Origin of the sequence: Staphylococcus sp. 8AQ, from assembly GCF_902506595.1 — a bacterium.
In the GTDB taxonomy this organism is placed as follows: domain Bacteria; phylum Bacillota; class Bacilli; order Staphylococcales; family Staphylococcaceae; genus Staphylococcus; species Staphylococcus pasteuri.
Map to the genome: position 1 here is coordinate 2,249,188 of NZ_LR733871.1, position 230,686 is coordinate 2,479,873.

Consider the following 230,686-nt stretch of genomic DNA (forward strand, 5'->3'; position numbering starts at 1 on the left):
TAGGTTCATTAGGATGAATTGCTACTAATGCGTGACGTTCATCTAGTTTAGCAAGTATTTTATCTAAACGATCATCACCTAAATAAATACCTCGTGCATTGGTTGGTAATGTAAACCCTAATGCATGTTGGTCATCTAAGGCACGGTCGATCATTTGAATACTCTCTTCTACTAAAGGTAGAGGTAATGATGCGAAGTAGTCTAATTTATCTTGATGCGCTGTTACCATCTCAGCAGCATAGGTATTCGCTTCTTCAGTTAACTCAAGCATTTCTTTATCTGGTGCAGCACTTAAATGTGGGCTTGAAATTGATAATACACTATAATCTATCTCTTCATCTTCCATTAACTTTAAATAACTATCTATTGAAAATGAAGGCGTTGGTACACCGTCACCTTTACCATCAAAATAATCATCTAAAAATTTCACAAATCCTGGTGAAAGATAATGTGAATGTAAGTCTATTTTTTTCATCTTTAATACTCCTTTATTTATATCGTGTCGTTTTGATAAGTTAACCATTGATCTAAACGTTGATAATAATCGTTCAATTGCTCTGGTCAATCTATACCTTGTAATTCATGATTTACACTATAACCAATGTAATTTAGGCAATAACTTAAGCATGCATAACTTGAACGATATGCTTGTAACTGTTCGTCTGGAATAGTAATCGTTGAAGGTACGACAGGTGTAAGACTATCTTTTTCATAGACACATTCCATATTTTGGATATACCAAGTGTCTCCTTCTTTAACTAATCCATACACAATTTTCGCATCTGAATTGAGTTGCATTTGAACATCCTCAATAGGTAATCGTGCTTGGATTGTTGCCTGCATAATTGCAACTGCTCTATGTTGATTAATCCAAATCTGTGAATTATAAATTTGATGCGGTGCATAACGATTCATTTCTTTTGATGATTCTACAAATTCAGCGCCTGACCCTTTAAACCACGAAATATTTACCGTTGAATCTTCTGAAAAACATTGATACATACTGTCCCAAAGACTGTTATCACGACAAAATCTTTCAAATTGAATCAGTTCTAATATATTTTCTTTATCAAGTAATGTTTCGTTCGTAAATGGTTTATTTCTTTCGAATAACATAATCTATCTCCTTTAATTTATAACTAAAGTCTAGTTTTGCTCATTCCAATTAATATGTGGACATCTATCCGTTTATTATGAAAAAGATAAACCTAAATTACAACCAATTTGTAATCGATGCTAAATAATAAAAATAGAGAAACATTGTCCAGGGGTAAACAATGTTTCTCTATTATAGATTTATATTTTTTTAAGGGAGATGGGAAAAGGTAATATCCATGGCTATGGTGTTGTGTGAATTATTTTGCGTTATAGCTTGCGCTTGTGATTTGACCTCCGTCAACTATCACATCTTTGTCTTGGAATGGTTCATTGTTAAAGAAACGATTTAAAATATCTTTTGTACCTTCTTCTATACGTTGTTGTGCTTCTAATGTCATACCTGAATAGTGTACAGTCATTGCATTTCTAGGCATATTTCTCCAAGGGTGATCTGCAGGAGCAGGTTGTGGATACCATACGTCGCCAGCATAACCTTGAATGTGTTTAGATTCTAATTGTTTTACTAATGCTTCTGTATCTACAATTTTACCTCTAGCTGTGTTAACTAAATAACTACCTTCTTTCATTTTACTTAACACATCGTTATTAAATAGTGTATCTGTATCTGGTGTAAGTGGTGCATGAATAGTAATTGCATCACTTGTTGATACTAATGTTTCAAAGTCTACAAATTTTGAATGTTCATTATCTTTTTGGTTGATTGGGTCATAATGTTGAATTGTTACGTTAAATGGTGCTAAACGTTCAGCTACTAATTGACCAATTCTACCGAAACCAAAGATACCGATTGTTTTATTTTGTAATTCATGTGCGTCATTACCAACTCTAGAAAGGTTCCATTCACCTTCAACTGATTGTCTATGACCTTCTTCATAATTACGTAGTAAGATTAATAAGTCCATAACAGCATGTTCGGCAACACTTACTGTATTACTACCTGTTACTTCTACAACACCCACATTGTTTTCACTAGCTGCTTTTAAGTCAACATGGTCAGAACCGACACCTGCTGTAATTGCTAATTTTAAGTTTGGTGCTTTTTCAAGACGTTCTTTAGTCATATATGCTGGATAGAATGGTGCACTAATAACAATATCCATATCTGCTAAGTGTTTATCTAAGTCAGCTTCACCATCTGTTAAGATAACTAATTCATGTCCTTTTTCTTCTAAAAATGGTTTTAAGCCAATTGCTTTTTTAGTATTTAAAATTTGATTTTCTTCGCCTTCTACATATTCTGGAAATAATGCTACTATTTTCATAAAATAATACACTCCTATAAAATTTTTTATTTAAAATTTAAATTACTTCTTAATACACAAAAATACCTGCTACTATTTGCACATATCACCCCCTTGAATAATTAATTTTATTCAAGCGTAGTTAGCAAACAGCACCAGGTACCTTACACCAGCACGCTTATTCTATTGATTTATCGAAAACAAATATTGATACTACTTCATCAGCAGCTAAATCAACATCTGTAAATAGTTTTACAAATTTAGCACCGACAAGTTCTTCCATCTCATCAGGATTGACCTCATCATATAGACGCTTTACTTCTTGTGTTCGTGCATGACGTAACATTTCTTCATTACGTTCATCACGCAAGTAAAAGTTTTCAACTTTACTTAATGCGCCTTGCATAAAAGCTATTGCCCAATTGTCTTTAAAATCAACATTGATTTTTTCAGGGCCTTTACCCACATGTTCTTTGCGATAGGCGCGTACAAGATTAGCAAAGGCTTGCTCTTTTTTTCTTTTATCTATTTGACTCACCTTCTTCTAATTAAGAAGCGTTTTCAATTACGTTACAGATACCATTGTAATACTTTTGACAAAATTTTCAAGAGGTTTGCTCACAATTTAGACACAATTGCTTTTATTTATTATTTAAAGTTAAATACGTTAGAATTAACAAAACGTTGAGGAGAGATAAAATGGCGAAAAAACAAGCACTCATTATTATAGATATACAAAATGATTACTTTGAAGGTGGTAAAAATCCACTTATTAATCCTGAAGCTGCTACTGACAAAGCGGTTCAATTGAAAGATGCATTTAAAGAACAACAATTACCTGTTATTTATATTCAACATATTGATCATACTGAAGGTGCACCTTTATTTGAAGCAGGTACTAATGGTATTGAAATTCATGAAAAATTCAACGTACAATCTGATGATATTATCATTGAAAAGCAATATCCTAATAGCTTTTTAGGTACAACTTTACAAGACACTTTAAAAGAACAAGGTGTTGAACAACTTGTGATTACAGGTATGATGACACATATGTGCATTGATTCTACAACAAGAGCTGCGGCTGAACTTGGCTATCAACCTATTCTAGTTGAAGATACAACTGCTACTTGTGATTTAGAGTATAATGGCGAAACAGTCGATGCTAAAAATGTTCAAACTGCATATATTTCAGCATTATCAAACTTCGCTTCAGTAACAACAACTTCAGAATTTTTAACTAAATAATAAAGATTTTGCTCTCATATTTGAAATGAGCGATATATAATCTAATATCTGAATTATAACTAAAGACCTTCTTATTGCATTTTATGTGCAATGAGAAGGTCTTCTTTATTATTAATGATCTGCCATATCAATCTAGATAGGGGAGGGGAATAGCACACTGAAGAAAAGTAGATTTTTAGACTTCCGGCACACTAACTTCAGACAAACCGAACACTTACCCCCAGTCGATTAATCCCTTTCTGACAGTTATATACAAGCATCTCCCCCAATTAGCCCCTTTGTCTGCATTAATTAGACAGTTCATTCTCAACATTCTTTCCGACTGGCTCCCATTTCAGTACGAACGTAATTGTTAAACCTATTAAAGGTACAAGACCAATAATTAACATGGTTTGATTTAAACCTACAGTTGCTAAAATAATTGGGAATATGAACGTACCAATAATACTACCTGTTCTACTTACTGATTCTACAATTCCTGTCGCTTGTGAACGTAATTGCGTTGGAAATGACATTGCTCCTATCGTTTTACCTTGTGTGCCTGGTCCCCCTGCATGTCCAAATAAGAATAGTGCGATTAAACATGAATTAATTATCATAGGCATAACACTATATAATAATCCCGTCATAATCATGACAAAGAGTACAATAGCAAAGCCTATCATTGTGAGTTTACGTGTACCTATCCGATAGGTATATTGTGCTCCTAAATAAGCACCAATAATACCAGCAATATTAACAATTCCAGTCCCAAGTAGCACACCTAGCTTATCTTCACTTATCATATATTTTGCAATTATAGGGATATATAAACCAACCGCATAATACTGCATTCCTTGTAAGGTAGAAATTGCTGTTGCTAGTGTAATTCTTTTTAAGTATGGCGGCTTTAAAAGTCTTTTATAGTCAGCCTTAGCTGTGTCTACTTCTTTAACATCTGTTTCGTTATCTACTAATTGAATTTGAACATCATAATGCTTTTGAATATATAGTGATGCTTTTTTAAGAGATAAATGATTAACAATCCATGTCGGACTTTCTTTCAAGTATTTCAATCTCATAATGTATAATATGAGGGCAATACCCCCTACAAATGCAACTGCCATTCTCCATAAGAGTTCTCCAACACCTAATAAGAAAACATAATGACCACTAATGAAGATATTACAATAGCGATGTACCATACAACTTGCCAGTAATTAACATTACGACCTCTTTGTACTTTATTACTAATTTCTGCAATAAATGTGAAGGCAACTGGACTATCCATACCAATAGCGATTCCCATTAAAAATCGGCTAATTAACAACATAAATAAATTAGGTGATATGGCTGCACATAATGATGTAACGATAAGAATTAAAAGAGAAATAGAAAGGACTCTTTTTCTCCCAAAACGGTGTGCTAAACTCCCTCCAAAAATCGCACCTATCAATGCACCTACAGGTAAAGATGTCATCACAATGGATAACATTGTGGGAGATAAATGAAACTCTTTTGTAATTTGATCAGTCATTGTTCCTAAAATGGTAATATCATATGCATCTAAAAATATCGTTCCCAATACCATTAAAAGTAACATTTTAGAAGTCTGTTGCTTATCAGAATCATCAATAATTCTGTATAAATCTTGCTTAGACTTTACCATTTCCATATTAACCATCCTTTAGATTTTCGTTAGATTAAGCTTAATTAATGATTATTAATTCATTATTAAGTAAAAATAAATATTTATTTAAGCCTTCTTTATTTCGCATATAATATTAATGAATATTTGTTTAATTGATATAAAAAATCGCGCCTATCTTATTAAGGATAGACGCGATACACTCTTAGAATTCTATTCATTTGTTGAAGATTTATTTGAACGAACTTTGTAAACAATGAAGCCAATAATAAAGCCAACCAATGCTGGTAAAATCCATCCCATTCCAATATCGAAGAATGGTAGGTATTTTTCACCTAATGAAATAACGAATTTAGCAAATGATGTTTTTAAAAATGGTTCTGGACTTGCTTTAACTCCGTCAATGAATGAAGCAATCATAGTGAAGAAAATCGTGAATCTATAAACAATAGTTGAGTGGTTAAATAATGGACTAATTAATGTTAATAAAATAATTGTGATCGCTAATGGATAAATGAACATCAATACAGGTGTTGAATACATAATGATTTTCGTTAAACCAACGTTAGCGAATACACATGCTAAAATACTGACTACTGTCGCAAACATTAAGTAGCTACGTTTCGGGAACAACTCAGTAAACGTTTCAGAAAAGGCTGTGATTAATCCAATAGCTGTTTTTAAACATGCCACAATAACAATCAATGATAGGATAATGATGCCGTAATCTCCAAGATAATGTCTCGCGATTTGTGCTAATGCGATACCCCCATTTTCACTCACTTTGAATTTACCGATACTCATTGTACCCATAAACGCAAGTAAGCTATATATGATACCCATTAATACAATACTGATTGTTCCTGACTTAATTGTTTCTTTAGCAATACTATTAGGATTTGTAATACCTAACTTTTTAATCGTTGTTACGATGATAATACCAAATGCTAGTGACGCTAATGCATCTAAAGTATTATAACCATCAATAAATCCTTTGAGCAGTGGGCTCTTACTATAATTCGCACTTACTGGCGCATTAGTTAATCCACCTAATGGATGGATAAAGGCTAAGACAACAACGATACCTAATAAGATTAAAAATACAGGATTTAAAAATTTCCCTATGTAATCTAAAATTTTAGATGGTTTTCTCGCAAAGAACCATGCTAATAAGAAGAAAATAATACTAAAAACTGGTAAATAAATCTTCGCAGCACCTGGTGAGATAAATGGTGAAAATGCAATTTCAAATGATGTCGTTGCTAACCTAGGTAAAGCAAAGAATGGTCCGATTACTAAATATAGACCTATTGTAAATATGTATGCGTACGTTTTACTTACCCTTGAAGTAATTTCAAAAATGCCATTTGTTTTAGACATACCGATTGCTATGATACCTAAAAATGGTAACCCAATGGCTGTAATTAAAAAGCCTAAATTGGCTATAAATACGTTTGATCCTGCTGTTTGTCCTAGATGAATTGGAAATATGATATTCCCTGCACCAAAGAATAAACCAAATAGCATTGATCCGATAAAAATATTCTCTTTTAATGTCAATTTGTTTTTCATCATGTCTGTTTATTCTCCTAGTTATTTTTTGTTCATTATACATTATATTTTGTAAAGGAAAAATGTAAATAACAAGAAAATTTTTAAAAATTAGACAATAATGGTTCATCATTACACATAAATGTATAAAATTACATTTTAATGCACTTAATAATTGATTTTACATATTTAAACAGACCTTTTTCGTATAGCTTTTCAAAACTTTATTATTAGCCGATTTATTCTTCACTGCAGAAATTAGCGATTCATTAAAACTGTTTATGCCTCTATTCTTCTAATTGTTTAATGACTTTAGCCGGTACACCTGCTGCAAGTGAGTTATCAGGTATATCTTTTGTTACTACTGCACCTGACGCAATAACTACATTATCACCTATCGTAACACCTGGTGTAATAGTTACCTTGCCTCCTATCCAAACATCATTTCCTATATTAACTGGGCTTGCTTGTGCTAAATATTCTCGTCTGCCTTTTGCACTCAAAGGATGATTAACAGTATAAATATCGACGTTTGGACCTATCATGACATGATTACCTATTGTTACTGGTGCAATATCCAAAATAGTAAGATTATAATTAGTTAATACATCATGCCCTACATGTATATTTCTTCCATTATCGCAATTGAATGTAGCTTGAAAAGAAATGTTATCTCCAGCTGAACCTAATATTTCACGAATTTTCTTTTCCTGTTGTTCTGGATCTGTAGCTGGAATGGTATTAAATTCTTGGCATAATTGCGCAGCTCTTGCTTTACGCTCTGCTACTTCTTTATCATCAAAATGATACGGCATACCTTTATCAAGTTTTTCAATTTCTCTCATAGTAATTCACCTTTCGTTTTTATATTATTCAATGTGAATTTAACTTGATATATCAATCAATAACTCTATAATTATAAGTTTTTTAGTGATATATAAAAAGCTGTAGTCTGCCAATATTTAGCAATCTACAGCTTACCCCTTTTATTACTTTACTTGTTGCACTTAAACGTTATAAATATTGATCTGCATGTTCCAATCTATAATGTTCAGTGACTTCTTTTTCGTGGTCAAATTCTTTTTGACTTAATTTTTTAATGTTTTCCACTGCGTAGCCTAATTTTTTAGCAAATTCTTCTACTTCATCTTTATTTTTAGCAATAACAAACATAGTTAGAACATTATCGTCGACAATATCTTTATTGTGTTGATAATCTAATTTGAAAAATTTCATAAGAATCTCCCCCTCTGTTGTGTATATTATATACCCCAAAACATAAATTTATACATGTAAATTGTTATATTTTATGTCTATATTGTTAAAACATTTATTTTGTAAAAATAAACAAATGATTTCCAAACGAATTGTATACTTTTTTAACTTCTATATAGATTTACAACTCGAATTCTGAATTTGAATTTTCAAAAAGATTAAATATTTAATAATAATTATTTGTGGGCGATTTAATTTTTTGAACATTATGTTACAATTGTGAAATGATTTTTTATAGAGATGGTATTTAAATTGTACTAAAGGGGTTAATATACATGAATATTATTTTAGGCGTTGGAACACTTGTCGCCGTGTTAATTATAATGACTTTATTTTTAAAATTTGCACCATACGGTAAGGAAGGCTTACAAGCATTATCAGGTGCAGCTTGTGCGACATTCCTTCCCCAAGCATTCTTAAGCTATGCCATAGGTGGTATCTTACATATTAAATTCTTACAAGACATCGGGGATCTTGCAGGTAGTCTAGGTGGTATCGCAGTGGGTATACTCACATGTATCAATTTAGGCGTATCACCAGTATTCGCTATTATTGTAGGTCTAGTATTAAAAGATTTCAGTTTATTACCAGCGTTTATCGCTGCATATATTGTTGCATTCATCATTAAATTTATTCAAAAGAAAGTACCAGAAGGTTTAGATTTAATCGTAGTTATACTCATTGCACCAGCATTAGTTTATGGACTCGCTTCTCTAATCAATCCAGGAGTCACAGCCGTATTAAACCAAATTGCCGGCGCTGTTAACTCAGTTGGCGATAGTAGTCCTTATGCATTAGCAATTATATTAGGTCTTATTATTCCAGTAACAAGTATGACACCATTAAGCTCAATGGTACTTGCAAGTATTTTAGGTCTAACTGGTCTACCAATGGCTATCGGTGCGATTACTTGTACCGGCGCATCATTTGTAAACTTTACGCTATTCAATATTTTAAAAATTGGCGAAAAACCAAATCGTTTCGCCGTCTTTATAGAACCATTGACACAAATTGATTTAATTGTAAAATATGCGTCCGTATTATACGGAACCAACGCTATTATAGGTATGGTCAATGCTTGCATTATCACATTTAGCGGTCTAAAAATAGGCGTAACTGGTATGGCAACGCCTATTGCAGGTGCCATTGTACTATTTGGCTTTAATAATCCAGTATCATCCGCTATAACAATTATTGCCGTAGCAATTACTAGCTTAATACTCGCTTACATTATTGGCACATTAATTAAAAAATTTGATTTAATGCACTTACACATCCCAATGCCTGGTAACAAAAAAGCGTAACATTCATAGAATAAAACCATCTCCCAAAAATGCGGCTAAACTCGCAATTGGGAGATGGTTTTTTATTATTCTTCACTAATTAATTCTTTTGTATATTTTTTTGTTACTGATTTAATAATAATCAATACCATGGCTGTTACTGCTACTATAACCAACGAAGCGCCACCGACATACTTAAAGACTTCCTCACCGTTAGTATAAGCGACTACATCAGATTCAGTAGTTCTCATTTTTGAAGTTATTAATAGATTTATACCATAAGTTAAAGGTAATGCGCTGACCATACTCCACAATATAATGGGAAATATTCCCCAAGTACTTGTATATTTAAATAATGGTAAAAATAAAAGTAAGTATGGTGTAAATATGACAATGATTGTAACTGGAAATACAATTGCCCAAAGTGTTGCTGCTTCTAACATAAAATAAAACGTGAATTCGTAGATACCTATTGAAATAAGGACAACATAAGCCAAACTCAAACAATATTTTACCCAACTGTCTAACTCTATTGCTATGTCCATTATTCTTTTCTTATTTTTACTTATAGAATTGATTAATTCTACAGCTAATAAAATAATTACAAATACAATGAGGGATGTTATAAACCATTCCATAACAGGCGCTTCAAACATATTTCATTTAATCCTTTCTTATAGAAGTCGTTGATTATAAGGTACATACTTCTTATACATTATTATGAGTTGCATTAAAACTTAATAACCTGATCCTATTTTGTCACCATTTTCATCATATTTCGTCACATAGCCATCATCAACATCTACAGTATATGATCCTGCTAAATTACCGTCTTTATCGTCATATGAGAATCCCCATTTACCATCGCTTGTTTTTTCAGGTTCTTTAAATGTATATTCATCTGTATCTAAATTTTCTCCTTCGTAGGATTCTACTTTATCAATGACGTTATCACGTGTAACTTCTTCAGAATCAGAACTACTATCTGATGAACTATCATCATCTGAACTTGAATCGTCATCACTTTCTTCATCGTCATCATCTGAGTATGTTGGCATTTTATCATAAATATTAATCTTGTTAGCTACTGATTCAAATTCACTAGAATCTTTATATTTTTCGTAGACTTCTTTAGTGTCGTGTTCTTCTCCAACTTTCAAAGCATCTTTATAAGTAGGTATTTGGCTTTGCGTTGCACCGATGAAAATTTTATCGTTACTAACACCAATGATTGATGCGAAATTTCCTACAGAAGGTGATACAACATAAAACTCCATACCTTCTGGTGCATTAGAAATATTTTCCATCTCCCTACTAACCGCGAAGTGCTCTAATTTTTCAGTTTTATCTCCTTCTGTAGATAGGTTTTTATATCTACCAGTCAAAATATCATTCTTAGTTAACGCATATTTACCTGATTCATTCGCTAAAAATACTAAAGCTACTTTCTCTTTCTCAGATAAGTTAGCTATGTCATTACTAGATGAACTTTTCGAACTATCTGAATTACTTTCTTTATTTGAGCTGTCTTTACTAGAAGATGATTTAGAATTATCCCCTTTGCTACTATTTTCACTCTTTTGACTATCTTCTACATTTGATGCACCTTTGTTTTCACTTGATGAGTCATCATTATTACACGCTGCCAATAATAAAAGTGCTGTCCCACTTAAAAATAACAATTTCTTCACTAATAAGTCCCCTTTGTTTAGTTAATGATTTAATTTAAATATACATAAATTTACATTTATTGCAAAAATACTTTATACATACAGACTATACTATATTTTTATATAAATATAGACGCGAAACAAAATATTTCACAATATAGATATAAATGATTGATGTACTATATATCATTAAATAAAATAAACGAAAATAAATTTATACTTTAAGTTTGAATATCTTATAATAATATTGTAAATTAAAAGAGGTAGCGTTTTCACTACCAAAATCATATAGGAGTGATGCTTTATGAAGAAATTAACAAAAACTTTTGTTGCTAGTAGTATTATTCTCGGCACTGCATTAGGAGTAAGTGTTTCTGCAGACAATGTATCATCTCACGAAGCTCATGCTGCTTCATCTCAATATTGGTATAAATATAATGGTTATACCGCTTCTGGTGGCAATTTTGTATTAAGTTCATCTTTTTACAATGGACTAAAAGCAGGTAACGTAGAATTCAATGGTGTGAAAGTAAATAGTAAGTATCAGGCACCTAATAATTCTAAAGATATTTATGATCAAAATTTCCAACAATATAAAAACCACAAAGCAAATAATGTAGAATTTAAAATCAAACCAAATACAATTACTTTAAAACAAGTGAAACAAAAATATGGTAATCACTACGATTTCCAAAATCCATTAAATGGTCCTACTAAGAAGAAAGGCGACGGCTTATATAGCTATCAAGTAGGTAAAGGGCATATTGTTTTTGTTGTACAAAATGGATATGTCACATACGCGAATGTATCTTAAACATAACTTTTAATATATAAACGAGGCTAGAACCCATTTTGCGGGTTCTAGCCTCTATCTTGTTTATTAACCTTTGATTTTTCCTGTTATGGCAAAGGCCATATCTCGTATAAAAGCAGCTGGATTTTGATTCGCTTCTTGATTTAATTTGTCTTTAAATGTATCGATTGAAAAATCCTCTTCCACTACTTGGTGTGCTTTCATTCTAGGTAACATCATTCCCACTAGCCATTCTAAAACATTATTTTCAGAAGTATGAATCACCGCTTCAGCGAAGTAATCTATATCACGCATACCTATTTCGTTAAATAATTGATATAGTTTTTGTCCAATATGAATATCTCCACCTTCTTTTTCAACAGTGTCCCAAATACACTGTATTGCTGTTTGATGGTTTGGTAATTGATCTGCACCCGTTCCTCCATTAATCGCATCACTCTCTTGAAAACAAAATTGCCCGCCAGGTTTTAAAAATCCTTTTAATACAGATAAAGCTTGTTTCACATCAGGCAAGTACATTAATACGCGTCGACCAACAATTGCATCAAATTGACCTAACGTCTCGGGTAATTGATAAATATCATGTAACTGATAACTGACATTTTGATATGCATTTCCTTCAATTGCTTTAGCCAATAAGTCTTCATTCATATCGATACCAATAACTTCTCCTTGTGCACCTACGCGTTCGGCGATTAATTGTGTTACTTCACCAGTAGCACATCCAATATCTAGTACACGCATACCTTCATGAATATCTGCACGCTCTAGTAACTTGTTAATAACTTCATTTCTCTCATTCATCTATTTTTCTCCTTCATCAAACATTTTTGTTTATATATCTTACTGAAGCTCACTTTACATAAAAATATAAATGACGCATTAAATCTATTTACAAACTGAACAACAAAATTATATAATATTATCTTAATATAAATACATGATTAGAAAGGACAGACATCATGAAATCAACTCGCATCTTATATTTATTATCAATCATTTTAAGTATAGTTAATTTATGCGTTGTTTATACAACATTTTTTACTAACTTATTTAATGGTACCACGTTCTCACTATGGTATTGGCCAGGTGCCACTCTTATTATCATAACTTTAATCATCAATTTAATTTCTCTTTTTAAATATGGGCATCGCTTTGCTCTTATCATATTAATAATACTGAACGCAGTCTTACTTCTTATATATTCTGCGCCATTACTATTAGTTTAAATTAAAATGGAGTTAGCCTACGAAGACATATATTATGTTTCCATAGGCTAACTCCAAATACTAAGAAACTAATCCTCATTTAAATAAGTCGTTAATAATTCAGTATAGTACTCAATAAATTGATGATAAGTCTCTTTATTAACATGTTCATTGATTTGATGTGGTACAGTTCCAGGTCCAAACATTAAGAATGGAAAGTGTTCATCTTTATCTCGAAGTAAATTAGAGGCATCAGTCACACCTACAGTTGGAGTCGCAACGACCTCACGATTAAAGATAGTCTTTGCAACTTGTTGACCTAATGCTATTAAGCGATTCTCTCCTGTTGTAAGCACTGGATCTAAATCTAAATATATATCCTCTTCAAGTTGTCCACCTTCACCATTAATTTGATTGATATGTTTGTCGAATAGTGCTTTCACTTTATCATTATCAAATTCTGGAACAGTTCGGATATTAAAATCCGTTGTGGCCTTATCTGGTATTGAATTCACTTGATTACCACCATGAATCATTGTGTGATTAATAACTAAACCTTTGACTACTTGTGCTAATTGTTGTACATCTATAGGGCCGTTTATTCTTTCCTTAACGCCTTCTATAAAATGTGAAAAGTCTAACTGTTGATAATTTAATTCTTGTTGAAGTTGTTCATATTCATCATCTATATTACGCACAAAATCTAATAAAGGTTTAATCGCATTTTTACCTACAATTGGCACAGAACTATGTGCTGCTTGTCCTCTAGACACAATTTGATAATCCATTGAACCCTTATGTGCATAGACAATACCTGACTCAGATGGTTCAGCAATGATAAGCGCATCTACGTCGTCCATATAGCCTGCTTTGTATAATTGTTCGGAACCGAGCTGTTGCATTTCTTCTCCAGCTGTCGCCATTAACTTAATTGTACCTTTTTCCAATAAACCACGTTCATGAATGTCTATCATTGCAATGACTAATGCAGCTAGCCCTGCTTTCATATCCGATGTCCCACGACCATATAAGAAGCCGTCTTCTTCAGTTAATTCAAATGGTGGATATGTCCAATCGCCATAATCACCTTCCGATACTACGTCCATGTGACCAGAAATACCTACTACGGGATGACCGTCGCCTATTGAGGCAATTAGATTAGCACGCTGATGACGTCCTTTAATTTCATCAATTTCTGCTTTGATACCGTGCTTTTGTAGTAATGATTGTAAATATTTTGCTACTTCAATTTCATTATCATTTACGGTTTTAATCTCTATCAAATCTCTTAATATTTGTAATTGCTCATCTTTTGAAAATACACTCATGTTAAATACTCCTTTAATACTGTTGTTCAATTAGGATCATTTAATAACATTACCCATATCCTAACTTGCAAAAATTTAATCTTTGGCAACAGATTCATGGTATCTATCAAAGTATAGTCAATCAAACAATTCATATTGAAATATAACTATTGCCCTTTAAAATCTTTCAATTGATAGTTGTTACTATTTTAACAATGCATTACTATTGTCATTAAAAATCTGATGCTGCTCATTTTCATCAAAATAATTAGACGCCCCAATATCTTGTTCCATTTTAGCAATCCAATCGTTAGGTGCATAATGTGCATCTGAGCCAAAAACGATATGAGATGTATCAGTAACTTCTTTCAAACTCGCAAATGTAGAGTCACCTGTTGAAAGTGCTGTATCATAATAAAATCGATGAATATAATCGTCAGCAGAATATTGTAATTGTGACATTCGCTTCAAACTATGTAGATATGTTTTGAACATTTTTCCATAGCGAATAGGATGTTTAGCAACTTCTCCAATCATCTTTGTCTTACTTCCCGTTAAATACGGCTTCAGACGTTCTTTCGGATTCACCATTATATAACTTAATGTTTCAAGTGTTTGGTTAATTCGCCATTCTATATACGGCAACGTACCTCCAGCATGCGCCAAAATAAATGTAATATTTGGATAACGATCTAACGTACCACTCAATATTAAATTAGTCGCTGCTCGCGTAGTATTAAAGGTAAATTCTTCTATAAAATCCGCTACAACATATTGAGGTTTTTTCACTTTATCTGAAGACGAACTAGGGTGCACAAACACCACCCCATGACAATCATTAATAGCTTTCATCACTGGTTCAAATATATCGTCGCCTAAATATTGATCTCCATAATTAGATAACAATCCAATACCGTCTAATTTCAATTCATCTAGAGCATAAGCTATTTCATTGATTGACTGTTTAACATGCGGCATCGGTAGTAAAGCAAAGCTTTTAAAACGTTCTGGGTAGTCTTTCTTTAATTGTGCTTGATACTCATTTACTTCTCTAGCTACTTTAGAAGCTTGCTTCTTATTAAACGGTAATGTTGCCGGCTCTGAAATAGAAGTTACACCTATATTTATGTTTAATTCATTCATCATATTAAGACTGTCCTCAGGCTTCCAATCCTTGATAGGATAGCCACCAGCAGTTGTTACGCCTATTTTACGTAATGCGTCTTTATATACTTTAGGAATAATGTGATGGTGAATATCTATTATTTGTAAATTCTCTTTCATAATCAAACACTCACTTTCTACTATTGAAATCAATTGCAATATCATTTAAGTTACCTTATATTTTAATAGACAATACGTCTATTAAATAACTTAACAAATTTCCATAATGAATACTCGCAGAAACTTCCCGAATTATAGGTTTAATGTACATATCAATGATATATGTTGATTATCATTAACATAATAGAGTATTTATGTAATAAAGGATGAAGCAGAAATGGACAAAAGACAAATTCGTACTAACCAATATTTAAAAAAGGGACTTACTCAATTATTAAATCAAGTAAGTTATTCTAATATCACGATTAAACAATTAGCTGACGCTGCTAACATCAATCGCAGTACTTTTTATTTACATTATAAAAGTAAGGACGATTTCTTAAACTCTGTAATTGAGGAAACGATTGATGAGCTTACCGATTATGTAAAACAATCTTCAGTCAATGATGATGCTATATTTAATACTGAATTTAAAGTGTCTTTCACACGGTTATTAGAATATATTGAACTTAATTTTGAGTTTGTAAAAGTACTCATTACAAATATGAATACAACCTATTTTCGCGCATTACTAGTAGAAAAGGTTCGTGAAAATATTTATTATCCATTATTGGAAAAAAACAACGTTGAAATGAACTTCCAAAAAGATATTATATTGAATCATACAATATATGGTGATTTAGGAGTTATTGAAAGTTGGTTTAACAGCGAAAATTATTATAGCTCTCATTATATTGCGGAGGTACTTTTCGATGTTTCTAGCCATTCTCCCATATCACTATTAGGTATTGAATCTGAATTTGAAAATCAATAACCTAACATCAACCTATATCATATTCAAATTCGCACTCTAAAGATTAGTTACTCGTCTAATTTTTAGAGTGCCTTTTTAGTTAGCTTAGTTTTAAATCAACACATATTTATCTATTATTTTAATATTGATAGACGATAATATACATACTGTCTATTAAGTCGGATTTTTACAAAATGAAACCAAGATTTTCTAATTAAAATATGCTATTTTAACTAATAGACACACTGTCTATTATAAAAGAAATCATTATTATTAATATTCAACTATATGGAAAGAGGGATCATATGGCGTATATAAAATTAGAAAATTATTCAAAAATATTTGGAACTGGAGATCAAAAGGTCTATGCAAATAAAGATATTTCATTTGAAATGGAAAAAGGTCAACTTATGGTCATTGTGGGTTCATCTGGTGCAGGTAAATCAACATTATTAAATACATTAGGTGGTATGGATTCAGCTACAGAAGGAAAAGTCATCATTAATGGTACGGATATTGCTCAATTTTCCGAAAAAGAATTAACTACTTATCGACGGAAATCAGTTGGCTTTGTCTTCCAATTTTATAACCTCATCCCTAACCTAACGACTTTAGAAAATTTAGAACTTGCATCTGAACTATCATCAGAGGCATTAGACCCTAAAGAAACGCTAAAAAAAGTTGGTTTAGAAAAAAGAATGGGTAACTTCCCTTCCCAACTATCTGGTGGTGAGCAACAACGTGCTTCTATTGCCCGTGCCGTTGCAAAAAATCCAGACTTACTATTATGTGACGAACCAACAGGCGCATTAGATTACAAAACTGGTAAAAAGATTTTACAAGTTCTGCAAGATTTAAGCCATGAAAATAATAAAACGGTCATTATCGTGACGCATAACGCAGCATTAAAAGATATGGCAGACCATGTAATTGAAATATTCGACGGAAAAATTAAAGAAGACTACATCAATGATCATCCTAAACCAATATCAGAAATTGAATATTAAGGAGGATATACATGAATAAATTAAATAAAACGATATTACGTGAATTTAAGTCATCATTTCCTCGCTTCATTTCAATTACTATTTTGTTAGCTTTAGGCGCTTTCATATTAATTGGCTTAAAAGTAACGGGCGATGATATGCGACTAACTGGAGATCAATATTTTAAAGATCATCATATGGCTCACGCACAAGTAACAAGTCCTATTGGCTTTTCAAAAGATGATAAACAACATATAAATAATATGGATCATGTGGCTAAGACGGAATATAGTATTTCCAAAGATGCTCGTATTGCAAATTCAAATAAAGCTATTCGATTAAACGAAAACACATCAAAATTGTCTACCTATAAAGTTAAAAAAGGTCGTTTGCCAAAAGCTTCTAATGAAATTGCTTTAAATGCGCAAGATACTTCAAAATATAAAATTGGACAAACAATCGATTTTACAAATAATAAAGGTAAAAAAGATATTTCTGGACTTAAACATCATCAATACAAAGTTGTTGGTTTCGTAACCTCAAGTGATTACATGCAAAAACAAAATTTAGGCGTAACCAATGTCGGTAAGGGACAAATCGATACATTCGGCGTACTAGCAAAATCTGGATTCAACACTTCTAAACCTAATGTAGCCAAATTAACTTATAATAACGCTCACGGTAACAGCTACTCAGACCGATTTGAAAAACAAATTAATAGTAATGCTTCAAATAATGCTGATGATTTAGAAAAATGGTCTGACAAACAACGTTCAGATATGAAAGATGATAAACAAGCAGAACTTAATAAAGCGAAAAAAGAGTTAGATAAACAAAAAGATTCAGTTAATGAAAATAAAACTATGCTACAACAAACTGGCAAACTAAAAGACGCTCAACAAGATATAGCTAAATCTGAAACACAACTCAAAAACAAAGAGAACGACATTAAAAAATTAGATGATATTAACTACGAAATTCAACCACGTAGTGATTACAATCAAGGCTATAGTCAGTTTGGTGAATCAGCTAAACGTATTGATATTTTATCTAACACATTCCCTATCATTTTCTTTGCAGTAGCAATTTTAGTTACATTTATAACAATGTCTAGAATGGCTGAAGAAAAAAGAATGAATATGGGTGTAATGCGTGCTCTTGGCTATACAAAATTTGACGCTATGAAACTGTTCTTAATTTATGGCACAAGTGCTGCAGTTATAGGTACTTCCCTAGGTAGTTTCTTCGGTACATGGTATTTACCTGAAAAAATTTATCAAGCTTATGCTGCTAACTTGATTGTACCTGAAATCCAAACACCTACTCATTGGTTGTGGATTGGTATTAGTCTATTAGTCGCATTACTTTGTACAGTTGTACCTTCAGTATATATTGCTTGGAAAGCATTAAAAGAACAACCTAAATATTTATTATTACCAAAACCACCAAAAGCCGGTTCAAAAATATTATTAGAACGTCTACCATTTATTTGGAATAAATTGTCATTCAATCATAAAGTGACTGCTCGTAACCTTTTCAGATACAAAGGTCGTATGTTTATGACAATACTCGGCGTGTTTGGCTGTACAGCACTGTTAATTACTGGTTTCGGTATGCGAGATTCATTAAATGGTATTATCCATAACCAATATCAAAATATTATTCACTACGATATTATTAGTGTTTATAATACGCATGCGTCACAACAAGACAAAGATAAATATAATGACAAAATTAATGATTTAGACTCAGTTAAACAAAAAGATGATGTCTACTATCAATCGGTTACTACTAAACCTAAAAACGTTATAGATAATCAACAAATTTCTATGATTGTTCCTAAAAACTCTGATAACTTTAAGGATTATATGACCTTACGTGACGCCGATTCAGATAAGAAAATAAAATTAAGCAATAATGGTGTTGTTATTTCTGAAAAATTAGCTAAACTTGGCCACTACAAAAAAGGTGATACTCTAACAATTAAAGATGATACTAATGCTAAACATAAAGTCAAAATTGATGGTATCGCTCAAATGTATGCTGGACATTACATGGTGATGAACAAACAATATTACGAAAAAGCATTTGATAAAGATATCGATTATAATGCTAAAATTTTAAATTTAAAAGATAGATCCGCTTCAAATATTAATAAAGTTTCAAGTGAATTAAATGAACAAGATGCGAGCCAAACAGCCGTGCAATCCAACCAAGCTAAAACAGCCATCAATACAATTTTAGACGGTCTTGATAATATCGTCTTAATCATTGTCGTTGCATCATCTGCGTTGTCATTCGTTGTACTCTTCACATTAACGAATATTAATGTATCTGAACGTACACGAGAACTCGCCACACTTCGAGTATTAGGCTTTTATAAAAAAGAAACAGTGATGTATATTTACCGAGAAACAATACTTCTCACTATCATCGGTATTTTAACTGGATTTATCGGTGGCACTTATTTACATCACTTTATTATGGATACATTGCCACCTAACAATGCTATGGCTGACTTAACGTTATATTGGACAAACTTTACATTCTCTACGCTATTAACGTTAGTATTTGCATTTATTGTAATGTTGATTATGGCTAGAAAAATAAGTAGAATTGATATGCTCAATGCGTTAAACTCAGCAGATTAAAGTAAATATATGAATATATTCCTGTAATTAAAGGGACATGCAACTCATGAGCGAAGCGTTTTAAGAGTTGCGTGTCCCTACTTTAATATTTGTTAATTTAAAACTATATAATAGTATTTTCAAATTTATATGTATATACTATGAATATTACATTTAAAGGAGCAAATAAAATTAATGAAGACATTACTTATTAATGCGCATCCGTATTTTAATAATGATGCGACTTATACTGCTAAATTGAAAAATTTATTTTTAGAAAAGTTTAATACTGCATTTCCAGAAGGTGAAATTGAAGAATTAAATTTATATGATATTGCACTACCTCGTTTAGAGAGTGATCAATTATTACATGTGTGGTCTAAATTAGGTTCAGGAGAAGAATTATCAGCTGAAGAAAGCCAAATCGCTGAGATGTCTTCATTTTTACTAAACCAATTTAAAGAACATCATCGTATTGTTATTTTGACACCTTTACACAACTTCAATATCACGTCTAGATTAAAAGATTATATCGACAATATTATGGTGGCAAGAGAAACATTTAAATATACTGAAGATGGTTCTGTTGGGCTTATGACAGATGACTACAAAGCATTATTACTACAAGCGAGTGGTGGCGTTTATACGAATGATGACCGTTACACACCTCTTGAATTCTCATACCATTATTTAAGAGAAATGTTCAAAGAAATTATGGGCTTTGACGAATTTTACGTAGCTCGTGCGGAAGGTACATCAGTGCTACCAGAAGATGAAATTATGAAAGGCGCTAAAGAAGACTTAGACCAAGTATTCGATGCGTTTTATACAAAAGGATAATATCAAATAAAGAAACCCGTAATAGAACGATTTAATCGCTCTGTTACGGGTATTTATTTTGTCTTTATATTAAATAATGATATTTAGACTACCTCGAGACTGCCCAAACATTAAAATGCCACTGTACCTACCAACATTGCAATTAATAATAATACGATTGCGAAGCCCCATACCCAGAAGAACGCATATTTGATATATGTTCCCATATTAGCTTCAGCTAATCCAAGTGCAAGCCATAATGCTGGTGCAAATGGGCTCACAAATGTACCAATAATATTACCGATGACCATTGAGTATGCAGTAGATACTTGAGATACGCCAAATTCTGCTGCAGTTTGTTTCACAATTGGTAATAACGCAAAGTAATAAGCGTCTGTACTTGTTAATAAATCAAGTGGCACACCTAATAATCCTACAATAATGTGGATATAAGGGCCTACAGGTTGTGGAATGATCTTAATTAAATCTGTTGCGATTGATTTCAACATTCCTGTATGGTCTAACACACCTAAAAACATACCGGCACCGACGATAACTACTGCCATCATTAATGCGTTAGGTGCATGTGCTTTGACGCGGTCCATTTGTTCATCGACACTCTTATAGTTAATAATTAAAGCTAATGCGACACCTATCATAAATGCAAATTCTGGTGGTGCTATATTTGAAAGCATAATGACCATAACTAAAATCGTTAACAGTGTATTAATCCAAATGATAGACCCATGCTCTTTTGCGCGACCTCTAACTGGGAATTTTATCTCTTGATCGTGTTCATAATGTCTCACCAATTTATGTATATCTATGTCTTGTGTTTGTTCAAGCTCTCCATTAGCGATACCTTTTTGAATGCGTCGTTTCTCTCTAAATCCTAAATAAACAGCTAGTATCATGACTAATACAAAGCCAATAATTTGTATAGGTATCAAACCGTACCATAATTCATTAACACTTTTAGCCTTTAACACTGTTGCTACACGAGCCATTGGTCCGCCCCACGGCACCATATTCATAATGGCTGCACTCAGTGCTAATAATAAGATGAGTAAGTAACGACTCATATTCAATGCTTTATAAAGTGGTAATAACGCTGGAATACATAGTAAAAATGTAACCGCTCCTGCGCCATCTAATTGCGCAATCGTACCAAGTAACGCTGTCATAATACATACAATAATCACATTACCTCGTGTCATTAATAACAATCTTTTAACAACTGGCTTAAATAAACCACTATCTGTCATTATGCCAAAGAAAATAATCGCGAAAATAAACATAATGACGACATTCATGACTTGTGCCAAACCTTTGTCAAAGAACGTCACTAAATCATGAACGTTATAGCCTAATATAAGTGCCCCAAGACATGGAATTAGTGTCATCCCCACGAATGGACTAATCTTCTTGGCAATTAACAAACCAACAATCGAAATAATAATGAGTAGACCCATTATCGTTAACCACATATGATCCCCTTGCATGACTAACATCCCCTTTTAAATTATTAAATTTTAAAACCCCTAAATATTTAAGTAGAAAAAATTTTCCGAAAATTTATTTATTACAAATATTTTAACATAAATGATTAATCGAGGAATATATGGGTATTTAAATATATTATTATTTTTAACTTAACTACGCTATTTCATTTTAAATAGTATCTTGTACAATAAAAACTTTCTAATTAAAAGGGATTAATCATGTTAAAGAAATTTATTTTATGTCTCATAATCTTTTTAGCGATATTCACTATATTTTTCCAAAAGAAACTAGATAAATCAGAAATAGAAAAAGGCATTACGTTAGATATTGCACGTAAACACTATACAGAACATAGTATTAAGCAAATTATCAAACATCTAAGTAAACATCATGGCACATATTTACAGTTACATTTTTCTGATAATGAAAACTACAGTATCTATTCAAAAATGTTAAAGCAGACATCCAACAAAACGAATTCATACTTTTTAACTAAAAAAGAACTCAAATCTATTATTAAATATGCGAACAAAAGGAATGTGCAGATTATTCCAGAAATAGATTTACCTTCTCACTCAAAATCCATCCTTACTTTATTAAGAAAACATCATCCTGATACATATCAAAAAGTCGTATCGCAAGATGATTCAAGTACGATTGATTTTATAGATAATAAAGATTCATTGAAATTCTCTAAAGATTTAATTTCAGAAATTAGCGGTTTATTTAAACAGCCGAAGTATAAAGATGAACAGAAAATGGTCATTGGTGGCGATGAAGTTCCCGGTAGTGGTGCGAACCAACAACAATTCGTAAAATACATCAATCAAATTTCCAATTATGCGAATTCCAATAACTATGAAGCAAAAATATGGAACGATTCCATAACTAAAGAAGGTCTGAAACAGTTAGATCAATCCATTATCGTTATGTATTGGCAACAGAAAAATCAAAATAGCTTAACACCAAAAGACTTTTTCGATTACAACCATCAAGTTGAAAACTTTAATAGTCAGTCCTTATATCTATTTCCTAGAGATGAAAAATCAACTTCAACATCTAAAAATATTGATTTAATATCTGACACAAAAATAACGTCATTTAATACGTACCATAATCATCAAAAGAACTATTACGATACAAACCTAAACGGTGTGACGATGAGTTTTTGGGGAGAGTTTGCTTCTTCTCTAAGTCAAAATGATCTCATCAAGTACATCATTAAATACATTAAAATATTTTTCTAATATTAAGCTATTGTTAACACAACATTTTTTGTCCATTGATTTATTGCTAAGTTTTTCCTTTTTGACAGTAAACTAAAACTGTCTAAAGCGTTTTTTCACCCATAAACTCTTTTTACCAACTAAAACTTCTTAAGCATAAAATTTTTAACTCTATTATTAATAATAGAGTTATTTTTGTTTAATAATAATTATACCAATTATAACTTTTTTATATATTAAAAAAGTGTTGCAACTCCTAGAAAACTGCATTATCATCAGTTCATGTTAAAAATTCCTAGGGGGAGAAACATGAACTTATTAAATTTCTTAATACTTTATCCGTTATTTATGTCTGTATTTTGGATAGTAGGAACGATTATTTATATGTTCTTTTCTGAGCTATGGCTTACTCAAAAACCGACTAAAGCCATAGGAGAAGAAGGTATATCATTTTTAGTTCCTTGCTTTAACGAAGAAGAAACAATTAAAGATACAATTGAAAATCTATTGTCATTAGAATTTCCAAACAAACAAATCATTGTCATCAATGATGGAAGTTCAGATAATTCTGCACAGATTATTTATAAGCTTCAAGAAACAATGGATTTCACATTTGTCGATCTTAAGGTCAATCAAGGGAAAGCCAATGCTCTAAACAAAGGTGTTGATTATGCCGAGTATGATTACGTTATGGGCATAGACGCAGACACGCTTATCGATAATTGTGCACCTTACTTTATGATTCAACACTTCCAAGACAATCCTAAATTGGCAGCAGTTACTGGTAATCCAAGAATAAGAAATAAAAAATCTATACTTGGTAAAATCCAAACTATTGAATATGCAAGTATGGTAGGAAGTATCAAACGTGCACAATCTTTAACAGGAAAAATTAATACAATCTCTGGTGTATTTACACTATTTAGAAAATCTGCAGTTATACAGGTTGGAAAATGGGATATCGATATGATTACTGAAGATATTGCCATCTCATGGAAATTCCATCTAGCAGGATTTCAAATTAAATATGAACCTAGAGCACTTTGTAGAATGCTTGTACCCGAAACTGTGGGAGGCCTATGGAAACAACGATTAAGATGGGCACAAGGCGGACAAGAAGTTTTAATTCGTGACTTTAAAGCCGGGTTAAAATCAATGAATCCAGCCATATATTTACTCGTATTCGAACAAATCTTTTCGCTTATTTGGGTTTACTGCGTTGTCTCTATTTTAATCATTCAAATTATAAATGCTAACTTCTTAGACTACTACTTCTTAAATTATAAATTTTCACTCATCATTTTATCGGCCTTATTACTAACATTTATCAATACAGTTCAATTCACAGTTTCACTTATTGCAGATAGTAAATACGAAAAAATTAATATTTTCACTATTTTCTATTTAAGCTGGTATTCAGCTATATATTGGTTGCTTAACGCTTCCGTCGCTATTATTGCCTTTCCAAAAGCACTTACTAGAAAGAAAGGAGAGTTTGCCACATGGACAAGCCCAGACAGAGGAAAAAGCTAAGTACATATTTTTGTTTACATTGTATAAGAGAAGTCATTACTTTTGCATTAAGTATTATATTTTGGGTCTATTTCGCTATAGCCTTTATTTTAATTATTGGCTCACTTTTTAGTTTAAGTGATGACTTAGTCTTAATTATAAGAACGTTATTAAATATTGAACAAGATACTATGTTCGAAACTTTCAATTTATTATTAAAATTTATCATTTTTGATGCTATTGTATTCTCATTATTCTTATTAATTAGAAAAAGAATATATAAAAAAGAAGGTATTAATCATGGGAAAGTGTTCTAAACTTATTGCCACCCTATTATTCACGTCATTATTTTTCTTGATGATTTTTTATGACAATACTTCATTCGCTAAAGAAAAGAAAAACCCGTTAAATAGTAAACATCATGAAAACAGCGCTTTAGCATTAAATTACCATCGTGTCCGTGATGGTAATTGGTTTGAAGATACATTATTCACCATTTCAAGTAGTAAAGAAATTAATGATTATAGTGTGACTAAAAAAGAATTTAATAAACAAATTAAGTGGTTGAAAGATCATGATGCACACTTTTTAACAGAAAAGGAATTTCAACATTATAAGAGTAAAGGTAAGTTCCCTGCGCGTAGTGTATGGATCAACTTCGATGATATCGACATGTCCGTTTATGACAGTGCTTATCCGATATTAAAGAAATATAATGTACCAGCAACAGGATTTGTGATTACCGGCCATGTCGGAGAAGACGATTTCCACAATCTTAACCTCATTAACCTAAGTAAATTAAAAGAAATGCAGAAATCAAAGATTTGGACATTCAGTTCTCATACACATAACCTTCACTCATTAACCAAAGACAACAAGTCAATTATTACAAAAAAAAGTGGAAAACAAATTAAAAATGATATAAGTAAAAGTAACCATTATATTAACAAAAACTTTGATAAGACTAATAATTCTTTAGCCTTTCCATATGGAGAACCAAGTAAGAAAAATATAAAAATATTGAAATCTGAAAATATTAAATATGCTTATACATTAGCAGACCACTCAGTCTATCCAGATGATGATAATTATGCTATTCCACGTGTTTTAGTAAACGAGGATTCCTTTAATAAATTAATTAAAAAATGGGATGGTTTTAAAGATGGCAAGTCAAAATAAAAAGAAAAAAGAACTCATCTACCTTAGAGCATTTCTCTGTGTTATTATTATCGTCACACATATACTAACGCAATATATGCGCGGTATAGATGGTGATGATACAGCGCAACTTAAAGTCATTTATTATGCTCAAAATATATTTATCTTTGGCACACCGTGTTTCATCGTGTTGTCTCAATTACTGACAACGTTAAATTATTCTTCATTAAAATTGAATTATTTAACATCACGTTTTAAATACATCATTATGCCCTATTTATTAGTAGGTTGTTTCTATTGTTATAGTGAATCCAGAAAATTAGGAGATCCTTTCTGGCACCAATTCTACCAAAATGTCGTATTAGGATATTGGTATGGTTATTTTATTATCGTTATAGTTCAGTACTTCATATTAAGCTATATCATCTATAAAATATCACCTAAAATATTCAATAGTAAAATTCTATTAATAGGATCATTCATTGTTCAATTTGTATTTTTGCGTTTACTACATACAAATCATGCATTCGAAAAGCAACTACATCACATATATCCATTAAGCGATAATACATTTATTTTAGGATGGATCTTTTTCTTCTTCCTGGGTGGATATATTGGCTATAACTACGATAGAATTATGACATTTGTTTATGAATTTCCATTTATTATACTGATGTTATCTGTAGTGTCTTATTTAATTTTTGTGTTTGCATTTGGCAAACATGATTATTGGAATGTAACAAGTTATACTGAAACATTAATGCTATATCATACATTTATGTTTTTACTATTACTTAGTCTATTTATTCATTTCAATACGCTTATGTATGGCGTCACGAATTTAGTTAATTCATTTTCATTTTTCATATATCTATTACACCCGATCATTTTAGAATATCTATATGAATATACGTCTATTTTCATCAATACAAGTATTATCTTTATAGTAATATCATTAGTGTGTACTTTAGGTATGTGTGTGGGTGTCGGTATTATTCTCCGAGAGTTTGCTCTATGTCGTTTCGTAATTGGTAAACAACCATATAAACTGAATGTGAATTTAAAAGACTAAAACTTTTTATACGAATTTATTGCCATTTGTGGTCTGTAAACAACTTACAGATTACAAATGGTTTTTTTAGTTAGTTTATAGTTGGCTTGGAATTGATGTGTTCAATGACTTTAAGAAATTGTAAATAGAAATTTATATTAGCTTCATAATTCTTATTTATGATGAAGACATCTCGTGATTGAATTTGATTAACTTTAAATTTGATCACGTTACAGTTTAAAAATTTAGTTAATAGAGGTGCTAAAATCATGACAAATAGAACGCATGCTTATAGTATTCGCAAACTAAGTATTGGTGCATCTTCAATTATGGTCGCAACGATGCTCTTAATAGGTGGCGGTAGTGTTGCACATGCCGATGAATCTAAAGATGAAAATAATAACGCACAAACGACTGCTACAACTCAATCAGATCAGCATTCAGCTCAAACTGAACAAACACAAAATGAGAACTCAAATAATCAAAATAACAAAGCTTCATCTATAGCGAATGAAAATGCGCAAACAACTGAAACTAAAGAAGAACATTTAAATTCACAACAAGAAAATAATAATAGTGATGTTTCACGTGAAAATACAAATACTAAAACACCTAATAATAATGAAGAAAAGACTGCAAAAGAATCAGATGAGCAGCAGCAAAAATCAACAAAACAAAATCAAGAATTGACTACTCAAGAAGACTCCCTTCAACCTAAAGACAACCAACAAACTAATGATTCATATGTAGATAATAAACAATCTGACAAACCAAACTCAGAGAAACAACAACCTCACGAGTTATCTAAAACAGATCAACAATCTAACACTAAAGTGGAGAAAACGAATCGAACACCATCATTAGAAAAAGACCAAACTTCTAACGAGCATCAACTATCAGCAACTCAAGCTAATGACAGCACAAATAAACAAGAGGTCCCTAAGACATCCCTGCAAGAAGATTCTAATAAAGAAGTGTCGTCAGAGACCGAGTCACAACAATCATCATCGAAACAACATATCACAGCTAAAGATTCTTCTGCAGCAGAAGAAAAAACTAATGAAGTGAATAATCAGTCACAAACTAAAAACACTCAATCTCAAAATGATATTAAATTGAATCAGTTAGATAATAGTAATCAAAAACACAGTAGCCCAACAAATGATAAAGATGATGAATCAAAAGACGGTATCAATACACTTACAAAAAACGTCGTAGCAATACATAACAATAAATCTAAGGATAAAGCTGTACAACCAGCTAAAGACCAAACCAATAAAGTTGCACCTCAAATTCAATATAAAAATCATGACCCTATTATTCTTGTACATGGCTTTAATGGTTACACTGCCGATAATGGTCCCGGCCTTGATAATAGCAATTATTGGGGTGGCGATCGTCTTAAAATCACTCAAGAAGCGCGTGCTAAAGGTTATAACGTCAGTGAAGCTAGTGTCAGTGCATTAGGCAGCAATTATGATAGAGCTGTTGAACTATACTATTACATTAAAGGTGGCACTGTAGATTACGGCGCAGCACATGCTGCAAAATACGGTCACGAACGTTATGGTAAAACTTATGCAGGTGCTTATAAAGATTGGAAACCTGGACAGAAAATTCACTTAGTTGGTCATAGTATGGGCGGACAAACCGTTAGATTATTAGAAGATATGCTTCGTAATGGAGATCCTGAGGAGGTTGAATACCAGAAGCAACATGGTGGCGATATTTCACCGTTATATAAAGGTGGACAAGATAATATGGTTTCTTCAATTACAACGCTTGCAACACCCCATAACGGGACACATGCTTCAGATAAATTAGGCAACGAAGCCATCATTAGACAGGTACTATATGACTATGCCAAAACTCAAGGTGGTAAACATTCCCGCTCTGACCTTGGTTTAAGACAATGGGGATTAAAACAACAGCCTAACGAATCTTATACTGAATACGTGAAACGCGTTAAAAACAGCAAACTTTGGACAACACAAGATAATGGCTTATATGACTTAACCACTCAAGGCGCACAAGAACTTAATAATAAGACATCTTTAAACCCTAATATTGTATACAAAACATATTCAGGTGAATCTACCGAACCAGATAAAAATGGTATTTATAAACGCGATCGTCATATGAACATTAAGTATCTAACAACAGCAAATGTTATTGGTAAACTAGACGATAAAGCTTGGCGAGAGAATGATGGACTGGTATCAACCATTTCTGCCAAACATCCATTCAACCAAAAATATGTGGATGCTTCAGATCAACCTCAAAAAGGGGTATGGCAAGTGACTCCTGTTAAACATAATTGGGATCACGGTGACTTTGTCGGTACACAAAAAAATGAAAAAGATATCTCAGTAGAAGAACTTCAAGGATTTTGGGATAACATTTTAGCGGATACCGTCAAAAGCGAGAAAGTTACAGATAAGTAGGATATGTATAAACGCCCTTCCATATCTTATATTATGGACGGGCGTTACGCTTTAAATGGATGCAAGACAAAAAATAGCTCCCGTATTGCAGTACGGGAGCACCTATTACATAGGCTGTAAGTAAATAACATATACCGAGTTATCCAGCTCAACGAATATGTTTACTAAGTTTTACACCTAGTTGTTGATTCGCCATCAGTGACTAGGTGTTTTTTTATACTTTTATAATACTATATTATAGGATTATAGACAATATTTTTAAAATTAATATATCTTAATATAACTAAGATATATAGCTCGTTTCAATTACTTTCTTTGATGTCATTATATAATTCTACAAATTTCTTCCCTTCTGCACGTGGTACATAGTCAAAAATCCAATTTTCGCCATCTTTTTCAGTAATAACAATTCTAAATGGATTCAAAGATAAACCAAATTTCACACTTTTAATCTCATCAAAATGAAAGACATTTTTAATTTCAGAACCTTTTAAAAACCCATCCGCTTCAAAGTAAATGGAATCTTTTAATAGAGAAAGCGTTCCTGGAATACCTTGAGCTTGAACAATTTTCATTAAACCATGAACTGTATAAACTGGATGATCTAAATTAATTTCCATGTTATATCTCCCCTAATGTTAGTCATTAATGTGGTGAGTCTTTACTTTAAACAGATATGAAGATAAACTAATTTACATTTTTATTGTTCTTAATATGAGTATACCCAAAGGATGGGACACGCTCAAATTTTAATATGATATTTTAGGAATTAAAAAAGCTCCCGTATGATTTATACGAGAGCGTCGATTGAATATTAATATCAATTACTATTGTCTTATTATTTTGATTTGAAAACAAACACTTCTGAATCGTATAATTTCAAGACTTTTGTAAATAAATAGTTGAAGAATATGGCTGCTACTAATGGGACGATAATATATGTAATAACAACTATTACCAGTCCACTAGCCATACCTCCGTCTAATAATCCTAATGATTTAATAGGTCCTACTAAACCAATTAAACCAAAACCTGCAGAATCTGGTGCACCTTTAATATTAAATAAACCGCCTATAAGTCCTGATACTGCGGCTGAACATACAATTGGTAAGAATATAATCGGATGTCGTATTGTATTAGGCATCATTAATTTAACCGCACCAAGAAGTACTGTAATAGGAACACCTACTTTGTTTACACGCCATGCTCCAACTGCTAAAACAATCGCACAAGTACCAGCGCCAATTGCAGCCGAGCCAGCAGCTAATCCTGAAATACCAATTGCGACACCTATTCCTATGGACGATATTGGTGATACTATAAGAATTGAAAAGATCATTGCAATCAATATCGTCATAATAATAGGTTGTGTATTCGTTAAACTATTAACAAAATTACCTATGCCAACCGTAATTAGTTTGGTATAAGGTAACAGTAACAAACCAATTAAACCAGCGACACCTGCCCCAACAATAGGTAACACAATCATATTAAAATTTTCCACTCGATCTTTAATCAATAATATAATACCTACTGCAATAGCAGCTGTAATCATTGTGTTGATTAAATCACCTATACCAGTAATAACCCATTTATTATCTGTAATCGTAGTTGCTCCTGAACCCACAAAGGCTGCTGCACCCACTACCGCAGTTTGTAATTGTCCTAATCCAAATTGTATCGCAATAATGACGCCTGTAAGTATTGGAATCGTATATTGAATACCTTGAACCACAATAGCTATCTTAGCGAAAATCTCATTATACTGACTTAAATATTTACATAATTCTCCTAAAATCGCATTGGGAATCATTCCTACTATAATTGCTATCGCTAATCCATTTAATACATTAAATAAAAATGTTTTGGGTGTAATTATCTGTTTCTCGCCCATATTTCAAATACCTCATGTAACTTTCATAATTTTTCTTAAATTTAAAATATTCTAAATAATATTCTTTAAAAAAACACTCTCGAGGAGAGAACCGGACAAAAGCGCTTAGGATATCGTTAATTCGTTTTCCAGAGCATAAATACTTTATGTCTCAGCCTCTTATACGAAAGTGTTTTCAAGTTATGATTATGATACCATTATTTTCCATAATAGCATAGTTATTTTATAAGTTTTTAAACAGTTTTATGATAGCGTTTTCTATTATAGCGAACATAATAGGTACGTTCTATGTCTCTATAGTAATAAAGACAAAAAAATAGCTCTCGTACTGGAATACGAGAGCACCTACTACCATGTTAGTGACTAAAACAACACCAAGAGTAACATTGGAAATATAATCACTATATTAACGAGATTAATAAAAACACTGACTAAAAAAGATTCCAATTTGTATATAAAATAAACCAAGATTGAAATAGTAAGCAATACGCCACTCGCAATTAGGAAATATAAACAAATATCTAACCCAAATTGACTTAATCGATTAAGATTAATAACAATCAATATAACTAGAACTAAATAGTTAATGATATTTAGCAAGTTTAATGTTAGTTTCATATATTTGCTCCTAAATTAATATTCTTAATTAATACAATCTAACTTTAACATAAATAAAATCGCTGACATGTTAAAATGCCAACGATTTGAATAACTCTATTTCAATATATCTAAATCTTTAAGCGTATTGCGCAAATTCATTTCATCCCATGGCATATATTCTGCGACAGTGAGTCCAACTATTTCATTATTTTCTGAAATACCATTCAATATTTCATTCAATCTAGCTAAAGACATTTGTCCTGCAGCAGCTGGGAATTCATCAACATTTGGTTCAGCAAAATAAGTAGCACGAAATTCTTTAGGATTTAGCACATCTATATCAAAGTGCACTGCAATTTTCTTAAAGTTATTATCATCTATCCATTGTTGAATTTCTTCATAATTAAAACTATCACTACCTTGAACTTTATATTCAAAATCCAATTGTTTTAGATTGTCTTTTTCAAAGTCTAACAATTCTTGTAATCCTACATATAAAAATTGAGACGTTTTAAATGGTGCAGTCATTAATTCAGAAATATGTTTGTCCCCTTCACCTAAAAGGTTAGCAACAATCATCGCATGTTCGTTAGTAAAATCTTTAGGATATGAGATATCAGGATGTGTATCAATCCAAACAACACCTAAATCCTGACCATATTTTTGATGTAAATAGTCGAATGGCGCTTGAGAAACAATACAATTTCCACCTAGCGTAATGATTTTATCAGGTTGTTCACGTTTTAATATATCTTGTGCTTGAATGATTTGATTTTTAATTTGAGATTGTCCATAAACACCATTTTCTAATTCCAATTCCGCTTCATTAGGTTCAGCTACATTCACTTTAAACTCGTCTTGTTGATTGTCGTTAGGAAGAAGCCAACTCAATAACTGCGCACCAAAATAATAAGCGTCTCTCCCGCCAGCTTGCCAGTCAGGTGCAATTAATCTAATTGTTTTACTCATTTGAAATCCTCCATTTTTTAGTAATTACTTTCCCTATTTTTAAGCCTTAATTCAGTATCAGTGTATGGCAATGATGTTTCACGATTCAATGTATTCGTTTATAGATCATTTTCAATCCTAAATAAAAATTTAAAAACTCCCGTAAAGAAATACGAGAGTTTTTAGAAAAGTAGTTTGTGAGTAATTAACTTATGTCGAAGCAAAAACTTTTTCAAGATTTTTTCTATATCGTACTAATGTATTCATTTGAATAATTGACAATTATTCGTTATAGTTTAATTGATAATAATTATCAATTAAAAGGAGTGGATATAATGGAAACAGTTTATTTAGCTGGTGGTTGTTTATATGGTGTGGAAGCTTATATTAGAACACTTCCTGGTGTTATAGATACGACAAGTGGTAGAGCAAATGGGATTACCGATACTTTAGATGGCGAGTATGATGGTTATGTGGAAGCTGTTAAGACAGAATTCGATCCTGAACAAGTATCTGTAACTGACTTAATGGGATATCTTTTCGAAATTATTGATCCATATAGTCTTCATCAACAAGGCCAAGACATTGGTTTGAAATATAGAACGGGCTTATATAGTGAAGATCCAAAACACTTAAAAGAGGCACAAGCGTTTATTGATGCCATTGAAGATCATCATCTTATAGCGACCGAAGTCTTACCGCTAACGAATTACGTTAAAAGTGCTGACATGCATCAAAACAGACTAGAACGCTATCCAGATGACTACTGTCACCTACCAAAATCATTGGTATATAAATACAAGAAATAGTGGTTGATTGGATTAGGTGAGTTGCGAAATCGTGGTTGAGGATTTTAGAAAATCTTAATTAGATATTAAAAATAGTTGGCTATGCATAATCGCAAAACCAACCATTTTTGTTTATTTAGTTTTAACACGTTTATCATCATTAGGTATAGCATAAATAATAGCGATAAGAGCAAGTACACCCATAAGTACATTAACCCATAATGCAATCATAGCACCTGTGTGTAAATTAGTAGCTGCAACAACGCCTGCAAAAACTGCACCACTAATAGCAACTCCGAAAGCACCGCCAAGTGATGATGCCATTTTATAGATTCCTGAAGCTACTCCTACTTTATCTAAAGGTGCATTTGAAACAGCGGTGTCAGTAGATGGTGTAGCATATAAACCTAATCCTAGTCCGAAACATAAGTAACCTATGACACAACTAATGATATACAATGTTTCTGGTAGGAATACTAATGAAATTAAGAGAATACCAATGACAACAATCATAGATCCTAATAACATCGGTCTTTTAGAACCCATTTTTTGAAGTAATTTTTCTCCAACACGTATCATTGCTAATACTGCTATTAGATACGTAATTGATAAATAACCTGCTTGTAATGAAGTATAACCTAAACCTTGTTGTACAAATGTATTAGCAACAATTAATGTACCTGCAACACAATTCAATAAGAAGTTAGAGATTGTTGCACCTGTATATGGTTTGTTTTTAAATAATTTGAAATCGATGAGCGGATTGTCCACTTTTTTCTCTACATTTAAGAAAACAAAGAAAGAAACTAATACGATTGCAACTAGTACATAAAACCATAATGATGTATAGCCAATTGCACCACCTTTAGTAATTAATACGTTCAAACTTAATAACATAATTACTAAAACTGTTAATCCTTTAACATCAAATTTCTGTACATTTGTCACTTCTGATTTTGTTTCTGGTGTTCCTTTAATTAAAATCATTGAAAGTATTGCAATAATAATTGAGAAAATAAATATCCAACGCCATCCCATTGTTGTAGCAACAGCGCCACCAAATAGTGAACAAATACCACTGCCGCCCCATGAACCAATAGACCAAAAGCTAAGGGCACGTTGACGTTCAGCACCTTGGTAATATGTTTTCATAATAGCAAGTGTTGATGGCATAATACATGCTGCTGAAAATCCTTGGATCACGCGACCTAAAATTAATAATGAAGGTAAATTGGAAATAATGATTAAAGCAGAACCAATAATGCTTAATATTAATCCAATATTTGTCATTTTGACCCGTCCGATTTTATCAGCTATTCCGCCGGCACCTACTACAAACATACCAGAGAATAAGGCTGTTAAACTTACAGCAATACTAATTGTACCCATATCTGCACCGAAACTTTGTTGCAAATTCGGTACTACATTAACAAGTGATTGAGCAAACAACCAAAATGTAATAACGCCTAATACGATGCCTAAAATTAATTTATTACCGCCATGATATGTTTCATTCATGCTAATTCTCCCCTTTTAGGTAATCTAATACAACTGTCCCAACTGCTTCTGCAGAAATAAGTAATGCTTTTTCTGAAATTTTAAATTTAGGATGGTGATGTGGATAGATTTTGCCATCTTCTGGAGCTGCACCTGTATAAATAAATGCACTTGGTTTTTCTTTAGCATAATAAGCAAAATCTTCTGAAGGTGGTTGAGGTTCACAACTTTCAACACCAAAATCAAGATCTGCATTTTTCAAAGTTTTAGCAACATATTCTGTGAATTCAGGATCGTTATATAATGCTGGATAATCATCGTTATAGTCTAGCTCACAAGTCACACCAAATGTTTCTTCTAATCCTTTTGATAATCTTTTAATTTCACGTTCAATAGTTGCTTTAGTGTCTTCAGTCAAACCGCGAACATCGCCTTCAACTTCAATAGAATCTTTAATGATGTTAAATTGTCCTTTACCATCGAATGAACCAATAGTAACAACCCCTGTTTCAAAAGGACTTAAACGTCTAGATACAACTGTTTGTAATTGTGTTATAAAATAACTTCCTGCCACAATAGCATCATTTGCCATATGTGGAGATGAACCGTGTCCACCTTTACCAATAACTTTTAATTTAAAGAAAGCACGACCTGTTTGAACATATCCTGGATGATAGTAGACACTACCAGTTTCCATTGTGCTCATTACATGTACACCAACTACATTGTCCACACCTTCAAGTATACCTGCTTCAACCATTCCTTTCGCTCCGCCTGGAGGTACTTCTTCTGCTGGTTGATGTATTACAATGACTTTACCTGTAAACGCATCTTTCATTTCGGATAAAGTTTCAGCTAACACGAGCATATATGCAGTATGTGCATCATGACCACACGCATGCATTACACCTTCATTTTGTGAAGCAAATGGTAATCCTGTATCTTCAGTAATTGGCAGTGCATCGAAGTCAGCTCTAATTGCTAATGTTTTACCTGGTTTTCCTGAATCGATTGTGACTTTAATTCCTCTACCACCGAAATTAGTTTCTACTTGAACATCTTTTCCTTTATAAAAATCCGCAATATATTTAGCTGTTTCATCTTCGTGAAAAGATAGTTCTGGATGTTGATGTATATAACGTCTAATTTCAATCATTTTATCTTCTTTAGCTTTTAATGTTTCAATTAATTGTTGTGTCATAATTACTTCATCTCCTTGATTACATATTAATAAATTTTATCTTTTTAATATTGTCATTATTCAAGAAGTGTATAGTTAATTTTTTGTTTTTTAAAAAATTATGATAATAAAGAACAAGAATTGTTATACATTATTTGTGGTTTTAATTAAATATCTGGATAACGTTTAACTTCAATTAAATGTATACCATTAGTAATCATTTTCATATTTAAAATGAGTGTATCTGTCACTTCTACTTCTGCCACTTCTAATTTCGGATAGCTCATACGATTAATATAATCAATAGAATCTTGATCCATACCATGTTTCGAATGATGCATCCTCCATATTTTAAATAATGCACCATTTTCTTTATCTAATGTGAAATGTTTTATTTTATATGTTCCTTGACTCAGGTCTTTTATTTTTAAATGTATCATTTCAGTAATGCGTAGGTTCATCTCATCATCTAATGCTAAATAAGGGTTAAAGTGTTTAGCATCGAATAATAAAACTTGGAAATCGCTATCTGAACCTGTAACAATACATGTTTCATCAATATATAATACATTATTGGATAATTTATTATATAGCAACGCCGTGTAATAAACTGGTCGCTTACCATCATATTGGTGAAATAACTCAATAGAATTCATATAATCTCTTTCAGTTTTACAATGACTGACATGCAAGTCGTAATTTAACCAATATCCAATCATATCTACTTTAGAGCTCAATTTTAGTAATTGCTCAACAATAATGCCTCCTCTAAAATATTCGCCATTAGTAATATAGGTATTTCCAGTTAAAGTATTCCAATTTAATAAAATTAGTGGTCGTTTAATCTTATATTTGGCCATTAAATCTATTAAATAATTCGTTTTATTAATTATAATTTGGCTCGCTGTTTTAAATTCATCATCATTAACTTTATCGAAATTAACCGCATCATTGGAGTTAGCATCAAATACAAAATAATTGATATCTTGTTCAAGTTGTTTGGCAATTGGTAACCATTTTTCAATAAATTGATTAAAATGAACATACAATCCACCGTCTGGAAATAACGATTTGAAATACTTCATCATTTCAATAAGCGAAGAATGAAGTTCAGTTACATAGATATTGATTTTTAAATTGTGTTTACGATTAGTATGTACAGCAATGTGATGCATAAATAATTTAAACGTTTCAAGATATACTTCAGATTGGTAATTATTGAGATGCATTGTTAACGCAAAGTCATGTTCCATCAAGAAATCTAAGCATAAATCGATATCGTAAAATAAATTTGAAACATTGGCATCATACATAAATGGCACATTTAATTTTTTCGTAATATACGGCATAATATCGTACACCAAAACTTCGTTTACAAAGAAATCCTGATGACAAGTAAGTAATTGTGATTGGTATTGTTTACTTAGTAAGTTGCTTAAATATCCTATTTGTATAATATGTTTAAACTTATTCAGTGGCTTTGTCGCCTTTGTAAAATCAATTGCCTTATCATTAATTTTTTCAACATCTTCTATAAAATGATTCATTTCAACAATATAATCATTGAGTAGAAAAATTAATTCTCTATCATTATAGGTCTGTTGATGTGTAATATTTTCTTCAGTTTTATTGTCATGTTTACATCTGAACATTTTTGGTGTTTCATTTGTAAATTGTTTAAAAGTTCTAGAGAATGTTGTCGCACTCGAAAAACCATTTCGTAGCGCAATGTCAGTAATGGAATCGTCTGTGTATTGTAAATCTAACTTTGAATGTTCAACACGAGTCTGATTAAGAAATTGTTGGAATCCCATACCTAATACTTCAGTGAATTTCTTAGATAAATGACTTTCAGACCAATCGACATATTGACTTAGGGTACTCAGACTCAAATCCTCATGAAAATGTAGTTCAATGTAATCACAAACTTGATCAATTTTAGAATTGTTCATCATCGTTTGTTTCGATTGATATGTTCTTGGTACATAGTGAATCATATGCATAAGTAATTGGATAATTAACTGTTGTTCAGTAAGTTTCGATAATTCATTATTGCGAATGTGAGTTGAAACAAGTCTTGCAATAATGTTACGCATTTGATTAATATTCTTCTTCGTCGTAGCATCAGTTAAATTAAAATACAAACGCTGATCATCATCAATTTTATCTGCTAAATATTGCAATTGGAAATGGACAAAACAAATAATAGAATCTTTATGTAATTGAAAGCGATACAAATCACGATGATTCACAAAAAACAAATCCCCTTGATTTAATACTTTCAAATTATTTTCTAAATAAAGATGCACATTCCCTTTTATAACGAATCCAACTATTAAACCATTTAATCGCTTGAAATCATTCATTGATTCTGTCTTTACTTGAATTACATAGCTACGTTGCATACTATCCCTCTATTCACTGGGCTACTCATTTTAGTAGTGGATGATTTTTTATTATTTTACATCAACCTATATTAAAATACGAGCTGAATGTGAGAAGGAACGTGTGGATAGAAAAGTATGCAGTATTGGAGATAACCATAATCAATAAGGAATTAAATTCGAGGCGCTTTTTGGATAATCGGAATGTGTCGGTAGTCTCTTAATTATAAGCATATTAAAAGAGGGAACTGTGCTTTCACACAAACTTCCCTCTAAAATAAATGCTATATTTGTATTTAATTTAATCGATGGTGAATTTTCTTAAACAATACAATGAGTACACAGTACTATTTTATTTTTTTGAATAATCTTTAATTATCTCAACAAGATTATCCAATAACGGTCTGAAATTATCAAAGTTTATTCTTTTATAATTTGATATTATATATTGAGAAAAAATTTCTTTACCATAGTATTGATTGGTATCAAAACCATCACCTCTCTTAAAAGTTTTACCTCCTATTTTCTTTGAGAGTGCTTGTTGATCAAATAAATCTTCCAATTCATTTTCATTACTATTAGGCATAAGTTGATGCGTTAATAAATAAAGATTTTCGATTAAGTTTATATAATAGTCAGTTTTTAACTTATTTTTCTTATCATTAGATAATTTAGCATGTTTGCAAAAATTTGATAGTGGCTTTTTGGTATTTTATAGTTCATTGTCAAACATTAATATGACAGGATTATATGGAACATTTTTCCCTAATAATTTAAACTTTTTTATATAGTTAGGGTAATATGAATCATTTTCATTATAGTAATTATATATATTTTTCATTGCATCTGCCCCATCAGGCAAAATATTCAAAAAATAATGCAATTTATTCATTTTACTAGGTTTACTTTTAAATCTCTTTAAAAAATTAATTTTAAATATAAACGAGTTTCCATCTTTTTCTATTAAATCAGGATAATATTTATATAAATTTTTCAATGCTGCTTTTATATATCTTATATCAGTTTTACCCTCAGTAACAATAATTGGCTTAGAGTTTCCATAAAAATGTCTGTAAAAAAGAAATGTTTGATATTCTCTTTCTCTTTTATTTAAATTTTTAAAATATTGAGTTTTTGAATTTTCTTTTTTTATTAAATACATAGATTCTAAATATTTTTGATGTACTAATGTATTTCTTTCAAATGATTTAATTTTAGAAATTTTATTATTATATTTATCTATTTGATTAATAAAAGCAAATCTACCTTCTAACTGTTCTATAGTTCCTAATTTATTATCAATAAAAAATTCATGATTCTTATATAAATTGTTTGCCATTGCTCTTGTATTTTTAAAATAAGTTTTTTTAGTATTTATTTTTTTATTTACAGTAAGACTTGTCACATCTTGTCTAATTCTATAATTTTGGATTCTAGTTTTCTTATCATTAACTTTGAAACCACTTTTTACTATTTCCATTTTTATTTCCGATAAAATTGTATCTGTGTTTTTTTCAAACGCTTTATCATTTGTAGAAAAAGTTAAATCATCAGCATAACGTGTATAATCTAAATTATATTTTTTACATAGATGAAGTAACCTTAAATCCAGTATCTTACCTATCATATTAGAAATTATAGGTGATGTAGGAGCTCCTTGTGGTAGTGCACCTTTAAAACAAGTCAATTGTGCAATTATTAAAGCAACCTCAGAAGGAACTTTAAAAATTGAATCTTTTTCAAAAAAGCCTTTAACTCTACCAAAGTGAATTGTATGGAAAAAGTCTTCCAAATCTATATTCATAATATTTTTTTTATTTCTATGTATTTTAGCGTTAGTAATTATACTTTTATTTTTGATAAATGCATGAATAAATGTATCACTATATTTCTTATCTTCAATCGACTCATAATAATGATTTTCTAATATTGATGCTAATCTTTTTTGTATAATTCTTAATTCAGCTTTAGGTGCATGAATAGTTCTTTCCCCGCCACTTTTTTTTGGTATAGAAAATGTTTCATACATATTTTCTGTACCCATATGTTCACGATTATAAAGAATATAGTTCATTTTTCTAGTTGAAATACCCAGCATATTAAAAAAATCATATTTATCGGCAATTAAATTATATTCCATAGTAATACTCCTAATTAAAAATACGTATGGCTACTCATTAGTCTAGAAATTAAGTGCAAAAATAGAAAAGAAAATTAAAACAATGAAAATCCATGGACTTTCATATAAATACTTGCGAAACACAAGTAAACATTCTAGCCATACGCATATTTGATTATATCATATATACAAAAAAAATTAATAATTAAAATAGATATTAGAAAATACTATTAAACTCATTTATTTTAAAACTATGATTGATTCTAAAATTTGAACTTCTTAATTTTAGTCTTCAGTAATTAAATTCATGAATATTTATAGTAATATTTATGATATTAATCTCTCCTTACCAACTTCACACTTTACTATACAAAACTAACACTAAAATATGTGAAATTTTTTAAAGTAATTGATGATTACGTATAACCACTCTTGTATTATTAGAGAAGAATTATACTTTTCTTTATTTCGAGAGAATGTGACTAGAGATAAGAAATTAAAAACTTCGTGGATTGGCTTTAACAAGAAAGATTGATGTCGTTTTCACTGTGAAAATAATCAAATAAAATAAGCCTCGTACCACTTCAATTAAGTGAGTACGGGGCTTATTTTAGATATAATCATCCACTTTTAATCTAACTATTTAGAATGGATATGAACGTTTTGTTTGTTGAACAGTGACCCATTTTAATTCTGTGAATTCATCTATAATAAATGGTGTACCGAAGCGACCGATTCCTGAGTTTTTGATACCGCCGAATGGTGCATATTCGTCTGTTGCGACTGTTTGGTCGTTAACGTGTACCATACCAAATTCAAGATTAGATGCGATTTGTTCTCCGCGTTCTAAATCTGAAGTAAAGATAGCTGAGCTTAAACCATATTCAGTATCGTTGGCTTTAGCAATAGCATCTTCATCAGAATCAGCTTTAATGATTGTTGCGACAGGTCCAAAGATTTCTTCTTGTGCTAATTCACTTTGATTATCAACATCTTTAAATACTGTAGGCGTTAATACGTTACCTACTTGTTGTCCGTCTAAAGCAACTGTTGTGCCAGCGTCTTTAGCATCTTGAATAATTGTTTTAATTTTATCTAATTGTTGTTGGTTAATAATGGGTCCAACAACCGTTTCTTTATCTAATGGATCACCATATTTAAGTTCTTGTGCACGTTTAACGAATTTTTCAACAAATTCATCATATAAATCTTGATGCACAATCATTCGGTTAATAATCATACAAATTTGACCTTGGTGAATAAATTTACCAAATATCGCAGCATCAACTGCATCATCTACGTTAGCATCCTCTAAAACGACAAATGGTCCATTGCCTCCAAGTTCTAATGCAGTTTGTTTAAGATGTTGTCCAGCTACGCCACCAATGTGTTGACCTACTTTTGTAGAGCCAGTGAAACTTACAAAGTTAACAGATGGATCTTCAAACATCATGTCACCGATAACGCTTGATTTAGTAAGTAGTACATTAAATACACCTTTAGGAATTCCTGCATTGTCAAAAGCTTTTGCTAATAACGTACCACCAGTAAACGCTGTTTGTACGTCTCCTTTATGAACTACAGCATTTCCTAAAGCTAGTGCCGGAATAATTGTTCTTAAAGATAAGAACATTGGAAAGTTAAAAGGAGAAATTGATGAAATAACACCTTTAGGTTTTCTATAATAACGACTTAGTCTATCATCACCAGGCTCAGATAATGTTTTATAACCTAGCTCATCCACTAGTTTTATTGAAGAATTAAAGCAATTAATCACTGTTGCAAATTCCATTTGCCCTTTAATATAAGTTGAGCCAGAATCTTTAGCTAGTAATTCAATGATGTCATCTTTATTATCTTCAAAATATTGTTTAACATCCTCTAAAACTTGTTTTCTTAATTCTGGTTGTTCAGACCATGATTGAAATGATTGTTTAGCCACTTCAATCGCATTTTTCGTTTGTTCTTTATCAGCTAATTTAATCTCACTTAATACACTATTATCATAAGGGTTTAATACTTGGTAAGACTGCGCGTTGCCTTCAACCCATTCTCCATTTATATAACTTTTATTTAAATTACTAGTATCCATATTCATTCCTCCAATTTCACAGTAATTATTCCTGTTTTGAAAAATATTGAAACAAATCTAATTGAGCTAAATTTATTTATATCATTTAAAAACATGAGCGCTCAGTAAAACAGGTTACGTTTCAATTGGAGAGATTTAGTAATTATCAATAAACAATATATTAAAGTTTAACCATAGTCTTCCTTCCTATATCTGAAACAAATCTAATAGTTTCGTTAAGAATTGATCTTTAGATAGCTGTTGATTATGTTTTACAAAGTAATAGAAGTCTGATGAAAAGGAATTAAGCATTAAATTAAGTCTGAAATCTAAGTCGTCTGTGTACATGTCTTCTTCGAATTGTTCACTTAATAAATTTTTAAGTCGCTCAAAAAATGGAATATTAATAATCGAATTAAAGTGCTCGCTGGATTTTTCTATGAAATTTAATGTTGTGAAGTTAGCTTCTTTTAAATCTAAATACTTTGATAAAATTGTATAGATTTTATCTCGCACAGACCATTGTTCATTTTCCGATAAAAGATTTTCTATTTCTATAAACATTTGATCGACCTTTTTATCCATAATAGCCTGACATAACAATGATTTACTTTCAAAATGACGATATAATGTACCAACGCCAACGCCTGATAGTTTAGCGAGATCCGACATTTTTTTAGTGCTTATATCTTCTCCCTGTTCAAGCAAGTCTTCCATTGTTGTTAGGATCATCTGTTGGTTATATTCGGCATCGCTTCGTTTTTTTCGCTGATTTCTTTCCATAATAACCCTTCTTTTAAAGTTATTTTTAACTTTCTAATCTATCAATTTTAACATCCAAATTAAATTCTTCTTTTAAAAATTGTCTATAATTCTCAGATGTTACGTCATATTTTTCTTTCTTTTGTTGTTTAGTTAAAGTTAAATTATCTTGTGACATTGTAGCACGGCCGTATGACTTAGGCATTGTGACTAATAAACGTTTCACAAAGGTAGAATTAGGATTCGTTTGGTTATATTCAATATTGTAATCAAAGTCATGAATATGACGAGGTGTTAATTCCGCTTCATATTGTGTATCCCAGTCATCTTCTTTCCATTTTTGTATATAAAATAAGTTATCGTTGACGTAAATCGCACGAAAATCTCCATTAATATCATGAATAATTGTACTATTATCTTCTTGAGTAATTGGCATTACACTTAATGGCAAATCACCAAATCCCACATCTGAAACATAATCAACGCCATCAATAGGTACTATTAAGGACATATGAGAACCTTTTAAACTTCTGCCACCACCAGGGGTATGAATTGTTGCAGAAAACATATTTACAGTAAATCCTTTATGTTCTAAATATGCTTTAAAGAAATTATTCATCTCATAACAAAAGCCACCACGTTGATGATTTACTACTTTGTTATAAATATCTTCTACTTCTACAGAAATCTTCACTCCATTTTGAACGTCTATATTTTCAAACGGAACAGTTAACATATATTGTTTTAAATAATAATTGAGTGCATCTAAACTAGGCGTATTATATTTTGTATTATCAATATTTAAATATTGTTCTAAACCTTCAAAATTCATTTAAATTACCTCTTTCATTTCTATATGTTCATTTTGTTAGATACATAATATCATACCCTCGAATCATTAAATTGACAAACGGAACGCATTCCGTATAAAATAAGTGATAGTAGGTTCCACTTAAAAGCGGGGTGTCAAAATTTGGGAAATGAATATGGTTTTAATATAGATTTGAAGCAACGGAACCGTGTGATAGCTGTCGTAATGATAGGTGCTTTTGTTGGTGTGCTGAATCAAACGTTGATGACAACAATACTTCCAGAAATAATGAAAGATTTTGCGATATCAAGTAGTACAGCACAATGGCTCACAACAATTTTTATGCTTGTCAATGGGATTATGATTCCTATCACAGCTTTTTTAATTGAACGTTTTACATTACGTTCTTTATTTTTTAGTGCAACGTGTTTTTTAATTATTGGTTCATTTATATGTATGTTGGGAATTAATTTTCCGATGTTATTAGTAGGACGTAGTATCCAAGCTTTAGGTGCTGGTATGCTCATGCCACTTACACAGACATTACTTTTCATCATGTTTCCACCTGAAAAACGTGGAATGGCCATGGGAATGTTTGGTCTTGTGATAGGTTTTGCACCCGCAATTGGACCTACTGCAGCTGGTTGGTTCGTCAATATATTCGATTGGCGTTACCTGTTCCTAGTTGTATTGTTGATAGGTATTGTTGATTTTATATTCGGATATCTATCATTAGAGAATATAACAGAACTAAGTAAGCCAACCTTAGATAAACTATCAGTTATTATGTCGACAATCGGCTTTGGTGGCTTATTATATGGCTTTAGTACAGCCGGAAACTTAGGATGGTCACATCCTATGGTTTATATCACTATTATTGTAGCGATAATAGTACTAACCACATTTATTTTCCGACAATTAAAACTGGAATCACCATTATTGGAATTTAGAGTGTTTAAATATAACGACTTTTCAATTGCGATGGTCTTAATTGTACTAATGTTCATGTTATTTATAGGGAATCTAACCATTTTACCGATTTATATGCAAACGATGATGAAATGGTCACCGTTAGAATCAGGACTTATTTTATTGCCTGGCGGGTTGATTATGGGATTGTTATCACCTGTCACTGGTAATTTATATGATAAAATTGGCGGCCGTATATTGAGTATCATTGGGATGTTAACCATTATGATTGGTGCATTGTTCATGGCTCAATTTAGTGAAAATACAACACCATTATATGTGATTATTTCATTTTCAATTGTCATGTTAGGTAATGCTATGATTATGACGCCTATGACAACTCAAGCTTTGAATGCTTTACCACGTCAATATATTGCTCATGGTACTGCAATGAATAATACGATTAGACAAGTTTCAGCTGCAATAGGTACTGGCATTTTAGTCACATTGATGACTGGACTCGGTAAAACATCGTCATTGAGTGGTATTCAAGGCCTTATTCATGGTCTAGATATTACATTCTATGTAGTCGCATTGATTGCCTTAATAGGTACTATCATTGCATTTTTTGTAAGAAAACAAGGAAATTAATATTATATTGGGGGATTTTTAAATGTTATTAAGACATGTTATTAACGCATATGTAGGTAGTGAAATTTTTAAAAGTAGTCTACCAAAAGTAAAAAACAGTGATGAAATGGCTCAACAATTCGAACAAGGATTTGGTCTATCACGTAGATCTATGAGATTAGCTGGCGCTTTCGAAATGATTGGATCACTTCTTTTATTTACTTCTATTTTCGGTAAATTAGGTAAGAAATTAGTAGCTGTAGGTACAATCATGATTAATATTATTATGGGTACTGCAATTTATAACCACTACAAAGCTGGTCATGGTCATAAAGGCGCTCAAGCTGCTTCTAAATTTTTCTTCTTAAATGTATTAAGTTTACTAGAAGTGTTAAGCTTAACTCGTAATAAATAAGATGATTGTTAATGATTAGAATATGAACAACAATTTTTAATGGAGGGGAAAGTATGACTGAAACAAAAGCGATTGATACACACGCACATTTATGGAATGAAGATTATTTAGATAAACTTGGTAAATTAGGTAGTCAAGGTACTGAGGTGGCTAAAGGTATTAATCAATCTGCCTCTAAAGAAGATTTAGACAAACGTTTCAAAATGATGGACGATGCAGGCGTAGACTTACAAATTATTTCTGCAACGCCACAATCTCCACAATGGGGTACTAAAGAAGAAGCTCATCAAAGCGCTCAAGAAATCAACGACTTATATGAAGGATTAGTTCAACAATATCCAGATCGTTTCTTAGCGTATGGTGCTGTCTCTCTTCCTTATGTCGATCAAGCTATTGAAGAAGCACAAGCACTTTTGAAGAAGGACGAATTTGTGGGCATTGCTATTCCAACTATCGTGAAAGATAAGGTTTCTGTTGCTGACAAGCAATTCGAACCTTTCTTTGCAGCAATGAATGAACTTAATGCTACAATTTATATTCATCCAACAGGTTGCGGCGCTCAAAGTCCGTTAGTTAATGACTATCAATTAGAATGGGTTATTGGCGCACCATTAGAGTCTACATTCATTACCTTACAATTGATTAAAAATGAAATTCCACAGAAATATCCAAATATTAAATTCCATATTTCACATTTAGGTGGTGCATTACCATTCTTCATGACTCGTATTAAAGATAATTATGAAGACTGGAATGCCTTTAATATTGATCCTTATGAAGTATTAAATCGTCAATTTTGGTACGATACAGCTAACTTCCATGAACCTTCATTGATTAGCTCTATTGAGACATTTGGTAAAGATAAATTTATGATGGGGTCAGACTTCCCTTACTTCCAAGATGAGAAATATACTCGTGGGGCAGATTATATTAAAAATAGTGATATCGACCCTGATACCATTGATGGTATTTTAAGAGGTAATGCCATTGAATTTTATCAATTAGGTAAGCATTCATAAGACATTGTTGAAGATTTAATCGTAACTATAAACTTCGTTTTATAAACTATGAAATGATATAGAAAATCCCTTTTGATTGGTCGTCCATGATTCTATGAGACAACTTTCAAAAGGGATTTTTATTGTACTTTAGTGATTAATTTAGCTTTTTATGAAACAATTTGTTTGATCTAAACATGGCGTTTTGTTACTTACTACTGAAAAAATTTGTTACCTCTTCAATCATTAGCTGATTAATATCTTTGTTCCATGGATATGACTTTGTAAGTATATATGAGCCTAACTTCTCTACAGAAAATGGTGTTTCAATTACTTTAAGTTGTCTAGATTCAATCTCTTTTTTTACAGTACGATAAGGTAAAAATGAAAAACCAATATTATCTAATAACAACGATTTGATAACTCCTATACTCCATAATTCGGTTGTTTTTATAATATCAATTTGATTATTTTGTATGATTTGTTCAAACATATTTCTATATACAGATCCTTTTTCATTAATTACAAAATGATTGTATTGTCGATACTGTAACAATTCATCAAAGTGATTTGGTGCTTCTTGATGTGCCACGACAACAATGTCTTCCTCACAAATCAAAGTAGAATTCAATTTATGATGATTTACACCATCATTCAATACAAAAGCAATATCTACTTCGTCCTCAAGTAACTTCTCTTGATTCATACTGCAACTGTTATTCTGAAGATTAATATCTATATTAGGATAGTTATGAATCATGTTTTTAATGACTTCACTCAATCCCGTAATCATTAATGATTCTGGTGCAGCTATTCTGACTTTACGGACTGTATTATTATGTGATGATATTTGTTTGATTTGTTGTTCCGCATCATAAATTTGATTAATCATCGGTAAGATTTCTTTAAGAAATGGTGTTGGAAGTAGTTGTTTGTGCCGATAATCAAATAGCTTTTGATTTAAGGTTTTCTCTAAAAGTTGTACTTGCTGAGTCACATTTGATTGTGTGTAATTAAGCCTGCGGGCAGTCTTGGTATAGCTACCTGTTTCTATTAATGTTTTAATTATTTTTACTTGTCTCAATTCCATGGTCGATTCACCTTTATATATTAGTAAGATTAATTTCAATATTATTATCATTAATTTCACTTATATTAATATCCTTACTATAATAACATAGAAAGGTAGGCGAACAACGTGTTATCGTTTTTAATATATGTCTTTGTTACTTCTATCACACCAGGCCCAAGTAATTTATTTATGATGAATGCTACGAGAATATATGGTTTACGTGGTGGCAAATCGTTCATTACAGGTATTCTTACAGGATTTGCTTTTTTAGGGTTAGCTTCTTATATAGTCATCCTTTTATTCAGTAAATGGATTGTTTATATTGAGACACCTCTAAAATATTTAGGATTTGCTTACTTGATTTATCTATCCTTTAAAATTTTAACTTCAACTAAAAGTAAAGCCCCTTCTAAAGCCTATCAGAGCTTTAAAAGTGGTTTTGTACTTCAAGTACTTAATATGAAATCTCTATTATTTTTCATCACTTTAATGGGTGCTTTTATTATCCCTTCAGTTACTGGTTCAATATGGATTCTAATTTATTTAATCATTAGCGTCTTGATTGGTTGGGCTTGTCTCTTAGTTTGGGCATTTGCGGGTAGCATGCTTAACGAATGGTTAAATCAACATCAAACTGCTTTTAATATCGTCATGTCTTTATTACTTTTATATTCAGCTATTTCTATATTTATTTAGAGGAAAATTAAAAGGCTTGTTTCCTAAACAATATAGGAAACAAACCTTTGAAATAGTGTATTTAAATAAAGTTGAACTTTGGGGTCCAGTACAAATACTTAGTATCTATTTTTATTTTAAAAATTATGCGTTATATTTACCAATCATGACTTTTTCAATATATTTGCCATTGTAATTAAAGCTAATTTGTTGTCCATTCACATTATAGATAAGACCATTGTGTGTTTTATCTTCTTTTAATTTATATCCAGCATATGCTTTTTTAACATCAGATACTTTCAATGATTTGTTTGTAACTGAGAATGAAGCAGAAACTGGTTTTTTGTTAATGTATTCGAACTGTTGATCATATTTCTTTTTATATGTTAATGAACTACCACTTTTGAAGTTTTGAGCTTTAGCATCCACTTTAATACTATTCATTGTTACATTATTATGTTTCAATGCATTAATAAACGCTTTTTCAGTTACAAATTTTGCGTTGTAACCTGCATTACCATTGTAAGTGTAATGAGGAGTAGTTGCTGCATGTGTTACTGGAGTTGCTACACCCGCGACACTAACCGTTGCAGCTGTTAAAACAATACCTGCTGAAAGAATCACTTTACCCATTTTATTCATAATTTTTCCACATCCCTATTGAAATTGGTTATTGCTCTTTTATATTACGAAATTATTACAAATATTACAATAAGTTTTCACAATATTTTTTATATTTATTTTTTGTTGTTTCATCACTTTACATATTTTTGTTAAGAACAAAAAATTAAGCTTTTTTAGTTAATGGAAATGTGTAAATAATAGGTTCTAAAAAGTGATTAAATATTGAGAGAGCATTTTTGAAGTTTTTCTTTATTGGATAAAAAGCAAGCTAAGATACGTAATGGGCTAATGTACCTTAACTTGATTTGTATAGCAGTTTTTAATTCTCGTAGTTCTCAAGCAATGTATTTAATGTTTCTATGACGCCGTCTCTATCATTATTAATAGAAATTAAATTAGCTTTATCTTTTAGTTCAGTATAGGCGTTATCCATTGCAACTTTGTATCGTGCATTTTCAAATAAAGGAATATCGTTTAGTCCATCTCCAAATACAATTGTTTCTTCACTGCTAATATTTAGTAGATTTTGAAGAAAGCGAATGGTTTTCCCTTTATCAACATCTTTATGCGTGATGTCTATCCATTGCTTTTCTGAAGCAACAATATATAGGTCATCGTTGTATTTTTCTAAACCTTTAACATGTTCAAAACACTGACCTTGTGTATCGAAAATAGTAATTTTTAAAATATCTTTATCAATCTTATTTAAATCATCTAAAAATGTTACTTTCTCATATGACCCTAAAACCTTATCTCGTTCTTTCTGAGAAATAGTATCTTCTACATAAGCCATGCCCTCTGTACAAACAATAATAACTAGTTGGTCATCAGTATGTTTAATGGTCTTAATCAATTCAAGGCCCAGTTGATTACTGAACGTCTTGGCATAAATATTCATATCATTGATTTTAATTCGAGAAGCACTATCTCCGATGATAAATAAATCATTAGTTAAATCTCCAACAATCGCATCCACACGCTCATTTTGCTTACCAGTACAAAAAGCAAAACGAATCTCCTTATCTTTTAATTGGGTTGATAATTGTTGAAACTTTTCACGATTAAAACTACCTTCCGAATTCAAAAACGTCCCATCCATATCTGTAACTACTAGTTTAAACATGGCTATCCCTCTTTTTTTTATTAAAAATAATATACTAGGTTCAGTTTTATAAATGATATAATTTCTAAACTAAAGGCTGAATTGAAAAATCACTATAAGTATAAGTAACTGATTTGTGTTCACTTTGCTAAAAAAGTAACATTAAGAATTGTGGATAAAATAGAGCATCTGTCATTTTGCTGTGATGGAAGCTTTAATTTGTAACCAACAACATGACTACTAACTTGAAACATATGTATTATTTGAAACGAAACTATTACATGCCTAACTATATACCTATAAAGATTATTTTAATGTAAACAGTGTATCTTCAAATATTTTAATTAACGCTTCTTCATTCCAAATTGATTTTTTCATTGCATCTATATAATTTTCTCGATCTAATAAATCAGTAAGCCATTCATATCCTTTTAGCTTAGCTATTTCTCTAACTATTAACCTTATTGTTCTTCCGTTACCTTCACGAAAAGGATGTATCATATTCAACTCTATTTTATAATAAGCAAGTTTCTCTGCTGCAACCTTTATATCGGACCACTCATCTTCTAATTTAAATTCTTCGATGAGTTTATTTAAATTTGTATTAATATACTGTGGTTCACAAAACCGCGTATTTTCTTTCATAAGGCTTACATCTCTAATCTCACCAGCAAAACTGTATATTCTTTCGAATAGTTTTTTATGTAATAACTTGATTGAACTTACAGATAATGGAAACAAAAAGTCGTATCCCTCTTCTTGCATTAAACCTTCAACAATATAAAAAGCAACTTTCTCAAGTTGCTCTAATTCATCTATTGTTTGGGCACCTAGCAAGTTCGAATTTATAAGATATTCGTCCTGAAAAGTTGCTTTATATTTCATTTATTTAAAAGCGATTTTACGAATCACTTCATTCGTAATTTCCTTTTTATTATTAATAACATCAAGAATTTGTTTTTGTTGTTCCTTAGTTACATCCATGCCTTCAAGTGAAAGATTTTTAGCGATTTGTTTGTTAACTTTTGAATCAATTGTAATCATATTATCGCCTCCTGATGGTAATATTATACCATAGTCTCTTTTAACTTATCGATACTCAATATTTGTAATAAGTCTAATGTTTTCTTATAAGATTAGTAACTTTTAGCTTCACTTATGATACGCCTCTGTGTCTCTCTTAGCGATACGGTGGAGGTAATTTTTTATTGAGTTTCTGTTGAACGATATCCAATACTCTTTAGATACACACATGCCTAGTCATAAACAATCAAATGAGCATTGAAGGTACTGATTTCGTTTGGGTATTACCAATTACAAATCGAGAAGTAAGATTCCCAACTGACATTGAAGTCAAAACTAAAAAAGGGATAGTTACAGGTGTCATAGATACTATTCAAATACGCTCACTAAATCTCAATGTTCATTATCATAACTATAGAGATGAATTACAAGACAACTTAAAACATAATGTACTACAAGCGGTACAGACGTATTTAAAACCTACTTTATAAATAAAAGTAATTTAGATTTGGCTAAAATACAATACACCCCAAAGGTTAGATTTTTTGTCCAACTTTGGGGTGCATATCATTATTATAATTTTTTGATTGATTTAATTATTTCATTTAGTTTTATCGTTAACTTTCACTTTTCTAGCAACTACAATTCAGCATTAGATATGTTATTTTTTCTAGCTAGATATTTCTTCAATCCATATAAATTTAAGGCAACAGCACCAACGATAACGACAGGTAAAATAATTTTTTTCATATTTACAGCTCCATTTTTCTTATTTTTCTCAGTTTCTAATTTCAATTTAAAAATGTTCATTACACTTTTATGCACTTTCGCTTGGGTATACTTATAGACCCACCAAGGTAACGTTGGTCTATATTCTTGTAAGGCAATAATACATTCGTCACTGTTAGGCAACCTTCTAAACTCTAATCTCGCATTACCGCCATCTACATCTAAAGCAAAATCCCCACCAACAATTCGATATAAAATTCTTTCATTGTCAGAAGCTTTAAAGTCTTTTCTTAATAATAATAATTTCTTATTTAAGCAAGGCACAGTAATCGTAAAGTTATCTTCGTCAAAATCACTATTAACGACATTTAATGTAATTTTATTTAAGAAATTGGCATATACTTCTGCTAATTGAATCATATTCATATCTTGAGGTAAGACTACCCTCGATATTGCTCTAACGTCTTTAATATCAGTCTTACGTGATGACTTCGATTTCTTTGGTGTATGCGTTTCTTCTTCTAAAGCAATACGCACACTTTCTTTATAATCCGTCTTACCTATAGAAATACCTTCCACTACATGGTTACTTTCTCGAACCATATCATGAATTAAGCTGTCCATTAACGGATAGACCATCTCTTTTGGTACTCCAGAAATAAGTTTCACCCAATATTTACTTAGCCAAATAGGAATAATAGGTAAATCCATAGTAGGTAAACGTTTATCTAGTACCTCTGCGGTTTGGTTGAAAAGGTCTTTATAAGTCATATGACTAGGACCACCAATATCTATTGATTCATTCTCATTTGGCGTACGTTCTACTATTTTATATAAGCCGTCAATAACATCATCTATTGCGACTGGTAATGTTGTATTGTAAGCCCATTTTGGTAATAACAGACCCGGTAATCTTTCTACTAATTTTTTTAAAATAGGATAAGAACTTCCTTTAGAACCTATAATTAATCCAGCTCTTAACGTACTTACTGGTACACCATATGATCCTAAAATTTGTTCACATTCTAAACGACTTCTCAAATGTGGGGATAATTCATTGGTATCTGGTATCAAACCGCTCATAAATACAATATGTTGAACTTTGTTATAACTCGCAGCTTTAGCAAAATTATCAGCTAACAATGCATCCATATCTTCAAAGCTTGCCTGTGTTAACTTGGCTGAAGGCATCATAGAATGGACAAGATAGATTGCGATATCAATATCTTCCATTACCTCAGTTATTTCATTTAAATCAAATAAATCAGCAGCTTTCCAAGTAACATTGTGTTCATCCGATTTATTCTCTATATTTCTAGAAATAGCTATAATTTCATAGTTTTCTTTTAATTTATTCATTAAATGACTACCGATATATCCCGAAGCGCCCGTTAATAGAATTTTTTTCATAAATTTAACCTCCAAATAAAAAAGATGAGCAGGTAAACATTACCTCAACTCATCTTTAGATTAACAAGCTTACTTGCTTGTTATCATAATGGACAAGAACTTCATGTCTCTTATTTAACATTGTACCCTTCTTAAAACTTTTTAAGCTTTTATTAGGAGGAATTATGGTTTGGCGTTAGCTATTTAAGTATTATTTGTGGTATTCTTCAGCGTATCGGTAGTTTTCTAAAAATTTATAAATAGCCTTCATATTTGAAAATAGATTAAAAATTTTATTCTTTATTTAAATTATAGATTTTTATATATTCTAAATTCTCAACATTATTTTTTATATCTTCAGTTATAGATAAATAATTACTTTTATTATAAGTATCACTATAATCTAAATCTAATAGTTTTTTAGTTCGTTTTATTATATCTATACTTATAGTTGTATCAAGTTTTTTCTTAATAATAATATTTAGAGCCGTTATCCAATAAAATTTATAAATACTCCATTTTAAGTAATCAACAGTATCAGTGCTTTGGGTTTTATTATTAGAATTCTTGAAAGTGAACAATTTTTTACACTCATTACTTATATATTCAAAACTTTGAGAAATTAAATCTAAAAGATCTTCTGAAAAATTAATCAATTCTTTGTTATTTTTATTAACTTTTTCAATAATCTTAATCCAATTTTGTTCATACTCTTTTGAGTTTAATAAAATTAGTAAATTATTAATTTTATTCTGTAAATTACTTTCTTTTATCATTTGTACTATTTCATAAGGTTTTTGCTCTAATACTTTTGCTCTAATTTCATATTCTTTAAACTTCAAATTATAATTATCATTATTTAAAAAAACAAAGATATCCTGTTCAATTGTATCTATAAAATCATAAATGTCTTCTTCTGGATTACTTATTAATTTTTCAATAATAATTTTTATTATCTTAAACCTATTACTACCTTCAAATATAGTTGTATTATTATATTCTTCAATAATTTTCTGGAAAATTATTTTTCTTGATCTTGTTGAAAGTTGCTTATAATCTTCCATCAATTTTTCAATATTTCTTTCAACTTCTTCTTCATTAGAAAATGTTGAAATTAAATTCAGCCTATCCAACCAAGTTTGATAAGAGCCATTTATTTCAAAATACTCTATGCTATACTCAAATAAATTCCATAATTCGTTTACAGTACTATCATCTATTTTTCTATTTTTATTATGAGCAGCAACATTTCTTAATATTCTCTTTTCTTCAAAGCTAGCACTTACACTTTGTTTCAAATCAAAGATATTTTTATCAGTTTGTTGTTTAATTAAATTGAATAAAGCTCCCTCCCATTTTTCTTCATCTCTTAAATCTTCTAATTTATTCTCCCATTTCTTTTGACGAGACTCTTCATTTTCAATATTTTTTTCAAAAGAAGAAGGTATATTTGAATAATTTAAAATTCGATTCCTTATTACATTCATAAAAGCTAAATAAGAAAATAAATACGCTGCTTTATATGCTTCAGCATTATATGTCTTTATAGATTCTTTAAATAATTCGTCTTCATCAAAATCTTTTTCAACTAACCATTTTTTAAATTCTTTTACTTCCATATAACATCACCTTTAAAGTAAATATTGAATAACTTTATATTGTCTTACCCTTATTTTTTTATAAAAACAAAAATGTATATTATTTACTATTTCACCCTAATATAAAATTACTTTTTAAGCATACATATTCAAATTGAAAGTTTAAAAATTTAAAGTCATCATATAAAATTCGTAAAAATATATCAGGCTATGTACAATATTTTTTATGAATTAGTAATTTAATTACTTTTTAGTGACTTATCATCAAATATTTTATTTTACAATGCTTACTTCCTAATTTTTTCAGTATTCAAAACTTATTTTTATTTATGATATGTTTCTAGGTATCAATTAATGATGAGATTTATATAAGATTAATGCTTATATATTTTATTATTTACTTCACTTTCAACTTTAGATGGAATAGTCCCAAAAAAATAATCTTCAACAATTGACCAAAACTGTTTGGTGTAATTAATGATTCTTTCACGGGAGGTCTTACCTATACGGGGTAAACTAAATAAATACTTAAACATTTCAATACTTCTAATGAAACTCTTAAATTGATCTTCTAATAAGTGATTTTGATATTTACTAGGATTACTCAATGCTTTTTCCAATTGAGATATTGAATTCATTCTGATGTTTATAGACGGGGTTGCTCCCCCTTTTATTTCAAAGTCAATTAACCCGAACGCTTCAGCAAACCCGAGCAATATATTAATATAATCAATCTTATCATTGTTACTATTTTTAAAAATATAATATCTAACTTTATTAGTTTCAATACATTTCCCAGTGTCGTTGATTAATAAAGAAAGGGTTTCTTTTAATTTAGAAAGTAAATCTTCATAATTATTTGAAATTTTGTAAGTTTCATTTGTAGCTACCTCAATATCTCTTAAACCAAGGATAGAATTAATTTGAATAAGTGTATTTATAATTAATGATGATAATCTATAGCTTTCTCTCTTTCTTGATAATTGTAAATTCACTAATTTTTGAGCTAAATCACCTTCACTAAAATAAATTTGTTTAGATGCAAATTCCCTTAAAGTATCTTCGACTTTTCCAATAATATTATTTAGTTCATTTTGAAGTTTTTCTTCACTAGAAAAACCTGAAAAACTGACATTATAGCTTAAAGAAAAATTGATTTTACTTAATACTGGATCTCTCTTAATTTCATCACTAGATTGTCCAACTTTGTATTTAAATTGTGGGAAAGAAATAGTTTGATAGTGTTCTTTCCAGTATTTTTTAGTATCAAATATATAGATGTATTTATAATGAGCATTTTCAATTTCTTCAAGTAAACGAAAGTAACTCTTATATTTTGAATTCTCAAAGTAATTTTTATTTGCTTCAGTGGCTAAAATAAAATCTTGACTATTCAATGAATCTGGTCTGGTTACAAAAGGAGGATAATTCATTTTTTGTTTAAAATCAGTTTCAATTGTTAATAGAGCCAGCTTTACTTTATTTTCAATATCATCGGTATCTTCAAAGTCATTATTAAAGATATAATTGAAAGATTCTATATTTATTGTTAAATGACGTTTATTTCCAGTTTCTTTATACATACTTTTAATTTTATCCATGACAGATAAAAGTTGACCTTTTTTTATAGATGATAATGCTCTTAATTTTTTAAAGTCATTAAAGTCTTTATTAGGAATATAATCTAAACATGCCATACCACGTTCTTTATTTCTAGCCACTCTCCCAATTTCTTGAACATAATCTAAGACATTACCTGAAATAGCATAATGATATACTTCTTCTATATCTGAAATATCAATGCCCATTCCAAATGCTTTGGTTGCAAGAATAACTGGTTGTTCACCAGATTTAAAATTCCTGAAATTAATAGTTTTATTATCAGTACTTAATTGACCATGATAGATTGCAACTTTTTCGTACATTTTGGGCTTATAGGATTCCAAAGTATTCTTAAATTGGTTTATGCTCACTACAGTAGGGAAGTAAACTAAAGTTTTTTTCTTATTTTCTATATTCTTTTCTATCCGAGAAATAAGCAACTTATCTTTAATTTGTTTAGCATCATTTCCATATTCTTTTTTAATCTGATCATTAATTGGGTTTATATTTAAGAATATATTCTCTTTCTTTATACTCCCTATGTAACGAATAGGAGAAACTAAATTTAAAGTACGTTTTATTTCGGTATACATATCTTCTGGACCACCAATTATAGCTGTTGCAGTAAATGTAACAATTGGGAAATTATATTCTTTTCTTAACTTATTTATATAACTCCCCATAAACCAATAATCCACTCTAAATGTACGCCCCCATGTAGTAACAGTATGAGCTTCATCTACAACGAATAATCCTATTTCTCTTTCCCCAATTAACGTTTGAATATCTCCTCTATTAATAAGCGTTTCTATTGATACATATAGTATGTCTATTTTTCCATCTTTAATATCTTTAGCTATAGTTGCTTTTTCTGTAGGAGAGATACCAGAATTAATAGTTTTAGCACTTTTCACATTTATTTTATTTAGATTTTCTACTTGATCATTCATTAATCCTATTAGAGGAGAAATAACTATAGTCAGTTTTTTATTATTAGGATCATTATGTTTCATATAAAGTGATGGTAATTGGAACATAATCGACTTTCCAGCTCCAGTAGAAGAAGTTATAAAAATATCTTTTGGTGTTTCATTATTATTAGCGATTTTCATCTGTTCAACAATTTCATCTATGATTTGAGCTTGACTAATTCTAGATATTTTTCTAGTATGTATATCTTCATAAATATCTAAATCTCTAAAACTTTCATAACCCCAATATTTTTTTAAAATTTCTAAATATTGATTTTTTCTTGGAATAATTTTTTGCTTAACCTTAGGAATATAGTAAATAAATTTATGATAATTATAAATGTTTGCTAGAATTGAAAAATATTGCTTTATTTCTGAAGGAAGAGTAAGTACTATTGTCTTATAATCATTTTTATTTAAGAAATTTATTAAATTTATAATTGATTCAGGATTATCATTATAATCAAAAGAATAATCATATTTATCATTATCAATTTCATTTAGTGATTCTAATTCTTTTTCATTAGTGTATAAATTAATAATTGAGTAATCTTCAAACAACTGAGTGTTATAAGCAATATAGTATTCGTCATTAATTTTTTTTATATTAGTATAAAGTTCTGTCACTTTTTCTTCAATATCATTAGCTTTAAAGTCACTATTATGAGAAGAATATAGGTTCTCGTAAAAATTTTCAATTCCATCAAAAGAATAATTAAAAGGATACAAACCTAAATATTTATTGTTATAAATAAATATGATATCTTCTTTTTTTATAGCACTTTCTATAAAACCTCTTAGTAGAAAGAATTCTTCATATGTAAGCCAACTTTTTTGATCAATGTTAAAGAATTGAGTAAATAAATCAGAAGTAAATGTTTCGTTTGGGTTATATATATATTTATTCACCCCGTTAGAAATTGGTAAATCTAATAATTTATTGGGTAAATCCAATAATTCACTGTTAGTAAATCCCATTAGAACAAAAAACTTTTCTTCTCTATTATTAATTAACTCTTTTAGTTTCATTATAGTTCCTCCAAATATTTACGAATTCCATCTTTTTCTAATTTTCTTCTCAGTTTATCTATAGCTCCAGCCTCAATTTGTCTTATTCTTTCACGAGTCACTCCATATTCTACCCCTATTTCTTCTAAAGTTTTAGAATTTCCATTCCAACCTATCCGTTTTTTTAATATGTCTTCTTGTTTATCATTTAAGATAAGTCTAAAATAAGTTTCCATTTCAGATCTAAAAATTTTGCGAGTTACTATTTCTTCTGGAGTAATGCTCTCATTTATATATAAATTTTGTTCATTATTTATCATTTCTCCCAAACTAGTATCATTTTCTTTTCCCACAGATGATTGTAAAGAAGCAAGATTTTTATTGAATATCTCATCAATTTCCAATAATTCGTATAATTTTTCTACAGTAATATCCATTTGTGTAGTACAAATATTTTCAATTTCTTCTTTTGAATAATCCCCATATTTTTTTAGTAGAAAATTTAATTTATTTAAACTTTCTACTAAATGAACTGGTAAGCGGATAGTATGTTTTCTATCAGCAATATCTCTAGTTATTTTTTGTTTAATCCACCAAGTTGCATAAGTTGAAAATTGATACCCTAAAGTAGGATCAAATTTGTTCAATGCTTTTAAAAGTCCCAAATTACCACTAGATACTAAATCATCATAATCAAGAATTGAACCTATGACAGTTTTTTGATATCTAGAGGCAATTTTCATAACAAGTTGCTGATTAGCATTAACGATTTGAGTAATTAATTCAAGATTATTTTTATTTTCTTGTAATCTTTCAAAATATAAGTTATTAAATTTATAAGTATCAACTTTAGTGACAAGATCAATATCTTTAATTTTTTTAAATTCATCTGAATCAGTAATATCATCAAAAAAATCATCATCTGATTCAATTAATGTGTTTACATCATCTTTAGAAATAGAATTATTTTCTTCACTTTTATCAGAATTAGGCTGGTGCTTAGTTTGTTCTGGAAAATATAATCCCAGTTTATTTATGAATTTAATGCCTTTTTCTTTGTCGAGAAATATTTTGCTATATAAGTAATTATTAATTGGTGCTTTTTGTTCATTAAATAGATTAAGTAATTCTTCAAAACTTAAAGTTAAATTATTTTTATCAGAATAACCTCTTAAAAATTCAAGTAATTCTATTTCTTTATCCATTTATTGAATCTCTCCTCATCCCCATAATAAAAACATAAATATCTTGTATCCATATTTATTTTACTACATTAAATAAAATTTATTCAATTAAATAATTTAAAAATATGTATTTCAAAATCTATATTAATATATAATCCAAAATGTTTTTATATTTTCTATGATAATTCCACTTAAATTAACAATTCTTTTAATATTTAGCTGTATTTTGATTAGTAGTCTTCAATAAATTCTTAAATTACTGTTTTAATAAATTTATAACCCGTGTCATTTATGATATGCTTCGCCTCGCATAATTTTAAATGCTCTATACACTTGTTCAATCAACACAACGCGCATCATTTGGTGTGGGAAGGTCATTTTGCTGAATGAGAGTGCATAGTTACTGCGTTGTAATACGTCCTGATGTAGTCCGTTTGATCCACCTATCACAAAGACAAAGTCGCTTTGGCCCTGTGTCATGCGTTGATTAAGTTCTTTAGCTAGACCTTCTGATGACAACATCTTACCTTCAATTTCTAATGTAATAACCGTTGCTTGTGGTTTGATCTTAGCTAATAAACGTTGTCCTTCTTTTTCTTTTACTTGTTCAATTTCTTTGTCACTCATATTTTCAGGTGCTTTTTCATCTGGCACTTCTATTATTTCAATTTTAGTGTATGCACCTAATCGTTTTTCATATTCTGCAATTGCTTGTTTCCAGTATTTCTCTTTTAGTTTTCCAACTGAAAGAATTGTGATTTTCATATTATCCTCCACTTATACTTATTAGAGTTATCCACAAGTTATCAACTTGTTCACAGTATTCCCTCTTATTGTACCAGTTTATATCCCCAATTTTTATAAAATATTAGTATTTACTCACAATTTCTGTGGAATAACTTGTTATTTTGTGGATAAGTATGTGTACAATGTGGGTATTTCTGTGTGTATTGTACACAACTCTGGATAACTATGAACAATTCAGTGGATAACTTCACGATAGTCTTAATCTATTTTATCCACTTATCCCTTATAAACATCGCTTTTAAGACCTTCTTCAATGACTTTTCCACAGAAAAAGACATAAAAAAAGAGCAAGGCATTCCCGTCTCGCTCTGTCTAAAATAACTATAATGTATATATTGGTGTCGCTTGTGCTTTATCTGTATCACACAATAAGACTTCTTTTTCAGTATCAATATCATGTTGATTTAACACTTGTCCAACACTCATACGTGCTAAGTCCTTCATATTATTATCTTGAGATAAATGAGATAGGTAAATACGTTTCGTATTACCTGTAATCACATCTGTCATCGCTAAACCAGCATCTTCATTAGATACGTGTCCCATATCTCCTAAAATACGTTGTTTTGTCTTCCATGGATAACGACACATGCGTAACATATCCACATCATGGTTACTTTCAAAGATGAAGGCATCACTACCTTGAATCATGCCTTTCATTCTGTCTGAAACATAACCTGTATCTGTTAAAATCGTAAACTTCTTATGATCATTATGGAAAATGTAAAATTGAGGATCAATCGCATCGTGTGACACGTTAAATGACTCTATATCAAATCCTGCAATTGATTGTGTTTCATAAGGGTTGAATATGAACTTTTGATCCATTGGAATGCGACTATCTTTCTTTTCTATTGCTTTCCATGTATTTTCATTCGCATAAATAGGTAAGTTATATTTACGTGCTAACACGCCTAGACCTTTAATATGGTCAATGTGTTCATGTGTAACTAAAATACCATTTAAATCTTTGATGTTGCGGTCGATTTGGCCAAAAAGTTCTTCCATCTTCTTACCTGTTAGACCAACATCAACAAGAATACTTCCTTTTTCATTTTCTACATATGTGGCATTGCCCGTACTACCACTCGCTAATACACTCATGCGTATCAAGCGGCTCATCCTTTCTAATATAGCACTCATCCCTCTTAGTGACGTAAGAGTGCCTTCCGTATCATTTTTGTATTTTTCTTTATTAATTGATTAACTTTTTGATTTCAGTTATGTACTGAAACCACCCGTTCTTAAAATAGCTTATATTATACTATACCAATTATGACATTAATCTGCCAATACTCCGTTTATTAAACTACCGGTATATTGATAAATTAAATTTTTCCTATGCTCTATTTAATTAACGAAACACTAATGCAATATACGAGTAACCACATAAAAACTGCCTACAAAGTACAAACCTTTGTAGACAGTTAAACTTATATATTAATACGAAGTATTTATGGCGAAACTCCCGAGGGAACAGTACTAGTTGAAGACCTTAGAAATAATCACAGATTTATCTGTGCAGTATTTCTGGCTGAAACTGTACCCTGGGAAAGGGAGCCCCTACAATACGAAGTATTACTTTTAAAGGTTCGCCTGAGCTAAAGCTCTAAACGCTTTTCTACAGACCTGGCAGTAGCTGACTGATCATTAACTTCGTCTTTGACTAGTTACTAATCTAGTCATCCTTGCCGGGGCAAGACTAACAATAGCAAATCTGTGATTGACGGCTTTCGAAAAGCAGAGTTCTCGGCAGAAGTTCTCACGGCTCGACAAAATTTGAGAAACAATTTTGCTCTCCGTTTCGATTCTGCTCAAACTCTAAGCGCTTTTCTACAGACCTTTTACTACTTATCTATAACTTTAGGGTTGGTACTTGTGGCTTCGACGTAGTATGTTTTTGTTTTGTCTTTGCCGTTGTGTTTAACTTTGATTTCCCAGTTAGGTTGTAATAACTGAACATTTGTTTCTTTAACAACTGAATAGTAGCCTAATCGTGCGTCTATAACTTCATCATGACGTTTAAGATATCGATTGAAGTATAGGGCTTCTATTGCTTTTCTAGGGCCTATCACTTGGCTTTTACTACTATTTGAACCTTTAGCTGCTTGAATATCATTCATCATTGTTTGTTTGTAGCTAGATGCTTTATGATCATTAATATTGAACTTCAATAGTGCTTTACTATTGTTCATTATAGGATAGCCATTGTAAGTTTGTTCAAAAGTCATTGAATCAGAATTCATCTTACTCAACTGATAATTTTTACCATCAAATATATTATCTTTCATATAATTCTTAATCTCTTTTAAATTACTATCACTCACATTGACTGTACTATCTATCTCACCATTAAGTACCTTTCCAGAATCAGATGTATTCAAGCTTGAATGTTTTTTAGCATAACTTGAAAAGTTTTTAGACTGGGCAGTAATCTGTTGCATTTCTGTATCTTTCACATCTTTATTTAAGACGTCAGTGGGGACCTTAATCTCTTCTTGTTGGAAGTTAACACGATTATCACTTACCGCTTCATTAATCTGTGATTTATTAACTTTATCTATATAAATAGCAACTAAGAAGATGTTGACGAGAATAAATACGAAAATGAATAGTGTTTTTGTCAGTTTCCAGTTCATTTATTCTAGCCCCCCATCTTTAAATGCATACCATTTGCCGTCATATTCGACATACCATTGAGGCGTAAATTCGCTATTACGTTGTACTTCAATATCATCATTTTTAGGTCGGTCATCCATATTGTAACCGACTGCTATATTGGATACACGTTCAAAATCAATACTATTATTGTTAGCAAGTGCTGAGCGTACTGATTCTGCACTTTGTAATGACTTTTTATCGCCACTATTCAATATGACATCTGTTCTTAATAATGAGCGTTTGTAATCAAATACACCTTTATCGCCCCATGTCACTTGAATTTCATTTAATTTTTGAGTATTGAACGTAGGGTAACCATTTAAGAAGCGTTGATACGTTAATTCACCACTCATATTATCAGTGCTAAACAATCTATAATCTTCGTCTAAGAAACCACCATGTCCATTGATAAATTCGAATGTACCTCCAATTGTTTCTTCCATATTGGTAGAACTTTTCTCATCTTCGGACAAGTTTCTATAATGGTATTTCTCACTCTTATCGTTATAGTTAGCAACACCTGTATTATTATTGTACGTCGTCAAGCCACTTTGAGAACTACGGACGATCGTTGAATCGTTAAATAATACAGAATTCATTTTTTCTACATTAATCGTATTAAATACCATACGATAACATTTGAGATCTTTAGGTTTATCTGGTGCAAAAATATGTGTTGCTTTATCAATCGTATCTTTATTGGTAATGATTTCTGTATACTTTTGCATTTCTGAGCTAAGATTTTTTAATGATTGATTCACATCTTTACCTTTAACAGATGTCTTCATCTTAACAACCTGATGTCTATCTTTACTAATCGCATATAATATCACATGACCTTCTTGATCTTGATCAATAAGTAGTCGATTAAAGTTAAAATGATTAGGTGTCTTAGCATCTATGTTTAATACTTGGCTTAAGTAAGTTGATAACGGTAAATCATATGTGAAATCAAGAACAATAAAGTTATCGCTTAATTCAGGAATAATTAAGTTATGATTTCGTTTTAAATGTTGTACTGAATCAACATTTTTATCTTTTAATGGGCTTAAGATTTGAGATACTGCATGACCTGTTGCTGGCATACCTTTTGTTTTATCGCCATTAGATTGAACGATTTGAAATGGTGTGATGGTTTTATCCATTTTCGCACTCATTGGTTTTCCAATAGGTTTAGAATTATCTTTCTTATTATCTGATGACGTACTATCTGCATTTGATAGATCAGGTGAGAAGTTCCATACCATATAAGTTAAAACGATACTCATTAATACAAGTAGTATCAGGATAATCGTTTTGATGTATTCTTTACTATTCATCCCAATCACCATCTTCAATAATTTCACATGGTAGGGTAATGAAGATAGATGTACCTTGTCCTTCGACACTATTTGCCCAAATACGGCCGTTGTGTGCCTCAACAATCTCTTTAGAAATTGCTAATCCAAGACCTGTACCACCCATTTTACGTGTACGTGCTTTGTCGACACGGTAGAATCTATCAAAGATTTTATCTACTTTATTAATAGGAATACCGATACCATTATCTTTGATACGAATCGTCATTCTATTGTAAAGTGCATTTTGTTTCACGTGGAACTCAACGCGTTTATCACCACGTGAATATTTCATTGCATTCGTAATGACGTTATCAAATACTTGTGTCATCTTATCTGGATCTATTTCAGCAAAAATGGTTTGCTGTGGAATTTCGCGTACGAATGTTGTATCTTTAGCTGACATTTCATGTCGATTAATAATCTTGTTAATAAACATGTTAAAGTCGACAATTTCTTTCGTAATTTGATCTGATTCATTATCCATTTTAGATAATTGAAGTAAGTCATTAACGAGTCGAATCATACGTTCAGTTTCTTCACGTGTAACTGATAAGAATTGTGGTGCTAAATCATCGTCTTTCCAAGCACCTTCTTCTAGTGCTTCGATATAACTATTCATAGATGTTAATGGTGTACGTAGTTCGTGTGACACGTTAGCAACGAACTCACGACGTTCACGTTCTACTTGTTGTTGTTCTGTTACATCATGAAGTACAGCAATATAACCTGTTACAAAGCCTGTTTCTTGCACAATTGTACTGAAGTTAACACGTGCAATGATGCCTTCTTCTTCATTAATGTCTAATAAGAAGCTGTCGTTATTTTCATTAATTTCTTCTAGTGAGAATTCTTCTTCTAAGTTTAAAACACTTAACATATAGTAGCCGATAAGGTCTTCTTTAGCCATACCTAGCATTTTAAGTGCCATATCATTGGCGATACGTACACGACCACGTCTATCTGTTGCTAAGATACCGTCACTCATATGTGTGATAACAGAGTCTAGACGGCGTTTCTCACTTTCCGTATTCGCTTGTGCTTCTTGAACTCGTTTGGATAAATTATTGAATGCGAGTGCAAGTTCACCGATTTCGTCATTACCATAAATTTTAACACGTTGGGTATAGTTACCTTTAGACATCTCAACTGTCTGGTTACGCATATCGGTAATCGGTTTGGTTATCGTTCGTGCAATAAAGAAACCGAGTATGACGGTAATAAATAACGAAATAGCGGTACCTACAATAAAGATTTGATTAATATTATTCAGTTGATTGTATACGTCATTAATTTTCGATTCTATGTAAATATTGCCTATCGTTTGTTTATCAGCTTTAACAGGTATGTTATATACCCAAACCCTTTCTTTACCATTACCATAGTCTTTCAATACCATATGGTTATTACTTTGACCTAGTGATAATGCCTTTTGAACAGAGCTATCGTTTGCCTTTTGATTGATAAGATCGCGGTTAGACTGCTTCGTCGTCGCCATAATAATTTGATCTTTGTCTAAAAAACGAATTTCACCAATTTCTTGACGGTTGGCATACTCGCTCAAAAGATTTTGAATATCTTTCTGAGCGTTAACCGAACCTTTTTCGTTATAAACTTTCTCAATGCTTACATCTAATTGTTTCGCATATTGCGTAATATTCTTTTTAAAGTTATCTAATAATTCCTTTTCCAAACTATTAGTAAAATACAAACCAATAATTTGCATACCAATAATAATCAGTAAGACATATACAATGACTAGTTTCGTGTGAAGGGATTGGAGTTGTTTAAGCCACTTCATTCGACTGAACCTCTAATCATGTTGTTGGAGGAAGTATCCAACGCCTCTACGTGTCACAATATATTCAGGGTGTGATGGATCATCTTCAATTTTTTCACGTAAACGACGAATCGTTACGTCCACTGTACGTACATCTCCAAAATAATCATAGCCCCACACAGTTTGTAATAAATGTTCACGTGTCATTACTTGACCCATATGTTTAGAAAGGTAATGGAACAACTCAAATTCACGGTGTGTTAACTCGATGTCATCACCACGTTTTTTAATAGAATATGCGTCTGGATAAATGACGATATCTTTAATTGAAATTTCGTTTGTTGCATCATTCACTTCTTGTGCTGGTTGAGAATAATGACGACGTAAGTTTGCTTTCACACGGGCAATTAATTCACGTGTACTAAATGGTTTCGTCACATAGTCATCCGCACCTAATTCTAATCCTAAAACTTTATCAATTTCAGAATCTTTTGCAGTTAACATAATGATTGGCATTTCGTATTTCTTACGTACTTCACGACAAACTTCCATGCCATCTCTACCAGGTAACATGATGTCTAATAGAACGATGTCTGGTTCTTCATCATAAATTAAATCTACTGCGTCGTTACCATCGTACGCGCAAAATACATCGTATCCTTCTTTTTTAAGATTAAATTCTAAAATATCAGCAATTGGTTTTTCATCGTCGACTACCACAACTTTTCTAGCCATATATATAAACCTCATTTCTCAAAGTATAATTCTACCGTTCAACTTAGCTTCATTCGTAACGTTTGAGACCTTTCTCACGACTCAAACTATTGTGCATTGATAGCACAGTAACTACTATATAATTTACCATTTATGAACGGTTAATTCTATTTTTGTATAAAAAATTATAGAATAATATTATATATAAGTTTACCACCAAAATTGTATATCACAAAATAAGTTGAACACTTTCAGTAACCTTTAAAAACTAAATGATATCTATTTCATTATTTTGTAATATAAAAATTAAGTATAAAAGTGATTAATTCAATGTTTTACATTTCTTTAGTTGCAGTGAAAGGATAAATGTTAAGTTTCGATTGCCTATTGTCATAGAGTTGTAAAATGAGTGGATCGTAGCATGATGTGATGGGAAATTGGCTCATTTATCTATAGTGTAGAATGATGTGCGTTGCTATAGAGTAGGACAGCGAATAAGTTGATGAATGACTTTGCTAATTAATAAAAATAGACATAAAAAATGCCTACCCTCTTGGGTAGGCAATACGGTCTCGACGGGAATCGAACCCGCGATCTCCTGCGTGACAGGCAGGCGTGTTAACCGCTACACTACGAGACCTAAAAAATGGTGACTCCTACGGGACTCGAACCCGTGTTACCGCCGTGAAAGGGCGGTGTCTTAACCGCTTGACCAAGGAGCCGTTCTTAAGCACAAGATAGATTATAGCATAGCCGTTATTTACATGACAAGCTATTTTTTCACATAAATATAACATTATTTTTGAAATGTTAATAAAGGAGAAATATTGCTATAAAAGTGTTGATAGACTTATGACTATTTGAAAATGACTTACTTGAATTGAATATGTGTATATACAATGGCATTGAATTGAAATGATTTAATCATGCTCCCTCATTACCACAAATTTTAATTGTTTATTTAAACAGGAAAAAACCGATTCGCTTTTATGGACGAATCGGTTTTTTTCAAAATATTAGAGTATAAAATTTATTGTTGTCTAACTTTTACCATAATTTTTCTAATAGGTTTGTTTGTTCACGGTCTGGACCAACTGAGAAGATTGAAATGTGCACGCCACATAATTCAGAAATACGTTCTAAATATTTACGTGCATTTTCAGGTAATTCTTCTAAACTGCGACAACCCGTAATATCTTCTGTCCAACCTGGTAACTCTTCGAAGATTGGTTTACAACGTTGTAATTGATCTAGGTTTGCAGGATATTCAGTAATTTTTTCACCGTCTAATTCATAAGCAGTACAAATTTTAACTGTATCTAAACCTGTTAAAACATCAATTGAGTTAATAGATAAGTCTGTGATACCACTCACACGACGTGAATGACGTAATACTACTGAGTCGAACCAACCTACACGACGAGGACGTCCTGTTGTTGTACCATATTCACGACCAACTTCTCTAATATGATGTCCATCTTCATCAAATAATTCAGTAGGGAATGGGCCATCACCAACACGTGATGTATATGCTTTACAAACACCAATTACTTTAGACACGTAAGTTGGGCCTACACCTGTACCTACAGTTACGTTACCTGCTACTGGGTTACTTGAAGTTACGAATGGGTATGTACCATGGTCGATATCTAACATAACACCTTGTGCACCTTCGAATAATACTTTCTCATCCGCAACAAATGCATCATCTAATATTTTAGGTGTATCTGTAACGAATTCTTTTAAACGTTGACCTGCAGCATAATATTCTTCAAACATATCTTCAAAGCTAGGGCATGTTTCGTTAAACATACCTTTGAAATATGCTGATTTATATGCAATATTTTCTTTTAGACGTCTTTCGAAAGTTTCTTTTTCCATTAGGTCTCCCATACGGATACCAATTCGTTGTGCTTTATCTACGTATGCTGGGCCGATACCTTTTTTCGTTGTACCGATTTTATTATCACCACGAAGACGCTCTTCAAATTCGTCTTGTGCGATATGATAAGGTAAAATCACTTGCGCGCGGTTTGAAATACGTAAGTTATCTGTTGAGATACCACGTTCATTTAAACCGTCTAATTCTTTAAGTAATGCAACTGGATCTACAACTACACCATTACCAATTACTGCTAATTTATCTTTATAAAAGATACCTGATGGTACTAAATGTAATTTATATGTTTCTCCACCAAATTGAATGGTATGTCCTGCGTTATTACCACCTGAAAAACGTGCAATAACATCTGCTTGCTCTGCTAAGAAATCAGTAATTTTACCTTTACCTTCGTCTCCCCATTGTGTCCCAACTACTACGATTGATGACATATGAGCACCTCCAAATTTTTCTCATTTAACCATGAAGTATTTTACCAATATAAATACCATATTGCAAATAAAAATCGAACATTAATTTTGGGCAACATGATTTACCTTTTAAGAAAATATATAATCTTCAAAAGTCTGATAAACCCTTTAAGTAAAGTATTTTAGAGTAATTAACTAAAAATCAATATACAAACTTATACATAATATAAAGCTAATAGACAAAATAAAAACCGTACAATAAAACTAGAATTAATTTTATCGTACGGAAATTTATTTGTAATATTTTTTATCCCATTTCTGCATGAGCATAATCAATATCAGTAAATTTATTATATTGTTTCATGAAGTGTAGTTTAACGGTACCGGTTGGGCCGTTACGTTGTTTAGCGATGATGATTTCAATTTCACCATTATCATCATTAGTTTGTGGTTCAAAGCTTGAATCATCGTCATCATCCTCATCTTCACCACGATTATAATAATCATCACGGTATAAGAAAGCGACGATATCAGCATCTTGCTCGATAGAACCTGATTCACGAATATCACTCATCATTGGTCGTTTATCTTGTCGTTGTTCCACACCACGTGATAACTGACTCAATGCGATAACTGGACATTCTAATTCACGAGCAATAGCTTTAAGCGTACGTGAGATTTCAGATACTTCTTGTTGACGGTTGTCTGAGAATCTTGAACCACTACCTTGTATTAATTGAAGATAGTCAATCACAATCATATCTAAACCGTGTTCTTGTTTAAGTCGACGGCATTTAGAACGTATATCATTGATTCGAATACCTGGCGTGTCATCGATAAATATTTTAGTTCGGGATAACTTACCGACTGCAATAGTAAATCTGTTCCAGTCTTCTTCCGTCATAGTACCAGTTCTCAAACGGTTAGAGTCGACATTACCTGAACTACAAATCATACGTGTAGCTAATTGGTCTGCACCCATCTCTAGTGAGAAGATTCCAACAGTATATAAATCTTCATGTGTCGCTACCTTTTGTGCAATATTAAGCGCGAAGGCAGTCTTACCTACAGATGGACGTGCCGCTAATATAATCAAATCATTTCGGTTAAATCCTGCTGTCATTTGGTCTAAATCACGGTAGCCTGTTGGTATACCTGGTGTTTGACCACTATTTTGATCGAGTTCTTCCGCAGTTTCATACACTTTACCTAATACGTCTCTAATATCTTGAAAACCATCACTCTCACGTGTGGATGACAATTCTAAAATACGTCGTTCCGCATCACTTAAAATAGTATCTAATTCTAATTCATCATTATATCCATCATTAGCAATACTATCTGCAGTTTGAATTAACTTACGTTTAAGCGCGTGTTTGAATACGATATCCGTATAATACTGAACGTTTCTTGTAGTAGGTACGTTTGTAGATAATTCTGCAAGATATTGCGGACCACCCGCTTCACTTAAACTTCCTTCAGTTGTAAGTTGATCCATCAACGTCACAACATCAATTTCTTTGTTATCTTCATTTAAGTGCATCATCGCACGGAAAATGTGTTGATGGGCGCCTCTATAAAATGACTCAGGAAGTAACACTTCCTGAGTTGTATTAATCAATTCTGGATCAATAATAATGGCACCTAAGACAGATTGTTCGGCTTCGTTGCTATGTGGCATTTGATTTTGCTCGTACATATTATCCATTATTGATCACACCTCTATTTCAATCCAACTTATTGTTCTACTGTATGCACACGAATTGTACCTTCAACTTCTTTGTCTAATTTAACAGGTACGTTTGTATAACCTAATGTGTGGATACCTTGTGGTAAATCCATTTTACGTTTATCAAGTTTAATATCATGTTGATCTTTAAGTGCTTGAGCAATTTGTTTCGTACTTACTGAACCAAATAATTTGCCGCCTTCACCAGTTTTAGCAGATACTTCAACTTCGATATTTGCTAATTTTTCTTTTAATGCTTTTGCATCTTCAATCTCTTGTTGTCTATCTGCTTCAGCACGTTTATTTTGTTGTTCTAATTGTTTTAAGTTACCAGGAGTCGCTTCTACAGCGTAATTATTTTTTAATAAGAAATTATTTGCATAACCTACTGGTACATCTTTAACTTCGCCTTTTTTACCTTTACCTTTAACATCTTGTGTAAAAATTACTTTCATGCGTTTTCACTCCTACTCATTTGTTCTGTTATAGCTTGTTGTAATTGTGCGATAGCCTCTTCAACTGAGACACCTTTTAATTGAGTCGCTGCGTTAGTTAAGTGTCCACCGCCACCTAAGGCTTCCATAGTTAACTGAACGTTAACAGCACCTAATGAACGGGCAGATATACCAACTAAATTATCTTCACGTTTCGCGACTACATAAGAAGCTTCTATACCTTCTAAACTTAACAACTCATCGGCTGCTTGTGCAACTGTAACAGGATGATAAATCTTATCGTCAGATCCATGGGCAATTGCAACGCCATTATCTTGTACTTCTACTGTTCTAATTAATTCAGAACGATTAATGTACGTATCGACATCATCTTTTAAGAAGTGTTGCGTTAAGATTGTATCTGCACCATGAGCACGTAAATAGCTTGCCGCATCAAACGTTCTTGAACCTGTACGTAATGTGAAGTTACGTGTATCTACAATAATACCAGCATACATTACAGTTGATTCAAGTCGTGTTAATCGTTGTTCTGTCGGTTGATATTCTAATAACTCTGTTACAAGTTCTGCTGTTGAACTTGCGTAAGGTTCCATATATACCAATAAAGGATTAGAAATAAAGCTTTCGCCTCGTCTATGGTGATCAATGACTACTTTACGGTTAGCTTTGTTTAATACATTTTCATCTAAGACCATTTCTGGTTTATGTGTATCAACGACAACGACTGTTGTTTTCGAAGTCATCATGTCCCATGCATCATCTGACGTAATGAAACGTTCTTTAAGTTCTGGTTTCTTATCAATTTCATCCATAACACGACGCAATGTTGGGTCGATATCTGATTCATTTAACACAACATAAGCTTCTAAATTATTCATTAATGCAAATCTAGATACACCGATTGCTGCGCCTATAGCGTCTAAGTCTGGTCGTTTATGTCCCATAACGATAACTTTATCGCCTTCAGTTAAGATATCTTTTAATGCATGTGAAATAACTCGCGCTCTTACGCGTGTACGTTTTTCCATTGGGTCAGTCTTACCACCATAGAAACGCACGTTACCATTCATATTTTTAATAGCAACTTGGTCACCACCACGGCCTAATGCTAAGTCTAAGCCTGATTGTGATAATTCACCAAGGTCAATAAGATTTTCAGTACCTTCACCAACACCTATACTTAATGTAAGTTGGGCGCGGTAGCCGACACTTTTTTCACGTAATTGACTTAGAATATTGAAATTTGAGTTTTCAATTTCTGCTAAAATCTTTTGGTTTAAATATGCTACGAATTGATCTGAATTATAACGTTTAAAGAAGATACCATATTCTGAAGTCCATCTGCTGATTACTCGTGTAACCATAGAGTTAATTTCAGAACGTTGTGTATCGTTCATATTTTGCGTGATTTCATCGTAGTTATCTAAGAATAATGTCATGATAATTGGTTTAGAATCTTCATATAACTGATTAGTTTGTACCTCTTCTGTAATATTAAAGAAGTATAAACAATGTTCATTATCAGAATAACGTACTCTGAAATGATAATTTTCGTGTTCAATTTCAATTTCTTGAACTTTCTCTAATTGCTTTAAAATATTGGGAAATACTTCATTAACCGATTCTGAAATCACGTTTGTTGTTAGATGTTCAGACATAAATTGGTTAACCCATTCAATATGGTCATTTTCATCTAATACAATCATCCCGATTGGCAAGTGTTTAATTGCCTTATTACTACTCGTTGTAATATGGCCACTTAAATCATCCACGTAATTGTCCATTTTCATAAAAGCTTGTCTCAACAAGAATCCACTAGCAATTAACATCACTAGTAGTACCCCTGCCGCTATACCTGCGATAATTTGGTTAAATATAAACCAAACGACGACTAAAGCAATGGCTGTTAATGCCATTACAATAAAAGGTATGAGCAAAGCTTTTTTAGTGGATTGACGGTTCATTTTTCCACCTCTCATCACTTTTTATTATTATTGTTATTCATTAGTTGTTTTAAATTAATACATAAATCAATGACACCAATTAATCCTACAATGTGTGTCATAGGTGTTAATAATGTTCCTAAAATCATTAATATAACTGTTACTACATTCGGTAATCGTTTCGCTTTCCCGAAGAAATGAATGACGCTCATCCCTTGAATGTACATCACTAATGATAACACAACTTCAAAGTTCAAAACGATACTCTGGAAAGTATTTGGTTGAGTCGCAAACATCACGCAAATTAAATCAATAATATAGATTGTTAATAGCGTACGATTCATTTGCCAAGCAAATAATGGCTTGAATATAGGCGTCGCTACTTTGAATTTACGTAGGATTGGAAATGTTATAATCAGATTAATTAAAACGATAAGGAAAACGATAATAATGAGATAACTTGGGAGTTGGACCGTCATTTTGCGGATGCTTTCTTCAAGCATCTGTCTATAATCAGCATTTGCTCCACTTGTTAATAAAACGTTATGTACGGTTTCTTTAACAGGGTTAACTAATGCGGTTGCTCTTGGTATTTTTTCAAATACTTGTAATAACATGAATCCTATCAATGTCATTAAGCTTAGAGATACCGTTGTTACATATAAAATTCTTTCTTTTGTTGCTCTTTCCTTAAGTAATTGTCCAATGATTAAACTTGTTAAAATCACTAGAACCATGATACTTAAGACGAATGTATTACCTAATAAGGTTGTAATTATAACTGTTACTAAAGCACTAATTCCAAATGATTGAATAGATTTATTCCATAACACGACACCTGGGATTGTTGCAAATAAACATAAAATTAAGCCGAGAATAGGTAATACATGTGTTACTAAAGCTACTATCGCTAATACTAAAGTCCCTATAATAGTTGCTTTAGGTTGTATTTTTGAAAACACACACGCCACTCCCATACTTTTTTTGACTATAACTACTATTTTAACCTCTTTGAAAAAAATAAACAATAAAGTACTATAGTCATTTACGAAGGGTGATTTCTCGCATGCTTCCTATTAAAAATATTTATTCTAATTACTACTTCAAGTTAGTTAACTAACGTCTTATTTGTTTTAAATTTAAAAAGTAATATAGATTAGGTGCCCAAGTTTCAAAGTTTAGTAAAAAGCCATCATGTCCAACATTATCTGGTACGAAAATGTGACGATGATATTTAAATCGTTGCCCGGCAGCTAACACTTGGTCGTCAGGGTATAATAAATCATCAATAAATCCCATTGTTAAGACTTTAGTATCTAGTGATTTGAACACTTCATCAACATCATCTCTACCTCTATCAATATTATGACTATCTAAGACATCTAGCAGTGTTAAATAGCATGATAAATCAAATGATTCTTTGAATTTATCTCCTTGATGTTGTTGGTAATTGACAACTTCTTCTGGAGTGAATCGCTGATCATAACTTTTCGAAGAACGATAAGTTAAGAATCCTAATTGACGAGCAATACTTAAACCTTCCTTGCCTCCGATATGAATGGCTTGTCTTGCAATTTCATTAAATGCTCGACTATATGATGACGTTTTTTCAGTAGCGGCTAGTATGACCGCTTTATTCACAGGAAAACGTTGATTATAAAGAAATTCTAACGCTTGCATACCACCTAAGCTTCCACCAATCAATATATCAATTTTATTAAATCCTAATGCTGCTATCCCTTTTTCAAGGGCACGAACTATATCTCTTAATGTTAAATGATTAGGAAAGTACTTATCGTTAAATTTTGAACTTGAACCAAACGGACTGCCAATGACGTTAAATGTTAAAAATTGATAATCATTAATTGGCATATATCCACCATCAATAATTTCACGCCACCAACCTGGATTGTCATTAGTACCATATGTTAAATGATTACCAGTTAGCGCATGACAGACCAGTACTAATGGTTGTCCAGGATAACCTACATGTTCATATCTTAGTTTCAAATCTTGTATTGTTTCTCCTGACTCAGTCGTGAATTCGCCTAAATGTAATGTATCAACAATATAATTCGACATATATCAATCCATCCTCCTTTAAATAAAAAAGCTTCTTACTCTTTGAAAAGTAAGAAGCGGTTCAGTACTTATCATTCGAGTAATCGTTGGTTTTAGCACCGTACTCTTAATATTTGTAGCCGGTTGCTGAAGCGTCTACGGGCCAAGTCCCTCAACTTCTCTGAATAAGGTTTTATGATTAAGTTTTTAAGAAAAACGATAATTATCAAAATATTCTAATTACTTAAAGTTTAACTAACTCGAATTTGAAATTCAATATGATACGAAGAAAATGTTAAATAAAATATCTTAAAATCGCTATAAAGGCAATACCACCTAAAATAGTCCAAGTTAGACTTCTCGTTAAAATTGCTAAAAGTACTGTAGGTATAAGAGCAATAATGAATGGAATATTTAAAGTGTATCCTACACTACCCTCATGTTGTTGAATGATGCCGTCTAAAACGAGTGCTGTAAAAAGTGTAATAGGAATAAATGAAAGCCATCGTATCACAACATCTGGCAAACTAACTCGTGAAATCATCATAAATGGAATAATTCTAACCAATAGTGTAACTACACCACATAATATGATTACAACTAACATATGCGTATCTGTCATCATCTATCCATCACCACCCCAAGTGCAGAAGCGACGACTGCTGAAATAATAATCGCTACATATGATGGCATAACAAAGCTTAATGCTAGCATCATCACAATAACGAATAGAATTAAAACAAGATAAATATTAATTTTAGATTTCTTAACCGATTCAAATTGAGCGATACCTAAGAAGATGAACATAGCAGTAATAGCAAAGTCTAGTCCTAACATTTCTGGGTTGGAAATATATTTTCCAAAGAGCGCCCCAACCACACATGAAAATGTCCAAAATAAATATGCAGTAATATTTAATCCATGTAACCATCGATCATTAATTGATTCTCCCTTTAAATATGGCGTGATGGCAACACCAAATGTTTCATCGGTTACGAGTGACCCTAAACCAACTCTATTCCATAAACTATAAGATTTATAATTGGGTGCTAAAGTCATACTCAATAGAAACATGCGTGAATTCACAATAAATGTTGTTAATACTATCGCAGTTATAGGTGTACCCGCAATTACTAAAGCACAAATAATAAATTGGGCAGCACCTGCATAAATAATTAAACAAAGTAAAATAATTTCTAACAAACTAAACTTTTGAGATGCGGCAACAATTCCAAACGAAATACCTACGCCTGCATATCCAAATAAAGTTGGAATACATTCTTTCACGCCTTGTCTAAATGTGAGATGTGTCATATATGTATGTGTCGCCCCCTTTTTTCACTCTATTTATAAGATCGTAAATAATAAATTCAAGTCTAATATACAATTCACAAAACGGCAATATTTTTAGACTACTGTATGTGTGACGTTAGACAAACTTCCTTTTACAAACGTTGTCATAACGATATTTAATATATGACAGAATTTTCAATAAATATTTAGACTTACCCGCATATAATTACAGATATTTTTTTAAATTTAATGCTCCCCTACCCCACTTCATATATAAAATGGCATAAAAAAATACGTGGCAATGATGGCTCTTCATTACCACGCATGTTTACTATTTATTCGCAAACAATCTTATTATTTAGTTGGCTTTTGAATGTGAGTTTTACCACCCATGAATGGTACTAAGGCTTCAGGGATTGTTACAGTACCATCTTCATTTTGGTAGTTCTCAACGATTGCTGCGAATGTACGACCTACAGCTAAACCACTACCATTTAACGTATGCGCTAATTCAGGTTTAGCTGCATTATCACGTTTGAAACGGATATTTGCACGACGTGCTTGGAAATCAGTACAGTTTGAGCAAGAACTAATTTCTTTGTAATCATTGTAGCTTGGTAACCATACTTCTAAGTCATATGTTTTACTAGCACTGAATCCGATATCTCCAGTACAAAGAATCACACGACGGTATGGTAAACCTAATTCTTCTAAGATAGCTTCAGCGTTTGATGTCATTTCTTCTAAAGCATCCCAAGAATCTTCAGGTTTTTCGAAACGTACCATTTCAACTTTATCGAATTGATGTAAACGAATTAAACCTCTTGTATCTCTACCAGCTGAACCCGCTTCACTACGGAAACATGCAGATTGTCCAGTGAATTTTTCAGGTAATACGCCTGGTTGAATAATTTCATCACGGTAGAAGTTAGTTAAAGGTACTTCAGCAGTTGGGATTGTGTATAATCCTTCTTTTTCTACTTTAAATAAGTCTTCTTCGAATTTAGGTAATTGGCCTGTACCAAACATAGTATCAGAGTTAACTAATTGAGGAACCATCATTTCAGTGTAACCATGTTGAGTTGTATGTTTAGTAATCATATAGTTCATTAAAGCACGTTCTAATTGTGCGCCATCTCTTGTTAAGTATACGAAACGTGCACCAGAGATTTTAGCAGCACGATCAAAATCAGCCATTTTAAGATCTTCTACGATATCCCAGTGAGCTTTAGCTTCAAAATCAAATTCACGTGGTGTACCCCATTTTTTAACTTCAATATTTTCTTCATCTGAATCACCTTGAGGTACATCATCATTGATAAGGTTAGGAATACGGACAAGAATGTCAGTCATTTTATTATCAATTTCATTTAATTGTGTATCATATTCTTTAATATCATCACCTAATTGACGCATTTCAGCAATAACGTCATCAGCGTTTTCTTTATTACGTTTCTTCTGAGCAATTTCTTCACTTACTTTATTACGTTGTGCTTTCATTTCTTCTGTCTTGCTAATTAAAGTACGACGTTTTTCGTCTAATTCTAATACTTCATCGACTACTTTAGGGTCGTCTCCTCTTAATTCAATTTTGCTCTTAACTCTATCTGGCTCAGTTCTAAAAAGTTTAATATCTAACATGAAACCTTCATCCTTTCCCATTTCCTATAATTTATATTTAGCGTGACAACTATGTATAAAAGCATACAAAAAGACCACGCCCCAACAAGGGACGTGGTCTACGCGTTGCCACCCTATTTAACAAACAAAGAAAATATCTAACAAAGATATTACTTTATCTGCACTTAACTAAAATAACGGTTATTCACCGGTTGTTCACTATATGTAGGTAGATTCACATTAAAGTGGATTACTTGTTCTCACTAACCACAAGCTCTCTGAAATCCATCATTAATACTACTTGGCCTACGAACAATATTTTATTAACTTACTCACAATATAGCAAAGTTTTTTGTAATTTTCAAGTTATTTTAAAATTCAATAATTTTATTTAACTGATCTTAATGATATGCACTATCTTTTAGATACTGGGATACAGCTTCTATATCTTTATGGAATTGTCTGTCTTGTTTAATAGATGGCACAATATTTCTATATTCGTCATATTTAGCACGTGTTTTTGGTGATAATCCTTCTATACCTTTAAGTTCGACAGCTTGTAAGGCAATAATACATTCAATTGCAATAACTCTTCTCGCATTTTCAATCATTTGATAACCGTGTCTTGAGGCGATAGTTCCCATTGAAACATGGTCTTCTTGGTTAGCTGAAGAAGGGATAGAATCTACACTCGCTGGATGAGCTAATGTTTTATTTTCAGAAACTAAACTTGCTGCTGCATATTGCATAATCATCGCACCACTTTGTAATCCAGGCTCTGGACTTAAAAATGCTGGTAAATCTCCATTAAGTTGTGGATTAACTAAACGTTCAACACGTCGCTCAGAAACGTTTGCTAGTTCGCTCACACCTAGTTTTAAATGATCTAAAGCAAATGCAATCGGTTGGCCATGGAAATTACCTCCAGAAATAACTGTAGTTTCACCATCTTCTTCAAATATAAGAGGATTATCATTAGCGGCATTCATTTCAAACTCTAACTTTTCTTTTACATAGTTAAACACTTGATAGCTAGCGCCATGAATTTGTGGAATGCAACGTAAAGAGTATGCATCTTGAACGCGAATTTCAGCTTGTCTTGTCGTTAATTGAGAATCTGATAACCAGTCACGCATACGTGCAGCTACATCAACCTGTTCTTGACTATTTCTAACGGTATGCACTCTATGGTCATATGCATCAATGATACCGTTTAATGCTTGGTGCGTTAATGAAGCAACCCATTCTGCTTGGTATCCTAAATCTTCCGCTTCTATATAGTTGATAACGCCTTGAGCTGTCATAGCTTGTGTTCCATTGATTAAAGCTAATCCTTCTTTTGCTTGTAAATGTAATGGTGTTCTTCCTAATTCATTTAAGACATACCGACTGTCTACTTCTTCATTTTTATAATATACAAGACCTTCACCGATAAGCGCTAACGCTAAATGAGATAAAGGCGCTAAGTCACCAGAAGCTCCTAATGAACCTTGTTGCGGAATCACAGGTATAATACGTTCATTAATAAAATATTGTAATTGATCAACTAATTCTAGTGTTACACCGGAATGTCCTTTTAATAATGTATTTAAACGTAAAATCATCATAACGAGCGATACTTCTTCAGAAAAAGGTTCACCCATACCACATGCATGTGAACGTATTAAATTGACTTGTAAATCATTATATTGCGTAGAATCAATACGCACATCACTAAATAGACCGAAACCAGTTGTAATACCATAAATCGTTTCATTATTATTAATAATTCCTTCTACTACACTTCTACTTTTTTTAACTCTTTCTAATGCTTCTTCTGTAATTTCAATTTTTAAATCTTGGTGTAATAATTGTTTGATATCTTCAATCGTTAAAGCATCTCCATTTAAAAATAAAGTCATAGAAACAGCTCCCTTTTTGTAGAATTAAAACTTCTATTAGTAAAAAGTATACGTTTTCATTTTTACATAAACAATACCTTTTATAATTTTTGTATTACATTACCAATTTAATTATTTAATACGCTAAAATATTTTAATTTTGATGTATGAGGTAGACTGTGATATTTCTTAAATACCTATTGACGAAAGTCTATTACAGGTATAGTATTTTCTATTGTATTTGAAATGAGTAAGCCTTTTTCATAAGTAAATGTATTAGGCTACAACTATATATTAATTAAAAATTTGAACCCGGTAAGTACTGTTAAATCAAATAGATAATACCGGTAAAAGGAGGTTTAGGTAGATGGAAACTTTAGATACGGTTAATATCCCCAAAAGAAAAGAAGATACTCATAAAGGCGATTACGGTAAAATTCTATTAATTGGTGGCTCTGCCAATTTAGGCGGTGCAATTATGTTAGCAGCACGTGCATGTGTATTCAGTGGTAGTGGATTAATCACTGTTGCGACGCATCCAACAAACCATGCAGCATTACATTCTAGATGTCCAGAAGCCATGGTAATTGATATTAATGACACTAAGATGCTTACTAAAATGATAGAAATGACTGATAGTATCTTAATTGGTCCAGGACTTGGCGTAGACTTTAAAGGGAATAATGCGATTACTTTCCTACTACAAAATATTCAACCTCATCAGAATTTAATCGTCGATGGTGATGCAATTACTATCTTTAGTAAACTTAAACCTCAATTACCATCATGTCGTGTTATCTTCACGCCTCATCAAAAGGAATGGGAACGATTAAGTGGTATTCCAATTGATGAACAAACATATGAACGTAACCGTGAAGCGGTAAATCAATTAGGAGCTACAGTGGTACTTAAAAAACATGGTACTGAGATATTCTTTAGAAATGAAGATTATAAATTAGCTATCGGTAGTCCAGCAATGGCTACTGGTGGTATGGGTGATACACTAGCTGGTATGATTACTAGTTTTGTAGGACAATTTGATAGTATTAAAGAAGCGGTAATGAGTGCCACATATACACATAGTTATATTGGCGAAAAGTTATCAGAAAAGATGTATGTGGTACCACCATCTCGTTTAATTAATGAAATCCCATTTGCTATGAAGCAATTAGAAGAATAGGATATAAGATATTTCTTAAAGTCTTATTTCAATCATATATAACACAAAATAAGACTTCCCTTATTATAGGGAAGTCTTATTTTTAGTCTATATTTTAATTTTATTCTTCTTCATTATCTTCGTCTGAATCATTTTCAATGTCTTCATTGACACGATCCATAAAGTCTTGTCTTACATCGATACGTTTATCGTTATCTGAATTATCTTGTTCTTCGTCAGTAACTTCTGTTTGAATAGCTTGACCAGGTGCGCCACCTTCAATGACTTCTTCATTGCTAGGTCCAGTTTGATCATTTTGAGTACTTTCTTCGTTCTCATCTTCTACATCTGCTTCGTCTTCTTGTTTTACTTTAGCAACTGTAGAAACGAATTGTTCGTTACCTAAACGCATAAGTCTAACACCCTGTGCAGAACGTCCATTTTGAGAAATATCATGTACATCAAGACGAATGATCACACCTGCGTTTGTTACAACCATTAAGTCTTCTTCACCTGTTACTGTAGTAATACATACGATATTACCATTACGTTCTGTAATCGTTGCAGTTTTAATACCTTTACCACCACGATTAGATAATCGGTATTCACTAACTGGTGTACGTTTACCGTAACCATTTTCAGTAACAACTAACACTTCGTCTTCGCTATTAGCATGAGCAACGTCTAAGCCAACAACTTCATCACCTTCACGTAAGGTAATACCTTTCACACCTGCTGCTGTACGACCAAGTGGACGTAACGCTTTTTCAGAGAAGCGAATTAATGATGCATGTGCTGTACCGATAAGGATATCTTCTTCACCATCTGTCAGTCTAACCGCTATTAACTCATCATCTTCTTTAAAGTTAATCGCGATTTTACCGTTTTTGTTAATACGAGAGAAATTACTTAATGATGAACGTTTAACGATACCTTTACGTGTAGCAAACACTAAGTAGTTATCTTCTCTTTCTAAGTCTTTAACAGCTATCATTGTACTAATACTTTCATCATTTTCAAGTTCAATGGCATTCACAATTGGAATACCTTTAGATTGACGAGAAAGTTCTGGTACTTCATAGCCTTTAAGTTTGTATACGCGTCCTTTATTTGTAAAGAATAAGACGTTATCGTGTGTACTTAACGTAACCAATTGACTCACGAAGTCTTCTTCTAAAGTATTCATACCTTGTACACCACGACCGCCACGGTTTTGTGCACGATATGTAGATACAGGGAGACGTTTAATATAGTTATTATGACTTAGAGTAATAACAATTTGTTCTTCTGGGATTAAGTCTTCATCTTCAATGTCATCTAAGCCACCAAGTTGAATTTCTGTACGACGTTCGTCACCGTAACGTTCTTTAACCTCTGTTAGTTCGTCACGAACTAATTGTAATAACACTTCTTCGTCCGCTAGAATAGCTTCTAATTCATCGATGTATGCTAATAAATCGTTATATTCTGATTCAATTTTGTCTCTTTCTAAACCAGTCAGACGTCTTAAACGCATGTCTAAGATGGCTTGTGCTTGTCGTTCAGACAATTTAAATCGTTCTTGCAAGCTTTCCATAGCTACTTTATCTGTTTCAGACTCACGAATTGTCGTAATAATTTCATCGATATGATCTAGCGCTATACGTAAACCCTCTAAAATATGCGCACGATCTTTGGCTTTTCTTAAGTTATATTCAGTACGTCTACGTACGACTGTTTTTTGATGTTCTAAGTAGTGTACTAATGCTTCTTTAAGATTGATTAGTTTAGGTCTGCCATTAACTAGGGCAATCATATTCACACCAAATGATGTTTGTAATGGTGTTTGTTTATATAAGTTATTTAATATAACGCTGGCATTTGCATCTTTACGAATATCAATAACAACTCTTACACCTGTACGTAAACTTGTTTCATCACGTAAATCAGTAATACCATCGATTTTCTTATCACGAACAAGTTCAGCAATTTTCTCTATCATACGTGCCTTGTTTACTTGGAAAGGTATTTCTGTAACTACGATACGTTGACGACCGCCACCACGTTCTTCGATTTCAGCACGTGAACGCATTTGTATAGAACCTCTACCTGTTTCATAAGCACGTCTAATACCACTTTTACCTAAGATAAGACCTGCAGTAGGAAAATCAGGACCTTGGATATCTTCCATTAATTCGCTAATAGAGATGTCTGGATTCTTACTTAAACTTAAGACACCATCAATGACTTCAGTTAAATTATGTGGTGGTATATTTGTTGCCATACCAACCGCGATACCTGCAGCACCGTTTACTAATAAGTTAGGGAAACGAGCAGGTAAGACTGACGGCTCTCTTTCATTACCATCATAGTTATCAATAAAATCAATTGTATCTTTATTGATGTCACGTAAAAGTTCTAAAGTGATTTTAGTCATACGTGCTTCGGTATAACGCATGGCAGCAGCTCCATCACCATCCATAGAACCAAAGTTACCTTGTCCATCAACTAATGGATAACGATAACTGAATTCTTGTGCCATTCTTACCATTGCTTCATAAATTGATGAGTCACCATGGGGGTGATATTTACCCATTACGTCCCCAACAATACGTGCTGATTTTTTATAAGATTTGTCTGGTGTCATACCTTGTTCATTTAATCCGTATAAAATACGACGATGAACTGGTTTCAATCCGTCTCTGACGTCTGGCAATGCACGAGAAACGATAACACTCATTGCATAGTCTAAAAATGATTCGCGCATTTCATTGGTTATATTTCGTTCATTAATTCTTGATTGAGGTAATTCAGCCATCAAGAGATCCTCCTTCAAAAGTTCAGTTCATTTCTACTTAGAAATCTAGGTTGGCATAGACTGCGTTATCTTCGATAAATTGTCTACGATTTTCAACAACATCTCCCATTAACATTTCAAATGTTTGGTCGGCATCAATAGCATCTTCTAAAGATACTTGAAGCATTGCACGATGTTCTGGATTCATTGTTGTTTCCCATAATTGATCAGCGTTCATTTCACCAAGACCTTTGTAACGTGCAATTGACCATTTAGGTGTTGGATTCAATTCTTCTTTTAATTTATCTAATTCTCTCTCGTTAAAGACGTAATATTTTTGTTTACCTTGTGTTAATTTAAACAATGGCGGTTGTGCAATGTATACATAGCCCGCTTCTATAAGTGGTCTCATAAAACGATAGAAGAATGTTAATAATAATGTTCTAATATGCGCACCGTCTACATCGGCATCTGTCATAATAATAATTTTATGATAACGTGCTTTTGAAATATCAAACTCTCCGCCAATACCTGTACCAAATGCAGTAATCATAGAACGGATTTCATTGTTATTTAAAATACGATCTAAACGTGCTTTTTCAACGTTAAGGATTTTACCTCTTAATGGCAAGATTGCTTGTGTACTTGAGTCACGTCCTGATTTTGTAGACCCACCGGCAGAGTCACCTTCGACAATAAATATTTCACTTTCTTCTGGGTTTTTACTTGAACAATCAGCAAGTTTACCAGGTAAACTTGAAATTTCTAAAGCTGATTTACGACGTGTGACTTCACGTGCTTTTTTAGCTGCTACACGCGCACGAGATGCCATAATACCTTTTTCAACAATAATTCTAGCCACATTAGGATTTTCATATAAGAAACGTTCAAAGTATTCAGCAAATAATTTGTCTACTACTTGACGAACTTCTGAGTTACCTAATTTCGTTTTAGTTTGACCTTCGAATTGAGGATCACCATGTTTGATAGAAACGATAGCTGTTAAACCTTCACGTGTATCCTCACCTGAAAGTCTATCTTTATCTTCTTTGATAATTTTACTACTCATACCATAACTGTTTAGTACACGTGTTAATGCTCGTTTGAAACCATCTTCATGTGTACCACCTTCATACGTATGAATGTTATTAGCATATGTTAATAGGTTAGTTGCGTAGCCTTTATTATATTGCATCGCAATTTCTACTTCGATATCGTCTTTAGATTGATGAATATAAATTGGCTCGCCGTGAATCGGTTCTTTATTTTCATTTAGCATTTCTACGTAAGACTTAATACCACCTTCATAGTGATATGAATCTTGTCTAATTTCATCTTCATCACGTTCGTCAGTTAAAGTGATTTGAATTCCTTTGTTTAAGAAAGCTAATTCACGAATACGTTGTTGTAATGTTTCATAGTTGTAAACAGTTGTCTCAGTAAAGATACTACTATCTGCTTTAAAGCGAATGACTGTACCTGTCTTATCAGTGCTACCAACTTCTTTTAGATCAAATTGTGGTACACCTTTTTTATAAGCTTGGTGGTAAACTGTTTCGTTACGATGTACATATACTTCTAAGTCTTCTGATAAGGCGTTTACTACAGATGACCCAACACCATGTAAACCACCTGAGACTTTATATCCACCGCCACCGAATTTACCTCCGGCGTGAAGTACAGTTAAGATAACTTCAACTGCTGGGCGTCCCATTTTCTCTTGAATATCAACTGGAATCCCACGTCCATTGTCAGTAACTTTAATCCAATTATCTTTTTCAATTGTTACGTTAATTTCATCAGCATAACCTGCTAATGCTTCGTCAATACTATTATCAACAATTTCCCATACTAAGTGGTGCAATCCTCTTTCTGAAGTTGAACCGATATACATACCAGGTCGTTTACGAACCGCTTCCAGTCCTTCTAGTACTTGGATCTGGCCAGCACCATAATTATCATTGTTGTTTACATCTGACAATGTGTTCACCATCACTTTCTGTTACTTTATAATTTCACCTTGATTAATACGGTATAACTTAGCGTTATTCATGATTTCATGATCAATACCGTCTACGGATGTCGTAGTTACAAATGTCTGTACTTTATGTTGAATTGTGCTTAATAAATGTGTTTGTCGAGAATCATCTAGCTCACTTAACACATCATCTAATAATAAAATTGGATATTCTCCAACTTCTATATTCATTAATTCAATTTCTGCTAGCTTAATAGACAATGCAGTTGTTCTCTGCTGTCCTTGTGACCCATATGTTTGTGCATCCATGCCATTAACATTAAAACCTAAGTCATCACGATGAGGTCCAAACAGACTTACACCGCGGTCTTTTTCTCTTTGAAGATTGTCATTAAGTAATGCCAACACTTCTTCAAGCACTTCTGATTCCGATCGGTCGTAGTTGCTTATTTTCAAACTTGGTAAATATTTGAGCGCTAATTGCTCACGCTCGTTTGTAATACCTGCATGTATGGGTTGAGCTAATTGTTCTAATTCTTTAATAAAATGTTCTCGACGTAATGTTACCTTCAACGCATACTCTGCAAATTGCTCATTTAAGACTTCTAGCATAGTTGTGTCAGTCTTATTTCCAATTTGTAATTGTTTAAGGTAATTATTCTTTTGTTTTAAAATACGTTGATATTGAGAAAGATCGTTTAGATAGACAGCTGAAATTTGTCCCAACTCCATGTCTATAAAACGACGACGTACTAGAGGTGCTCCTTTAACGATGTTTAAATCTTCTGGCGCAAAAAGCACCACATTTAGATGTCCGATATATTGTGTTAGTCGGCTTTGCTCTAAGTGGTTAACTTTAACTTGCTTACCTCTTTTAGTAATAAACATCGTTAGTGGCATTGTGCCATGTCTATAATTTAGCTCACCTTCTATTTTAGCATACTCAGAATCAAAACGTATGAGTTCCTTATCATTTGAAGTTCTATGGCTTTTTGCCAAAGCTAAAGTGTAAATTGATTCAAGGAGATTCGTCTTTCCTTGTGCATTCTCGCCAATGAGAATATTCACTTCAGGATGACAATCGATTGTAACTTCTTCATAGTTACGATAGTTTTCCAATTGGAGTGTATTTAGTTTCATTGTTCACCTTGGTGAATGATTAAAAAGGCACCTGTATCTTCAGGTAATTCAAGTATATCGATACGGTCATGATGTTCTAATTTTTTGCCACGTCTTACTTCACGTTGCCCATTGATTAAAACTTCGAAATCTTGTAAGAACCATTTCGCTTGTCCACCTGATTCAATAATACCTTCTGTTTTCAGAAATTGACCTAAAGTAATGTCACCTTCTACAACAACTTCTTGAATCAAATTCATCACTCCATTTCTTTTTATGTCATTAATATATTATACCTGTTTTGCGCTTAAATTTCATGTAAAACAAAGAAAGTAAACGTTTACTTAATGTGATAATTTTCTATTTTTATTTTTAAAGCACATTTTAATACGATTTTCGAGAGTTACATTATCTTTTTTTAATTTTAAAGGCAATATTTGCTTCGTTTTTTCTGAAACGATAAATTCCTCCTAAAAATTTTTTCTTAAGCTTATACAGAGGCTCACACACTTTAAAACTCAAATAAAATAAAAAAGCTGAGACAAATATTTGTGTCTCAGCTTTTTTACTTTTGATCTATAACATATTTTAGTAAGTCCGAATCGGTAATATAAGTTGTGTTACTGAATCGTCATCTTTCGGTTTTAAGATAAATGGTTTCATCGTACCGAAGAATTCAACTTCAACTTCGTCATTATCAATGGCTTTTAAGGCATCCATCATATATTTTGAGTTGAAAGAAATTTTAAGATTTCCACCTTCAACATCAGTTGCTGTCACTTCTTCTTTAACAGTACCGATTTCTGGAGATGTTGAAGACAATTCAACTAATTCGTTTCCAGTACTTAACTTGATAACATTATTGCCGCCTTCTCTGGCTAATAATGAGGCACGATCAATTGCGTGATAGAACTCACCGTTGTTAATACCTAACTTAATTTCATAGTTTTCAGGGAACAAACGAGTTGTATCAGGATAATGACCTTCAAGTAAACGAGAAATAAAATTGACATGTCCTACTCTGAATAACACTTGGTTAGACGCAAAGAAAATATCAATATCTTCGTCAGTGTCACTCATAATTTTATTTAATTCAGATAATGCTTTACCTGGAATGATGACATTTTTGTTTTCAGATGTATCTTCTAATTTTAACTTTCTTACTGCCAAGCGGTGTGAGTCAGTTGCTGTGCATATTAATTCATTATCTTGTATAAGCCAGTTTACACCAGTTAATACTGGGCGTGTTTCTGAGGTGGACACTGCAAAATTCGTTTGTGCAATGATATTTTTTAATACTTTTACAGATAATTGAATTGCATCGTCTCTAGATACTTCAGGTAATAATGGATATTGATCTGGATCTAAACCACTTAAGTTAAATTCAGAATGACCTGATGTAATTAGCGTTTGGAATTGTTCATTAGTAGATAATTTAACGTCTTTTCCTGGTAACTTTTTGATAATATCAACGAAGAAACGACCAGGAAGTACGACTGAACCAGTTTCTGATATATCTACAATATCTTCACCATCTACTTGTTTAGGGATTGAGATTTCAATTGAGATTTCAGAATCTGAACCAGTTAAGATGACTTCATTATCTTTAGCATCGATTTTAATACCTGTAAGTATAGGTAATGTAGTTCTTGGTGAAATAGCTTTTAGTGTATCGTTTAATTGATTAATAAAATAATCTCTTTTAATAGTGAATTCCATCATTAAAATTTAAACTCCTTCCAGTCGTTTATATATAATTATATAGGTTTTAAATTCATAGTAATAGTAGTAGGGCTTGTGAATTAGTGGATAAGTGACATTAAGTCTGACGTGCCAAAGTTATACACATGTGGATAAAGTGTGTATACTGTGTACACCTTTTCAACATTGTCCACAATCCACAAGTTGATTATCTCTATTAGCTTTATAAAAGAAAAAGTAAGCGAAATAAAATATCCGATGTAATTATTCCCTTTTAGAGTTAAATTCAATCTTAAATTATAGCTGTATTATAACAGTTTAATATTTAAAATTATTTCCCAACTATTGATTTCTAATTTCTTTCTCTAAATTCTCTACTTCTTGTTTGAATGTTGGATCTGCTTTAATATCATTTACAATTTTTTCGTGAGCGTGAATCACAGTAGTATGATCACGACCGCCAAACTCTTCCCCAATCTTAGGTAGTGAGAAATCTGTTAGTTCTCTTGAAAGATACATCGCGATTTGTCTTGGATAGGCAATGGATTTAGTACGTTTTTTAGCACTAAAGTCTTCAATACGTACATTGTAGTATTGACCTACCACTTTCTGAATATCTTGAATTGTAATCTTTTTAGATTTAGGTGCTTGAATAATATCTTTTAAAGCTTCAGCAGCTAATTCAGTTGTTATTGGTTTACCTTGAAGTTGTGAATAAGCCAACAAACGTGTTAGCGCACCCTCGAGTTCACGAATATTGGATTGAATTTGATTAGCAATATAATTTAGAGATTCCATTGGTATATCTAAATTTTCTTCTTCTATCTTTTTCTGTAAAATAGCCATTCGTGTTTCGTAGTCTGGTGGTGTGATATCCACAATTAAACCCCACTCGAAACGTGAACGAAGTCTATCTGATAGTTTAGAGATTTCTTTAGGTGGACGATCGCTTGAAATAACTATTTGTTTACTATTATTATGTAGCTCATTAAATGTATGGAAAAATTCCTCTTGGGTTTGTTCCTTATTTTGGATGAACTGAATATCGTCGATTAATAAAACGTCGATATTACGGTATTTCTCTCTAAATGCATCACCTTGATTATCACGAATAGATTTAATAAATTCATTCGTAAATTTCTCACTAGATGTATAAATCACATTAGCATTAGGATTATTACTTAAAACATGATGCCCAATCGCATGCATAAGATGGGTCTTTCCTAATCCAACTCCACCATAAATAAATAAAGGATTATATGCTTCTGCTGGTGCTTCAGCTACGGCTAAACTGGCTGCGTGTGGGAAGCGGTTGCCTGGACCAATAACAAATGTATCAAACGTATTATGTGTATTAAATTGTTCGATACCACCTGGGTTTTCAACATTATGTGAAGTTGTTTGTTCTTTAGTAGAAGTTGGTTCAGGTTGTTTTTGATCTGGGTTCATATATTTAGACAATTCTTCTTCAGTTATAAAATGTGGTTTAACCTCATAACCAATGACGTCATATATGATGCTTTGCATAATCTCACTATATTTTTGATTTAGCCAACTCGCATTAAATGATTCACTTACTAATACGATGGCTTCGTCATTTTGGAGTGAATAGAGTTGCGTATCTTTTACGAAGGTATCAAAGCTTATTTTTGAAATTCGTTCTTTGGCAAGATCTAATACTTTTTCCCAAATTTCTTTTTCAGACATAAATAACTCCATCTTTCTCAAAAATTTTTAGTTATACACAAAAATAACACCCGTGGATAAAAATAATCACAGCATGTTAATAATTATCCACAAGTTAATCACAGATAGTGGATAACTTAATTCATACTATGATTTGTTCACAGACTTTTTGTATATAAATCTAATAAATAAATCCTTATAAAATCAATGATTAAACGACTTATCCACACAATTATACTTTTTCAGTCAGATAGATGTCAAATGACTGTGAATATGTTCGTAAAAGATGTGTAAACTTGTGCATAGTATAGTAATTATCCACACAGAAAACACGAATCACTGTTGATAAGTGGATAACTCAACGTCATACTTATTAATAATGAAAATAAGGGACTATAACAGTTTGGGAAATAATTTATAAAGCTGTATGAAAAATGAATATGAATAAGAGGCTATGTTTTTAAGAAAATAAAAAATCACGAATTCACGAATTATAGTTAAGATTAAATCGTAATAGCGTATTAAAATGAGCTTGCTTTATAAGTAGTAATTTGTTATATTGTAGTAGTTGCTTGAAATATGACTAGATAATAAGTATATTAAACCAAGAATTTCTTATAGCAGTCAGTCAATAAGAGGTATCTCTTATATATAAGTTTTGTTGCTATTAAATTAATAGTTACACACTTTAACAATTTATCTATCTATGAAATTTATCAGGAAGTTCAATCCTGGAGATGTTAGATAACTTAATAAAGATGGAGGTGTTTTGCATGGTAAAACGTACTTATCAACCAAATAAACGTAAACATAGTAAAGTTCATGGTTTCAGAAAACGCATGAGCACTAAAAATGGCCGTAAAGTCTTAGCGCGTCGTCGTCGTAAAGGCCGTAAAGTATTATCTGCATAAGATCACTGACTCATCAGTGGTCTTTTTTTTCGTTTAGAATAAGAAAAGCTAACTAACTTCAGATAAATGATACAACTAGACTTCAATTGAAATCAGCGTTTTCCCGATAAATGCTGGTTTATTTTTAGTTAAAAAATGAAATGAGTTATAATAATGCAGTAAGAGAATTTAATAAGCGAGTGATGTTTGGTGGAAAAAGCGTACCGTATAAAAAAGAATTCAGATTTTCAAAAGATATATAAAAAAGGAAAGTCTGTTGCAAATAGACAATTCGTTGTATATACCTATGACAATAGTGAACAAGAACATTTTCGCTTAGGCATTAGTGTTTCAAAAAAGATAGGAAATGCTGTCACAAGAAATAGAATTAAGAGAGCGATAAGAGAAAATTTTAAAGTTCATAAACAAGATATGATCTCGAAAGATATTATAGTTATTGCAAGACATCCTGCAAAAAATATGTCGACATTAGAAATACAAGGAAGCTTAGAACATGTTCTCAAAATAGCTAAAGTATTTAATAAGAAGATTAAGTAGGGTGGGGGGAAGAGAAAAAGGGGCGGACTTTTAGACAACCCTAAGTCTAACCTCAGACAACCCTAAGTCTAACCTGTCTATTTCAAAACAAGATAATAGCTTTTTAAAAAGAAACAATTTACAATATAATATTGAAAATTTACTTGAATAAGGAGGCCAGCCTAACAATGGATTTTGATACAATAACTAGTATTTCAACGCCAATGGGTGAAGGTGCAATTGGTATTGTGAGACTCTCAGGTCCACAAGCAATTGAAATTGGCGATAAGTTATATAAAGGTAAGAAAAAATTAGCAGAAGTAGATTCACATACAATTAATTACGGTCATATTATTGATCCGGATACTAAAGAAACAGTTGAAGAAGTTATGATTTCAGTTTTAAGGGCACCTAAAACTTTTACTAGAGAAGATATCATCGAAATCAATTGTCATGGCGGTATATTAACAATTAATCGTATTTTAGAATTAACAATGACACATGGTGCACGTATTGCTGAACCAGGTGAATATACAAAACGAGCTTTCTTAAATGGAAGAATTGACTTATCTCAAGCAGAAGCAGTAATGGATTTTATTCGTTCTAAAACAGATCGTGCTTCTAAAGTAGCGATGAATCAAATTGAAGGTCGTTTGAGTGATTTAATTAAACGTCAACGTCAATCAATATTAGAGATACTCGCACAAGTAGAAGTGAATATTGATTATCCTGAGTATGACGATGTAGAAGATGCAACCACAGAGTTTTTATTGCAACAATCTAAACGTATAAAACAAGAAATTAATCAATTACTAGAAACAGGTGCTCAAGGTAAAATTATGAGAGAAGGACTCTCAACTGTTATTGTAGGTCGACCAAACGTAGGTAAGTCTTCCATGTTAAATAACCTTATTCAAGACAATAAAGCGATTGTGACTGAAGTAGCTGGTACCACACGTGACGTACTTGAAGAATATGTTAACGTCAGAGGCGTACCATTACGATTAGTAGATACAGCAGGTATTCGAGATACTGAAGATATTGTTGAAAAAATAGGTGTTGAACGATCCCGTAAAGCACTTAGTCAGGCAGATTTAATCTTATTTGTATTAAATAATAATGAAGCATTAACAGAAGATGACCAAACATTATATGATGTCGTTAAAAATGAAGATGTCATTGTTATTATCAATAAAACAGATTTAGAAACGAATTTAGATATAAATGAAGTAAAAGAAATGATTGGTGACACACCATTAATTCAAACGTCTATGTTAAAACAAGAAGGTATTGACGAATTAGAGATACAAATCAGAGATCTATTCTTTGGTGGAGATGTTCAAAACCAAGATATGACATACGTATCAAATTCACGACATATTTCATTACTTAAACAAGCAAGACAGTCTATTCAAGATGCGATTGATGCGGCAGAATCTGGTATTCCGATGGATATGGTACAAATCGATTTAACACGCACTTGGGAAATACTAGGTGAAATTATAGGTGAGTCAGCAAGTGACGAACTTATCGATCAATTATTTAGTCAATTTTGCTTAGGAAAATAAGGATTTACATGATTAAAGGCAGTCAAAAATAAAATCAAAATGTGAGATGTATATAGATTTACGATTAATAAGGAGGTTAAACAATTGGTTCAAGAATATGATGTAATTGTAATTGGTGCAGGCCATGCAGGTATTGAAGCAGGTTTAGCATCAGCAAGACGTGGCGCTAAAACATTAATGTTAACAATCAATTTAGATAATATCGCTTTTATGCCATGTAACCCATCTGTTGGCGGCCCAGCTAAAGGAATAGTTGTACGTGAAATAGATGCATTAGGTGGACAAATGGCAAAAGCAATAGATAAAACGCATATCCAAATGCGTATGCTGAATACTGGTAAAGGACCTGCTGTAAGAGCATTACGTTCCCAAGCAGATAAAGTACTATACCAACAAGAAATGAAAAATGTCCTTGAAGACGAAGAAAATTTAGATATCATGCAAGGTATGGTAGATGAATTAATTATTGAAGATGAAGAAGTTAAAGGTGTACGTACAAATATTGGTACTGAATACCGTTCTAAAGCTATTGTTGTAACAACAGGTACATTCTTACGCGGTGAAATCATTCTTGGTAATATGAAATATTCAAGTGGTCCTAATCACCAATTACCATCTGTGACATTAGCAGATAACTTAAGAGGATTAGGTTTCGAAGTTGTACGATTTAAAACAGGTACACCACCACGTGTAAATTCTAAAACAATTGATTATTCAAAAACTGAAATCCAACCAGGTGATGAAGTTGGACGTGCATTCAGTTATGAAACAACTGAATACATTTTAGATCAATTACCATGTTGGTTAACTTATACAAATGATAAAACGCATCAAGTTATTGATGATAACTTACATTTATCAGCAATGTACTCAGGTATGATTAAAGGGACTGGACCAAGATATTGTCCTTCAATTGAAGATAAATTTGTGCGTTTCAATGACAAACCACGTCATCAACTATTCTTAGAGCCAGAAGGACGTAATACTAATGAAGTTTATGTACAAGGACTTTCAACAAGTCTACCTGAACATGTTCAAAGACAAATGTTAGAAACAATCCCAGGCCTAGAAAAAGCAGATATGATGCGTGCAGGTTATGCTATTGAGTATGATGCAATTGTTCCAACTCAATTATGGCCAACACTTGAAACTAAAAAAATTAAAAACCTTTATACTGCAGGTCAAATCAATGGTACTTCTGGTTATGAAGAAGCGGCTGGACAAGGTATTATGGCAGGAATTAATGCTGCTGCGAAAGTATTAGGTAAAGAGGAAGTTATCTTAAGTCGTTCTGACGCTTATATCGGCGTTTTAATTGATGACTTAGTAACTAAAGGAACTAATGAACCATATCGTTTATTAACATCACGTGCAGAATATCGTTTATTGCTACGTCATGATAATGCTGATTTACGCTTAACTGATTTAGGTTATGAATTAGGAATGATTTCTGACGAACGTTATGAAAAATTCAACCACAAACGTCAACAAATAAAAGATGAAATTCAAAGATTAACTGAAATTCGTATTAAACCAAATGAACATACTCAATCTATAATTGAAGCAAATAATGGTTCTAAACTTAAAGATGGTATTTTAGCAATCGATTTATTACGCAGACCAGAAATGACTTACAATACTATTCTAGAAATATTAGAAGAAGACCATCAATTACCTTCAGAGGTTGAAGAACAAGTTGAAATTCAAACTAAATATGAAGGTTACATCAATAAATCATTACAACAAGTTGAAAAAGTAAAACGTATGGAGAAAAAGAAAATACCTGAAGACTTAGATTATAGTAAAGTGGATAGCTTAGCTTCTGAAGCAAGAGAAAAATTAGCTGAAGTTAAACCATTAAACATTGCACAAGCATCAAGAATTTCAGGTGTAAATCCAGCAGATATTTCAATTTTACTTGTGTATTTAGAACAAGGTAAACTTCAAAGGGTGAATCAATAATGAGTATAGAATGGCTATCTGAGAAATTAAAAGAACATGACATCGAATTATCTAACACTCAAAAAGAACAATTTCAGACATATTATCAGTTACTTGTTGAATGGAACGAAAAAATGAATTTAACAAGTATTACTGATGAACATGGTGTTTATTTAAAACATTTTTATGATTCCATTACACCTAGTTTTTATTACGATTTTAATGGACCATTAACTTTATGTGATGTGGGTGCAGGTGCAGGTTTCCCTAGTATTCCATTGAAAATTATTTTTCCTGAATTAAAAGTTACTATTGTTGATTCATTAAATAAACGTATTCAATTTTTAAACCACTTAGCAGATGCATTAGGGCTACAAGATGTAAGTTTTGTTCACGATCGCGCAGAAACATTTGGTAAAGGAGACTACAGGGAGTCTTACGATATCGTTACTGCTCGTGCAGTAGCTCGTTTAACAGTACTTAGTGAATTATGCTTACCATTAGTTAAAAAAGGTGGACAATTTATAGCTTTAAAATCATCTAAAGGCGAAGAAGAGTTAGATGAAGCCAAGTTTGCGATTAATGTGCTAGGCGGTAACGTGAAAGAGACGTTTAACTTTGAATTACCAGAAGACGCAGGAGAAAGACAAATGATTGTCATTGATAAACGACGACAAACATCTAAGAAATACCCGAGAAAACCCGGTACACCCAATAAATCCCCTTTACTTGAAAAGTAAGATGTGATGATATAGAAATAAATGAGAGGGAGCGAATGGATTATGAAGAAACCTTTTTCAAAATTATTTGGTTTAAAAAACAAAGATGACATCATGGGTTCTATTGAAGAAGACCGAAATAATAATGTTGAGTCCATTCATATTGAACGTATCGTACCTAATCGTTATCAACCACGACAAGTATTTGAACCAAGTAAAATCAATGAACTTGCTGAATCTATTAAAGAACATGGATTATTACAGCCGATTGTAGTAAGACCAATCGAAGAAGATATGTTTGAAATCATTGCTGGTGAACGTAGATTTAGAGCAATGCAATCTTTAAATATGTCTCAAGCAGATGTGATTATTCGCGATATGGATGATGAGGAAACTGCAGTTGTTGCACTTATTGAAAATATTCAACGCGAAAATTTATCTGTCGTTGAAGAAGCGGAAGCTTATAAAAAACTACTTGAACTTGGTGATGTGACACAAAGTGAATTGGCTAAAAGTCTAGGTAAGAGTCAAAGTTTTATTGCCAATAAGTTACGTTTACTTAAATTAGCACCTAATGTTATTACACGATTAAGAGAAGGTAAAATAACAGAACGCCATGCTCGAGCTGTCCTTGTACTATCACATGAAGATCAAGAAGAATTGATTGAACAAGTCATAGCACAGAAATTAAATGTGAAACAAACAGAAGATAAAGTTCGCCAAAAAACTGGTCCTGAAAAGGTTAAAGCACAATCATTCCAATTTTCACAAGATGTGACACAAGCGCGAGATGAAGTAGGTAAAAGTATCGAAGCTATACAACAATCAGGTTTATATGTTGAACAAAAAGATAGAGATCATGATGATTATTATGAAATTAAAATAAGAATATATAAGAAATAGCGATAACTCCTTTTGTCTGTAACTGACGGAAGGAGTTTTTTATGTTGATACTAATTAGAAAAGACCTAATGGACGGCTGTATCAAACGTTAATAATTAGAAAATTAGGTATATTTATTTTAATGTTTACAAGATAGTAGGACAGTTTTAAACTAAAAGTAAACGAAACGTTTCGTTTAATAATTAGCAAAGAAGGATTATTGTGTTCGGAATATCTATTTCAAGTGCGATACTTCATTTTGTCATTGGTGGGTTTGCAGTAGCATTAGCTTCTATTATTGCTGACAAAGTTGGTGGTAAATTAGGAGGTATAATAGCAACAATGCCTGCAGTCTACATAGCAGCAGTAATAGCATTAGCTATAGATCATCGTGGAGATTCGCTCGTTAAAATGTCTATGCATTTAAGTACAGGTGCCATTGTCGGTATTATCTCTTGCATTTTAACTGTATTTTTCACCTCAATTTTTATAAAAAAGAAAGATTATAAGAGTGGTACAGTATTTGCCGTATTATGTTGGTTTATTATTTCTGTAGCTATTTTTATAGTCAGACATTTATAAAAAGGGAGGTACATTTTTGATGAAATTAACAATAATTAAGTTTTTAGTTGGAGGCTTAGCAGTATTAGTCAGTTACATCGTATCAGTAGTACTTCCTTGGAAAGAATTTGGAGGTATTTTTGCTACGTTTCCTGCAGTCTTTTTAGTGTCTATGTTTATATCTGGTATGCAATATGGAAATAAAGTAGCTATGCATGTCAGTAGAGGTGCGATCTTCGGAATGACTGGTGTTTTATTCAGTATATTAGCTACATGGGGCATGCTAAAGGTAACAAATATTTGGTTGCTTAGCATTATTGTTGGATTTATAGTATGGTTTGTTAGTGCATTTATAATATTTGAAATCGTGGAAGTCATTGCACGAAAAAGAAAGGAAAAATATGGCTGGAAGACCGAAAGACCCAACAGTAAATAAAAAAATTTATCAAGAAATTAATCGTTTATTAGAAACAACACATTTTAAAGATATGACCATTGATCAGATTGCTGAAAATACAAGCGTATCAAAGGCAACGATTTATCGTCGATGGAGAGACAAAGAATCAATGATTGTTGATATGTTTGTCGACCAATCACGTATTATTGAGCCAGAATTCGATACTGTATTTGATAATTTATATGACTTTTTAATAAAAATAATGAACATCTACAAGACACCTTTAGGTAGTGCAGTGATAGAAATTTTAATTAGTAATCAGCAAACTGAAGCAAAAGATAAGTTTATGAAAGAATACTTTGAACGTAATAGAAGTATTTTAAAGTCAATTATTAGTAAGGATATTGATGAAGCGGACCAAGATTTATTTATAGATATTATTTTTTCACCTATTTATTTTAATATTTTAATTAAACCGCAAACACTAACTAAAGAGTATATAGAAAATATGTTGAGCGTTGCTTTGAAAGCTTATGATATATAATTTTACGACGTCCTTGATAGAGGGCGTTTTTAATTTGTCTAGAATAAGGGGATAGTCTAAAGGAAGTCTTATGAAAGCTATTTTAAAGAGATAGATTATCGCAATTCGACTAACTATACTCATACATAATTATATCCTGAGACATTACCTATGCCCCAGGATAATTAATTTTATTGCATGTTAGCTAAGCCTTTCATAGATTCTGTAAACGCAGCTCCTCCTAGCGTAAAGCCAACCATCACGATTAAGGCAATGACTGCCCAAATAATAGATGCTTTTTTAGAAAGTTTACTTGTACCGTAATAAACTGTAAAAATAATATAGGCAGCTAATAAATTCGATAAACTAAAGGCGGCTAAATAATTATTACCCTTGTCGAATATATTCAGGCTATCTAATTGAGTTTCTGGAATTGTAAGACCAAATAATGCTTGTATCGCATAAACAATAATTGAAAATGAAATTGTAATGATTAAGTAAGAGATAGATGCAGAAAAAATATGTATTGCTTGTGCATCAGATTTCATAATTTTAGAGATAACTAAGAAAATAACAAATGTGATTAATAATCCTAGGATAAGACCACCAATTGATTGTCCAATAGTAACTGCTAAATTGAATTGGTTTTGTTTATCAATTTCAGATTGGCTCATTCCCATATCTTTGAGCATTTTGGTGTTGTCAGTTATATGTGCAGTTAAAAGTCCTAAAATAATAGATAACACAATAAGTACAATTAATTTCACTATCCATTTAGGATTTTGACGGATTTTTCTAAAGTGATCAACAAAAGGTAAGTTAGAACTTGTCGCTTCTTCAGTCTGTGCTGCATTAGATTGTTCCATTTATGTATCTCTCCTTTTTTAATATTTATTAACAGAATAACATTGTTAACTAATATTTAAAATATCAATTTTTATTTTGAATAAGTATAATAAATAGACTAAGTAAAAATAATATTAAAAACATTTCATTAATCTCAAACTTAAAAATAACTTAAATATCCTTAAATTCAATATATATAATAATTAAAGTGTGTTATCATGCAAAATATAATACATTTTAAGGAGCATAGGATATGAATAAGAAACTATTATGGAGTATTATTGGCGTGGCAATTATCTTACTTCTTATCATTGCCGCATTTATCGCAAAGCAATCAACAAGCTCTGACGATAAAGATAGTAAGGGATACGATACATATACAGTTAAAAAAGAAACACCGATTAGTTTGGAAGGTAAAGCATCTCCCAAATCAGTCAAAACATATAACAACAATAGCCAAATAGGCACATTCCAAAGTCCTGCCGTAGACGATGGTCAAAAGGTTAAACAAGGTGATCGTCTCTTAAGCTACGACACGAATAATAGTAAACGCCAACAACTCGCAAATAAAGTTGATCAAGCACAACAACAAGTGAACGATGATTATCAAAAGGTCAATCAAAGTCCAAACAATAATCAACTACAGTCTAAATTGACGCAAGATCAAAGTTCACTCAATGAAGCACAACAACAATTATCACAACATGATAAACAAATGAATGACAGTATTTATGCATCATTTGACGGTAAGGTAAATATTAAAAATGGTGAAGATGCTGGTGAAGGTCAACCTGTTCTACAATTGATTTCAGACAATCCACAAATTAAATCAACGGTTACTGAATTTGATGTCGATAAAATCAAAGAGGGTGACGAGGTTGATGTAACCGTGAATAGTAACGGTAAAAAAGGCAAAGGTAAAATCCTTAAAGTAGATGAACTACCAACTAGCTATGATGATAGCGCGAGTGGTGAATCAAGTGGAGCTCAGGCAAGTGCTGGAGGTCAAGGCGAAGATAGTGAAGAAGGCGCAAGTGCAGCCCAAGCTTCTAATCCAACAGTTAACAATCCTTCTGGCGGTAAAGAAGGAGATACGTCTAAATATAATGTCATTATTGGTGATTTAGACATCCCTGTACGTGCTGGATTCTCTATGGATGCTAAAATTCCTTTAAAAACTAAGAAATTACCTAATAATGTGTTAACAAAAGATAATGATGTATTTGTAGTAGATAAACATAATAAAGTTCATAAACGTGATATTAAAATTGATCGCAGTAATGGCCAAATTATTGTGAAAAAAGGACTTAAAGCAGGTGACAAAGTCATCAAAAATCCTAAAGGTAATCTAAATGATGGAGAAAAAGTTGAGGTGTCATCATGATTGAATTGAAAAAAATCAATCGACACTTCAAAAATGGTGACGAAACGAATCATATCTTAAAAGATATTGATATCCATATTGATGAAGGCGAATTTATCGCTATTATGGGACCATCCGGTTCAGGTAAGAGTACCCTCATCAATATCCTTGGATTTATTGATCGTGGTTATGAAGGTGAATATCTTTTTAATGGTGAAAATTATAAAAAAAGTTCAGATAATAAACTCGCAACCATTCGTAATCACACAGTAGGATTTGTCTTCCAAAACTTTAAGCTTATTCAAAATAATACAATTCTTGAAAATGTCAGCATCCCACTCATATACAACGGTATGGGTAGTAAAGAACGTAAAGACAAAGTATTGAAGGGATTAGAAGATGTTGGCCTTCACAACAAGGAAGACTTACTTCCCAATAAATTGTCTGGTGGTCAACAACAACGTGTAGCTATCGCAAGAGCCATTATCAATGAACCTAAGTTTGTCATTGCTGACGAACCTACAGGGGCTCTTGATTCAAAAACATCAAAAGACATTATGGATTTATTTGTAACGTTAAATAAAGAAAAAGGTACAACCATGATTATGGTAACCCATGATCGTGAGGTCGCGAACAAAGCGGATCGTATCATTCATATTTTAGATGGTCGTGTGAAAGAGGAAGAGGTGTTGGCGCATGAGTAACTTTTCTAATATTTTGTCTGTCGCCTTTCGCTCTATTTTAAAAAATAAACGCCGTAATATCTTTACGATGATAGGGATTATTATCGGTATTGCTGCTGTTATTACGATCATGGCATTGGGTAATGGTTTCAAAAAGACAACCAATGAACAATTTGATGATGCAGGTGCAGGTAAAGACCAAGCCATGATTACTTATATGACAGAAGATATGAGTGCACCTAAAGACAACCCGTTTAAACAAGAAGATCTCAGTGTTGTAGAACAAGTTAAAGGTGTTAAAAGCGCGAAAGTAAAGGAAAGTAAAGATAGTACTTATGCCGCTAAAATTACAAATACTCATGGAAGTGGCGATGTTGATTTGAAAAAAGCGAGCCAGGTCTCAGACGTTGATCATGGACATGGTTTTACAAAAGATGATAATGACACACAGGAAAAAGTTGTGGTTATAGATAATAAAGTCGCTAAAAAAGTCTTTCATAATGCAGATAGTGCGGTAGGAAAATCAATTTATATTAATGGGGAAGGCTTTAAAGTCGTTGGTGTTGGTGATGCAAGCGGCCAAGATGCGAGTGGCATGCCTCTCGAAACGGTTGTTCAAATGCCAACGAAAACAGCTGACCATTATATGAGTAACCTGTCTCAAGGAACACCTCAAATACAAGTAAAGGTCAATGATGGCGAAGATAAAAAAGAGATCGGTAAAAAAGTTGAAAAAGAACTGAATAAAAAAGGAACTGGTGTTTCAAATGGCCAGTATAGTTTTAATGATAACGAAGAAATGATGAAAAGCATTGGTAAAGTCTTAGATACCATCACATACTTTGTGGCAGCAGTCGCAGGTATTTCACTATTTATCGCAGGTATTGGTGTCATGAATGTGATGTATATTTCTGTTACAGAACGAACAGAGGAAATTGCGATACGTCGTGCCTTCGGTGCTAAAGGTCGAGACATTGAAATACAATTCTTAGTTGAAAGTGTTGTACTTTGTCTACTAGGTGGTATTATCGGCTTAATACTAGGTATTATCATCGCTACAGTGGTCGATATAGCAACACCAGATATGGTTAAAAGTTCAGTTAGTATAAGTTCAGTCATCTTGGCTGTAGGCGTATCAACGCTTATTGGTGTTGTCTTCGGTTGGATACCAGCCCGCGCAGCCTCTAAAAAAGAATTAATAGACATTATTAAATAATAATATTTCAATTTTAACTAAATATATATGAAAAGTTCGTCACAATTATCATTTGTGGCGAACTTTTTCTACTCCAATTATTACAATATAAATAATATTTTCTGAGATACAGTATTTATTTTTATAACTAAAAATTAACAAGTTGGTATGAGATGTATTTATGTTTAATTAACATTTTATCTATATTAATTAAATCGCTGTAATGCCACCATCTATAACAAATTCTGAACCTGTAGAGTAAGAAGCCTCATCGGATGCTAAGAAACAAACCATGTTTGACACTTCTTCAACTTCAGCTATACGTCGCATTGGTATTTGTTTAGCAAATTCATCGACGGCTTCTTTAACATCTTTTTGTTGAATCATAGGTGTATTAATAACACCTGGGTGAACAGAATTTACGCGAATATTATACGGCGACAATTCATGTGCTGCAGCTTTAGTCATACCTCTTACTGCAAATTTTGTATCAGTATAACCAATGGCACCTCCAACTAATCCATCAATAGAAGAAATATTGATAATGGCACCACTTTGTTGTTCTTTCATTACCTTAGCTACTGATTTGATACCTAAAAAGACAGAGACTTGGTTAATATTAACAATCTTCATATAATCGTCTAGTGTTAAAGACTCTAACGGCTTGTTATAAGTCATACCTGCATTATTAACTAGAACATCAATTTTATTCCATTTTGCTAAAACAGTTTCAATTACATTATGCCAATCATCCTCACTAGTCACATCATGTTTGATAAAAAGCGCATTAGAGCCTAAAGTTTTGGCTAATTCATTTCCTTTTTCCTCATTGATATCAGTGATAACGACTTTAGCACCATGTTCTATAGCTTTTTTGCGTGCATTTCTCCCATACCTTGAGCACCACCAGTAATAATCATTACCTTATTATTTAGCTTTTGCATATTGTTATTCCTCCTTAAAAATACGACATTCCTTTATATGAAATAATTATAAAACTTATTATAAATAAAGTGTAATACTAACTAAAAATTATGATGATTTTTGTTGTGCGAATCTTTATTATTTAAAATTTTACCTGCTATAAGTACAATGCTTTTAACTGTTTATATAATGGGAAATAATATATTGTATATAATCATAGTAACAACATGTAATTTAGACGGAATAACGAGGGGGTAGTCTAAAATGAGTAAGGATAAAGCACTTGTATTAGGCGGCGGTGGTATTACAGGCATTGCTTGGGAAGCTGGCGTACTAGCAGGGTTAATAGATTCAGGTATAAAAATGAATCAAGTAGATAAGATATTAGGTAGTTCTGCAGGTTCATTTGTTGGAGCGATTTTAGCAAATAATCAAAACATGCAAGCATATTATCAAGATTTAGCAACACATCATAGTGAAACCGATAATGCTCAACTTGATCCAGCGATATATGACTTGTGGACTAAAACATTTATTAAAGGTAGGGATAATGAACAATTAATCGGACAGTACCTTGGAGATATTATTAATAGTCACCCATCAAATGTTTCACCAGAGACTCGAAGTGATTCAATACAACAAAGATTAGGTAATGCTAAATGGACGGATCAACTTGAAATTACTGCGATAAATGCAAGGACAGGCAAGTTGTCGACTTTTAATGAGAATAGCGGCGTGAGCTTAAAAGAAGCAGTGACAGCTAGTGGTGCCGTTCCGGGTCTTTGGCCACACATTAATTTATTGGGAGATTCTTGGATTGATGGTGGTATGGTTTCATCAACAAATGCGATGTTAGTGTCAGACTATCAAGATATTATTATTCTGGCTCCTCTTAGTCAAAAACTAGGTCAAGTGCCTTCAGTGTATGAAGAAGCGGAGAAATTAAAAGAACAAAGTAACGTTACCTTAATTGTACCTGACGAAAACAGTAAAAATAGTATAGGTCAAAATATTTATTCATCAAAAAATATTAAAGAAATTGGTGATGCTGGATATGAACAAGGGAAGACACTAGCGACATCCTTAACTGAAAATATTGAGAATTAGAAATAAAATATGAAATTGTAACAAAAAAACTTCATTAATGATTGTATTGAGGGAATTTTTTCTTTAACAATGAAAGTATCATTGTCAGCTATTATATTAAGAGGTGTGTCTAGTTAATAAAGCAATATTGTAGTAATGTAAATTTAAAGAGATAAGTCATGAAAAAGGAGACTTAATATGACACAAAAAGTATTAATTACAGGTGCGAATAAAGGATTAGGATTTGAAACGGCGAGACAATTAGGAAACAAAGGATGGACTATTTTATTAGGTGCTAGAGATGAAGTAAGAGCTACTGAAGCGGTAAAGACGTTACAACAAAAAGGTATTAATGCGGAATGGATCAAAATTGATTTAAATGATTAACGACTATTCACGAAGCAGCGAAGTATGTTGAAACTAAGCATCCTGATTTAAATGTACTTATTAATAATGCGGGCATTTCAGGAAATATGGAAGCATCTCCATTAGATGTAGATATTGAAGAATTAAAATCACTGACAGAGGTCAATGTCTATGGAAACTTTGAAATGGTTAAGTCGTTCACGCCAATCCTAGCACGCAATAAAGGGAGAATACTCAATTTAACCATTCCTACTAAACCAAGTAATTTTTTCCATCCATTTAGTTATATGACAACGAAAACGGCACTCAATTCAATGATTAAATTATTTGCGAAGTATTTTAAGAAACATAAGATTTCTGTTGAAATATTTGGAGTCATGCCTGGCAGTATTACAACTGATTTAAATAATAACCAAAAAGGCTTTTTCATGCGTACAGTCAATGAAGGGGCACAATCTATTGTAAATGTAATAACGGATAAGCGTAATCATAACGGGAAAATTTTGATTCGATTGAGACCTTTTAAAATATTTAAAAAATAGAAATGAAGAGTTATAAGTACCGTTATTAAGAGCGTAAAATATAGAATAAAATTATAAGATTTATTTTATCTATTATTGTATAATAATTAAAGTAAGCAAATTGAATGGTGGCGGCTAATCTCAAAAAAATGGGGTGATGCCTATGATTTTGGTTTTTACTCCTAGAGAGGAGTAGCATGACTGATTATGAAATGCTGATGGTCGTTTTAACGATTATTGGCTTAATATTAATTAGTAGTAAGCAAAATTAATAGACCATCTCAACTTTAGCAATTAGATGGTCTAAATAGGCAATTTCAAAAGCTACCGTCTTTTTAACGGGCTTACATAGGCGCAAGTGTTGGTAGCACTTGTGCTTTTTATTTGTTGCTCTCTATTAAATAGAGAAACAATTTACACCCTTATTATATAATCCATTCCTATATATGTAAATATTTATATTATTTTTGAGAGTGATGTATCTAGAATACAGAATCAAGGAATGTGTAATTTGAAACGTTGTAACTTTTGTGTAATAATGTAATCGAAATGTAATCGCTTGCATTTGTATTGCATTTCAAAAAACAAAGAGGAGAGATTGAATATGAAAAAGACTACAAAAGCAGTTGTTGGATCAATGTTAGCAGTAGGAACAGTATTCGGAATCGGCGCCTCAGTAGAAACACCACAAAGTAACGAAGCACATGCAGCAACACAACCTTATTATAATTATCAAGGGTACACATCCTCACAAAGTAATTTTATTTTAGACAAGAACTTTATTAATGCACTTAAAAATGACAATTTAACAATCAATGGTTATAAAATCACCGAAAATAGTAAAAATAGTGACAAAACAATAAAAAAATATGATCAACAATTTTATTTAGCTAGTAAACATAAAGCAGATGGAATATGGTTTGATCTAAAAGATGGCGTTGTATCTAAATCAAAATTGCTTAAAGTATATGGTAATCCTGATACAAAACCTGCTAGCTCTGCTCAAGGAAATGAATACAATTATAATATTGGTGGAAAAAGTGTTAAATTCTTAGAGAACAATGGTTATATCACTAAAGTAGGTATTCATAATGGTGAATCTTAAATAAATCAATTCATTAAATGATATAGTTTCTTAAATAAATAAGACAGATATTGGACTAAAAAGTTCAATATCTGTTTTTATGTATATAATAATTTGTTATGTTAAAAATATATATCATTTTAAAGAATTCTAGACTTAATTCATAAAAATTAGGAGGATTATAATGAAAATTATTGTTGTTGGAGCTACAGGGACAATAGGTAAAAGTGTATCAAAGAAACTTAAAGATAATCATCATGAAGTCATTGAAGTAGGAAGTCAGTCTGGTGATTATCAATTAGATATTACTTCTCCAGAAGAAATTGAAAAAATGTATAAAGATATTGATAATGTAGATGCAGTTGTTAGTGCGACAGGTGGCGCAACTTTCAAAGCGCTTTCTGATATGACTTTAGAAGATAATAATGTAGCAATTCAAAGCAAATTATTAGGTCAAATTAATCTTGTATTAATTGGACAACATTATTTAAATGAAAATGGCAGTTTCACTTTAACATCTGGTATTATGATGGATGATCCTATACGTTTAGGTTCTTCTGCAGCGATGGCTAATGGCGGTGTCGCAGGCTTTGTTACCTCTGCAGCAGTTGAATTGAAACGTGGACTAAGAATTAATAATGTAAGCCCTAATGTAGTGGAAGAAGCTCTAGATAAATATGGAGAATTTTTCAAAGGATTTACAGCTGTTCCTGTAGAAAAAGTGGCTAATGCTTTTATTAAAAGTGTTGAAGGTGCTCAAACAGGTCAAACATATAGAATTTATTAATAGAAATGTAATTGGCTATGAAATTTTAAATACTAAGTAGTTATAAATTATTTTCCATTAAAATTGAGGATATGTTAAAATCTTTGTGAAAAATAAATAATATATAAGTTATTAAATAAAACTTGGGATATTTTGTTAATATCTCAAGTTGTTTTTATGAAAGATTAATATATATTTTAAAGAAAGGCATTTTATAAAATGATTGCACCATTATATATTATTTAAGAGCATATCAGTAATATATATCTAATAAAGAGATTGGCTGAGTTTCAGATTAAGATTTCGAATAAAAATAACTATTTAGGTACACTTTGGGAAGTGCTTAATCCTACTATTCAAATAATGGTATATTGATTTGTTTTTGGTTTAGGTTTTAGAAGTAATCGTTTAGTAGAAGGCATACCATTTATATTTTGGCTTATAGTTGGAATTAGTATGTGGTTTTTTATCAACCAAGGCATATTAGAAGGAACAAAAGCCATCACAGGAAAGTATAACCAAGTAGCTAAGATGAACTTTCCATTATCTATTGTACCTAGTTATTTAGTTGTGAGTAGGTTTTATTCACATTTACTACTATTGATTATAGTCATGCTTATTTGTTTTGTAGGTGGATATCATCCTACTATATATACGTTACAATTATTATTGTTCATTCCTTATACGTTAATTTTTACTATGGGAGTGGCATTATTGACATCTACTTTAGGAATCATAATTAGAGATACTCAAATGATGATTCAAGCATTAATGAGAATTGTCTTTTTTATATCTTCAATTCTATATTTGCCGACAAATAAGGTTGTATTAGGTGTTATAAAATTAAATCCAATCTACTTTATTGCCGAAGGATATCGATCTTCCATTCTCTATCACGATTGGTTTCTAATGTCTCATTGGAAACTTGCTGTTTATAATTTAATAGTATTACTTATTATTTTTATAATAGGGTCTTATTTACATATGAAATATAGAGAAAAATTTGCAGATTATCTATAAAGTATAAAAGCGTGAACCAACATTAAAATGGTTCACGCTTTTTAGGAATACAGTTTATTTTGAAAGGTCTTTTAAATTATATTTACTTAGATCTATTTCTCCAACATATTCTTGGTCCATAGGTGTACTATTTTCATACATTGTAACTTTGCCACTGGCTTTATTAACACCAATGATATGTAATCCACCAACACCATCTGTATTGAAATAAGGAATTTCGTAATAATACCCTTTATCTTTAATGTCACCAGTTGTTTTTAAGCGATTAGTATCGAAATTAAATTTTTTAGCAGCCATATTATAAGCATCTTTAATTAACTGTTTTTTGTCATTTTGTTGTGCTTTTTGAGTTGTTGGTGCTTTATCTTGAGATTGCGTTGTTGCTGCATGTGCAGGTGCAAAAGTTACAATCGATCCTGTTAATGCTAAGATTGATAAGCTTGTGAATACCTTACGTTTCATGATAATCCATCTCCTCAATGTTTATTATTTCGTTCTGTAATAAAAATGTAACATAAATGAAATATAAAAATCTAGTATTTTCATAAAATAAAATTAAATTTTAACATTTTATTTATAACTACTTTACAAAATACGGTAAAAATTTTAAATTTATCGTTCATATATTTTTAAAATTTTAGATTTTTCTAGGAAATATAATATAATTCCAATCTTCATATTATCCTCTTGATATGACATCTAATTCAAAAATTTTGTAACTTAATGATTAGATTTGAGATAAGCGGGTATATAATATGAATTATTATTATTTTAATAATTTGCATCTGTAAAAAACTTAATTTGTTTAATTATCAAAAGTAAGAACAAATTGTTTTTACGCTTAAATTAAGTTGTTATATACATTTTATAAAAATGGTGTTATACTACAAGTAGTTTGTTAGGTAAAAAATCTTGTTTTTTTTAAGTCTATGTACGCCCGTTCAGCGGACATAGGCTTTTTTTATTATATATAAGTTATAAATACAATCACAGCTAAATTGATTTAAAAAAAGCTACTCGCTTATTAAATAGCAAGTAGCATAAATATATGACAACTAATGAATGATAACGTAGGACAAACCCGTTAAAGTAAGTGTCAAAATAATTGTTAAAACAAGTATTGTTATGATTTTTTCTTTAAAAGATACAGGTTTTAAACCTATGAAAACTGTTAAAGTAAAGAAAAATAAACTTGCGATAAGATAAAATATAAACAATATAAAGATAAAACTATCAGGATGATTTAAAAACTCTTGATATTGATTCATAAGGAAACTCCTTAATATGTATTAATAATCCCAATATAACAAACATGTAAAGTGGTAGCTAATGTTTATATATTTAAATATTCCAAGCTATAAAATGTGATCAAATCAAAAAAACGTGTGCGCTCAATGAATAACGAGCACACACATTTTTTATATTATAAATCCTTTTTTTCATCTCTGCGTTTTAAGAAGTAAGCGCCACCTAATAATCCGACTGGAATACCTGCAATCGGCGTGATAGCACTACTTAATACTATGATTATAAGTGTGAGCATCACCACATTAAATAAGTTCACTTTTAAATTTTTTAAATCCTCATATGATTGTTTGATTAAGTCTTTGAATTTCATTATAAATCTCTCCTTTAATTTATATCGTTTTTTTAATAATGCGATTTGAATGTATGAAAGCAATTAGTGCAAATGCGAAATAGACGAGTGAGTATACGACCATTACGACAATAATAGGTGTGTAAGAGACGTTACCCATCAATTTCATAAACGCAATTGCTGCAAAAAGTGCGTGTAATAAAGCAATGATAAGTGGTAAACCGAAATTAAAGATAATTTTCAATCCGAGTCCTTTCAACATATCCATTTGAGTGAAACCAATTCGTTTTAAAATACGGAAGTTATCAATCTCATCTTCGGTTTCGTCCATTTGTTTAATATAAATGATACAACCGGCAGCGATAAGGAATGATAAACCTAGGAATGATGTGACAAAGATTAATATGCCATTGGTTGAATCTAAAAGTTTTTTAACTTCATCGCGTGGTTGAATTTCAGGATTGATATATTTAGCAATAGCTGCTGCTTTCTTCATATCAGTATGATCTTTGATATTGATGCCATACATATTTTGCATGATGTCATTTGTCTTCAATTTATTAAATTCGGCCCTGCTAATTTCAATCACTGGCATATTAGTCGTCAAATCAAGGGGAAGCATTGTTTCTTTATCCTCTTTTGTTACTTTAAACGTTTGTTGTTGTTTACCTTCGACAGTAATGGTCTTATTTAAATTAATTTGCATCATACCTGGTGTATTTTTAGTATTTGTAATAATTGCATTGGTGCCTTTAAGTTGATCATTAGGTACTAAAACGTTTTTGGCAGACATACTTTTACTATCATCTTTTAACGTCATCACCTTATCTTCTATTGTTTCGGCTGAAATAGACTCATACGTTTTAGTGCTATATCCGATATGATTTTTATCTAATTGCTGTTTGAATTGTTGTGCTTGTTTTTTGGATGAAAAGTCAAAATCTTGTGGTGACATTGTTTGGAAAGTATTATTACTATTTTCCTGAGTTATTGTCGCAAAGCAAAGGACAGTTACCGTGATCGCTGAAATCACTGCAATAACAGTAAGCGACATCGCATTTTTCTTCATTCTATGCATGATTGAAGCTGTGAACACGACATCCGTAATAGATACATGACCATTTTTGAAATGTTTCATTGATTTGAAAATGAGTGATACAGAACTTCTGAAAAATAAATAGGCGCCAACGACTGTTAAAAATAAAATGATAAACGGTGAAGTCATAGTAAATGTTAATTTTTTAAATGTACCAAACATTTCAGTCGCTATATAGTAACCGAACGCTATCATGACAATGCCTAATATACCGCTTAATACTTCTAAAAATGTAATTTTAACTTTTGTTGTTTCAGTCTGACGGCGGGCTTTCATCAATGCCAATATACTGCGTTTTTTCAAAAATAAATAACTTTGAAATAAAATAAGTATAAAAGCAGTGAGTATTAAAAATAATGTTAATGCTAAAGCCATAGGTTCAAAATTAATAGATAATTTTACTGTTAAATGCATTAACTTAGATGCAACATATAGTAAAAATTGAGAACCAAATATACCTAAAACGATGCCCAATAATCCAGTTATTACAAAAATAGCGATTTGTTCAACACAAAGCATTCTTAAAATATTATTTCTAGTAAGACCTATCAACTGAAATAATGCAAATTCTTGAGTACGTCTTTTAATAAATAGGTGGTTAGCATACATTAAGAAAATCACGATCATAATAAATAAAAATATTGAGCCGACTGATGCACCTTTTCGAATAATAGCTAAAGACTGATCGTTATTAATACTGTCAGTGAACTGTAATGTCGTAAAACTAAAATATAATATGATACTCAATAACAATGAAAATAAATACATCCCATAATGCTTTATATTCATTTTTAAATTTTTGAGTGTAATTTGATTAAATGACATTCGCTACACCACCTAAAGAAGATTGCAGTTGAATAATGTTTTGATAAAAATCGTGTTTAGAATCTTCTCCTTGGTTTATTTCAGAATGAATATGTCCGTCTTTTAACATAATGACACGTTTGGCAAAGCTCGCTGCGACTGGATCATGTGTGACCATAATAATTGTTGATTGGAATGTACGATTCATTTCTTCAAGACGGTTGAGTAAATCTTTCGCACTTTTCGAATCTAATGCACCAGTTGGTTCGTCGGCAAAAATAATCTTCGGTTTATGCACAAATGCTCTGGCAGCGGCTGTTCGTTGTTGTTGACCTCCTGATATTTCACTTGGGTATTTATTTCCCAGGTCATGAATACCTAATGCTTCAGTGACTTCTTGATAAGATTGTTCCATTTCTTTTTTGCCGTAATGCTGAACTGATAAAGGTAGCATAATGTTTTCTTTAACCGTGAGTGTTGGTAATACACTGTAATCTTGGAAAATAAATCCTAATGACTTTTTACGATATTGTGCAAGTTGTTTATTCTTTAATTGACTAATATTGTGACCGTCAACAATGACTGAACCGCTTGAAATTGTATCAATTGAACTAAGAACATTGAGCAATGTTGTTTTACCAGACCCTGAAGGCCCCATAATTGCTACAAATTCTCCCTTTTCAACTGAAAAATTAATATCATTCAATGCTTGATATTGTTTCTTCTTACCATAAATTTTTGATAAATGATCGACTTGTAAAATTGACATGTTATCACTCCTTATTGCTTATATCTTAATTTTAGGAGTAATAAGATCTTCCAGCCTTTATCTAAACTTACAAAATACGCTACCAAACTTACAGCATTGAAAGGTTAGATTTAAGAGGGAAGGGATAGTGAATTTTTATAGAGGATTAACTAATAATAAAAAATAAAAGTTTAGTTTTTGTAAATATAATTGAAATAAATAATTAAGTTATGTAATGATAGAATTAATTGATTTTACATATGAAAATTTAATTTAAGTTGAAGCATCAAATGAAAAACGGAGAAAAATTATATACCGTTACAGTTGATACTAAACAAGGTAAACGTATTGTTGTTTTACCTAAAAAACAGTACGACAAAGTGCAAAAAGGACAGCACATTAAAATAAAAAATGGTGTTGTGGAATAGTGATTAATAAATGCGAGGAGAGCTTATATGGGAAAAGAATTAGTTGAGTGGATTATTGCCTTAGCGACAGGTATTATCATAGCTATCATTCTAACTGTATTTATCGGTACTTCATATACGGTATCGGGAGAATCAATGCATCCCACTTTTGAAGATAGAGATAAAGTTATAGTGAGTAAAATTTCGAAAACATTGAATCACATTGATTCAGGGGATGTTATTATTTTTCACGCTACTGCTAAAAAAGATTATATTAAACGGTTAATTGGTAAACCTGGTGATACTGTTAAATATAAAAAAGATCAACTATATATAAATGATAAAAAAATAAAAGAGCCTTATTTGAAAGAAAATAAAAAGAATAAAGTAAGCAAATATTTAACAGAAGATTTTAATTCCAAGACACTGAAAGGTGCTAAAGGGCATGCTAAAATTCCTAAAGATAAGTATCTAGTATTAGGGGACAATAGACAGAACAGTATAGATAGTAGATATGACGTTGGGCTAATTGATAAAAAGCAGATTGTAGGAAAAGTTATGTTTAGGTATTGGCCTATCAGCAAATGGGAAGGCGGTTTTAATCCAGATACTTTTCCAAATTAAATGTTAACAATCTCCATAGTTGATTCATTTTTATGTAAACAATGAATTGATTATGGAGATTTTTTATAGGCGTGGATAATTGGCACGGCTGTGGATAGATTTTGATTGATATTCTTTAAAACACTGTTATATTAGGGGTTTGATATGTAATTTGAGTTATCCACAGCATATGTTAAAATGTTGATAATTAACAGAATTGTGTGACAATAATGTAAATGGAGTGTAAAGCATGTTTGGATTTAAGGTAAACGATGAAGTGACTTTAAAAATATTAGAAACAAGAGAAGCGGATGCACTTTTTAAACTTATAGATCAATCACGAGCGTATTTAGCAAAATGGTTACCTTTTGTAGCATATACAAATCAAGTTGAAGACAGTCAGAAATTTATTCAAGCAGCATTACAACAATTTGCTAGTGGTAATGGATTCCACTGTGGCATTTGGTCAGAAAATGAATTAGTTGGTGTGATTGGCTTACATTATATCGATACTGTTAATAGAAAAACTTCTATTGGTTATTATTTAGGTGAAAGTCATCAGAAAAAAGGAATTATGACGCAATGTACTTAGGCGGTTATTGATTATGCATTTAATGAGTTGGATTTAAACCGTGTGGAAATTAGAGCTTCAGTGGAAAATACGAAAAGCCAAGCTATTCCAAAAAGATTAGGATTTACAAAAGAAGGAAAATTACGAAGTGAAGAATGTGTACAAGGAAAATTTACAGATAGTTATGTATATAGTTTATTAAAATCAGAATGGCAATCATAGAAAAAAGACTAGGCGAGATTAGGGCATAATCATAAGGTTAGCCCAATCTTACCTAGTCTTTGATTTTATAAATCTTGCTTGTTGAAAATCTTAATAGATAAAATGTATGAAATTACTGTTGTCATAATACCAAATAATGCATAAATGATTAGTACAACTTGATTGAAAGGTGTTAATACATTTTCAATATTATCTGCACCACCCATACCAGGGAATACAAAGGCAAATACTACAATGAAATAGAATAGCATTACAATAAGAACCGTTGTTGTTAAAACAGCATTTGAATTTTCAGGACCAAATTTAAAAGTTAATGGAAATGCGACAGCATATGTGCCAGCAGCTCCTATGCCAATAAGAGCAGATGCTATGATTATATTTAGATTATGATTAATAATCGTAAGTGATACTGTACCAATTACTAGTCCTATTACTATTAAAATACAATTTAAAAGAAAGTAACTTTTGATATAAAGATTACGACCTGTAGGTAATGTTGATACATAATACATCCATTTCGATTCTTTTTCATGTTTTAAATTATCTGAGATTGGTGAAATGAGAAATAACATTGAAATAAAGCAAGATATTAATGGACTTGTTAAAGCCATAAATAAAGATACAACGATAGAAACAATGAAATAAGTGATTAATGATTTTTTTGCTGTATAAAGCATGCTAAGGCATAGACCTTTCATTATTGTTCACCTCTCATTAAAATTTTTGTCGCATCATCAATGCTAGAAAGTGGCTCTGCACCTTCAATTTGATGATAATTATTAACTAATGCGATTATTCTATTTTGTCGTGTTCGAGATGCAACTATCATTTCATTAGGTACTTTGAATTGCTCTTCATCAACGTCTAAAACTCCGTAATTTTCAAGTAATGTTCGTTTATCTTCTTCTAAAATAATACATCCATCTTTCATAAATACGAGTTTAGTGGCTAATTGTTCAATATCTTCAGAGATATGGGAAGAAATTAATATACCATTATCTTCAGCTACAAAATCTTCTAATATTTCAATGACTTCTTCACGACCTGAAGCGTCCATACCTGCTGTTGCTTCATCAAGTATTAGTAGATGACTATCATGAGCTAAAGCAATAGCTAAAGCAGATTTCATACGCATACCTCTTGAAAATGATTTAATTTGATTTTTAGTTGGCAATTCAAACTGCTTAATTATTGAAAAGAAACGATCACTTTTCCAAGTTTTGTAAATATTACTAAAGACTTTATCTATATCAGTTAAAGTAAGTTTATTCGGTACGCGTAAATCATCAAAGACGACACCAAGATGTTCTTTATATGAAAGATCATTATTTGAAATTTTTTGGTCGAAGAAATAAATATCTCCTGTATCTTTATGACGATTGCCTACTAAAGTATTGATGAGGGTAGACTTCCCTGAGCCATTCTTACCGATTAATCCTACAACTTCTTGAGGTGTAATCGACAAATTAATATTTGAAAGTCGAAATTCTGAATCTTTATAAGACTTATTAAGATCTTGAACATTTAAAAGTTGTTCCATGAATATGCCTCACTTTCTAAAATATATTTAAAAGTATGGTAATTACATTTAAGATTTATAAAATTTTCTAACTTTAGACAGATAGCCAAATGCATTATATATAAATAAAACAATAAGAAATATTACACCCATTGTTTGATTAATACCAGAGCTTATTGAATGGATTGCTAAAAAGATAGCAAATACAATGATTAGAACTAAATTAATGTGATAAGTTTTAAACATTGATGTAAGAGTTATGTGACGCTCTCCTTCGTCCATAATTGATAATAACTTTTCAGTATATTTATGTTCTCCTAGTTTTGGATAACGTTCATCGACTTTTCTGGCATATAACCCTATTAGAAGAGCAGGAATGACTGTTATCATATATGGGATAATAGCAAATAATACATAAATATCTTTAATATTTCCTATAACAAGAATTAATAAAAAGATTAAACTAATTAAAATTTGAAAGTAGTATATAAAACTGGCATTTAAAAATTTCAAATTAGATTTTTCTTCGGATTCATCTTCGCTATATTTATTATCAGGATTGTTTATTTTTAAAATAAACAGAATTTTTTAACTCTCTGTACAAAATTACAGTTAAGATAATATTAATTAATGTCGCGATGAAACAAACAACCATAATAGAATTTTGATTGGTAAAAAGAATTTTATTAAAGAAACCCATGTCATTAAGGGTTGGTATTAAGTAGCCAGCAGCTCCTCCGATAATACCTCCAAGTAAAACTAGTAACAGATATCTACCTACTTTCATAAATCTTCCTCCTCAATGATAAAGATGTTTTCAACAGGTTCGTTAAATATTTTGGCGATTTTTAACGCTGTGAGCACTGATGGCGTAAAATCTTTTCTTTCTATCAAAGACACAGTTTGTCTCGATATTCCTGCTAGTTTGGCCAATTGTGTTTGATTATAACCATCACGAGCCCGTAATTCCTTAAGTCGATTTCTCAAGTGGACCAACTCCTTGTTGATTTTAGTGTATATTAATCGCGTCATTTTGACAAGTATATTTGTCAAAATGACATGTATCATGTATATTGAATATAACAATGAAATGCAAAATATAAACAAAGGGGAGAGTATGATTGCAACGTATTGATATATTGAATAATGAAAATTTAATGAAACAGTTTTCTCAGTGTATGATTATATCTTTTATTGGCTTTGGGCTTATATTTTGGTTGATAGAAAAAAGTACAACCACAAAGTTTTTATATGACTCGGCCATAATTAATATATTGAGTATTATTATTTTATATATTTTAATATTTACTATTCATGAGTGTATACATGGTATCTTTTTCAAGTTATTTTCACCTCATCAAAAAGTGCATTTTGGTTACTCAAGTGGAATGATTTATTGTGCAATTCCCGGTGGTCAATTTACACCAATGACTTTTTTAATAAGCGCAATCGCACCTTTTATGATTATAACTATGATTTTAATTATTGCACTTTATACAGGAGTATTACCTAAATTTTTATTCTTATTTTTTGCGACATTCCATGCTGGTAGTTGCGTTGGTGACTTTTATTGGGTGATTAAAATGATACAGGCACCTAAAAATTCTACAATTGAAACTACGGATGAAGGTATTATTATTCACGAATAATTTTAAATAAAGGGGCGATTCAATATGGAAAATAAAGGATTTATGATTTCGAATTTATTAAATGTATTATTAATGGTAGTGATTGCTTTAGGAGTAACTTTTAATCATTTAATTTTAGCTATTATCATCGCTATCGTTGCAGTAATAAATGCAGGCTATTTAATTTATAAAAGTAATGAAATTAATAAAAGGAATAAAGGTAAAGCAAATGACAAAAAATCTTGAATCATTTCAGTCAATAACACCATTGCAAGAATTAGAAAATATTTATCAAACTAAAATAATAAGTACAATCAAAGTCGAAGAATGGAATCAAGAATATGAAGCGATGGAATTTGAATTGTTTCAATATCGTATTAAAAGTAGATTGGGCAAAAAGACACCAAAGAAAAAGGGCTATTTTGTAACTCTGTGGGAGAAGGATAAAAATAATCAAAATATACCAATAGATTTGGATAAAATGAGTGACTATTTAATCATTCACATTATTGATCAGGAACTTAATGGAATGTTTGTTTTTGATAAGAAGACGCTTTTAACCAAAGGTATCTTAAGCGATATAAACCATAAAGGTAAAATGGCTTTTCGAGTGTATCCTACTTGGGAAACGGGTTTAAATACAAGTGCAAACAAAACACAACAGTGGCAGAAATCCCACTTTATAGATTTAAGCCAAACTTCATTAAAACAACAAAAGCCCAAATTAGATTCGTTACTAAATCATGAAATAAATTAATTAGACTTTTTTAATTTCTATAAATTCAATCTCCAAAAATAAAAGTAGTTGTTTCATCGATTTCATTAAGGTGTTGTGACATATCATTTATGTACAAATTGGACAAAGGATTTTATCTTGGAGCATCTTTTAATTTCAATTTACATATAAATACGGAGCATTTTGGCGAGACTCTTGAGGGAACAGGACAAGCTGAAGACCGGGGCCCCAGCAAAGCAAGTTGGGGTAGGCTGAAGCTGTCCCCTAAGAAGGGACCCAACACAAAGAAACTGGTTTATCCAGTTTCAACAAGCAAAGCAGGTTGGGCATAGGGAGCCAATAATACAAAGTATTATAAATAAAGAAGCCAGTAAATGAATTTATAAAACTCATTTACTGGCTATTTTTCTAGGGTTTATTCTTATACTGTTTTTTGTTCTATAACAACCATATTAAGCAGAAATACCACTAACTTCTATAATTTAGCTTGCCATTTATTTGTCCAAACTAGGTCGTTTGGTACCCCTTTAAAGTCTGATTCTCCCATGATTTTATCTACCACTGTTTCTAAACTGATTTGATTTGAATGATAAGCATTGATATATGCTTTAACCATTGTTGCGTCATGTAAATGAGTTGTGAAGTTAAGTGAAGTGAATACTGTTGGCACTTCATGTACATACCAAGGAATTTCATTACTCATAGCAGTTGACCAACGGATACGGTAGTTGTTTTCAGCTGCGTAACCTACAATATTGGCAAATACTAAAGCAGCATCAACTTCATCACGATATTCTAAAGTTTTACCTTTAATACGTGTTGAGCCGTCGTTTACTGTTACATTAAAGCCTCGTTTTTCTAATATAGATACTAAATTATCTGTAAGTGAGTCATCAGATTTATACAATCCATTTTTTTCACCTTCAATAACATAAAGACGAATGTTTTTATGTGTTTCAGGTCGAATAGGTAATTGGTTAAGTGTATTTTTCACTAGTGTAATACCTAAATCAGCTGCTTCTTTTTGCATTTCAATATGTTTATCACAACCAACAACTTCTAATGCTTTTTCATCTTTTTCTAAAGTGTTATTAGCTTGTTTTTCATGTAGATTAATTTTTGCTTTTAATCCAAGAATACGTCTTACAGCATCATTTAAACGTTCGTCAGTAATAACGCCGTTTTTATAACCATTAAGCATGAAATTAAAATCTTCTTCAATATCATTAAAGAATAAGAACATGTCACAACCAGCAGCAATGGCTTGAGGTACATAATCTTCACGTTTCATCGCAGCTGTCATACCTAACATATGACTCGCATCAGTTACAACAAGCCCGTTAAAGTTTAAATCATCTTTCAATAAATCTGTAATTAGTTCTTTAGATAATGTTGCTGGTAAAATGTCTTCATCATTTAAAGCTGGGTTTAATTTTTTAGAGTAGTGAGGTAGTGCGATATGACCAGACATAATCATTTCAACGCCATTATCAATGTGATTAGCATATACTTTACGGAAACTTTGATCCCATTCGTCTGGAGTCATTTCATTTACGCCTAAAACAAGGTGTTGATCTCGTTCTTCTGTGCCATCACCTGGGAAATGTTTGATACATGTAATCATATCTTTTGTTTGGTTAAAGCCTTCGATAAAGGCATTTGTATATTTAATTACAGTGTCAGCATTTGTTCCGTATGCGCGAGTATTAACGATAGTGTTTCTCCAATTTTCAAGAATATCAACACAAGGGTCAAAGTTGATATTTACACCTAATGCACTAGATTCTTGCCCAGAAACATATCCTGCATTATATGCAACTTTAGTATCTTGAGCTGCTTCACATTGAGCTGCAGAAGCAATGTAAGTACCGTCTTTACAAGCGCCATTGCCACCTGAATCACAATTTGCAGCGATGAGTAACGGAATTTTACTGTTATGTTGTAAATCGTTAAGTAAGTGTTGTACTTGTTGTCCATTGCCACCTTGGAATCTTGCGCCTCCAATATGATATTTATCAAGAATATCTTTATTTGTTAATTCATTATCATTAAAGTTTGCATCGTCTTCTAAAAAGAATAAATTGAAAAATAATTGACCAATTTTTTCTTCATCTGTGAGTTCTGATAGTGTATTTTCTACCCATTGAATTTGTTGATCGTTAAGATTATAAGGTTTAGATTTTAGATCTACTTTTACCATAAATAAGCCACTCCTTAGTCAAAATTATTATAAAATTGTTGAATTACACGGTCTTGAATAGTATTATCAAACTGATTATTAGTAAATAAATCGATATAAGTATGATCTAGGTCATACCAAGATTGTGCTTCATGTCCCGCTAATATTGGATAAAAATGAACATGATTGTCTTGAGCTGCTTGTAAATCTCCTCTGGCATCTCCTAATACTAAAATATGGCCAGATTTGTAAAATGGTTTTAGTTGGTTAATACAATGCTTTTTAGTGCCTGCTTCTTGCGCAAATATACTTGAAAGAAATGGTGTAAGTTCATGCTCTGTCCATTCAGTTTCTACTGCTTTTAAATTGGCAGATGATACAATAACAATATCTGCATCTTTATGTGCATGTTTCAAAGCAGAATGTACATTATCAAATGGACCTATACTAGGTAATTTCACGATTAATTCATTTACTCGATTAGACCAATCTAAAGCTAAGCGTAGTCCTTTCTTTTCTGGATGCGCTTTCATATTTTGTTCTAATTGAGGATTAGAAAATGTTGAAGTGTTGTCTACCCATTCTTTAATGTCTTGATAGCCGTCAACTGTACGACCTTGCTCATGTAATTCTGTGAGCATTTTTTCCAGACCTTGAAATCGATTAATACCTCGTGTGATTTCATATAGGTTAAATTGGTTCCAACGTTCTAGTACTTCGTCTTTTATATCGTCCAAGTTCCAAATATCAAGTAGGGCAGGACCAAAGGCACGTTCGTGTTTGATTGTCATTGTATCCATACCGCAACCATCTGAATCTACACAAATGAGATAGTCATGTTGAGGTTGAAAATGTTCTAGTGAATAATTCAAATTTTTCAATCCTTTCTATTATGTTTATAGTCTTAAGTGAAGGTGATCATTATGTTGAATCAACAAATATTTGATGTTTTAAAAGTACATGCGTTTGAATTATTAATGGTTGATATAAATCATTATGACTTATCGGATATTAAAAATATCAGTAACCATTTAAAGTCTCCTTTTACTAATACTAAAAGTAAAAAATACAAATTAGAGTTAAAGAAACTTTTGGAAAATATGAAAAGTGATTGTATTTATCATTATGTGAATCAATTTGATGTTAATTTTTTATTATTTAAGTATCGAAAATATAATCGAGTTGTCATTCTCGGACCTTTTTTGCATCAACGTCCTAATGAAAAAAGATGCCATGAGATGTTACAACAAGTACAAATTAAATATTCTAAATTATCAATATTAAAACAATACCTTTTACAAATACCTGTTTGTCAGTATAGCCAAGCGTTAAAAATGGCACGTCTAACAGTACGATATTTGAAAAACAGAAATGTAAATTATAAAGTTGAAAAATTAGATTTTAGTTTTCATCGTAATCCTGAATCCCATTCGCACGACAAAGAACAATATGAATATACATTTAACCAAATCAAATCAGCTTATGACATTGAGAATAAGATGCTTACAGCAATTCAAAATGGTAATGTCGATGAAGCTTTAAATTTATATTCAGTAATGAAAGTTTCGGTTTCCGGTATTAGACGTGTAAAAGATGATTTATTAAATCAAAAATACAAAGCCTATCTGCTCAATACGCTATGCCGTAAAAGTATAGAAAAAGCAGAAGTCAATTTACTCATCATCAACGAACTGTCAGCTTATTATGCTGCAAAAATTGATGATGCTATGGACGTCGAAACATTAGAAATGATTACCAAACAATTGGTTCATGATTATGCGCGAACAGCATTAAATGTAAAATCTTTAGATTATAGTTCAAATGTCAACACAGTTATTCAACATATTAAAATTAATTTAGACCACCCGATACATCTAGAAGAATTGGCTGATTTAGTAGGGTTGGCGCCGTCATATCTTTCAAGATTATTTAAGAAAGAAACAGGTCAGTCTATGTCTCAATATATTATGAAACTACGTGTTGAAAAAGGACGAGATCTATTAATCAATACGCCTATGACAATTGAAGAAATAGCACATTATGTTGGTTTTAAACAGCAAGGCTATTTTTCAAAGTGCTTTAAGGAACAATATCAACTTGCGCCCTTAGAATATAAAAAATCTTGTCATGATGAAAACGATGAAAAAGTTACATAACGTAAAGGTTTATGATTTTGTTTAACTTTTACATTACATTTTAAAATTATCATTCATTTTTGTTTTTCACTAGTTAAACACAAAGAAAAATATGTAAATAGCTGATTTTTCTGAAAATGATGTAAAAATTTTATAAAAGACTTAAAAAAATTACAAAAAATCATATAAAATTATGCTTTTCAAATGCAATTTAGTACGCCTAATTGTTTCGCTCACTGAATTCACACTGAAAATGTGCATATTTTAAAAACCCTTTGATACCAACTCTTTTTAAAGATTGTATGAAAGGGTTTTAATTTTTTATTAATTCCTAGTAATTTACACTGAATTGACGTTTCTTCAATTAGAAATATAATGAAGTTGGGTTGGCGAAGAAAAAAACTTTTTAAATAGCAAGGAGTTGATTAAATGAAAAAAGCACAGATATTAACTCGTTTACACGACAATTATCTTGTTGCTGTTGTGAGAGGTAAAAGTAAAGAGGATGCTATCGCTGCTGTAAGTCAGATGATAGAAGGTGGTATTTATAACATCGAAATTACCTTTACTACACCACAAGCTGAAGAAGTGATTCAATATTTAAATCAACATCAAACACATGACAATGTAGTGATTGGTGCAGGTACAGTTTTAGATAGTACTACCGCACGATTAGCCATTTTAAATGGAGCAGAGTACATAGTTAGTCCACACTTTGATCCTGAAATTGCTAAAATGTGTAACCGTTATTCAATACCTTATTTACCAGGTTGTGGTTCAGTCACTGAAATTGTTCAAGCAATGGAAACTGGTGTAGATTTAGTGAAATTATTCCCTGGAGATTTACTAGGAGCTAATTTTATAAAAAATATACATGGACCTATTCCACATATTGAATTAATGCCATCTGGTGGCGTGTCATTAGATAACATGGAAGACTGGTACCAAAAAGGTGCGTATGCAGTTGGTATTGGTAGCGCATTAATGAAAGGTTCCAAAGATGGTAATGATCCAGTTATTAAAGAAAATACACAAAAATTTGTCGAAAAATTCAAGAAAATAAGAGGATGATGAGATGTCATTCATCACATTTGGCGAAATTTTAATGCGATTAAGCACACCGAATCATCAAACCTTCAATCAAGCTCAATCATTAGATACGTATTATGGTGGCGCAGAAATGAACGTTGCCATAGGATTATCAGGATTAGGTATTGATACTGCAATGATTAGCGCTGTTCCAAATAATGAGTTAGGAAATCAAATCATTCAAAATTTGAAACGTTATAGTGTTGATACAACACATGTTAGTCAAGCAGAAGGAAGATTAGGACTCTATTTTACTGAAAGTGGATATGCACAACGTGCACACCGACTTATCTATGATCGTCAAATGAGTACATTTAGTCAATTTTATCATCGAGATGATGATATCGAAGTAATACTAAAGGAACATGATTGGTTCCATATTACTGGTATTACGGCTGGTTTAAATAATGAATTACTACAATATTTGAAAAAAGCTGTAAAAGTAGCTAAAAAGTTAGGTCTATTTGTAAGTTGTGATTTAAATTTCAGAGCTGCTTTATGGGATTTCGAAACAGCTAGAAAAGAAATGTCAGACATATTATATGATGTGGATTTAGTCTTTGGTTATGAACCAATTGCATTGCCTGACAATGAAGGACATGACCAAAAAGATGGATTAGACAGAATGGCTGACATTGAGGTAATAAAACCATATTTAAAACAAATTCACGATAAATACAATATTAAATATATTGCGTTTGTACAGAGAAAAAATTTTAGCCATAAAAGAAACCGCTTACAAGGATTTCTATCTACACAGAATCAGGTAGTTAAAACTGATCCTATAGATGTCGATATATTGGATAGATTAGGAACTGGGGATGCATTTAGCGTAGGTGTCATTTATGGGATTATGCAGAAATGGAATTTAGCAAAAATTGTTGAATTTGGAATATATAACATGAGCTATAAACACAATATATTTGGTGATTTTAGTTATGCAAGTCTAGAAAATATTTACGCGTCTATTCAAAGTAACCGAGACATTAATAGATAGAAAGAAGGCACGATTATGGGAGACACAGTTGAAAAAAGAGAAAATAGAAAAGTTAAAAAACTTAATCATATTGCAGAACCTGCTTTAGGATTTAAAGAAAAATTATCATACGGTTTTGGTGACTTAGGTAACGGTATGATGTTTGACATGGGACAAATTTATTTAATGATGTTCTTTACTGATATTTTAGGTATTTCAGCATTTTACGGTGGTCTTGTATTTTTAGTAGCAAAGATTTTTGATGCATTTGTGGATACTGGTGTAGGTACAATTGTCGATTCTCGACGTAACATTGGTCCTAAAGGTAAATTCAAACCATTTATTTTATACGGAACTGTACCATTAGCAATTGTAACGGTGCTATCATTTACTGCACCCGACTTTAGTTACACAGGAAAAGTAGTGTGGGCATTTGCTACATACTTATTATTCAATGCTGCATACTCAGTTGTTAACATTCCTTATGGTTCATTATCTGCTGCTATGACAATGAACTCAGATGACAGAACACAATTATCTGTATTTAGAAACTTAGGTTCACAAAGTGCATTATTTATAGCAGGGATTGTTGTTATACCATTAGTATCTAAATTTGATAACCATGCTATAGGTTATCCAGTAGTGGTTGCTGGCTTAGCAGTATTTGGTGTTATATTCCATTTAATTTGCTATAAAGGTGTTAAAGAACGTCACGTCGTTGAACGTCCTAAAGAAAAAGGCCTTAACAAAAAAGCATTCTTTAACTTAGTGAAAAACGAAGCATTTGCAGTGTTAGCCATCTTTACATTATTAACAATCATGTCAATGTTCTTAATTCAATCTTGTCAGCTTTACTACTTTAAATATGTGTTAGACGAACCTAATTTAGTAGGTTTAGTAAGTACATTAAACTTTGTAGTATTATTACCTGCATTATATGCAACAACACTTATTAGTAAAAAAATGGGTAAAAAAGCAACAGCACTTATCGGTATCGGCGGTTTTGTTATATTCGAAGCTTTAAATTTCATGTTCTTTAGTGAAAACCATATTATGTTCTTAGTAATGAATACCATTGCACAATTCTTTTTAGTTATTCCAAACACTGTTATCTGGGCATTTATTGCTGACGTTGTGGAATACGGACAATGGAAATTTGGATTACGTTCTGAAGGTATTACGTATTCAAGTTACAGTTTCACAAGAAAAGTATCACAAGCACTTGCAGGATTTGTACCTGGTTTAGCTTTAACATTTATAGGATACAAACCAAATGTAGAGCAATCAGCTGGTACAATTCAAGGTCTTAAAATTTTATTCTTTGCAGTACCGGCAGTGGCTTGTTTACTTGCATTAATTATCTTCTTCATATGGTATCCATTAACAGATAAACGACATAAACAAATTGTTAAAGAACTTGCATTAAGAGAAGAAATATAAGGAGTGAAATGAGCATGGCTTTTATTAACGAAGACTTTATGCTAGAAAATGAAACAGCTAAACACTTGTATCATGATTTCGCGAAAGAAATGCCGATTTACGACTATCATTGTCACCTAGATCCAAAACAAATTAGTGATAATGTTAAATGCGATAATATTGCTGACTTATGGTTAAGTGGTGACCATTATAAATGGCGTGCAATGCGTGCACAAGGTATTGAAGAAAGATACATTACTGGAGACGCTGAACCACTTGAAAAATTTAAAAAGTGGGCTGAAGCATTAGAAAATTCAATTGGCAATCCACTATATCACTGGTCACAATTAGAATTAAAAATGTATTTTGAAATTGAAGACTTATTAACAAGTGACAATGCTGAAGAGATTTATCACCGAGCAAATGATTATTTAAAAGAACATAACGTGACGACACAATCATTAATCACTAATTCAAATGTTAATTTGATTTGTACAACTGATAACCCAACAGATGACTTAAAATATCATGATGAAATTAAAGAACAAAACGATTTTAAAACTGTAGTCTTACCAGCGTTTAGACCTGATGATGTGTTCAAAGTTGGTGACAAAGCATTTACTGATTTAATACAAAAATTAGAAGGCTTAACACATAAAATAGATAATCCATCTCAATTTGTAGATGCGTTAAATCAACGTATTCAATACTTCCATGACAAAGGCGGACGTCTTGCTGACCATGGTTTAGAAGAAATACATTTTGAAAGTTATACAACACAAGATATTGAAGCAATCTTCAATAAGGCTATAAATAATGAAGACGTTTCAAAATATGAAACATTCCAATTCCAAACATTTATTTTGAACGAATTAAGTAAAGCCTATCATGAATATGGTTGGGTAATGCAAATTCACTTTGGCGCTATCCGAAATAACAATACTAAAATGTTTGAACAAGTGGGTAGAGATGCTGGATTTGATTCTATCCGAGATCAAGACAACTTAGCGTATCATTTAAACGCAACGTTAGACATGATGGAACAAGGTAATCATTTACCAAAAACAATTTTATATAATTTAAACCCAATTTATAACGATATTGTAGGTTCTACGATTGCAAACTTCCAAACTGAACCTGGTATTCAAAGTAAAGTTCAACACGGTGCTGGTTGGTGGTTTAATGATACAAAACGAGGTATGTTACGCCAAATGTCATCATTAGCAGATCAAGGATTATTAATGCATTTCGTAGGTATGCTTACTGATTCAAGAAGCTTTATTTCATACTCAAGACATGATTACTTTAGACGAATTTTATCTACTTTTATAGGTGATTTAGTAGAAAAAGGTGAAATTCCAAATGATGATCAATTGTTACAACGAATGATTGAGAACATCTGTTATAACAATGCATATCATTATTTCAAACTTATTTAGGAGGACAATATTATGAAAATGTCATTTAGATGGTATGGGAAAGATGATCCCATTAGCTTAGAATATATTAAACAAATACCAGGGATGAAAGGTATTGTAACTGCGATATACGATGTGCCAGTTGGAGAGGTATGGCCATTAGATAAAATCAAAGCATTAAAACAAGAAGTAGAAGATGCAGGTATGGAAATATCTGTGATTGAAAGTGTACCAGTACATGAAGATATTAAATTAGGTAAACCGACAAGAGATAAATATATTGAAAATTATTGCCAAACTTTACGCAATTTAGGACAAGTTGGTATTAACACAGTATGTTATAACTTTATGCCAGTATTCGACTGGACAAGATCTCAATTAGATTATCGCTTAGACGATGGATCTACATGCTTAATTTATGATGAGAAAGATGTTGAAAAAATGAATCCACTAAGTGGTGAATTATCATTACCTGGTTGGGATTCAAGTTATACAAAAGAAGACTTAAATCAATTATTTGAAGATTATAAACAAGTGGATGAAGAAAAATTATGGGAAAACTTAAATTACTTTATTCAAAAAGTCATTCCGGTTGCTGAAGAGGAAGACGTTCTAATGGCGATACATCCGGACGATCCACCTTGGAATATCTTTGGCTTACCACGTATCATCACTAACAAAGAAAACTTAGAACGATTCATTAACTTATATGATTCTAGAAGTAATGGATTAACAATGTGTTCTGGTTCTTTAGGTGCAGATAGAAAAAATGACTTTGTAGATATGTTACGTTATTTCGGCCAAAAAGACCGTGTTCATTTTGTACATGCACGTAATGTTAAATTAATTGGTGACAAATCATTCCAAGAATCTGGTCATTTATCTGAAGATGGGTCTATTGATATGTATGAAGTCGTTCAAGCAATGTATGATTTCGGATATGAAGGACCAATTAGACCTGACCATGGACGTATGATATGGGGCGAAACAGGTAAACCAGGTTATGGATTGTATGACCGTGCCTTAGGTGCAACATATTTAAACGGGTTATATGAAACAGTTAGTAAAACTAACAAATAAACTAAAGGAGAAATCAATTTATGAAATTACCTTTCAATATAGATTTAACTAACAAAGTAGTAGTAATTACAGGCGGAACAGGCGTACTTGGAAGTGCGATGTCAACAGCATTAGCACAAAGTGGCGCTAAAGTCGCTATGGTTGGAATTGCAGATGATAATAATGGTTTAGTCGATCAAATCAAAGCATTAGGTGGAGAATCTAAAGTATTTTTAGGAGACGTCACTAAAAAAGCGGACATGGAAAGAGTAAAAAAAGAAGTTAATGAAGCTTTCGGTAGCGTTGATATTTTAATCAATGGTGCTGGCGGAAATTCTCCAAAAGGTACAACTGATGATGAACGTTTTGAAGGCCAACTTGATCAAGAAGGTAAGACATTCTTCGATTTAGATGAAAAGAGCGTAGGATTTGTGATGGATCTTAACTTCTTAGGTACATTTATTCCTTCACAAGTATTCGCAACTGATATGTTAGATAAAGAAGAAGCATCAATTATCAACATTTCATCTATGAACGCATTTACACCATTAACTAAAATTCCTGGTTATAGTGGTGCTAAAGCAGCAATTAGTAACTTTACACAATGGTTAAGTGTTTACTTCTCTAAAACTAATATTCGCGTCAATGCGATTGCACCAGGATTTTTATTAACAAAACAAAATGAAGCATTATTATTAAATGAAGACGGAAGTTACACTGATCGCTCTAGAAAAATCATCAATGCGACACCTATGGAGCGCTTTGGTAAACCAGAAGAACTTATTGGTGCATTATTATTCCTAGTAAGCGAAGAAGCATCTAGCTTTATAAATGGTGTAGTATTACCGATTGATGGAGGATTTAACGCATATTCTGGTGTTTAATGAATAGGAGGAGCTTAAGTTGTTATATCCAATATTTACAGAAACAAGACAACTACTTGATTTATGTGGAACATGGAAATTTAAATTAATTCAGCATCAAGAGAAAATTGATGTGAGTCAACCTTTAGATACAGATGAGGTCATGGCTGTTCCCGGTTCATTTAATGATCAAGGTGTGATTCAAACAATTAGAAATCACGTAGGTGATGTATGTTATGAACGCGACATCGTTATTCCTAAACATCTAAAAGGTGAACGCATTGTATTAAGATTCGGCTCTGTGACACATCACGCTAAAGTTTATATCGATGGTCAAGAAGTCGTGACACATTCAGGTGGATTCTTACCATTTGAAGCGGATATTTCTGATATCGCTACTGTTGGTGCACACCGTTTAACAGTTGTTGTGAACAATGTTCTGACACACAGTACATTACCTGTAGGAAACTATAGTGAACGTACAGATAAAGACGGCAATTTGACACCTGTCAATGTACCTAACTTTGACTTCTTTAACTACTCAGGTATTCATCGCCCAGTGAAAATTTATTCAACACCTCAAACTTATATTGAGGACATTGTTATTAATCCTGAAGTAAAAAGTGAATCACAAAGTATTGTGAATTACAAAGTGAGCACACAACAACACGGTGATCAAATCGACAAAGTTAAAGTAACTGTTTTAGATGAAGAAGGAACAGTAGTCGCTGAACATGAGGGTACTGAAGGTCAGATTACTATTGAAAATCCACGTCTATGGGAACCATTGAATTCTTATTTATACAATATGAAAGTAGAATTATTAAATGGTACTGAGTGCGTGGATGTTTATACTGAACGTTTTGGTATTCGTTCAGTTGAAGTGAAAAACGGTCAATTCTTAATTAATAATAAGCCATTTTACTTTAAAGGATTCGGTAAACACGAAGATACTTTTTATAATGGACGTGGCTTAAATGAATCAGCTAATGTGATGGATATTAACTTGATGAAATGGATTGGCGCAAACTCATTTAGAACATCACACTATCCTTATTCAGAGGAAATGATGCGTCTAGCTGATGAACAAGGTATTGTTGTGATTGATGAAACAACTGGTGTTGGTATTCATCTTAACTTCGCAGTCGAACTTATTGGTGATGCCGAACAACAAGATACGTGGAAAGATATTCAAACACATCAAGCGCACAAAGAAGTGATTGAAGGATTAATTGAAAGAGATAAAAATCACGCATGTGTAGTAATGTGGTCTATTGCGAATGAACCAGCTTCTAATGAAAAAGGTGCGAAAGAATACTTTGAACCATTTATTAACCTAGCTAGAGAAAAAGATCCACAAAATAGACCAGTGACAATTGTTACAATTCTAATGGCGCAACCAGATGTTTGTGAAGTACAAGATTTAGTTGATGTACTTTGTCTCAATAGATATTACGGTTGGTATACACAATCAGGTGATTTAGAAAGTGCTAAAGAAGCATTGGATAAAGAATTATCTGAATGGTCTAAGCGTCAACCTAATAAACCAATTATGTTTACAGAGTATGGCGCTGATACAGTTGCAGGTATGCATGCGATTGATGATCAAATGTTTACAGAAGAATATCAATTAAGATACTATAAAGCCAATCATGAAGTGATGGATCAATATCCTCAATTTATTGGTGAACAAACATGGAACTTTGCTGATTTTGAAACATCAAATGGTATTATCCGTGTTCAAGGTAATAAAAAAGGTATCTTCACTCGTGATCGTAAGCCAAAAGCTATCGCACATTACTTTAAAGAGCGTTGGCATAATATTCCAGATTTCGGTTATAAATCATAATCGAACTTAAACCCAAACCTTAACGAAGAGGTATAATGTAAGCTAAAAAATATAAAATATAAACAGACCAACATATAAAACCAACTAAAGCCCCCAACTTTAGTTGGTTTATTTTTTATGTACTGTTTTAAATCGACTCCCCTCCCAGGGCACAGTTTCAGCCGGAAATACTACACAGATAAACCCGTGAATATTTCTAGGGTCTTCAACTAGTACGGTTTTCTCGGGGGTCTCGCTATAAATATGACGTATTAGTCTATAGATTTATTTTTAAATGCTGAATACTATTTTAATCATTTTAAAGAACTATATGAATACTCTAGTGTTTCATTTTCAATTGCTGTTTTAATTTAAAATAATGCTGCTTGTTAATAGGCTCTTTCTGGTAAATGTGAATAAGATTTTGGTAAAATATCAACAATGAGTAAATAAAAATTTAGTCACTAACTTTTCATGTTAACTCAATTGATGAGTGATTTATCCATGATGTTATGGGTGAGGAAACGTTGATTTATTCATTAATGATGAAAACATGACATACCTATATATAAATGAGAAGGAGATGAATATGTCTTATGTCTAGAATCGTTTTAGCTGAAGCATATCGTACACCAATTGGCGTTTTTGGAGGTGCATTTAAAGACCTACCTGCCTACGAATTAGGAGCAACTTTAATACAACACATTTTAAAAACAACAAATATCGATCCTAAAGAAATTAATGAAGTTATCTTAGGCAATGTTTTACAAGCTGGCCAAGGACAAAACCCTGCACGAATTGCGGCGATGAAAGGTGGCTTACCAGAAACAGTACCATCATTTACAGTTAATAAAGTATGTGGATCAGGTTTGAAATCTATTCAACTTGCGTATCAATCTATTTTAGCTGGCGATAATGAAATCGTACTCGCAGGCGGTATGGAAAGCATGTCACAGTCCCCAATGCTAATGAAAAATGCACGTTTTGGATTTAAAATGGGGGACCAAAAATTAGTCGATAGTATGGTAGCAGATGGTCTAACGGACGTCTTTAATGACTATCATATGGGTATTACTGCTGAAAACTTAGTCAACAAATATAACATCAGCCGTGAAGCTCAAGATGAATTTGCAGCTCAGTCACAACAAAAAGCAGAAGCAGCACAAAATAGTGGCGCTTTTGATGTAGAGATTGTGCCAGTTGAAGTACCACAACGTAAGGGTGAACCTCTAGTTGTATCTCAAGATGAAGGTGTTCGAAAAGGAACAACAGCGGATAAATTAAGTCATTTAAGACCAGCATTTAAAAAGGATGGCTCAGTGACTGCAGGTAACGCTTCTGGTATTAATGATGGGGCTTCTGTGATGTTGGTGATGACGGAAGATAAAGCTAAAGAATTAAACATCAAACCTATCGCTGTGTTAGATGGTTTCGGTACAAGTGGTGTTGATCCTTCTATTATGGGTATTGGACCAGTTGAAGCGGTTAATAAAGTATTACAACGTACAAATAAATCAATAGATGACATTGATGTATTTGAGTTAAACGAGGCATTTGCATCACAAGCCTTAGCAGTAAATCAAGAACTTCAATTACCTGAAAACAAAGTTAATACAAAAGGTGGCGCAATTGCGTTAGGTCATCCTATCGGCGCATCAGGTGCACGTATTTTAGTAACACTTTTACATCAATTAAACGAGGACAAACAAACAGGACTTGCTTCATTATGTATTGGTGGCGGACAAGGTATCGCAACAGTCGTGTCACGTTATCAAGATTAAATAGAGATATCATAAAAGAATCATTAAAAAATAGTAATACAAAAATAAAAAAGTGAATAAAAGTCGGAGTTATTACGTCCTTCGATTGGAGTGAAAAGGCAATTTCTATTTAGAAATTGTCTTTTTTATTATGTGGATTTTTGAAATTTCACTTCATGTATATAGTTTAACAATATATTAAATTAATTTGTAAAAATGTTATAACTATAGTAAAAAACAAATAATATTGTGTTAAAATATTGTTACTAAACAAAAAGGATGGAGAGACATGAAAATTAAATATTTAGCAGTGCCTAGTTTAGCTATTACTTTATTATTAACCGGTTGTGGTCAAAAAGATAGTGATAATAATAAAGAAGCAAAAGATAAACAAGAAGAAAAAAAGAAAGATAGTAAGAAAGAAAAATCAAAAGATAAAACTACAAATAATTCTACAGAAAATAATTCTAATGAGAGCACCCAACAAAATAATAGTACTCAAGAAGCTTCAAATAATTCTAATAACCAACAAGAAACACAAGCCGAAGCCAATGAACGTATGCAAAATGAAAGTCGTTCAGAACATAACGGCATGAGTAACGCTGAATATGCTGAAAAAGTCTCTAATGACGCTAACAGTAATAGTAAAGAATATCAAGATTACTTAAACGCTAAAGAAAGTCAGCACGCTGTAACTCACCTAACACCTGAACAAAAAGCTAATGGTGCAGGTGGTGGTGGAGCTGCTTGGAATTATGCAGATGAAGATGAAAGTTTTAATGATTGGAAAGAAAGAACTGATAGTGAGAAAGCCCAGGCCGGTTATTAAAAAATAATTAATAAGATTAGGAGATTAAAATAATATGTATTGTCCAAATTGCGGAAATAAGTTAGAAAGTAATACTAGATTTTGTGCTAATTGTGGTACGCCAATTAATAACGATAGCTCTAATCAAGGTTATCAAGAAAATAATTACTACAATCAAACTCAATCTATTCAGCAAACTAAATCACAAAAGAATCCATGGGAATTATATGTAGACGCTTGGAAGAATGCTTTTAATTATCAAGGTATTACTTCTCGTCGAGGATTTTGGTGGACATATTTAATTCATGTAATTATTGGTATAGTCCTTACTCTATTTGTACTCTTAATACAAGCTACTGATAGTATTTTAGAATTGTTATTAATAGGTATCTTATACCTACCTTTAGTTGCTATTAGTGCAAGAAGAATGAGAGATACTAATAAATCAATATATTGGGGAATAATCCCTATAGTAGTTCAATGGTTTTTCCAGCCAGTTATGGTTGGGGATTATTTAAGCGGTGTTATGCAAATTGCTGTGATACCTTTAACTATAGTTTTTATTGTTTTTGCTTGCCAACGTACTAAAAATACTGAAAATAGAGAGAGAATTAATTAATGTGAGGAAATAAATTTATGTATTGTTCGAATTGTGGAAATAAATTAACAAGAGGATCAAAATTTTGTGAACATTGTGGAACTCCATTAAATAATTTTGAATATGACAACTATCAACATCCAGATGAAAGCTTTAATAATGATAAACAATTAAAGAATAATGATTTCCCTACTAAAAACCCGTGGGAATTATATTTAGATACTTGGAAAAATATATTTAATTATAAAGGTGTCACATCACGTAGAGGATTTTGGTGGGCTTTTTTATTTCATGATATTTCATTAGCATTAGTAAGTGGAATACTTAGCAGGTCTACACTACTAATTTTTATTTTAAGAGTAATTATCTTCTTACCTATTTTATCAAGTGGAGTTAGAAGAATGAGGGATGTTAATAAACCAATATTTATACCTTATGTGTTAATTATCGGAAGCTTGGTCTTTAATGAAAATATGTTTTATTCATACATCTTATTAATTCCTAGAATTATATTATTTATCACAATGGTTATATTTATTGTTTTTGCTTGTTTTGAAACTAAAAACTATAACAATCGTGATAGAATTAATTAACTTTACTTTGCTAAGTCAAGTTGTATTATTTTAAAAAATATTTTAATTTTATCGAGTTGTATTTAATCCAATAACCGTGCATATTCAAAAGAAAAGACGAAATTTAGGTAAAAAACCTTAACTTTAAGCAAGTCTGTCTACTATGTATAATAAAGATTTTAAAATATTAGTTAACAAAATTGTCATATGTCATCACTTAAACTAAGAAAGTGAGGTGATGTCTATATGACGATAAACTTCGATTTAGGTTTATCTTTGGCTTTTAGTATTATTGGAACTATCTATTTAGTTATAAAGATGAATATAAAAAATAAGCCCTCGTATTGGAGTACGAGAGTAAAATATAAAAGAAGTAATAACACATAGAGTTGACGAGTTCACAATACGTTAACTAAGTTTTATGTCCAGTTCGTTTTTACGAACTGGTTTTTTGTTATATATATACTAGCTTACTACATTTACACATAACAACATCAAAGGTGTATCTTTTTGTGCTTTTTGTTTGTTTATGATAATATTTTTTCGTGAATTTATACACAAAAATTGTGTATAAAAACAATTACTTATTTATACGAACCTATGTTAAAAATGCACCCACAAATTTAGATTTTTAGTCCAATTTTTGGGTGCACATTGAATACTTCCATAGTTAGTTGTTATTGGTTTTTAGATACACGTCTGAATGTTAATAATGAACCTACAGCTAATAAAATAGCTGCTAATGTTGTAACGAATGTTGTATTAGATTGTCCTGTTTCTGGCAATGCTTTAGCTTGGTCTTGGGTATTGTTTTGAGTTGTAGCATTACTATTTGTAGCTTGTGTTTGTTGTTCGTTTTGTTGAGTATTTACTGTATTGTTAGTCGCTTTTTCTGATTGGTTATTATTTTGAGTAGGTTGGTTTTGTGCTTTAGCGTAAACAATACTTTTTGTTGGTTCTTGAGGATTATTACCAACGACGCGACCATCTTTGTAAACTTTTGCAGATGCAATTCCGTTATCTTTTTCCGTACCGAATCCTAACGTGTAATAATCGCCTTTATCTTCAATATTACCTGCAGTGACTTTACCTGCATTATTATATTTTGAACCAATTGTTTGTTCTGCATATTTCTTAACATTTGCGTCATTGATGACTTGGTCGGCATGTGCTGTTCCTAGACCTGTAAATAATAACGTTCCTGCTACTGTTGTGGTACCTAACATAGTTAATTTTTTCATTTTAAATGCACTCCTCATTATTTTTGTGATTTTTATTTATATTTCACAGTGATGATTAATCGTAAAATATAAATTTAGATAAATAGTTCGTCATGGTTTTTAACCTCCCAATACAGGTTTTTTAAAATGAAATAAGATAATGATTTATAAAATGAAATAAGATAATGATTTATAAAATGAAAGACACCATAAATACAGTGATTAATGGTGCCTATACATAGAAGTTTATAAATTGTCGAATGAATGATCTTCTTTGTCTTTCTCTTGTTTGCCAGAATCGGTATCGTTATAATCAATGACTTTAGTTACGTTATCTTTGTCATCTTTAGTGACTTTAGTATTTTTTGGTACTTCAACTAATGTTAATTCTGAAATATATTGATCAATTTTAGGTTGATTGTCATTATCAACATCACTCGTTAATTTCGCAAATCCGGCAAATGTTTTACCTTTATATTCAAATGGCTCGATTTCGTAGTCTGACGATTGAGGGAAGTTACTTTTTAAGCCATCTTCATCAATTTTGTTATGGTTAGATAGCCAATCTGTTTTTTCTTCACTAATGTCACCACTCATATCCATTTCTCTTTGATAATCGGCTAATCGCACGTCTTCTTTGAGAGCGTCACCTTTTTTAGTGTATAAAATAGTTTTCAAATCAGAAGGCTCGTATTTAATGTTGACTTTATTTTGGTCATCATTAATGCCATGATTCATCTCATATTCTGTTAGCTTAGTTAATTTACGGTCAATATCTGAAACATCAGTACTAACGAGTTGATCAAAACTTACTTGATCATTGATTTTGTCGCTATAATTGTAACCTTGTCCGTCTTTAATATAGCCAATATTAGTGATACTGAATTTTTTCAAACTATCTTTTGGATGTTTGATGAAATCGTTGTTAGATACTTTTTCACTTGGAACACTATCGTTTTTTAATGTAACGATTAATTGTTCTTTTGGATTGTCTAACAATTGTTTAAGTTGAACAGTTTTAGTTGAATGATGTGAACTATCCTTAGTTTGATGTTTGTCTGATTCCGCTTTGTGACTTGAGTTAGACTGACCGTCGTCTTGATGTGATGTACTACAAGCTGTTAATAGTAATGTTGCACCTAATATACTTACTAAAATTCTTTTCACTATAAAAAACATCCTTTGAATTTAAAATATTATTTCACACGTGTGAATGTAGTTTCGTCATCTGCTGCTTCACCGGGTTCTTCGGTAACTGTAAGTGTGTCATCTTTGACTTTAACGTAAGCTGTTTCACCTACCAATTTGATCTTAGCTAAATCTTTATGGTCTTCATCGTCTTTAATCGTTCCTTCAACTGTAGATCCTTCAATGTTAACTTTTAATTTATCGTCTTTAACTGTCAGTTCTTGACCTTCACTGTTTTTCCATTTTCCTTCAGCTTGTTTTGCGGGGCCATTAGAACAAGCCGCCGCAAAAGTAATTAGTAAAGTTAATAGTATTAGAATTTTTTTCATGTGGTTAATCTCCTTTAAATTTTGTTTAATATATAATTATTTTGTAATTTCCATAATTCTTTGCTAAATGTCTCAATTAATGTTTGAGGTGAAACCATACGTAAAGAATGTCGATACATGAAACAGAGGTTAAGTGCATCAGATTCTGATATCGCAAGTACCACTGTGATTGTTTGACGCGTTCTTTGAATGGTATACGTTTCATATTGTTTGTTTAATTGTCTATAGAGTTGATAAGTCATTTCATAAGTTACATTGATATAAGTAGGGTCATCGTCTTGGGTGAATTGATGTGATAAATAATAATTACATGTTGATTTTTCATATATTATTGTTTGATTATGTGTATTTAAAAATGACTTAATATCTTTAATATCTCTTTGAATCGTGCGTTCATTTGTATTAAAAAATCCAGCCATATGTTTAACGTTCACGTGATGGTTAGATAACAATTTTTTATAAATAGATAAAATTCTTTTTGTTTTGTACCCCACAGTGTCGTGCCCTCCCTAGCCATATTATATTGAAAAAGTTGCTTGATAATTGTCGTTTCAATGATTTTGTAGATATGGATTTAAAACGCTTTATCATGATGTTTTGAGTGTTTTAAGTTGGTAGAAATAAAAATAGAACCACTGACAAAATGTGTCGTGGTTCTAGTCGTCTTAGTAATGATTGATTTGTGATTATGGTGGGGCACTGTGTTTTATTAATAGTTCAATATAAACTTGAATATATGTCATGTCTCTTCCTCCTTTTTTACGTATTCAAGTTGTAAACTAAGAAACAATTGAAAATTGTTTCTCTTGAACTTGAACTTTGGAATGAACAAAGTTTCATTTGGAAGAGGGGATAGGGATGTGTTGCAGTATAAGGAGAGAACGTGCAGTTAAAAATTATTTTTTCTTTGAAAAAATAATTTCGATTTTGGTTTTGTGGTGTTTGATGTTGAAAAAGTTGCGAGGGAAATGGCAGTGGAAGGTAGCAATGTATTTAAAAAGCCCCAAAGGTGGATTGAATATCCACCTTTGGGGTGATTGCTTTCGTATATCTCGTTAAATGTCTAAATAATATCGTTATCCTTTAAAAAATATAATCCATTAATTGATTAATTGTAATTAATTTTAAAATTCAAATTAAAAGGATTACAATTATATATAGATAATAAATTTTAGAGGTGTTGTTCGTGAATATTAAAATTACTAAAATACTAGAATTAGTGATTTCATGGATTACGTTATTTATCATTGGTACGGATTTATTTGTCATATCGCCTTTGTTGCCAAACATTCAACAAAATTTTGATATCTCTAAATATGAAGCTAGTTGGTCTGTGACAGTATTTTCAATTATGTATGCTATCATGGCTCCAATATTTGGGATATTAGCGGATAAATGGGGGAAAAAACGTAATATAGTCGTTGGTTCAATCTTCTTTGCTTTATCTAATTTTTTAACGTTTTTAACTCCAAACTTTGTATTACTGTTAATTAGTAGAATTATTGCTGGTACCTCTGCGTCTATGATTACATCTTCAGTGTTTGCGATAACAGGGGATCTCGCACCGTCTTCTAAAAAAGGATTATGGCTATCCATAGCAACTTCTGGATTTTTAACTTCAATTTGGATTGGTGCTCCACTAGGAAATCTTTTAAGTAACATTACAAATTGGAGAACTGTATTTTTATATCTTTCAATAGCTTCGATCATCAGTGCTATTTTGATCATATTTATATATCCAAATCATATTAATTCTGGAAGTGCTCGTCAGCTTGATGCTAAAACACTTTCTCCTATTATCAAAGATGTTGTTGTGACTACATTTTGGGCATTTGCGATTTACGGTTTATACACTTATTTAGGCAGTGCACTACGAGATATTAATCATTTAAATTCAAGTATTGTGGGTGTTGCCTTTGTATTTTATGGTGTTGGTGCACTTGTAGGTAGTCTACTAGGTGGCGTACTTTCCGATCGCTTAAAAAATAACACATTGATTTCTAGCACATTTATCGGACTAGCCATTGCTTTAGTGCTAGTAGGGATTACGTTTAAAAATATCTATCTAGTTTATCCTTTATTAACATTATTAGGTATAAGTGGTTATATTGTATTTTCGGCCTTTCAAGCCTTTATATCTAAGCGCCATCGTGAAACATCCGGCAGTGCCATGTCATGGAATCAAACAGCAATGTATTTAGGAATCACATTAAGTTCTGTCGTTGGAGGCATTTTAATAGAAAACAGTCATATTGTATTACTAACACTATCATGCGCGTTATCAGCGGTATTAGGAATGATTTGGTTTAAATCTCGAATAAAACATAGCTAATATGTATAGCGGACTGTTTTAGAAAAATAGATGATTTTTTTGAAAAGTGAATACGTCATATGTTCTTTATATTTATGGTTTTATTTTTAAAACGAAATTTGTATGGTTTATCAACGAAAAATCCCCTCAAAATTAGAATTGGAATCTAACTTTGAGGGGATACATTTATCTATAATAATTTAGTCTATTTTTTATTTTTCTTATTACGTTCGTTCATAGAAATGATTATCGGTAATAAACCACAACAAATCATGATCATGAATAAAGTTTCAGCGTTCATGTTAAAACACCTCATTTGTTTTAATTATTTATGTTCTTTTAATTTTTGATATGATGTATAAAATTTAACGCTATCTACAAAAGCCAAAATTAATGGATATAAACTAGCCAAATAGTTATGCTCATAAAAAATGAAATAGGCAGCAACGGTTAAACAAATTAAAAATAAAATAGTGGTTAAAATAAGCATTGATTTATGGTTTTCCATATATTATGTTTCACCTCTATAAATTCACTTTAGTTGTTGTTATGTTCATCATCTTCCTTATTAGGTTTAGTTAAAATATCTGTGGTAAATCCCCATACTGCGACAATAGCAACAAATAGCAATGAATATAGAGCATTAATGTAATCTGTTGTAATGACAAGTATTCCATATACGATTACAAATAAAGTTAACAGTAAAAAAGAAATAGTTCTTATTTTAGATTTAGTCATAGTATAGTCAACCTTTCACGTTACTTTTAAAATTCTATTTTTTTAAATAAGGTTTTTCTAACGGGATAGCTAATGATTACATATTTCTATTCATCTAGTTTTATTATTGAATATAATGTTTATCATAAAAATACCCTTTTCATTAAAAAGTTCCTTATAATTCATGTTAACTTAAAAATACAATATTCATCTACATATTTTATTTATTTTTATAAAAATAAAGGAATTAGATTAAGATATTTAAAGTGAAAAATATTAAATTAAAATGAATAATTCATATATACCGATTACACATATAAATTAATATGTTATGTTGAAGAAAAAGGGTGTGGAAAATATGCTAACTAAAAACATAAAGTATCCATATACTAAATTCATTTTTGATGTTGTTGGTGTGGTTTCAAGCATTGGTCTCTTATTATTATTGATATTTAATTCTTACGCTAATTTTGAAAGTAATGGTAGTTCAGAGGTAGGAATTGAATGGACAGGAAATACTTTGGTTTCTGGAGCTATACTAATTGGTTTAATCGTAGTATGTGCTTGTGTTTCTTTTATCCTTAAAAAAATTAAACAATAATAGGGATTATATGTATTTAACTCGTATAATCGAATAGACAGTATTAAGGGAGTGGGACAGAAATAACATTTTTCCAAAATTTATTTCGTTGTCCCACCCCGGCAAGGTTGACTATAATTGAAAAAAGCTTGATACAAGTGCATTTTCAAATCAGTCAACTACTGCCAATATAAAATTTTAGCCTGAGACATTGATTTATGTCCCAGGCTGTTTGTATTTTAAGTCAACATTTGACTCAAATCATCTTTTAATTTTTAAACTTTTGAATCATCGTTTGTTTTCTATGATGATTTCCCATGCAAAGGTGTTTTTTTGAGTGATAGTATATTGGAAATCATTTTTCTTAAGTAAAGTGTCTATCTCTTCTAGATAAGGATAGAATTCAGTTTTTAAGTCTTCAACTAAATTAATGTAGTTCTTTTTTGTATACTTCTCTATAATTTCTTTTTTAGATAATTCATCTTTGAATAACGTATCTAATATAATAATACGACCATCTGTATTTAAATGCCTTTTCATATTCTTAAACGCAGTATCTTTCTCTTTATAAGTAAGGTGATGGAAAGAAAATGAAGCAACAATAAAGTCGAATTTCTTAGTTGTAGGTATATCTAAAAAGTGTCCATATTCAATATCAATATTCTTATCTTTTTTAGCAACTTCGCGCATTTCTTTGGAAGGATCAATAGACAAAATGTTTTTTATATTATTATTTTTATACATTAACTCTGTTAAATTTCCGGTACCAGCACCAATATCTAGAACATCACCATAAACCTTTTTAGATATTTGTGAAATTAGATCGTTATAGTTATAAAATACATCATAATATTCCTCGTTATTACCATTAACTGTTTGATCATAATCGTTTGCCCAATTTTTAAAAATATCCATAAACCGCATAAAGAAGTCCCCTTTTTGAGTAATCATATAGAAATCGTCAACTTTAAAATACTACTTTTTGTTTTATATTTCATCATATAAGTCTTATTACCTTATGGAATATGTAGGTTTTATTGCAAAGTCAGAAAAAAGACAACTTACATTAAAAGTTGCCTTTTGTATTTTAAGTCAATATTTGACTATGATAGTTTTTCAATTTTTAGATTTTTTGTTTTGATAATAGCGAGTAATTATCAAGGCAGTAATAGCACATGCGATGCCACCAATTAATCTAGCAATCCATATATTGATTGGAGCACTTTCAAAAATCATCAATACCATATTACCAACAAAAATAGATATAAAAATTATTAAAATAGTTCTTAATGTAGACATATCATCGACCTCTTTCATCTTTATGTACTAGCTTCGAACTTTTATTTATTTTTATCCTTCAGTAAATCAGAAGTTGGAGTGAAAAATAAAGCTAATATAATACTTGTTGCTAGACAGTCACCCCATGAAAAATCTTTACCTAAAATCCAGTCAATAACGTAATGAACTATAAAAATTAATATAAAAAAGAATAAAAATCTCCGAAGATGCTTCATAATAAAGTCTCCTTCTATGGCATTCTTTTTATTAAAATTGGAGTTAAATATTTTAATAAATCAATATTAATGATTTCTTTGTAGAAAAACATTTATTATTAACCAAATCATGTAATATTAAAATATTTAATAGAATAAAAAGTAATAAAATATTAACAAAGTTCTATAGCAGAATCTAATGTAGATGGAATATAATTAATAAATTCAGATTGTAAATTAAAAAATAAATTAAAAATTAATGGTAACTAGAAATCATTTTATGTTAAAAATATAAGAGAGAATAATTTTTTAAAGATTTAACATATTTTAAAACTTTCATTAATGAGGTGTGAGTAGTGTTCGAAATTAAAGATGAAAATTATGTAAAACGTGCATTCAAAGTATTTATTTGTACAATGATTGTTTTGATGATCACATTTATATTAGCGCTTATATTTAGTCCCTCATTAGAGACATTCAAACATATTGGAGATAAAGTTAGTATAACTGCAACACATGGTTTAGGAAAAGTTTGGCAATATATTGTAAATAATGGTTTTAAAACTCCGTTACAAATGTTCATACTTTCTTTAATTCCAATTCCATTTTTATATTGCTTAAATTTAATATCTACTACAATCATAACTGGAATAATGTTTGGTTTTGCGATTAACTTTGATTTGCATAAAGGTACAATAATGGTAGTTTCATCGATTCCACATGCAATTATAGAATTACTAGCATTTTGTTTCGTAGTTAGTGCATTGTATAAATTTAATCAAGCAATTGTCAGAAAAGTAAGTAATATGTTTAGAAAAACTAAAAAAACTAATTATTCTATTAAATTAGCCTTTACTAACCTAATCAAAATCTATGTTTTAATTGCTTTACCTCTATATATTATCGCAGCCTTTTTAGAAACCTACTTTACAGATTTTATAAATAATATATTTGCTTAAATATATTTTGAGAGGCAAGTTTCTAAAATTAGAGTGGAGGTTTGAACGAGGTATGACAAAAAGAAACTTAAGACTATTATTTAATATTATCTTTTCTGTATTATTCGTTCTTTACTTTGGACTTGAATTTTTTACAAATATAAATGCGTTTTATTACTTTATACCAATTATCATTTTAATGATTATTTGTTTAATATTAAGAGATAAATTAGCGCCCAAAAATGGCAGATGAACTATGAAAAACATAAATAATAGAAAAAGAGTACAAAGCAATGCTTTGTACTCTAAATTAATCTATATGAACTTATTTATTATCTTTAGAAAAGCGTTTGAAAGTTAATAGTGAACCTGCTGCTAACATTACTGCTGCAATCATAGTAACTAAAGTTGTGTTAGATGTTTCACCAGTTTCTGGTAATGTTTGAGCTTCAGATTGTGATTGAGTATTGTCTTGAGTTATTGTGTTATCAGTAGCTGGTGTTTGTTGTTCATTATTTTGATTAGTATCTTCAGAACCAACTGAACCTTTTTGAACTAAATTACCATCATAATCATAAATATCACCAGTATCTTTCTTAACAAATAATGTTGTAGGAGATTGGTTGGGTTCTTCACCAAAAATAATTGGATAACTATTATCAACTGGATAATCTACATCATCTTGATAAAACTCAGTAAAGTTAGTACCTTCTTTAGGATGAAAGTTACTATTATTAGTTACTAAATTTCTCACACTATCTTCAGCTTGTGATTTAGATACGTTTTCAGCAGCGTGCGCATTAACCCCTGTAAATAATAATGCTCCTGCTAAAGTTGTTGCCCCTAAAATTTTAGTTGTTTTCATAAAAATATCTCCCATCTATAATTTTTTGAATATTGCAACTAAATAATAACATAGGCTACTAAATAAAAAAATAATATTTTTAAAATAATTCTTAGTATTTAGACAATACAAAATAATTGTCATTAAATGTCTATATTATTGGTTGAAGTATATAGTTTTATTTACAAAATCAAGGGGTTAACTTATTTGAAGGATATTTAAACTACGATCAAAAAAATAGGCATTCAGAAATAAGAATATTAGCCTTTAAATGTTAAATTGTATAACTAATAATAGAATAGAGTAGACATTTGTTTTATGATCATATGAATTTTAGACTACTTTTAGACATACTTGGATCAAGTGGGTGACTAGGCTAAATTCCTTTTGTATAAGTTCAGGATTTGTGGTAATATCATCATGCATAAAAATACGAGATACTAATAGATAAGAAGGTTTAAATATATCATGAAGGAAAATTTTTGGAGTGAACTACCACGTCCGTTTTTCATTTTAGCTCCTATGGAAGATGTGACGGATATCGTCTTTCGTCATGTCGTGAGTGAAGCGGCTAGACCGGATGTGTTTTTCACTGAATTTACAAATACAGAGAGTTTTTGTCATCCAGAAGGTGTACACAGTGTTCGTGGACGTTTAACATTTAGTGAAGATGAACAGCCGATGGTTGCGCATATTTGGGGCGATAAACCAGAGCAATTCCGTGAGACGAGTGTCCGTTTAGCAGAGATGGGCTTTAAAGGCATTGATTTAAATATGGGTTGCCCTGTAGCAAACGTTGCTAAAAAAGGTAAAGGATCTGGCTTAATTTTAAGACCTGAAGTTGCGGCTGAAATTATTCAAGCGACTAAAGAAGGCGGATTACCTGTAAGTGTTAAAACGAGATTAGGTTATTATGAAATTGATGAATGGAGAGATTGGTTGAGACACGTCTTCGAACAAGACATCGCAAATCTTTCTATCCATCTTCGTACACGTAAAGAAATGAGTAAAGTCGACGCACACTGGGAACTCATCGAAGCCATTAAACAATTACGTGATGAAATTGCACCGAATACATTATTAACAATTAATGGTGATATTCCAGACAGACAAACAGGTCTTGAACTTGCTGAAAAATATGGCGTTGATGGTGTCATGATTGGTAGAGGTATTTTCCATAATCCATTTGCCTTTGAAAAGGAACCACGTGAACATACGAGTAAAGAATTATTAGGATTGTTAAGACTACATCTATCATTATTCCAAAAATATGATAAAGACGAAGCCAAACAATTCAAAAGCTTACGCAGATTCTTCAAAATATACGTGAGAGGAATCAAAGGTGCTAGTCAATTGAGACATCAATTGATGGAGACAAAATCGATAGCCGAAGCACGTGAACTGCTTGATGAGTTTGAAGCCAATATAGTTGAGGACGTAGAAATTTAAGACGTGAGACTAAAATACCCCCTATAAAGTTGGACTAAAATCTAACTTTATGGGGTGCAATTGTATGGGTAAATATTATAAATTTTAACACATCAAACACCCCTGTTAACCATATGGCTAGCAGGGGTGCTTTTTGGATATTTATCGCATTTTTAATCGCTTTTTATTTATAAGATAAACAGTTAAACATTTTCAAGTTTTAAAAACATATGCCGAATTTAAACTTTTATAAGTGGATATAATTATAAGATTTAGCTTGGCTAGCTGAAATCGTACGTGTATCTGTTACATAAGGTCCGCCTGAATAGTTCATTTCTGAAACAGTTACAGATCCATCACTACCGACACTTTCTACATAAGCCACGTGACCATATGTACCTTCAGATGTTTGTAAGATAGAACCTTTTTCAGGACTATTGTCTACAGTGTAACCAGATGATTGTGCTGCACTTGCCCAGTTGTTCGCATTGCCCCATGTACTAGGGATTTTTCCACCAGTTCTATCATAAACGTACCAAGTACATTGTCCAGCAGTGTATAAGTTACCAGATGTAGATGATGTTGTTTGTTTTGAAGTTGATGTAGTTGTAGATGAACTACTTGATGATGAGCTAGAGCTGCTTGAACTTGATGACGAACTATTACTTACTGATGTTGAATTTGATTTGTTGTTATTATGATTGAATGATTGTTGTTTAAACTGAGGTTGTTTATAACCGCTAGATTGATGATTATATTGCGGATGCCATTGACCATTCATTTGATTATAATTTTGATGATTTTGTTGATTAAATTGTCCATTAAACCCTCTAGGTCCTTGTTGATTAAATTGACCTTGTTGTTGAGGTGCTTGATGGTGATTATATTCTGCAGCGTCTGCATGATTAGCATTTATTCCTATTGCTGCTACACCGATGCCTGCTGTTAGAGTTGAAATTGTAACGATTTTTTTCATAATAAATAAGTCCTCCCAAAAATTTGTGATTCTACCATTAATTGAAGTAGCGATAGGTAGAATACACTGTCAGTTTTATTTATATTTTTTCGTCGCTCTCAACGACAAGGTTTACTCTAACAGAAGAATTTGAAGTTATGGGCGATGTTACGTTTTCGTAATTGAAATTCAACTCAGTTGCACATCTCCGTAACAAAAGACTTTCCAATATTACTTGCTGTAACAAAACGTGAAGTGTAGATGTTTACTATATTAATTTAATATTTTGGCTTTATTGAATGCGCATTAACATTACAGAAAGTTGTAATAATTGAGAGAGAGGGATTTATGGTTAAAGTGATTAATATGAGTTCTATTATTTCTCAAAATAAAACAAGCACTCGTAGTTGAGTGCTTGTTAATTTATGTGAATAGAATGAATATGACGAATAGAGTAAGAATAATAGATATGATGACTTCTTTCCAGTTTTTCTCTAAAGCATATGCCACAATTGATATTAATAATCCGGCAACAATAAAGATGCTCTCTACTGATTTAAAAGGAGAACCTCCATACATAGTATCCAATATGATACGAAGGATAAATATTAATATACCTATAATAATCAATGTCCCACTAGCTATATTCAAGTAAAAGGATAATTTGTTTTTATTTGTGTTTTTCTCATCTTTATTAATAGTACTCATATTATCAACTCCAATTAGCATTCTTAAATAAAATTACCAATTCGTTTAAATTTATAATAACAAAATTTTATGATGTTTTGGAAAAGAATCTAAAAAGGTTAATGATTTTTGTCTAGTCAATTTAACTTGATTAAAAGGGGATTCCAGCTTGGCTTTTAATTAAATACTTTCTTTTGAATATTTAGTCGATATATGAATGCTATTAGTCTATCATTTGCTTATGAATCCAAGGAAAATATTGAATATGCACTTAAGAAAATACGTGAATATGTAGATGGAATCTAAGGGAAATAGAAGAATTGTCTATTATAAATACAGGATAAAAAATAAAGGTTTGATATCTTATTCGATACATAAAGTATATTTATTTTTTAAGTGTATTATGTTACTGTATAAGCAACAGTAGTGTTAATATTTCTTAGCTAATGATGTAGCTAAATAATTATTAGCACGACTAAAGTCACCTATTTATCGTTACGCTTACGTAGCCAATACGCAAACATAGCAACGATGCAGCCACTTATTGCAGTGGTCTTGATATGATTAAACACTTTATTTATATCATGCACCAAACCCCCTAACTACGCCTATAGTTAGGGGATTTTTAGTGTGGCTAAAGTCACCTATTTATCGTTGCGTTTACGTTGCCAATGCGTAAACAAAGCAACGATGCAGCCACTTATCATAGTGGCTTGTTCATAGCATATGCTACTTTTCTTAATGGCAACCAAATTATACGTTTCAAATAATAGTTTAGTGAAATAGATAATTAGAAATTGATAATAAAGGAGGCTTTTATTGATGTTTAATAACAAAAAGAATGATAATCGCTTTAATGTAGAAAATGTCTCTAAGAACTCAAATGTACGTTGTTATGTATTAACTGATAAAGATACGGGCATTCAATATCTTGCGACATGGGTTAGTACAGGCGGTGGCATTACACCTTTATTAGATGAAAACGGTAATGTATCTAAAGTAGACACAACTTCATTGAAAGATGATTAATATACATAGGAGGTTTTACGTTGGTACCTATGATCATAGGTGGAATAGTAACAATCCTTATTTTAATAAGTATTAGCAAAGTTTTTAATGGTAATGAAAAGTAAAAGACTACATAAAATGATGTAATTAAAAATGCAACGGGTAGAGCGCACTTTAAATAGTACGTTACCCGTTGCATGATTTATATTAGGGGGTGTTTTATCGTTATTTTGGATATGTGTCAATGCTTAAGTATAGAATAGGGGGGCTCTATACTTACTAGGGCTTTATCGCAAATGCGCGAACTGGGAAACCAGGTGCGTCTTTAGGTTTAGGGCTGATTGCATAAATGACGGCACCACGTGTAGGCAATTGATCTAGGTTAGTTAATAATTCGACTTGGAATGTATCTTTCCCTAAAACATATCGTTCTCCTACAATATCGCCATTTTTGGCAATATCAACTGAAGCATCAGTATCAAGTGTTTCATGGCCAACTGATTTAATATGACGTTCTTCAATTAAGAACTTGAGTGCGTCTAAGCCCCAACCAGGTAAATGCTGATTACCATCTTCATCTTTGTTTTCAAATGCTTCAATATCTGGCCAACGTTTAGACCAATCTGTGCGCAGTGCAACAAATGTGCCATCTTCAATTTGACCATTTTCAGCTTCCCACTGTTCTAAATGTTCACGAGTTACAATAAAATCTGGGTTTTCTGCAACTTCTTTTGAAAAATCTAAGACAATCAATGGTAATACTAATTCTTTTAAATCTAATTCCTCAAGATATCTTTGATTTTCAACAAAATGAATAGGCGCGTCTATGTGTGTACCATATTGGGTTACAATATTCCATCTTTGCACATAGAAACCATGTTCTTTAACTGTAAATAATGTAGATACTTCACCTTTTTCAAAATCACTGAACCTTGGAATATCAGGGTCGAAAGTATGTGTTAAATCGACCCATGTTGATTCTTTCAATTGATTTAATTGATCCCATAAAGGATAGTTTGTCATAAGCATCACCCTTAATTTATTTTATGCTGTTGTAGCATTATTTTCTTCACGTTTCTTTCTTACAGCGTTAACTAGTACAGTTAGTGCTTCTTTAACCTCATCTTCTTTACGTGTTTTTAATCCGCAGTCTGGGTTCACCCAGAATAATGAGCGATCAATTTGCTGTAAAGAACGATTAATAGCAGTTGTAATTTCATTTTCTGTAGGAATACGAGGACTATGGATATCATATACCCCTAAACCAATACCTAAGTCATAATTAATATCTTCAAAGTCTTTAATCAAATCACCATGACTACGAGATGTTTCAATAGAAATCACATCTGCATCTAGATCATGGATGGCATGAATGATTTGACCAAATTGAGAATAACACATATGCGTATGAATTTGTGTTTCATCTTTGACTGATGATGTTGCTAATTTAAATGAATGTACGGCATCTTTAAGATATTGTTCATGGTATTCAGAACGAAGCGGTAAACCTTCGCGTAGAGCTGGTTCGACTACTTGGATTACTTTAATACCATTTTCTTCTAATGCTAATACTTCAGCATCAATAGCTAGGGCGATTTGATCTTGTACTGTTTTGCGTGGGATATCTACACGTTCAAATGACCAGTTTAAAATTGTAACTGGACCAGTAAGCATACCTTTGACCGGCTTATCAGTTAAACTTTGAGCATAAACAGTTTCTTTAACTGTTAGTGGCTCAGTCCATTTTACGTCGCCATAAATAACTGGTGGTTTTACAGCACGTGAACCATATGATTGAACCCAACCAAATTTAGTAACTAAAAATCCTTGTAATTTTTCTCCAAAGAATTCAACCATGTCATTTCGTTCGAATTCACCATGTACAAGTACATCAAGACCGATATCTTCTTGAATTTTAATCCAACGTGCAATTTCATTTTCTAAAAACTCATTATAAGCTTCATCTGAAATACGATTATTTTTCCAATCAGCACGGAATTTACGAACTTCTCGTGTTTGTGGGAATGAACCGATAGTAGTTGTTGGTAAATCTGGTAAGTTTAATCTTTCGTATTGTGCTTGCTTACGTTGTGAGAATGGTGATTGGCGTTGTGTTGGAACACTATCAAAATCATACTCTAAGTTTTTAAATGACTGACTTTGGAATCGTTCATATCGAGATTTAAATTCATCAAATTTAGTAGTGTCATTGTCGTTAAATACACGACGTAAAGCGTCTAATTCATCTAATTTTTCAGTCGCAAAGCTTAAACCTTCAGCAATAGATTCATCTAGTGTTTCGTCATCTAATGAAACAGGGACGTGTAATAATGAAGATGATGGTTGAATAACAATATTTTGTGCATATTGTTGTAATGTTTCGATAAGTGATTTTTTAGATTCGATATCAGCAGCCCAAACGTTTCGGCCATCGATAATACCTGCGTATAAAGTTTTATTCTTATCAAATTCACCATCTTTAATTTGTTCTAAGTTGAATCCATGATCATGAACGAAATCTAATCCTAAACCACCAACTGGTAATGAACTTAAGAATTTAAGATTTACACGCTCAAAATATGTTTGAATAACTAATTTTTCTCCTAAACTTGCCTCTGCAAAATAATCATAAGCTTCTTTAGTAATACTTTCATAACTTTCACTTTCATCTGTAACCAAGACTGGCTCATCAACTTGGATATATTCAGCGCCGGCGTCAACAAGTGATTGTAGTACTTCTTTATATAATGGAAGTAACGTTTTTACTTTTTCTTCAAAAGATTGGTGACCACCTTTTGATAATTTCACAAAAGTAATCGGTCCTACAATAACAGGGTGTGCATTAACATTAATTGATTGTGCATATTTAAATCGTTCTAATAATACATTATGATTTACTTTTGGTTCTGCGTTATCCCATTCAGGTACAATATAGTGATAATTTGTGTTAAACCATTTAATTAAGGCACTTGCGACATGTTCTTTATTACCACGTGCAATATCAAATAACAAGTCATCGTTGACTTCTCTGCCTTGGAAACGTTCAGGAATGATGTTGAATAATAATGATGTATCTAAGATATGGTCGTATAAAGAGAAATCACCTACAGGAATACTGTTTAAATTATAATTTTTTTGTAGTAAAAGGTTCTCTTTGTGTAAGTCAGTTAGTGTTTGATCTAAAGTTGGTTTATCAATTTTTTGAGCCCAATAGCTCTCGATAGCTTTCTTCCATTCTCTTTTTCTACCTAATCTTGGGAATCCTAAGTTTGATGTTTTAATTGTTGTCATAATATTGCCTCCTTATGAGTGGTAATAGATTTTGAATATGCTGCTAGTTCTAATGAATAATCGACCTTTTGAAAAGGTGTGATAATGTACAATCCATTAAAGTATTCATGTACCGTGTCGATAAGTTCCTTAGAAAGTCTAAGGCTAAGTTCTTTTGTTTTTTCTTTATCATCTTTAACTGCTTTGAATTGATTAAGTACATCTTCTGACATTTTTATGCCAGGTACTTCGTTGTGTAAAAATAGAGCATTGTTATAACTTGCGATTGGCATAATACCTATAAAGAAAGGTGTGTTTAAGTGTTTCGTAGCTTCATAGACCTGTTTAATCTTTTCTTTACTATATACAGGTTGTGTTATGAAGTAGCTCATACCACTTGCTACTTTCTTTTCAAGGCGTTTAACTGCTCCATCAAGTTTTCTTACATTCGGATCAAATGCTCCGGCGATGTTAAAGTTCGTATGTTTCTTCAGCGCATCACCATCTGTGTTAATACCTTGGTTAAAGCGAAGTGCGATTTCTGTTAAACCTTTTGAGTTAACATCATAGACATTAGTAGCTCCTGGTAAATGACCGACTTTGGAAGGATCACCTGTAATGGCTAAAATTTCATTTACGCCAATTAATGAGAGGCCTAATAGATGAGATTGTAAGCCTATTAGATTTCGGTCACGACAAGTAATATGAACTAGCGGTTCAATGTTGAATCGTTGTTTGATAATACTTGCTGCAGCAATGTTACTAACACGAACAGTAGCTAATGAATTATCTGCTAGAGTGACAGCATCAATATCGGCATCATCTAGTTTGCCAATATTATTAAAGAATTGTTCAGTGTCTAAATGTTTAGGTGTATCAAGTTCGACTATAACTGTAGGTCCTTGTTTGACCTTTGAAGTCAGAGACTGTTTGAAACTAATATCTTTCTCGCGATTAACTTTCTTATGAATTGGTATAACGTTTTTATGATTGACCGGTTTTAAATTAGACACGGATGTTTTAATGTAATTAATATGTTCAGGAGTGGTACCGCAACAACCACCTATTAATCTCACACCTTCGTGAATTAATTCTTGAGCTATATCACCAAAATATTGAGCGTTATCACTATATTTAAATTCACTATTCTTAATATCTAATAAGCTTGCGTTCGGATAGCAGGAAAGAAAAGCATTATTAGGTAATTCAATATGTGAAAATGAACGTTGCATATGATGTGGACCGTGATGACAATTGAGTCCTACAATATCTGCACCACATTCTACAAGATGTTTTAACGCATCGTTGATAGGTGTTCCATCTACCAAATAATTTGTATTTGAAGCGGTCAATTGCGCTACGATTGGAATGTCATATTTTCTTTTAGTAGAAACGATAATGCCTGTTAATTCTTCTAAATCATAATAAGTTTCGAATAATAGGGCATCTACACCTTCATCTACTAAAGTATCTATTTGATTTTCCGTGTGATATTGAATTGTTGAAAGACTTAATTCATCTTGTTTAACACCTCTAAAGCCACCAACTGTTCCTAATATGAAAGTGTCATTGTTTGCGGCTTTTTTAGCAATTTGGACAGCGGCTTTGTGAATTTCTTTAACTTTATGTTCTAAACCAAAGACTTTTAACTTTTCAAAATTGGCTCCATACGTATTGGTTTGAATAACATCAGCGCCAGCTTCTATATAGGATCGATGGATACGTTCAACCTTTTCAGGATGTGTTAAGTTATAAGCTTCAGGGCAAGTGTCCAAGCCTTCGGAATAAAGAATAGTTCCCATTGCACCGTCAGCTACTAAAACGTTGTTCTGTAATTTCTTCAGGAATTGACTCATTAAATGCCTCCTTTAAAGCGTAGTTGATGTCAGCAATGAGCTCATCCGGATTTTCTAATCCTACGCTTAAGCGGAATAATCCAAATGTAATGCCTCTTTCGTTTCTAATATTTTCTGGTATTGCTGCATGTGACATTGTGGCAGGATGAGATAATATCGTCTCAACACCACCTAAACTAACTGACACGAGTGGGATAGTAAGGGCGTCTACAAATGCTTGTGCTTTTGTTTCATCTTTTAACCTAAAGCCAATAACTGCTCCACCGGTCTTAGCTTGTTTAAGATGTATTTTGTTATTTCCTGGGTAATATACTTCAGATATTTCATCTCTTTGATTTAAAAATGTTACAAGCTTTTCTGCATTTGTTACAGATTGTTTGAATCTGACAGGAAATGTTTTAAGATGTTTGGCTAATGTCCAACTATCATATGAGGATAAGGCATTTCCAGTGCCATTTTGTATTAAATATAATGCGTCAGCTACATCTTCACGATTAGTGATAACTGCACCAGCAAGTAGGTCGCTATGCCCACCTAAAAATTTGGTTGCACTGTGAATGACAATATCTGCACCAAGTTCTAGAGGGGATTGACCTAGTGGTGTCATAAATGTATTGTCAACTGCCAGTAATAACTGATGTGTTTTAGCTATTTTTGCAACGGCTCTTATATCTGTCACTTTAAAACAGGGGTTAGATGGTGTTTCTACATAAATTAACTTTGTATTAGGTTGAACAGCTTTTTTAATATTTTCTGAATGCGTAGCGTCTACTGTTGTAAATTCGATATTAAATCGTTTTAAAATATCTTCTGTTAAGCGAAAAGTACCACCATATACATCATTAGGTAATATGACATGGTCACCAGTTTTTAAAGTAAGTAAAACTGCAGATATTGCTGCTATGCCAGAAGCAAAAGCATATCCATATTTTCCATTTTCTAAGTGTGCCAATTTTTCCTCTAAAATTGTTCTGTTTGGGTTACCACTTCTTGCATAGTCATATAGTTGATTGCCACCAAGTTGATCTTGGTGAAATGTTGATGAATCATAGTAAGGTGGATTTGCTGAAATATAATCTTTTCCGCGTCGTTCATCAAAAATCACTTCAGTATCTATTGATAAATTCATGAAATCACTCCTAATTTTGAATGCGCTAAAGCTTGAATAATATCTGCTTCAATATCGTTATAATCTTCTATTCCGACTGATAATCTAATTAACTGTTCATCGATACCACGTTTATCTTTCTCTACGTCAGGCATGTCAACGTGAGTTTGGGTATAGGGGAATGTAATAAATGTTTCAGTACCGCCTAAGCTTTCAGCAAAGATGCAAATATCTAAATTTTCCAAAAATTTAGGGACGCTAAACGCCTTATTGAGGCGTAAACTTAACATTCCAGTGCGACCACTATATAGTACTTCGTCAATTGCTTCTAATTTCTGGCATTTAGTAGCTAATTTTTTAGCATTTTCTTGAGAACGGTCAATACGAAGATGTAATGTTTTAAGCCCTCTTTGTAATAAATAACTGTCTAAAGGGGAAAGGGTAGCACCTATCATATTATGAAATTGTCCCAGTTCTTCAGCTAAACTTTCATCTTTAACTGTTACTACACCAGCTAAAACATCATTGTGTCCGCCTATATATTTGGTTGCTGAATGTAAAACAATATCAGCGCCTTCTTCTAATGGTGTTGAGAGATATGGCGTTAAAAACGTATTATCAATGATTGTTAGTAAATGACGTTGTTTACTTAATACGTAATATGGTGTGACATCAATATCGATCATTTGCGGGTTTGAAATAGGTTCAATGAAAAGTGCTTTCGTTTGTGGTGTGATTGCCTTTTCAACTTCTTCATAATTTAGAAAATCAACGTATTTAAACTTCACGCCATATTGTTGTTCATAGAAATCAAATAATCTAAAAGTACCGCCGTATAAATCAAAAGCGACTAAGACTTCATCTCCTGGTTTGAATAAATTACAAACTAATTGAATCGCAGCCATTCCACTAGATGTTGCAAATGATGCAATGCCTTTCTCTAATTTAGCGAATGATTCTTCAAATGCTGAGCGAGTAGGATTTTTAGTTCTTGTATAGTCATAACCTGTTGACTGACCTAGTTGAGGATGTTGGTAAGCAGTTGATAAGTATATTGGATTTGCGATAGCTCCTGTATGATCTTTAGTTAAAGCTATTTGTGCTAGTTCTGTATCCTTCATTACTAGACCCTCCTTAATTAAAATAAAAAAGCTTCCGTCCTTTAAACCCGATAGATTCGGATGTAAAGGACGAAAGCTTTAGTTTCGTGGTACCACCTTTGTTTGCTACTTTATTGCTAAAGTAACCTCTATCAGTACACCATTTTGTTAAAATAAGAGGCACTGATAAATAATAAGAATCACAAAATTATCATTAAAAAAACTCATTAATTCAAACTGAAGAAATGAGTATTAACGATAAAATGTGCGTCTAGAAATTCCAGTACGCCATTTAACAAAATGTTAATACTGTATCGCTATAACGGGCGAACCCGTTGATACCTCGTATTGGCATCAACACTCCAAGGCCATTTTCAAACTTTCTTTCAATATCTTCTCTCAGCGTGTGAAGATTCTCTGTATAAGCAGTGTAAGTTTTACTTTCCTTTTTATAGTGTGTAAAATGTTTCGTTTTGTAATTGTTAATACATAGCTTACATATAGTAGAATCATTTGTCAACAATTTTTCTGAAAATTTAGATTAAAAAATAAATTCAGATATTAACGTTTCGCTGATGACATAGTTAAAAACATGAAAAGAATTTCTTGTAAGTTATCATTACTACTTGTGAAAAAAGATGTAAATTTTTAAAATGAATAGAGATACGATATACATCAATATCAAAGCATTAAATTCATATAGAAAGATGTGAAAAAATGGCTCATCAAGAAGATCAAAGATTAAAATTAAACAAAGATGAACATATACATTCCGTTTCATTAGCATTAATCAAAACTAATCCTTATCAACCGAGAAAAACATTTGATGAGTATAAATTAAATGATTTGGCACAATCGATAAAACAACATGGTGTATTACAACCTATTGTTTTAAGAAAAACTGTTCAAGGTTACTATATTGTTGTAGGTGAGAGACGTTTTAGAGCATCCAAACAATTAGGTTTAACTGAAATTCCTGCAATTGTTAAAGATTTATCCGATGAAGATATGATGGAATTAGCCATCATTGAGAATTTACAACGAGAAGATTTAAACGCGATTGAAGAAGCTGAAAGTTATAAGAAACTTATGGAAGATTTAAATATAACACAACAAGAAGTAGCTCAACGACTTGCTAAATCACGTCCATATATTGCCAACATGTTGCGATTATTAAAACTTCCTACTGATGTTGCTAAGATGGTGAGAAATGGTGAATTATCTGGAGCCCATGGACGTACACTATTAGGTTTAAAATCTCCTCAAAAAATGAAATCAGTAGCTAAAAAAGCAGCTAAAGAATCATGGAGTGTAAGATACTTAGAAAGTTATATCAATGATTATTTAAACCAAAACTCCACAAAGACAAATACAGACGAAACTAAATTAAATAAACCTAAATTTATTCAAAAACAAGAAAGAGAACTCAAAGAACAATATGGTGCTAAAGTTGATATATCAACTAAAAAGAGTGTTGGAAAAATCACATTTGAATTCAAATCAGAAGAAGAATTTAAGTTGTTAATTAAACAACTTAATCAAAATTTTGATGAATCGTAATGATTAAAATAATTAAACTGCAATATATTAGAGCTTATAAAACCGTAGACCGATTAAAAAATCGTGATTTTAAGATATAATGATTTAATTATGAAATGATTGAGATGAGGAGGTAATTACACAATGAATCAAGTCAAACATATCCTTTCTTCTTTATTAGAACCTCTTACAAAAGTAGAAACATATGAAAACTTAGCTATTAAAATAATTACGATTTTGATTTATATTATAGCTGCTATTATTGTAATAAGTATTTTGAACAAAGTTATAGAACAAGGATTTAAAATTCAAAACAAAAGTAAAAAAGGAAATAAAAAACGTTCCAATACATTAATATCACTCGTGCAAAATGTAGTGAAATATATAGTTTGGTTTATTGTTATTACTACAATTTTAAGTAAATTTGGTATCAGTGTTGAAGGCATTATAGCCAGTGCTGGTGTAGTAGGGCTAGCAGTTGGTTTTGGTGCGCAAACAATAGTTAAAGATATCATAACTGGATTTTTCATTATATTTGAAAATCAATTTGATGTTGGTGACTATGTTAAAATCAATAGCGGTGGTACTACAGTCGCTGAGGGAACTGTAAAATCTATCGGGCTTAGATCAACACGTATTAATACAATTTCTGGTGAATTAACAATCTTGCCAAATGGTAGTATGGGTGAAATTATTAATTTTTCTATTACTAATGGTACATCAATTGTAGCTATACCAGTTTCAGTAGAAGAAAATTTAGATCACGTTGAGAAAGAGTTAAATAAATTATTCCAATCACTTAGAAGTAAATATTACTTATTTGTGAGTGACCCAGTAGTAGAAGGTATTGATTCTATAGATAATAATAAAGTTACTATTAGAATTTCTGCTGAAACAATACCAGGCGAAGGTGCATCTGGAGGAAGAATTATTAGAAAAGAAGTACAACGATTATTTGTTAGAGAAAATATTAAGATGCCTAAACCTATTTTTGCCCCATACGATGAGCAAAAACGTGGCTAGTTATCATTGGAGGTAATTTCATGACGTCAAATTACGGAATAAATGATATAGTAGAAATGAAAAAACAACATGCATGTGGAACAAATCGTTTTAAAATCATAAGAATGGGCGCTGATATTAGAATTAAATGTGAAAATTGTCATCGTAGTATTATGATTCCACGTCAGACGTTTAATAAAAAATTAAAGAAAATTTTAGTATCCAATCAAGATACAGAAAGTTAGGAGAATGATTAATGGCTTTAACAGCAGGTATTGTAGGTTTACCAAACGTAGGGAAGTCTACACTTTTTAATGCAATTACTAAAGCGGGGGCTTTAGCGGCGAACTACCCATTCGCAACAATTGATCCAAACGTAGGAATCGTAGAAGTTCCGGATTCACGTTTGTTAAAATTAGAAGAAATGGTTCAACCTAAGAAAACGATTCCGACAACATTCGAATTCACGGATATTGCTGGTATTGTTAAAGGTGCGTCAAAAGGTGAAGGTCTAGGAAATAAATTCTTATCACATATTAGAGAAGTAGATGCAATTTGCCAAGTTGTACGTGCGTTTGATGATGAAAATGTTACTCACGTTTCTGGACGAGTAAATCCATTAGATGACATTGAAGTTATCAACATGGAATTAGTATTAGCAGATTTAGAATCAGTAGAAAAACGCTTACCTAAGATTGAAAAAATGGCTCGACAAAAAGATAAAACAGCAGAAATGGAATTACGCATTTTATCAAAAATCAAAGAAACATTAGAAGAAGGTAAACCAGTACGTAGTATTGAATTCAATGATGAAGATCAAAAATGGGTTAACCAAGCACAATTATTAACTTCTAAAAAAATGTTATATATTGCTAATGTTGGTGAAGATGAAATTGGCGATGAAGAAAACGATAAAGTTAAAGCAATTCGTGATTATGCTGCACAAGAAGATTCTGAAGTAATTGTAATTAGTGCGAAAATCGAAGAAGAAATAGCAACATTAGATGACGAAGATAAAGAAATGTTCTTAGAAGATTTAGGTATCGAAGAACCAGGATTAGATCGTTTAATTCGTACAACTTATGATTTATTAGGATTATCAACATACTTCACTGCTGGTGTACAAGAAGTACGTGCATGGACATTCGTACAAGGAATGACAGCACCTCAATGTGCCGGAATTATTCATACTGACTTCGAACGTGGTTTCATTCGTGCAGAAGTAACAAGTTATAGTGATTACGTTGAACATGGTGGAGAACATGGTGCTAAAGAAGCGGGTAGACAACGCTTAGAAGGTAAAGATTATATCATGCAAGATGGCGACATTGTCCACTTCAGATTTAATGTATAAACGTTAAATAATAGGGATTATAACTACTCTAGAATATCTAGAGTAGTTTTTTAATATTAAAAAAAGCAATGTAGTGCTAGGTCGGAGTTGCTTAGTGACAGACTACATTGCTTGATTTAAAGATAATTTATTTTAAAAGAAAGGAATAGTTTCGCTTGCTTTAATAATATCTGTTGTTCTAAAAAATTGTTTACCTTCACCAGTATAGGCAGGCTCTAAAATCATATTTGCTTTAGCATTATACAACCATTCTGGGTGTAAACCACAATTTAATATATCTTGAAACTCTTGAAAGTCTTTATCCCAATCTAAATTCAATTTCATGTTTAACACCTCAACATTATTATAGAACAAGTGTTCGTATTTGTGAAGTGCTTTTTATAAAAATTTACGATGTAAACCAGTTTGTGTTTACGTTTGAATCTACATAGTTAGCATCTACGTTCTGGTTTAACTCTGGTGAGTAGAAGCTATCAGTATATTGCCAAAGTACTTTTTCGCGAGTTGGTTCTTGAGCTTGATATGACGCTAACCAGTAACCATCGTATGAACTAACGGCATTTGCCACATTGTTTACCATAAAATTCTCATAAGAGTAGAATAGAACTTTTTTATCGCCAGCTAATTTTTTCATTTGGTTAGCCCATGCTATTGTGGCGGTATTAGCATCGCCAGAAGTAACAGTTTGTTGTTCGTAGTCATTAACATAAAATTCAGCTTTTGGCGCACGATTATATAACATTTTCGCTTCGTAGCGAGCATCGTCAGCATTTTCATACATACTATACGAATAAACACCAAACTTCATATTGTTCTTATCTAATAGTTCAGAATTATGTTGTAAACATTTATCGACATATTCAGATCCGTATTGTCCTCGAATGATTATAAAGTCATACTTTTTCTTTAATTGTTTGACTTGAGCGTCAGTCAAATTACCTTGCCATTCAGAAATATCTAATACTCGCTCACCATTATTTGTTGTTGCTGCACGAGATTTAGTTGAAAAAGTAGAACGATTTTGTGTTTTATTTTCAGCTTTTTCTGGATGTTTTTTCATATATTGTTGATAACCATAACCCATTGTGCCTTTTTCATTTTTATTGTCATCAGTATTTTTTGAATTTTCGTCAGCGTATGATAAATTGATACCTGAAATTGTAGTTAACATCGATGCGGCTAACACCGAGTATGATACTTTCTTTAACATATATGTACTCCTTTGTTTATAAAAATTAAATGCAATTAAATTAAAAACGTAACAATGATATTATTACAATTAAATTCTATTTACAATGATAAAAATTGCACAATATACCGATAAATTTTACTATGTAGATTAATGTTTATTTTTATAAAAAGTTATTAAAAAATTTATACAAAAAATAAGTGTGCGGGCATTCTAAATTAATGGATAACTGTCAGTTACAAAGCTAATGATAATTTTTAAGGACTATGTATTATTAAATATGATTGTAAAAAGTAATACTCTGTGCTATAATTCTTGATTGTGAGTAATGAAAATTATTCCTTGCTTATCACAAAAATGATGGTAAGCCGTATAGACCACAAGGAGGTGCAAATATACAATGAGAACATATGAAATTATGTACATCGTACGTCCAAACATTGAAGAAGATGCGAAAAAAGCAGTTGTAGAACGCTTTAACGGTATCTTAGCTTCAGAAGGATCAGAAGTTTTAGAAGTAAAAGACTGGGGTAAACGTCGCCTAGCTTATGAAATCAATGATTTCAAAGAAGGTTTCTATAACATCGTACGTATCAAATCAGATAACAATAGAGCTACTGACGAATTCCAACGTTTAGCTAAAATCAATGACGATATCATTCGTTACATCGTTATCCGTGAAGACCAAGATAAGTAATAATTGGACGGGGGCGTTTAAATGATAAATAGAGTTGTATTAGTAGGTCGTTTGACGAAAGATCCAGAATACAGAACCACTCCCTCAGGCGTAAGTGTAGCGACATTTACTCTAGCAGTTAATCGTACTTTCACGAATGCTCAAGGGGAACGCGAAGCAGATTTCATTAACTGTGTTGTTTTTAGAAGACAAGCAGAAAATGTAAATAACTACTTATCTAAAGGTAGTTTAGCTGGCGTTGATGGTCGCATACAGTCACGTAGTTATGAAAATCAAGAAGGTCGTCGTATCTTTGTAACTGAAGTCGTTTGTGACAGTGTTCAATTCCTTGAACCTAAGAATTCACAAAACGGCGGTGGCCAACGTTCACAAAACAACGAATTCCAAGACTACGGTCAAGGATTCGGTGGTCAACAATCAGGACAAAATACTTCGTATAACAACAATTCATCTAAATCTAATTCAAATCAATCAGATAACCCATTTGCAAATGCAAACGGACCTATTGATATTAGTGATGATGATTTACCATTCTAAAAAATAACTAATTAAAAAATAAATTAAAAGGAGGCAGTTAACCATGGCAGGTGGACCAAGAAGAGGCGGACGTCGTCGTAAAAAAGTATGCTATTTCACAGCAAATGGTATTACTCATATCGATTATAAAGACACTGAATTATTAAAACGTTTTATCTCAGAACGCGGTAAAATTTTACCACGTCGTGTAACTGGTACTTCAGCTAAATATCAACGTATGTTGACAGCTGCTATCAAACGTGCACGTCATATGGCTTTATTACCATATGTTAAAGAAGAACAATAATATATAATTTATTGTCAAACCCCGTAGGCTTAAGGCTTACGGGGTTATTTTTGTGTTTTTTAAAACTAGAGATAAGGCAATGTACGAATGATTTAGAAAAGATAGGTAAGTAATATCTTAATATTATTAAAAATCTTATCAATGAATATGCTCCATTAAATAGGGGGAATTAAGTAGAGTAAAGTAAATTAAATCGCTTGTTACAACTTGTTATTAGAAGTAACGAGTTAATAAAAAATACGGTTAGGAGTATTGTTGATGGATAATATTAAAGGTATTAATCATGTAGGTTTAACTGTTCCCAATATCGATGAAGCAACAAAATTTTTAAAAAATGCATTTGGAGCAAAAGTTGCTTATGATGGATTAACTTATGATGACGAACCTCGTAAGGGTAAAGAGGTTGAGAGAATGCTTGGTTTATCAGAAGGAGCAGAAATTATAAAGCAAAGAATGATTGTCATAGGTAATGGTGCCAATATAGAAATGTTTGAAATTCAAAATAGTGATCAAAAATCACCATTAAGATTAGAAGATTTGGGTTTCAATCATATTTCAATTTTTGTAGAAGATATGGATGTAGCAATCAAACAAGCAGTAGAAGCAGGAGCAATACCTTTATCAGAAAAACATGATAATTCTAGATATGAAGATAGCGAAAAGAGTAGTAGTGTCTATTTAAAAACAGAATGGAACTTATTGATAGAATTGCAATGTATTCCAAACGGATATTACTATCCAAATGATAGTGAAGCAGAAGTATTTATTCCTGAATAAAGTCAAATATAAATCATCAAAAAAGCTATGGTTAAGACACTTGATAATAAATGTCATAACCATAGCTTTTTCCTATTTATTCTTACTAACATGGCCAATAATATATGAAGTTAAGCTGCTACAAATAATTAATAGAATTAAAAATGTCATTAAATATATTTGTTTGCTTTCCACATGAAATCCGATTTCAAACTGACCGTGTAAATGACCTTTGATAAAGAAGTTAAGTGTAATAATAGATAGGATTAGAATAATTGAAATAGCACTCAACACATCGAAGCATATTTTAAAAAAGGATAGTTTATTTTTCTTCATATAATGCATCCTCCCATAATCATTATGTTAACAACCATCCCATTTAGTTAGTAGTTATTTATTTTTGTTAAATTAATCGCAATTAAAAATTTTAAACTAATGATTAATAAGAATCAATCAATAAATATCTATTTATTTACTGAATTTAATAAATTTTTATCCAAATTCGTTTCGAATAGTGAATATGGGGTATACACCTTAAGTAGACAATATAATAATTACATATTGAAGGGAGTGAAGATACATGTTTGGACTAATAGGAATGATCATCGTAGGTGGTCTTATCGGTTGGATTGCAGGCGCAATTCTTGGTAAAGATATCCCAGGAGGTATTTTAGGTAATGTTATTGCTGGTATCGTTGGTGCTTGGGTTGGATCAATGATTTTTGGACATTGGGGTCCAGAATTAGGTAGAATTTATATCTTCCCAGCATTACTAGGTTCAATTATTTTAATTTTTGTAGTTTCTTTAATCTTAAAAGCCTTAAGAAAAAAATAATTGAAATATAGTTATAGAGATGACCTTCGAAAATAAGGACATCTCTATTTTTGTATATCATTTTATTTTGGAATTGTAAGTATCAGTTTATTATTCTACGTATATGCTTGCTAAAATGGTCATTAGAAGTGTTAAAAGACAAGAAAGAAGGATAATATTTTGAATTCTAATTGATTGTTGGCTATAACCCTTCTTTTTAAATACATAGAATAGGTAACTCCATGACAACATAACTAGTATGCCTAATATTATAATAAGTGTTTTCATAAAAACCCTCCTCATTTATTTTGTACCCTAAAAGATAGTTAATAAATAAAGTAAATGATTTTTAAATAATTTATAAAATGCAAATTGCAATATCACTTAAATTTTTGCATAAAAAGAGGATGACGCTGGGTAACGCCATCCAGGAGTATTATGTTCATGAATATAAAAGACTTTGTAGTTACTTAATAACTACATGTACATAGTATCATGAATTAAATTAAAATACCAATTAAAACAACTTAATTCTATTAATATTTTTTCGTTGTACACATTTAATTTTAATTATGCAATCACATTTGAATATGTTTAATTCTATTAATTTTATATACATAAATTGTTAGTCTATTCTCAATATTTTTCGTTCTGTTGTATGTTTATACGGCTATTGATAGGATACTATTATGGAGGGATTCATCTTGGAAGGTATTGTAACGTTTATTTTAATTTCACTATTAATGATTATTGTACCAGGACCAGATTTTCTAATTGTCATGAAGAATACTGTCCATTCTGGAAAAAGAAATGGTATGTTAGCTGCATTGGGCATTACGACTGGTCATATTGTTTATGCGAGTTTAGCTATTTTCGGAATTATATACATATTAACAAGTTTATATTACGTCTTTCTATTAATTAAAATATTTGGGGCGTGTTACTTAATTTATTTAGGTATTCGTTCTATTTTATCAGCACGTCAATCCATGTCTTTTAATGATCAAAAGCAAGATTTAAACAAAGTTTCATATCTTTCATCGTATAGACAAGGATTCTTAAGCACCATATTAAATCCTAAAGCATTACTTTATTACGTGAGTATACTACCTCAATTTTTATCACAAGGAAATATACATATGACATCTCAAGTAGCAGTTTTAGTCTTATCTGTAGTGTTAGTCGTATGTTGTTGGTTTTTATTTTGTGTATTCATATTCCAATATATTAAATTATTATTCAGTAATCCGAAAATTAAAGCAATTTTTGATTATGCAGTAGGTATTATTTTGATTGGTCTATCAATTAATTTATTATTAAGTAAATCAAGTTAAGCAAATTAGGGTGGGAATTAATGTGAAAGTATATTTAGTAAGACATGGTGAATCTAAATCAAATTATGATAATAAGCACGGAGAACCTTATTTCTGTGGTCAACTTAATGTGCCATTAACTGAAAAGGGGACTGAAAGTGCACAAGCATTAGTAAGTTACTTTGCGAATAAAACGATTGACCATGTGTACGTATCAAGTTTATTGAGAACACAGCAAACATATGAAGCAATATTTCCATGCAATATTCCTACGACTTCTACAGATTTACTTAAAGAGAGATCATTAGGTGTATTTGAAGGTAAATTTAAAAAAGAGGTTTCGGAAGATCAGCATTTTTATAAATATTTTAATGACGATAATTACAAAGATTTTCGCCATAGCTTTACTCAAAAAGCACCTGAAGGAGAAAGTTATCAAGATGTTTATGATAGAGTTTCGATGTTTTTCGATACGATTGTAGATGAAAAGGCAGAAGAGATTGTTATTGTAGCGCATCAAGTTGTTATTAGATGTCTATTTGTTTATTTAGAGCAACTAACAAAAGACGAAGCATTAACTGCTAACGTTGAAAACTGTAAGCCATATTTGATTGAAATATAATAAAAAAAGTGAAATGCGTGTATAATACAAACGCATTTCACTTTTTTTATAAATTAAGACAGCCGGGTGTCTTGTTTTATGAATTTTGTTTCTTCTGTTTGGGATATCCTACAATTAAAGTGACGAATGTACTAATAATAATTAAAATAACAGAAATTGCAGCAGTAATACCGACTGAATAGTCTTCTAGGATAAATGCGACAACAGCTAATCCAGACCAAGGTACAATTGCAATAATTTGTAGAACGCTAGATATAATTCTAGTAGTAAGATGATTGAAAATACTTAAAATAAGTGCAGGTAGCGCAAATGCAACTACAGTACCAATAGCAGTCCAAAGTTCTGCAGGTTTATCTAAGCTTATTGTATGTGGGCCTGTCGGATGCTTAGCGCACATAATGATTGTAGCAACAGTTGATAAAATTGCAATAATCACAAAAATTACGCGACGTTTCATGTTCTCACTCCTATAAATATATGTTGTTTTTAAAATTTTGCTCATTTATTAGTGTGACTAAGTATTGTAATGATGTCAATGTTACGATAAATGCGTATAACCAAATAAATACAGCATACAAAAAGCTTCTACTCGATTAGTTTTCATAATGAAACTTACCGAATAGAAGCTTATTTACTATTTATCAAAAACATCTGTCTTGATATTTTTCTTATCCAAGAATGATTTGATTTTATCTTGTTGTTTTTTATTTACATCGCCTGCATAGTTAGTTGGCACATCAACAACATTGATTGAATTTTGAGGTTGATAGTTTAATTGTTCAATCTCTTCATCGACATCAGCAATAGTACTATTTAATGCTTTGAAATATTTGATAATACGATTGGTTGGATCTTTATATTCATTTGGAATTTTATTATTATTCACGAATTTTTTGAAGTGTAAGTCGTTTTTAACAGCCAAATTAGATAGTTCACTTAAACGATCTGATTGTTTTTTAGTAATCTTTTTACTGCTATCACTTTGACGATCTAATTGGTGTTGGATAACGTACTTATTATCAAGAATATCGCTATTGACTTGTAAATATTTTTCAAGTGCTTTGTTCATTTCATCTTCACTTATTGTTGCATTCTTTTTGTTAGAAGTGAAAATATCTTTTTCTTTTAATTGCTTAGCATTTTTAGGTGCATGAGCATTACTATGTGAATCTTGATCATTGTCATCTTCACTTTTATTGGCACAAGCTGATAGTACAAGTGCAAATGATAAGATTAACGTGAGTAGGACTCTTTTCTTCATTAGGTTTGGTACTCCTTTTATTCGTACAATATTCATTGTGTTTAATTTATTATATATTATAGCGTATCACGTATCAAAAATGATTTGAATGTTTAAGCATTGATTAAATAATGAACTATGAACATTTTGTGTACGTTCATTATTTAGTGGAATTCAAGATTTCTTGAACTGTAAAACCACGTGTACTCCATAATCTCAGATGAGTCCAACCTTTTTCTATTTGTTTGCTCAATGTTTTATCTGGAACTGGTAAAATCTTATCCTCTTTAATAAGATTGTTCATCATTTCAACAGCATGTTCTTCATCGGGTGCTATTCTTAAATGAAATAGTATATACTGTACGGCTTTTTCTTTTTCAATATCATCATTTGCTTTAATGTTATTTCTAATGAATTTAATGAACTGTTTAAGTTTGGTATTGCGTTCATAATATTCATTGTTTACATATGTTAGCAGTTCATCTAAATTGTCTGGTACATAGAACTCTTTAAACGGGTCATCAATATCACTACTATTTGTTAACAAAGGAATGACAGGATGTAATAGCATATCGTTTTGAATAGTCACTAAACGATTAATATCCATATCTTTAATCTCATCTTTGATGTCATTTTGAGTCATCTCTTTATTATATAGATGTTTCATCAAATAGGACACACGCTCTAAAGAAGCATAACCATACAGATTTGTGATTGCAATATAGATATTTAGAGGTGTAACGTAATGTTGTTTTTTAGGATCATTTTTAAAATGCTTCAATTGCTCTTGCACTAGATTTTGACGGATTTCTGGATCCATATAATTTTCTATGTTAACTGATTCTAATGTACTGTTATCTAACTCGTCTTTATTATCTGGATTATTTTCCTCAAATGCCTCAATGATATCATTTTCAGTAAAATTGTCTTCAGAATCTGCTAAGCTATCAAAGTCGCCTAAACTATCCCAACCAGTTAAATCATCCTCAATTTCAGAGATTAATGAATGTTCTGCTAGTGATTCAAATATATTATCTTTTTGAGTGCCGATTCTTTCAATTTGGTCATCAATAACCGATTCTAAGCCACCAGTTGACTGAATATATTTATCTATAAAATCTAATGCGTCATATGGTATCGAAACGATATTATAACGTGCATTGTAATTGAATATAAATGAATAATTGAATAACTGTGATGGTGAAGTGAGTTCTTGAACGTCATTAATTGTCGATGCGATATCTATATTAGAAGTATAATTTTTGTCGTTTTCATATATAGATTGAAATATAAATAATGTTGAATTTGTAAATTGATTGAATACACGTTCTAACAATTCATTATTTTCAAAGAATGTATCATTGATTAATTTCACAGCATCAGCTTTTTTTAATTTTGAAGTATTTTTAAATTTGTAAAATTTTAAGATGTTTTGAATATCTTTTGCTTTTAATGTTGTTAAATAATCTTTTAAATTAGTATGTTCTATATTGTAGCGTACTTTTTCATCTAGCTTTTTAAATTCTTTTAGCAATTGCTTGTTATCATTATCTAAGTCTTTATATTCATAGAGTCCAGTAAAAACATATTCATTTACCTTATTTAAATAGATAGGGTCTATAATATATTCATCTGTAGATTCTTTATAGAAGAATCCTAATTGATCTGTTAATTTGCAAGTAGTCTTTATGTCTTCATTAACGTTAACAGTTGATGAAGCATCCTTTAACAAGTTTTCGATGTATGTTTGTTCGTCTTTTCCCATATTGTTATAAATAAGGTTCACATTGTGTGGTTGAAAAGCAATATGTAAGGTTTCGAGTGGTGAAAGTTTTCTAGGGATGTCTAAAAATGTTTGGATTTCATAAATTTTCACTTTAGTAATATGATTTAAGGTATTCATAATAGCTCCTTTAAAATATATGATGTGTGATGGATTTAGACTAGAAAACAGTTTACGTCATAATGTAAAAACCCAACGATGTTAAAAGATAAAAATTTTTCATTACTTATATCATAACATGTTTATTGAATATAATAATAAAAAAACAGAATTCCATTAAGGAATTCTGTTTTGAAGATATATTTTAATGAAATGTTTTATAGCGGGTATTAATTTCTAATAATATAATCGAATGCGTTTAGGGCAGCATTTGCGCCTGCACCCATAGAAATAATGATTTGTTTGTTTTTCTGATCAGTCACGTCACCAGCGGCAAAGATACCTGGAACGTTTGTGCTGTTATTATTATCAATAACAACTTCTCCACGACCATTTAATTCAACAGCATCTGATATCCATGCTGTGTTAGGTACTAAACCGATTTGTACAAAGATACCATCTAAATTAACCACTTGTTCTTCGCCAGTGTTCATATCTTCGTATTTAATACCAGTGACATGGTCTTCACCAATAACTTCTGTTGTTCTTGCTTTAGTTTTGATATCAACATTTGATAATGAACGTAAACGATTTTGAAGTACACTGTCAGCTTTCAATTCTTCTGAATATTCGAAGACAGTGACATGCTTAACAATTCCAGCTAAATCAATCGCTGCTTCAACACCTGAGTTACCGCCACCGATTACTGCAACGTCTTTGTTTTCAAATAAAGGACCATCACAGTGAGGGCAGAAAGCAACACCTTTGTTGAGTAAACGATCTTCGCCTGGAATATTAAGTTTACGCCAACTTGCACCTGTAGAAATGATGGCTGTTTTAGTTTCTAGTACAGCATCGTTTTCTAACGTAACGCGAATTGCACTATCTGTTTTTTCAATATTAGTAGCACGAATACCAGTCATAGTATCAATGTCGTATTGAGCAATATGGTCTGCTAAATGAGATGAAAATTCAGAACCTGTTGTTTCTTTAACAGTAATGAAGTTTTCAATACCAGCAGTATCATTAACTTGTCCACCAATGCGGTCAGCCACAATACCAGTGCGTAAACCTTTACGTGCCGTATAAATTGCAGCACTACCACTTGCTGGACCGCCACCGATAACTAATACATCATAAGGGTCTTTGCCTTCGAATTCTGATGCGTCAGCAGTACTTCCTAATTGGTTAAGAATATCTTGAATTGACATACGGCCGTTACCAAACTCTTCTCCATCTAAGAAGACAGCAGGTACTGCCATGATGTTTTCAGATTCTTCACGGAATACTGCACCGTCAATCATTGTATGTGTAATGTTAGGGTTGATTACACTCATTAAGTTTAATGCTTGAACAACATCTGGACATTTTTGACAAGTTAAACTTACAAAGGTTTCAAAATGGAATGAACCTTCAAGTCCTTTAATCTGATCAATAACAGATTGTTGTTCTTTAGGTGGACGACCACTTACTTGTAAAATAGCTAATACAAGTGAGTTAAATTCGTGACCTAAAGGAATACCTGCGAAAGTAATACCAGTTTCTTCGCCTGGACGATTTACTGAGAAACTAGGTGTACGTTTCAATTCTTTTTCAGTAAGAGTGATGTGAGATGACATCTCTGTTACTTCATCTAATAATTCTTTTAATTCTTTAGATTTATCATCAGAGCCAAGGCTAGCGACGAATTCAACGTCGCCTTCCATTAGCTCAAGTAATTGTTGTAATTGTTGTTTTAAATCAGCATTAAGCATAATTAATTAATGCCTCCTTAAATTTTACCTACTAAGTCTAATCCTGGTTGTAAAGTTTCAGAACCTTCTTCCCATTTTGCAGGGCAAACTTCACCTGGATGTTGACGTACATATTGAGCAGCTTTGATTTTGTGAACTAATGTACTAGCGTCACGGCCGATTCCATCAGCATTTATTTCTGCAGCTTGTACAACACCATCAGGGTCGATAATGAATGTACCACGTTGTGCTAGACCAAGTTCTTCATCTAATACGTCGAAGTTACGAGTGATTGTTTGAGAAGGGTCACCAATCATATTGTATTGGATTTTGCTGATAGCATCTGAATGATCATGCCAAGCTTTGTGTACGAAATGAGTATCAGTAGAAACTGAGAATACATTTACGCCTAATTCTTGTAATTTGTCATATTGGTTTTGTAAGTCTTCTAATTCAGTTGGACAAACGAATGAGAAGTCTGCAGGATAGAAGCATACTACACTCCAAGAACCTTTTAAGTCTTCTTGAGATACTTCTTTGAATTCATCTTTCTTTGGATCGTAAGCTTGCGCTGTGAATGGTAAGATTTCTTTATTAATTAAAGACATAGTTAAATTCCTCCTGATTAATTGAGAATGTTTTATTAGAATTAGATAACAATCATTGTTTAATTATAATAATTCTAATATCTTGTTTAATATTATTACATCTAGATATTAAATAGTCAACTTCATCAACTCGTACATATGAATATATACTTTTAAAATTGATGTTGTAAGTGTTTTAGCATATCTAATGAAATTATTATTTAGAATAGAGTAAGTAATTATTAATATTAATAATGATACTTTTTAATATTAAAATAATAACTTCATTCTCAACTAAATACTTATGATTGATAATATGGTGTAATTTTATTACATCATACTATACCTCGATACTAACATGTTAAATCATAACTTTCATAAAACACGATTTAATCATTGTAAGACTATCATTTTAGTGAGTGCAACTCATTTAAAATCTAATTGAAAAGGGTATACAATAATTAAAGATAAATTACGGGAATTTTATTTTTCGAATATATAGGAGTGGAACTATAATGTCAGATTATGTATATGAGTTAATGAAAAAGCATCATTCGGTGCGTCGTTTTAAAACAACACCATTAAGCCAAGAAATAGTAGAGAAATTGGTTGAAGCAGGTCAAAGCGCATCAACATCTAGTTTTTTACAAGCATATTCAATCATTGGTGTTGATGACCCTAAAATTAAAGAAGATTTGAAAGAAGTATCAGGACAACCGTATGTTGTTGAAAATGGATTTTTATTTGTATTTGTTTTAGATTATTATCGTCATAATTTAGTTAATGAAAAAGCAGAATCAAATATGGAAATTTCATTTGAATCAGCTGAAGGTTTATTAGTAGGTTCTATTGATGTTGCACTTGTTGCAGAAAACATTGCAGTCGCAGCTGAAGATATGGGGTATGGTATGGTTTATTTAGGTTCATTACGTAACGATGTTGGACGAGTACGTGAGATTTTAGACTTACCTGAATATACCTTCCCTCTATTTGGAATGGCTGTTGGTGAACCAGCTAATAATGAAAATGGTGCAGCGAAACCCCGCTTACCTTTAGAACATGTCTTCCATAGAAACAAATATAATTCAGATAAAGACAAACAAATTAGTGAACTACAAGATTATGATCAAACAATTAGTAATTATTATAAAGAACGTACCAATGGTGAAAGAAGCGAAACATGGTCAGAACAAATTGAATCATTTATGGGAAATAAAACAAGATTAGACATGTTGAATCAATTAAATAATGCAGGATTAATTAAAAAATAATAAACACATGAACATAAAAAGGGAGAATGCCACTACAATAGGCATTCTCCCTTTTTTAATCTGAAATTTAATTCGTTGTTAATTCACCGTATTCATTAGATTCAAATGATTTTTTGTCCCAATTTTTAGTGAGTTTTGCGGTACCAGTACCGGCTAAAATAGAATCGTTGACGTTAAGTGCAGTACGACCCATGTCCATAAGTGGTTCTATAGAAATTAAAACCCCGGCTAAAGCTACAGGTAAGTTTAGAGTTGATAAAACTAAGATAGAAGCGAATGTCGCACCGCCACCTACACCTGCAACACCAAATGAACTTATGATAACAACTGCTACTAATGTCACGATGAACTGTAAGTCGATATCTACATGAGCTACTGGTGCAACCATAATTGCAAGCATAGCAGGGTAGATACCCGCACATCCATTTTGTCCAATTGATAAACCGAATGTTGCTGAGAAGTTTGCGATACCTTCAGGAACACCAAGACGTGTTGTTTGTGTTTGGATATTTAATGGTAACGCACCAGCACTTGAACGTGATGTGAAGGCAAACACTAGCACTTCGAATGTTTTCTTCATATATTTTATTGGATTAATACCAAGGATAGATAAAATGATTAAGTGAATGATATACATCGTAATTAGTGCTGCATAAGATGCAATCATAAATTTACCTAAAGTCCATATAGCAGCAAAGTCACTTGTCGCAATCGTTGATGTCATAATGGCTAAGATACCATATGGTGTCAATCTTAATACGAAAGTAACAATAGCCATGACAACTGAATAAATGGCTTCTATACCACGTTTAAGTACATCACCATGATTAGGTTCTTTACGAGCTACACGTAAATAGGCGAATCCTACAAATGAAGCGAATATTACTACGGCAATCGTAGACGTAGTTCTTTGACCAGTAAAATCTAAGAAAGGATTGCTTGGTAATAATTCTAATATTTGTTGAGGTAATGTGTGTGCAGTTAAGTTTTTAGCTTCTTTTGAAATTTCACTACCACGTGAATGTTCTGCACTACCTAAATCAATTGAAGATGCATCTAAACCGAATAATAAAGCATATCCAATACCTACTAATGCAGCTATTGCAACAGTTCCGATGAGGAACATAAAAATGTAGCTACCAATTTTAGCGAATTTATCCCCAATTTGAATTTTACTAAATGCTGAAACGATTGAAATAAAGATAAGCGGCATAACAATCATTTGTAGTAATGCGACATATCCGTCACCTACGATACTAAACCAATCGCTTGTAGTTTCGATTACTTTTGAGTCCACACCATAAATGAGGTGCATTGCGATGCCTAAAATGATGCCTATAGCTAATGCTGTAAACACACGTTTAGGAAATGATATATGCTTTCTAGCCATGACATTTAACATGACAATAAAGGCAATAAGCACAATAACATTAACCACTGTTAAAAATGGAACCAAAATCAACACTCCCTTAACAATTCATTTTTTATAAAAGTTATGTATTAAGAATATAACTGTTATTTTTATAAATCAAGGGTATGATTGTAAATATTATAGGAATACTCAGAATTAAAAATAAAACATAAATTTGTAGATTTAGTTTTATTTATCAACATATTTTTAGTCATTATAAAAAGCCGTATTCATTATGAATCACTTCGCTAATATAGAGATAGACAACTTAGTTTGTTATGTTATATATTAAATATGTTATATAATAATTTTAAAATGATATCCTTGTTACGATTAAAAGGAGAGTTGATAAATGAAATATGCTGGAATACTTGCTGGTGGAATAGGTTCAAGAATGGGGAATGTTCCTTTACCTAAGCAATTTTTAGATTTAGATAATAAACCGATTTTAATACATACAATTGAGAAATTCATTTTGTTAAACGAATTTGAAAAAATCATCATTGCTACACCGTCAAAATGGCTATCTCATACGATTGATACATTGAAAAAATATAATATTTCAGATTCAAGAATTGATGTCATTGCAGGCGGTAAAGATAGAAATGAAACGATTATGAATATTGTTGAACATATTGAAAAATATAAACCTATAGAAGAAGACGATATTATAGTCACTCACGATGCTGTGAGGCCTTTTTTAACATATCGAATAATCAAAGAAAATATTGACGGTGCTATTAAATATGGTGCTGTAGACACTGTTATTGAAGCTATTGATACTATTGTCGTTGCTGAAAATCAAGACAGCGTCACTTCTATTCCAATAAGAAGTCATATGTACCAAGGACAGACCCCGCAGTCTTTTAAAATCAAATTATTGAAAGAAAGTTACAACCGATTAAATGAGAAACAAAAAGAAGTATTGACGGATGCTTGCAAAATTATCGTTGAAAATAATCAGACAGTCAAACTAGTTAGAGGAGAAACATTCAATATTAAAGTAACGACGCCATATGACTTACAAGTAGCTAACGCTATTATCAAAGGTGACATCCATCATGATTAATCAAATTTATCGCCTTACTTCTCCAAGACAATTTGAAGTTTCATACGATAGTGTCGATATTTTTAGTGATTATGTTATAGTTCGTCCTCAATATTTATCCATTTGCGCTGCAGATCAACGATATTATACAGGTAATAGAGATAAACAAACGTTAAAAAAGAAGTTGCCTATGTCTTTAATTCATGAAGGGGTAGGTGAAGTTGTATTCGATAGTAAAGGTATCTTTAAAATAGGTACTAAAGTAGTCATGGTTCCCAATACGCCAATAGAAAATAGTGATTTCATTTCAGAAAACTATTTACCAACCAGTCAATTTAAATCGAGTGGCTATGATGGATTTATGCAAGATTTCAATTTATTAAAACATGATAGAGTTGTACCTCTGCCAGAAGGTAGCGACTTAAGTATATTGTCATACACGGAATTAGTTACTGTTAGTTTGCATGCGATTGATCGTTTTGAACAAAAGGCAACTGGTCATAAATCGTCGTTTGGCGTATGGGGAGATGGCAATTTAGGTTATATTACCGCACTTCTACTTAGAAAATTATATCCAGAAGCACAAATATATGTTTTTGGAAAAACAGATTATAAATTAAGTCATTTTTCTTTCGTGAATGGTCTATACCACATAGATAATATAGCCGATGATTTAGACATAGATCATGGGTTTGAATGTGTTGGAGGTAAAGGTAGCCAAGATGCAATCAACCAAATCATTAATTTAATTACACCAGAAGGAAGTATTTCTTTATTAGGTGTTAGTGAAATGCCAGTTGAAATCAATACTAGACTTATTTTAGAAAAAGGGCTGACCGTTATAGGTAGTAGTCGAAGTGGTGCTGAAGACTTTAAAAATGTAGTTAATCTTTATGAAAAACACCCTGACATTATTGACAAGTTAGCATTATTAAAAGGCGAACAGTTTGAAATTCGTACTATTAATGATGTTATCAACGCTTTTGAATCAGATTTATCTAATTCATGGGGAAAAACAGTTTTGAAATGGATTATGTAATACGAAAGGATGCTCATATTGATCAAGACAAAACTATATATAGATAATATTTACTGGGAAAGAGTGCAGTTATTTATAGAAGGACATGTAGATAATTTAAATATTGAAAAGAGTGAGTTTGTTTTAAGAAACTTAACAGAAACAAAAGAATTAAAAGCTAATCAAGTTGAAATTAATGAAAACAGATTTATTTGTCGATTTAATGTGGCTATTCTTGATAATGGCTATTATTTATCTTCAGGACAGTACCTACTAGTTAATAAACAACAAGAAGAACATATTGCTACTATGAATCAAGAAGTCATTAATCAATTTTATGAACAGCTTGATGAGACAGAGTTAGTCTCGTATGAAGCTCTGGAAACCTCAAACGCAAAAATGAACTTTTTACTTGAAAGATTAATGAAAGAATTCCATAAAGGTGGTAGCTCTAATACGACTGTTTATACAGTTAAACCCGAAATTTCAAGTGAAGTAAACGAACTTGTATTAAATGTAATGTATAAGGTGCCGAGAAAGAGAAATAGTATGTTAATAGAAATGTATAAAGAGATGAGACTTAAATATAGAAGTTATGCATATAACATTCGAGATAGTATCTTCAAATCAATATTTTATGTTACTAAGTTTTTCCATCTTCGAAAGGGTAAAACAGTATTATTTACTTCGGATTCAAGGTCAAATATGTCTGGCAATTTCAAATTCATATATGATGAAATGATTAAAGCTAATTTAGACCAAAAATACGATATTCATGCGTTATTCAAACCCCATATTACAGAAAGAAGAAAGTTTATAGATAAATTTAAATTCCCATATTTATTAGGAAAAGCAGATTATATTTTCGTTGATGATTATCACCCTATGCTTTATAAAGTTAAATTTCGCAAGTCACAAGAGATTATACAAGTTTGGCACGCAGTTGGGGCCTTTAAGACAGTAGGGTTTAGTAGAACAGGAAAAAAGGGTGGGCCATTCTTTAATTCTCTTAATCATAGAAATTATACTAAAGCATATGTTTCTTCGGAAAATGATATTCCGTATTATGCAGAAGCATTTGGGATAAAAGAACAAAATGTAATACCTACTGGAGTACCTAGAACAGATATATTATTTGATGAAGAATATAAAACTAAAATTATCAATAAAATGGAAACAGTAATACCTAATATTAAAGGAAAAAAAGTGATATTATTTGCACCAACATTTCGAGGAAGCGGACATCATACTGCACACTATCCGTTCTTTAAAATTGATTTCCAAAGGTTGGCTAAATATTGCGAAGATAACAATGCCATAGTTTTATTTAAAATGCATCCATTTGTTAAAAATAAATTGAAAATTCCGAATAAATTTAAAAAGTATTTCTTGGATATATCTGAATTAAGAGAAGTAAATGACTTGTTATTTATTACGGATATTTTGATTAGTGATTACTCTTCATTAATATATGAATTTGCAGTATTTAAAAAACCGATGTTATTTTATGCATTTGATTTAGAAGATTATATTACGACACGAGATTTTTATGAAAGTTATGAAACGTTTGTACCTGGTAAAATAGTGCAAACATTTGAAGCGTTAATGGATTCGCTTAATAATGAAGACTTTGATCAATATAAAGTAGAACCTTTTTTAAATAAACATTTTAAATATCAAGATGGCAGGTCAAGTGAACGATTGGTTAGACATTTATTTGATAGTTAGAAGTGAAGTGCATTAAGCAATGACAGCAAGGAGGTCATCAATGAAGCAAGCATATATGATAGTGCATGAGTTAGATGTTAATAAAGGCGGCATGACGACAGCTATGCTTACAAGAAGTAAGTACTTTTTTGATCATAAAATCAAAGGACATATAGTTACTTTTGATTATAAAGTACATTATGATAGCATTCTTAAAAGTTTAGTATCTTCAAATAAAAGGGATAAAAGAACGGAAATGTTTAATCCATTTATCTATTTTAAAAAGAAATCTAACAAATTAATAAGAAAGAAAAATAGTCATCCATATAAAGAATTTGCAAAAATGTTAAAAGGTACTGTGGAGATAAAACAAAATAAAAATATATCAAGATATTTTAATAATAAAAGTGGTAAATATATAGCTTATAAACGAAAGATAAATCGCCAACAAAGCGTTATCGATGTATTTGAAAATAATACACGATTAAAACGAGTATATTTATTTAATAACAAAATACATAAAGTTGATGTATTTAATAAAGATAATAAACTGGTTGCTGAACAATTTTATGATAATCAAACTTACTTATATTTATATAGACAGATTAGCGCTAAAAATGGTGTGATTGGTAATACCTATTTAATTAATGAGAAAAAGCAATTTAGTAATAATGTTGAATTTTGTAGTTATTTTTTAGAAAGGCTAGTCAAAGACGATAAGAATAGTATTATGATTTGTGATGGTCCAGGTAGCTTTCCTAAAATGTTAAATACTAAGCATAAAAAGGCCAAAAAATTCTCGGTTATTCACACTAACCATCATAAAAACTTTGATAATAGCGGTGCTAAAAAGAAACATGAAGATTATATATTGAAAAAAGCAGGTTTGATAGACGGTGTCATTGTGTTAACAGAAGGACAAAAGAAAGACATTATTAAAGAATATGACATCAAAAACTTATATGTGATTAGTAACTTTATAGATATTCAAAAGGATGATTTAAATAATAAACACCATAAGGTTGTAGGACAAGTCTCTAGGTTAGTAGCAACAAAGGGTCTAAATTATCTATTGGAAGTCGCTGAAAAAGTAATATCAAAAGATAATAGCATAGAATTTCATATATACGGGGATGGACCAGAAAAAGGTAATTTGGAACGGATGATCAAGGAAAAGCAGTTACAGCATAATGTTAAGTTGCTTGGTTATACAAATGAACCTTTGAAGAAGATTAAAAAATTTGGTTGTGTTGTTTCAACTTCTCAAGTGGAATCTCAAGGTTTGAGTATTGCCGAGGCAATGTTACAAAGAAAACCAGTAGTAGCTTTTGATATTAAATATGGTCCATCTGATTTTATAAAAGACGGCGAAAATGGATATTTGACTGAAAATAAAGATATTGAAAGTATGGCTGAAAAAGTTTTAGAAATTATTAATAATAAAGATTTAGCGAATCGACTTGGTGAAAACGCAAGAAATAATGTTGTAGGATTATTTAGCCCTGAAAAGATAATGAATCAATGGCTTAATATTTTTAAATAAAATTAAAAAAGTGTTAGGACAATTACAACTTTGTCCTAACACTTTTCTTTTTTATTATAAGTTAAATAATCTAGCGAAAAATCCTTTTTTCTCTTCTTTAGGCTCTTGATGAGCTAGAGGAGAAGATTGTGATTCAACATGGTTTTTATTAGTATTAGATACTTCAGATGTAGATGTTGAATGAGATGTAGATTGTGCTTGAGTTGATTGTTCTGAAGTACTTAATGATGTACTTTCTTTTTTATTATCAACACTATTAGAAGTGCTCAAGCTGTTAGTGTCATGAGTCGTTGATGCCGATGTAGATGCAATCGTTTTATTTTGCTCTGAATTATTTTCACTTGAGGAAAGTGACGTTGATTGTGATGATGAAGTACTTTGGCTTGAAGTACTATTCACAACATCATTATTGCTTTGTTTTGATTCAGAAGCAATAGCTTGTTGCTCATCTAACTTTTTAGTATGAGATTGTTGTGTTGATTGTATTGCATCTTGTGTAGTTTGAATCGCTTTTAATGATTCAGTGTTAGCATCTATTTTAGAAGTAATTTGGCTTTGTAGTTCTTTCAATTCTTGTTGTTGATGATGAACTTGACTAATCATTTGGCCTAACATTTGACGTTCTTCACGCATTTTTTGAATTTCACTACGTAAGTCTTCTACCAATTGTGAGATATTTTGATCAGTTGGCAATTGACTATTATCTTCTTTTACTAAGACTTGAAGGAAATCTTTTTCCTTTTCTAATTCTTCAAATGCTAAATCATAGCTATTAGTTTGCTTTACTTTATCAGCAATATCTTTAAATAATTCGATATCTTCTTCTTTAAAATCAGTTGCTTCACGTCCACGATATTCAGTCTTACTAAGTTGATAGCCACGTTCTTCTAAATGTTGGACGATTTTACGGACTTGTTTTTCACTTAGCTCGACGCGTTGTGCGAATTCTTTAGTTAACATTAATAAAGTCCTTTCATATTATGGTTTATGTATACTGACGGTTGTCTACGGTTAGTGAAACCTCAGTCTTACCTCATATGATAGTTTACCGTTATTTATAGTTAATTTCAAGTTTTGTTACAGAGGGCTTCTTAATTTCATTTGCTCAAGTAAAGGATATATTATATCTCTTGAAATACGGTTGGCGAAGACATATTTAAGAATGTAGTTAGACTTAACACTTGTGCCATAAATATCTTTTGATAAAAGAATGTTAGCTTTGATAAACAAGTCAATTTCTTTGGGATCTTCATCATTAGTATAATTTGGATGAATATAATCAATTTCGGTTTGTTTTTCGAATTGATGTTCATATAAAAATTGTCTGCGACGTTCAAGTACTTTATTTGTTTCTTCATCCGTCGTCAAAGGTTCCTTAGGGACTTCCATCATTATAAAGTTGATGTCTCTATCATGAATTTCATTAGATAGAACATTTAGTTGTTCTTCAATTTTTTCTAATGTTTTAGACATTACCTCATCATGGTTATCTTTGTTCTTAGTGATGAGATAAATGAGGAAAGCAGAATTTGTTGTTGCTTCGTAATGTGCACTAGCCATACTAACAACTTCATCATTTTCAACACCAACAATAAATGCATAATCTTTTTCAGTTTTATTATTTTCAAGTGATTGTTTGAAAATATGACTGTCTTCTGTGAGGCTGATGTCTAATTTTGAATCGTAAATTTGTATTGCTTCGTTGAAATATGGATCGTTAGCAGACGTTATTGTTTTAAATTCCATTATGACACCCCCGAAAATATATTTTGTAAATTATATCATAACTTTGTACCTGGTACGGAAAGATGAATGTGTATGAAAATATTTATAAAAAAACACTATAACTGTAACGACATTGCGTATCAGTTATAGTGCCATGCTTAGCATCGTTTTAACATTAGCAAATTATGATTTTGGTCCTTTTGATTCAGAAGCATAATGTGTAATGTCAATTTCTTCATATGCTGCATTATGTTCTTCAACTTCATTATGAGAAGAACGGTCACGATTAGCAATAACTAAAAATTTACCGTCCAAAATGTCTTGTTTATGACTTTCGATTTCGTCATCACTTAGATTATATCTTGTAAGCACAGCGTGTTCGCCGTCTTCACCAATAAGTAATCTAGACATACGGTCACTAAATGAACCGCTTGTAGCAATTAAACTAATTTGAGAATCGTGTAAATCATCTAAATGTAATTTTGAACGACTAATAACTGCTAATTCACTTTCTAAATAGCCTTCAGATTTCTTTTGGTTAATCACGTTGTATAATTCTGATTGATTTTCTACTACTGTAATTTCTGCCATGATTATCGCCCCTTATTTTTTCTCTTAGTTCAAATTCTATACCCTTGCCCTATAATTATAAAACTTTTGTTTATATAATTATATAATTTTACTGATTTATTTACCAAATTTATTTTTAAATTAAAAATCAAAACGCTTTCAGTGAGAACTACTGATAAGACAAGGATGATAGTGTATGATAGATATTGAAAAAGTAGCTGAAATTTGCTATCATCATTAAATAATTTATATGACTCATATAATCTGAAGAATATGGCTTTAGAAGTTTCTACCATGTCGCCTTGAACGACATGACTATGGGTAACAATTCAATACTTAGGAGCAGTTTAAATCGATCAAAATATGAAGGGCTAATGTTAAATGTATTATTGATATAGGGATTTGTTATGCAATCTTACAAAGGTCCTTTATCTATTTGTATACATTTTAATTATCGATTAATTTGACGTATCTACTTCTTTATTTGCTAATTAACGCAATGTATTGCACGTTCCCTCATAGATCCTGAAACTTAATCAAAGTTTGGGGATTTTTTTGTATCAACAAGTCTATGGATTACATAAATTTGAGGAGGTTTTCCGGGTGGAGTCGTTAGGACGTAAAGTAAAAGAAGATGGTGTAGTCATTGATGAAAAGATTTTGAAAGTAGACGGTTTTTTAAATCATCAAATTGACGCAAAGTTAATGCATGAAGTAGGGCAAACATTTTATAATCAGTTTAAAAATGAAGGTATTACTAAAATATTAACTATCGAAGCATCTGGTATTGCACCAGCCATTATGGCTGCTCTTCATTTTGATGTACCATGTTTATTTGCTAAAAAAGCAAAACCTAGTACTTTGAAAGATGGTTTTTATCAAACAGATATCCATTCATTTACTAAAAATAAGACAAGTACAGTTATCGTTTCTGAAGAATTTCTTGGTGAAGATGACACAGTCTTAATTATTGATGATTTCTTAGCTAATGGTGATGCATCACTAGGATTAAACGAAATTGTCAAACAAGCCAATGCTAAAACTGCAGGCGTTGGTATTGTCGTAGAAAAGAGCTTCCAAAATGGTCGTCAAAGACTTGAAGATGAAGGATTGAATGTATCTTCATTATGTAAGGTGGCTTCATTAAAAGGTAATAAAGTGACGCTATTAGGTGAAAATTAATGAAGAATTTTATTCTTAGTATTCAACATTTATTAGCCATGTATGCAGGAGCGATTTTAGTACCGATTATCGTTGGTACTAGTTTGAAATTCACACCAGAAGAGATTGCGTATTTAGTTACAGTTGATATTTTCATGTGTGGTATTGCTACATTCTTACAAGTTAATAAGGTGACAGGTACCGGATTGCCAATCGTCCTAGGGTGTACCTTTACGGCGGTTGCACCTATGATTTTAATCGGTCAGACAAAAGGATTAGGTGTATTATACGGTTCATTATTCCTATCAGGTATCTTAGTGATTATTATAGCGCCATTTTTCTCTCATTTAGTTAAATTCTTCCCACCAGTAGTAACAGGAAGTGTTGTAACAATTATTGGTATCAATCTTATGCCAGTTGCAATGAATTATTTAGCAGGTGGCGAGGGTGCTAAAGACTATGGTAATCCTAAAAATATCATTTTAGGCGGCGTTACACTGATTGTCATTTTAATTCTCCAACGATTTACTAAAGGATTCTTGAAATCAATCGCTATTTTAATAGGGTTGGTTATCGGAACAATTTTAGCAGCTATCTTTGGTATTGTGGATATCAAACAAGTTGGAGAAGCCAATTGGGTTGGTATACCAATGCCATTCCGATTTTCAGGATTTGGATTTGATTTAAGTGCAACGTTAGTATTCTTTATAGTAGCCATTGTAAGTTTAATTGAATCAACAGGTGTCTATCACGCATTAAGTGAGATTACTGGGAAAAAATTAGAAAGAAAAGATTTTCGTAAAGGTTACACTGCGGAAGGTCTAGCTATAGTAATAGGATCCATGTTTAATGCATTCCCATATACTGCTTATTCTCAAAATGTTGGGCTTGTATCTCTGTCTGGCGCTAAGAAGAATAAAGTAATTTATGGAATGGTAATCTTATTACTTATTTGCGGATGTATTCCTAAATTAGGTGCTTTAGCTAACATTATTCCATTACCAGTATTAGGTGGTGCTATGATAGCAATGTTTGGTATGGTAATGGCATATGGTGTGAGTATTTTAGGTAAAATTAATTTTGCAAATCAAAATAACTTATTAATTATTGCTGTATCAGTTGGTTTAGGTACAGGAATTAGTGCCGTACCACAAGCATTTAAAGGTTTAGGAGAACAATTTGCATGGTTAACTCAAAATGGAATTGTTTTAGGTGCTATCTCAGCAATTATCCTAAATTTCTTTTTTAATGGTATAAACTATAAACAAAGTGAAGAAAATGTGAAATAATAGAACAAACTATATAATATTGGAGGCTGTTTTTAAATGTGGGAAAATAAGTTTGCTAAAGAGTCATTAACATTCGATGATGTATTATTAATTCCAGCTCAATCAGACGTGTTACCAAGCGATGTTGATTTAAGCGTTCGTTTATCAGATAAAATTCAATTGAACATTCCGATTATTTCTGCTGGTATGGATACAGTTACAGAATCTAAAATGGCAATTGCGATGGCAAGACAAGGTGGACTAGGCGTTATCCATAAAAATATGGGTATCGAAGAGCAAGCTGATGAAGTACAAAAAGTAAAACGTTCAGAAAATGGTGTTATTAGTAATCCGTTCTATTTAACTCCTGATGAAAGTGTTTTTGAAGCAGAAGCTTTAATGGGTAAATACCGTATTTCAGGTGTTCCAATTGTTAACAATAAAACAGATAGAGAATTAGTAGGTATTATTACTAACAGAGATTTACGTTTTATTGAAGACTTTTCTATTAAAATCTCAGATGTAATGACTAAAGAAGACTTAATTACAGCTCCAGTAGGTACAACATTAGATGAAGCAGAATCAATTTTACAAGAACATAAAATTGAAAAACTTCCTTTAGTAGAAAATGGCCGTTTAGAAGGACTAATCACAATTAAAGATATTGAAAAGGTATTAGAATTCCCATATGCAGCTAAAGATGCCAATGGTCGTTTATTAGCAGCGGCAGCAATCGGTATTTCTAAAGATACTGATATTAGAGCTGAAAAGTTAGTAGAAGCGGGCGTTGATGCACTTGTTATTGATACTGCACATGGTCATTCAAAAGGTGTTATCGAACAAGTTAAACATATCAAAGAAAAATATCCTGACATCACATTAGTTGCTGGTAATGTGGCAACTGCTGAAGCGACTAAAGCACTATTTGAAGCGGGTGCAGATGTAGTTAAAGTTGGTATTGGACCAGGTTCAATCTGTACAACTCGTGTAGTTGCAGGTGTTGGTGTACCACAAATTACAGCTGTTTATGATTGTGCAACTGAAGCACGTAAACAAGGTAAATCCATTATTGCAGATGGCGGTATTAAATTCTCTGGAGACATCATTAAAGCATTGGCAGCTGGTGGACATGCTGTAATGTTAGGTAGCTTATTAGCAGGAACTGAAGAAAGTCCTGGTGCTACTGAAGTATTCCAAGGTAGACAATACAAAGTATATCGCGGTATGGGATCTTTAGGTGCTATGGAAAAAGGTTCAAATGACCGTTACTTCCAAGAAGATAAAACACCTAAGAAATTCGTACCAGAAGGTATTGAAGGCCGTACAGCTTATAAAGGACCTTTACAAGACACAGTTTATCAACTTATGGGCGGCGTAAGAGCTGGTATGGGTTATACTGGTTCTGAAAATCTTGAAAAATTACGTGAAGAAGCACAATTCACACGTATGGGACCAGCTGGTTTAGCAGAAAGCCACCCACATAATGTTCAAATCACTAAAGAATCACCAAACTATTCATTCTAATAAGATTTAAAGGAGAACGACAATTATGGAAATGGCGAAAGAGCAAGAGTTAATTCTTGTCTTAGACTTTGGTAGCCAATACAACCAATTAATCACAAGACGTATACGTGAAATGGGTGTATATAGTGAGTTACACGACCATGAAATTTCTATTGAAGAAATTAAACGTATGAATCCAAAAGGTATTATATTATCAGGTGGTCCTAATTCAGTTTATGAAGAAGGTTCATTTACTATCGACCCTGAAATTTATAACTTAGGTATTCCTGTATTAGGTATTTGTTATGGTATGCAATTAACTACTAAATTATTAGGTGGTAAAGTTGAGCGTGCCAATGAACGTGAATATGGTAAAGCAATCATTAATGCGAAATCTGATGAATTATTCTTTGGCTTACCATCAGAACAAACTGTATGGATGAGTCATTCAGATAAAGTGATCGAGATTCCAGAAGGATTTGAAGTTATTGCTGATAGCCCAAGCACAGATTATGCAGCTATCGAAGATAAATCTCGTCGTATTTATGGTGTTCAGTTCCATCCAGAGGTACGTCATACTGAATACGGTAATGATTTATTAAGAAACTTTGTGCGTCGTGTTTGTAATTGTACAGGCGAATGGACAATGGAGAACTTTATTGAAATCGAAATTGAAAAAATTCGTGAACGTGTAGGTGACAGAAAAGTACTATGTGCCATGAGTGGCGGAGTAGACTCATCTGTTGTTGCTGTATTATTACACAAAGCGATTGGTGATCAATTAACTTGTATCTTTGTCGACCATGGTTTACTTCGTAAAGGTGAAGGCGACATGGTTATGGAACAATTTGGTGAAGGTTTCAACATGAATATTATTCGTGTTAATGCACAAGATCGTTTCATGGATAAATTAGCTGGTGTATCAGACCCAGAACAAAAACGTAAAATCATTGGTAATGAATTTGTTTATGTATTTGATGATGAAGCATCTAAGTTAAAAGGCGTAGATTTCTTAGCGCAAGGTACACTTTATACAGATGTCATTGAATCAGGTACTAAAACAGCTCAAACAATTAAATCTCACCATAATGTAGGTGGATTACCTGAAGATATGGAATTTGAATTAATCGAACCAATTAACACGTTGTTTAAAGACGAAGTACGTGCTTTAGGTATCGAGTTAGGTATTCCAGAACATTTAGTATGGAGACAACCATTCCCAGGTCCTGGTTTAGGTATCCGTGTACTTGGTGAAATTACTGAAGATAAATTAGAAATCGTACGTGAATCAGACGCGATATTAAGAGAAGTAGTTAGAGAAGAAGGTCTTGAAAGAGACATTTGGCAATACTTCACTGTACTTCCAGGTATTCAATCTGTAGGTGTTATGGGTGACTACCGTACATACGATCATACAGTAGGAATTCGTGCTGTAACATCAATTGATGGTATGACTAGTGACTTTGCTCGTATCGATTGGGAAGTCTTACAAAAGATTTCAAGCCGTATCGTTAACGAAGTTGACCACGTTAACCGAGTTGTCTACGATATTACTTCTAAGCCACCTAGTACAATAGAGTGGGAATAATTAAATAATATATATTTAAGGCTAGAAACCCTATATTAGCGGTTTTCTAGCCTTTTTATTTTGCTTTGAATATGTTGATTCATAAAATCAAAATCAATAAAAATAATTGTATGAATAATAATTAAACCATTCTGATAAAAACTATATTTGTAAGTAAATCGTTTATTTTAAATAAGGTTGAATATATAGATTGTTGAAATTTTTGGTTTTTATTTTAAAATATACATAGAAATGTAAAAACACAATTGGGTTGGTAGTCCCAATGCAGATAAAAATATCTGTCAGTAACCTTCCTCCTCAGGTCGTCCGTCATTTCTGGAATATTTGTAAGAGGAGGGATAGCGTGGAGCTATCTATTTATCATAATGGTCAATTCTTTGTGGGATTAATCGAATTTAAACAGGGAAATAAGTCTAAATTTGTCCAACATATTTTCGGAAAAGAACCTGATGATTTAGAAATTCTAAATTATATTTATAATCATTTATTAAATCATTTAGACGATACAGAAACCACAATTTTAACTAAAAAGAAAAAAGTGAAAATTAACCCCAAAAGACTGCAAAGAGAAGTTGCTAAAGAGCAAAAACAACCTAAAGATATCACCTATGCACAATTAGCTTTAAAAAAAGAACAAGAGCTAAATAAGAGGAAATCTAAGAAGAATAATAAATTGCAAAGAGATTTGACTAAAAAGCGAAAAAGAAAAATTAAACAAATCAAAGCTAAAGAAAAGCATAAAGGACATTAAAAAATAGGTGGTTTAACTAAAACATAAGGGCAAGTTTAATATTTATTTTCTACACCACTTTAAGAAGTGGTGTTTTTTATTATTAGAGAAATATAAAAATAATTACAAATCAAATGAGGTGCAATATGAGATCTTCTGAAGAGATATTTGGGATTATAAAAGAAGTTGCAAGACAATTCAACAACATATGTGCTGTATGCATAAATGGTTCTAGAGTGAATAAATCGGTAAAAAAAGATAAATATCAAGACTTTGACATAGTTTTTATTGTTGAAGATTTAGACAAGATGATTATAGATTTAAAATGGTTAGATAAATTTGGTAAAAGAATAATTACTCAGTATCCAGATTTAGAAGATTTATATCCATCAAACAGAAAAGATAAATTTTCTATATTAATGATGTTTGATGACTATAATAGAATAGATTTAACGTTAATACCCAAAAGCTATTTAGAAAAATATTTAGAAAATGATAGTTTAACTGAAATTATATATGATAAGGAAAATATCATTAAATATAATAAGCAACCTAATGATGAAAAATATTGGGTTAGAGAACCTTTCCAAAAGATTTTTGATGAGAGTATAACCGAATTCTACATGATAATGGCAAATGTGTATAAAGGTTTAAAAAGAAGAGAGTTACTATATTCTATTCAACAAATGGATTTAGCAAGAGAAATGTTATTATTAAACTTTTCTTGGAAATACGGTTATGAATTTGGATATAGAGTAAATTTTGGAAAAAATTACAAATGGTTACCTAAATTCTTAAATAATGAAGAAAATGAAAAATTAAAACAAACTTATTCTAGATTAGATAAATCAGAGATTACATATGTTATGTATAAAACTATTGAAATTTTTGATGAGGTTACGTTTCAAGTTGCTACACTCTTAGAATTTAAGTTTGATAAAGAAAAGTATAAAAAAGTGAAAGAATACATAGAATACCAATAGTAGGGGGAATGTTTTGTGAATATATATACTAGGTTATTTAAGGAAAGTGATTTTGAAAAGTTAGAAGAGTTAATGAAATTATATGACGATTTAAGATACCCAACTAGTAAAAACGATTTGAAAAAAAGATTAACTTATATCTATAATCACGCTGATTATTATATACTACTGCTAATTAAAAATGATGAAATCATAGGTTTAAGTGGTATGTGCAAAATGCTATTTTATGAAAAAAGTGGAGAATATATGAGGATATTAGCATTTGTAATCAATTCAAAATACAGAAATAGTGGGTTTGGTAAGATATTATTAAATGATTCTGAAAGATTATCTAAACAATTAAATTGCAAAGCAATAACTCTTAATAGTGGAAATAGAAATGAAAGAATACAGGCACATAGATTATATAGTAAAAATGGGTTTAGTAGTAATACAAAAGGTTTTACAAAAAAGCTTTAAGTTCAAAAAAACATTTTTAAATTATTAAATGTAAATATTATATAAATTATCTAAGCAATGTAACAATATACCGACATCTTTGTATAAAACACGATAGTCCTTAACCGCTACGGTTATAGGACTTTTTTTATGGACCTTATTTTTTATAAAAAATATACACTTTAAAAAAACTACAAAATTAGTTTATAACTTCCATATATAATCTTATTTAAAATCGTTATTGATTAATCGGAATTAATCCTATAGAATGTAAAACGTAATAATTACTATTTACATAACAGAAAAAGAAAGGGAGTTTATTATGGCTAAAATTCCAGTAACTGTGTTAAGTGGGTATCTAGGTTCTGGTAAAACAACATTATTGAATCATATTTTACAAAATCGTGAGGGACGACGAATTGCGGTTATTGTTAATGATATGAGTGAAGTGAATATCGACAAAGACTTAGTAGCAGAAGGTGGAGGTTTATCTCGAACTGATGAAAAATTAGTCGAGCTATCAAACGGCTGTATTTGTTGTACGTTGCGCGATGATTTGCTAAAAGAAGTTGAACGTATTGTTAAAAAGGGTGGTATTGATCAAATAGTGATTGAATCCACAGGTATTTCTGAACCAGTACCTGTTGCACAGACGTTTTCTTATATCGATGAAGAATTAGGGATTGATTTAACGGCCATTTGTCGATTGGATACAATGGTAACGGTTGTAGATGCTAATCGATTTATTAATGATATTAATTCCGAAGATTTATTAATAGATCGTGATCAAAGTGTAAGTGATGAAGATGAACGTACCATTGCGGATTTACTTATCGACCAAGTAGAGTTTTGCGATGTGATGATTATTAATAAAACAGATTTAGTATCAAAAGATGCATTAAATCGATTAGAACAAGTTTTAACGACACTTCAACCTGAAGCGAAAGTGATTAAAACTGTAAATGCTAAGGTTGATTTATCAGAAGTATTAAATACACAACGTTTTGATTTTGAAAAAGCAAGTGAATCTGCTGGCTGGATTAAAGAATTAACAGAAGGGGGCCATGCGGAACATACACCAGAAACCGAGGAATATGGAATTTCTTCATTTGTATATCGACGACAATTACCTTTCCATGCTGAAAGATTTAATGAATGGTTAGAACACATGCCGGAAAATATTGTTAGAGCTAAAGGAATAGTCTGGTTAGCTCAATATAATCAAGTTGCATGTCTATTTTCTCAAGCTGGATCGTCTCAATCGATATATCCAGTAACATACTGGGTAGCGAGTATGCCGCGTGCAAAACAGGAAATGATTTTAGAAGAAAGACCTGATGTTGCAGAAGAATGGGATTTAGAATATGGAGATCGTCATACACAATTTGTTATTATCGGTACAAATTTGAATCAAGAGCAAATCATTAAAGATTTAGATCAATGTTTAATCAATAGTAATGAAATTGATGCAGATTGGTCACAATTGTCAGACCCGTATCATTGGACGATTACATCCCAATAATTTAGATTTTAAAAAATAAAGTTTCACGTGAAAACTACATATAAAAAAGATACTCCCTTGTACTACTTATAAAGTAACAGTAGTACAAGAGCGTACCTTTAAATTATTTAATATTATCTTTTACAAATTTACCGGCTTTTCCTTTAAATGATTCTCCGCCAGCCATTTCTTGTTTGGCATATTTATCTGTAGAATTATTCCATAAATTATAGCCATAAGTACGAAGACCATAAATTTTTGAATATTTCCCATCTAACATAGGAGAACCAGAAGCACCAGCTCTGAAAATATCTTTTGTCATAATTTCAGTACCATTTGCTGAAAATTGGACGAATCTTAATTTACTAAAATAAGCTTTAGTATTGTCGCCATTTTGCCATGGATATCCTAATGAATATAATGGTGTATTAAATTTTAATCCTTTGATTTCCTTGTCAGTTGCTAATCGTATTGGCTTAGCATATTTAGACATTTTCTCTTTGGTATGAACAACAGCTATATCATAACCTGATAATTTTTTTACATCAGAGGCATGGAATTTATAAGGAATATGCTTCCCATCTCGGTTCATTGCGAACGAGATATATTTCGCTGAAGCGGCTTTTCCATTTTTATCATCAATAACATGAGCATTTGTAACAAACGTATGATCTCCGATAACTGTACCTGTGCCCATTGAATCTTTGCCTTTACCTTTATGGCCATTCATATTAGAAACTCGACCAATTGCTTTTAAATTATTTTTATTAGCTTTTGTATAATGTTCAATACTGATTGAGTTTTTACTTATTTTCTTAGCTTTGGGATAAGCTTGTTGGTCAGATGGAGAATTTAATCCATCACGGTAGTAATGATCTGTTTCAGCATGCGCTTGTTGAGAAAATGTTGCAGTGGCTGTCAACGCAATTGTAGTGATCATGACACTGCTAATAATCGTTTTTATTGGTTTGAAATATGACAAAATAGAAGTCCCCTTTGTTTTTTAAAGTTGATACGAAATTTTAAAAAAAGTCAAAATAAAATAATGATTATTGTAAATTTATTATCATCAATCAGTTTCATTATATGTTAAATAAGTTGTATTACAATAGAAAATCTAAAATTTATAGTAATTGATTAATTAATAATAATAAATATGTAAAATGTAACAATAATAGCAATAATATAAATTGATAATTACTGCATAAAATAAAACAACGACTTTTCGAATCATAAAAATGTTGCTTTAAAGAATAATTCACTAAATATCTATATCTTTTCTTATATAAATGTGATATTTTTTATTGTAACAAAGAAATCATTTTATCCGATTACATCTAGCTCTCATGTAGAGTTAGATGTTTTTTAATGACACAATCAATAGGAACGAATGAGATGGACATATTATATCTAATAAGGTGTAAACTGTTTGAACCGTTCATTTCCGTATTATTGTAATGCAAACTAAAAGAGGCGAGACCTAATGTCTCGCCTCTTTTATATATTTATTGTCTTTATTTGAAGAAGCCAATGATAGTTTTGATGATTGAAATGATGCTTGTAACGATTTCCATTGATAGTCCTCCTTTTCAATCAGAATGAGTTATTTATTGGGTTAGTGCAATTTTTGAATAATATTAGATTATTTATTGCCTTTTACAAGATCGATGATTGTTTTTACTAAAGAAACAATGCCTGAGATGATTTCCATTATAATTACCTCCCTTGTTTGACTTGTTAAATACATTGTAACGAGATAAAGGATGGTTTATGACGAAATTTCCTAACTTGTATTTTGAAGGTCATAACTGGGCGTTTTCATTGAATAACTCACAGAATTTCATGCCTAAGTGTATTAACTATTAAATGCCTTTACAAAAGCTTTACATGGCTGTTTTGAAGTTGTAAAGATATTGAATTTTCATATAAAATTAGCGTCCTTATTGGTATGAGATTTGACATAGTTAATATCATCGACTATATTAATATTAATATGCTCAAAAGTAGAATTAAGCTTTAGCTAGCGATGATTGCTATAAAATTATAGTGTTTATCGAGAGTGAAAGAATAGTTGGCTTTTGACCGGACACAGAAAATTAAAAAGGTAGCTTTTTAAAAGGAAATAACATCATTCTAAGATTAAAATACATACGTAGATTTAAAATGCGAGGAAAATGAGAAGTTAAGTCGACTTTTTCACAAGGAGTAAAGACCGCTAACTTATTTAAAATTCAAGTCGTAATGTTGATGATATTTCAAGTTGAAATGAAGCCTATAGTAGCATGTTTCTCATAATTCAGAGTGTGGGATATTGTCTATTGTAGGCTTTTTATAGTACGTAAATTTAAACAGAGGAGGTATCGATGTTAAGTATGAATGCACTCTTAATTGTGTTCCTTATCACTTTACTCATTGCTATGCTGAGTGGTTTAGTATTTTTATCTGCTAAAGTTCCCACTCAATATATTAAGATACATATGTATATGCTTGTCTTACCTATCATTGTAGGACTGATTGGATTATTTTCAACGACAAATCAACTTATCATTGGCCCTTTTAAATTAGATAAATTGGCTTGGTTAATGGGAAGTTTCATTTTAATATTAGGTTTTATTATCCAAAAGTTTTGTGTTCGTTATTTGCTTGGAGATAAAAATTATCGTCAATATTTCCCATTATTCACTTTGATTACCGTTTTTGCATCTGTTGCATGGTTAAGTGGTGATTTAAGATTTATGGTTGTAAGTTGGGGCGCAACATTATTATGCCTTACGTTATTAATTAGAGTTAATCGTTTCTGGAAAGTACCACATGAGGCTGCTAAAATTTCAGCTAAATTATTTTTAATTGGATGGCTAGCATTAGTTGTAGCTGTTGGTTTGCTATATATTGTTACAGGTCATTGGTATATTGATGAAGTAGCAGTTGATTATAGTCATTTATCTTTTGGCATGAAATTAATTATAGATTTATGTATTGTACTGGCTGTGATTATTCCCGCAGCACAGTTTCCTTTCCAAAGTTGGTTAATTGAATCTGTTGCAGCACCGACACCTGTATCAGCTATTATGCATGCCGGAATAGTCAATGCTGGTGGGATTATATTAACAAGATTCGCACCTGTATTTGATAATGCAGTAGCGATTACAGTTTTATTGTTGATTGCGAGTGTCTCAGTGTTACTTGGTTCAGGAATCAGTTTGGTTCATGTCGACTATAAAAGACAACTTGTAGGATCTACAATGAGTCAAATGGGCTTTATGCTTGTTCAATGTGCGTTAGGTGCATATTCGGCAGCTATTATTCATCTTGTATTACACGGCGTATTTAAAGCGACGTTGTTTTTACAATCTGGATCTGTAGTTGGCAGATTTAATATACCAACGCCACCTAGTGCTAAAAGATCATATGGATGGATCTTGTTAGGTCGACTATTGGCGTTAGTGATTGCAGTGCTATTTTGGATGAATAGTGATCATAGCGCTTATGAGCTAATTAGCTCGCTTATACTAGCATGGTCGTTAATGGTATCATGGAATCAACTAGTTGCCTTTAGTAAGACGATTATGGGTAAAGTGGTTGGTGTTTGTATGATTATTATTGTTGCTGTAGTTTATATTGTGACGCATCATTTCTTTAAATATTTATTAAGCACAGTGGATATTAGTGTGACGCATCCACCGATTATAAGTAGCATTATAAGCATTGCTATCTTAGTATTTGGAAGTGTATTTAGTATTTGGGTATCACGACATCGTAACTCGCATGCATTTGCTGTATTGTATTTATGGTTAGTTAAATTGGGTGAGGCGAAATCAGCTTCAGTTGAAAGCCATCCAACATATTTGAAAAAGTATTTATAAAAGGGTGAAAAACTATGGTTAATTCACAACAAAATAGCAATATCGAAATGATTGTCTCTGAGGCTAAGCGTGTCATTACACCGTTATCACCAATTTCTATTTTTGCTGCGAGAAATCCTTGGGAAGGTTTGGAAGGACAAACATTTAACGAAATAGCTACATGGCTAAAAGATATAAGAGATGTCAATATTTATCCTAATTATAGAGCGGTTGAAAATGCTGTACAACATGGTGAGATAGATGAAGAAATCTTTGAAACATTATTAAATGAAGCAATTCAATCGTCTAATATCAAAGTAGAAACCGAATTTGAAAAACGTTATATAGATAACATTAAACATATTGAACCAATTTCAGATGATCTTTTAGATACTACTATGCGTCATCGTATCTTTGAAACTTTACCTAAGGTTTCAAACAGAGATGTAAATCAAGATTTATACCGACCTAAGAGTGCGGATAGTGTTAATGCAAAAGGTGAACGATTAATTGATGAGGTAGATATGCATATGATTAAGTGGTCTAAACTGTATTTAGACCAGTTTCAATCTAGTTGGACTATGCCTAAGAGAGAGCAAGGCTTTTATACTGCATGGTTACATTTAGCACAACATGATACTAATCTGTCTAAACAAGCAAGACAACTTGTTCGTCAGTGTGCATCTACTTCACACGAAATGATTAGCCAAGTATTAACAGATTTGAATATTCAAAGTGCAGACTGGCAAGCTTATATAGAAGGACAGTTGTTAGCTTTACCAGGTTGGGCTGGGATGATGTATTATAGAGCAGAAGAAAATGAATCAGAGCGTCAACTCTTAACAGATTACATAGCAATAAGATTAGCCACTGAATATATTTTATTATCAACAACTAAAGAACAATACAACGTGTCTAATATTTATCACTATAAAGACGTAGATTTAGTTATAGCATTAATGTTTTATGGTCATTTATCACTTGAAGAGTGGGATCAATTATCTAAAGAAGATAAAATAAGATACTTAGATTTTGCGAGAACATATCATAGACAGTATTTCCAAAAATTATGGCTTGATGCATGGGAAGAAACACATGAACGTGATTTAGTAGATACAATTTATGAGTCGTCAAATTCAGATAGTGAACCACAAAAGACACAAGCCCAGTTAGCGTTTTGTATCGATGTCCGTTCTGAACCGTTTCGTCGTCATCTCGAAGGAGAAGGCCCATTTGAAACAATAGGTATTGCCGGTTTCTTTGGTTTACCTATTAAAAAAGAAGTTATTGACGCACAATTCGATCATGAATCTTTACCTGTCATGGTACCACCAGCGTACAAAATTCAAGAATACGCAGATCGCCATAAATTAGAATATTATCAGCAACAACAACATACAATTACATCAATGCTTTATACATTTAAATTAATGAAACATAATGTTCTACCTAGTCTATTATTACCAGAATTAAGTGGGCCATTTTTAAGTCTAAATACCATTGCCAATACGTTAATACCAACAAAAGCAAGACAATTTGCGCATCGGTTCACTAAAAAATGGCTTAACAAACCTGAAACAAAGTTAACCATTGATAGAGAGCATCATGTATATTCAGAACTTCCTATTGGTTTAACGGAAGAAGAGCAAGTTCAATTTAGTAAACAAGCACTACAATTAATGGATTTAACGAAAGATTTTGCTCCACTTGTCGTATTAGGTGGACACGGTAGTGAATCTCACAATAATCCTTACCATTCTTCACTAGAGTGTGGTGCTTGTGGAGGGGCTTCAAGTGGATTTAATGCTAAATTGTTAGCGATGTTATGCAATATGTCTTCTGTAAGAGAAGCACTGAAACAAGATAACATTAATATTCCTGATGAAACTGTATTTGTTGCGGCAGAACATAAAACTTCTGTAGATAAGTTGGAATGGATATATGTCCCAGAATTAACAGAAAGTGCACAACAAGCGTTTGATTTAATAGAATCTGTTATGCCACAAGTAAGTTATAAAGCTAATTTAGAACGTTTGGCAAACTTGCCTAACTTAAATAAAGAGCATAAAGATCCAGTAGCAGCAGCATATCAATATGCGAGTGATTGGAGCGAGATAAGACCCGAATGGGGGTTAGCTAAAAATGCTGAGTTTGTTATTGGTAAACGTTCAATTACTGAAAATAGTAATTTAGAAGCGCGAGCATTCTTGCATAATTATGATTGGACACAGGATCAAGATGGTCATTTACTCAATACAATTATTTCTGGACCAGCACTAGTTGCACAATGGATTAACCTACAATATTATGCTTCAACTGTAGCACCACATTACTATGGTAGTGGTAATAAGAGAACACAATCAGTCACATCTGGACTTGGTGTCATGCAAGGTAACTCTAGTGACTTAATGTACGGTTTGCCTTGGCAATCAGTAATGGCTCAAGATAACGAAATTTACCATTCTCCAATACGTTTATTAGTAGTTATTCAAGCACCTGATACGCATATTCAACGCTTATTAGAAGATAATCAAAAATTCGCCCAAAAAGTCGACAATGGATGGGTACGTCTAGCTAGTATTGATGAAAATCATAGTTGGAAAGATTGGTAAATGTAAATATAGATAGCTTACTTAAGAGATAACAATTGGTTATGGCGTTTTTGATGTTATTTTCGAATAATATGGAAAATGTTAAACTATATGTAATCAATATTTAGGAGTCGTCTATATGAAAAAGTCTAAAGGTGTATATGAAGCTGAAATTAGTAAAGCGATCACTCAATGGGAAAAGGATTATTTAGGAAGAGGTTCTTTATCTGTTAAAACTGACATACTAAGAGATATGGTGATTATCAATTTGCAAGGAATATTAACACCTGCAGAATATCGCGTTTGTGAGACGAGTGAAGGTTTATTGAATATTAAACGCACAAGATCTGAATTAGTTGAATCGGGTCAAAATGATCTTAATAACATTATTCATCAAATTACAGGAATTGAAGTAGTCAGTTTTCATAGCGATTTAAGTACCGTTACAGGTGAACGTGTGATTGTCTTTAAATTAAAAGACAACTTTGAAAAATTAATCAACCAAGCTTGATTTATATAGGAACAGTATGATTTTACGTTAATAGACAAAGGTCATACTGTTTTTTATTTTAAATATAATAAGTACATCACGTAAACATAAAGTCTATAAATGATACCTAATAAATTCGGAAAAATAATCATAGAGGCTAGTAATTTATCACCTTTGAAACCGACAATACATAAAATAATAGGTATCATATAGAGAATGAATAACCAATATAATAGTGTGTCAAATGAGGGATGAATAGGTAAGAAAAAGCGAAATAATGTAATTAACAAGGCACAATAGATTAATATTATTTTGCTCATAAAGGATACCTTTCTAACTATCAAACATAGATGGGTACAGTTGAATGATTACAGTACTTATATTTGAATACGTTTTTAACGTGTGATAGCTATATTTTTTAGATTTTTATTATTATTATAAATTCAATTATACAATAATTTATATGCAAAAGGTATGAGAATTCCAAAGCACTATAGTCATTTAATATCAATTATAAATGGTATCTCAACCTCACTTTAAGCGATTGAATCGTATATAATACATGTAATGGTTGAAAGCACAAAGGATATCATTAACGAAATATAATGAATATAGGTCAAAATAATCGACGTTTAAATAATGGTACAAACGATGGCTTAGTCCAAGAGATTTTGATGGACACAGTTATCAAATAGCAAATCTAACATAATTAAAATCCGACATAAGGCCGAGCCCAACATATGGTCATTTTGTATATGATATAAGAGTTAAGTAACTAAAGTTTGTAAGAGATAGAGGAGATTATATGATAAACAACAAAATAACGACAGGAAAATTTACCATTCCTTTATTTTTGATCAGTGTGTGCTTGTTTATATTTGTTTCATTGCGTATTACTCATGAAGGCGCATTTTTAAAAACACTTGATTTAAAGTCATTACATTGGCTTACTCAGGAATTTGGTACACCACATCGAAATTTTGAAGGTAATTGGTTCAATCATTATATGACATTTTCTGCCACTATAGGCGACGTCAGTGGTGTAATTATTATGTCACTTATTATTACAGTAGTTTTAATGTTTAGATATAAACATATTGCTTTATGGTTTATTTTAACGATTTTAAGTGGCACATTAATGAACATATTAATCAAAATGACAATAGAACGTACAAGACCGTTTAATCATTTAGTCGTTGATAAAGGATATTCATTCCCTAGTGGTCATTCTAATGCCAGTACGCTATTATTTGTAACAATGATTTTTGTGATTATACCAGTAGTTCGCCATGCTATATTGAGGTACGCAATGCTCGTTATTGCGATCATATTGTGGTTAAGTATATTATTTTGTAGATTATACTTTCATGCGCACTACCTTACAGACGTCATTGGTGGTGTCACATTAGCGTTGGCCTGGATCGCACTATGGCTTGCTGTATATCCATTGTTTAAAAAATTAAAGTTAAAAGGCAAATAGTTAATGTCTTTTTAAAAGTGATATTATATACGTATTAAATTTTAAAAGTTAGGAGAGTACGACATGATGAATATTAAATCACCAAGTCCACTTTATTTAAAAGGTACAAACAATCAAGCAATATTATTATTACATTCATTTACAGGTACTGTTAAAGATGTAAAACACCTTGCGACAACATTGAATGAACAAGGATTTACTTGTTATGTACCTAATTATCCTGGTCACGGACTACCAGTGACTCAGTTTGTAGCGTACAATGTTGAAGATTGGTGGCATTGCGTGCAAGAAGCGTATCAATTTTTAAAAAGTGAAGGATTTGAGAAAATTAATGCTGCTGGCGTCTCATTAGGTGGTTTATTCACATTACGTTTAGCTGAAAACGTTGAGTTAAACCGTATTGTAGTCATGTCTGCACCAAGCGAAAAGACGAAAGCAGGTATCTCTTGGCGTTTGGAAAAATATGGGAAACGTATGAATGACATAATGAGATTATCAGAAAGTGAAAGCACTCATGAATTAGCGCAAATAGAGGATTATCAAAATGATATAAAAACATTCCAAGAGGTTATTAATGATATTATGTCACATTTGAATGAAATTACTGCAACTGCAAGAATAGTATATGGTGGTCAGGATGAAGCGGCTTATGAAGACAGTGCCCACTATATTTTCAACCAAATCAGTAGTGAACATAAAACGATACAAGAATTCCCACGCAATCAACACTTGATGACGCATGGTGAGGGTAGAGACGAATTGGAGCAAGATATTGTTAAGTTCTTCACTGAGCAATAATATCTTTATAAAAGGGCGTGTTCATAGATGAAAAGGACTTTTTTATTAACATATATAACGACTTCGGGTAAAACATATACAGAATTTAAGACATTTGAAAATGGCATAGATAAAGATAAATGTGTGAGACGAATTTTAGATGAATTTGATGAGTTGCCATATTTATATTTAGAAAAGGGAAATAGCATCCATTATATCAATGTTGATCACATTGAAAGTTTAGAGATTGAAGAAGTACATGATGGACAGTCAATCACTTATAGCAGTTAAAATATGAAAAGCTAAAAATTTAAAATAATGTTACAAGCAAAATAGCCATAACTCATTCATTTTCAGTTTATATTTAAATACAAATTGAAAAAGGTGAGCAAGGCTATTTTTTTATTATTCTGACAATTTAGATGGATATTGCACATAAATGCTATAAATGGTAAAGTGTTACTTAAATACATAAACGCTTTAACGCGCTAAAGGAAGTGATTGGATATGAGCAAACAATCAGAATGGAAGACATCAACTGGTTTTATATTGGCAAGTGCTGGTTCTGCAATAGGTCTAGGAGCAATGTGGAAATTCCCTTATATGGCAGGCATTTATGGTGGCGGCGCATTTTTATTAATGTTTTTAATCTTCACCATATTTGTAGGACTACCATTATTAGTAATGGAATTTACTGTTGGGAAAATGGGAAGAACCTATACCACACAAATATATAGTAAACTTACAGGCAAAAAATGGTTAAATATTATAGGGTGGAATGGTAACTTAGCAGTATTTATCTTATTCGGTTTCTATAGTGTTATTGGCGGATGGATTATAATCTATATGGCTAATGTCATTTGGCAAATAGTTACGTCGAATACATCTGATCTTGGTCAAATTCAATTTGAATCGATTATTAGTAATCCATGGTTAACAGTGACAGGACAGGGTATTTTTATTTTCTTAACAATGATTATAGTCATGCTCGGTGTCGAAAAAGGCTTAGAAAAAGCTTCCAAAATCATGATGCCGTTATTATTTATCTTTCTAATAATTGTTGTTGGAAAATCGTTAACTTTAGACGGTTCTATGGAAGGCGTACGTTATTTATTGCAACCCCGAATTAAAGATATATCAATGGAAGGCATCTTATTTGCTCTTGGACAATCCTTCTTTACATTATCATTGGGAACGACTGGGATGATTACTTATGCAAGCTATGCTCCGAAAGCTATGACAATTAAATCATCGGCTATTTCAATTGTATTGATGAATATTTTAGTTTCAGTCTTAGCAGGATTAGCAATCTTTCCAGCGTTAAAAACATTCGGATACCAGCCGCAAGAAGGGCCCGGTTTATTATTTAAAGTGCTACCTTTAGTATTCGATAAAATGCATTTCGGTATCGTCTTTTATCTTATCTTTTTAATTTTATTTTTATTTGCAGCATTAACATCATCTATTTCATTATTAGAGTTAAACGTTTCTAATTTTACAAAAAATGATAATACTAAACGTCGACCTGTTGCACTTATCGCAAGTATACTCGTATTTATCATCAGTATTCCAGCCACTTTATCGTTCAGTAGTTTAAGTGGAATTAAATTTGGCGCTGGCACTATATTCGATAACATGGATTTTATTGTATCTAATATTCTAATGCCATTAGGAGCGCTAGGTACTACGCTTGTTGTAGGCCAATTATTAGATAAAAATTTATTAAGAGAAAACTTTGGTAGAGACAAATTCAAACTATTTTTACCTTGGTATTATTTAATTAAATTTGTTATGCCAATCGTAATTATTTTAGTATTTATAGTTCAGTTATTTTAAAAAAAGATTTTAGATAAAAATATAGCAATAAAGGCTTATCGAAACTACGAATTTCGATAAGCCTTTTTATATTATCCAACCAAAATATGCCAAATATTTTTGATGATAAGTAAACTGACAATTAGAACGATAATACTCGAGATTTTATTTAAAATAATGATGTATTTACCAGTTTTATCAACAGACCCTAACATTTTTCCAAGGACTGCTAACAAAATAAACCAAATCCAAGAAACTGAAATAGTAGCTATTGCGAATAATACCTTTTCGTTACCTTGATACATAGAAACGCTAGTACCAATGACGCCGATTGTATCCATAATCGCATGGGGATTAAGTAGTGAAACAGAGAGTGCAAATCCGATTTGTTTCTTAGCGCTCATAGGTTCCATATGTTCTAAATTATTTGGCTTTTCATTCCACAATGACCAAGCCATATATAATAAGAAGGCTAGGCCAATAATATAAATTACTAATTGTAAAATAGGTAGTGACATTAAAACGAGTGAAACACCTAATATAGCTAATACTATTAAAGTCGTATCACATAAACCTGCTGTAATAATGACAGGTAATGCTTTGGTTAATTTCTTTTGATTAGCTCCCTGGTTAAATACAAATACGTTTTGAGCACCTAATGGCAAGATAAGACCTAAAGCAAGTAAGAATCCGTGAATCATAGGTTGCATAATAGTACCCCTTTTTTATGAGCTAGAATATTTATCTTAAAAAGTTTAAATATCTGAATATTTAAAAATATTATACGGAAGACATATATACTTTTCAATATTAAATATTTTATTAGGGATTGTTCTCATAAAAAAGCCCAAAGCAGTTGTGTTTTAAATGCTTTGGGCTATGAAATATATATTTTGAAATTGAGATTAACAAATTAGATTATGACTCTTTTGTGGCCTCTACTAATGTATCTGCTGCAAGTAAACCAAGATTATTTGAAGCTAATGGACTATCGCCAGTTAATAACTTACGGTCTTGGTGTGTCTGGCCACTCATTTCTTTATTTACAATATTAAGTCCTTGTTTGCTTAATAAGTCTGCAACTAACCATTTAAGTTTACCTGGCAAGTAACCAATGTCGATATTAGCGCCGTCATCAAGCGCATCGGGGAATACACAAACTGAATAGCCTTCAAATGGTGATGATTCTCTATTTAAACCAGCAGATAATAATGCAGCAGGACCATGACATAATGTGATAATAAACTTATCATAATCTAATGCCCAATCTAACGTTTGTTGTACATCTTCACTTTTTGAAATGCCAACTACAGCAGCATGTCCTCCAGGTATAAATAGGGAAATATAATCTGAATCAGGACCGAGTTCATTTTTAACTACTTCTGATAACACTTTTGGTTGTTTTAGTTTTTCCTTTAATTTATTGTAAGTCGATTGAACAGCCTCATCTTCTCCAGGCATAGCCCAATGTTCCAATTTTACAGGATAACCCGTTAATGTAGCTACATCGACATCGAAACCTGCTTCCATTAAATGATGCAATGGTAATAACATTTCTACTGGGTGATTACCTGTGGAGAACATTTTGCCGTTTTCTAACAATACATATCGTTCTTCTGCGGCAATCATTAATACTTTCCATTTACCTCCAGTATAAGCATTTTTATGTTTGACACCATCAAAGTCTGTTTTAGGTGCTGTATATTGACTTAATGAATAAGGAGAAGGGAAAAATGCATTATCCTCCGCTTTATCAGGCGTTGGCACTTTACTTAATTCACTTGTGTCTTGAGTCATATTCAATTCCTTCTTTCGTAGGTTTGTAATGTTTATTACCTTGTAAGATATCTCATAAACATATACTAATAGCTACATGTCTCTCTTTTAATATAAAAAATGTACACTAAGACAGCATTATAAGGTCTAAGTGTACACGTTGAATTAGATGTATTGTACATTTTCGAAAATGACATTTTGTTTTTGAAGTTCTTCTGCAATATTTTGAGGTAATTTAGTATTTTTAAATGTCACATGATCAAAGAAGCAGTGTTTTAATTTTATATTTTCAAATACAGATTGGTTAATTTCTGTTTTTTTAAAAGTGACATTTTTAAATGTAGTATCAGTGATTTTGACTTCACTAAACGTATTGCCATCAAACACAACATCTTGAAAGACCGTATTATTAATCGTTGTTTCATCAAACGTTGTATTTTCTGCGTTAATGTTTTTAAATTGATTTTTGTAAAAATTAACTTGTTCGAATATGCAGTCATTCAAACTACTATTTACAAATTTACTATTTGAGACAGCGTTAATGTTTTTAAATATACCTTCATTAAAATTACAATTTTTAAAACGACTTTTATTAACTTCTAATTCATCGTACATAGAATTTCTAAAATTAGTTGAATTATGATTTACATTTTTATAGTTTTCTTGAGTGAATACAGATAGCGATAAGTCTTTATTTGCCATATAATTACAAACTCCTTTACTAGCGTTAAATGATATTTCTTTTCTTATACAGGAAAAATAAATATAAAATTATAGAATTAATATACGTTATTCATCATAACATGAGATGGCTTCTGGCACATTTGATTGAGTTTGAAAATAGAAATATAAAAATATGATTTATTATAAACAGTGAAATTGCAAAATATTCTAAAATCATTTATAATTCATACCTGTTAAATAAGAATTATTGGAATATGGAAAAGGCATTGTATAGTTTTCCTTAAAATACATAGGAGATGTATATATATAACATGATTGCATACGATTTGATTGGACAAACACCACTTGTTTTATTAGAAAGTTATAGTGATGAAAACGTTAAAATTTATGCTAAACTTGAGCAATTTAATCCTGGAGGCAGTGTCAAAGATAGGCTAGGAAAGTATCTTGTTGAACAAGCAATAGAAGAAGGACGTCTTCAACGCGGTGATACTATAGTGGAAGCTACGGCTGGAAATACTGGCATAGGATTAGCTATAGCAGCTAATCGCTACGATCTAAAATGTGTCATATTTGCACCTGAAGGCTTTTCTGAAGAGAAAATTTCAATTATGCGTGCGTTAGGTGCTGATGTAAAAAGAACAGCTAAAGATGAAGGCATGATTGGAGCACAACAAGTTGCCAAACAATACGCTACTGACACACAATCCATTTATATGAATCAGTTTGAAACTAAACATAACCCTGATGCCTATACACATACCTTGGGGAAAGAACTTACAGATGAACTGAATCATATTGACTATTTCGTAGCTGGTGCTGGATCTGGTGGTACATTTACAGGTGTAGCAAGACATTTACAACCTTTAGGTGTTAAAAGCTATATTGTTGAACCAGAAGGCTCGATATTAAATGGTGGACCAAGTCATGCTCATGACACAGAGGGCATTGGTTCAGAGAAGTGGCCTGGATTTTTAGAGAAAACTTTAGTCGACGGTATTTTTACAATTAGTGATAAACATGCTTTTGAAAACGTAAAAAATATTGCTAAAAATGAAGGATTACTTGTAGGTAGTTCATCTGGTGCAGCATTACAAGGTGCACTTGAATTAAAACAACAATTAGACAAAGGGGTAATCGTAACCATATTCCCTGATGGTAGTGATCGATATATGTCAAAACAAATATTTAATTATAAGGAGATGGATGATAATGAATAAAAAAACACAAATGATTCATGGCGGACATACTACAGACGAATATACAGGTGCTGTAACAACACCTATATATCAAACAAGTACTTACTTACAAGATGATATTGGAGATTTACGTCAAGGTTATGAATATTCTCGTACAGCCAATCCAACGCGTGCATCATTAGAAAGTGTCATTGCAGATTTAGAACATGGTAAACATGGTTTCGCATTTGGGTCAGGTATGGCTGCAATTAGTGCAGTTATTATGTTATTAGATAAAGGCGATCACCTTATATTAAATTCTGATGTATACGGTGGCACATATCGTGCATTAACTAAAGTATTTACAAGATTCGGATTAGATGTTGATTTTGTTGATACTACAAATATTGATGAAGTTGAAAAATATATTAAACCTGAAACTAAAATGTTATATATTGAAACACCTTCTAATCCGTTATTACGTGTAACAGATATTAAAGGTACTGTAGAAATTGCTAAAAAACACAATTTAATTTCTGTTGTAGATAATACATTTATGACACCTTATTATCAAAATCCATTAGACTTTGGCATTGATATTGTTTTACATTCTGCTACTAAATACATTGGCGGACACAGTGATGTAGTAGCTGGATTAGTAGTAACTGCTGACGATGAATTAGGAGAACGTATTGGTTTTATTTCTAATTCAACAGGTGGCGTTCTTGGACCACAAGATAGTTATTTATTAGTAAGAGGAATCAAAACACTTGGCTTACGTATGGAACAAATTAATCGTAATGTTGAAGCGGTTATTGATATGCTTCAATCTCATGACAGTGTACAAAAAGTATTCCATCCAAGTGTGAAAAGTCACCTAAATTATGATATACATGCAGCGCAAGCAGACGGTCATACAGGTGTAATCGCTTTTGAAGTGAAAGATACTGAAGCAGCTAAAAAAGTTATTCACGCAACACAATATTTCACTTTAGCTGAAAGTTTAGGTGCAGTTGAAAGCTTAATCTCAGTACCTGCTTTAATGACACATGCGTCTATCCCATCAGATGTGCGAGCTAAAGAAGGTATTACTGACGGCTTAATTCGTTTATCAATAGGTATTGAAGATACAGATGATTTAGTCAATGACTTAAAACAAGCACTTAACACATTAAATTAAATCTAATTAGTCATATATAAGCGTATCTTTCTTTCATTTAATAATTCACAACATTAATAGATCGAGATTAGTATAAACTGACGACAAAGAATCAAATTTTGTCGTCAGTTTTTTATTTTTAATAGAAAATTAAGTGTAAATAAATTTTCATATAATTCTCAATTTGGCTAATATTGTGCGTGTTTTAAATTAAGATTATTCATTTATTGTCAGGGTATGCGAACAATGTACATTGAATTATAGAGAGGGGTATTTTTAATGATTTTCGAAACTATGGAACAAGAAGACTATGAACAAATGGTTTTTTGCCAAGATAAAGCAACAGGCTTAAAGGCAATTATTTGTATTCATGATACGACACTTGGACCAGCATTAGGCGGTTGCCGCGTTAGAAATGATTATAATTCTGAAGAAGAAGCAATAGAAGATGCTATGAATTTAGCACGTGGTATGACATATAAAAATGCAGCTGCTGGCTTAGACCTTGGTGGAGGTAAGACAGTAGTGATGGGTTCACCTAATAAAGAAGATGAAGAAGCATTTTATAGAGCATTAGGTCGCTATGTTAATACATTAAATGGTCGTTACTATACAGCAGAAGATGTTGGTACATCTGAACATGAAATGAATTTAATTTATAAAGAAACACCATATGTTTGTGGTACTAGTCAATCATTTGGATCAGCAGGTAATCCTAGTCCAATGACTGCTTATGGTATTTATATAGCAATGAAACGTACGGCTATGGAACAATTTAATGGTGAATCACTCGAAGGTAAAACAGTAGCCGTCCAAGGTGTAGGTCACGTATCATATGAACTTTGTCGCTTATTACATGAAGACGGAGTTAAGTTAATTGTGACTGATATCAATAAAAATAACGCACAACGAGCAGTTGATGAATTTAATGCACAATTTGTCGAACCAGATGACATCTTTTCAGTAGAAGCGGATATTTTCGCACCATGTGCACTTGGTGGTATTTTAAATGATGATACTATTCCTCAATTAAAAGTTAAAGCCGTATGTGGTTCAGCGAATAACCAATTAAAAGATGAAAATAAACATAGTAAAATGTTAGAAGAAAAAGGTATATTATATGCACCAGACTATATTGTTAATAGTGGTGGTGTAATCAATACAGCTGACGAATTAAATGGTTACAATGAAGCGCGTGCGACAGAAAGTATTGAAGGTATCGATAAGATTGTTAAACATATATTCGATATAGCTAAATCTCAAAATAAGACACCATTAGAAGCTTCACAACATTTTGCTGAAACACGTATGAATCAAATGTCACGTATTCATGATATTAGAAAATAAAAATGATGAAATAAAATATAGAATTGTTGTAGCCTGGGATAAATAACTGTCTCAGGCTACAATTTTATATTGGCAGTAGTTGACTGATAAAGTAATTCTTTTTCTTTAGAAATTAGAATTACTTATGCATGAGTGTTAACTCATGTAATCCTTAGTGGAATACCTTAGCTAAAGCTAATGTGTAAGTATCACTAAACTATTTAAAAATAGTAGTGATACTTTATTTTAAATTCTAGTCAACCTTGCCGGGGTTAGACTACGAAATAAATTTTAGGAAAATATTATTTCTGTCTAACTCCCTTTTTAATTGTGTAATGAAATTGATGAGATATGATACTCAATTTGAAGTAATAACTGCTATTTTGAAAAATTACTTTAACAAATTTGAATAATCGAAAATGATTTTGGTTATTCGGGTTTATAAATCATATATCCGGATAAAGGAAAGTTATCAAAGTACAATTTTATTATTGAATAGAGAAAGCATATAAAAAACAAAACATAAAATGTATATCTGTATTAATTGAAATTTTGACAAACTTAATTGCGTACAAAATAGTTTTGTCAAATCCATTTTATATATTTATTCATATTATTACTAAAAAATGATAAATATAAATTTGGATAAAAATTGTACAGATATATAGTTTTGTAACATTTGTAAAAAGTAAATCAATTAAGTATTATATGTATATACAATATTAAAATTGTGCAAAATATATGAGGTGATTCATAAATGAAGAACAAACAAGGCTTTTTACCACACAAACTAAATAAATATGCAATTAGAAAATTCACAGCAGGAACAGCATCACTATTAATAGGTGCAACATTAGTATTTGGAGCAGGAAATGTAGCTAGAGCAGATGAATTAGATAATGCATCTGCTCAAAATAGCGATGGCAACAAAGATAAAAGTGAACCTGTTGATATAACAGAACTCACTAATAGTAATGAAACAAATAGTACAGAAACGAGTGCCACAGACAAAACAGCTACTCAAACAGACAATGCTAATAGTGACCAACAAACTACTACAACTAATAAAGATGTAGAGGAGAAAACAACAAATAATACTGGCGATAAGCAAAGTACCGAACAAGCGAATTCAGACAACGTTTCTTCAGATAAAACATCAGCACAAGAATCCTCAAGTATTGAACAAAACACAATTGATAACTCAAACAAAAAAGCATCGACAACAAAAGATGAATCTACAACAGAGTCAGCAACTTCTGAGAACAAAACAACATCTACAGATGACAAACAAGTAGAGTCAAATAAAGACGATGAATCTATAAATAAACAAGATAGTGAAACTAATTCTACTTCTAAAGAAAATCAAACTTCAGATAAAACGACTTCAGATAAAATCTCTTCAGAAAAGAATAATACTGCAGATAAAACATCAACTAAAAATGTAGACAAAACAACTTCCAATAAAACAACATCTAAAACAGAAGGAAAAACAACTAAAGCAACAACTAAAAATTCGACATCTAAACAAGATACTAAAAAAGTAACAACTAAAAAGGCTACTGATAAAACATCAACTAAAAAAACTGAATCAAGCAAAAAAGAAACAACATCTAAAAATTCTAGTAAGTCTACTAAAACAAATAAAACAACAGCAAAAGAAACTACTGAATTAACAAAACAATTAGCGAAATCTAAAAATAAAGAAAAAGCAGTGCAATCATTTTTAAATGATCAAGTTTCAACAACTGAAGCAAAAGAAATATTGAAAAATACAGATGTAGACTTTAACAAAGCAACTGATGAAGAAATCAATCAAGCTGTATTACAAGCTGCTTTAAAAGAAATGGTAGACAAACAAAAGAGCACAGAAACATTAGCTACTCAGCCTAGAACTAGAACATTTATGCGCGCAATGGCTACACCTAGAATGCTTGCTGCCGCTGTTAGTGGTGACGAAAAAGCACAAAAATCATTAAATTATTCTGATAACTATACATTTGCGTCACTAGTATTTGATCCTGAAGCTTTAGATTCTGACGCAGTTAAAAATAGTACATCAATTCCATTTAATATTCATGCATATATGTCAGGTTCTAACTCAGGTTCTAGATATAAAATTGATTTAAATCTAGACTCTAAAATTGCAGATCATGTTACTAAAATATCTGTAAATCAAGCTGGTGGTAGCAATCCGGTCACATTTACGAGATTGAAAAATGATGATGGCACACCGTCTAATATTTGGGAGATTAACTATATTCGTGCGAACGGTGGTTTATTTGGTGGCGCTGAAATTTTAGCTAATAAAACAGCAGCTGGTGGTCAAATTGAATTAGATGATACTGTTGAAAATATTCTTAATGAAGCAGGAGATTTAAGTAATAATAAACTTAATTATCAAATCTATGTTAGAGACTCTTCTGCCAATACGATTGTACGTTCATCAGAAAGTAGTGGTTATTTCCTTACATCGACTGATGATGATTTAGTTAAGTTAAATAATAATACATCTACAGCTAATTCAAAAGATTTTAAAGCAAGTAGTGGTACAGCTATTTTAGATACTAAAGTTGGTGATAACGGAGCGATTATTGTTGACCAACAAATCGTTAAAAATGGCACATTTGGTTATGGTGGTGCTTCAAACAAACAATGGAGTTATAACTATCAAATCGATAAAGACTTAATTCCATTTATTCAAAGTGTTGAATTAGATAGATATGATTACAATGGTTTAAATGGATTTAATAAAACTTATAATGCATCTAATAAGGTAGCAGATCTATCTATAGATGCGAACGGTAATGGTACAATTACTGCTAGTGATTTAAACAGTTTAATTGAATTTAATAATGGATTACCAGAGCCAATTGGTATGAGAATTGTTATTAAATTAAATCAAAGTGCTAATAACATTCTGACTAAAGATGCACAATATGACGCAAATGGAAATTTAATTACTTCTACAGCTGACCAAGTTGAAGACTTTACATTTGCAGGTTATCTTACTGATAATGCTGGTCAACTTATTAATAACTCTTTAGGAACATCTTCTTTAGAATTACAAGACTATGATCAAGATGGTCTTTTAGATAGATATGAAAGAGAAGTATCATTAACAGATCCAAATGATGCAGATACAGATGATGACTCTAAAAATGATGGAGATGAGGTTAAGACATATAAAACTTCACCATTAGTAGGTAAACCAACTGCAGCCGATATTACAATTAATGATACAAAAGTAAGTGGATCAGTCACTTTAAAAGCAAATGCAGGTACTCAAACTGCTAAAGTAATTAATTCAGCATGACAAGTTATTGGTACATCTACTGTGAATAGCGATGGAACTTTCTCAGTTACTATCCCTAAATCAGCAGCAGGTCAGTACACAATAGCTATTGATGCATCTAACTATGATAATGATGAAACAAATACATTTAATATTATAGATAATACAATTGTTCCTGCGCCTTTAGTGGATCCAGTTGACGATAATGATACGACTATTGGTGTTCATGGTACGGCTGGTTCAACAATTACGGTTAAAGATAACAATAATAATGTGATAGGCACAGTTACATTAGGAGCGAATAGCACGTCAGGTACCTTAACATTATCTAAACCATTAACAGCAGGAACTCAGTTAACATCTACTGCTAGTAAAAATGGAAAAACAAGTGAAGTTTCACCAACAGTAACAGTAACAGATGCAACAGCACCGGACGCACCTGTGATTAATCCTGTAACAAGTGAAGATACTACAGTGACAGGAACAGCAGAACCAAACTCAACAGTAACAGTGACATTCCCAGACGGAACAACACAAGTTACGACTGCTGATGCGTCAGGTAATTATACTGTTAATATTCCAGCAAATGAAGATTTCACTGGTGGAGAAACAATTACTGCTTCTGCTAAAGATGCAGCAGGTAATAAATCTGTGGATTCAAATATTACAGTCACAGATGCGACAGCACCAAATCAACCTACTGTTAATAGAGTAACAAGTGAAGATAAAACAATTACAGGAACAGCAGAACCAAACTCAACAGTAACAATCACGTTCCCAAATGGAACAAAAGTGGAAGCAATTGCGACATCAAATGGTAGTTATAGAGTTGCAATTCCAACTAATATAGATTTAAAAGGTGGAGAAACATTAAACGTTACTTCAACAGATAAAGCAGGTAATAAATCTACTAACGCTAATACAACAGTTGTTGATGTAACGGCACCGGATGAACCTACAATCAATACTGTAACAAGTGAAGATACACAAATTACAGGAACAGCAGAACCAAATTCAACAGTGACAGTAACATACCCAGATGGAACAACGTCTACAGCTACAGCAGATGCTTCAGGAAATTATACTATGGACATACCAGCTTCTGAGGATCTCATAGGAAATGAAGAATTAAGCGTAACAGCAACTGATGCAGCAGGTAATGTTTCAACAGAAGGTGGAACGACTGTACTTGATACAACAGCGCCAGAAGTGCCAACAGTGAACTCTGTAACAAGTGAAGATACAACGATTACAGGAACAGCAGAACCAAATTCAACAGTAACAGTAACGTTCCCAGACGGCACAACAGCAACAGCTAATGCAGACGGCGATGGCAACTATACAATTGATATTCCATCAAATGAGGATTTAAAAGGTGGAGAAACGTTACCAGTCACATCAACAGATGAAGCAGGTAATCAATCTGGAGAAGCAACAACAACTGTCACAGATATAACTGCGCCAGAAGTACCGACTATTAATCCTGTAACAAGTGAAGATACAACAATCACAGGTCATGCGGAACCAAATTCAACAGTAACAGTGACGTTCCCAGACGGTAATACTGCGACAGCTGCAACAGATACAGATGGTAATTATGTTATTAATATTCCAACAGATGAAGATTTAAAAGGCGGAGAAGAATTATCAGTCGCATCAACAGATAAAGCTGGCAATAAATCTGACGTAGCAACAACAGAAGTTACAGACACAACAGCACCAGAAGTACCAACTGTAAATCCAGTGACAAGTGAAGATACAACAATCACGGGAACGGCAGAGCCAAATTCAACAGTAACAGTGACATTCCCAGATGGAACAACGGCTACTGCTGAAACAGATGCTGATGGTAATTACGTGATTGATATTCCATCAAATGAAGACTTAAAAGGTGGAGAAGTACTACCAGTTACCGCGACAGATAAAGCAGGTAACACATCAGATGAAGCTAGTACGACAGTGACAGATATAACAGCACCGGTCGTACCGACAGTGAATCCAGTGACAAGTGAAGATACAACAATCACAGGTAAAGCCGAACCAAATTCAACAGTAACAGTAACATTCCCAGATGGAACAACAGCGACAGGAACAACAGATGCGGACGGTAACTATGTCATCAATATTCCATCAAGTGAAGACTTAAAAGGTGGAGAAACACTACCTGTTACAGCAACAGATAAAGCTGGTAATAAATCAGATGAAGCGACAACTACGGTGACAGATACAACAGCACCGACAGTACCAACAGTAAACCCAGTAACAAGTGAAGATACACAAATTACGGGTAAAGCTGAACCAGGTTCAACAGTAACGGTAACGTTCCCAGACGGCACAACAGCGACAGGCACTACAGATGCGGATGGTAATTATGTCATTGATATTCCAACTAATGAAGACTTGAAAGGTGGAGAAACATTACCAGTTACAGCAACAGACAAAGACGGTAATAAGTCAGACCCAGCAACAACGGTCGTAACAGACACAACAGCACCGACAGTACCGACAGTAAATCCAGTAACAAGTGATGATACAACAATCACAGGTAAGGCAGAACCAGGTTCAACAGTGACAGTAACATTCCCAGACGGCACAACAGCAACAGGTATAACTGATGAGAATGGCAACTATGTGATTAATATCCCAAGTCGCGAAGATTTAAAAGGTGGAGAAACATTACCAGTTACAGCAACGGATAAAGATGGTAATAAATCAGACCCAGCAACAACAACAGTGACAGATACAACAGCACCAGATGCACCAACAGTAAATCCAGTAACAAGCGATGATACAACAATCACAGGTAAGGCTGAACCAGGCTCAACAGTGACAGTAACATTCCCAGATGGCAATACAGCTAGTGCCACAACAGATGCGGATGGAAACTATACAATTAATATACCAACTAATGAAGACTTAAAAGGCGGAGAAACATTACCAGTTACCGCTACAGATAAAACTGGTAATACGTCAGGAGAAGCAACAACAACAGTAACAGATACTACGGCACCAGATGCGCCAACAGTAAATCCAGTAACAAGTGATGATACGCAAATTACTGGTAAGGCAGAGCCGAATTCAACAGTGACAGTAACATTCCCAGATGGTACTAAAGCTAGTGGTATAACAGATGCGGATGGCAATTATGTCATTGATATTCCAGCGAATGAAGATTTAAAAGGTGGAGAAGATTTACCAATTACTGCTACTGATAAAGCAGGTAATACATCTGGAGAAACGAAAACAACAGTGACAGATACAACAGCACCGACAATACCAACAGTTAATCCAGTAACAAGTGACGATACACAAATTACAGGTAAAGCAGAGCCAGGTTCAACAGTGACAGTAACGTTCCCAGATGGCACAACAGCAACTGGAACAGCTGATGAAAATGGTAATTACATTATCGATATTCCAGCTAATGAGGACTTAAAAGGTGGAGAAACTCTACCAGTTACAGCGACAGATAAAGCCGGAAACAAATCAGATCCAGCAACGACAACTGTAGCAGACACAACAGCACCAACAGTACCATCAGTAAACCCAGTAACAAGTGATGATACTGAAATCACAGGTAAAGCAGAACCAGGTTCAACAGTGACAGTGACATTCCCAGATGGCACAACAGCAACTGGTACTGCAGATGACGATGGCAACTATACAATTAACATTCCATCTAGTGAAGACTTAAAAGGTGGGGAAACATTACCAGTTACAGCTACAGATAAAGATGGAAATAAATCAGATCCTGCAACAACAACTGTGGCAGATACAACGGCACCAGATGCACCAACTGTTAATCCAGTAACAAGTGACGACACACAAATCACAGGTAAAGCTGAACCAAATTCAACAGTGACAGTAACCTTCCCAGATGGTAAAACTGCAAGTGCTACAACAGATGCAGACGGCAACTATGTCATCAATATTCCATCTAGTGAGGACTTAAAAGGTGGAGAAACTCTACCAGTTACTTCAACAGATAAAGCAGGCAACACTTCTGATAAAGCAACAACGACAGTTACAGATACGACAGCACCAGATGTGCCAACAATAAATTCAGTGACAAGTGAAGATAAAACAATTACTGGAACAGCAGAACCAAACTCAACAGTCACAGTAACGTTCCCAGACGGCACAACAGCAACTGGCACTGCAGATGATGAGGGTAACTATGTGATTGATATCCCAGCTAATGAAGATTTAAAAGGTGGAGAAACATTACCAGTTACAGCGACAGATAAAGCAGGCAACACATCTGATAAAGCAACAACAACAGTGACAGATACTACAGCACCGACAGTACCGTCTGTCAATCCAGTGACAAGTGACGATACACAAATTACTGGTAAAGCTGAACCAGGTTCAACAGTGACAGTAACGTTCCCAGATGGCACAACAGCAACTGGTACTACAGATGATAATGGTAACTATGTAATAAACATTCCTGCGAATGAAGATTTAAAAGGCGGAGAAACGTTACCAGTTACAGCGACAGACAAAGATGGTAATAAATCAGAGCCAGCAACAACAGTGGTAACAGACACAACAGCGCCATCTGTACCGACAGTGAACCCAGTAACAAGTGAAGATAAAACAATCACAGGTAAAGCCGAGCCAGGTTCAACAGTAACAGTGACGTTCCCGGATGGCACAACAGCGACAGGAACTACAGATGACAATGGTAACTATGTTATAAATATACCTGCGAATGAAGACCTAAAAGGTGGAGAAACATTACCAGTTACAGCAACAGACAAAGATGGAAATAAATCTGATCAAGCAACAACAACAGTCGCAGATACAACGGCACCAACAGTACCAACTGTGAACCCAGTGACAAGTGAAGACAAAACAATCACAGGTAAAGCCGAGCCAGGTTCAACAGTAACAGTAACGTTCCCAGACGGAACAACAGCGACAGGAACTGCAGATGATAATGGTAACTATGTCATCGACATTCCATCTAATGAAGACTTAAAAGGTGGAGAAACATTACCAGTTACTTCAACAGATAAAGATGGTAATAAGTCTGATCCAGCGACAACAGTTGTCGCAGATACAACAGCACCGACAGTACCGACTGTCAACCCAGTTACAAGTGAAGATAAAACAATCACAGGAACAGCTGAGCCAAACTCAAGAGTGACAGTGACATTCCCAGATGGCAATACAGCAAGTGCAACAACAGATGCAGATGGTAATTATGTGATTAATATACCTGCAAATGAAGATCTAAAAGGTGGAGAGACATTACCAGTCACAGCGACAGATAAAGACGGTAACCAATCAGATCCAGCGACAACAACAGTAACGGATACAACAGCGCCAGAAGCACCAACTGTAAACCCAGTGACAAGTGACGATACACAAATCACAGGTAAAGCCGAGCCGAACTCAACAGTAACAGTAACGTTCCCAGACGGAACAACAGCAACTGGAACTGCCGATGCAGATGGTAATTATGTGATTGACATTCCATCTAACGAAGATTTAAAAGGTGGAGAAACATTACCGGTAACAGCGACAGACAAGGATGGCAACACTTCTGATAAAGCGACAACAGTGGTAACAGATACAACAGCACCAACAGTGCCGACTGTGAACCCAGTAACAAGTGAAGATAAAACAATCACAGGAACAGCCGAACCAAATTCAACAGTAACAGTGACATTCCCAGACGGAACAACAGCAACTGGAACTGCCGATGCAGATGGTAATTATGTGATTGACATTCCATCTAATGAAGACTTAAAAGGTGGAGAAACATTACCAGTTACAGCAACAGACAAAGATGGCAACACGTCAGAGCCAGCAACAACAGTGGTAACAGATACAACAGCACCAGATACACCAACAATCAATCCAGTGACAAGTGATGATACACAAATCACAGGTAAAGCCGAGCCAAACTCAAGAGTGACAGTGACGTTCCCAGATGGAACAACAACTACTGGTATCGCAGATGACGATGGTAACTATGTCATCGACATTCCAGCTAACGAAGATCTAAAAGGCGGAGAAACATTACCAGTCACAGCAACAGACAAAGATGGCAACACATCAGAGCCAGCATCAACAGTAGTAACAGACACAACAGCACCATCAGTACCGACTGTGAACCCAGTAACAAGTGAAGATAAAACAATTACTGGAACAGCAGAACCAGGTTCAACAGTAACAGTGACGTTCCCAGATGGCACAACAGCAACTGGAACTGCCGATGCCGACGGTAATTATGTCATCGACATTCCATCTAATGAAGACCTAAAAGGTGGGGAAACATTACCAGTTACTGCGACAGACAAAGATGGCAACACTTCTGAAAAAGCATCAACTGTTGTCAAAGACACAACAGCACCAAATGTACCAACAATCAATCCAGTGACGAGTGATGATACACAAATCACAGGAAAAGCAGAGCCAAACTCAACAGTAACAGTGACGTTCCCAGACGGAACAACAGCGAGTGCAACAACAGATGCAGATGGTAATTACGTGATTGACATTCCATCTAACGTAGATTTAAAAGGTGGAGAAACATTATCAGTAACAGCGACAGATAAAGATGGCAACACTTCTGATAAAGCGTCAACAGTTGTAACAGATACAACAGCACCGACAGCACCAACTGTTAATCCAGTAACAAGTGAAGACAAAACAATCACAGGAACAGCAGAACCAGGCTCAACTGTGACAGTAACATTCCCAGATGGCACAACAGCAACTGGCACTGCCGATGAAAATGGTAATTATGTGATTGACATTCCAGCTAATGAAGACCTAAAAGGTGGGGAAACATTACCAGTTACTGCGACAGACAAAGATGGCAACACTTCTGAAAAAGCATCAACTGTTGTTAAAGATACAACAGCACCAGAAGCACCAACTGTTAATCCTGTTCATAAAGGCGATAAAACAATCACAGGAACAGCAGAACCAGGTTCAACAGTAACAGTAACGTTCCCAGATGGAAGAACTGCCAGTGGTACAGCAGATGAAGATGGTAATTATGTGATAAATATTCCTACTGGTGAAGAACTAAAAGGTGGAGATCATATCGGAGTAACAGCAACGGATGCAGACGGTAATATCTCACCATCTACTGATGGAACAGTTATTGATAACAGTAAACCAGTCGACCCAAATCAACCAACAGAGCCAACAAAACCAGTCGACCCAACAAATCCAAATCATACAAAACAACCGACAGATTCTGATGATTCAACAAATCCTAGTCAGCCGGCTGAACCGAAAGAAACAAAAGATACAACTCAACCAACAGCACCGTCAAATGATAGTAAATCAACATCATCAACTCGTGCATATGGAAGCAATAAAGCAACCCATAATTCAGTTCAACGAGATACTGAAGAACAAGCACAAACAGATAACAACAGCGAAGTAACTAATTCTAACCAAAATAATGGTAGTAAAGTAGTAGATATGAATGGACAACAAGTAGAAAAATCAACGAAATCATCAACAAACAAAGATAAAGATCAAGGTAAAGGTCAGAGTGAACTACCTGAAACAGGACAAGATGTAGTTAATAAAGGAACGTTGTTCGGTACATTATTAGCCGGACTAGGTGCACTATTCTTATTCTTCAAACGTCGTAGAGAAGATGAAGACGAAGAAGAAAATAAATAATAAAATGAAATATTGATATCACAAGGCTCATTCCATTTTTGGAATGGGCCTTTTATTATAAAAAAACCGTTAAATCGAGTTTCGATTTAACGGAAATAATTAAAAAATTAATGATAAGAGAGCTAGAATTGGTAATAGACCTTGTTTAATAATGATAGACTTTTGACTTGTTAAACTACCATAGATTGCAACTATAATCATATATACAAGAATACATATAATGAGTTCTCTAGGATGATTACTAAAAAATGTCGCATAAATTACGAAAAGACCGAGAAGTCCATTATAAATACCTTGATTTTTCATTAATGTATTTAAATTGTTATCTTCTAATGCAGATTGACTCATTTTAAAAGTTTGACTAGTTTTTTTAGAGCTTGTCATAAATGTTTGAAGTATCATAATAAAGATAAACTCAATTGCTACAAGTAGTGTCAAAATAGTTGAGAGTAAACTCAAAGTTAAATCATTCCTTTATGTATTAATAGTTATAACAAAAATGTAAAAGATATATTTTCTAATAATAGATGTATAAGAAGACTGACTAGAATTTTATTAAATTTAAGCATAAAAAAAGCAACCATTACGGTTGCTTTGAAAATGTTATTACATTTTTACGACATTAGCTGCTTGTTCTCCACGATCGCCTTCAACGATGTCGAATTCAACTTTTTGTCCTTCTTCTAATGATTTGTATCCTTCTTCAGCGATTGCTGAGAAATGTACGAATACGTCATTTCCATCTTCTCTTTCGATGAAACCAAAACCTTTTTCTGCATTAAACCATTTAACTGTACCGTTATTCATATCGAATACCTCCGTGTGCTTTTGCACTAAATATTTGTAACAAATTTCATTAATCAAAAGGAGTATATTCTAAACAAATAAACTTCAATCAAATTCACGACCTTTTATTACGTTAGATTAACTATACACCCTTAAACTAGATAAGTAAAGTAAGAATTATAATTAATGTTAATTATTGATAGATAATCGGTATAGATGAAATGGGGTTGTTGTTGAAAACTGTTAATTATTATGGAACATCTAAAACAAAGAAGTTAAAATAATTGCTATTTTTAGAAAAATCAGAAAATGGTGTTGACTAGATCACGCCCTTACAATATAATGCAAATATTCAGATAATAATTATCGGGATTAAAACAGGAGGAGGGTTATGATTGATTGAATTTAACAATGTAAATAAAGTATTTCATAAAAAGAAAGAAAAGATACATGCATTGAAAAATATATCATTCACGATTAATCAATATGATATTTTCGGTGTCATAGGGTATAGTGGCGCAGGTAAAAGTACCTTAGTTAGATTAGTGAATCAATTAGAACATGCTACTGATGGACAAGTAATCGTTGATGGACATGAAATTAATACATATAAGGAAAGAGAATTACGTAAAGTTAAAAAAGATATCGGTATGATATTCCAACATTTTAATTTATTGAATTCTAAAACAGTCTTTAAAAATGTAGCAATGCCCTTAATTTTAAGCGGAAAAGATAAAAAAGAAATTCAAGAAAGAGTGGATTCCATATTAAAATTTGTTGGTTTAAGTGATAAAAAGAATCAATTTCCTGATGAATTATCGGGTGGACAGAAACAAAGAGTTGCCATTGCTCGTGCCCTAATAACTAATCCTAAAGTGTTGTTATGTGATGAAGCAACAAGTGCACTTGATCCTGCTACAACCAATTCAATATTAAACTTATTGAGTAATGTAAATAAAACATTTGGCGTAACAGTGATGATGATCACACATGATATGAGTGTTATACAAAAAATTTGTAATAGAGTAGCAGTTATGGAAAATGGCGAAGTAGTTGAGATAGGTGACGTTAAAGAAGTATTTAGCAATCCTAAAACCAAGACCGCTCATAACTTTGTAACTACTGTAGTCAATATGGAACCTTCTAAATCACTCATAGATTCTTTTAATCGTTATAAAAATGAAAGTGATATTGATTTAAAATTATTTATTGATCAAGAACAAATTGAATATCCTTTATTAAATGAAATGATAAACAACTATCATTTAAATGTGAACGTCTTGTTTTCATCTATGTCTGAAATACAAGGAGATACGGTTTGCTATATGTGGATTCGTATCAAAAAAGATGAAAATTACAAGAAATTCAATCTTAATTCATTTTTTGAAAATAACAAAATACATTATGAGGAGGTTTAGATAAATGTTTGGTTCTAGTTTAGATTCATCACAATTAATACAAGCGCTATATGAAACACTCTATATGGTTACAGTAGCATTGGTCATTGGTGCATTAATCGGCATACCACTAGGGGTATTACTAGTTATTACTAGGAAAAATGGGATTTGGCCCAATGCGATTTTACATCAAATACTTAACCCCATCATAAATATATTAAGATCTATACCTTTTATTATTTTACTAATTGCAATTATACCTTTTACCAAAATGTTGGTAGGTACTTCTATAGGTACGACTGCTGCAATTGTTCCTTTAACAGTGTATGTTGCACCTTATATTGCAAGACTTGTAGAAAACTCATTATTAGAAGTAGATGATGGTATCATAGAGGCCGCAAAAGCAATGGGAGCGTCTCCTATACAAATTATCCGTTATTTCCTACTTCCAGAAGCATTAGGATCACTTATTTTAGCAATTACAACTGCCATTATAGGCTTAATAGGAAGCACAGCAATGGCTGGAGCTGTTGGTGGCGGAGGTATAGGTGATTTAGCACTTGTATATGGTTACCAACGTTTCGATACAATCGTCATCGTCATAACTGTAGTTGTATTAATTATAATTGTACAAATTATTCAATCACTCGGTAATTTTATTTCACGTAAAATTAGAAGAAATTAAAATCTATTTATTTCCATGATATAGGAGGCGTAAACAATATGAAGAAAATTTTAGGAGTAATTATTTTAGCGGTATTAGTATTATCTGCTTGTGGTGGGAAGAACGACAAACAAGTTACAGTTGGTGTAGCATCTAATGACACTAAAGCATGGGAAAAAGTGAAAGAACTAGCTAAAAAAGATGGTATCGATGTACAAATCAAGCATTTTTCTGATTATAATGTTCCGAATAAAGCATTAAGTGATGGAGACATCGATATGAATGCCTTTCAACATTTTGCGTTTTTAGATCAATATAAGAAAGCACATAAAGATGCCAAAATCTCAGCAATGAGTACAACGGTATTAGCACCTTTAGGTATTTATTCAGATAAGATAAAAGATATAAAAGATGTGAAAAAAGGAGCTCAAGTAGTTATACCAAATGACGTATCAAATCAAGCACGTGCACTTAAATTATTAGAATCAGCAGGCTTAATTAAATTGAAAAAGGATTTTGGTTTAAATGGCACTACAAAAGATATAGTTGATAACCCTAAAAATTTAAAAATTAAAGCAGTCGATGCACAGCAAACTGCACGCGCATTATCAGATGTAGATATATCAGTTATTAATAATGGTGTGGCGACAAAAGCAGGAAAGAATCCAAAGAAAGATCCAATTTATTTAGAAGATCAGAATTCTGATGCAGTACAACCGTACATTAATATTATTGCAGTTAATTCAAAAGACATAGATAATAAAACTTACAAAAAAATAGTTAAGTTATATCATTCAAAAGAAGCTCAAAAAGCATTGAAAGAAGATACTAAAGATGGCGAAAAACCTGTAGATTTATCTCAAAAAGAAATTAAAGATATTGAAAAAGAACTAAAAGAATAATGATTAGTCTTACATCGAGATAGTAAGAAGTATACATTTTCAAATTGTTAGAAACTATAACAAAAATGTATTTGCCTTACTTTCTCGATGTTTATTTTATGAAAGCAAATAATTTTAAAAGTAACATTATGAAAAATAAAATGTAATTTGTAACTTTAAAGTGTAAAGAGGAAATGTGCAATTTATATAGTAGAAATGTATTTTATGTAAGAATCAATTTGATAATATTATTATATTTGTAATCATAATGTCATGAAATACAAATATCATATACATATAAAACAAGTATAATAGATATTGTATAAATAATCCGAGATATAAATAGAGTATTTTAGGAGGAATAAGTAATTGAATAAAAAAATTATTGCTGCAATCGTTGGAACTAGTGCAGTAAGCGCTATTGCAGCAACGCAAGCCGATGCAGCAACAACGACACATAAAGTTAAAAGTGGAGAGTCACTCTGGTCTATATCGAATAAATATGGTGTTTCCGTTTCGAAATTAAAATCATTAAATGGAATGACATCTAATATAATATTTCCAAATCAAGTTTTAAAATTATCGGGATCAACTAGTAGTACGAGCAAACCAAGTAATTCAACTTCAACAAGTAGTTCATCTACTTATACAGTTAAAGCAGGAGATACATTATCTTCAATTGCTTCTAAGTATGGAACGAGCTATCAAAACATAATGAAATTGAATGGTTTGAATAGCTTTACTATTCATCCTGGACAAAAATTAAAAGTATCAGGAAAAGCTACTAGTACAAGTAAGCCAAGTAGCTCAACAACTACAAGTGGTAGTTCATCAACGTATACAGTTAAAGCAGGAGATTCATTATCTTCAATTGCGGCTAAATATAACACATCTTATCAAAAAATTATGAGTTTAAATGGGATGTCTAACTTCTTTATTTACCCTGGACAAAAGTTAAAAGTAACAGGAAGTGCTACTGCATCTAACACTGGTTCTAGTAATGCAAGTGCAAGTAATAATGGTTATAAAACACCTGTTTTCAATCATCAAAACTTATATACATGGGGACAATGTACTTATCATGTATTTAACCGTCGTGCTCAAATCGGTAAAGGTATTAGTACATATTGGTGGAACGCTAACAATTGGGATAACGCAGCAGCAGCTGATGGTTACACAATTGATGGTAAACCAACTGTTGGTTCAATCGCACAAAGTGATGCAGGATATTATGGTCATGTAGCATTTGTAGAACGTGTTAACAGTGATGGTAGTATTTTAATTTCAGAAATGAATTGGGCTGCTAAACCTGGAATTGTAACATATAGAACAATTCCATCATATCAAGTAAGCTCATATCGATACATTCACTAATAAATAGATATAACAATGGACTACTGATTAAGTTAATTAACTTTTTCAGTAGTTTTATTTTTTATTCATATAAATTGGATACGTGAAATTAGAAGTAATGACTATTGTAGAGAATTCAATCAATTATATTATTCACAAATAAAACATCCACCTCACCTTTGAATAGGTAAGATGGATGTTTAGCATTAAATTACATTTAAATGTTCAAGCAATTGCTTATAGTTATTTACTGCTGATGAATAATAAAGTTTTTCATTATTTTTAACATTTGTTAATGGATGTTCGATAATTTGAGTCATATATTCAGCCAACTGATTAATATTGTTGGCTTCTACTAAGTAACCGTTTTGACCATGGTCAATAATTTCATTCGGACCGTATCTAACATCGTACGAAACAACTGGACAACCCATTGAAATACTTTCCATAATCGTTAAACCAAATCCTTCGTAGCTACTTGTTAAGAGAGATGCTTTAGATTTTTTGAATTCTGCTAATGGATTCGATGTATATTTGTGAATACTCACTTTGTCATTTAACTGATATGTTTCAATTAAATCATCCATCATTGCTCTTTGATTATCCACATCTCTACCGAAAAGCGCCAATTTGGTCTGATGACCACTTTTAAGAAATTCATTATAAGCTTTGAGTAAGTGATCTAATTGTTTTTCTTTACTGAATCTACCTATAAACACGAAGCGGTCTTCTTTTTCATCGTCTTTAGTTGGCTCTTTAGCTGTAGTATCCTCAATAAAATGTGGTATAAGTGTAAATTGGTTATCTGCAATATCGTACATTTGTTGGATATCTTCTTTTTGTTGCTGAGTCAAAACGATAAATTTTTCTACATTTTCTTTATGTTCAAAGGCGTATTTAAATGATTTTTTAATTTTTTTACCAGATAAGTGTGAACTATGCAGAACTAATATGTTTCGTGTTTGATGTGATTGGGAGAGTAGCGGATCGTCTAAAAGTCTAGCATCGCAGAATACGATATCATCATCATTGAATTTATGTTCAAAATAGTATTTTGCAAAAGCTTTGTCGTCAGAGAAAGTTTCATAGACTTCTCCATTTTTAAGCAATTTAACGAGATTCACACTATTTTTATCATTATCTTTAAAATGACGTTCACAGTACATTTCACCGTCAGGGTAAAACATCATTTCCTGGCTTTTCTTTTTTGAACCGTCAAAATAGTGAAGTACTCTATGTAAATAACCATAAGAGTTGTATTCATGACGCATTGTTTTCATACCTGTTTCTGGAGAGATAACATCTTCGTAATGTAATATTGAGTTGTTAGAAAAATATTTTCTAAAACGTACTAATTGATGATTTTTGTCATAATATTTAATTTCATGATTTTGAGGATTTTTTTCAGCTTTAAGACCAGAAATACGTTTTGATACTTTGTTATATTTTGGTTTCTTTAAAATTTTGGTCTTTGGAACATCATAAATTTTGAAATTTGTTAACCATTCATAAATATTTTCAAATTCTATATTATCTGTAACTTTATGATCTTCTAAAAATTTTTTATAAATATTGGGATAGTTTCTATTATAATTCGTCGTCAAAATTTTAGTTGGTACATTAAATTCCTCATCGATTAATTTTATTCTTCTTAATAAGGCTTGTGTTCTACCACCGTGTGAGGGAGGTAAAGTGGACGTGACTGTATAAATCATGTTGCAAGCTCCTTTCGGTAGTATCCATAGATTATTATAAAATGATAAATTCAACATTATTCAATTTTGAATTATTGTCATAGTAAGATTTTTTAATGAAAATTACAAATATTTTGATAAATAGTTGTTTGAAGTAAAATGTAAAAAGAAGAAAGATATTAATTGGTTGATATGAATGAATATAGCCTAAGACTTCGATGTCCTAGGCTACTAAAAATTTTATTTGTGCTTATTTGAAATCATCTGAGTATTCATTTTTAACTTTTCTAAAGCTAGTAAATAAACGTGTACCATTAATTGCAAAAGATACTAAAGCGTTTAATTTACGGAATTTACTAGCAGATTTAATTGATACATAGAAGTCTATTATTGTTCCTAATGCACTTAAACCTAATGATAAATAAACAAGTTGTTTATTTTTTGCATCATATCTAATACCATTATATCCATCAACAATAAAGCCTGCGATTCCAAATAAATTTGATAAACGTGTTGTACTTGATTTTGTTGCCATGATTTTCCCTCCAATGTAAAACTTTTGATTATACTGATTACCCATATTTTATTAATTATACACTAAAAATTATAAAATGATGAAACAAACCTTTAGGGGAATTATGATAACATAATACTAAATATATTTTGAATTTTAAAATATTTGATAAGGGAGTTAATGACATGATTAAGTGTGTTTGTTTAGTTGAAGAAACCAAAGACAAAATTTTACTTGTACAAGTGCGTCATCGTGAAAAATATTATTTCCCGGGTGGTAAAATTGATGAAGGAGAAACACAATTAGAAGCACTAATCAGAGAACTTAAAGAAGAATTGAATCTTCACCTTTCAGAAACTGAGTTATCATATATAGGTACAGTAGTAGGAAAGGCGTATCCTCAGGAAAATATGCTTACAGAACTAAACGGATATCGTGCTACAACAACAATCAATTGGGATAATATACATACAGATAATGAGATTACTGATATTAAGTGGTTTGATAAAGATGATGTTGATATGATTGCACCTGCCGTTTTAAAATGGATTAATGAAATGTCTACAGAGTAAATAGGTGAGACTATGAATATATTGAAATATGAAACTAAATATTATGATGCAGTAAAATCAATAGAACTATTAGAAGAAGATTTACGATTTGCTAAACCGCCATTAGAAAACTTAGCATCTGCAAGGAAAAATGAAAATAGACATCCTACTCTAGTGATGGAAGGTCAGCAATGTTTGGCTTTCTTTACTTTACATGAAGGTGATGGCCCAGAATCGTATTCATCTAATCCTAATGCCATTTTCTTTAGATCATTTGTTGTAGATTCTCGTTATCGTGGTAAAGGCATTGGTAAATATGTAATACAACAACTTGATCAGTACATTAAAGAAGTATATCCGCATATTAATGAAATTGTTTTAGTTGTAAATACTGATAATCCAAAAGCAAAATATATATATGAACAAGCTGGCTATCGACATACAGGTAAATCTACAATGATAGGTAAACCTGTTTATGTTATGTCACATACAATTTAAAAAGCAGAACGTAGATAAGAATGATGAAGCATGTTTCATTCCTACGTTCTGCTTTGTTTTATTGTTTTGTATTTGGCTGATTTATTTTTCTTTTAATTAAAAATGCAGTTATCCATGCGGTGATAGGGATACTTATAGCAACAGCGATACCACCGAATAGGATTGAGATAAATTCTTGTGCAAATATTTTTGAATTAATGATATGACCGAATGAATAATTGAGTTTGAAGAACCAGAAAAACAAAGTCAACTGACCGCCAAAATAGGCCAAGTATATTGTGTTTGCAGATGTGGCTAAAATTTCTCTACCTACACGCATCCCTGATTGGAATAATTGATGTTGACTTAAATTTGGGTTCGTCTCATTGAGTTCGTACATAGGTGAACTAATGGTTATGGCTAGGTCGATCACTGCAGCTATCACTGCTAAAACGATAGTAAATATCATGAATTGGACCATGTTGATGCCAATGTTCATTGAGTATACATATGTTTCGTCTTGTTGTTCTGTAGCGAAACCTTGTAAATGACCAACATTTACTGAGATGTATATGGCTAAAATTAAAATTACTGTCGTTACAAGTGTGCCTATAAAGGCGGCTTGTGTTTTAACGTCGTAACCGTTTAAGATGAATAAATTACATGCAGCTACAACGATACAAAATATAATTGTCGTGAGATAGATAGGGACTCCAAAGATAATCATTAAGATGCTAATAATGAGTACAATAAAGTTTAAGAATAATGTAGCAAATGATATTAATCCTTTTTTACCACCAAAAATAATCATTAATATTAATAATAAGAGACCTAATATAGTAATAGCACTCATCGTTGATGCCTCCTTACTTTAAACCATAATTCCATTAGAGCAATCGTAATTGGAATCGTTAAGACAATACCAATACCACCTATTAGAGCGCGGGCAACTTCTAATGACCAATTCATAGAAATAGTATAAGTAATGGTATTAGCATTTTTTAAATAAATAAGGAACATAGGCAAACTACCAGCTAAATAGGAAAATAATAAAATATTTGTCATTGTTCCCATAATATCTTGCCCAATGTTTCTTCCAGCAAGAGCCCATCTTTTCATACTAATTTGTGGTGTGCGTTGGAGTATTTCATTCATACCACTAGCAATAGTGATAGCAACATCCATCACAGCTCCTAGTGAACCAATTAACACAGAAGCTAAAAATACATCTTTAGGTGGTAATGTTAGGAAACTCATCGTTTCATATTTAATACCGTTGCCATGTGTCATACGAATGACTAGCTCAGCAATACCTATACAAAGGAAGGTTCCGGCTAATGTTGAGATAATAGTGATAAGTGTACGCATTCGCCATCCAATAACGAGTAATAGAGTGAGCGTTGTCGATACAATCATAGCTATTACCATTAATAAGAATAGACTAGTGCTACCTATTTGATTATGAATGTATATGGCTCCTAATACTGCTATTGAATTTAATATGAGTGACAGAATGGATTGCAAGCCAACTTGTCTACCTACTAATAGTATAGTAATAAGGAAAACACCGGTTATAAGGACGACAAGACTATCACGCTTTTTTTCAATAATATAAGCATCATTCGGTTTTTTAGAGATATGTAATAAAACTTTATCGTTTTTAGAAAAACGTTCTGAATCAGCCTGTGACTTAACATAGTCGTTAGTAATCGTTGATTTAGCGCCTTCAAATTTACCATTCAAAATTTGGATAGTAAGTCGATCTTTATATTTGATATCTTTGTTATGCTGTTCGTCAGTCACATGTTGTGTATTGACTCTTTGTACATCTGTAACTTTACCTATAGGCATTGAGTAGAACTTTTCATTAAATAAAGTAAAGATAAATAATCCTATAAATAGGAAGATGAATATCATAACAATCCAATAAAATTTAGTTTTGAAAAAGGTATGGAATTGCATTCAATAACCCTCAATTCTTCAGTTAGAATAATAGAATGATTATAC

210 protein-coding genes, 2 tRNA genes, 6 pseudogenes, 2 riboswitches and 2 other annotated features (1 of these 222 cut by a window edge) are annotated in these 230,686 nt (G+C 31.9%); of the genes and pseudogenes, 104 read left to right on the forward strand and 114 right to left on the reverse strand.

Annotated features, from left to right (window positions below; all coding sequences use genetic code 11):
- The 4 genes and pseudogenes from GVY01_RS11030 to GVY01_RS11045 all read right to left on the reverse strand — a co-directional run.
- Positions 1–475, reverse strand: the 5' portion of a protein-coding gene (locus tag GVY01_RS11030; protein WP_017637790.1) for an amidohydrolase family protein. The gene continues 470 nt to the left of window position 1, outside the view; the window shows 475 of its 945 coding nt (coding positions 1–475); it begins with the start codon at positions 473–475; its stop codon lies off the left edge, out of view.
- Positions 476–564: 89 nt separating this feature from the next.
- Positions 565–1,116, reverse strand: a pseudogene (locus tag GVY01_RS11035) (nuclear transport factor 2 family protein); the annotation flags it as partial.
- Positions 1,117–1,355: 239 nt separating this feature from the next.
- Positions 1,356–2,381 carry an NAD-dependent formate dehydrogenase gene (locus tag GVY01_RS11040; RefSeq protein WP_017637793.1) on the reverse strand — a complete coding sequence of 342 codons (1,026 nt, stop codon included), beginning with the start codon at positions 2,379–2,381 and terminating at the stop codon, positions 1,356–1,358.
- A gap of 157 nt (positions 2,382–2,538) precedes the next feature.
- Positions 2,539–2,898 carry a DUF2294 domain-containing protein gene (locus GVY01_RS11045; protein WP_017637794.1) on the reverse strand — a complete coding sequence of 120 codons (360 nt, stop codon included), beginning with the start codon at positions 2,896–2,898 and terminating at the stop codon, positions 2,539–2,541.
- A gap of 161 nt (positions 2,899–3,059) precedes the next feature.
- Here GVY01_RS11045 and GVY01_RS11050 point away from each other — a divergent pair, with 161 nt between their 5' ends.
- Positions 3,060–3,608, forward strand: coding sequence for a cysteine hydrolase family protein (locus tag GVY01_RS11050; protein ID WP_017637795.1), 549 nt, complete (start codon positions 3,060–3,062; stop codon positions 3,606–3,608).
- Between the two features lie 287 nt (positions 3,609–3,895).
- On the opposite strand, the pseudogene GVY01_RS11055 reads toward GVY01_RS11050, so the two are convergent.
- From GVY01_RS11055 to GVY01_RS11070, 4 genes and pseudogenes are all read right to left on the reverse strand, one after another.
- Positions 3,896–5,262, reverse strand: a pseudogene (locus GVY01_RS11055) (MFS transporter).
- Between the two features lie 186 nt (positions 5,263–5,448).
- Positions 5,449–6,810, reverse strand: a complete 1,362-nt coding sequence (gene brnQ / locus GVY01_RS11060) for a branched-chain amino acid transport system II carrier protein (protein ID WP_017637796.1) — start codon at positions 6,808–6,810, stop codon at positions 5,449–5,451.
- A 263-nt stretch (positions 6,811–7,073) separates the two neighbouring features.
- Positions 7,074–7,631, reverse strand: a complete 558-nt coding sequence (locus GVY01_RS11065) for a sugar O-acetyltransferase (RefSeq protein WP_017637797.1) — start codon at positions 7,629–7,631, stop codon at positions 7,074–7,076.
- Between the two features lie 169 nt (positions 7,632–7,800).
- On the reverse strand, positions 7,801–8,022 hold the full coding sequence (locus tag GVY01_RS11070; protein ID WP_017637798.1) for a hypothetical protein: 222 nt from the start codon (positions 8,020–8,022) through the stop codon (positions 7,801–7,803).
- Between the two features lie 314 nt (positions 8,023–8,336).
- On the opposite strand from GVY01_RS11070, the gene GVY01_RS11075 reads away from it, so the two are divergent.
- A complete protein-coding gene (locus tag GVY01_RS11075) occupies positions 8,337–9,365 on the forward strand; it encodes a PTS sugar transporter subunit IIC (protein ID WP_017637799.1) in 1,029 nt (342 codons plus the stop codon).
- Positions 9,366–9,430: 65 nt separating this feature from the next.
- Here GVY01_RS11075 and GVY01_RS11080 read toward each other — a convergent pair whose 3' ends face one another.
- Together GVY01_RS11080 and GVY01_RS11085 are read right to left on the reverse strand one after the other, a co-directional pair.
- Positions 9,431–9,982: a hypothetical protein gene (locus tag GVY01_RS11080; RefSeq protein ID WP_124760282.1), complete on the reverse strand. Its 552-nt coding sequence runs from the start codon at positions 9,980–9,982 to the stop codon at positions 9,431–9,433.
- 99 nt (positions 9,983–10,081) lie between these two features.
- Positions 10,082–11,035 (reverse strand): hypothetical protein, encoded by a 954-nt coding sequence (locus tag GVY01_RS11085; protein ID WP_017637801.1) that lies wholly within the window; start codon positions 11,033–11,035, stop codon positions 10,082–10,084.
- A 283-nt stretch (positions 11,036–11,318) separates the two neighbouring features.
- On the opposite strand from GVY01_RS11085, the gene isaB (GVY01_RS11090) reads away from it, so the two are divergent.
- On the forward strand, positions 11,319–11,828 hold the full coding sequence (isaB, locus tag GVY01_RS11090) for an immunodominant staphylococcal antigen IsaB family protein (protein WP_017637802.1): 510 nt from the start codon (positions 11,319–11,321) through the stop codon (positions 11,826–11,828).
- A 66-nt stretch (positions 11,829–11,894) separates the two neighbouring features.
- Here the strand turns inward: isaB (GVY01_RS11090) and GVY01_RS11095 are convergent, their stop codons facing one another.
- The 3 genes from GVY01_RS11095 to GVY01_RS11105 form a co-directional block, all read right to left on the reverse strand.
- A complete protein-coding gene (locus tag GVY01_RS11095; protein WP_017637803.1) occupies positions 11,895–12,632 on the reverse strand; it encodes a methyltransferase domain-containing protein in 738 nt (245 codons plus the stop codon).
- Between the two features lie 493 nt (positions 12,633–13,125).
- The gene (locus GVY01_RS11100) at positions 13,126–14,364 is read right to left on the reverse strand and encodes an ArgE/DapE family deacylase (RefSeq protein ID WP_017637804.1); all 1,239 of its coding nucleotides are present in this window, start codon (positions 14,362–14,364) and stop codon (positions 13,126–13,128) included.
- Positions 14,365–14,547: 183 nt separating this feature from the next.
- A complete protein-coding gene (locus GVY01_RS11105; RefSeq protein WP_017637805.1) occupies positions 14,548–15,627 on the reverse strand; it encodes an amidohydrolase family protein in 1,080 nt (359 codons plus the stop codon).
- 217 nt (positions 15,628–15,844) lie between these two features.
- Between GVY01_RS11105 and GVY01_RS11110 the strand changes: the two genes are divergently transcribed.
- The 4 genes from GVY01_RS11110 to GVY01_RS11125 all read left to right on the forward strand — a co-directional run bounded on the left by GVY01_RS11110 (position 15,845) and on the right by GVY01_RS11125 (position 20,876).
- Positions 15,845–16,441 (forward strand): TetR/AcrR family transcriptional regulator, encoded by a 597-nt coding sequence (locus GVY01_RS11110; RefSeq protein ID WP_017637806.1) that lies wholly within the window; start codon positions 15,845–15,847, stop codon positions 16,439–16,441.
- Positions 16,442–16,725: 284 nt separating this feature from the next.
- On the forward strand, positions 16,726–17,427 hold the full coding sequence (locus GVY01_RS11115; RefSeq protein WP_017637807.1) for an ABC transporter ATP-binding protein: 702 nt from the start codon (positions 16,726–16,728) through the stop codon (positions 17,425–17,427).
- An 11-nt stretch (positions 17,428–17,438) separates the two neighbouring features.
- On the forward strand, positions 17,439–20,057 hold the full coding sequence (locus tag GVY01_RS11120; protein ID WP_017637808.1) for an ABC transporter permease: 2,619 nt from the start codon (positions 17,439–17,441) through the stop codon (positions 20,055–20,057).
- Positions 20,058–20,231: 174 nt separating this feature from the next.
- Positions 20,232–20,876, forward strand: coding sequence for an FMN-dependent NADH-azoreductase (locus GVY01_RS11125; protein WP_017637809.1), 645 nt, complete (start codon positions 20,232–20,234; stop codon positions 20,874–20,876).
- Between the two features lie 110 nt (positions 20,877–20,986).
- On the opposite strand, the gene GVY01_RS11130 is transcribed toward GVY01_RS11125, so the two are convergent.
- Positions 20,987–22,357, reverse strand: a complete 1,371-nt coding sequence (locus tag GVY01_RS11130) for a CitMHS family transporter (RefSeq protein WP_017637810.1) — start codon at positions 22,355–22,357, stop codon at positions 20,987–20,989.
- A gap of 219 nt (positions 22,358–22,576) precedes the next feature.
- Between GVY01_RS11130 and GVY01_RS11135 the strand changes: the two genes are divergently transcribed.
- The 6 genes from GVY01_RS11135 (at position 22,577) to lip (ending at position 29,749) form a co-directional block, all read left to right on the forward strand.
- Positions 22,577–23,605 (forward strand): family 20 glycosylhydrolase, encoded by a 1,029-nt coding sequence (locus GVY01_RS11135; protein ID WP_017637811.1) that lies wholly within the window; start codon positions 22,577–22,579, stop codon positions 23,603–23,605.
- Between the two features lie 288 nt (positions 23,606–23,893).
- The gene (gene icaA, locus GVY01_RS11140) at positions 23,894–25,117 is read left to right on the forward strand and encodes a poly-beta-1,6 N-acetyl-D-glucosamine synthase IcaA (RefSeq protein WP_017637812.1); all 1,224 of its coding nucleotides are present in this window, start codon (positions 23,894–23,896) and stop codon (positions 25,115–25,117) included.
- Positions 25,087–25,413: an intracellular adhesion protein IcaD gene (gene icaD, locus GVY01_RS11145; RefSeq protein WP_017637813.1), complete on the forward strand. Its 327-nt coding sequence runs from the start codon at positions 25,087–25,089 to the stop codon at positions 25,411–25,413. The genes icaA and icaD overlap by 31 nt, the downstream gene beginning before the upstream one ends.
- Complete coding sequence (gene icaB, locus GVY01_RS11150; protein WP_017637814.1) at positions 25,397–26,275, forward strand: intercellular adhesin biosynthesis polysaccharide N-deacetylase; 879 nt, start codon at positions 25,397–25,399, stop codon at positions 26,273–26,275. Before icaD ends, icaB begins: the two co-directional genes overlap by 17 nt.
- Positions 26,259–27,326 (forward strand): polysaccharide intercellular adhesin biosynthesis/export protein IcaC, encoded by a 1,068-nt coding sequence (gene icaC / locus GVY01_RS11155; protein ID WP_017637815.1) that lies wholly within the window; start codon positions 26,259–26,261, stop codon positions 27,324–27,326. The genes icaB and icaC overlap by 17 nt, the downstream gene beginning before the upstream one ends.
- Positions 27,327–27,574: 248 nt before the next feature.
- A complete protein-coding gene (gene lip / locus GVY01_RS11160; RefSeq protein WP_159333767.1) occupies positions 27,575–29,749 on the forward strand; it encodes a YSIRK-targeted triacylglycerol lipase in 2,175 nt (724 codons plus the stop codon).
- A 302-nt stretch (positions 29,750–30,051) separates the two neighbouring features.
- Here the strand turns inward: lip and GVY01_RS11165 are convergent, their stop codons facing one another.
- From GVY01_RS11165 to GVY01_RS11175, 3 genes are all read right to left on the reverse strand, one after another.
- Positions 30,052–30,369 carry a hypothetical protein gene (locus tag GVY01_RS11165; RefSeq protein ID WP_017637817.1) on the reverse strand — a complete coding sequence of 106 codons (318 nt, stop codon included), beginning with the start codon at positions 30,367–30,369 and terminating at the stop codon, positions 30,052–30,054.
- A gap of 218 nt (positions 30,370–30,587) precedes the next feature.
- On the reverse strand, positions 30,588–31,643 hold the full coding sequence (locus tag GVY01_RS11170) for a PTS transporter subunit IIC (protein ID WP_017637818.1): 1,056 nt from the start codon (positions 31,641–31,643) through the stop codon (positions 30,588–30,590).
- Between the two features lie 714 nt (positions 31,644–32,357).
- Positions 32,358–33,212 (reverse strand): arginase family protein, encoded by an 855-nt coding sequence (locus GVY01_RS11175; RefSeq protein WP_017637819.1) that lies wholly within the window; start codon positions 33,210–33,212, stop codon positions 32,358–32,360.
- 314 nt (positions 33,213–33,526) lie between these two features.
- Here GVY01_RS11175 and GVY01_RS11180 point away from each other — a divergent pair, with 314 nt between their 5' ends.
- On the forward strand, positions 33,527–34,000 hold the full coding sequence (locus GVY01_RS11180) for a peptide-methionine (S)-S-oxide reductase (RefSeq protein WP_017637820.1): 474 nt from the start codon (positions 33,527–33,529) through the stop codon (positions 33,998–34,000).
- 111 nt (positions 34,001–34,111) lie between these two features.
- On the opposite strand, the gene GVY01_RS11185 is transcribed toward GVY01_RS11180, so the two are convergent.
- The 8 genes from GVY01_RS11185 to GVY01_RS11215 form a co-directional block, all read right to left on the reverse strand.
- On the reverse strand, positions 34,112–35,497 hold the full coding sequence (locus tag GVY01_RS11185; RefSeq protein ID WP_017637821.1) for an MFS transporter: 1,386 nt from the start codon (positions 35,495–35,497) through the stop codon (positions 34,112–34,114).
- A gap of 1 nt (position 35,498) precedes the next feature.
- Positions 35,499–36,677, reverse strand: coding sequence for a M20 family metallopeptidase (locus GVY01_RS11190; RefSeq protein ID WP_017637822.1), 1,179 nt, complete (start codon positions 36,675–36,677; stop codon positions 35,499–35,501).
- A 146-nt stretch (positions 36,678–36,823) separates the two neighbouring features.
- A complete protein-coding gene (aryK, locus tag GVY01_RS11195) occupies positions 36,824–39,061 on the reverse strand; it encodes a transcriptional regulator AryK (RefSeq protein ID WP_159333768.1) in 2,238 nt (745 codons plus the stop codon).
- A gap of 331 nt (positions 39,062–39,392) precedes the next feature.
- A complete protein-coding gene (locus tag GVY01_RS12565; RefSeq protein WP_156094014.1) occupies positions 39,393–39,626 on the reverse strand; it encodes a hypothetical protein in 234 nt (77 codons plus the stop codon).
- A 126-nt stretch (positions 39,627–39,752) separates the two neighbouring features.
- Entirely contained in the window at positions 39,753–41,180 is a 1,428-nt protein-coding gene (locus GVY01_RS11200; protein ID WP_201294211.1) for a retron Ec67 family RNA-directed DNA polymerase/endonuclease, read from the reverse strand.
- Between the two features lie 622 nt (positions 41,181–41,802).
- Entirely contained in the window at positions 41,803–43,251 is a 1,449-nt protein-coding gene (locus GVY01_RS11205) for an aldehyde dehydrogenase family protein (protein WP_017638062.1), read from the reverse strand.
- A 186-nt stretch (positions 43,252–43,437) separates the two neighbouring features.
- The gene (locus GVY01_RS11210; protein ID WP_017638061.1) at positions 43,438–44,013 is read right to left on the reverse strand and encodes a TetR/AcrR family transcriptional regulator; all 576 of its coding nucleotides are present in this window, start codon (positions 44,011–44,013) and stop codon (positions 43,438–43,440) included.
- Positions 44,014–44,038: 25 nt separating this feature from the next.
- A complete protein-coding gene (locus GVY01_RS11215) occupies positions 44,039–44,824 on the reverse strand; it encodes an arylamine N-acetyltransferase (RefSeq protein ID WP_017638060.1) in 786 nt (261 codons plus the stop codon).
- Positions 44,825–44,965: 141 nt separating this feature from the next.
- Between GVY01_RS11215 and GVY01_RS11220 the strand changes: the two genes are divergently transcribed.
- From GVY01_RS11220 to GVY01_RS11230, 3 genes are read left to right on the forward strand one after another with little or no spacing between them, the layout of a single operon-like run.
- Positions 44,966–46,363, forward strand: coding sequence for an MDR family MFS transporter (locus GVY01_RS11220; protein WP_017638059.1), 1,398 nt, complete (start codon positions 44,966–44,968; stop codon positions 46,361–46,363).
- A gap of 22 nt (positions 46,364–46,385) precedes the next feature.
- Entirely contained in the window at positions 46,386–46,757 is a 372-nt protein-coding gene (locus GVY01_RS11225) for a DoxX family protein (RefSeq protein ID WP_017638058.1), read from the forward strand.
- Between the two features lie 53 nt (positions 46,758–46,810).
- Complete coding sequence (locus GVY01_RS11230) at positions 46,811–47,776, forward strand: amidohydrolase family protein (RefSeq protein WP_154895252.1); 966 nt, start codon at positions 46,811–46,813, stop codon at positions 47,774–47,776.
- Positions 47,777–47,963: 187 nt separating this feature from the next.
- Here GVY01_RS11230 and GVY01_RS11235 read toward each other — a convergent pair whose 3' ends face one another.
- Positions 47,964–48,845: a LysR family transcriptional regulator gene (locus GVY01_RS11235; protein WP_017638056.1), complete on the reverse strand. Its 882-nt coding sequence runs from the start codon at positions 48,843–48,845 to the stop codon at positions 47,964–47,966.
- Positions 48,846–48,953: 108 nt separating this feature from the next.
- Here GVY01_RS11235 and GVY01_RS11240 point away from each other — a divergent pair, with 108 nt between their 5' ends.
- Positions 48,954–49,523: a LysE family translocator gene (locus GVY01_RS11240; protein ID WP_017638055.1), complete on the forward strand. Its 570-nt coding sequence runs from the start codon at positions 48,954–48,956 to the stop codon at positions 49,521–49,523.
- Positions 49,524–49,646: 123 nt separating this feature from the next.
- Here the strand turns inward: GVY01_RS11240 and isaB (GVY01_RS11245) are convergent, their stop codons facing one another.
- The 4 genes from isaB (GVY01_RS11245) to GVY01_RS12570 all read right to left on the reverse strand — a co-directional run bounded on the left by isaB (GVY01_RS11245) (position 49,647) and on the right by GVY01_RS12570 (position 52,272).
- Entirely contained in the window at positions 49,647–50,144 is a 498-nt protein-coding gene (gene isaB, locus GVY01_RS11245) for an immunodominant staphylococcal antigen IsaB family protein (RefSeq protein ID WP_017638054.1), read from the reverse strand.
- Between the two features lie 301 nt (positions 50,145–50,445).
- A complete protein-coding gene (locus GVY01_RS11250) occupies positions 50,446–51,249 on the reverse strand; it encodes a Cof-type HAD-IIB family hydrolase (RefSeq protein WP_108017194.1) in 804 nt (267 codons plus the stop codon).
- Between the two features lie 285 nt (positions 51,250–51,534).
- Positions 51,535–52,113, reverse strand: a complete 579-nt coding sequence (locus GVY01_RS11255; RefSeq protein WP_017638052.1) for a Fic/DOC family protein — start codon at positions 52,111–52,113, stop codon at positions 51,535–51,537.
- Positions 52,114–52,272, reverse strand: coding sequence for a hypothetical protein (locus GVY01_RS12570; RefSeq protein WP_017638051.1), 159 nt, complete (start codon positions 52,270–52,272; stop codon positions 52,114–52,116).
- A gap of 200 nt (positions 52,273–52,472) precedes the next feature.
- Here GVY01_RS12570 and GVY01_RS11260 point away from each other — a divergent pair.
- Positions 52,473–52,742, forward strand: a pseudogene (locus GVY01_RS11260) (type II toxin-antitoxin system PemK/MazF family toxin); the annotation flags it as partial.
- A 148-nt stretch (positions 52,743–52,890) separates the two neighbouring features.
- On the opposite strand, the gene GVY01_RS11265 reads toward GVY01_RS11260, so the two are convergent.
- From GVY01_RS11265 to hutH, 22 genes are all read right to left on the reverse strand, one after another.
- The gene (locus tag GVY01_RS11265) at positions 52,891–54,390 is read right to left on the reverse strand and encodes an NAD-dependent epimerase/dehydratase family protein (protein WP_017638049.1); all 1,500 of its coding nucleotides are present in this window, start codon (positions 54,388–54,390) and stop codon (positions 52,891–52,893) included.
- 272 nt (positions 54,391–54,662) lie between these two features.
- Positions 54,663–55,988: a hypothetical protein gene (locus GVY01_RS11270; RefSeq protein ID WP_108017193.1), complete on the reverse strand. Its 1,326-nt coding sequence runs from the start codon at positions 55,986–55,988 to the stop codon at positions 54,663–54,665.
- A gap of 353 nt (positions 55,989–56,341) precedes the next feature.
- On the reverse strand, positions 56,342–59,569 hold the full coding sequence (locus tag GVY01_RS11275; RefSeq protein ID WP_159333769.1) for a DEAD/DEAH box helicase: 3,228 nt from the start codon (positions 59,567–59,569) through the stop codon (positions 56,342–56,344).
- Complete coding sequence (locus GVY01_RS11280; RefSeq protein WP_108017020.1) at positions 59,569–60,753, reverse strand: sigma-70 family RNA polymerase sigma factor; 1,185 nt, start codon at positions 60,751–60,753, stop codon at positions 59,569–59,571. The genes GVY01_RS11275 and GVY01_RS11280 overlap by 1 nt, the downstream gene beginning before the upstream one ends.
- A 264-nt stretch (positions 60,754–61,017) precedes the next feature.
- Complete coding sequence (gene rlmH, locus GVY01_RS11285; protein WP_002466394.1) at positions 61,018–61,497, reverse strand: 23S rRNA (pseudouridine(1915)-N(3))-methyltransferase RlmH; 480 nt, start codon at positions 61,495–61,497, stop codon at positions 61,018–61,020.
- A 363-nt stretch (positions 61,498–61,860) separates the two neighbouring features.
- Positions 61,861–62,661, reverse strand: a complete 801-nt coding sequence (locus tag GVY01_RS11290) for an MBL fold metallo-hydrolase (RefSeq protein ID WP_026083453.1) — start codon at positions 62,659–62,661, stop codon at positions 61,861–61,863.
- Between the two features lie 725 nt (positions 62,662–63,386).
- Entirely contained in the window at positions 63,387–64,178 is a 792-nt protein-coding gene (locus GVY01_RS11295; protein WP_017636743.1) for a two-component system regulatory protein YycI, read from the reverse strand.
- On the reverse strand, positions 64,179–65,519 hold the full coding sequence (gene yycH / locus GVY01_RS11300; RefSeq protein WP_017636742.1) for a two-component system activity regulator YycH: 1,341 nt from the start codon (positions 65,517–65,519) through the stop codon (positions 64,179–64,181).
- Positions 65,512–67,338 carry a cell wall metabolism sensor histidine kinase WalK gene (gene walK / locus GVY01_RS11305; RefSeq protein ID WP_159333770.1) on the reverse strand — a complete coding sequence of 609 codons (1,827 nt, stop codon included), beginning with the start codon at positions 67,336–67,338 and terminating at the stop codon, positions 65,512–65,514. Before walK ends, yycH begins: the two co-directional genes overlap by 8 nt.
- Before the next feature lie 12 nt (positions 67,339–67,350).
- Positions 67,351–68,052, reverse strand: coding sequence for a response regulator YycF (yycF, locus tag GVY01_RS11310; RefSeq protein ID WP_017636740.1), 702 nt, complete (start codon positions 68,050–68,052; stop codon positions 67,351–67,353).
- A gap of 546 nt (positions 68,053–68,598) precedes the next feature.
- Positions 68,599–68,671, reverse strand: a tRNA-Asp gene (locus GVY01_RS11315).
- Positions 68,672–68,678: 7 nt separating this feature from the next.
- Positions 68,679–68,753, reverse strand: a tRNA-Glu gene (locus GVY01_RS11320).
- 325 nt (positions 68,754–69,078) lie between these two features.
- Complete coding sequence (locus GVY01_RS11325) at positions 69,079–70,362, reverse strand: adenylosuccinate synthase (protein ID WP_017636739.1); 1,284 nt, start codon at positions 70,360–70,362, stop codon at positions 69,079–69,081.
- 286 nt (positions 70,363–70,648) lie between these two features.
- Positions 70,649–72,049: a replicative DNA helicase gene (gene dnaB / locus GVY01_RS11330; RefSeq protein WP_017636738.1), complete on the reverse strand. Its 1,401-nt coding sequence runs from the start codon at positions 72,047–72,049 to the stop codon at positions 70,649–70,651.
- Positions 72,050–72,078: 29 nt separating this feature from the next.
- Positions 72,079–72,525, reverse strand: a complete 447-nt coding sequence (gene rplI, locus GVY01_RS11335) for a 50S ribosomal protein L9 (protein WP_017636737.1) — start codon at positions 72,523–72,525, stop codon at positions 72,079–72,081.
- Complete coding sequence (locus tag GVY01_RS11340) at positions 72,522–74,489, reverse strand: DHH family phosphoesterase (protein WP_108017019.1); 1,968 nt, start codon at positions 74,487–74,489, stop codon at positions 72,522–72,524. The genes rplI and GVY01_RS11340 overlap by 4 nt, the downstream gene beginning before the upstream one ends.
- Before the next feature lie 14 nt (positions 74,490–74,503).
- On the reverse strand, positions 74,504–75,445 hold the full coding sequence (locus GVY01_RS11345; protein ID WP_026083452.1) for a YybS family protein: 942 nt from the start codon (positions 75,443–75,445) through the stop codon (positions 74,504–74,506).
- A 139-nt stretch (positions 75,446–75,584) separates the two neighbouring features.
- On the reverse strand, positions 75,585–76,550 hold the full coding sequence (gene metX, locus GVY01_RS11350) for a homoserine O-acetyltransferase MetX (RefSeq protein WP_017636734.1): 966 nt from the start codon (positions 76,548–76,550) through the stop codon (positions 75,585–75,587).
- A gap of 65 nt (positions 76,551–76,615) precedes the next feature.
- A riboswitch (SAM riboswitch) is annotated at positions 76,616–76,721 on the reverse strand.
- A 103-nt stretch (positions 76,722–76,824) separates the two neighbouring features.
- On the reverse strand, positions 76,825–77,154 hold the full coding sequence (locus tag GVY01_RS11355) for an AzlD domain-containing protein (protein WP_017636733.1): 330 nt from the start codon (positions 77,152–77,154) through the stop codon (positions 76,825–76,827).
- Positions 77,151–77,843: an AzlC family ABC transporter permease gene (locus tag GVY01_RS11360; protein WP_017636732.1), complete on the reverse strand. Its 693-nt coding sequence runs from the start codon at positions 77,841–77,843 to the stop codon at positions 77,151–77,153. The genes GVY01_RS11355 and GVY01_RS11360 overlap by 4 nt, the downstream gene beginning before the upstream one ends.
- A gap of 333 nt (positions 77,844–78,176) precedes the next feature.
- Positions 78,177–79,463 carry a serine--tRNA ligase gene (gene serS / locus GVY01_RS11365; RefSeq protein ID WP_017636731.1) on the reverse strand — a complete coding sequence of 429 codons (1,287 nt, stop codon included), beginning with the start codon at positions 79,461–79,463 and terminating at the stop codon, positions 78,177–78,179.
- 84 nt (positions 79,464–79,547) lie between these two features.
- Positions 79,548–79,765: a binding site (T-box leader), on the reverse strand.
- Between the two features lie 78 nt (positions 79,766–79,843).
- On the reverse strand, positions 79,844–81,343 hold the full coding sequence (hutH, locus tag GVY01_RS11370) for a histidine ammonia-lyase (protein ID WP_017636730.1): 1,500 nt from the start codon (positions 81,341–81,343) through the stop codon (positions 79,844–79,846).
- 346 nt (positions 81,344–81,689) lie between these two features.
- Between hutH and GVY01_RS11375 the strand changes: the two genes are divergently transcribed.
- On the forward strand, positions 81,690–82,502 hold the full coding sequence (locus GVY01_RS11375; protein WP_017636729.1) for an NAD(P)H-hydrate dehydratase: 813 nt from the start codon (positions 81,690–81,692) through the stop codon (positions 82,500–82,502).
- Between the two features lie 100 nt (positions 82,503–82,602).
- Here GVY01_RS11375 and gyrA read toward each other — a convergent pair whose 3' ends face one another.
- The 6 genes from gyrA to dnaA all read right to left on the reverse strand — a co-directional run bounded on the left by gyrA (position 82,603) and on the right by dnaA (position 91,762).
- Positions 82,603–85,278, reverse strand: a complete 2,676-nt coding sequence (gene gyrA, locus GVY01_RS11380) for a DNA gyrase subunit A (protein ID WP_017636728.1) — start codon at positions 85,276–85,278, stop codon at positions 82,603–82,605.
- Positions 85,279–85,315: 37 nt separating this feature from the next.
- Positions 85,316–87,250, reverse strand: coding sequence for a DNA topoisomerase (ATP-hydrolyzing) subunit B (gene gyrB / locus GVY01_RS11385; protein WP_026083451.1), 1,935 nt, complete (start codon positions 87,248–87,250; stop codon positions 85,316–85,318).
- Positions 87,251–87,259: 9 nt separating this feature from the next.
- Positions 87,260–88,375, reverse strand: coding sequence for a DNA replication/repair protein RecF (recF, locus tag GVY01_RS11390; RefSeq protein WP_017636726.1), 1,116 nt, complete (start codon positions 88,373–88,375; stop codon positions 87,260–87,262).
- A complete protein-coding gene (gene yaaA, locus GVY01_RS11395; RefSeq protein WP_176745273.1) occupies positions 88,372–88,617 on the reverse strand; it encodes a S4 domain-containing protein YaaA in 246 nt (81 codons plus the stop codon). Before yaaA ends, recF begins: the two co-directional genes overlap by 4 nt.
- Before the next feature lie 325 nt (positions 88,618–88,942).
- Positions 88,943–90,076 (reverse strand): DNA polymerase III subunit beta, encoded by a 1,134-nt coding sequence (dnaN, locus tag GVY01_RS11400; protein WP_017636724.1) that lies wholly within the window; start codon positions 90,074–90,076, stop codon positions 88,943–88,945.
- Positions 90,077–90,397: 321 nt separating this feature from the next.
- Positions 90,398–91,762 carry a chromosomal replication initiator protein DnaA gene (gene dnaA / locus GVY01_RS11405; protein ID WP_017636723.1) on the reverse strand — a complete coding sequence of 455 codons (1,365 nt, stop codon included), beginning with the start codon at positions 91,760–91,762 and terminating at the stop codon, positions 90,398–90,400.
- Positions 91,763–92,514: 752 nt separating this feature from the next.
- Between dnaA and rpmH the strand changes: the two genes are divergently transcribed.
- The 9 genes from rpmH to GVY01_RS11450 all read left to right on the forward strand — a co-directional run bounded on the left by rpmH (position 92,515) and on the right by GVY01_RS11450 (position 99,780).
- Positions 92,515–92,652 (forward strand): 50S ribosomal protein L34, encoded by a 138-nt coding sequence (gene rpmH, locus GVY01_RS11410; RefSeq protein WP_000240855.1) that lies wholly within the window; start codon positions 92,515–92,517, stop codon positions 92,650–92,652.
- Between the two features lie 189 nt (positions 92,653–92,841).
- On the forward strand, positions 92,842–93,189 hold the full coding sequence (gene rnpA, locus GVY01_RS11415; protein ID WP_017636722.1) for a ribonuclease P protein component: 348 nt from the start codon (positions 92,842–92,844) through the stop codon (positions 93,187–93,189).
- Between the two features lie 167 nt (positions 93,190–93,356).
- Positions 93,357–94,736: a tRNA uridine-5-carboxymethylaminomethyl(34) synthesis GTPase MnmE gene (gene mnmE, locus GVY01_RS11420; RefSeq protein ID WP_017636721.1), complete on the forward strand. Its 1,380-nt coding sequence runs from the start codon at positions 93,357–93,359 to the stop codon at positions 94,734–94,736.
- An 84-nt stretch (positions 94,737–94,820) separates the two neighbouring features.
- Positions 94,821–96,698, forward strand: coding sequence for a tRNA uridine-5-carboxymethylaminomethyl(34) synthesis enzyme MnmG (gene mnmG / locus GVY01_RS11425; RefSeq protein ID WP_159333771.1), 1,878 nt, complete (start codon positions 94,821–94,823; stop codon positions 96,696–96,698).
- Entirely contained in the window at positions 96,698–97,417 is a 720-nt protein-coding gene (gene rsmG / locus GVY01_RS11430; RefSeq protein WP_017636719.1) for a 16S rRNA (guanine(527)-N(7))-methyltransferase RsmG, read from the forward strand. The genes mnmG and rsmG overlap by 1 nt, the downstream gene beginning before the upstream one ends.
- Before the next feature lie 42 nt (positions 97,418–97,459).
- Positions 97,460–98,299, forward strand: a complete 840-nt coding sequence (gene noc, locus GVY01_RS11435; protein ID WP_017636718.1) for a nucleoid occlusion protein — start codon at positions 97,460–97,462, stop codon at positions 98,297–98,299.
- A 201-nt stretch (positions 98,300–98,500) separates the two neighbouring features.
- Positions 98,501–98,860 (forward strand): DUF3147 family protein, encoded by a 360-nt coding sequence (locus tag GVY01_RS11440; protein WP_017636717.1) that lies wholly within the window; start codon positions 98,501–98,503, stop codon positions 98,858–98,860.
- 19 nt (positions 98,861–98,879) lie between these two features.
- Positions 98,880–99,275 (forward strand): DUF3147 family protein, encoded by a 396-nt coding sequence (locus GVY01_RS11445; protein WP_017636716.1) that lies wholly within the window; start codon positions 98,880–98,882, stop codon positions 99,273–99,275.
- Positions 99,241–99,780: a TetR/AcrR family transcriptional regulator gene (locus GVY01_RS11450; protein WP_017636715.1), complete on the forward strand. Its 540-nt coding sequence runs from the start codon at positions 99,241–99,243 to the stop codon at positions 99,778–99,780. The genes GVY01_RS11445 and GVY01_RS11450 overlap by 35 nt, the downstream gene beginning before the upstream one ends.
- 170 nt (positions 99,781–99,950) lie before the next feature.
- On the opposite strand, the gene GVY01_RS11455 is transcribed toward GVY01_RS11450, so the two are convergent.
- Positions 99,951–100,625 carry a YIP1 family protein gene (locus GVY01_RS11455; protein WP_017636714.1) on the reverse strand — a complete coding sequence of 225 codons (675 nt, stop codon included), beginning with the start codon at positions 100,623–100,625 and terminating at the stop codon, positions 99,951–99,953.
- A 233-nt stretch (positions 100,626–100,858) separates the two neighbouring features.
- Here GVY01_RS11455 and GVY01_RS11460 point away from each other — a divergent pair, with 233 nt between their 5' ends.
- From GVY01_RS11460 to GVY01_RS11470, 3 genes are read left to right on the forward strand one after another with little or no spacing between them, the layout of a single operon-like run.
- The gene (locus GVY01_RS11460; protein WP_017636713.1) at positions 100,859–101,989 is read left to right on the forward strand and encodes an efflux RND transporter periplasmic adaptor subunit; all 1,131 of its coding nucleotides are present in this window, start codon (positions 100,859–100,861) and stop codon (positions 101,987–101,989) included.
- On the forward strand, positions 101,986–102,672 hold the full coding sequence (locus GVY01_RS11465) for an ABC transporter ATP-binding protein (RefSeq protein ID WP_017636712.1): 687 nt from the start codon (positions 101,986–101,988) through the stop codon (positions 102,670–102,672). Before GVY01_RS11460 ends, GVY01_RS11465 begins: the two co-directional genes overlap by 4 nt.
- Entirely contained in the window at positions 102,665–103,867 is a 1,203-nt protein-coding gene (locus tag GVY01_RS11470) for an ABC transporter permease (protein WP_017636711.1), read from the forward strand. The genes GVY01_RS11465 and GVY01_RS11470 overlap by 8 nt, the downstream gene beginning before the upstream one ends.
- Positions 103,868–104,056: 189 nt before the next feature.
- Here the strand turns inward: GVY01_RS11470 and GVY01_RS11475 are convergent.
- Positions 104,057–104,790 (reverse strand): annotated as a pseudogene (locus GVY01_RS11475) (glucose 1-dehydrogenase).
- A gap of 244 nt (positions 104,791–105,034) precedes the next feature.
- Here GVY01_RS11475 and GVY01_RS11480 point away from each other — a divergent pair.
- The 6 genes and pseudogenes from GVY01_RS11480 to GVY01_RS11500 all read left to right on the forward strand — a co-directional run bounded on the left by GVY01_RS11480 (position 105,035) and on the right by GVY01_RS11500 (position 109,613).
- Entirely contained in the window at positions 105,035–105,877 is an 843-nt protein-coding gene (locus GVY01_RS11480) for a patatin-like phospholipase family protein (protein ID WP_017636709.1), read from the forward strand.
- A gap of 177 nt (positions 105,878–106,054) precedes the next feature.
- Entirely contained in the window at positions 106,055–106,243 is a 189-nt protein-coding gene (locus tag GVY01_RS12740; protein ID WP_258221623.1) for an SDR family NAD(P)-dependent oxidoreductase, read from the forward strand.
- A 59-nt stretch (positions 106,244–106,302) separates the two neighbouring features.
- Positions 106,303–106,764, forward strand: coding sequence for an SDR family NAD(P)-dependent oxidoreductase (locus GVY01_RS11485; RefSeq protein ID WP_258221625.1), 462 nt, complete (start codon positions 106,303–106,305; stop codon positions 106,762–106,764).
- A gap of 583 nt (positions 106,765–107,347) precedes the next feature.
- The gene (gene isaB, locus GVY01_RS11490; protein WP_017636708.1) at positions 107,348–107,848 is read left to right on the forward strand and encodes an immunodominant staphylococcal antigen IsaB family protein; all 501 of its coding nucleotides are present in this window, start codon (positions 107,348–107,350) and stop codon (positions 107,846–107,848) included.
- A gap of 163 nt (positions 107,849–108,011) precedes the next feature.
- Positions 108,012–108,614, forward strand: a complete 603-nt coding sequence (locus tag GVY01_RS11495; protein WP_017636707.1) for a short chain dehydrogenase — start codon at positions 108,012–108,014, stop codon at positions 108,612–108,614.
- A 231-nt stretch (positions 108,615–108,845) separates the two neighbouring features.
- Positions 108,846–109,613: pseudogene (locus GVY01_RS11500) on the forward strand (ABC transporter permease).
- Between the two features lie 54 nt (positions 109,614–109,667).
- On the opposite strand, the gene GVY01_RS11505 reads toward GVY01_RS11500, so the two are convergent.
- The 5 genes from GVY01_RS11505 to GVY01_RS11525 form a co-directional block, all read right to left on the reverse strand.
- Entirely contained in the window at positions 109,668–110,075 is a 408-nt protein-coding gene (locus GVY01_RS11505; RefSeq protein WP_017636705.1) for a hypothetical protein, read from the reverse strand.
- Between the two features lie 593 nt (positions 110,076–110,668).
- The gene (locus GVY01_RS11510) at positions 110,669–110,881 is read right to left on the reverse strand and encodes a hypothetical protein (protein WP_017636704.1); all 213 of its coding nucleotides are present in this window, start codon (positions 110,879–110,881) and stop codon (positions 110,669–110,671) included.
- 155 nt (positions 110,882–111,036) lie between these two features.
- A complete protein-coding gene (locus GVY01_RS11515) occupies positions 111,037–111,231 on the reverse strand; it encodes a VraH family peptide resistance protein (RefSeq protein WP_017636703.1) in 195 nt (64 codons plus the stop codon).
- Between the two features lie 19 nt (positions 111,232–111,250).
- Positions 111,251–113,131: an FtsX-like permease family protein gene (locus tag GVY01_RS11520; RefSeq protein ID WP_017636702.1), complete on the reverse strand. Its 1,881-nt coding sequence runs from the start codon at positions 113,129–113,131 to the stop codon at positions 111,251–111,253.
- Complete coding sequence (locus GVY01_RS11525) at positions 113,121–113,879, reverse strand: ABC transporter ATP-binding protein (RefSeq protein WP_017636701.1); 759 nt, start codon at positions 113,877–113,879, stop codon at positions 113,121–113,123. The genes GVY01_RS11520 and GVY01_RS11525 overlap by 11 nt, the downstream gene beginning before the upstream one ends.
- A 269-nt stretch (positions 113,880–114,148) precedes the next feature.
- Here GVY01_RS11525 and GVY01_RS12575 point away from each other — a divergent pair, with 269 nt between their 5' ends.
- The 3 genes and pseudogenes from GVY01_RS12575 to GVY01_RS11535 all read left to right on the forward strand — a co-directional run bounded on the left by GVY01_RS12575 (position 114,149) and on the right by GVY01_RS11535 (position 115,661).
- Complete coding sequence (locus GVY01_RS12575) at positions 114,149–114,286, forward strand: hypothetical protein (protein ID WP_017636700.1); 138 nt, start codon at positions 114,149–114,151, stop codon at positions 114,284–114,286.
- 27 nt (positions 114,287–114,313) lie between these two features.
- Positions 114,314–114,889, forward strand: a complete 576-nt coding sequence (gene lepB / locus GVY01_RS11530; RefSeq protein ID WP_017636699.1) for a signal peptidase I — start codon at positions 114,314–114,316, stop codon at positions 114,887–114,889.
- A gap of 229 nt (positions 114,890–115,118) precedes the next feature.
- Positions 115,119–115,661, forward strand: a pseudogene (locus GVY01_RS11535) (GNAT family N-acetyltransferase).
- 65 nt (positions 115,662–115,726) lie between these two features.
- Here GVY01_RS11535 and GVY01_RS11540 read toward each other — a convergent pair.
- The 5 genes from GVY01_RS11540 to GVY01_RS11555 are packed head-to-tail and all read right to left on the reverse strand — an operon-like array spanning position 115,727 to position 118,167.
- Positions 115,727–116,359 carry an ABC-2 transporter permease gene (locus tag GVY01_RS11540; RefSeq protein WP_017636696.1) on the reverse strand — a complete coding sequence of 211 codons (633 nt, stop codon included), beginning with the start codon at positions 116,357–116,359 and terminating at the stop codon, positions 115,727–115,729.
- Entirely contained in the window at positions 116,359–117,201 is an 843-nt protein-coding gene (locus tag GVY01_RS11545) for an ABC transporter ATP-binding protein (RefSeq protein WP_017636695.1), read from the reverse strand. The genes GVY01_RS11540 and GVY01_RS11545 overlap by 1 nt, the downstream gene beginning before the upstream one ends.
- 48 nt (positions 117,202–117,249) lie before the next feature.
- Positions 117,250–117,693 carry a DUF3169 family protein gene (locus tag GVY01_RS12650; protein ID WP_231290201.1) on the reverse strand — a complete coding sequence of 148 codons (444 nt, stop codon included), beginning with the start codon at positions 117,691–117,693 and terminating at the stop codon, positions 117,250–117,252.
- A gap of 40 nt (positions 117,694–117,733) precedes the next feature.
- A complete protein-coding gene (locus GVY01_RS12655; RefSeq protein WP_119483229.1) occupies positions 117,734–117,967 on the reverse strand; it encodes a DUF3169 family protein in 234 nt (77 codons plus the stop codon).
- A complete protein-coding gene (locus tag GVY01_RS11555; protein ID WP_017636694.1) occupies positions 117,964–118,167 on the reverse strand; it encodes a helix-turn-helix transcriptional regulator in 204 nt (67 codons plus the stop codon). Before GVY01_RS11555 ends, GVY01_RS12655 begins: the two co-directional genes overlap by 4 nt.
- 287 nt (positions 118,168–118,454) lie before the next feature.
- On the opposite strand from GVY01_RS11555, the gene GVY01_RS11560 reads away from it, so the two are divergent.
- Genes GVY01_RS11560 through GVY01_RS11570 form a run of 3 tightly spaced genes read left to right on the forward strand, consistent with a single transcriptional unit; the run spans position 118,455 to position 119,565 of the window.
- On the forward strand, positions 118,455–118,829 hold the full coding sequence (locus GVY01_RS11560) for a DUF3267 domain-containing protein (RefSeq protein WP_236549875.1): 375 nt from the start codon (positions 118,455–118,457) through the stop codon (positions 118,827–118,829).
- A gap of 24 nt (positions 118,830–118,853) precedes the next feature.
- Positions 118,854–119,054 carry a hypothetical protein gene (locus tag GVY01_RS11565; protein ID WP_017636692.1) on the forward strand — a complete coding sequence of 67 codons (201 nt, stop codon included), beginning with the start codon at positions 118,854–118,856 and terminating at the stop codon, positions 119,052–119,054.
- The gene (locus GVY01_RS11570; protein ID WP_017636691.1) at positions 119,038–119,565 is read left to right on the forward strand and encodes a MepB family protein; all 528 of its coding nucleotides are present in this window, start codon (positions 119,038–119,040) and stop codon (positions 119,563–119,565) included. The genes GVY01_RS11565 and GVY01_RS11570 overlap by 17 nt, the downstream gene beginning before the upstream one ends.
- A 454-nt stretch (positions 119,566–120,019) precedes the next feature.
- Here the strand turns inward: GVY01_RS11570 and GVY01_RS11580 are convergent, their stop codons facing one another.
- Both GVY01_RS11580 and GVY01_RS11585 read right to left on the reverse strand, forming a co-directional pair.
- A complete protein-coding gene (locus tag GVY01_RS11580; RefSeq protein WP_017636689.1) occupies positions 120,020–121,744 on the reverse strand; it encodes a glycoside hydrolase family 3 protein in 1,725 nt (574 codons plus the stop codon).
- A gap of 14 nt (positions 121,745–121,758) precedes the next feature.
- Positions 121,759–122,595, reverse strand: coding sequence for a hypothetical protein (locus GVY01_RS11585; RefSeq protein WP_017636688.1), 837 nt, complete (start codon positions 122,593–122,595; stop codon positions 121,759–121,761).
- Between the two features lie 51 nt (positions 122,596–122,646).
- Here GVY01_RS11585 and GVY01_RS11590 point away from each other — a divergent pair, with 51 nt between their 5' ends.
- From GVY01_RS11590 to GVY01_RS11645, 12 genes are all read left to right on the forward strand, one after another.
- Positions 122,647–123,879, forward strand: a complete 1,233-nt coding sequence (locus GVY01_RS11590) for a helix-turn-helix domain-containing protein (protein WP_017636687.1) — start codon at positions 122,647–122,649, stop codon at positions 123,877–123,879.
- A 408-nt stretch (positions 123,880–124,287) separates the two neighbouring features.
- Positions 124,288–124,929, forward strand: a complete 642-nt coding sequence (locus tag GVY01_RS11595) for a bifunctional 2-keto-4-hydroxyglutarate aldolase/2-keto-3-deoxy-6-phosphogluconate aldolase (protein ID WP_017636686.1) — start codon at positions 124,288–124,290, stop codon at positions 124,927–124,929.
- Positions 124,930–124,933: 4 nt separating this feature from the next.
- Complete coding sequence (locus GVY01_RS11600) at positions 124,934–125,944, forward strand: sugar kinase (protein ID WP_159333772.1); 1,011 nt, start codon at positions 124,934–124,936, stop codon at positions 125,942–125,944.
- Between the two features lie 15 nt (positions 125,945–125,959).
- A complete protein-coding gene (locus GVY01_RS11605) occupies positions 125,960–127,363 on the forward strand; it encodes a glycoside-pentoside-hexuronide (GPH):cation symporter (RefSeq protein WP_017636684.1) in 1,404 nt (467 codons plus the stop codon).
- Positions 127,364–127,377: 14 nt separating this feature from the next.
- Positions 127,378–128,781: a glucuronate isomerase gene (gene uxaC / locus GVY01_RS11610; protein ID WP_017636683.1), complete on the forward strand. Its 1,404-nt coding sequence runs from the start codon at positions 127,378–127,380 to the stop codon at positions 128,779–128,781.
- A gap of 12 nt (positions 128,782–128,793) precedes the next feature.
- Entirely contained in the window at positions 128,794–129,840 is a 1,047-nt protein-coding gene (gene uxuA, locus GVY01_RS11615; protein WP_017636682.1) for a mannonate dehydratase, read from the forward strand.
- A gap of 20 nt (positions 129,841–129,860) precedes the next feature.
- Positions 129,861–130,703 (forward strand): SDR family oxidoreductase, encoded by an 843-nt coding sequence (locus GVY01_RS11620; RefSeq protein WP_017636681.1) that lies wholly within the window; start codon positions 129,861–129,863, stop codon positions 130,701–130,703.
- A gap of 19 nt (positions 130,704–130,722) precedes the next feature.
- Entirely contained in the window at positions 130,723–132,531 is a 1,809-nt protein-coding gene (uidA, locus tag GVY01_RS11625) for a beta-glucuronidase (protein ID WP_159333773.1), read from the forward strand.
- 575 nt (positions 132,532–133,106) lie between these two features.
- The gene (locus GVY01_RS11630) at positions 133,107–134,291 is read left to right on the forward strand and encodes an acetyl-CoA C-acetyltransferase (RefSeq protein WP_017636679.1); all 1,185 of its coding nucleotides are present in this window, start codon (positions 133,107–133,109) and stop codon (positions 134,289–134,291) included.
- A 268-nt stretch (positions 134,292–134,559) separates the two neighbouring features.
- A complete protein-coding gene (locus GVY01_RS11635) occupies positions 134,560–135,099 on the forward strand; it encodes a hypothetical protein (RefSeq protein WP_017636678.1) in 540 nt (179 codons plus the stop codon).
- Positions 135,100–135,133: 34 nt separating this feature from the next.
- Positions 135,134–135,697: a DUF805 domain-containing protein gene (locus GVY01_RS11640; protein ID WP_017636677.1), complete on the forward strand. Its 564-nt coding sequence runs from the start codon at positions 135,134–135,136 to the stop codon at positions 135,695–135,697.
- 17 nt (positions 135,698–135,714) lie between these two features.
- Positions 135,715–136,269 carry a zinc-ribbon domain-containing protein gene (locus GVY01_RS11645; RefSeq protein ID WP_236549876.1) on the forward strand — a complete coding sequence of 185 codons (555 nt, stop codon included), beginning with the start codon at positions 135,715–135,717 and terminating at the stop codon, positions 136,267–136,269.
- A 656-nt stretch (positions 136,270–136,925) separates the two neighbouring features.
- Here the strand turns inward: GVY01_RS11645 and GVY01_RS11650 are convergent.
- The 4 genes from GVY01_RS11650 to GVY01_RS11665 form a co-directional block, all read right to left on the reverse strand.
- Positions 136,926–137,489: an LPXTG cell wall anchor domain-containing protein gene (locus GVY01_RS11650; protein ID WP_159333774.1), complete on the reverse strand. Its 564-nt coding sequence runs from the start codon at positions 137,487–137,489 to the stop codon at positions 136,926–136,928.
- Positions 137,490–137,714: 225 nt separating this feature from the next.
- Positions 137,715–138,635 (reverse strand): membrane lipoprotein lipid attachment site-containing protein, encoded by a 921-nt coding sequence (locus GVY01_RS11655; RefSeq protein ID WP_017637592.1) that lies wholly within the window; start codon positions 138,633–138,635, stop codon positions 137,715–137,717.
- Between the two features lie 29 nt (positions 138,636–138,664).
- Complete coding sequence (locus GVY01_RS11660) at positions 138,665–138,985, reverse strand: hypothetical protein (RefSeq protein WP_017637593.1); 321 nt, start codon at positions 138,983–138,985, stop codon at positions 138,665–138,667.
- Positions 138,986–138,999: 14 nt separating this feature from the next.
- Positions 139,000–139,479: an HTH domain-containing protein gene (locus tag GVY01_RS11665; RefSeq protein ID WP_017637594.1), complete on the reverse strand. Its 480-nt coding sequence runs from the start codon at positions 139,477–139,479 to the stop codon at positions 139,000–139,002.
- A gap of 692 nt (positions 139,480–140,171) precedes the next feature.
- Between GVY01_RS11665 and GVY01_RS11670 the strand changes: the two genes are divergently transcribed.
- Positions 140,172–141,317 carry an MFS transporter gene (locus tag GVY01_RS11670; RefSeq protein ID WP_017637596.1) on the forward strand — a complete coding sequence of 382 codons (1,146 nt, stop codon included), beginning with the start codon at positions 140,172–140,174 and terminating at the stop codon, positions 141,315–141,317.
- Positions 141,318–141,621: 304 nt separating this feature from the next.
- Here the strand turns inward: GVY01_RS11670 and GVY01_RS11675 are convergent, their stop codons facing one another.
- Together GVY01_RS11675 and GVY01_RS11680 are read right to left on the reverse strand one after the other, a co-directional pair.
- Positions 141,622–141,804, reverse strand: a complete 183-nt coding sequence (locus tag GVY01_RS11675) for a hypothetical protein (RefSeq protein ID WP_017637598.1) — start codon at positions 141,802–141,804, stop codon at positions 141,622–141,624.
- 29 nt (positions 141,805–141,833) lie between these two features.
- Entirely contained in the window at positions 141,834–142,034 is a 201-nt protein-coding gene (locus GVY01_RS11680) for a hypothetical protein (RefSeq protein ID WP_046467337.1), read from the reverse strand.
- Positions 142,035–142,344: 310 nt separating this feature from the next.
- Here GVY01_RS11680 and GVY01_RS11685 point away from each other — a divergent pair, with 310 nt between their 5' ends.
- A complete protein-coding gene (locus GVY01_RS11685) occupies positions 142,345–142,614 on the forward strand; it encodes a hypothetical protein (protein WP_252458103.1) in 270 nt (89 codons plus the stop codon).
- Positions 142,615–142,881: 267 nt separating this feature from the next.
- Here GVY01_RS11685 and GVY01_RS11690 read toward each other — a convergent pair whose 3' ends face one another.
- The 3 genes from GVY01_RS11690 to GVY01_RS11700 all read right to left on the reverse strand — a co-directional run bounded on the left by GVY01_RS11690 (position 142,882) and on the right by GVY01_RS11700 (position 144,107).
- Positions 142,882–143,517, reverse strand: coding sequence for a class I SAM-dependent methyltransferase (locus tag GVY01_RS11690; protein WP_159333775.1), 636 nt, complete (start codon positions 143,515–143,517; stop codon positions 142,882–142,884).
- 192 nt (positions 143,518–143,709) lie between these two features.
- On the reverse strand, positions 143,710–143,892 hold the full coding sequence (locus GVY01_RS11695) for a hypothetical protein (protein WP_046467340.1): 183 nt from the start codon (positions 143,890–143,892) through the stop codon (positions 143,710–143,712).
- 41 nt (positions 143,893–143,933) lie between these two features.
- Entirely contained in the window at positions 143,934–144,107 is a 174-nt protein-coding gene (locus GVY01_RS11700; protein WP_159333776.1) for a hypothetical protein, read from the reverse strand.
- Positions 144,108–144,442: 335 nt separating this feature from the next.
- Between GVY01_RS11700 and GVY01_RS11705 the strand changes: the two genes are divergently transcribed.
- Both GVY01_RS11705 and GVY01_RS11710 read left to right on the forward strand, forming a co-directional pair.
- Complete coding sequence (locus GVY01_RS11705) at positions 144,443–145,045, forward strand: stage II sporulation protein M (protein ID WP_108017013.1); 603 nt, start codon at positions 144,443–144,445, stop codon at positions 145,043–145,045.
- Between the two features lie 52 nt (positions 145,046–145,097).
- Entirely contained in the window at positions 145,098–145,277 is a 180-nt protein-coding gene (locus GVY01_RS11710) for a hypothetical protein (protein ID WP_017637511.1), read from the forward strand.
- Between the two features lie 72 nt (positions 145,278–145,349).
- Here GVY01_RS11710 and GVY01_RS11715 read toward each other — a convergent pair whose 3' ends face one another.
- Complete coding sequence (locus GVY01_RS11715) at positions 145,350–145,889, reverse strand: LPXTG cell wall anchor domain-containing protein (protein WP_159333777.1); 540 nt, start codon at positions 145,887–145,889, stop codon at positions 145,350–145,352.
- Positions 145,890–146,336: 447 nt separating this feature from the next.
- On the opposite strand from GVY01_RS11715, the gene GVY01_RS11720 reads away from it, so the two are divergent.
- The gene (locus GVY01_RS11720) at positions 146,337–147,317 is read left to right on the forward strand and encodes a tRNA dihydrouridine synthase (RefSeq protein ID WP_017637509.1); all 981 of its coding nucleotides are present in this window, start codon (positions 146,337–146,339) and stop codon (positions 147,315–147,317) included.
- A 226-nt stretch (positions 147,318–147,543) separates the two neighbouring features.
- On the opposite strand, the gene GVY01_RS11725 is transcribed toward GVY01_RS11720, so the two are convergent.
- The 4 genes from GVY01_RS11725 to GVY01_RS11740 all read right to left on the reverse strand — a co-directional run bounded on the left by GVY01_RS11725 (position 147,544) and on the right by GVY01_RS11740 (position 149,666).
- Positions 147,544–148,272: a CHAP domain-containing protein gene (locus tag GVY01_RS11725; protein WP_017637508.1), complete on the reverse strand. Its 729-nt coding sequence runs from the start codon at positions 148,270–148,272 to the stop codon at positions 147,544–147,546.
- Positions 148,273–148,674: 402 nt separating this feature from the next.
- The gene (locus tag GVY01_RS11730) at positions 148,675–148,959 is read right to left on the reverse strand and encodes a hypothetical protein (protein ID WP_017637507.1); all 285 of its coding nucleotides are present in this window, start codon (positions 148,957–148,959) and stop codon (positions 148,675–148,677) included.
- A 464-nt stretch (positions 148,960–149,423) separates the two neighbouring features.
- Positions 149,424–149,519, reverse strand: a complete 96-nt coding sequence (locus tag GVY01_RS11735) for a type I toxin-antitoxin system Fst family toxin (RefSeq protein WP_108000192.1) — start codon at positions 149,517–149,519, stop codon at positions 149,424–149,426.
- Between the two features lie 63 nt (positions 149,520–149,582).
- Positions 149,583–149,666, reverse strand: coding sequence for a type I toxin-antitoxin system Fst family toxin (locus tag GVY01_RS11740; RefSeq protein WP_231290210.1), 84 nt, complete (start codon positions 149,664–149,666; stop codon positions 149,583–149,585).
- Between the two features lie 94 nt (positions 149,667–149,760).
- On the opposite strand from GVY01_RS11740, the gene GVY01_RS11745 reads away from it, so the two are divergent.
- A complete protein-coding gene (locus GVY01_RS11745; protein ID WP_017637506.1) occupies positions 149,761–149,967 on the forward strand; it encodes a DUF6440 family protein in 207 nt (68 codons plus the stop codon).
- 258 nt (positions 149,968–150,225) lie between these two features.
- On the opposite strand, the gene GVY01_RS11750 is transcribed toward GVY01_RS11745, so the two are convergent.
- Genes GVY01_RS11750 through GVY01_RS11770 form a run of 5 tightly spaced genes read right to left on the reverse strand, consistent with a single transcriptional unit; the run spans position 150,226 to position 157,301 of the window.
- Positions 150,226–150,969 (reverse strand): cyclase family protein, encoded by a 744-nt coding sequence (locus tag GVY01_RS11750; RefSeq protein ID WP_017637505.1) that lies wholly within the window; start codon positions 150,967–150,969, stop codon positions 150,226–150,228.
- 21 nt (positions 150,970–150,990) lie between these two features.
- Complete coding sequence (gene metE / locus GVY01_RS11755; RefSeq protein WP_159333778.1) at positions 150,991–153,237, reverse strand: 5-methyltetrahydropteroyltriglutamate--homocysteine S-methyltransferase; 2,247 nt, start codon at positions 153,235–153,237, stop codon at positions 150,991–150,993.
- Complete coding sequence (locus GVY01_RS11760) at positions 153,234–155,072, reverse strand: bifunctional homocysteine S-methyltransferase/methylenetetrahydrofolate reductase (protein WP_029056599.1); 1,839 nt, start codon at positions 155,070–155,072, stop codon at positions 153,234–153,236. The genes metE and GVY01_RS11760 overlap by 4 nt, the downstream gene beginning before the upstream one ends.
- A complete protein-coding gene (metC, locus tag GVY01_RS11765; protein WP_017637503.1) occupies positions 155,026–156,201 on the reverse strand; it encodes a cystathionine beta-lyase MetC in 1,176 nt (391 codons plus the stop codon). The genes GVY01_RS11760 and metC overlap by 47 nt, the downstream gene beginning before the upstream one ends.
- The gene (locus tag GVY01_RS11770) at positions 156,198–157,301 is read right to left on the reverse strand and encodes a PLP-dependent transferase (protein WP_108017012.1); all 1,104 of its coding nucleotides are present in this window, start codon (positions 157,299–157,301) and stop codon (positions 156,198–156,200) included. The genes metC and GVY01_RS11770 overlap by 4 nt, the downstream gene beginning before the upstream one ends.
- A 62-nt stretch (positions 157,302–157,363) precedes the next feature.
- Positions 157,364–157,742 (reverse strand) — a binding site (T-box leader).
- A gap of 255 nt (positions 157,743–157,997) precedes the next feature.
- Here GVY01_RS11770 and GVY01_RS11775 point away from each other — a divergent pair.
- The 4 genes from GVY01_RS11775 to ychF all read left to right on the forward strand — a co-directional run bounded on the left by GVY01_RS11775 (position 157,998) and on the right by ychF (position 161,175).
- Entirely contained in the window at positions 157,998–158,840 is an 843-nt protein-coding gene (locus GVY01_RS11775) for a ParB/RepB/Spo0J family partition protein (protein ID WP_017637501.1), read from the forward strand.
- 123 nt (positions 158,841–158,963) lie between these two features.
- A complete protein-coding gene (locus GVY01_RS11780) occupies positions 158,964–159,842 on the forward strand; it encodes a mechanosensitive ion channel family protein (RefSeq protein WP_017637500.1) in 879 nt (292 codons plus the stop codon).
- Between the two features lie 20 nt (positions 159,843–159,862).
- Positions 159,863–160,066: a DUF951 domain-containing protein gene (locus GVY01_RS11785; RefSeq protein ID WP_017637499.1), complete on the forward strand. Its 204-nt coding sequence runs from the start codon at positions 159,863–159,865 to the stop codon at positions 160,064–160,066.
- 11 nt (positions 160,067–160,077) lie between these two features.
- Positions 160,078–161,175: a redox-regulated ATPase YchF gene (gene ychF, locus GVY01_RS11790; RefSeq protein ID WP_017637498.1), complete on the forward strand. Its 1,098-nt coding sequence runs from the start codon at positions 160,078–160,080 to the stop codon at positions 161,173–161,175.
- Between the two features lie 132 nt (positions 161,176–161,307).
- Here the strand turns inward: ychF and GVY01_RS11795 are convergent, their stop codons facing one another.
- Together GVY01_RS11795 and GVY01_RS11800 are read right to left on the reverse strand one after the other, a co-directional pair.
- A complete protein-coding gene (locus tag GVY01_RS11795; RefSeq protein ID WP_017637497.1) occupies positions 161,308–161,499 on the reverse strand; it encodes a hypothetical protein in 192 nt (63 codons plus the stop codon).
- 64 nt (positions 161,500–161,563) lie between these two features.
- Entirely contained in the window at positions 161,564–162,385 is an 822-nt protein-coding gene (locus tag GVY01_RS11800) for a GH25 family lysozyme (protein WP_017637496.1), read from the reverse strand.
- A 379-nt stretch (positions 162,386–162,764) separates the two neighbouring features.
- Here GVY01_RS11800 and rpsF point away from each other — a divergent pair, with 379 nt between their 5' ends.
- The 7 genes from rpsF to GVY01_RS11835 all read left to right on the forward strand — a co-directional run bounded on the left by rpsF (position 162,765) and on the right by GVY01_RS11835 (position 167,389).
- Positions 162,765–163,061 carry a 30S ribosomal protein S6 gene (rpsF, locus tag GVY01_RS11805; RefSeq protein WP_017637495.1) on the forward strand — a complete coding sequence of 99 codons (297 nt, stop codon included), beginning with the start codon at positions 162,765–162,767 and terminating at the stop codon, positions 163,059–163,061.
- 21 nt (positions 163,062–163,082) lie between these two features.
- Entirely contained in the window at positions 163,083–163,598 is a 516-nt protein-coding gene (ssb, locus tag GVY01_RS11810; protein ID WP_017637494.1) for a single-stranded DNA-binding protein, read from the forward strand.
- A 43-nt stretch (positions 163,599–163,641) separates the two neighbouring features.
- Entirely contained in the window at positions 163,642–163,884 is a 243-nt protein-coding gene (rpsR, locus tag GVY01_RS11815; RefSeq protein ID WP_002451519.1) for a 30S ribosomal protein S18, read from the forward strand.
- A 258-nt stretch (positions 163,885–164,142) separates the two neighbouring features.
- Complete coding sequence (locus tag GVY01_RS11820; protein WP_108017011.1) at positions 164,143–164,661, forward strand: VOC family protein; 519 nt, start codon at positions 164,143–164,145, stop codon at positions 164,659–164,661.
- Between the two features lie 559 nt (positions 164,662–165,220).
- Entirely contained in the window at positions 165,221–165,475 is a 255-nt protein-coding gene (locus GVY01_RS11825; protein WP_017637491.1) for a GlsB/YeaQ/YmgE family stress response membrane protein, read from the forward strand.
- Positions 165,476–166,158: 683 nt separating this feature from the next.
- Positions 166,159–166,788, forward strand: a complete 630-nt coding sequence (locus GVY01_RS11830; protein ID WP_017637489.1) for a LysE family translocator — start codon at positions 166,159–166,161, stop codon at positions 166,786–166,788.
- 22 nt (positions 166,789–166,810) lie between these two features.
- Complete coding sequence (locus GVY01_RS11835; protein WP_017637488.1) at positions 166,811–167,389, forward strand: histidine phosphatase family protein; 579 nt, start codon at positions 166,811–166,813, stop codon at positions 167,387–167,389.
- Positions 167,390–167,465: 76 nt separating this feature from the next.
- Here GVY01_RS11835 and GVY01_RS11840 read toward each other — a convergent pair whose 3' ends face one another.
- From GVY01_RS11840 to ahpC, 5 genes are all read right to left on the reverse strand, one after another.
- Positions 167,466–167,846, reverse strand: a complete 381-nt coding sequence (locus GVY01_RS11840) for a hypothetical protein (RefSeq protein ID WP_017638452.1) — start codon at positions 167,844–167,846, stop codon at positions 167,466–167,468.
- 177 nt (positions 167,847–168,023) lie between these two features.
- Positions 168,024–168,650, reverse strand: coding sequence for an NDxxF motif lipoprotein (locus GVY01_RS11845; protein ID WP_017638451.1), 627 nt, complete (start codon positions 168,648–168,650; stop codon positions 168,024–168,026).
- Positions 168,651–168,789: 139 nt separating this feature from the next.
- The gene (locus tag GVY01_RS11850) at positions 168,790–170,532 is read right to left on the reverse strand and encodes a hypothetical protein (protein ID WP_108017010.1); all 1,743 of its coding nucleotides are present in this window, start codon (positions 170,530–170,532) and stop codon (positions 168,790–168,792) included.
- Positions 170,533–170,741: 209 nt separating this feature from the next.
- Positions 170,742–172,265 (reverse strand): alkyl hydroperoxide reductase subunit F, encoded by a 1,524-nt coding sequence (gene ahpF / locus GVY01_RS11855; RefSeq protein ID WP_046467363.1) that lies wholly within the window; start codon positions 172,263–172,265, stop codon positions 170,742–170,744.
- Positions 172,266–172,282: 17 nt separating this feature from the next.
- Entirely contained in the window at positions 172,283–172,852 is a 570-nt protein-coding gene (ahpC, locus tag GVY01_RS11860) for an alkyl hydroperoxide reductase subunit C (RefSeq protein ID WP_002451489.1), read from the reverse strand.
- 494 nt (positions 172,853–173,346) lie between these two features.
- Here ahpC and GVY01_RS11865 point away from each other — a divergent pair, with 494 nt between their 5' ends.
- Positions 173,347–174,102, forward strand: coding sequence for an NADPH-dependent oxidoreductase (locus GVY01_RS11865; protein WP_017638449.1), 756 nt, complete (start codon positions 173,347–173,349; stop codon positions 174,100–174,102).
- A 67-nt stretch (positions 174,103–174,169) separates the two neighbouring features.
- On the opposite strand, the gene GVY01_RS11870 is transcribed toward GVY01_RS11865, so the two are convergent.
- Positions 174,170–175,558, reverse strand: a complete 1,389-nt coding sequence (locus GVY01_RS11870; RefSeq protein ID WP_201294212.1) for an L-cystine transporter — start codon at positions 175,556–175,558, stop codon at positions 174,170–174,172.
- 307 nt (positions 175,559–175,865) lie between these two features.
- Here GVY01_RS11870 and GVY01_RS11875 point away from each other — a divergent pair, with 307 nt between their 5' ends.
- From GVY01_RS11875 to GVY01_RS11890, 4 genes are read left to right on the forward strand one after another with little or no spacing between them, the layout of a single operon-like run.
- Positions 175,866–176,582 carry a D-ribitol-5-phosphate cytidylyltransferase gene (locus GVY01_RS11875; RefSeq protein WP_017638447.1) on the forward strand — a complete coding sequence of 239 codons (717 nt, stop codon included), beginning with the start codon at positions 175,866–175,868 and terminating at the stop codon, positions 176,580–176,582.
- On the forward strand, positions 176,575–177,600 hold the full coding sequence (locus GVY01_RS11880; protein WP_017638446.1) for a zinc-binding dehydrogenase: 1,026 nt from the start codon (positions 176,575–176,577) through the stop codon (positions 177,598–177,600). Before GVY01_RS11875 ends, GVY01_RS11880 begins: the two co-directional genes overlap by 8 nt.
- 18 nt (positions 177,601–177,618) lie before the next feature.
- Positions 177,619–179,307, forward strand: a complete 1,689-nt coding sequence (gene tarL / locus GVY01_RS11885; protein ID WP_017638445.1) for a teichoic acid ribitol-phosphate polymerase TarL — start codon at positions 177,619–177,621, stop codon at positions 179,305–179,307.
- Between the two features lie 40 nt (positions 179,308–179,347).
- The gene (locus GVY01_RS11890) at positions 179,348–180,829 is read left to right on the forward strand and encodes a glycosyltransferase (protein WP_017638444.1); all 1,482 of its coding nucleotides are present in this window, start codon (positions 179,348–179,350) and stop codon (positions 180,827–180,829) included.
- Positions 180,830–180,883: 54 nt separating this feature from the next.
- Here GVY01_RS11890 and GVY01_RS11895 read toward each other — a convergent pair whose 3' ends face one another.
- From GVY01_RS11895 to GVY01_RS11905, 3 genes are all read right to left on the reverse strand, one after another.
- Complete coding sequence (locus GVY01_RS11895) at positions 180,884–181,789, reverse strand: hypothetical protein (protein ID WP_017638443.1); 906 nt, start codon at positions 181,787–181,789, stop codon at positions 180,884–180,886.
- 117 nt (positions 181,790–181,906) lie between these two features.
- Complete coding sequence (locus GVY01_RS11900) at positions 181,907–182,575, reverse strand: hypothetical protein (protein ID WP_017638442.1); 669 nt, start codon at positions 182,573–182,575, stop codon at positions 181,907–181,909.
- A 162-nt stretch (positions 182,576–182,737) separates the two neighbouring features.
- Positions 182,738–183,145 carry a general stress protein gene (locus GVY01_RS11905; RefSeq protein ID WP_017638441.1) on the reverse strand — a complete coding sequence of 136 codons (408 nt, stop codon included), beginning with the start codon at positions 183,143–183,145 and terminating at the stop codon, positions 182,738–182,740.
- Positions 183,146–183,359: 214 nt separating this feature from the next.
- Positions 183,360–183,462, forward strand: a riboswitch (purine riboswitch).
- Positions 183,463–183,727: 265 nt separating this feature from the next.
- On the opposite strand from GVY01_RS11905, the gene xpt reads away from it, so the two are divergent.
- From xpt to GVY01_RS11945, 8 genes are all read left to right on the forward strand, one after another.
- Positions 183,728–184,306: a xanthine phosphoribosyltransferase gene (xpt, locus tag GVY01_RS11910; RefSeq protein ID WP_017638440.1), complete on the forward strand. Its 579-nt coding sequence runs from the start codon at positions 183,728–183,730 to the stop codon at positions 184,304–184,306.
- A complete protein-coding gene (gene pbuX / locus GVY01_RS11915) occupies positions 184,306–185,574 on the forward strand; it encodes a xanthine permease PbuX (protein WP_017638439.1) in 1,269 nt (422 codons plus the stop codon). The genes xpt and pbuX overlap by 1 nt, the downstream gene beginning before the upstream one ends.
- 36 nt (positions 185,575–185,610) lie before the next feature.
- Complete coding sequence (gene guaB, locus GVY01_RS11920) at positions 185,611–187,077, forward strand: IMP dehydrogenase (protein WP_159333779.1); 1,467 nt, start codon at positions 185,611–185,613, stop codon at positions 187,075–187,077.
- A 25-nt stretch (positions 187,078–187,102) separates the two neighbouring features.
- Entirely contained in the window at positions 187,103–188,644 is a 1,542-nt protein-coding gene (guaA, locus tag GVY01_RS11925; RefSeq protein ID WP_017638437.1) for a glutamine-hydrolyzing GMP synthase, read from the forward strand.
- A 343-nt stretch (positions 188,645–188,987) separates the two neighbouring features.
- Complete coding sequence (locus GVY01_RS11930; RefSeq protein ID WP_017638436.1) at positions 188,988–189,395, forward strand: YjdF family protein; 408 nt, start codon at positions 188,988–188,990, stop codon at positions 189,393–189,395.
- A gap of 125 nt (positions 189,396–189,520) precedes the next feature.
- Complete coding sequence (locus GVY01_RS11935; protein ID WP_159333780.1) at positions 189,521–190,357, forward strand: aminoglycoside 6-adenylyltransferase; 837 nt, start codon at positions 189,521–189,523, stop codon at positions 190,355–190,357.
- 15 nt (positions 190,358–190,372) lie between these two features.
- Complete coding sequence (locus GVY01_RS11940) at positions 190,373–190,816, forward strand: GNAT family N-acetyltransferase (protein WP_108017278.1); 444 nt, start codon at positions 190,373–190,375, stop codon at positions 190,814–190,816.
- Positions 190,817–191,117: 301 nt separating this feature from the next.
- Positions 191,118–192,317, forward strand: coding sequence for a GTP-binding protein (locus GVY01_RS11945; RefSeq protein WP_017637009.1), 1,200 nt, complete (start codon positions 191,118–191,120; stop codon positions 192,315–192,317).
- Positions 192,318–192,420: 103 nt separating this feature from the next.
- Here the strand turns inward: GVY01_RS11945 and GVY01_RS11950 are convergent, their stop codons facing one another.
- Together GVY01_RS11950 and GVY01_RS12815 are read right to left on the reverse strand one after the other, a co-directional pair.
- Complete coding sequence (locus GVY01_RS11950; protein ID WP_017637010.1) at positions 192,421–193,278, reverse strand: trypsin-like serine peptidase; 858 nt, start codon at positions 193,276–193,278, stop codon at positions 192,421–192,423.
- A gap of 660 nt (positions 193,279–193,938) precedes the next feature.
- Complete coding sequence (locus GVY01_RS12815) at positions 193,939–194,043, reverse strand: hypothetical protein (RefSeq protein WP_219906378.1); 105 nt, start codon at positions 194,041–194,043, stop codon at positions 193,939–193,941.
- Positions 194,044–194,659: 616 nt separating this feature from the next.
- Here GVY01_RS12815 and GVY01_RS11955 point away from each other — a divergent pair.
- From GVY01_RS11955 to GVY01_RS11965, 3 genes are all read left to right on the forward strand, one after another.
- Entirely contained in the window at positions 194,660–196,159 is a 1,500-nt protein-coding gene (locus tag GVY01_RS11955; RefSeq protein ID WP_017637011.1) for an NADH dehydrogenase subunit 5, read from the forward strand.
- Positions 196,160–196,173: 14 nt separating this feature from the next.
- Positions 196,174–198,750 (forward strand): DUF2309 domain-containing protein, encoded by a 2,577-nt coding sequence (locus tag GVY01_RS11960; protein WP_159333781.1) that lies wholly within the window; start codon positions 196,174–196,176, stop codon positions 198,748–198,750.
- A 118-nt stretch (positions 198,751–198,868) separates the two neighbouring features.
- The gene (locus GVY01_RS11965) at positions 198,869–199,240 is read left to right on the forward strand and encodes a DUF2294 domain-containing protein (protein ID WP_017637013.1); all 372 of its coding nucleotides are present in this window, start codon (positions 198,869–198,871) and stop codon (positions 199,238–199,240) included.
- A 53-nt stretch (positions 199,241–199,293) separates the two neighbouring features.
- Here the strand turns inward: GVY01_RS11965 and GVY01_RS11970 are convergent, their stop codons facing one another.
- Positions 199,294–199,539 (reverse strand): hypothetical protein, encoded by a 246-nt coding sequence (locus GVY01_RS11970; RefSeq protein ID WP_026083468.1) that lies wholly within the window; start codon positions 199,537–199,539, stop codon positions 199,294–199,296.
- A 485-nt stretch (positions 199,540–200,024) separates the two neighbouring features.
- Between GVY01_RS11970 and GVY01_RS11975 the strand changes: the two genes are divergently transcribed.
- From GVY01_RS11975 to GVY01_RS11990, 4 genes are all read left to right on the forward strand, one after another.
- A complete protein-coding gene (locus tag GVY01_RS11975) occupies positions 200,025–200,699 on the forward strand; it encodes a phosphatase PAP2 family protein (RefSeq protein ID WP_159333782.1) in 675 nt (224 codons plus the stop codon).
- Between the two features lie 66 nt (positions 200,700–200,765).
- Entirely contained in the window at positions 200,766–201,497 is a 732-nt protein-coding gene (locus tag GVY01_RS11980; protein WP_026083469.1) for an alpha/beta hydrolase, read from the forward strand.
- A gap of 27 nt (positions 201,498–201,524) precedes the next feature.
- Positions 201,525–201,767: a hypothetical protein gene (locus GVY01_RS11985; RefSeq protein WP_017637016.1), complete on the forward strand. Its 243-nt coding sequence runs from the start codon at positions 201,525–201,527 to the stop codon at positions 201,765–201,767.
- 216 nt (positions 201,768–201,983) lie between these two features.
- Positions 201,984–203,312 carry a sodium-dependent transporter gene (locus tag GVY01_RS11990; RefSeq protein WP_017637017.1) on the forward strand — a complete coding sequence of 443 codons (1,329 nt, stop codon included), beginning with the start codon at positions 201,984–201,986 and terminating at the stop codon, positions 203,310–203,312.
- A 71-nt stretch (positions 203,313–203,383) separates the two neighbouring features.
- Here GVY01_RS11990 and GVY01_RS11995 read toward each other — a convergent pair whose 3' ends face one another.
- From GVY01_RS11995 to GVY01_RS12005, 3 genes are all read right to left on the reverse strand, one after another.
- Positions 203,384–204,004: a LysE/ArgO family amino acid transporter gene (locus GVY01_RS11995; RefSeq protein WP_026083470.1), complete on the reverse strand. Its 621-nt coding sequence runs from the start codon at positions 204,002–204,004 to the stop codon at positions 203,384–203,386.
- Positions 204,005–204,209: 205 nt separating this feature from the next.
- On the reverse strand, positions 204,210–205,088 hold the full coding sequence (hchA, locus tag GVY01_RS12000) for a glyoxalase III HchA (protein WP_017637019.1): 879 nt from the start codon (positions 205,086–205,088) through the stop codon (positions 204,210–204,212).
- A 144-nt stretch (positions 205,089–205,232) separates the two neighbouring features.
- Positions 205,233–205,769 (reverse strand): pentapeptide repeat-containing protein, encoded by a 537-nt coding sequence (locus tag GVY01_RS12005; protein WP_017637020.1) that lies wholly within the window; start codon positions 205,767–205,769, stop codon positions 205,233–205,235.
- Positions 205,770–206,062: 293 nt separating this feature from the next.
- Here GVY01_RS12005 and GVY01_RS12010 point away from each other — a divergent pair, with 293 nt between their 5' ends.
- The 5 genes from GVY01_RS12010 to GVY01_RS12030 all read left to right on the forward strand — a co-directional run bounded on the left by GVY01_RS12010 (position 206,063) and on the right by GVY01_RS12030 (position 220,362).
- On the forward strand, positions 206,063–206,971 hold the full coding sequence (locus GVY01_RS12010) for a PLP-dependent cysteine synthase family protein (protein ID WP_017637021.1): 909 nt from the start codon (positions 206,063–206,065) through the stop codon (positions 206,969–206,971).
- Positions 206,964–208,109, forward strand: a complete 1,146-nt coding sequence (locus tag GVY01_RS12015) for a bifunctional cystathionine gamma-lyase/homocysteine desulfhydrase (protein ID WP_017637022.1) — start codon at positions 206,964–206,966, stop codon at positions 208,107–208,109. Before GVY01_RS12010 ends, GVY01_RS12015 begins: the two co-directional genes overlap by 8 nt.
- 258 nt (positions 208,110–208,367) lie before the next feature.
- Positions 208,368–209,435 (forward strand): Leu/Phe/Val dehydrogenase, encoded by a 1,068-nt coding sequence (locus GVY01_RS12020; protein WP_017637023.1) that lies wholly within the window; start codon positions 208,368–208,370, stop codon positions 209,433–209,435.
- Between the two features lie 736 nt (positions 209,436–210,171).
- Positions 210,172–212,727 (forward strand): YSIRK-type signal peptide-containing protein, encoded by a 2,556-nt coding sequence (locus GVY01_RS12025; RefSeq protein WP_159333783.1) that lies wholly within the window; start codon positions 210,172–210,174, stop codon positions 212,725–212,727.
- 21 nt (positions 212,728–212,748) lie between these two features.
- A complete protein-coding gene (locus tag GVY01_RS12030) occupies positions 212,749–220,362 on the forward strand; it encodes an Ig-like domain-containing protein (protein WP_159333784.1) in 7,614 nt (2,537 codons plus the stop codon).
- A gap of 99 nt (positions 220,363–220,461) precedes the next feature.
- On the opposite strand, the gene GVY01_RS12035 is transcribed toward GVY01_RS12030, so the two are convergent.
- A complete protein-coding gene (locus GVY01_RS12035; RefSeq protein WP_017638302.1) occupies positions 220,462–220,821 on the reverse strand; it encodes a DUF1304 domain-containing protein in 360 nt (119 codons plus the stop codon).
- 147 nt (positions 220,822–220,968) lie between these two features.
- Positions 220,969–221,169 carry a cold-shock protein gene (locus GVY01_RS12040; RefSeq protein ID WP_017638303.1) on the reverse strand — a complete coding sequence of 67 codons (201 nt, stop codon included), beginning with the start codon at positions 221,167–221,169 and terminating at the stop codon, positions 220,969–220,971.
- A 374-nt stretch (positions 221,170–221,543) separates the two neighbouring features.
- On the opposite strand from GVY01_RS12040, the gene GVY01_RS12045 reads away from it, so the two are divergent.
- From GVY01_RS12045 to GVY01_RS12060, 4 genes are all read left to right on the forward strand, one after another.
- Positions 221,544–222,566, forward strand: coding sequence for a methionine ABC transporter ATP-binding protein (locus tag GVY01_RS12045; RefSeq protein ID WP_017638304.1), 1,023 nt, complete (start codon positions 221,544–221,546; stop codon positions 222,564–222,566).
- 4 nt (positions 222,567–222,570) lie between these two features.
- A complete protein-coding gene (locus GVY01_RS12050; RefSeq protein ID WP_017638305.1) occupies positions 222,571–223,230 on the forward strand; it encodes a methionine ABC transporter permease in 660 nt (219 codons plus the stop codon).
- Positions 223,231–223,268: 38 nt separating this feature from the next.
- Positions 223,269–224,111 carry a dipeptide ABC transporter glycylmethionine-binding lipoprotein gene (gene gmpC, locus GVY01_RS12055; protein WP_017638306.1) on the forward strand — a complete coding sequence of 281 codons (843 nt, stop codon included), beginning with the start codon at positions 223,269–223,271 and terminating at the stop codon, positions 224,109–224,111.
- Positions 224,112–224,459: 348 nt separating this feature from the next.
- A complete protein-coding gene (locus GVY01_RS12060; protein WP_017638307.1) occupies positions 224,460–225,464 on the forward strand; it encodes a LysM peptidoglycan-binding domain-containing protein in 1,005 nt (334 codons plus the stop codon).
- A gap of 185 nt (positions 225,465–225,649) precedes the next feature.
- Here GVY01_RS12060 and GVY01_RS12065 read toward each other — a convergent pair whose 3' ends face one another.
- Complete coding sequence (locus tag GVY01_RS12065) at positions 225,650–227,158, reverse strand: glycosyltransferase (RefSeq protein ID WP_017638308.1); 1,509 nt, start codon at positions 227,156–227,158, stop codon at positions 225,650–225,652.
- A 229-nt stretch (positions 227,159–227,387) separates the two neighbouring features.
- Entirely contained in the window at positions 227,388–227,672 is a 285-nt protein-coding gene (locus GVY01_RS12070; protein ID WP_017638309.1) for a hypothetical protein, read from the reverse strand.
- A 164-nt stretch (positions 227,673–227,836) separates the two neighbouring features.
- Between GVY01_RS12070 and GVY01_RS12075 the strand changes: the two genes are divergently transcribed.
- Complete coding sequence (locus GVY01_RS12075; RefSeq protein WP_017638310.1) at positions 227,837–228,223, forward strand: NUDIX hydrolase; 387 nt, start codon at positions 227,837–227,839, stop codon at positions 228,221–228,223.
- Between the two features lie 12 nt (positions 228,224–228,235).
- Positions 228,236–228,700, forward strand: a complete 465-nt coding sequence (locus GVY01_RS12080) for a GNAT family N-acetyltransferase (protein WP_017638311.1) — start codon at positions 228,236–228,238, stop codon at positions 228,698–228,700.
- 58 nt (positions 228,701–228,758) lie between these two features.
- On the opposite strand, the gene GVY01_RS12085 is transcribed toward GVY01_RS12080, so the two are convergent.
- Complete coding sequence (locus GVY01_RS12085) at positions 228,759–229,532, reverse strand: YibE/F family protein (protein ID WP_017638312.1); 774 nt, start codon at positions 229,530–229,532, stop codon at positions 228,759–228,761.
- Positions 229,529–230,641 (reverse strand): YibE/F family protein, encoded by a 1,113-nt coding sequence (locus GVY01_RS12090; protein ID WP_159333785.1) that lies wholly within the window; start codon positions 230,639–230,641, stop codon positions 229,529–229,531. Before GVY01_RS12090 ends, GVY01_RS12085 begins: the two co-directional genes overlap by 4 nt.
- Positions 230,642–230,686 lie beyond the last annotated feature (45 nt).

What these genes read in the sequence shown, in the direction of transcription:
- GVY01_RS11690 (WP_159333775.1), bottom strand. Translation starts at nt 143,517, where the DNA reads ATGCGGTTTATGGATATTTTTAAAAATTGGGCAAACGATTATGATCAA.
- rpsF (WP_017637495.1), top strand. Translation starts at nt 162,765, where the DNA reads ATGAGAACATATGAAATTATGTACATCGTACGTCCAAACATTGAAGAA.
- GVY01_RS11470 (WP_017636711.1), top strand. Translation starts at nt 102,665, where the DNA reads ATGAGTAACTTTTCTAATATTTTGTCTGTCGCCTTTCGCTCTATTTTA.
- GVY01_RS11605 (WP_017636684.1), top strand. Translation starts at nt 125,960, where the DNA reads ATGGGAGACACAGTTGAAAAAAGAGAAAATAGAAAAGTTAAAAAACTT.
- GVY01_RS11590 (WP_017636687.1), top strand. Translation starts at nt 122,647, where the DNA reads ATGTTGAATCAACAAATATTTGATGTTTTAAAAGTACATGCGTTTGAA.
- GVY01_RS11975 (WP_159333782.1), top strand. Translation starts at nt 200,025, where the DNA reads ATGATAAACAACAAAATAACGACAGGAAAATTTACCATTCCTTTATTT.
- GVY01_RS11225 (WP_017638058.1), top strand. Translation starts at nt 46,386, where the DNA reads ATGTTATTAAGACATGTTATTAACGCATATGTAGGTAGTGAAATTTTT.
- GVY01_RS11780 (WP_017637500.1), top strand. Translation starts at nt 158,964, where the DNA reads ATGAATCAAGTCAAACATATCCTTTCTTCTTTATTAGAACCTCTTACA.
- GVY01_RS11745 (WP_017637506.1), top strand. Translation starts at nt 149,761, where the DNA reads ATGTTTAATAACAAAAAGAATGATAATCGCTTTAATGTAGAAAATGTC.
- GVY01_RS11065 (WP_017637797.1), bottom strand. Translation starts at nt 7,631, where the DNA reads ATGAGAGAAATTGAAAAACTTGATAAAGGTATGCCGTATCATTTTGAT.
- GVY01_RS11275 (WP_159333769.1), bottom strand. Translation starts at nt 59,569, where the DNA reads ATGAAACTAAAAGAGTTAATTAATAATAGAGAAGAAAAGTTTTTTGTT.
- GVY01_RS11445 (WP_017636716.1), top strand. Translation starts at nt 98,880, where the DNA reads ATGAAATTAACAATAATTAAGTTTTTAGTTGGAGGCTTAGCAGTATTA.
- GVY01_RS11170 (WP_017637818.1), bottom strand. Translation starts at nt 31,643, where the DNA reads ATGGGCGAGAAACAGATAATTACACCCAAAACATTTTTATTTAATGTA.
- GVY01_RS11600 (WP_159333772.1), top strand. Translation starts at nt 124,934, where the DNA reads ATGTCATTCATCACATTTGGCGAAATTTTAATGCGATTAAGCACACCG.
- GVY01_RS11800 (WP_017637496.1), bottom strand. Translation starts at nt 162,385, where the DNA reads ATGTTAAAGAAAGTATCATACTCGGTGTTAGCCGCATCGATGTTAACT.
- mnmE (WP_017636721.1), top strand. Translation starts at nt 93,357, where the DNA reads ATGGATTTTGATACAATAACTAGTATTTCAACGCCAATGGGTGAAGGT.
- GVY01_RS11210 (WP_017638061.1), bottom strand. Translation starts at nt 44,013, where the DNA reads ATGGAAAGAAATCAGCGAAAAAAACGAAGCGATGCCGAATATAACCAA.
- GVY01_RS11505 (WP_017636705.1), bottom strand. Translation starts at nt 110,075, where the DNA reads ATGAAACGTAAGGTATTCACAAGCTTATCAATCTTAGCATTAACAGGA.
- GVY01_RS11620 (WP_017636681.1), top strand. Translation starts at nt 129,861, where the DNA reads ATGAAATTACCTTTCAATATAGATTTAACTAACAAAGTAGTAGTAATT.
- GVY01_RS11080 (WP_124760282.1), bottom strand. Translation starts at nt 9,982, where the DNA reads ATGGAATGGTTTATAACATCCCTCATTGTATTTGTAATTATTTTATTA.
- GVY01_RS11115 (WP_017637807.1), top strand. Translation starts at nt 16,726, where the DNA reads ATGGCGTATATAAAATTAGAAAATTATTCAAAAATATTTGGAACTGGA.
- GVY01_RS11540 (WP_017636696.1), bottom strand. Translation starts at nt 116,359, where the DNA reads ATGAAAGGTCTATGCCTTAGCATGCTTTATACAGCAAAAAAATCATTA.
- icaD (WP_017637813.1), top strand. Translation starts at nt 25,087, where the DNA reads ATGGACAAGCCCAGACAGAGGAAAAAGCTAAGTACATATTTTTGTTTA.
- GVY01_RS11795 (WP_017637497.1), bottom strand. Translation starts at nt 161,499, where the DNA reads ATGAAATTGAATTTAGATTGGGATAAAGACTTTCAAGAGTTTCAAGAT.
- GVY01_RS12075 (WP_017638310.1), top strand. Translation starts at nt 227,837, where the DNA reads ATGATTAAGTGTGTTTGTTTAGTTGAAGAAACCAAAGACAAAATTTTA.
- GVY01_RS11865 (WP_017638449.1), top strand. Translation starts at nt 173,347, where the DNA reads ATGTCAGATTATGTATATGAGTTAATGAAAAAGCATCATTCGGTGCGT.
- GVY01_RS11070 (WP_017637798.1), bottom strand. Translation starts at nt 8,022, where the DNA reads ATGAAATTTTTCAAATTAGATTATCAACACAATAAAGATATTGTCGAC.
- GVY01_RS11205 (WP_017638062.1), bottom strand. Translation starts at nt 43,251, where the DNA reads ATGGATACTAGTAATTTAAATAAAAGTTATATAAATGGAGAATGGGTT.
- GVY01_RS12815 (WP_219906378.1), bottom strand. Translation starts at nt 194,043, where the DNA reads ATGTATTTAACAAGTCAAACAAGGGAGGTAATTATAATGGAAATCATC.
- isaB (WP_017637802.1), top strand. Translation starts at nt 11,319, where the DNA reads ATGAAGAAATTAACAAAAACTTTTGTTGCTAGTAGTATTATTCTCGGC.
- GVY01_RS11660 (WP_017637593.1), bottom strand. Translation starts at nt 138,985, where the DNA reads ATGAAAAAAATTCTAATACTATTAACTTTACTAATTACTTTTGCGGCG.
- uxuA (WP_017636682.1), top strand. Translation starts at nt 128,794, where the DNA reads ATGAAAATGTCATTTAGATGGTATGGGAAAGATGATCCCATTAGCTTA.
- GVY01_RS11340 (WP_108017019.1), bottom strand. Translation starts at nt 74,489, where the DNA reads ATGAACCGTCAATCCACTAAAAAAGCTTTGCTCATACCTTTTATTGTA.
- GVY01_RS11890 (WP_017638444.1), top strand. Translation starts at nt 179,348, where the DNA reads ATGAAGCAAGCATATATGATAGTGCATGAGTTAGATGTTAATAAAGGC.
- recF (WP_017636726.1), bottom strand. Translation starts at nt 88,375, where the DNA reads ATGAAACTAAATACACTCCAATTGGAAAACTATCGTAACTATGAAGAA.
- GVY01_RS11630 (WP_017636679.1), top strand. Translation starts at nt 133,107, where the DNA reads ATGTCTAGAATCGTTTTAGCTGAAGCATATCGTACACCAATTGGCGTT.
- GVY01_RS11120 (WP_017637808.1), top strand. Translation starts at nt 17,439, where the DNA reads ATGAATAAATTAAATAAAACGATATTACGTGAATTTAAGTCATCATTT.
- GVY01_RS11480 (WP_017636709.1), top strand. Translation starts at nt 105,035, where the DNA reads ATGAGTAAGGATAAAGCACTTGTATTAGGCGGCGGTGGTATTACAGGC.
- GVY01_RS11970 (WP_026083468.1), bottom strand. Translation starts at nt 199,539, where the DNA reads ATGAGCAAAATAATATTAATCTATTGTGCCTTGTTAATTACATTATTT.
- yycH (WP_017636742.1), bottom strand. Translation starts at nt 65,519, where the DNA reads ATGAATAGTAAAGAATACATCAAAACGATTATCCTGATACTACTTGTA.
- GVY01_RS11935 (WP_159333780.1), top strand. Translation starts at nt 189,521, where the DNA reads ATGAGATCTTCTGAAGAGATATTTGGGATTATAAAAGAAGTTGCAAGA.
- yycF (WP_017636740.1), bottom strand. Translation starts at nt 68,052, where the DNA reads ATGGCTAGAAAAGTTGTGGTAGTCGACGATGAAAAACCAATTGCTGAT.
- GVY01_RS11250 (WP_108017194.1), bottom strand. Translation starts at nt 51,249, where the DNA reads ATGTTTAAACTAGTAGTTACAGATATGGATGGGACGTTTTTGAATTCG.
- GVY01_RS11180 (WP_017637820.1), top strand. Translation starts at nt 33,527, where the DNA reads ATGGAAACAGTTTATTTAGCTGGTGGTTGTTTATATGGTGTGGAAGCT.
- GVY01_RS11750 (WP_017637505.1), bottom strand. Translation starts at nt 150,969, where the DNA reads ATGACAAACTATCCTTTATGGGATCAATTAAATCAATTGAAAGAATCA.
- metC (WP_017637503.1), bottom strand. Translation starts at nt 156,201, where the DNA reads ATGAATTTATCAATAGATACTGAAGTGATTTTTGATGAACGACGCGGA.
- GVY01_RS11455 (WP_017636714.1), bottom strand. Translation starts at nt 100,625, where the DNA reads ATGGAACAATCTAATGCAGCACAGACTGAAGAAGCGACAAGTTCTAAC.
- serS (WP_017636731.1), bottom strand. Translation starts at nt 79,463, where the DNA reads ATGTTAGATATTAAACTTTTTAGAACTGAGCCAGATAGAGTTAAGAGC.
- GVY01_RS11465 (WP_017636712.1), top strand. Translation starts at nt 101,986, where the DNA reads ATGATTGAATTGAAAAAAATCAATCGACACTTCAAAAATGGTGACGAA.
- GVY01_RS12565 (WP_156094014.1), bottom strand. Translation starts at nt 39,626, where the DNA reads ATGCCTAATAGTAATGAAAATGAATTGGAAGATTTATTTGATCAACAA.
- GVY01_RS11675 (WP_017637598.1), bottom strand. Translation starts at nt 141,804, where the DNA reads ATGGAAAACCATAAATCAATGCTTATTTTAACCACTATTTTATTTTTA.
- GVY01_RS12090 (WP_159333785.1), bottom strand. Translation starts at nt 230,641, where the DNA reads ATGCAATTCCATACCTTTTTCAAAACTAAATTTTATTGGATTGTTATG.
- guaB (WP_159333779.1), top strand. Translation starts at nt 185,611, where the DNA reads ATGTGGGAAAATAAGTTTGCTAAAGAGTCATTAACATTCGATGATGTA.
- GVY01_RS11130 (WP_017637810.1), bottom strand. Translation starts at nt 22,357, where the DNA reads ATGCAAGGGGATCATATGTGGTTAACGATAATGGGTCTACTCATTATT.
- GVY01_RS11880 (WP_017638446.1), top strand. Translation starts at nt 176,575, where the DNA reads ATGATTAATCAAATTTATCGCCTTACTTCTCCAAGACAATTTGAAGTT.
- GVY01_RS11295 (WP_017636743.1), bottom strand. Translation starts at nt 64,178, where the DNA reads ATGAACTGGAAACTGACAAAAACACTATTCATTTTCGTATTTATTCTC.
- ssb (WP_017637494.1), top strand. Translation starts at nt 163,083, where the DNA reads ATGATAAATAGAGTTGTATTAGTAGGTCGTTTGACGAAAGATCCAGAA.
- GVY01_RS11895 (WP_017638443.1), bottom strand. Translation starts at nt 181,789, where the DNA reads ATGTTAACTAAAGAATTCGCACAACGCGTCGAGCTAAGTGAAAAACAA.
- GVY01_RS12010 (WP_017637021.1), top strand. Translation starts at nt 206,063, where the DNA reads ATGATTGCATACGATTTGATTGGACAAACACCACTTGTTTTATTAGAA.
- lip (WP_159333767.1), top strand. Translation starts at nt 27,575, where the DNA reads ATGACAAATAGAACGCATGCTTATAGTATTCGCAAACTAAGTATTGGT.
- GVY01_RS12050 (WP_017638305.1), top strand. Translation starts at nt 222,571, where the DNA reads ATGTTTGGTTCTAGTTTAGATTCATCACAATTAATACAAGCGCTATAT.
- dnaB (WP_017636738.1), bottom strand. Translation starts at nt 72,049, where the DNA reads ATGGATAATATGTACGAGCAAAATCAAATGCCACATAGCAACGAAGCC.
- GVY01_RS11570 (WP_017636691.1), top strand. Translation starts at nt 119,038, where the DNA reads ATGACAAAAAATCTTGAATCATTTCAGTCAATAACACCATTGCAAGAA.
- GVY01_RS11850 (WP_108017010.1), bottom strand. Translation starts at nt 170,532, where the DNA reads ATGAATACCTTAAATCATATTACTAAAGTGAAAATTTATGAAATCCAA.
- GVY01_RS11990 (WP_017637017.1), top strand. Translation starts at nt 201,984, where the DNA reads ATGAGCAAACAATCAGAATGGAAGACATCAACTGGTTTTATATTGGCA.
- GVY01_RS11955 (WP_017637011.1), top strand. Translation starts at nt 194,660, where the DNA reads ATGTTAAGTATGAATGCACTCTTAATTGTGTTCCTTATCACTTTACTC.
- rpmH (WP_000240855.1), top strand. Translation starts at nt 92,515, where the DNA reads ATGGTAAAACGTACTTATCAACCAAATAAACGTAAACATAGTAAAGTT.
- GVY01_RS11640 (WP_017636677.1), top strand. Translation starts at nt 135,134, where the DNA reads ATGTATTGTCCAAATTGCGGAAATAAGTTAGAAAGTAATACTAGATTT.
- GVY01_RS11720 (WP_017637509.1), top strand. Translation starts at nt 146,337, where the DNA reads ATGAAGGAAAATTTTTGGAGTGAACTACCACGTCCGTTTTTCATTTTA.
- GVY01_RS11565 (WP_017636692.1), top strand. Translation starts at nt 118,854, where the DNA reads ATGGAAAATAAAGGATTTATGATTTCGAATTTATTAAATGTATTATTA.
- GVY01_RS11255 (WP_017638052.1), bottom strand. Translation starts at nt 52,113, where the DNA reads ATGAAATATAAAGCAACTTTTCAGGACGAATATCTTATAAATTCGAAC.
- GVY01_RS11265 (WP_017638049.1), bottom strand. Translation starts at nt 54,390, where the DNA reads ATGAAAAAAATTCTATTAACGGGCGCTTCGGGATATATCGGTAGTCAT.
- hchA (WP_017637019.1), bottom strand. Translation starts at nt 205,088, where the DNA reads ATGACTCAAGACACAAGTGAATTAAGTAAAGTGCCAACGCCTGATAAA.
- metX (WP_017636734.1), bottom strand. Translation starts at nt 76,550, where the DNA reads ATGTCGAATTATATTGTTGATACATTACATTTAGGCGAATTCACGACT.
- GVY01_RS11825 (WP_017637491.1), top strand. Translation starts at nt 165,221, where the DNA reads ATGTTTGGACTAATAGGAATGATCATCGTAGGTGGTCTTATCGGTTGG.
- GVY01_RS12020 (WP_017637023.1), top strand. Translation starts at nt 208,368, where the DNA reads ATGATTTTCGAAACTATGGAACAAGAAGACTATGAACAAATGGTTTTT.
- GVY01_RS12740 (WP_258221623.1), top strand. Translation starts at nt 106,055, where the DNA reads ATGACACAAAAAGTATTAATTACAGGTGCGAATAAAGGATTAGGATTT.
- GVY01_RS11360 (WP_017636732.1), bottom strand. Translation starts at nt 77,843, where the DNA reads ATGACACATCTCACATTTAGACAAGGCGTGAAAGAATGTATTCCAACT.
- isaB (WP_017636708.1), top strand. Translation starts at nt 107,348, where the DNA reads ATGAAAAAGACTACAAAAGCAGTTGTTGGATCAATGTTAGCAGTAGGA.
- GVY01_RS11635 (WP_017636678.1), top strand. Translation starts at nt 134,560, where the DNA reads ATGAAAATTAAATATTTAGCAGTGCCTAGTTTAGCTATTACTTTATTA.
- GVY01_RS11515 (WP_017636703.1), bottom strand. Translation starts at nt 111,231, where the DNA reads ATGAAATTCAAAGACTTAATCAAACAATCATATGAGGATTTAAAAAAT.
- GVY01_RS11875 (WP_017638447.1), top strand. Translation starts at nt 175,866, where the DNA reads ATGAAATATGCTGGAATACTTGCTGGTGGAATAGGTTCAAGAATGGGG.
- GVY01_RS11290 (WP_026083453.1), bottom strand. Translation starts at nt 62,661, where the DNA reads ATGAGCCGCTTGATACGCATGAGTGTATTAGCGAGTGGTAGTACGGGC.
- GVY01_RS11900 (WP_017638442.1), bottom strand. Translation starts at nt 182,575, where the DNA reads ATGGAATTTAAAACAATAACGTCTGCTAACGATCCATATTTCAACGAA.
- GVY01_RS11525 (WP_017636701.1), bottom strand. Translation starts at nt 113,879, where the DNA reads ATGTCAATTTTACAAGTCGATCATTTATCAAAAATTTATGGTAAGAAG.
- GVY01_RS11785 (WP_017637499.1), top strand. Translation starts at nt 159,863, where the DNA reads ATGACGTCAAATTACGGAATAAATGATATAGTAGAAATGAAAAAACAA.
- GVY01_RS12570 (WP_017638051.1), bottom strand. Translation starts at nt 52,272, where the DNA reads ATGATTACAATTGATTCAAAAGTTAACAAACAAATCGCTAAAAATCTT.
- GVY01_RS11545 (WP_017636695.1), bottom strand. Translation starts at nt 117,201, where the DNA reads ATGGAACAACTTTTAAATGTTCAAGATCTTAATAAGTCTTATAAAGAT.
- GVY01_RS11075 (WP_017637799.1), top strand. Translation starts at nt 8,337, where the DNA reads ATGAATATTATTTTAGGCGTTGGAACACTTGTCGCCGTGTTAATTATA.
- GVY01_RS12040 (WP_017638303.1), bottom strand. Translation starts at nt 221,169, where the DNA reads ATGAATAACGGTACAGTTAAATGGTTTAATGCAGAAAAAGGTTTTGGT.
- GVY01_RS11185 (WP_017637821.1), bottom strand. Translation starts at nt 35,497, where the DNA reads ATGAATGAAACATATCATGGCGGTAATAAATTAATTTTAGGCATCGTA.
- GVY01_RS11770 (WP_108017012.1), bottom strand. Translation starts at nt 157,301, where the DNA reads ATGAAGGATACAGAACTAGCACAAATAGCTTTAACTAAAGATCATACA.
- GVY01_RS12575 (WP_017636700.1), top strand. Translation starts at nt 114,149, where the DNA reads ATGAAAAACGGAGAAAAATTATATACCGTTACAGTTGATACTAAACAA.
- ahpC (WP_002451489.1), bottom strand. Translation starts at nt 172,852, where the DNA reads ATGTCTTTAATTAATAAAGAAATCTTACCATTCACAGCGCAAGCTTAC.
- GVY01_RS11040 (WP_017637793.1), bottom strand. Translation starts at nt 2,381, where the DNA reads ATGAAAATAGTAGCATTATTTCCAGAATATGTAGAAGGCGAAGAAAAT.
- gmpC (WP_017638306.1), top strand. Translation starts at nt 223,269, where the DNA reads ATGAAGAAAATTTTAGGAGTAATTATTTTAGCGGTATTAGTATTATCT.
- GVY01_RS11200 (WP_201294211.1), bottom strand. Translation starts at nt 41,180, where the DNA reads ATGGAATATAATTTAATTGCCGATAAATATGATTTTTTTAATATGCTG.
- GVY01_RS11760 (WP_029056599.1), bottom strand. Translation starts at nt 155,072, where the DNA reads ATGAGTCAATTCCTGAAGAAATTACAGAACAACGTTTTAGTAGCTGAC.
- GVY01_RS11270 (WP_108017193.1), bottom strand. Translation starts at nt 55,988, where the DNA reads ATGGAAGTAAAAGAATTTAAAAAATGGTTAGTTGAAAAAGATTTTGAT.
- ychF (WP_017637498.1), top strand. Translation starts at nt 160,078, where the DNA reads ATGGCTTTAACAGCAGGTATTGTAGGTTTACCAAACGTAGGGAAGTCT.
- GVY01_RS11345 (WP_026083452.1), bottom strand. Translation starts at nt 75,445, where the DNA reads ATGGGAGTGGCGTGTGTGTTTTCAAAAATACAACCTAAAGCAACTATT.
- GVY01_RS11960 (WP_159333781.1), top strand. Translation starts at nt 196,174, where the DNA reads ATGGTTAATTCACAACAAAATAGCAATATCGAAATGATTGTCTCTGAG.
- GVY01_RS11355 (WP_017636733.1), bottom strand. Translation starts at nt 77,154, where the DNA reads ATGATGACAGATACGCATATGTTAGTTGTAATCATATTATGTGGTGTA.
- GVY01_RS12070 (WP_017638309.1), bottom strand. Translation starts at nt 227,672, where the DNA reads ATGGCAACAAAATCAAGTACAACACGTTTATCAAATTTATTTGGAATC.
- GVY01_RS11965 (WP_017637013.1), top strand. Translation starts at nt 198,869, where the DNA reads ATGAAAAAGTCTAAAGGTGTATATGAAGCTGAAATTAGTAAAGCGATC.
- GVY01_RS11580 (WP_017636689.1), bottom strand. Translation starts at nt 121,744, where the DNA reads ATGGTAAAAGTAGATCTAAAATCTAAACCTTATAATCTTAACGATCAA.
- GVY01_RS12080 (WP_017638311.1), top strand. Translation starts at nt 228,236, where the DNA reads ATGAATATATTGAAATATGAAACTAAATATTATGATGCAGTAAAATCA.
- GVY01_RS11190 (WP_017637822.1), bottom strand. Translation starts at nt 36,677, where the DNA reads ATGACACAACAATTAATTGAAACATTAAAAGCTAAAGAAGATAAAATG.
- icaA (WP_017637812.1), top strand. Translation starts at nt 23,894, where the DNA reads ATGAACTTATTAAATTTCTTAATACTTTATCCGTTATTTATGTCTGTA.
- lepB (WP_017636699.1), top strand. Translation starts at nt 114,314, where the DNA reads ATGGGAAAAGAATTAGTTGAGTGGATTATTGCCTTAGCGACAGGTATT.
- GVY01_RS11110 (WP_017637806.1), top strand. Translation starts at nt 15,845, where the DNA reads ATGGACAAAAGACAAATTCGTACTAACCAATATTTAAAAAAGGGACTT.
- GVY01_RS11050 (WP_017637795.1), top strand. Translation starts at nt 3,060, where the DNA reads ATGGCGAAAAAACAAGCACTCATTATTATAGATATACAAAATGATTAC.
- GVY01_RS11235 (WP_017638056.1), bottom strand. Translation starts at nt 48,845, where the DNA reads ATGGAATTGAGACAAGTAAAAATAATTAAAACATTAATAGAAACAGGT.
- rpsR (WP_002451519.1), top strand. Translation starts at nt 163,642, where the DNA reads ATGGCAGGTGGACCAAGAAGAGGCGGACGTCGTCGTAAAAAAGTATGC.
- GVY01_RS11980 (WP_026083469.1), top strand. Translation starts at nt 200,766, where the DNA reads ATGAATATTAAATCACCAAGTCCACTTTATTTAAAAGGTACAAACAAT.
- GVY01_RS11945 (WP_017637009.1), top strand. Translation starts at nt 191,118, where the DNA reads ATGGCTAAAATTCCAGTAACTGTGTTAAGTGGGTATCTAGGTTCTGGT.
- GVY01_RS11280 (WP_108017020.1), bottom strand. Translation starts at nt 60,753, where the DNA reads ATGGATAAAGAAATAGAATTACTTGAATTTTTAAGAGGTTATTCTGAT.
- uxaC (WP_017636683.1), top strand. Translation starts at nt 127,378, where the DNA reads ATGGCTTTTATTAACGAAGACTTTATGCTAGAAAATGAAACAGCTAAA.
- noc (WP_017636718.1), top strand. Translation starts at nt 97,460, where the DNA reads ATGAAGAAACCTTTTTCAAAATTATTTGGTTTAAAAAACAAAGATGAC.
- icaC (WP_017637815.1), top strand. Translation starts at nt 26,259, where the DNA reads ATGGCAAGTCAAAATAAAAAGAAAAAAGAACTCATCTACCTTAGAGCA.
- GVY01_RS11375 (WP_017636729.1), top strand. Translation starts at nt 81,690, where the DNA reads ATGGAAACTTTAGATACGGTTAATATCCCCAAAAGAAAAGAAGATACT.
- GVY01_RS11905 (WP_017638441.1), bottom strand. Translation starts at nt 183,145, where the DNA reads ATGGCAGAAATTACAGTAGTAGAAAATCAATCAGAATTATACAACGTG.
- GVY01_RS11820 (WP_108017011.1), top strand. Translation starts at nt 164,143, where the DNA reads ATGGATAATATTAAAGGTATTAATCATGTAGGTTTAACTGTTCCCAAT.
- gyrA (WP_017636728.1), bottom strand. Translation starts at nt 85,278, where the DNA reads ATGGCTGAATTACCTCAATCAAGAATTAATGAACGAAATATAACCAAT.
- GVY01_RS11595 (WP_017636686.1), top strand. Translation starts at nt 124,288, where the DNA reads ATGAAAAAAGCACAGATATTAACTCGTTTACACGACAATTATCTTGTT.
- GVY01_RS11125 (WP_017637809.1), top strand. Translation starts at nt 20,232, where the DNA reads ATGAAGACATTACTTATTAATGCGCATCCGTATTTTAATAATGATGCG.
- GVY01_RS11715 (WP_159333777.1), bottom strand. Translation starts at nt 145,889, where the DNA reads ATGAAAACAACTAAAATTTTAGGGGCAACAACTTTAGCAGGAGCATTA.
- ahpF (WP_046467363.1), bottom strand. Translation starts at nt 172,265, where the DNA reads ATGCTTAATGCTGATTTAAAACAACAATTACAACAATTACTTGAGCTA.
- GVY01_RS11845 (WP_017638451.1), bottom strand. Translation starts at nt 168,650, where the DNA reads ATGAAGAAAAGAGTCCTACTCACGTTAATCTTATCATTTGCACTTGTA.
- rlmH (WP_002466394.1), bottom strand. Translation starts at nt 61,497, where the DNA reads ATGAAAATCACAATTCTTTCAGTTGGAAAACTAAAAGAGAAATACTGG.
- GVY01_RS11685 (WP_252458103.1), top strand. Translation starts at nt 142,345, where the DNA reads ATGTTGAAGAAAAAGGGTGTGGAAAATATGCTAACTAAAAACATAAAG.
- GVY01_RS12005 (WP_017637020.1), bottom strand. Translation starts at nt 205,769, where the DNA reads ATGGCAAATAAAGACTTATCGCTATCTGTATTCACTCAAGAAAACTAT.
- GVY01_RS12065 (WP_017638308.1), bottom strand. Translation starts at nt 227,158, where the DNA reads ATGATTTATACAGTCACGTCCACTTTACCTCCCTCACACGGTGGTAGA.
- hutH (WP_017636730.1), bottom strand. Translation starts at nt 81,343, where the DNA reads ATGACTTTATTTTTAAATGGAGATGCTTTAACGATTGAAGATATCAAA.
- GVY01_RS11520 (WP_017636702.1), bottom strand. Translation starts at nt 113,131, where the DNA reads ATGTCATTTAATCAAATTACACTCAAAAATTTAAAAATGAATATAAAG.
- GVY01_RS11100 (WP_017637804.1), bottom strand. Translation starts at nt 14,364, where the DNA reads ATGAGTGTATTTTCAAAAGATGAGCAATTACAAATATTAAGAGATTTG.
- GVY01_RS11215 (WP_017638060.1), bottom strand. Translation starts at nt 44,824, where the DNA reads ATGAATTTTGAAGGTTTAGAACAATATTTAAATATTGATAATACAAAA.
- GVY01_RS12655 (WP_119483229.1), bottom strand. Translation starts at nt 117,967, where the DNA reads ATGAAAGTAGGTAGATATCTGTTACTAGTTTTACTTGGAGGTATTATC.
- GVY01_RS11700 (WP_159333776.1), bottom strand. Translation starts at nt 144,107, where the DNA reads ATGAAGCATCTTCGGAGATTTTTATTCTTTTTTATATTAATTTTTATA.
- guaA (WP_017638437.1), top strand. Translation starts at nt 187,103, where the DNA reads ATGGAAATGGCGAAAGAGCAAGAGTTAATTCTTGTCTTAGACTTTGGT.
- walK (WP_159333770.1), bottom strand. Translation starts at nt 67,338, where the DNA reads ATGAAGTGGCTTAAACAACTCCAATCCCTTCACACGAAACTAGTCATT.
- GVY01_RS11175 (WP_017637819.1), bottom strand. Translation starts at nt 33,212, where the DNA reads ATGAGTAAAACAATTAGATTAATTGCACCTGACTGGCAAGCTGGCGGG.
- GVY01_RS11105 (WP_017637805.1), bottom strand. Translation starts at nt 15,627, where the DNA reads ATGAAAGAGAATTTACAAATAATAGATATTCACCATCACATTATTCCT.
- GVY01_RS11650 (WP_159333774.1), bottom strand. Translation starts at nt 137,489, where the DNA reads ATGAAAAAATTAACTATGTTAGGTACCACAACAGTAGCAGGAACGTTA.
- dnaN (WP_017636724.1), bottom strand. Translation starts at nt 90,076, where the DNA reads ATGATGGAATTCACTATTAAAAGAGATTATTTTATTAATCAATTAAAC.
- GVY01_RS11095 (WP_017637803.1), bottom strand. Translation starts at nt 12,632, where the DNA reads ATGAATGAGAGAAATGAAGTTATTAACAAGTTACTAGAGCGTGCAGAT.
- GVY01_RS12085 (WP_017638312.1), bottom strand. Translation starts at nt 229,532, where the DNA reads ATGAGTGCTATTACTATATTAGGTCTCTTATTATTAATATTAATGATT.
- rplI (WP_017636737.1), bottom strand. Translation starts at nt 72,525, where the DNA reads ATGAAAGTAATTTTTACACAAGATGTTAAAGGTAAAGGTAAAAAAGGC.
- GVY01_RS11775 (WP_017637501.1), top strand. Translation starts at nt 157,998, where the DNA reads ATGGCTCATCAAGAAGATCAAAGATTAAAATTAAACAAAGATGAACAT.
- gyrB (WP_026083451.1), bottom strand. Translation starts at nt 87,250, where the DNA reads ATGGTGAACACATTGTCAGATGTAAACAACAATGATAATTATGGTGCT.
- GVY01_RS11510 (WP_017636704.1), bottom strand. Translation starts at nt 110,881, where the DNA reads ATGAATCAATATCAAGAGTTTTTAAATCATCCTGATAGTTTTATCTTT.
- metE (WP_159333778.1), bottom strand. Translation starts at nt 153,237, where the DNA reads ATGACAACAATTAAAACATCAAACTTAGGATTCCCAAGATTAGGTAGA.
- GVY01_RS11710 (WP_017637511.1), top strand. Translation starts at nt 145,098, where the DNA reads ATGACAAAAAGAAACTTAAGACTATTATTTAATATTATCTTTTCTGTA.
- GVY01_RS11840 (WP_017638452.1), bottom strand. Translation starts at nt 167,846, where the DNA reads ATGAAACGTCGCGTAATTTTTGTGATTATTGCAATTTTATCAACTGTT.
- GVY01_RS11450 (WP_017636715.1), top strand. Translation starts at nt 99,241, where the DNA reads ATGGCTGGAAGACCGAAAGACCCAACAGTAAATAAAAAAATTTATCAA.
- GVY01_RS11695 (WP_046467340.1), bottom strand. Translation starts at nt 143,892, where the DNA reads ATGTCTACATTAAGAACTATTTTAATAATTTTTATATCTATTTTTGTT.
- GVY01_RS11135 (WP_017637811.1), top strand. Translation starts at nt 22,577, where the DNA reads ATGTTAAAGAAATTTATTTTATGTCTCATAATCTTTTTAGCGATATTC.
- GVY01_RS11165 (WP_017637817.1), bottom strand. Translation starts at nt 30,369, where the DNA reads ATGGAAATTAATTTAGATCATCCAGTTTATACAGTTCATGGTTTAATG.
- GVY01_RS11730 (WP_017637507.1), bottom strand. Translation starts at nt 148,959, where the DNA reads ATGAGTACTATTAATAAAGATGAGAAAAACACAAATAAAAACAAATTA.
- dnaA (WP_017636723.1), bottom strand. Translation starts at nt 91,762, where the DNA reads ATGTCTGAAAAAGAAATTTGGGAAAAAGTATTAGATCTTGCCAAAGAA.
- GVY01_RS11460 (WP_017636713.1), top strand. Translation starts at nt 100,859, where the DNA reads ATGAATAAGAAACTATTATGGAGTATTATTGGCGTGGCAATTATCTTA.
- icaB (WP_017637814.1), top strand. Translation starts at nt 25,397, where the DNA reads ATGGGAAAGTGTTCTAAACTTATTGCCACCCTATTATTCACGTCATTA.
- GVY01_RS11230 (WP_154895252.1), top strand. Translation starts at nt 46,811, where the DNA reads ATGACTGAAACAAAAGCGATTGATACACACGCACATTTATGGAATGAA.
- rsmG (WP_017636719.1), top strand. Translation starts at nt 96,698, where the DNA reads ATGAGTATAGAATGGCTATCTGAGAAATTAAAAGAACATGACATCGAA.
- GVY01_RS12025 (WP_159333783.1), top strand. Translation starts at nt 210,172, where the DNA reads ATGAAGAACAAACAAGGCTTTTTACCACACAAACTAAATAAATATGCA.
- aryK (WP_159333768.1), bottom strand. Translation starts at nt 39,061, where the DNA reads ATGCAACGTAGCTATGTAATTCAAGTAAAGACAGAATCAATGAATGAT.
- brnQ (WP_017637796.1), bottom strand. Translation starts at nt 6,810, where the DNA reads ATGATGAAAAACAAATTGACATTAAAAGAGAATATTTTTATCGGATCA.
- GVY01_RS11680 (WP_046467337.1), bottom strand. Translation starts at nt 142,034, where the DNA reads ATGACTAAATCTAAAATAAGAACTATTTCTTTTTTACTGTTAACTTTA.
- GVY01_RS12015 (WP_017637022.1), top strand. Translation starts at nt 206,964, where the DNA reads ATGAATAAAAAAACACAAATGATTCATGGCGGACATACTACAGACGAA.
- GVY01_RS11645 (WP_236549876.1), top strand. Translation starts at nt 135,715, where the DNA reads ATGTATTGTTCGAATTGTGGAAATAAATTAACAAGAGGATCAAAATTT.
- GVY01_RS11985 (WP_017637016.1), top strand. Translation starts at nt 201,525, where the DNA reads ATGAAAAGGACTTTTTTATTAACATATATAACGACTTCGGGTAAAACA.
- GVY01_RS11325 (WP_017636739.1), bottom strand. Translation starts at nt 70,362, where the DNA reads ATGTCATCAATCGTAGTAGTTGGGACACAATGGGGAGACGAAGGTAAA.
- GVY01_RS11495 (WP_017636707.1), top strand. Translation starts at nt 108,012, where the DNA reads ATGAAAATTATTGTTGTTGGAGCTACAGGGACAATAGGTAAAAGTGTA.
- pbuX (WP_017638439.1), top strand. Translation starts at nt 184,306, where the DNA reads ATGAAGAATTTTATTCTTAGTATTCAACATTTATTAGCCATGTATGCA.
- GVY01_RS11725 (WP_017637508.1), bottom strand. Translation starts at nt 148,272, where the DNA reads ATGAAAAAAATCGTTACAATTTCAACTCTAACAGCAGGCATCGGTGTA.
- isaB (WP_017638054.1), bottom strand. Translation starts at nt 50,144, where the DNA reads ATGAATAAAATGGGTAAAGTGATTCTTTCAGCAGGTATTGTTTTAACA.